Here is a 230686-nt window from a genome sequence, read left to right as displayed (position 1 = left end):
GTATGGTGTTTGTTAATACACAAAACGTACGTGATTTACGTCAACCATTTGGTGGCGTTAAAGCCTCTGGTGTTGGTCGTGAAGGCGGTGAATATAGCTTTGAAGTTTTTGCAGAAATGAAGAACGTTTGTATTTCCTTCGGGGATCACAACATTCCTCGTTGGGGTGTTTAATTTATTGAGATATTTAGTTTATTGGAAATTCAATAATAAATATTTAATCTAACTTATGCCCTAAATAATTCGGGCTGTAGCGAAAAATCACTCACACGCTACAGCTCGAAATATCACGGGGGAGGTAAAAACTTATGGGTAAATTAGCACTTGCGGCAAAAATAACGCATGTTCCATCCATGTACTTGTCAGAATTACCCGGCAAACATCATGGCTGCCGCCAATCCGCCATTGACGGTCATAAAGAGATCAGCCGCCGCTGCCGCGAACTTGGTGTTGATACTATTATTGTTTTTGATACTCACTGGTTAGTTAACAGTGCATATCACATCAACTGTGCCGATCACTTTAAAGGGATCTATACGAGTAACGAACTCCCTCATTTTATTCGTGATATGGAATATGAATATGATGGTAACTCCGAGCTTGGTCGCATGATCGGTGAAGAAGCCCGTAAACTAGGCGTTCGTGCTCAATCCCACGAAATCCCAAGCCTAACGTTAGAATATGCCACCTTAGTTCCTATGCGCTATATGAATAGTGATCGCCACTTTAAAGTGATCTCTATTTCTGCATTTTGCACCTCTCACAGTTTTGAAGACAGCCGTAAATTAGGCGAAGCCGTACTCACAGCCATCGAAAAATATGATGGCACGGTTGCTGTACTCGCGAGTGGCTCATTATCGCATCGCTTTATTGATGACCATCGTGCAGAAGAAGGGATGAACAATTATACCCGTGAATTTGATGAGCAAATGGATAAGCGTGTCGTCAAATTGTGGCGTGAAGGCCGTTTTAGTGAGTTCTGTAAGATGCTGCCGGAATACGCTGACTACTGTTATGGCGAAGGTCATATGCACGATACGGTGATGCTATTAGGCATGCTAGGTTGGGATAAATATGCAGAAAAAGTTGAAGTGCTGACCGATTTGTTCGCCAGTTCAGGTACCGGACAAATTAACGCTATTTTCCCGTTGCCAAGCTATATCACCGATAAACAAAAAGTCAGTGCGTAAGGAGTCGTCATGCCGCATTTTATTGCTGAGTGTACCGACAATATCCGTGAACAAGCGAATTTGCCTGAGCTATTTTCCAAGGTAAATAGTGCATTAGCAGGAACTGGTATTTTTCCTTTAGGCGGCATTCGTAGCCGTGCTATTTGGTTAGATACTTGGCAGATGGCTGATGGTAAACATGATTACGCCTTTGTCCATATGACACTCAAAATTGGTTCAGGGCGTTCTCTTGAAGATCGTCAAAAAACAGGTGAGATGCTATTTACCCTCATCAAAGAACACTTTGCTCAGTTAATGAGTGATAGGTATCTCGCTCTATCATTTACCATGGAAGAGCTTGATCCCGTGTTGAATTACAAACAAAACAATGTTCACGCTTTATTTAAATAAGGAAGCCTGATGCCGACGCCATTCGATAAACAGATCCCTCGCTACTTGATCCCATTATTAGGGTCACTGGTTGCATTTGGGCCATTATCGATAGATATGTATCTGCCTGCTCTGCCGCAAATGGGAAATGACCTCCAGGCGAGCCAAGGGCAGATGCAGTATACACTCGGCGCATTCTTTGCTGGCTTCTGTATTGGCATGTTGTTTTATGGGCCACTCAGCGACATTCTTGGTCGCCGTAAGATGCTGTTAAGTGGCCTAACTATTTTTACGCTCGCAAGTTTACTGTGCGCGCAAGCCTCTTCGGCTGACGCATTAATTGCTTTTCGTGCGTTACAAGCCTTCGGTAGTGGAGCCGCCATTGTCATGGCACGAGCTATTGCTCGAGACGTTTACCCAACAGGTGAACTGCCTAAAGTTTTATCTTTGATGACGTTAGTCACTATGATAGCGCCCTTACTGGCTCCCCTACTCGGTGGCTTTTTATTAATTCACTTTCAGTGGCAAGCGATCTTCTATCTTCTTGCACTGATAGGTCTTTGTTCTGCAAGTTGTATTTTCTTCTTGCTTCCTGAAACCTTGACACCGCAGAAAGAATCTAAAAATTTACTCAGTGTCGCGTTTCAAAATTACGCTCAAGTTTTAAGCGATAGAGAAGCACTGAGTATTATCGGTACGATGGCATTCTCTTTTGCGGGTATGTTTGCCTTTATCAGCGGCTCTCCCTTTGTTTATATCAACTATTTTGGCGTATCGGAGCAGCACTACGGTTTATTATTCGGCTGTAATATTCTCGGGATGATAGTGGTATTACTACTGAATGTCAGACTGCTCAAAGTATACAGTTTAACTCGCATACTCTGCCTACAAAGTGGTGCGCAATTACTGTTTGGGCTATTACTACTCATTTTCTACCAGCAAAGCCTGCCTATTATTGTTATTCTGGTGGTGCTGTTTTTATCGATGGTCAATGCTATCGGTACAAATAGCTTATCACTGTTATTGCAGCATCGAGGAAAAATTGCCGGTAGCGCCAGTGCGCTTGCTATTTCGATTCAATTTGCATTGGCGGCGCTGGCAAGTGTTGCAGTTTCTGTACTACAGGATGAATCCCCATTTGCTATGGCACTGGTTATGGCTGTCTGTGCCGGATTAAGTTTCACAAGCCAACGTTTCTCGGCTAAAAATGTCCGCTCACAGTTAGTCTCAGTGCCTTCGGAGAAAAAAGAAAAATGAGTATCAATGTCAATTCTACCTTATTCCGCCAGCAGGCTTATATCAACGGTCAATGGGTTAACGCCAACGACAATAGTCAATTCGATGTCACTAACCCTGCGAACGGTGAAGTCATTGCAAAAGTCAGTAATGTAGGTGCAGCACAAACCCAACAAGCGATTGATGCTGCGGAAAAAGCCCTACCCGCTTGGCGTGCTAAAAGTGCCAAAGAGCGTAGCCAAATTCTTAATAAGTGGTTCCAATTGATGATGGAAAACCAAAAAGAGCTTGCAGAGCTACTCAGTTGGGAGCAAGGCAAATCCATCACAGAATCAATGGGTGAAATCGCCTATGGTGCAAGCTTTATTGAGTGGTTTGCCGAGGAAGGTAAACGCGTTTATGGCGAAACAATCCCATCTCCACTTCCTGGTCGCCGCTTAGTGACGATTAAACAGCCTGTGGGTGTGGTCGCTGCGATTACGCCATGGAACTTCCCAAATGCCATGATCACCCGTAAGGTTGGCCCAGCACTGGCGGCAGGATGTACGATGGTACTGAAACCTGCGGCTGAGACCCCATTATCAGCATTAGCACTAGCAGCATTAGGTGAAGAAGCTGGTATCCCAGCAGGGGTGTTCAACATCGTGCCAGGTACAGATGCAAAAGCCATTGGTGGTGTACTCACATCAAGTCCTGTTGTTCGTAAACTGACTTTCACTGGCTCCACACGCGTTGGCAAATTACTGATGGCGCAATGTGCCGATACAGTGAAAAAGCTATCATTGGAGCTCGGTGGCAATGCGCCTTTTATCGTGTTTGACGATGCCGACCTTGATGCCGCCGTACAGGGCGCATTAGCGGCTAAATTCCGCAACAGCGGGCAAACCTGTGTTTGTGCTAACCGTATTTTAGTTCAAGAAGGCGTCTATGATGAATTTGCTAAACGCTTAGCAAAAGCAGTCACTGAGCTAAAAATCGGCCCAGCAACTCAAGCCGATTCACAACAAGGTCCTCTGATTAACCAAGCTGCGGTTGATAAAGTCACCGAGCATATTGCAGATGCGGTTTCTAAAGGCGCACGCGTACTGGCAGGCGGTAAACCTGCTTCATTAGGCGGATTGTTCTTCGAGCCAACCGTATTAGCAGACGTCACTGAATCTATGATCGTCGCCAAAGAAGAGACTTTTGGTCCATTGGCGCCTCTGTTTAAGTTCCGCGATGAACAAGAAGCCATTGATTTAGCAAATGATACCGAATTTGGTCTGGCTTCCTATTTCTATTCTAGAGATATCGGCCGCATCTACCGTGTTGCAGAAGCACTCGAAAGCGGCATGGTCGGTATCAATGAAGGCATTATCTCAAATGAAGTTGCCCCATTTGGTGGCATTAAGCAGTCAGGGCTGGGGCGTGAAGGTTCACGTTACGGAATTGAAGACTATCTGGAAGTGAAATATCTCTGCTTCGGTGGGCTATCTACAAACTAATTTGACCTTTACAGATTAGCGCACTGCCATCTGGCAGTGCGGGTTAGAAAGCGCCCAACGTTTCTTGCGTGATAAGCAGAGTTCAACAGGAGCAATACTCGCATGTTACAAAAAGATGTCATATCGCAAGTTGCACAGCGCCTTAATCAGGCCGAGAAAACACGTGAACAGATCCGTCAGATTTCATTGGATCATCCACAAATCACCATTGAAGACGCATACGCTATTCAACGTGAATGGGTTGGCCTAAAAATCGCTGAAGGTCGTTCACTGAAAGGCCATAAAATTGGCTTAACATCGAAAGCTATGCAGGCTAGTTCTCAAATTGATGAACCTGACTACGGTGCACTTCTCGACGATATGTTTTTTGACGATGGTTGTGAAATTCCAACAGATCGTTTTATCGTTCCACGTATTGAAGTTGAGCTAGCATTTGTTTTAGCAAAACCCTTAAGTGGCCCAAACTGCACCCTGTTTGATGTTTATAACGCAACTGATTATGTCATACCGGCACTTGAGCTTATTGATGCCCGTTGCCACGGTATTGATCCTGAAACAAAGCGCCCACGCAAAGTATTCGATACCATTTCAGATAATGCGGCGAATGCGGCGGTGATCTTAGGGGGGAGACCAATCAAACCTCGCGACCTTGATTTACGATGGATCAGTGCATTGCTGTACCGTAACGGTGTTATTGAAGAGTCTGGCGTCGCGGCTGCGGTACTTAACCACCCTGCAAACGGGGTTGCTTGGCTGGCAAATAAACTCGCGCCACACAACGTCCAACTAGAAGCTGGCCAAATCATTTTAGGTGGCTCATTTACTCGACCGGTTCCTGCTCGTAAAGGGGATGTATTTCATGTGGACTACGGCGTGATGGGTTCCGTCAGTTGCCGCTTCGTATAAGGAGATCATCGTGGATATCCTACAAAATAAATTTAAACATGCACTAAAAGAAGGTCGACCACAAATCGGTTTATGGCTGGGGCTATGCAGCTCATATAGTGCTGAATTGGTGGCTGGAGCAGGTTTTGACTGGCTACTGATTGATGGTGAACACGCTCCTAATAATGTACAAACAATATTAACTCAATTACAGGCAATCGCACCTTATCCATCGCAGCCGGTTGTACGTCCACCTTGGAATGATCCTGTCATTATTAAACAGTTATTGGATATTGGGGCACAAACATTATTACTGCCTATGGTGCAAAATGCAGAGCAAGCACAGCAAGCTGTTCGCGCCACACGTTACCCTCCGGCGGGGATCCGCGGTGTGGGGAGCGCTCTAGCACGTGCATCACGTTGGAATCGTATTCCTAATTATCTGCAACGGGCCAATGATGAGATGTGTGTCATTGTGCAAGTCGAAACCCGTGAAGCTATCAATAATCTTTCGGAAATATTACAAGTCGAAGGGATCGATGGCGTCTTTATTGGGCCAGCTGATCTCAGTGCAGACATGGGCTATTCAGGTAATCCAAATCATCCCGAAGTGAAGGCAGTCATCGAAAAGGCTATTGTCCAAATTCGTGCTGCGGGTATTGCCCCTGGTATTTTAATGGCAGCGCCAGACGTCGCTGAACATTATTTAAAATTAGGTGCACTATTTGTTGCGGTTGGTGTGGATACAACATTGCTAGCGCGTAGCGCAGAAGCATTAGCGGCTCGCTTTGGCAATACCGTTTCTGAAGTGACATCTAACACACCCAGTGTGTATTAGTGATTTGCAATACAGTAGTAAACACCCAAAGCCATTAAGATAACTCGATCTTTCGGTTGTAAATACTTCGAGTTTGTCTCTAAGCGCTAAGCAAAAATCGCCGAGGAGCATGGATTATTGTGTGACTCGGATAGATGAGCAAGAGCGAATAATGAAACAACTTGGAATATGGCAAACCAATTACCCTACAAATATCAATCTGGTGGCTAAGGGAAAACAACATTAACAACCCTGTACCTACGGGGCAGACATGTTATATGGCTGCCTAAGAGCTTTTTGTACCCATAATAGCATTAAATGCATATAAATGAGGGAATTACAAAATGAGCAATTTATCCAATGTTGCTGAAAAAAATCCTGCTGAACAGCATAAAAATTTAACTGAACCACAACAACGCGTAATTAAAAAATTATTTCGCCGCCTAATTGTCTTTTTATTTGTATTATTTGTTTTTTCTTTCCTTGACCGCATTAATATCGGTTTTGCGGGTCTGACTATGGGGAAAGACATTGGTCTGACATCAACGATGTTTGGCCTTGCTGCCACACTATTTTATGCAACCTATGTTATTTTTGGGATACCTAGCAATATTATGTTGGGTATTGTGGGCGCCCGCCGTTGGATTGCCACCATCATGGTACTGTGGGGCATCGCCTCAACAGCCACAATGTTCGCAACAGGCCCGACAAGCCTCTATATTTTGCGGATGCTAGTCGGCGTCGCCGAAGCTGGCTTTTTACCGGGTATCTTAGTTTATTTAACTTACTGGTTTCCTGCTTATTTCCGCGCCCGTGCTAACGCTTTATTTATGGTGGCCATGCCTGTCACAATGGCATTTGGTTCTCTAGCATCGGGTTACATCCTCGAAATGGATGGTATTTTAAACCTAAAAGGCTGGCAGTGGCTGTTCCTGCTGGAAGGTTTCCCTTCAGTGATCTTAGGCGTGCTGGTCTGGTTCTACCTTGATGATTCGCCAGATAAAGCAAAATGGCTAACGAAAGAAGACAAAGAGAGTCTTCAAGAAATGATGGAGCAAGATAAGTTAGAATTGGTTCAGCCGCACGGTTCGAAAAGCCATACAGCATTACAGAATACTAGCTTATGGAAAGAGATTTTTACCCCTGTTGTCTTAATGTATACCGTGGCCTATTTCTGCCTGACCAATACGCTCAGTGCCATTAATATCTGGACGCCACAAATTATGCAGAGCTTTAATGAAGGCAGTAGTAACGCCATGATAGGCCTACTGACGGCTATCCCTCAGTTCTGTACTATACTTGGTATGGTGTATTGGAGCCGGCGTTCTGACAGATTACAAGAACGTAAAATGCACACCGCACTCCCCTACCTATTTGCAGCGGCAGGTTGGGTATTAGCGGCACTGACACATCATCCTGTCATCCAATTAATTGGTATCATTATGGCATCGACAGGTTCATTTACCGCAATGGCTGTATTCTGGACCACGCCAGACCAATCCATCAGTTTACGTGCTCGTGCTGTTGGTATTGCTGTTATCAACGCAACAGGTAATATTGGTTCAGCGGTCAGCCCACTACTGATTGGTTGGCTAAAAGACCAAACAGGTAGCTTCAATTCAGGGCTGTACTTTGTCGCTGGGTTGTTGGTCGTTGGGGCGCTATTAGTCGCATTTATTCCCATGAAGAGCTCACGTCCTAGAGCAACACCGTAATATTCAAAGATAACAAAATAGTCGAGCCGCAATCCTCTGTATTGCGGCTCGAAACCAACAGAGTAAAGGGAGAATGTGGTGTCATCATTAATAACCAATATTGATATCAGTAAAGATTATGATGAAACACAAGGGAATGATGATGTTCATTACCAAACATTCGGTAATATGGCCGCCTTTTTTGGCCGTGATATGCAAGCACATCGACATGATGGCTTTTTTCAGTTGCACTACCTTGAAACAGGTCATATCACATTACAACTTGATGACCTACGTTATTCAGTCCAAGCCCCTTTATTTATTCTAACGCCGCCTTCTGTTCCTCATGCCTTTTTTACTCAAGAAGATACAGATGGGCACGTGCTGACCGTTCGCCAAGATTTAATCATCCCTTTATTAGAATCACTTTACCCTGCTAACCCTGATTTAGTCTCTATTCCTGCGATTTGTTTGTCCGTTGCTGATAAACCCGATGACCTTGAAACTTTTAATCACTATTGGGCACTAATGGCTCGCGAATCGGCCAATAGCTACGCCGGACGCGATCAGGTATTATCCTCTTTAGCTCAAGCGCTATTTACTTTCCTATTACGCTCAATTCCCCTTGATGACCACCCAGTTAGTGGTGTAAGAGGAGAACATCGCCTATTCCAACGTTTTAACCAGCTTATTGATTCACACTACCATGAGCACCTTTCTGTTCCCGAATATGCAGACAAACTGGGTGTTACCGAATCTCGTCTCAAAGATATGTGCCGACGTTTCGCTAACCGCCCCCCCAAGCGCCTGATTTTTGACCGCATATTACGAGAAGCGAAACGTATGCTATTGTTTTGTGACAGCCCTGTATCAGAAATAGCCTACCAACTTGGATTTAAAGATCCGGCTTACTTTGCACGCTTCTTTAACCGTTTAGTTGGGGATTCCCCTAGCCAATGGCGAGATAAAAATATCCACTAATCTATGATAGTTAAACTTAATCATGACACGTGGTTATTGAAAATTTTAACGCTGTCTATTAACGCGTTTCTCTGCTATTTATCGCAATAACCATAATAAAAATGTTTAATAAACTGCTTTATTTATAAATTGTTCATTACTAATATCTATAAGTAATAATCAATGCGTATTTTCTATTTTTCATTGTCATTTTTATTTATTAATAATAACTATTAAAATAAAATAAATTAACAATTACTATTTATTCAAATTTCACAATTACATCATATTTTAAAATTAAATCAGGATGTTATATAACGTATCTCTATAGATTATTTACATATTAATCAATTAGGTGTTTTCACTTAATTCTATAACTAAATATTATATCAAAATAAGATGATTTACCTAAAAGACCATGGTAAAAATCACTCATTCTACGTGTAATGGTGTTTGTTATTCTCAGGGTGAAGGTTAACTATGTACGATGATTTAAATTCATTAAGCCGTCAGCTTAAAATGGATAATTTTTCTTTCCTTGAAATTGAAGAAACCACTCAATCCAAGGATGAACAGCCATTATCTAATATGGCTATTAAGCAAGAACTCCCATTACCTGAGAAAATTGAAGTGGTTTCTGAATCAACGACTCAGCCCCAGCCAACCCAACCAAATGAGTCTTACTCAACAATTAATGAGTTTTCTCATTTCCTTAATTATAAAAATAATCACTACCATAATACAGCGGACTCAGCTTCTCATACGGAGCAACTTGTTATACTGAGTGAACTCTTTTCAAGTATTAGTAAAAAATAAAATACTCATTTACCTATAGTATAATAAAACCTCATTATGAGTTAGTGATATGCAAAAAACACTCAAAATCGTTACGTCTATACTTTTGTTATTATTATTTATTTTATTAATTATCATTCCTCTAGATAGTGATAAACAGTTTCTATTAGGAGGCGTGTTAATTGTATTTACATTCTTTATTGGAATATTTAAAAATAAAAAGCTACAGCTTGCCTTGATATTAATATCACTACTTTGTACTTCTCGTTATATCTGGTGGCGGGCAACAACGACCCTTTATTTTGATTCTTATATTGAGCTGATTTTAGGATCATTACTATTTATTGCGGAACTATATTCATTAGCTATTCTATTATTCGGTTATATTCAAACCTGTTGGCCATTAAAAAGAACGATCGCCCCCTTACCGAAAGATACTTCATTATGGCCAACGGTTGATCTATTTATTCCAACCTATAATGAAAGTATTGATATCGTCAAAGATACAGCGCTTGCTGCACAGTGTATCGAATATCCTAAAGATAAATTAAAAATTTATATATTAGATGATGGGAAGCGAGATGCGTTTCGCCAGTTAGCTGAAGATATTCAAGTTGGCTATATGACCCGCCCTGATAATAACCATGCAAAAGCAGGAAACCTTAATCATGCATTAACAAAAACGCATGGTGAACTGATTTGTATTTTTGATTGCGACCATGTAGCGACACGCGTATTTTTACAAGCAACAGTAGGGGCATTTTTAGTCGATGAAAAACTCGCTTTGATCCAAACCCCCCATTATTTTTACTCTAAAGATCCCTTTGAACGTAATTTAAGTGCGGCTAAAAGAGCGCCGCATGAAGGTGCGCTATTTTATGGTCCAGTGCAGCAAGGTAACGATAATTGGAATGCCGCGTTTTTCTGTGACTCTTGTGCGGTAATTCGCCGTAGTGCCTTAAAAGAGACAAATGGATTTGCGGTAGAAACGGTTACCGAAGATGCCCATACGGCCCTTAAATTGCAGCGTAAGGGATGGAATACCGCTTTCTTAGATATTCCTCTTTCAGCGGGTTTAGCGACTGAACGCTTAACTTTGCACATTAACCAACGTATACGTTGGGCACGAGGCATGACACAGATTTTTCGCGTCGATAACCCGCTATTAGGTAAAGGTCTGACATTTACACAACGTATCTGTTATTTAAATGCCATGCTACATTTTCAGTATGGGCTACCTCGAGCGATTTTCCTCTTATCCCCTTTGGTTTTTATTCTATTTGATTTAAATATTATCTCATCATCCGCAACACTCATATTTTCTTATGCGCTACCTCATTTGATTACTTCTAACTATGTCAATTCAAAACTTGTCGGTAGCTATCGCTATTCTTTCTGGGGGGAAATTTATGAAACAGTGATGGCTTTTCATTTAATACTCCCAACATTGATGAGCTTAATATCGCCAAAACTCGGTAAATTTAATGTTACTGATAAAGGTGATTTAACAGATAAAAACTATTTTGATCACACGGCCGTTCGCCCGCTCCTTATTGTCGCCGTACTTTTAGTCGCCGCAATTGGGATTGCCTTATTCAAATGGATTATGGATCTATATCATTATATTGATAACGGTGTCATTGTGATTAACCTTATATGGGGTATTTATAGCTTACTGATTGTCCTCGCTTCTATATCGGTAGCAAAAGAGACCAAACAGTTACGTCGAGCCACGAGGGTTCCTGCATCAATCCCTGTGACCGTTTATTTTTCTGATAATAGCGTTATAGAAACTCAATCCATTGATCTCTCCATGAGTGGGGCAAGACTTAACTTCCCATTTGAGCATAATGTTACACAGACATTTATTACACAAATTGCCATTGGTATAGGCAAAGAAAGAGCATTTATCCCGATCCAGCAAGCATGGATTGATAATAAGCAATTAAGAATGGAATTTGCTCACTTAACTCATGCTATTCGACGTGATGTTGTACGTGTTGTATTAACTCGAGCAGATGCTTGGTTTAAACCTAAACATGCAAACGACAAACCATTAAGGTCATTTATCGACGTGCTGCAATGTGCATTTGAATTGTTCATTATCCGTAAAGATAAGAAGGCCACGGATAATTCCATTTTGCTTTCAAAACAAAATAGTAAAGAGCAGCATCATGTTTAACCGCCTGAAATTAATATTTATCGCTTACGCGTTATTAATAAGTCATACGGCCGCATTTGCCGTAGAGAGAGTGGATACACAGAAAAAAGTTTCTGCGCCATTAGACTTTATATTAAATAATGGGCTAATAAAAAATAGCGATGTTATAGACACTACTGCTGAAGAAATTACCTTGAAAAAAATTGGCCTCATAAACGGCCTGACCTTAAGTGGTGATAAACTCCAATCTGGTATTAGTTTTACTTTGCCCTATGATTTTATTGTTATAAATGCAGAAATACGCTTAATCATTTCAATCAAAGAAACTGAAAATATCGAAAAGGATAATTTACAAATAACGCTAAATGATCAGTCTTTAGGTTCGATACCGTTATCTCAACTTCATGAAAACAAATCGACTTTTACTTTAAAAGTGCCAAACGCCATTCTCTCTTCAAAGAACAATTTAAACTTTCAGATCATTAGTAATGATGACATCATTAATAATGAGTGGACATGCCAGCGCCCAGACTTAAAAGATCTTAATCTTGAGATTTCCCCTTTAACCTCAATGGCATTAAAAGGGGTATTAATGAATACGCGTAAATCACTCATGGATTTTCCTCGGCCATTTTTAGATCCTTTAAAAATGAATAGCAATGAACTTGCTTTTATCTATGCCGCTTCACCGACCCCAGATACCTTAATGGCCTCTGCCATTGTAGCCTCTATTTTTGGCATCAAAAGTGGGGAAAAAGGGAACCACTTCAATGTTTATCTTGATGAATTACCGGAAAAGCATGCTGTTTTATTCACAATGGCGGATGAGACCATTTCAGGGATCTCCTTTAATCAGGCTAAAGGCCCAAATATCAGAATTATAGATAACCCTGTAAACGAGAAATACAAAATCTTGGTCATTAGTGGACGTCATGCACATGAGCTGCGTCAGGCCGCTTACCAACTCTTTACACCTGATTTACCTGACAGCAGCGATATGGCTATCGCCAACTATCATGTACAAAAACGGCAAGCTTATGATGCCCCTAACTGGCTTTCGGCGAAAAAAATAATCACTTTCAGCCAAATAATTAAAAGTCGCGACGCCCTGCAATCCCGCTTGTTTTGGAATGAAGAGAAAAACATTATTTTTCGCCTTCCACCTGATGTATTCATGTTATCAGGGAACAAAATCCCCGTGAAAATAGACTATACGTTTGATGGTAAAAATTGGATTGATATGAAGCATTCGATGCTAACTATCGCATTGAACTATCAATTTTTAAAAAATATTTCTGCTCAAAAACACAGCATTATTAGTCCAATCACGGAGTTTTTTACTAATAACCACGACAACAGCACAACACTTTATCTTGATAGCGCAAGCTTATTTGGTGAAAACAGACTAAGCTTTTATTTTAATATCACACCGCATCAAGAAACGCCTTGTAATATCCGTAATAATGGTGAGATTGTTAATCAAATATTGTCTAGCTCTACATTTGATCTCAGTAATATTTCCAATTTTGGGGAGCTACCAAATACGGCTTGGTTTTTAAATGGCCTATTCCCATTTACGAAATATGCCGATTTATCAGATACCGTAATTTTATTAACCAAAAATCCAGCTAAAGAAGAAATCGCATTAATGCTTCATTTAATGGAAAAAGCAGGACGCATTACTGGCTTTCCGGTTAGTCAGGTCACCATACTCACTGATACAACAAAACCACAAAATAATTTAAAACTCACGAGTTCGAATATTATTGCAATCTCTAAATTAAAAGAGATCGCAGCATTCAAGCCACTAATAAAAGATACCTCTTATCATTATAGTTATGGGCAATTACAAGTCATTCCCCCTTCTCTATTGCAGAAACTGAAACTGCTTCTACTCGGAGAATGGAAAAATCAATTTGAAGAAGCAAACAATATTTTAATAAATTCACAAAAATGGCGAGGATTACTCAGTTTCCCATCACCTTGGTCTAGCAACAAAGTCGTGACCATTTTAACTGCGACTAACAGTGAACAACTGAAAAAACTCCATGATGATATTGATAAGCCTGGAAGACAACAACTCGAATCGGGTGATATCTTGCTATTTAATGATTTTGATGATGTTAAGGTTCTGCGAGTTAATGCATCATTTTTATCAGGCGAATTACCGCTACACACATTAGTCCTTTGGTTTTTTAGCCAACATTTATTTCTATTAATGGCTATGTTATTTACCACCTTATTCCTTATGAGTTTGTATTTGTTTAAAAGATTAAAAAACCATGAATCCAAACGTCTATCAAGGATGAAAAAATAAAATGAAAAATAGCTTATTAATAAAAGTATTTATTACTTTGCTCTGTGGTACATACCCACTATCGACGTTAGCTCGATCATTAGAAAATGAAACAGCCATTAAAGTTCTATTAGAAAAGGCCAATTATTGGCACAGTAAATCTAACTATGACCTTGCTTACGATGCGCTGAGTAAAGTTTTTGCCATTGAGCAATATAATATTGAAGCATTATATCTAATGTCATATTACAAAATTCAGCAAGGTAAAAAACAAGAAGCGGCTCTCTGGGTTAATAAACTCAAAAAATATGCCCCAGACGATCAGCGGCTTTCACAATTAGCCCAGTTTTCGCCCCGTGAAAATCGTTCCGATGAGATACTCAAAAAAGCCCGAGAATTTGCAACACAAGGTCAGATTGAACAAGCAATACAGGCGTATGACAAATTATTTACACATAATCCACCTAGTGGTGACTTAGCGATTGAATATTATGAAACACTCGCTGGCAGTAAAAAACACCTAGAAAAAGCAATCGCTGAGCTAAGAAAAATAGCACAGCAAACACCATCAGATGAGAAGGTACAGCGTATTCTTGCAACGGTATTAACCTATCAAGAGAAAACAAGGCGAGAGGGAATTCAAAAGCTCATCCAGATCGAAAATAAAGATAAGGCGGTGGTTAATTCATTGAAGCAAGCACTACTGTGGTTACAACCCGATGAAAAAGATCTGCCCGCTTACCAGCATTTTATGAATTTATCACCAAATGATAGCCTTGTAATGGAACACTATAACAATCGCATTGGTAACAGTGATATTCGTGCTGGATTTACGCTATTAAATAGAGGTAGCCTTGAACAAGCAAAGCAAAAATTCACACAAGCGCTAACAAATGATCCTAAAAATATCGATGCCACTGCGGGTCTGGGTTACGTGGCGCTCCGTCAAAAAAACTATCAAGAAGCAGAGAAGTTATTAAGTGAAGCGGCTAATAACACAACGGATCATAAAAGAGCCCAATGGTTAAAAGATATCAAAAATATTAACTACTATTCGCAACTAGATAGAGTTAAACAATTAGCGCGTAATCAGCAATTTGATCACGCAATTAGCTTACTTAAAAGTACCAGTGTGAGTGACCCACAGCAGCAACTTGCTCTCAATTTATTACTAGCACAAACCTATCGTGATAAAAAAGACTATGCTAGCGCAGAGTCGTTATATCGGACGCTTCATCAAAACTACCCTAATAATAAAACAGTGAAAGAGCAGCTAGTCTGGTTATTTAACGAACAAAAAAAATATCAAGAATTAGAGCTATTATTACAAACCTTCTCTCCTACTGAGCGCTATGATTATCAGCAAAAAATAAATTTCAGTGAGCAATACCGAAAAAATGCAGAAAAAGCACTTAATAATGGCTTAGTGAATGAAGCGGAAAATATTCTCACACAAGCCATTAATAAAGATCCTCAAAATGCTTGGCTGCACCTCGATTACGCCAGACTGCTACTTAAAAAAGGTGATCATCATAAAGCAAATGCAGTGATGAATAATTTGGTTGCAACCTATCCTTCACCTGCAACTTGGCATAGCGCGATCATTTTGGCAAGCGAGCAAAATCACTGGAAGGATGTATTGAATTTAATTCATAAAATTCCTAGTGGATCACAAACGGCAGAAATAACTGAGCTTAAACATCGCGCTAAATTTAATCAACAAATTGATATTGCCCAACACTACATTGATAGTGGGAATCACAATGCAGCATTAAATACCCTAAAAATAAATATTAAATCATTACCTCAGAACCCAGCCGATATTGGCCGCCTTGCTCAGCTATATATAGATGCGGGTGATAGTCAAATGGCGCTAAATGTGATCCATCAAAACCTATCCGTTGAACCACAAGGAAGCCTAAAAGATTATACACAGCAAATCCTTATCTTACGCCGCTTAGGATACTTTGCAGAAGCAGAGAGCTTGATGAACTCCCCGGCTTTACTCGCCACAACCAGCGAAAAAGAGTTAAATCACATTAGAGCGGGCTACCTCAGCGAACAAGCCGATTTATTTCGCGAAAAAGGTCATCTCAACGAAGCTTGGGAAATATTAGCGCCAGAAATAAAAAATGATCCGAATAATAGCCAACTCTTATTAGCTGTTGCCCGAGTTTATCAATCAAATGATCAACCCGAGCAAGCGAGTGATGTTTATCAATACCTATTAGCTATTTCCCCTAAAAATCAGGATGCATTAATAGGCTTAGTTGATCTAGCGATTAACAATGACGACAGTGTGGCAGCAAGAAAATATTTTGCAGAGATCAAGGCAACCAACAAAACCGATTACCTGATTTTGTCGGCTCGCCTTGCTGAGCTGGAAGGTCATAATACCCAAGCACTCAAATTATTAAAAACAGCACAATGGGGATTAATTCAGCCGCAAGAACAGCCAACTTATTTACCAGTAAATCACCCATTAGCTGGGCAAATACTCATGCACACTCAGCACAATCCTCGCCAAAAGGCCCAGTTAGACCATATTGAAATGATGCTTACAGATTTACAGCAAAAAACATCTGTCGCATTGAATAATACCATTCAGGTAAACAGCCACTCAGGGGAGTCAGGATTAAGCAAATTTACCGAAATCAAAGAGACCCTCACACTCTCTCTTCCACTGCTTGATAATATTAAGTTAGCGCTGAGCGTATCCCCTTCGGTTATTAGTTCAGGCAAAACTCCCGCTGAAAATGCCAGCCTTGTGGGCAGTGGAGCGTTAACGAGAGCCAATCGCCGTAGCCTAGTTGAAAGTGCTTCACGCGCTAATGTACATGCCGATGAAATTAATAGCCGTTCAATTCAAGGCTTAGAATCAAATATTTTATTGAAAGGCGATAACTTTCAATTGGATTTCGGGCATACCAATAGTGATGGCTTAATTGTTTCCTTAGTTGGCGGAGCTGAATGGTCAATTAACACCTCACCACATAGCCAATTAACTTTAGCAGCCGAACGGCGAGCGGTAACTGATAGCCAACTTTCGTACAGTGGGCTTAAAGATAGTGTAACAGGTAGAACATGGGGAGCCGTGACACGCAATACGCTGTCAGCACAATATGCATGGGATAATAGCCATTATGATACTTATGCCAAAGTTGCCGCTAATAAGTATATTGGTACCCACGTTCCTAATAACCAATCTGTTGATCTCAATGCTGGCTCTTATATTTATGGAATAAATGAAAATAATAAAACTCTAAAATTAGGCGCTAATATTCATTATATGGGATTTGATAAAAATCTTAATTATTATACATTAGGGCATGCAGGGTATTTCAGCCCACAGAAATATATTGCAGTTTCATTGCCTATTTCTTATGAGCAAAAATTAGATAATTTATCAGTAAAATTAAACTCCACTGTTGGATATCAATCGTACACGACTGAAAGTGCAGATTATTACCCTACAGATAGACAACTACAAGATGAATTAAACAGTTACACAGATAATGATGAATATATAGATACTCACTATAAAAAGAGCAGTAAAAATGGCATAAGTTATTCTTTTGGCGTAGAGACTAACTATAAAATATCACCATCTTCATTTATTGGAGCGAATGTTAGTTATAATACTTTTGGTAATTATGATGAGACAAAAGCTAATATTTACTTTAAATATTTATTCGACAAAGATATACTAGGAAAATAAAAATGATGTTTGACCAAGATAGTTACTTACAACGTGGTTATAAAACAGGCTGGCATGATTTAATTAATTTTTTATTTTATGAGTTTTCGTCAGGTGAAACTAATGAAGGCTGTAAAACGCTACGGCGAATTGGGCAACAGCTTGGTGAATTACACACTATTGAGAATTCAAGTACATTAAGTCAATTAGAAAAAAATATTAATACTGTTCTAGAAGTGTTCAATTGGGGGTTTGTTAAAATGGCACCCGCAAATAGTGAATTGCTTATTATGCATTGTGCGTGGCCTCACGCGCCTAAATCGGTCAATAAAAAATGGCGTCGAGCTAGCGCTAGTATTTTAGAAGGCTTATATACTCAGTGGTTAACATCGCAAGGTGGTAATAAATCAGTGCCTGTATTGTGGAATGAAAATGCAACTGAAGATATTTTCATATTTCGTTATGCTTTATTTAAATAGATTCATCAAATATAAATTATCATGATTAATAAAACCAAAGAGTTATCAATAAAAAATGAAAAAATCTCATTGGACTTAATCATTGGTCAAACCTGTCTTTTTTTATTAATTGATATATATGGAAGAGTTTCATATGTTAGTCAACGTTTCTTAGAAACTTACAACTACAATCATGCAGATGTTATTGGATATAAGCCAAGCATAATAAATAATCAGTTGATTTTAGAAAAAAACAGTCTTGATTTTATTTCTAATTATAGTAACACTGAAGATATTATTTTTATAACTAAAGAAAATAAAAAAATATTTTTTATAGCTAGATTAATGGAGATAGAAGAAAATAGCAACAATGTCTATCATTACTGTCTTATTTTATCTGAAGTAACAAGGCTAATAGCAGCTAAGAATAAACTCTCTTTCCAAGTATACCATGACCCTCTAACTGGACTATTAAACAGATATGGTTTTTATAGAAAAGGCAAAGAAGCTCTTAAATTAGCCAAAAATAGTAAAACAGAATGCTATTTGGCGCTTATTGACATTGATAAATTTAAAAAAATAAACGATACCTTTGGTCATGGTTATGGTGATCGACTATTAAAACAGTTCACTAAAAATGTAAAAAAACACTTACCGAGTGAGGTTATTTTTGCTCGATTAGGTGGCGATGAATTTGTGTTAATGGTGAATGACATACATCATCATCATGCAGAATCTATCTTTTGGGAGCTGGTTCACTTTATGGGGACTTGTTCATATTGCCATTTAGAAGGAGAAGTATCGAATATCAATATTAGTGTCGGCATTGCACAATACCCGCGTGATGGTGAGCGTTTAGGGAGTTTAGTAAAAAATGCCGATATAGCCTTATACCATGCGAAAAAACAAGGAGGAAATCAAATAAAGAAATGTATTTAGGTTTAACTATATAGCTGTTTTAACTAATAAAATTTAAAACCGTACTTAGTTGAAAACTACACTCAACAAGTAAAGATTATAATAAATATTTTATTTATCAAGGATTATATATGTTGAAAGCTGTCATACCTGTTGCGGGGTTAGGTACTCGCATGCTACCAGCAACAAAAGCGATACCTAAGGAGATGTTACCTCTTGTAGATAAACCTATTATACAATACATAATAAAAGAATGTTATATGGCGGGTATCAATGAAATTATATTTGTTACTCATTCATCTAAAAATTCAATTGAAAATCATTTTGATACCTCTTTTGAATTAAAATCGTTATTAGAACAAAAAGGGAAAGAGCAATTACTCAATGAAATAAATGGTATTTGCCCTGAAAATTTAAAAATTATGCATGTTAGACAAGGCTGTGCAAGCGGTCTAGGCCATGCGATATTATGTGCTCAGCCTTTTATTGGTGATAATGATTTTATTGTTGTTTTACCAGACGTCATTATTAATGAATATGCTTGTAATTACGCATCTGATAATTTACCCGCAATGATTGACCGCTTTTACTCGACAGGAAAAAGCCAAATATTAATTGAACAAGTCAATATCGAGCATGTCGAAAATTACGGGATTGTAGATTGCCATAATGAGGTTACTCATAGCGGAGAGTTTAATAATATCTATGCGATTGTAGAGAAACCACATAAAGAGAGTGCGCCATCAAACTTAGCTATTGTTGGCCGTTATGTTTTAAGTAAAGAGATTTGGCCATTGCTGGCAAAAACACCTATTGGTAAGAGTAATGAAATCCAACTGACGGATGCATTATCCATGCTTCTGAAAACCCATGCTATCGAAGGTTATCACATAAAGGGGCGTTCTCATGATTGTGGCGATAAAATGGGGTATATGAAAGCGTTCTTTGAATATAGTCGTCAGCATCAAACATTTGGCTCACAGTTTCATCGCTGGTTGAAAGATTCGGTAGAAACTGTTTAATCATAACGCCTATTTATAGGGTAGATTTTATGAATCAACAAAATCCAATCGCTAGTCTGATTTTTAGTTATATGCCTAATGCGAGATCTTGTTCTTTATTTTTTATATTTGTTTGTTATTCAAATAGATATAACAACTTTAAAAATCAGGATTGGATTTTTATTGCTAACAGAATAAGAAGATTACAATTAATCATGCTAATTCTTTTTTATTAAAAAAGTATGGGTCGTATTGAGAAATATTTTACCTCTGTCTGAATAAACTTATCTGATAATGATATCTCCTATGTAATACCTTAACAATGATGGATTAATTCGAGATTTCATTATGAATGAGTTTAGTCATCAGCTAAGTAAAACTGACTTCATTGAAAACAGATGTTTTATTATCCCATTACTTTAATGATTTTTGTTTAATTTTTATTAGTACTCATTCTCAGTCATGTAAGCAATGGACAATAACAACGAAATTTGATTTTTAAACCACAGCAGAGGCAACAAAATGAATATTAGAGATTTCGAGTATTTAAACGCATTAGGTAAGTTTCTTAACTTTAAAAAAGCGGCTCAATATTGCAATGTAGCTCAACCAACCTTAAGTATTCAGATTGGTAAACTAGAAAACACACTCGGCTGTTTTCTGCTAGAAAGAACCACCCGTCGGGTTAACTTTACACCTTTGGGTCTACAAATCTTAGAGCACAGCAAGATTATTTTAAAAGAGATAGAAGAAATTAAAGCCATTGCACAGCAATCTACAAATAATAATATAAAAACTTTTCATATTGGCATTTCTGATTCATTACCAGAGTATTTTGCCTCCTACATTACAGAAGCCGTCTTAGCAAGTGACCCTAATATTAACTTAATAGTCACGGTGGATAGCTCAGAGGAACTGTTTGCCCAGCTCGCCTCGATGTCCTTAAACTTGCTGATCGTTTCTTCAACAAAATGCCCCGATAACTTTATTTCAGCCTCCTTGATAAGCTTCCCTATAAACCATCAATTTGTCACCCAAAAAGGACATACTACAGAGCAGCCAACGAGTATTTTAGGTTCGTATTCAGAAATAAAATCTAAAATCTGTTTTCGAAATGGCGATAGAAATATGGATAACTACTTGCACATTGGTAACTTAATCAATGAATCGATAGATCTTTTATTGAAAAAAAACCATATCGCCTAGCGCTTCTCTTACTGGAACTCAGCGTGCTACATATCGAAAACTCAATCTTCGCTATTGTAGTACGCTTAACCTAAGAGAAGTTTTAGCACCGACAACGTCTTGCAATGCAACTTTTTGTTAACTTTATTATTGTCATCGGTTCTCGATAGAGAAAGATCAGCACACCTTTTTTTCTTCCTAGGAAAAGTACTTTTTCTTTTAAAAATCACTGATAAAGCAATTTTTATTGGTAGTTTTTTTATCAAAAAATCCTGTAAAATTTAAACTCATTAAGTAGTTAATAAATTTTAATTTATTGAATATAATGATTATTTTCATAGTGTATCGATCATTTGTTAATATTAAAAATACTACCGTGATCACATTCTTATCATAAACTCTCTTTTTCAACGAAAAGTACCAGCGATCCTTTCTAAAGTCTCTTTCTTATTTTTAAATAAAAAGCTTCAATTAAGAAACACAAAATAAACATAAAATTAACATAATCCAGATGCCAGCGAAAATATGTACCCTATGATGCGCCGGCGCTGTTTGTGAGATAACGAGGTAGACATGAAACCAGAAGATTTTCGCTCAGATGCCAAACGCCCATTTAACAGCCAAGAATATTTAAAAAGCCTACAAGATGGCCGTGAAATTTATATCTATGGTGAGCGTGTTAAAGATGTCACCACTCACCCAGCATTTCGTAATTCAGCCGCTTCAATAGGACAGTTATATGATGCACTCCATGATAAAGCAACTCATGACAGCCTTTGCTGGGGAACAGATACCGGAAACGGCGGCTATACACACAAATTCTTCCGTTTCGCCACCAGCGCCGATGAACTGCGCCAACAACGTGACGCCATCGCTGATTGGTCACGCCAAAGCTATGGATGGATGGGACGCACTCCAGACTATAAGGCGGCATTCGCCAGTTGTTTAGGGGCTAACCCAGAATATTACGGCCAATTCGCTGATAACGCGCGTAATTGGTATAAACGTATTCAAGAAAGTGGGCTTTATTTTAACCATGCGATTGTTAATCCACCAATCGATCGCCATAAACCTGCTGATGAAGTAAAAGATGTCTATATCAAGCTGGAAAAAGAAACTGATGCAGGTATTATCGTCAGCGGCGCAAAAGTGGTTGCCACTAACTCCGCCCTAACTCACTACAACTTTATCGGTTTCGGCTCTGCACAAGTGATGGGGGATAACCCTGATTTTGCACTGATGTTCGTCGCACCAATGGACGCTGATGGTGTGAAACTAATTTCACGCGCATCATACGAATTAGTTGCTGGCGTAACAGGCGCACCTTTTGACTACCCACTATCAAGCCGTTTTGATGAAAATGATGCGATATTAGTCATGGATCATGTGTTGATTCCATGGGAAAACGTATTAATTTATCGTGATTTTGATAGAGCGCGTAATTGGGCTGTACAAGGTGGTTTCGCTCGCTTGTTCCCATTACAAGCCTGCGTGCGTTTAGCGGTTAAATTGGATTTCATTACAGGCTTACTGCAAAAAAGCCTTGAATGTACTGGAGTTGTCGACTTCCGTGGTGTACAAGCAGACTTAGGTGAAGTGGTCGCATGGCGTAATTTATTCTGGTCACTTACCGATGCAATGACTTCGGAAGCGAAGGCTTGGGAAGGCGGAGCCTATCTGCCAGATACGCAAGCAATCCAAACTTATCGCGTAATGGCACCAATGGCCTATACGAAAATCAAGAATATCATAGAAAGTAATGTCACCAGTGGTTTGATATATCTACCATCCAGTGTGAAAGACATGAACAACCCAGAAATCGATAAGTATCTGGCAAAATATGTGCGTGGCTCTAACGGTATGGATCATGTAGAACGTATCAAGGTGTTAAAGCTAATGTGGGATGCGATTGGAAGCGAGTTTGGCGGACGTCATGAGCTTTATGAAATCAACTATGCGGGTAGTCAGGACGAAATTCGTCTGCAATGTCTACGCCATGCTTATGGTTCGGGTAATATGAAAGCAATGACAGATATGGTTGACCGCTGCCTGTCTGATTACGATCAGCATGGTTGGAAACGCCCACACCTGCATAACAACAACGATATTAATAAGTTAGATTCGCTGCTGAAATAATCGGCAGCAGGAGGTCAATATGTCTTTAGAAAATGAACATCGCCTGCGTTTCAGAGATGCGATGGCAAGTCTTGGTGCAGCAGTTAACATAGTCACCACGGATGGCACAGCAGGTTGCTGCGGTATTACTGCAACAGCAGTCTGTTCAGTCACGGACACGCCACCCACTTTGATGGTGTGTGTTAACCGCAACAGCGCTATGAATGCGGTCTTTCAAGAAAATGGCCGCCTGTGTGTCAATATCCTTAACCATGAACAAGAAGAGATGGCGTGCCACTTCGCGGGAATGAAAGGCTCTACAATGGAAGAGCGCTTTGCTTGGAGCATCTGGGATAAAGGTATTTTGCAACAACCATTATTGAAAGATGCACTTGCTAACCTAGAGGGTGAAATAACCCAAGTGCAAGACATTGGTACGCATTCTGTTTATTTGGTTGAAATGAAGCAGATTATCGTGAGAGAAGAAGGTCACGGGTTAATTTACTTCAAACGTAAATTCCACCCAGTTATGCACCAGACATTAGCAGTAACCGCATAACGAATTAAACCATCAATATGCTTAGAGGGGCTATGCGATATAGCCCCTCTTTTTGATCCAACGCTAAGAAAGTCCTTTCTAAGCAATATGTTCCTACCGATACAGTCACCCTTCTTTTTTTCAATATCCCAACAAACACTATGTAATTATATTGACTGCCTAAATACAAATTAGTCATGTTTATAATTTTTCTAAATCAATACATTAGTACAAATCTATCTTTTATTGTTAATGTTTAGTTATTTTATTGAATGATAATAATTATTATTTACAATCTCATTACCGATTGACCTTTAACAATAATGGCTATGAAAAATGACACTATGAAGCCTGTCACTCGGCTTCTTCAATTAATGATTGGTGTGAGTCCGTTTATGGCAAGCGGCATGATGACTGCACAGAGTGCAACTCAAGAACCAACACAACTAGGCCCTCTCAAAGTTTCCGCAAAATCACAAAAGGAGCTAGATGCTGAATATCCTTATTTGCAGCTTGGCTCCTCGTCCTATATTGATGGCAAAACCGTTGAGAGATTCCGAGGTAATTCAGCAGCCGATTTTCTACGTGGCGTCAGTGGCGTCCATCTTGGGGATATTCGTAATGGCGGAGCGTTAGATGTCAATATTCGCGGTTTACAAGGTCAAAGCCGCGTTCCCGTTATTGTCGACGGTACGCAGCAATCCATTGATGTTTACCGTGGTTACGCTGGTGTACAGCAACGCAGCTATTTAGACCCCGACTTGATTAGCCATGTTACCATCGACAAAGGTCCTACCCTTGCGACAGATGGCGCGGGAGCTATCGGAGGAGCGGTGCGGGTCACAACCTTACAACCTGCCGATGTTATTCCGAAAGGTGAAACTTTTGGGGTACGTTTAAGAGGGGGGCTTGCCAATAACACGGTCTCAGAACGATCCGGTTTTTATACTAAAACCAAAGAGAGTAATGACGCCAATCCGTGGCCGAATATGAATAGCCGCTTTGGTAGTGTCGCTATCGCAACAGATCAGGATCGCTATCAATTACTTGCAGCTTACGCCTACCGTAATCAAGGTAACTATTTTGCAGGTAAAAACGGCGCGAAACGCTATCGTGACGCCCATTATTCGTCAACGGGTGGCACGGGGATGACAACAGCCGCGGTGATTGACGCCTATCCTGCTGGAAAAGAGGTTCTTGATACCCATAGCCATAGTGAATCTTGGTTAGTCAAAGGGGCTGGCGAGCTTACTGATACCCAAAAGCTCGAGTTAATTTATCGCCGTTATGACGCTAAATGGGGTGAAATCATGCCATCGATGATTACAACCCCCAATAGCAAAGGGGAATCTAATCAATTTATCCCGAGTAAAATTACCATTGATTCATTATCAGCAAAGCACAATTTTGATCCGGATAATGATTGGGTCAATTTGACCTCTGAATTGTGGTATACCCACTCAGTCAGCCGTATGTACAATGCAAATATCGGTAACGTTCCTGTTTTCGATCAAAGTACTGAGCAGCGTCCAGACCCACAAAGTGAAGAGTACAAACAAGGGCTATTATCCGATATTAAAGCGGATAGATATGGCGTGAATTTAACCAACCGCTCAACGTTCGAAAATCGTCTTGGTGAGTTTAATTTAACAATTGGTGGTGCTTTCCAGTATGAAGATACTGGCCCTAATTCACCTGTCCTAAAAGAAAATCTGCAAAAAAACTATTTCTTGCGCAGTGGTGTTCGCAAAGAGTATAGCTTATCAAGCTCCCTAGAATATAAACCCGTGAATTGGTTAACAGTTCAAGTTGGAGGGCGTTATACCGAATATCATGTTAGAGATAGAAACAGCACCGCTTATGCGGCGAAATCTCGCACTCAAGAGTACACGTTTGCTCGCTTAAAGAAAAACGGTGAATATTTCACCAAATGGCCTGAAAGCTGGTATATGGAGTGGTGGCCTGATGAACAAGGAAACTATACGTTAGACTCTTTAAAGAAAACCCCATACGCAAACACAACGCTTGGCGAAAAGTATGACTTTGATGGTTATGACCCTGACCCAAGAGGGGAAAAAGGTTATCTGAAAAAAGAAGTCACCACAGAATACGCTTACACCAAACCTATTGAGCGGAAAGGAAGCGATTTCAGCCCACAGGTAGGGCTGGCATTTCACCTTGATGACAATAGTCAAATCTATGTTAAATACAGTGAAGCCGTTAAGAACCCAACTATCTTTGAGTCAACTTTAGGCAACTGGACCTCAATGCCGTCTGCTGATTTAAAACCAGAGAAAAACAAAGTTCTTGAAATCGGTGCATCAACTGTACAAAACTCACTATTTACCGAAGAAGATAAACTTGCCGCTAAGGTATCCTGGTTTAAGAGTGACTTACATGACATGATCACTCGAGGCTATCACCCAAATAACGCTTCTTGGTTCATAGAGAATGTGGATCTTTATAAAACATCCGGTATTGAATATAGCTTAGCTTATGATCAAGGTCGCTTCTATGCTGATGTATCGGGTAACTACTATTTAGAAGCCACAACGTGTGATACGAAAACTGCTGAGCGTTTTCGTCAGTACGCTTATGGCGATCCTAATACCCCAAACTGTGTGAATGGTGGTTTTGGCACCTCGTTAGTTAATATCACTAACCCACCCAAATACAGCATCAATACAACACTTGGGGTGAGGCTACTTGATGAACGCAACTTAGATATTGGCGTTCGCCGTATCTATAATAGCGGTCCTACTCATAAGTTAAACCGTTCATGGAATACCGTTGGGATGACGGGAACCCAGTTAATTTATTTATCAACCGTGACTTATGATGCTTACGCTAATTATCAGTTCACCCCTAATGCGGATATCAACCTTACCGTCACTAACCTCACTAATGAATACTATGTTGATCCAATGGCGCTTAGCTTGATGCCTGCGCCAGGTAGAACGGTTTCAGTTGATTTTACTTATCGCTTTTAAATAACAATTCCTGCCCAAGGAGTGGGCAGGAAGATGACAATTAAGCTTCGATTTTTTTCATATAACGATAGTGAGAAAAGGTGACTAATAATGCAACAAATGCAATACCAGCCCCTAGCATAAACCCGCCAGAATAGCCTACCGCCGCCGTTAGCCCCACCAGCATCATTGAGCTAGCCAATTCACCAATATCACGAGTACTCTGTACTGCTGTCATATCCGTTCCTGCTTGCGTATAGCGAGAAGCGAATTGCATACCCGCGGTCATAATCGCCACAGAAGTGACACCGGAAGATAATGAACCAAGTGTGATACAGGTAGCCACTAATGCCATTGATACGCCGCTCATCGACTGGAATGTCCATAATAGCGATGAGAGTAATGCGAATAATAGGCCAAATGAGAATGCGCGCCAGACGCCGATTTTACCAATCAACCAAGCGCCGCCACCACAACCTAACACTAACGTGACCATGCCACCCGCCATTCCCATTTTCCCAATCTGAGCCAGCGACCAACCTGTATCATTTAAGAATAATTTTGCCAAACCAAAACCAGAAACGGCGGTCACCGCAGAAAGTAAGGTTAGCAGCAGTAGACGAGGTGCACCTTGACGCTTAAAGGTTTTTAATAAGCTCGCTTTTTCATCTTCCTGAATGGCTTGTGATGTTTTTAATGGGCACAACGAAATAAAAAACAGGCTTAACAACGGCACACAAGCCAAAATCGCTAATGCCATATGCTGACCCAATGACTCACTCATAATCATCAGCCCTGCACCACCAATAAAAAAGCCAGCCATCACGCCCGCTATCTGCACGGCATTGATTTTTGATAGCATTGAGCCGCTGACTTGTTCTGCCGCCATACCGTCGGTGGCAATATCTTGTGTCGCACTCGCTAAAGAAGCAATAAATAGCAATACAACACAAGCCAGTGCATTTTCCACAGAGAAACCAATAAAGCTAAGTGCAAACATGGTGAGTGTCACGATAACCTGCATAGGGATAATCCAGCTCTTACGACGTCCTAACCGTTTTCCCCAATGGTTATCAACAAAAGATGCCCATAAAAATTTTACTACCCAAGGTAAGCCCACAAGTGGCAAAAATGCGAGTACCTTTAACTCACCACCATCATGTCGTAAAAAGGTAGGTAGAGCATCCATCGCAATCCCCATCGGTATACCTTGAGCGAGGTATAACAATCCTAAGGTCATCACCAGTTGTTTATTCTGTAACAGATCTTTCATATCCACTCCGACCACTTTTTTGTGTCGCAGATAACTTAGCCACACATCCAAGTGTTAATAACAAAAACAAGCCACAAAATAGCAGCATGACATCAATACGGTTAAAGCCAGCAGGCTGCTGCCATAACGAGAAAATAAATGCGATGAAAAAGAGTAAAGTTGATAAAGCAGCAATTAAAATCAGCATCTTGCGAGCATTTTTAATCACTAGACAGAGGATAAAAATGCCTCCCCAGCACAGGAAAAAAGCACTTATTGGCAATGTTAATGACAGAGACATCACAACCAGCAATGCGCTTACTGACAGCAACAGTCCACCACAGCATCCAACGATCCCCCCGGCAATCCGCGAGGCTGCATGCCGCCAACACCACATTGCCAACCCACTCGCTACCAAGACACAGCCACTAAATCCCGCGATAAAATGCAAAACGCTAAATAGCGTTTCGACGTTTGGTAGCCATTGATACTGGCCATAATGCAGTGGTTGAATACTGATAAAAGCACGAGTCCAGAAAGCGTGATCAGAGGAGTCTCGAACACCAACAAGCCGCCCTTCATTCAAATCAAAACGATATTGCTCAAAGTTGGCACTACCCGGTTGCCCCGCGTGTACTCCACCAATCACCAATGAATCGCCTTGGCGCATCAAGGTTTGTGGCGTAAAAGAGGGATAAGTTTGTTTAAGCCACTCGAATACTTGCTCTGGTTGATGCTCGCGTAGAACTACTTGGTGGTTATCAACCTTACGAAAGCCCCCCATCAATTGCTGCATGACCAACTGTGGATTATCAGGGCTTACACTTGATGCCAAGCCAACGGTTCCTAACGCACCTAACCCTGAAAGCGCCCCTGTCACAGCAAATAAAATTAGCCATGGATAGCACCATAATCCCAGCCAATTATGCAGATCATGAATAAATAAGCGTAAATTCAGCCGACGCGGTAAGCGCATCATCGAAGCTAGCTTGCGGCGGTTAATAATAAAGCCGCTAATTAACAGTACTGCCAACGCAAAACCAAATAGGCTAATCAGAATACGTCCTGGAAAATCAATAAATAGGTTTTTATGCAATGTGACCAGCCACATTGCAGGAGTATTCTGCGCTAAAGCTTGGCCCGTAATGGCACTATAGCTGTTATCGCACTGCCCCATCCCAAGGCAAAAAGTGATGGTAGGATTGGCTGATTGAGGTAACTGCACCAATGCAGCCTCTGGCTGTAACGTTAGTAATTGTGATAGCGGCAGGAGTTCTCCTGAAAGGGGCGCTTTATTCCACCAAAGACGTAAAGCATCACTTCCTAAGCTCCAAGTGCCACTTAGCATAATCACAAATAAAAAAACGCCCAAAAATGCACCCGCACTACGATGTAGATCGGACATTCTGCGCGTCAGTGGGACTTTCATTGTCCTCCCCCCCACAGCAATAACCACAATAGAGGAAGCGGCCACCATCCGTAACTGCGTAATAACATTTGTCGCCAGCTACTCGCGGTAAAGCAGTAGACAAACATCCCCATGGTGCAAAAAACGGCAAGAAAAACAGCGCCATACAAGCGGTTTAGAAGATCATCCGAAGGGTAAATGCGAACGAATAATAGGGAGAGAACAACTCCCCCTATTAAAGTGCCAATGACGGAAATCGCACTGACTAATTTCATTAAAAATCAGCCTTTACAGTCAACATCACGTTACGAGGTTCGCCGTAACGGTTATTCCATTGTGGAGAGAAAAGACCTGAATAATAGCGGCGATCGAATAAGTTATTCACATTGACCGCTGCGCTCCACGTTTCGTCAATTTGATACCCCAAACGCGTATTAAAGAGTGCATAACCCCCTTGACGTAAAGTGACATTGCCATTGGTGGTACTATAAGCACTTTGTGCTTGCATACCGCCCCCAATGCTCCATTTACGTTCATCCCAAGGAAGATCGTAGTTGGTCCATACACGTAACATATGACGAGGCGTTAACGTGTTGTAGGCATTACCTTTGTTTTGGCTATCATCGCGATATTTGGTGTCTGTATAGGTGTAGCCGACAGAGACATCCCAAAATGGCGTAATATAGCCAACACCTTCTAATTCAAAACCTTGGCTACGTACTTTGCCCCCACTAATAAAGTAATTATCAAAGCCTCCCGTCGGGTGATCAGGGTCAACTTGAGGATTGTTTTTGATATCTATCTGATAGATAGCCCCTGATAAGTTCAAGCTACCGTTGAGTAATCCCGCTTTAATCCCCGTCTCTAGCGTTTGCCCTTCAACGGGTTTCAGCATTTTACCACTCCAGGTTTTCGCGGTTTGAGGCTGATAAACGGTTGAATAGCTGCTATACCAAGACCAATCTTTTGCAAAATCCCAAATCACACCGCCATAAGGGGTGATCCGGCCATTTTCAGTAAATTTAGACGTTGGCGATTTCAATTCCCACCAGCTATCGCGAGCCCCAATGATCACCGTGACAGGCTCTACAACCTTAATGCGCCCCATACCATAAACGCCTTTTTGAGTTGTTTTCGTTGCACCTGGAGAGCTATAAGGCCCGACATTAGGCTTAGGTACGCTGTGTGGATCCCAGCGATAGACGTTCACGGGAACATTCAGTGAAGGGTCAAATTCCGCGCTATACTGCTTTTCACTCGCATGCGAGTAATTAACCCCCATAATCACATCATGCTTCTGCCCCCAGCCTTCAACCTTACCATTCAAGCTTGTATCAAGACTGATTTGTTCATTGCGGAATTTATAAGCGCCCCCCATTAGCATGGCGCCATCCCCAGTTTCAGGGTCGATATTGCCCCATGCACCTGCATAAATTAGGCGAGCATTAACATGTTGATATTCAGTATTGAGTTTGTATTGCCAATCATCATTGATCTGGTGCTCAATCGCAGCAAAGGTGCGTGTGGTATCCCATTTAAAACGGTCCCAATCCACATCAAGGTAGGTTTTACGCGGAAGATGCAAATCACGACCATCTTTCCCCATAGGTACGCCAGCCATATTGGTGACTGAATCGATAGTTTGATATTGTGCACCAACACGTAATAAAGTATCAGGGGTGAGATCCGCATCAACCGTCGCGTACATTAAACGTGTTTTTTGATCGGATACATCATAGAAGAAATCCTTATCCTCCCACGCCATCACAAATCGCCCACGCACACTGCCTGCTTCATTGAGTAATCCACCAACATCCGCTTCACCGCGATAACGGTTCCAACTCCCCGCTGTTAAGCTGAGTTTCGCCATATCTTCCTTTGGTGCATGTTTGCGAACCATATTGACCGTCGCAGCAGGGTTTCCCATTCCATGAAGTAGCCCATTGGAGCCACGTAAGATCTCAACACGCTCATACACCGCCATATCTTGCGGTGAACTCGCCATATTACCGAGCAACGCTGGCACACCATCAATTTCAAAGGAGTCAATTTGGAAGCCACGTACATAGTAGGCGGTCGTTAACTTGACGTGAGGGGCACTCGTTACCCCTGTGGCTCTTTGCATAACATCGTCAAGGGTTTGTAGGTTCTGCTTTTCGATTTGCTCTCGGTCAATAACACTGACAGATTGTGCAACTTCTCTTGGTTTTAGGGCTATTTTGCCTAATGTTGTGACGCCAGGCTCCACATAATCGTCATCAGCACTGGAGGTCGTTGTTACTTGCATGACATCATGCTTAGGTTGCGAGCTTTGTTCTGCCCCTGCTGATAAAGCCCATGGAGCAGTTGCTAAAAACAGTGCGCAAGGGGCAAGTTTTAGCCCTTTTAAGCGCTTAGCATTATGAACGGACAACATTTTCTACCCTAAAAAGTTAAATGATAATTGTTATCAATTTAGCAATTAATGGGGTGGGATACTTTCGAATGCCGGATTTTGTCTATCGCTATCCGGCAATAACTAACGTTTTTTGAGTTGATTTGGTGAGATGCCAAAGCACTTACGAAAAGCGACGGAGAAGTGAGCGGGAGTATAGCCAACCTGATAAGCTACGGTAGAAATATTCGCATCATGGACGCTCAATAGCTGATAAGCCGTTTCCAATCGATACTCTTGCAACCAACCGTAAATACTATTACCAAACAGTTGGCGAAACCCTTGCGTTAACTTACGAGTATTCATACCAACACGCTTCGCTAATTCATCCAAGCTAGGCGGGGATTCTAACTCCTGCATTAAGATAGATTTCGCTATCTGCAAATTATCAATATCACGTTGACGCAATTTAGGCGCTATTTGCGATGGCTCATGTAAAAAGTGATCTAAGCATAACGCTGTAATTTCAGTCACTTTAGCGCATAAGTAGAGCTGATGTAATGATGGATGAGTAGGACAGGCAAATAGCTGCTGTGTCATTGCTAGCACACTTGCAGGAATTGAAAAATGTAATAATTGAGCTTTACTTGGATGATAGCAGCTTTCAGGTAACTTTAATTGATGTTGTTCCAACCATTCAGGTGAAATATCGATCATCGTATATTTCATCGGTTGGCAGGCGCGAAACAGGTTGCATAGCTGGTAATTTTTCTGGCTGCCAGAGAGTATCAATGAGGGTGAATTAACCTCGACATTATGTCCAGAGCTGCTACGACAACCCATTGCGCCTTGATGTATGGCCACTAACTTCAGGCCTGCCTGTTGTTCTTCATTAATCCCCAGATCATGTGGGATCACAAACTCACCGCGACTGATGCGCACAAAAGGCCCAACAGTATAATCTTCGCGGTTAGAATGCGCTTGATTAAGTTTATCTTCAGAACGTTGCTGCATGATTTTTTTCGAAACAAAGGCGATGTACTGACTATCTTGTCAAATAAATAAGAAAATAACAATCATTATCATTTGCAAATTGTGCAATGCCAATTATTTTAGATTGAATAATCTGGCGTAATGCTTTGGATTAAGACGTAAAAATAACAACAAGGTTATCAAGATCATCAAAATATGCGCTATCCAAACCAAAGCAAAACTTTGGCTTACCTCATGTAACCAAGCAGCAAATAGAGGCCCAAAGGCCGCGATAATAAACCCGCCAGCTTGCATCAAAGAGGTTAATGCCCCCGCACTCTCAGGGTGCGGAAGATGATCAAGAGAAGCAATAATACTCAATGCAAAACACCCACCTAACCCAATACCGATTAAACAAACCCACAAAAAAGCGAATAACTGAGGGAAAAACACTAACCCTGTAAACCCGATCATTTGGCTACATAATGTCACAATCAGCCAAAATCGACGGTCAATATTGTGAGAAGCAAGAATGGGAATTAACAAAGCAGAGAGGGCTTGAAACACGCTCAGTAAGGCAACCAGTGAACCACTATCAGCACTGCTCATACCTTGCTCAATAAAAAATGGCGCTAACCATGTGACTACCGTTCCATATCCTGCATTAACAAGGCCAAAACCAACCATGAGTAGCCAAGCCCTCGGCTTCGCTAAAAAGACAAAAACCGATCCTCGCCCATGGTTTTGATGCGTGGCTGATGAATCGATATTAACGACAACGGCGATTAGTGCAAATAAAGCGGGTAATGCCATCCATGCTAAAGCAATTTGCCAATGTCCTGAGGCTGTTGTACATGATTGTGCCATCTCGTTACAAGAAATATTGGCAAGTATCGGGGCCAACTGTGCACCCATCGCCCCACCCGCCATTAACATCGCGGAGTATAGCCCCGTCATCGCGGCCATTTTTTGTGGGAAACGTAATTTAATTAGTCCCGGAAATACCGCTTGAATATACGCAGCTCCCACACCACAAATAAAAGCGGTGATTAAGAGCTGCTCTCCATTAGTCACAAATAGACGCGATAAAGAGCCGATAAGCAACAATAACATCGCAAGGCTAAGCCCAACTCGCTCACCTAGCCTTTGGTTCAAGGCAGGAACAATTAAAGCGCCAACCCCCATTAATAGCATCGGTAACAGCGTCAGTAATGAAATGCTTTGGTAAGTCATCCCCGTAGTTTGGATAATCCCCTCGATCAGTGGACCTGGCCCCGTGATAAAGGGCCGTAAATTGATCCCGACTAATACGATGGTCATAACCAAACCTAATGAAGCGGTTTTATGCCCAGCCATTAATGTTGTTGTTCCCGCCAGAAAGTATAAAGCGCGGATTGAGCCTCATTTTCGGGTTTTAATTGAATAAAAGTCAGCCCATGTTGTTGCTGTGGCTCGACTCTCAGTGATTGGGCGATAGCCTCTGTCGATAAACCAAATGGCTCTGCATCTTGATTTGAATACGCATAAACAATCCGCGAAATCCCCGCCATACGCATCGCAGCTAAACACATTGGGCATGGCTGACCACTCGCAAATACCACACAATCTTCTAACCGAGTGCGTTTTAAGGTTTCGCCTGCTTGACGTAGCGCCATTAGCTCTGCGTGAGCCGTTGGATCGTTCAGCTCAAGCATCTGATTAACACCTGTTGCAACCACTGCGCCATCACGCACAATCACGGCGCCAAATGGCCGTCCACCTGCTTTGACATTCTCTTTAGCCAGTGAAATAGCTTGTTGTAAAAATTGTTTATCTTGCATTATTTCGCTCCTGAACGTTCAAGGATTTCAACCAAGTTGCTATATCCTTTCTGCTTTGCCAACGTCAATGGAGAATTGCCTGACGCATCTGCTAAATTAACATCAGCACCGCCTTTGATAAGTTGCGTCACAATCGTGGCATATTTTTCGCTGCCATCACCGAGTATGATAGCTTCTATTAATGCCGTCCAACCAAGTCTATTTACATGGTTAACATTAACACCGGCATCAATTAGGGTTTGCACAGTTTTCACGTGACCGCGTTCAGCAGCGGGGATCAATGCGGTTCCCCCATAGCGGTTAGTACTTGCTAGATCTGCACCATTTTCTAGTGTCATCTCTAAAATTTCTTGTAGCCCTCTGGCCCCCGCATACAGATAAGGTGAATCTTGGATTGCATCACGGGCATTGACGTTAGCCCCCTGCTCGATTAGAAAGCGAGCCACTTCGATTTGATTGGCATGTGTCGCTGCCATTAAAGGAGTACGTAAACGTAAATCACGCTGTTCAATATTTGCACCTTGCTTAAGGGCTTGAGTCACCCCAGAAAGATCCCCTTTTTCAGCAAGAGTCACCAACGACGATGAGTCTACTTGTGCAAATGATTTGGCCATTAATATCAGTGACATACTAAGAATACCTAACATATAAGCTAACCACTTGGTCGTTAAACACCATTTTTTCATTGTGCTCCTCCTTTGTCGTCTATTTAATCTACTGAAAATATATGCTATTTAAAAATTAAATATTTAAATGTCAGGTATCTATAAAATGAATACATTGCTGAATTTTATTCTACTTAAGACCTTTATTACTGTGGCAGAAACCGGTAATTTCACCGTCGCTTCACAACATTTAAACTCAACTCAATCCACGCTAAGCCAGCAAATCCAACGCTTAGAGGCTTTGGTTGGACAGCCTTTATTTATCCGTGGTCATCGTATGCTCACACTGACGGAAACCGGCGAAGTACTTTTCAGTTATGCAAAGAAGATCATCGCGCTCAACGATATGTTTTTTATGAAAATCACGGGAAATGCGGTGATCCAAACGCTGCGCTTAGGTTTTCCGGAAGATTTTGCTTCAGGGCAAGTAACCCCGACTCTCGCCGCTTTTATGCATGAACACCCCAATATTCGTTTAGAGGTCACAAGTGGTCTTAGTCGCCAGTTATATCAATACTACCAGCAAGGAGCGCTTGATTTGATTATCGTTAAGCAGCGCAAGGGGGAATTTAAGAGTGATTATCGCTGGCCGGAGCCGTTATGTTGGCTAACGAGCGCCAATAATGAGTATTTAAATGCCGATTCTTTGCCTTTGATTGTTTTCCCTGAAAATGGCTTGTATCGTAACGATATGTTCCGCTTACTGGATATTGAACAGCGCCCTTGGCATATAACTTACACCTGTTCAAGCCTTGCAGGTATTCAAAGTGCCATTGCTGATGGGCTTGGGATCAGCTTACTGCCGTTACGCGCTAAGTTACCACAACATCGGATCCTGACGGAGCAAGAAGGTTTCCCCGCCGCCGAAGAGATGGAAATAGCGATGCATGTCCACGATAGTTCCGACTCGATTAAGGTGTTAGCAGAACGGTTGGCAAGACAGCTTGAACAACTTTGATAAAGAACATGATATGCAGAAACTCTTTGATCACCTAATCACGCTAGAAAAAAAGCTACATCATTATTCAAATAGAGATAATTTAGAATTTCTTGAAAATATTCTGCACCCAGCGTTTTTAGAATTTTGCCGCTCTGGTGTGAGCGCCGATAAAACAGAGACACTTTTAGCCCTCACCCAAGCTAATAATTTATTGGAAATTCACTCCGAAAATTTCCAATGTGCACAGATAGATGCGAATACAGTGCTCATCACCTATTTAAGTTTTCAACTTGATAATGAGATACGTATTAAACAAACACTACGTTCATCGATTTGGAGCAAAAATCATCACAACCAATGGCAGCTCCGTTTCCACCAAGGAACACCAAGCTCGTTATAAATGCTTTTTTGCTGCATCGTAAACGTCATTACGATTACACTTTCCTATGACATATAAACAAATTTCGTTTATTTACTCTATGCAATTTCATGGCTACTATTTTATTTGTTTATTGAAAATAATATCTAATAAATTTAAATAGTTAATGGAATAAATAAAAGGAAATTAAAATGAAAAGACACCCTATTCGGCCTAACTACGCCCCCTATAATTGTAATAGTGGTATACCTCATATACCTGATACACACTGGGATCCACATTCAAAAGCATGGGAGTTCAATGATGTACAAGTTAATCATGACTTCATCCCAGCAAGCTTGCCGCCTGAAGTCAAGGATGCATTAAAGAACAATATTTGTCTTGTTTGTGGTGAAAAGAATTGTCCGTACCTTAAAGAGAAAAATTTTCAAGAATTAATTAAAGCGATCAATAGTGGTGATAAGACGGGTGCTTTAAGAATTTACAGTCAAAGATTTGCGCAATTCAGGAATATGAAAAAAAGCATTATTATGGCGAGTTTAGATAGAGCCAGAGTCGCAAGGGAAAGACAAGGTCCATGTGGTTATTCAGGGCCTATACAGTCAACAGGTATTATTGCAATGCCAGGAATATGGAGTGCGTGGAAAGATCTCCTCACAAGTATGCCAAATGAAATTACCAATACTCCCCATTCGTATACAGTTAATTTTAATAATTCATCAAACTTAGAGTCATCATTTGATGTGGAGATTAAATATCCAATATCTAGTAGAATGAAAACGGTTAATACAGTGGGACCAGGAGCTTATCTTATTGAAGCTACTGGTGGTGGAACTGCAAGTATACGCATAAAATCACATTCAGTACCTATCACGGTCAGTATAAGCTTCCCTAAATAATTCATTATTTAACTATATAAAACTAAAAGAAGTACAACGTGATTTCTTTTAGTTTTTAGCATTTCGTCCATAACTTTCTAAAATATTATTTATTACTTTTTTATCCGAAAATGCCTGTCTATATCCATTTTCAGATTGTATTTCCCCTGCGATATACGTTTGAGAAATTTTATTTACACCGAAGTAAAGAGATACCTTTTTACCAATATTTTTACTCAGAAGAGAATTAAATCTTTCCGAACATTTAGGTGTTCTATTGATCTCAATATTCAAAACATAGTCATTTTTTAACTGTGAATGTCCCAATTGAAGTACAGAAACACACTCTTTTTCTAAAATAAACTCATCATTTTCAAATTTATAGACGAGCCTATCGTTGTTACCTGCCACTGAACAACCTATTGATAAGACACCAACAATAGCGATTAAAAAATTCTGGATCCATCGACTCACTCAAATATCTCCTTTATAACAAATAAAAAATAATAACTTCCATCTTAGCTTGTTATACATTTAGTTTCAGTGCTCAAAAATACAAAAATCCCCCTGTAAGATAACCCTACTGAGGGATTGATTTAGCGATTAGCTTGGTTAACCAAGCCTAAGCACAATTATAGAACGTCAACGCAGTTCAGTTCTTTGAACGCTTGCTCTAAACGAACAACCATGGATTCTTGACCTTTACGCAGCCATACGCGTGGGTCATAGTATTTTTTGTTAGGCTTGTCATCACCTTCTGGGTTACCCAACTGACCTTGCAGATAACCTTCGTTCTTTTTGTAGTAGTTCAGGATACCTTCCCAAGTTGCCCACTGAGTATCTGTATCGATGTTCATTTTGATAACACCGTAGCTAACAGCTTCTTTGATTTCAGCAGCGCTTGAACCAGAACCTCCGTGGAAAACAAAGTCTAGGCTGTTGTGAGGCAGGTTAAATTTCTCAGAAACATAGTCCTGTGAATTACGTAGAATTTTTGGTGTTAACTGTACGTTACCTGGCTTATAAACACCGTGAACGTTACCGAAAGAAGCGGCGATAGTGAAACGAGGGCTGATTGCGCTTAGTTTCTCATACGCGTAAGCAACGTCTTCTGGTTGAGTGTACAGCGCAGAGCTATCCATACCGGTGTTATCAACACCGTCTTCTTCACCACCAGTACAACCCAATTCGATTTCCAGCGTCATATCGATTTTCGCCATACGAGCCAGATATTTAGCACAGATCTCGATATTTTCTTCCAGAGTTTCTTCAGACAAGTCAATCATGTGTGAAGAGAACAGAGGCTTACCGGTTTTCGCATAGTGTTTTTCACCTGCGTCTAGCAAACCATCAATCCATGGCAGCAATTTACGTGCACAGTGGTCAGTATGCAGGATCACAGGAACACCATAATGCTCAGCCATTTGATGGACGTGTTGAGCACCTGAAATGGAACCTAAAATAGCCGCTTGTTGGCCTTCCGCTTTTAAGCCTTTACCTGCGATAAAAGCAGCACCGCCGTTAGAAAACTGAACAATAACTGGAGCACGTACTTTCGCTGCCGCTTCAAGTACGGCATTAATTGAGTCTGTACCGACACAGTTCACCGCTGGCAATGCAAAGTTATTTTCTTTGGCAACTGCGAAAACTTTTTGTACATCATCACCTGTGAGAACACCCGGTTTTACAAAATCAAAAATTTTAGACATTTGAAAAGGTCCTGTGTTAAACAGGCTGCATCGGCAGCCTGTTGTTCATGACAAATTAATTACGCTTTAGCACGTTCTTCCAGCATCACAACTGCTGGCAGCTTTTTACCTTCAACAAACTCAAGGAAAGCACCGCCGCCAGTTGAGATGTATGAAATTTTATCCGCGATACCAAACAGATCGATAGCCGCTAATGTGTCACCACCACCCGCGATAGAGAAAGCTTCACTATCGGCGATAGCACGAGCAACGATTTCTGTTCCTTTACGGAAGTTAGGGAATTCAAAGACACCAACAGGGCCATTCCACAGAATGGTTTTGGCATTTTTCAAAATTTCAGCCAGACGCTCAGCAGACTCATCACCTAAGTCCAAAATCTGCTCGTCATCTTTAATTTTTGAACTGGATTTCAGTGTCGCTTCGGCAGTTTCAGAGAACTCTGTCGCCACACGAACATCGGTCGGAACTGGGATATGGCAGTTTGCCAGTAATTTTTTCGCTTCAGGGATCAGGTCCGCTTCATATAAAGAGCGACCAACGTTGTTGCCTTCTGCCGCGATAAAGGTATTTGCAATACCACCACCAACGATTAATTGATCGGCAATTTTAGATAGAGAATCTAATACCGTTAGTTTTGTTGATACTTTTGAGCCACCTACGATAGCGACCATTGGGCGAGCAGGGTTATCTAATGCTTTACCTAATGCTTCAAGTTCAGCACTTAACAGAGGGCCTGCACATGCAATCGGAGAGAACTTCGCCACGCCATGCGTTGATGCTTGAGCGCGGTGAGCAGTGCCGAAAGCATCCATAACGTAAACATCACATAATGCAGCGTACTGTTTTGATAGCGTTTCGTCGTCTTTTTTCTCGCCTTTGTTAAAGCGTACGTTTTCCAAAACGACAAGTTCACCCTCTGCGATATCCACACCACCAAGGTAGTCTTTTACGAGACGAACAGGATAATCGATTTTGTCGGCTAGATAGTCAACAACAGGCTGCAGTGAAAATTCTTCATTGTACTCGCCTTCAGTCGGACGACCGAGGTGAGATGTGACCATGACTTTAGCACCTTGCTTGAGAGCAGTTTCGATTGTTGGTAATGAAGCACGGATACGTGCGTCAGAAGTAACTTTGCCATCTTTTACAGGAACGTTTAGGTCAGAGCGGATGAAAACGCGTTTACCCGCTAGGTCCAAATCGGTCATCTTAATTACAGACATGGTGAATCCTCTTGTTGATTCTCTATAAAGTTTTCATTAATGGCTGTTTGGGTATCAGTTTACCCTACCGTCTGTCAGCCGTTAATTAGTTGAAACCTGTTGCTGCCATCGCTAATGTTGTATCTAGCATCCGGTTAGCAAACCCCCACTCGTTATCACACCAAACAAGGGTTTTAATTAAATGCTTGCCGCTAACTCGCGTTTGCGTCCCATCAACAATCGCACTGTGTGGATCATGATTGAAATCCATCGAGACTAACGGTAATTCAGTATAGTCTACTATACCACGAAAATGACCATGTGCGGCGCTTCGCAACAGTTCGTTTACTGTAGCCACACTAACATCACTGTGCACGGTAACACTCAAATCGATAGCTGTCACATTGGTTGTCGGCACACGTACTGATATCGCCTCAAAATGGTCTTGGAATTTAGGAAAAATCCGCGTAATTCCTGCTGCCAACTTTGTATCAACAGGAATAATAGATTGGCTAGCCGCTCGCGTTCTTCTTAAATCATGATGATACGCATCGATCACCGGCTGATCATTCATTGATGCGTGGATCGTTGTCACCGTACCCGATTCAATCCCAAAAGCATCATCAAGTAATTTAATAATCGGGATAATGCAATTTGTGGTACAAGATGCGTTTGAAACAATTTTATCTTCAATCGTTAAGTTATCATGATTAACACCATAGACAACTGTCGCATCCAAATCATCCGTACCAGGGTGAGAGAACAGTACTTTCTTCGCGCCTGCTTCAAGGTGTGCTAAGCCATCTGCACGGGAACCAAACACCCCAGAGCAATCAAGTACGACATCAACCCCTAGCTCTTTCCAAGGTAAGGCGCCGATATCAGGCTGATGGAAAAGACGAATGTTATCGTCGCCAACCTGTAACAACGCACCATTAAGACGGACATCCCAAGCAAAGCGCCCATGGCTAGAGTCGTACTTGAGCAAATGAGCAATCCCTTCTGGAGTTGCTAGCTCATTGACCGCGACAACGACTATTTCAGCACGTCGCCCTGACTCGTATAACGCCCTTAGTACACTCCGCCCGATCCGGCCAAAGCCGTTAATCGCCACTTTTATTGGCATCCTACACCTTGAATTTCAACAAAATCACACGGCTGATAAGGATAACTGACTCACACAAACTCTACTGCTGATTTTAACTGTCAAACATCAAAAGTGTGCTTCACTCGACATTTTTGAAATTTTTTATCTCAATCACAGCAAAGACTGAAACGGTTCAGCTAATTAAGAATTAGATTAAGGGATATATTCACAGAACGCAATAGTCAAACCCAATGAAATGCACAAAAAAACAACGCCCCTGCACCAAAATTGATACAGAGGCGTATTTTCACTCGTGATTACTGCCTATCTCTAGGCCGTAACCGCAATTATTTCAGCAATGATTTCGCTGCTTTTACCGCATTTTCAACAGTAATACCGAACTCTTTAAATAGCTCTTCGGCAGGTGCAGACTCACCAAATGAGTGCATACCAACGATAGCACCATTCAAGCCTGTATACTTAAACCAGTAATCTGCAATGCCCGCTTCAATCGCAACACGCTTAGTGACGCTTGAAGGTAGAACAGCTTCACGGTATGCCGCATCTTGCTTATCAAATACTTCAGTTGAAGGCATTGAAACAACACGCACTTTATGACCTTCGCCAGATAGTTGATCCGCAGCTTTCACCGCCAACTCAACTTCTGAACCTGTCGCAATAAAGATAAGCTCAGGCTGACCTTCGCTATCTTTCAGGATATAAGCCCCTTTCTCGATTTCAGCTAATTGTTTCGCTGTACGAGGTTGTTGCTCCAGATTTTGACGGGAGAAAATAAGCGCACTTGGGCCGTCTTTACGTTCAATAGCATATTTCCATGCCACCGCTGATTCAACTTGGTCACATGGACGCCATGTATTCATGTTTGGCGTCACGCGCAGGCTAGCTAATTGCTCAACAGGTTGGTGAGTTGGACCATCTTCCCCCAGACCGATAGAGTCGTGAGTGTAAACAAAGATACTACGCACTTTCATCAGTGCAGCCATACGCACCGCGTTACGCGCATATTCAACGAACATTAGGAATGTTGCACCATAAGGAACAAAACCGCCATGCAGAGCGATACCGTTCATGATTGCTGACATACCAAATTCACGGACACCGTAGTGGATATAGTTACCCGCTTTGTCTTCGTTCAGTGGTTTAGAGCCTGACCACATTGTTAAGTTACTTGGTGCTAGGTCAGCAGAGCCGCCTAAGAACTCAGGTAAGACTTTACCGAAGGCTTCTAATGCATTTTGTGATGCTTTACGGCTTGCGATATTCGCAGGGTTCGCTTGCAGATGTTCAATAAATTTTTTCGCTTCTGCATCGAAATTCGCCGGTAGCTCACCCGCCATACGACGTTTAAATTCTTCAGCTAATTCAGGGAATGCTTTTGCATAAGCGGCAAATTTTTCATTCCAAGCATGTTGTTTTTCTTTACCTGCATCACGCGCATCCCAAGCTTTATAGATTTCTTGTGGGATCTCGAATGGGCCATATTGCCAATCCAGAGCTTTACGAGTCGCCGCAATTTCAGCATCACCTAATGGTGCACCATGGACTGATTCAGTGCCTGCTTTATTGGGTGAACCAAAGCCGATCACGGTTTTGCACATAATCAGTGTTGGCTTGTCTGTTTCGCGCTGTGCTTCAGTAATAGCAACATGAATTTGGTCAGTATCATGACCGTCGATATCACGAATAACATGCCAGCCGTAAGATTCAAAACGCCCTGCCGTATCGTCTGTAAACCAACCTTGTACATGACCATCGATAGAGATACCGTTATCATCGTAAAACGCGATCAGTTTGTTTAGCTTCAGCGTACCAGCCAAAGAACAGGCTTCGTGGGAGATCCCTTCCATCATACAACCATCGCCCATAAACACATAGGTGTGGTGGTCGACGATGTCATGGCCTGGACGGTTAAATTGAGCAGCTAATGTACGCTCTGCAATAGCAAAACCAACTGCGTTTGCGATACCTTGCCCTAATGGACCGGTTGTGGTTTCAACACCTGGAGTATAACCATATTCAGGGTGGCCAGGGGTCTTAGAGTGGAGCTGGCGGAAGTTTTTTAACTCATCCATAGATAAGTCATAACCCGTCAGATGCAGCAAGCTATAGATCAACATTGAACCATGGCCATTTGACAGCACAAAGCGGTCACGGTTAGCCCAGTGTGGATCTGCTGGGTTATGATTCATATAGTCACGCCACAGCACTTCAGCAATATCAGCCATGCCCATAGGCGCACCAGGGTGCCCTGATTTTGCTTTTTGAACCGCATCCATACTTAGAAAGCGGATAGCATTAGCAAGGGTTTTACGAGTCGTCATTAGTATACTCCAGGTCGGATAAAAACGTACTTAAACCAATTTTCACAACGCAATATGGAATTGTTGCACTTTTTCACAGACAAGCTATGAAACTAACGCAATTTGCTCCACACAGCAATTATTCGCTACATTCGTGCCCGCGAATCGTCAATAAATTAAACTATTTCAGAGCTGAATCCTTTCCATTGCGCAAAATATCACTTAAAGATGATTTTTTTGCGCAAATCATTACCCTTATTAAACCTGAGTTTACCATCAGGGATCAAGGTGATTTGTCATTCTTATGCATTTAGGGATAACAATAGTGATTATTAGCAAATTTTGCTATGAAAAATTGGTGGATTAGATAAGAGATAAGCATGGCTCTACACATCGAAACAAAAAATCCCTATTCGTTATACGACTTGGTTATAATCTCGATACAACAGGAGCACGCTAGCCGCCAAAAAATGAGTATATTTAGCTCAAAAGTGCTGAATAATCCAATGCAGATAGGAATGAAGAAGAGATATCTGCTAATAAATAAAAATAATGCATTAGAGGTTTAATTGTGGCATTTGAAATTTTTCGCAATAATATTGTGCACTACGGCTTTCATTTTTTAGTGACAATCTTATTTGGCTATCTATTTTGGCGAAACTAGCTGAAAATTAGCAGCATTATTGATGATAACAACCATGACAGTCGATTTAGATCATTTACTGGCCTATCCGATTTTTGAGCCTAATCAATAGAGTATTAGTTTCCATTCGTTACACACTGGTTGGGCGGCGGCTATCGCATATGTGATGATATTTTTACTACCATCATGGAAATTAAAAGCAATTGCGGTGGGGTATTATTCCATCTTTTTACCGACTCACTGGATTGTTATATGGGAAATTTAAAACAAAATACCACCTATATCGTTCTCATTGAGAAATATCATATGCACAGCCCCCACTATATTAGTGGTTAGCCATATACAAACCAAAATCGGCTATTTATGATAATAAATATCAATAGTCATAAATAGCCAAATTCTACATTTTATTTATATCACTAAAAACAATAAATATCCTTGGAGCTACTTGCCCATGCTCCGATAAAAACCAACATATGCATTAGCAAATAATTGGCAGCCAAATTTGATACCTTCTTTAATCATAAATTGATATTTTGGTTCATCCCAATATTGATTGACTACTTTCAAAAAATCTTCTGAGTGCTCAATATCCAGTTCTCGATGTAAACCATAATGGGTGATCTTATCTTCTGGCAGCCAACCCTCTTTAGTTATAGCTTCAAATATCATGCACGATACATCAACAAACGTTCTCTCAATACCTGCATACATAGAAGCAGCAAAACGAAAATCACAAAAAGCAGAAACTCCACGTAATGCTTCATTAAAGATCCGAGCATTCGGAGGGGGGTTCTGTAAGTCAATACTGGATATATCACCGCCTAAACGTTCGATCAAAGTTAAGATTGTATTTCCATGTACATTTTCCTTGATACCTTGACCATGTTCTTCCCAAAGATTACCCACCAAGGCAATTCGTGAAATGGGGTCGGATATATTGGCAATAATTTGTGCCATTGGCCTACTGAAAAAATAAACCATCGATGCAAATTCTAATTGGCTATTTAAAAATTGTTCATGGGTCATTTCACCAGAAGTCAGAGATTTAAAGTAGGGATTTTCAGGTAGATTTAAATCAAGTATAGATGATTCCAATTGATTTTTTAATTCTATATTCAATGACATACATCAACCTCCAAGTTTATTTTCAGGGAAGAATACGTTTTTTATCAAGCAAGATAAAAGTAAATTAATCATTTCCTTTAAAATAACCATGGCATATTTCAGTTACATTGACTTATATTTAATTATATTAATCATTAATAATTTATTACCCTATTAATTTACCAATAAAAATAACATCATGAAATATACAAATTTAAATAATTCTAATTATTAACAAAGTAAAATAACCATTCTAATTACCAATATATAAATTATATTTTCATCACTTTGTTTTAATTAAAAGTACATGATGATATTTTGTCGCTTTTATGGAAGCTAAAAATAATTACGATGGGGGTATTTTTACCAATTCACTGGATTGTGATATGGAAAGAGTTTAATACTAAACACGCCACATAATATTTGAATACGATAGCTTTGGCTCAATTTTTTAATTATCGCAAGTTGTTCAGGGAGTCTGACATCACCAGAAAAGTAGCCTTCTTTAAGAGCTCGTCATACTTTTCGAGGTGAGCAATTTTCTTTTTTAGTGCACGAATTTCAACTTGTTCTGGTGTCATTGCCGATGCTTTTGGCGAAATACCTTTACGCTCATTTTTGAGTTGCCGACCCCATTATCCAATGGTTGATTTACCCGCGCCCATGGCATTGGCAGCTTCGGCCGCGGAACAATTTTAATCAATGACAAATTGAGCCGCTTCAAGTTTAAATTCAGCACTTAAAAATCGTTTTATACGTTTTGCAATAAATGTCACCTGTTTTTTATGAGGTAATATATCACCTCTGACTTGGTAACCAAATTAACTATACTACTCCAAATTTTCATAAATCCAGTAAATTTCTGAAAAATGGGAACATATTCACTTTCTGTAGCTATTACTGATAAGATTAGTCTAATATGCACTCATTTTTCTGAATAAAAATACCGTTGATAGCACCTGCACATCCAAAATTAGAGCAAATGGCATCACTCAATTTGTAAATAGCAATGAAATTGATGTCGCTTTATTATTTATTGTAAGATGCATTTCAATTAATTGTACCTATTACTACAACACTTGTTTGATATTCCCCTGCTGTAACACTCCCTGTAGACGATTTTAGCTGTCCATCAATTGTGAATGTCACTTCCCCTATCCCCGTATTAACGATCGATGACCCGCCTAATTTCCCATTTATACCAATAGAAGCATTAAAAGGGCCCAGTTTAACTGAATCTCCACCAACCACAGTAAAGGTAATAGATGCATCCTTTGTACAAGATACTGAGCCTATAGATTGAGCCATGTTTCCAGCCCAGTCATTCATGCCTACAGTTCCAAAGTTCAGATCAGGTAAATTCACATTACATACAGCTGGGATGTCAGGAATTAACCCAGAAGGAATATCAGTGCCACGTACAGTATTATAAAATAAAGACCGGCAAGTAGAACTGTTGACTGTATTTGATGTGCAAGCGATTACATCTGCCAAAGCAGTCATAGACCCATTACGAGGTAAAACCCGAGTATGATTATAACTTCCATTTGAGCAAGACTGATTGGCACATATACCAGATATACCCCGCCAAATATAAAATTTGTTGATGCTTGGTAATGGAATATTAACTGTCGGTAAATCGGATAAAATAGCTTGATTACATGGTTTATCAACCTTTATATACAGATTGGGATCATAAAATACATCACCAAACACATCCCAACGCAGATGCCCGTAACTGTAATCATACCAGCCGTCAGACTCAGAAAAGTATAGAGTTCCATACAAATAACATGATGATCCTCCTGATACGTTAGAAAGTGTATTGTATTTAGCATCAATAGTCACTGCTCCACCGGAGTAGCCATAACTTTCAGCGGACATAACTCCAGTATCATACCCAACAGAATTGGTTATAGGACGCCGATCAATATTATCTTGGATTTTATATACTGTTCCAAATATTGAAAAAGACCCTTCACCATATCCTATTGCTCTTTGCGGAGTATTGTTCTGATTGAAGTAAGATGCCCCAATAGAAGTTAATGGAAAAGTGAATAGCAAAAGAGCTAACTGAATGCGCATTTATGGATTCCTTGTGTCGCTTGATAATGAATACTCATCAACGAAATCTATTTTGAAATTGAATACCAAGAAATTTGCCACCGCTTAAACTGTTATTGTGAGATAAATACTAAGCAATAGATGGCAAATAAATCACTACTAAACCTTAGCGAGCATTGACGTATATAGTCTTGCACTAGCCTGATAGAAAACACCCCGTCTCTACCCCGTAAAATGGAGCATCGCTTCACTGATATATCAACATATACGTCAGCGTCGCCGTAAAAAAACCCGGCTGAATGCTCTCTACCGTTGCGTCTTCCACTGCCTGTATATATGACCGTAACCGTATCGTCATATCCCCTTTTTTTATCGGCATTAAAGGCTCTACCTGAGTGTTATTAATGGGTAACGCTACACCACTCGGGGTTTCAAGACCTATCGCAATCCCACTAGCCTGACTTCCAGCATCCACATTCAGTAATCCATTGTCGGTCGTCGAAACACCGCTAAATTTCACTGCAATACTATTTCCCAAAGAAGTATCACAATCCGTCAAATGAAATTGGATGTCTTCCTTGCTATAACGACGTTGTCCATTCAGCAAATCCTTTGAATTAATATTGCCCCCAAAGTCAACTCCGAAGTTCTCATAATTCGGGTCAACCGTGCACGGCAACGCAATCAACGTTCCACTGTACTGAATATCATTACTGTTCGCCGCCTGAGCCACTGACGGTAGAAAACTGCAACACCACAGTATTGCACTCATCGACATCCAGAAAGTTCTCTTGTGATTGAATATCCTCATGGGTAATTCATCTCCACACTGGCCGTCGCGGTAAAATTCCCTTCATATAACATTGCAGACGGGTCAGTATCCTTCACTGGCACCGCATACAAGGGTAAAGTTGCAACGCCATTATCCGACATCGTTATCGGTGTCCCTATGTTAGGTGGTATGACGACCCCTTGATGGTATAATCGAACCCCCAACCCGGTCTGACTAGCTTGCAAGGCTTTATTATCAAAACTCTCCGCGACCATCCCGCGATACTCAAGATATAACGCCACGGCATTCCCAAGCCCTGTTCCGCAACTCAGCGTCAAGGTAAAGTCTTGGCGATAGTTTTCGCCATTAATCTTGGTGATCCCCACCTCGCCAAACGGCACGCGGATCGGCTGGTCAACCCCGTCCGGCCCCGCCACATCACACGGCGGGTTTTGGATTAAGTTGGCGGTAAAGTTCACATCTACCGCATACGTCGTCAGCGGCATCAAGCCGCTTAGCCATAATGCCATTGCAGATATCTTAGCTTGTCGGTTCATCATTATTGATACTCCACACTCAACGTCGCGGATGCAGTCATCTGACCGTCATTAATCCCCCCAGTCCCACTGCCAATCGGTATCACACTAAGGGTTGGCTGAGTGCTATAATTAAAATGACGCCAGACGCCTAAATTCAGATTACTGTTACCCGCCATAAGGCGTAATCCTAAGTTCTGGTCCGAGGTGGACAACACATTCGCCGCTTGGCCACTCATGCGGGGGCCATCAAATTTCAGTTTTAAGGCTGGATTACTTGCTGCATCGTCGCAACTTAGAGTATACGGAATGTCAGTTTTCCCGTAGCTAACGCCATCGATGTTTTTTATGATCAGGTCGCCCATCGCCACATTGATGGGCTGTCCAATCCCGTCAGGCCCGTAGATATCACAGGTCTTCTCAACCACTGTGACCTTCACGGTTAAGGTATAGGTTTCTGCAAGGGTCGCCGCTGAACACAGCATCAAGCTGCTCATCAACAGACTCGTTGCCAGCACTTTCGGCAGTCGACATCGTCTCATTGTCATAGTGATGACCACTCCTACTCGTACAACATTTCAAATGCAATCAGCGCCGAATACGCTCCCGGCACAAGCTGCCCCGTTCTCACCGGCGTCACGTAATAGGTCAACTGACTTTGCCCTGAAGGCAATAACTGTGGCTCACTTTCTAACCCCAAAGGTAGCAGTGAACCATTTGGCGTCGTGATAGCCAGCCCCAATCCTCTTACCCCATTGACGCGAGCGACATCCGGCATTGATGGCACACTATCTGCTAAAAAACGAATTTTGACTGCTGGCTGACTGGAGCTCCATGCTGTCATTCCCGTTTGTACATTATCTAAACGAGTCTCAGTCTCTAAACAGTCCTCTAACTCAATCTGAAACGGTACGGGTGCTCCTCTACCATTATGCTGCAAGGTACTGGTATCCAAATTCCCCATCTCGACTGATTGGTAACTAGATGTCATCGCTAGCCGACATGGGCTTTCCGTTAATGAACCTGACACGTACAACACACCATGCTGTCCATCGACATTCCAGTTATCTACTGGCCGATAGAGATTGCCATTATTATCAGCCGCCATGCCTGATAAACTGACGGTGCTGCTAAACATCGCTAGAAGTAAGCCGTATCGGAAAACGTTTTTTCTTTGTAAGTCTGTCATGCGTACTCCTTCAATATGGGCACCGTCAGTCGGGTGCTTACTCGAATTATTCGCTTTTACCATTTGGAACAACCTGACAGCTCGACGCCTGACAGCGGAAGGTCAAATTAGGGCGTCCACCATAATCATTGATGTAAGTCAGTACGGGATTATTTCCTAATTGATTAGCGCTGATGCCTAAATCATCCTGCCCAAACGGTGGCACCATGACAGGTGTAAAATCTTTGCCATCCGATGCTTTGCCATTAGTCGTCGCATTAATAATCGTGACGTAATACGGGGTTGGATTTTTCACGATATAACGTTCACCTTGTTTATCTAAGGTTAATTTGTCTTGCCATGGCGCACCGTTTTTTTCAGGCATTATCGCTTTAGGTCGATAAAACAGTTTCACTCGTGTTTGCAGAGCAATTTGCAATGTGTTTGGTTTATCGCTTTTTGGCGGTATTTCTCGTAAATTAAAATAAAATAAAGACTCACGATCTTGAGGTAACGCACTAATAGCAGGTAATGCTTCAATTTTTACTTGGCTTGATTTACCTGGCTCTAAACGCTGTACGGGCGGTAATACAACCAATGGCGATTGGATCTTCTGCCCTTCCGCATTTTCAATCCACCCTTGAGCTAAATATGGTAACTGTTTGTTGTTATTTGAAATATTGAGTGAGATTGACTTTTGTCCACCATCAAAAATAACCCGAGTCCTATCCATCGATACCGCGGAATAAGCTGTGCTGCTAAATAATGCCAAACCAATTAACCCCATGGTTGCACGATAAGAAATCGTTAATTGCATAGTTATTTACCTTTTATTTCTGTGTTCTCTCTTGAGCCATGCTTTTCGTGAATTAGGCTATTCTTGTGCTGCATAAAACTATCTTTTCACTATCACCGTTGATGCAGGTAACGTTGTCGGAATACACGGCAATAGTAATGCTTCCTGTAAAGAACCTAACTGAATAGGAAAGGTGATCTGACAAGCCTTATCTTCTCCCCAAGTCACAGTCATCACACTCTGAGGGTTAATACCACTGATATAAGCACTTCCAGAATCACCCACAATTCCTGTATTTTGCGCTTTACTGTTTTGTATTTGAGCGCCGAATGGCGGGTGGCTACCATCAGGCAATCGCAGTACTGTCATCGCTTTTTGTCCTGATACCACAGCAAAATGACGATAACCTACAGCGCCTTCTGTGAGCGTAGCTTGTACTACCGACTGCTGTGCTTCTACATTGTCTGGTAATGCATTTAAATCAATTTGAGCCTTACTACGGTAGTAACTACTCACATCACCAACAATGGCTTTACCAAACATATTCGAGGTGATCGGTGCACCTATCCCTTTGATCGGTACATCCGAAACACCATCGGTATCGACTAACATTCGCGTTCCTCCTAATGTATTAACACGATGAAGTCCGCCTCCCTCTGGGGTAAAAGTCATTCCACCGCTCATTGATAGACCAAATGCACTATATTGGTTATGCATATAACTCACATTAGCCGTTAAACGTGCGATATCAGCTTGATGGGTGATAAATGCACTTCCAGTTCCTCCTTTTTTGCTACTCCCGGCACTCAACTGGTATGTCGTTCGATCATTGATTCGGTCGTAATAGGTCGCCCGATTTGTCGTATCGTAGCGACTACTATTCAGCGAATACCCTACGTTGGCGCCGTTACTTAAGGGGAATGAGGTCGATAGATATATACTGTCATCCTTGACACCGTTATAAACACTGCGGTTTGCCGATAAGTTAACACTGATATTTTTGAGTGAACCAATATCCATATATTTCGACAGCATAATGCTGTAATAATCATTATCCGGCTGATCCCAATAAGTTTGGTGGTTATAGTTGAGGTATAACGACATTCCTAACTCGCCGAAATTTTTATTCAGCGATATCGTATATAACTCTTTACTCCCTCCATAACGCTCACCGGTTTTCAGTGCATTTAAGAAATCAGACATCGACATAAAGTCACGCTCGGAAAAGCGATAACCTGCAAATTGAATAGTGCTATCAATCGCCTCAAAACGTTTAGAGTAATTAATACGGTAAGAACCTCCGCTTAAATTCCCCATATTTGGTAATCGAGCAAAAGATTGAGTAACATCGAAAGATAAAGCTCCAAATGCCAATAAATCACGCCCAATACCCAGCGATACGGCATTGTAATTTTTACTATTCAGGCTACCGCCAAATAGTGACCAGCCGTTGTTGACTCCCCACGAAAATTCACCCGTGACAAAAGAATCCCCTTCACTGTGACGCTGATAATTAGTTGGCTGGCCTAATGCTAATTTGTATTGCATTTGCCCCGGACGCGTTAAATAAGGCAAGCTAGCTGTATCTATTTGAAAGTCTTGAGTTGTACCATCTTGTTCTTTAACTGTGATATCGAGTTTGCCACTAACAGCATCACTCAAATCCTGAATACGAAACGGCCCTGGAGCGACTTGTGTTTCGTACAACACTCGCCCTTGCTGGCTAACTATTACCGTCGCATTTGTTTTTGCGATACCTGTCACTTCTGGTGCATAACCACGCAAATTTGGCGGGAGCATATTCAATTCAGAACGCACACTGGCGCCAATAAAACGAAATGAATCAAAGATATTAGAAACGAGGTAATCCTCCCCTAATACCAATTTAGCAGCGAGTGACGGCAATGCGCGATAGGCATAAAACCGATTCCAGTCAAAGTCTTTATTAACCGAATCACCAGAACCAGTAGCATGATTTAAACGACCTTGCCAATCAGCGCGAAAGCGCCAAGCCCCTAAGTTCACCCCTACAATACCATTTCCATTTAACGCATAACTATCGTGACCACCGTTATATGAATTATTGGCATTACCATTAATGTTATAGTCCAGCATCAACGCAGCAATTCCCTCATCCCAACGCGATGGTGGATCCCAGTTAGGCGCAGTGAATTCGAGATAAGCTTGTGGGATACTCACGTATAATGACGAGGTAGCTAAATCACCATGGATTTGCATCCCTGGTAAACTACTTGCTGTCAGACACTGTCCGTCATGCCACCATGCCAACTCTTTTTTTGCCGATGAAGTCAATCCAAATTGATCCGCTACCTCTGGCGATATACAAGCTGTGCTACCTTGTGGATCATCTTCAGGGGGATAAAAAGGCACTGACACTTCTGAAAACTGCTCGCCATTTACCTTTAATGTTAAAGAATAGGTCCCCGGCATGATGTAACCCGCACGAGAGAACTGCTCTAGATCAATGTTATTTTTATCTTCCAGATCCAGCACATCTGTATTGAATTCAATTGTCTCAGTTGCCCACAATGGCGTTGATAGACCATAGAGTGAAAAAACAATGACTAGGCCTAAGCGACTAAGGCGAAAAAATACCGGTCGTGAAGAAGACATAAATAACATCCCTAAAAATCAGGTTCAGGAAAAACGTAAGCTAAAAAGAAAAAATGACTTTTTTATTATTAGTAATAATCCAGCTTAAAACGCAGTGCGCTTTGATATTGCCCCGGACGTAAAGGCTCTTTATCGGCAACTAGCCTTAACCCATAATTCAGTACAGTATTTCCCGGTGCGATAGTTTGTTTCTCTGTGGACTTCCCTGGATAAATAGGCTTCCCATCTGCATCTTGTAATAACAGAGCAACGCCACGCGCATCTCCCGACACCGTAAACCAATTACCAGAAGCAGGACCGTCAAAAGTCACCGTAAAAGCTTGCCAAGCAGAACCGGTATATGGCACTAAAGTGCAACCAATTAGCGTAATAGAGAAAGGGTGAACAGGACCTTGTCCTTGTTGGCGTATTGTTCCAACGGGTAATATTCCCATGTCGACAACCTGTTCATAAGAACCGGTATCAATAGCACATGCAGAATCGACAATACTGCCATTCATGTTGACACTTCCCCATAGTGTGGAAGCTTGTGCTTGTACACTCGGTAAAGTGGCAAATTGACTAACAAGTAACATGACTAAAATAGCTTTCATAACCGAGTTCCCCCTCTTTTATATTTCCCCTAATCACGAAGTGACTTAGGGGAATACTTCATTGACAATAACGATTAGTTATAGGCCAATGTAAAGTTGGTCACAGCTTGGAAACTACCCGGAACAACAGTCGCATCTGACATACCTTGTAGCGCAGCTTGAAAACTCAAAATGTTATTACCTGAGGTATAAGCACGCTCAACGGTTGAATCATTGATATTGATTTTTGCACCTGATTTATTCATCAATACAATACCTGCACCAGACGCATCACCTGTAATTTGAATTAATCCAGTATTGCTACCATTGTTTACCCACTCTGTACCTTCAAATTTCACTTCAACCATATTGTTATATTTTTGGGTAACGCCATCTTTATCTTTATATTCTGCGTTCAACGTGCAACCTTCGAGATGGATCTCAAAAGGCTGAGCTGCGGACATACCACCTTTCTGTAGGGTAACATTAGAAACCTGTCCTAAATCAATAGTTTGACTTTCATCTCCTGGAGCGATTGAGCATGGTGCTTCAATGATAGACCCCGTGAAAGTTACTGTGCCTTTTCCTGCATCCACAGCAAAAGCGGATGCACTCATTGCGCCAGAAATTAAGGTTGCTAAAATAATTTTTTTCATGATTGCCTCTGCAATATAAATATATCGTACTTAAAAAATAGGAATGTATTCACAATCCTTCAGACGTGTTTATTCCTAATTATTTAAAGATAAATAATTTAAAAAACTTTAAATAAAAAAGAATGGTGATATAAATAATTAATAGAAAATAACTAACCCCATAAGTTAGTTTGGTCATATCGAGAAAATATTTCGAGCTGTTTCTTCAATTCTTCCGATTGGTCAGTAGAGCTAAATACATTATGATATTGCACACAGATTTTCTTTTCCTTTTCGAATACCTGTAAAAAGACCTGATTAAAGAAATCTGTTAATGAAACATCTAATGCATTTAAAATAACAATCAATGTATCTATTGTTATATTACAAACTCCACATTCATAACGTGATATTTGTTGTTGGGAAACATTAACTAGCTTAGCTAGATCTTTTCCTGTCATCGAACGTTCTTTGCGTAATTTATGTATTTCTTTCCCGATAGCTTTGGTAAAAACAGTTCTTGAATCATCGAGTTTATTTTTCGGCATTTGTACCGCATCTACTCTCACTATTTTTCTCCATGCATTAAATTAATTACACTTACCTATTTAAATGTCACTTACATAAATATATCGAACGAAGATAACTAATAAAAATCGATATGCATAGAAACCCATTCCATTTAAAATTCCATTTTAAAATTGAATAAAAAATCTATCTTCAACATGTTTTATGCAACTTTAAGTCTATAGGTATAAATAATGTTTTATTATGTATTGTCACTGAATCAATGCCTATTAATTTACTTGAGCATTGGAGTAAAATCAAACTTCCCCCCTACCATCTGGCAGCACAGAGATCTCCTGTTTACACCATTAAAGAGTAACTTGAATATCGTAAAACCTAGCTATTTTGCTGGCTTCTAGGGTGAATCATTTTAAGACGGTCTATATAAAATGGACTTTTCAACCATAAAAACACTAATTATGACGCAAATAAAGATGAAAATTTTAAATTTTATAAATAGTCATAATCATTAATGAAAATATAAATTAATTAATTTATTAAACACCTCTTATAAAATAGCAAGAAAAAAATAAATATCTATTTTTCATATAGATACAAAGTAGCCCGCATTATTTTAAATAATAACCAATCTTTAAATATCAGATAAGACTCCTTCAAAAGTTAACGTTATCTTTTGATTTAGGTAATAATACTAACCACGATTTCATAATCACTTTTAAAATAATAATCAGCATAACTAAAAATAAGACGTGTTAATTTTTAGTTAATTTCATAATATTGGAAAACGACTACTAATTTAAATAATATAAATATGCAAGAAAAATGAATATACTCTTATTATGTTTATCTTATTTGAACTTAAATATACTTATAATGAGTATCATAAAGGGATAAAAACAAAATTTAAATTTTAAAACCAATTTAAATTGAAAACCATTATTATTCTCAAAAACACTTAAAGGTAACATTAAAAGCCATCAAGAGATGAATAAGTGATTTATAGATTATGAATTGAACGATAGTGTTTTAATCGCCCACTAAAAGAGGATTAAATCAATATCATTTATTCAGGATGGGAAATACTAAAAGGTAGTGAAGCAAAATGATTCACACAAAAGGATGGGAGTTAAAGTTATCTAACTAATTTTCTCATCGTCATACCTCAATAACGATCATTAATGTCATGTTAGCTTTCATCTGTTTATTTAGATTTATAAATTGCTTACGTGTAATAGTAGTCTTAACTCAAGACTTCGTTCTCTATTTCATAAACTTTATTACTGACTCGCTGCAATAGCCATGAACACAGATTGGGATATCAAGAGCATCCCCTATCATTACATTTATGAGGGATTTTTCTTTTGTGTATTTGAGGGAACAAAGGCATAAATGCAAAAAGCCCTGATTCTAAGAATCAGGGCTTCGATATCTGGCGGAACGGACGGGACTCGAACCCGCGACCCCCTGCGTGACAGGCAGGTATTCTAACCAACTGAACTACCGCTCCGAACATTCCCCTTGGGAACGCGATGCATATTACGAATACTTTCAATAACAGTCAATACTTTTTCTTGAAAAAACGTGCATTTGAACAGTTTTTAGCCTTAAAAGCGAATAACTGCTAATGAACCGTCTCCCCTTCCTCAGGCGATTGACGCCAGAGACAAGGCTTACCACCTTTTTTATCGACGATATCTAGCCGCTTTTCATGTTCAATCAGCTCTTCATCCGTCGCATAAAGTACCCTTAACCCACTGACAGGACGGTCTATCCGTTGTACTTCTTCAACATAACTTTCGTTTGAAGTATCTGCTTCCATTGAAAAAGCCAAAGACGTCTGTCCACCAGTCATCGCTAAATAGACATCAGCCAGTATCTCGGCATCGAGCAAAGCCCCATGGAGAGTTCGTTTCGTATTATCAATCAAATAGCGATCACACAACGCATCCAAGTTATTCCGTTTACCGGGAAATATTTGCCGAGCCATCACTAAACTATCCGTTATTTGGCAAAAATCGGCCGTTGGCGGTATATCTTTATTCAATTTGCTAAATTCGTAATCCATGAAGCCAATATCAAAGGGGGCGTTATGGATAATCAGCTCTGCTCCACGAATAAACTCAATAAACTCATCGGCAATATCAGCGAACACGGGTTTATCTTGTAAAAACTCATCACTGATACCATGAACCTCAAAAGCTTCAGGGTCCACGAGACGATCAGGTTTTATATAGACGTGAAAATTGCGCCCCGTCAGCCTACGATTGATAACCTCGACGGCTCCAATTTCAATAATGTTATGGCCTTCATAATGAACGCCCAGTTTGTTCATACCTGTGGTTTCAGTATCGAGGACAATTTGTCTGGTTATCGCCGTGCTCATAATGGATTTTTGTGTCAAACTAGAGATTGATGAATAAGGTAGAGTTTAACAGAAATGACAAAGCAGGTAGAAATTTTCACTGATGGTTCCTGTCTGGGTAATCCAGGTCCAGGTGGTTATGGCATTCTTCTTCGTTACCAACAGCATGAAAAGACACTCAATGAAGGTTTTTTTATGACAACCAATAACCGTATGGAGCTACTTGCTGCTATTGTTGCCCTTGAATCGTTAAAACGACCATGTGATATTATTTTAACCACCGATAGCCAATATGTTCGCCAAGGGATCACACAATGGATCCACAATTGGAAGCGTCGTCAGTGGCGTAAAGCAGATAAGTCTCCGGTAGTGAATGTTGACCTCTGGAAACGCTTAGATGCGGCTATCGCTCGCCATAAAATTGATTGGCGTTGGGTAAAAGGCCATGCAGGCCATCCGGAAAATGAAAAATGTGATGAACTCGCACGCCAAGCGGCTGAATCACCAACAAAAGAAGATACAGGTTACCAACCTACACAAGATTAAACGGGTTCAATCCCAACTTGCCTACATTTGCCCACACAGTGTAGGCCTTAATTCGTATCGCGTGTTTATCGCTGAAATTTATAATTTTTTGGTGCTATCAGAAATACGCTTTGTTGCCCCCAGTGCAGTGCCTATTTTAACTTTCGGTTGTTTAAATTTGAGCAATGTCGGAGTTAGAGGGTAAGTTCGCTTTCTCGCAACAATCACATTTAAAGTACCTACCCCTTTTATGCGCTGATTTAACCAATTTTCAGGGCCATGCCATGGAAACACCTGACAATTGCGATGGTAAAGTACTTCATAATTCAATACACTAAGCCAATCAAATACCCTTAACGTAGGAAAAAGACGGCTACAATAAGGTTGCTGTTTACGAAGGAACGGCACCATTTTACCGATCCCTAATAAGCTAAATGGGTTAAAGCCAGAAATAATTAGCCAGCCATCATCAACGAGCACACGGTCAACTTCACGCAATACCCAATGGGGGTCATGGCTATATGCCAACATGTGTGAAATTAAGCATGCGTCGATTGATTTGGCCATAAAGGGAAGCGCTTGTGGTTCAGCGATAACTTGAAAACGAGGGTCATCATTCCCCAAACAAAACTGATGCGATACCATACACTCTTCGGTATCGACCTCAGTACTGAGGTGCCCAAGCTTAAGCAAATGAAAGCCAAATATTTTTGGCCACCAAGGGCGAAGCTGATATTGCAACGCTTGGCGATAGTGTTCCCCAAAAGGGATATCAGACCAACTCACAGGCATCTGGAACTTTTTTTCAATACGCGCTGGCTTCATCAAATTCCCCTTAATCAAAATAGAGAGGTCATTATGGAGTTAATACGAGTCCCTGCTTTAAATGATAACTATATTTGGATTCTGTCTGATAATAACCAACAGTGTATCATTGTTGACCCCGCGGAGTCAGAGCCAGTCCTCGAAATATTGACGCAAAAAAAGCTTACCCCAACGGCTATCTTACTGACCCATCATCACAATGACCATACTGGTGGTGTAAAAGGTATTCTGAAAAACTTCAGTAACCTACCTGTTTTTGGGCCTCAAGAGACTCAAGTTAAAGGAGCAACACAAATCGTTGAGCAAGGTGATAGTGTCAAAATTAACGATTTTAATTTTGATGTTATTGGCTTACCTGGACATACCCTTGGTCATATTGCTTTTTATCAAGCCCCTTATCTATTTTGTGGCGATACCCTGTTTTCTGCTGGGTGTGGAAGGATATTTGAGGGTACACCGGAGCAAATGTATCAATCCATTCAGAAAATTGCTGCTCTCCCTGATGACACATTAATTTGTTGTGCCCATGAATATACTCAATCTAATTTGAAATTCGCTCACCATATTTGGCCTGAAAACACGCAAATTAGCCAATATCAAGAAGAGGTTGCCGCTAAGCGAAACAAAAATCAACCAACTGTACCTACCACGCTAAAAACAGAACGAAAAGTGAATATTTTTTTACAGTGTGATAATGCACAATTGCAAAGAAAATTAAATATAAATCAAGCTAACCCACCACTTAGAGCTGTTTTTACCGTTCTACGTCAATTAAAAGATCATTATTAACGTTTAATTATTGTCTTCTTTGTGTCGGATAAGTATTATTGTTCGACTTTTACACATACAACAAAGAACCAAGACACAATGAAGACAATAGCGACTATTATCGCCATTGTTCTGCTGGCCGGATGCCAATCTTCGCCTCAACAAACCAAGCAGAACAGGTCTTCAGCAAACCACACTATAGAAACCGTTGCTCCACATAATCAGGCAGCAAGCAGACAAATCTCAACGGTAGATAACGACCTTTGGGGTTATATCAGTGATGAGCTGAAGATGGATATACCTGATAATGCTATCATCAGGGAACAGGCAAGTAATTACTATACAAAACAAAGTTTTCTCTACGACGTCACATTAAGGGCCGAACCTTATATGTACTGGATCGTGGACGAAATCGATAATCGTAACTTACCCATGGAATTGGCCCTGATTCCAATCATAGAAAGTTCATTCAATCCAAAAGCAACCTCACCTGCACAGGCGGCAGGATTGTGGCAAATTGTTCCTATCACCGCACGCTCTTATGGCTTAAAACAAGATCAATGGGTCGATGAGCGCCGTGACTTAGTCACATCGACTAAGGCTGCTTTTGATTTGCTCGAAAATTTAAATATCATGTTTGGACATGATTGGGAATTAACCTTAGCCGCTTATAACTGCGGTGAAGGCTGTGTACTGAATGCGATTAAGAAGAATGAAGAAGCTGGGTTGCCAACTGATTTCTGGTCGTTATCTTTACCTAAAGAAACAAAACAATATGTGCCTAAAATATTAGCGCTTAGCCAAATATTAAGAGCACCTGAAAAATATCAAATTAAATTACCGCGTAGTAACCGAAATAGAGCGTTAACTCAAGTCGATGTTGGGCAGCAAATTACATTAACCCAAGCTGCCGAGCTAACAGGTATTTCGGAAGAGTCGCTGAAAATTTATAATTCTGGCTATAAGCGTGGTGTAACATCACCTAATGGCCCACATTATATTATGTTACCGACAGCAAAAGCGGAGCAATTAAAAGTATCACTTTCTGACCAAGCTGTTTTAGATAATATCCGTCTCGCTGTGGCTAAAAATCAGCATCAGAGATCAACCCAACCCGCCAATAATTTCACTTATAAAGTGGCTAAAGGGGAATCGGTTGCAAGTATTGCCAAAAAATTCAATACGACAAGTAAAGAGATAAAGCGGCTTAATGGAATGAAAACGGCCACTATCTATCCGGGCCAAACCCTTAAGATAAAAGGTTCAGCCCCTACTGCCAATAGTCGTAAAACCAAAACTTATAGAGTGAAGAAAGGTGACTCTTATTACAGCATAGCCAAAAGGCATGGGATCAAACTCAATGATTTAATGAGTTGGAATTCAGGTGTCAAAATGGCAGATCTAAAACCTGGTGTCACATTGAACCTCTACTTATAAAATAAGTCTCTGTCATGTACCTACCGATTAATCGGTAGGTATTACTTATTTGGTATTAAAAATTAATTATGCTTATCAATATTGGTATCATATTCAATTACCGTTAATCTTTTCTCTATTTTGTTAAAAAAACCTCTTCAAATTATTTTGCATATCGTTTTTAAGTTAAAATCATCGTTATTTTTTGTAAACAAACGAAAAGTATCTCTAATTGGATATAAAACTCCTTTAAAACTGCGCTTAATTGATATAAATAGCACTATAAGTCCTTTATCCTGCTTTATTTTTGAAAAAAAACCGCGGTCAGGTGGTGACTTATGTAATAAAAGTGCTATATTATTAGCACAGCGAAAACTGTTAGCGCTGCTAGCCCGTATTTGAATATTACTGATATAATTATTGATAATTCTAAAAATTACACCTACTTTGTTACAAAGTATATATAACCTAATGCGTTGATTAGTAAATGCTTATGTTAATAACCAAGGTGTTTTATTTAGTTTGTACTAGATTATTTAGATATAGAAATACACATAGCAAAGGTTAGTCTCGCCTGCGGAGGTGATTATGGATGAATATTCACCCAAAAATTATGATATATCTGAGTTAAAATACTTGTGTAACAGTTTGAATCGAGAAGCAATGTTAAGCTTACAGAAAACTAATACACACTGGGTCAATGATTTAAGTTCACCACAAAGTGCTAGACTTAATGAACTCATTGAACATATTGCAGCCTTCGTGTGGCAATTTAAGATAAAATATCCCAAAGAGAATCTCGTTATATCATTAGTTGAAGAGTATCTTGATGAGACTTATGATTTATTCGGAAGCCCTGTAATAACTCTAAGTGAAATTATTGACTGGCAGAGCATGAATCAAAATCTAGTTTCCGTACTTGATGATGATTTAAAGTGCCCTGCAAGCAAAACATAAAGATATTATTCGTCGCTATATAAACTATAACATAGCATGTTATAAAGCTTTTTTAATTATCAATAAAAGAAAGGGTATTATGACCAAAACTGATTATCTGATGCGTTTAAGAAAATGCACAACCATCGATACACTTGAGCGTGTTATTGAGAAAAATAAGTATGAGCTTTCTGAAGATGAGTTAGAATTGTTCTATTCAGCTGCTGACCATCGCCTTGCAGAACTCACTATGAATAAACTTTATGACAAAATCCCTGCATCGGTTTGGAAATTTGTTAGGTAACTACTTATTAATATGCACAGATAATAACTGGTTATAGCCGATAATTCATTTTATCGGCTTAATGTGTATATTGTCTTTCATTCTATTATTATACATTGTAAACAATGTATCCATCGCGCTCGTATTTTATCCAATTAAGCTTTGGATATTCATAATTAGACAACTTCTCAATAGCGCTACGCTTATTCATAAAGAATTTATAAAACCTTACAAATAATCGTCGCTTTATCTTATAAAAATAGCATTAAAATTAATAATACTCATTTCAAATTTACGATTTTGCTATTTTATCTGCCAATGAATATTAGCTTAAGTTATAAGATGAAAGAGGGGGAAATAAACAGATAGGTTACTTAACTCATAATTGGGTGGGGGCCCTGCCAGCGACATCCCGGCACACACATCTCCTGCTGTGGCTGCTTCTTTCCAGACCTGACCAAATTAACAAGTTAGTGTTGCGGGAGAACCAACAGAGCCCCCATAGATTGCTTCCTAAAAAGCAGGAGGCATTATGCTTGATGACAACTAAAATAGCAAGAAAACTACTGCCAAGTGCTGATTTCTTGCACAAAATACGTAATTAATGATATTTATTAAAAAATAATCAACTGGTGGGTTCAATAACTAACCTAATTTCTTTGCTCGTATCATCACTAGTAGAGAGATTTTCTACTTTGGAAATCAGCAAGATATTACCATCAACAGATACTGTCGCTCTCATCGCAAGATGGGCATCTGGGCGTACTTCATTCTTTTGATAGCTTAATTCAAAAGGAAAAGGAGACTGTTTGCCTAAAGTCTCATAATATTTTTGTGATAAGATCAACGCAGGTAGTTCCGCGATTGAAATATCCGCTAAGGTTACTGTAATCACGGCATTCTGAGGCAATTTGACCTGCTGCGGAATGACAACTTGCCCTCTAATGACGTCAGTGTCTAAATGCTGCTTTGCATTATGGCTGTGATTGTTAACCTTCGTCTCTTTTACATTATTATTATTACCTTCACAACCAACCAAAAAAGCAGGCAGAACAAAGCCAATTATGCATAGGTGTAGTTTCATAATAAATGTCCAAAAAAACAATTTGTTGTTAAGTATTTTTATACTAATCAGAGTGTGATTTTTACTGAAGGCGAATTGATTATAGCTAAAAAATACTCACCAACAAAATATTCTTTCAAAATGTAACAAACAACATCAAAATGTAATCAACTGTTGAACATAGCGGCCTAAACGGTAGTCATCGCCTATTTAAAATCATAGCCAGCCATGCTTTCTGCTATTGATATATAAAAGCAATAAGACAAAAAACGCTCTACCTATTTTTATGTATTAATGGGAAAATACCCGCATCTGATAAATATTAATCAACTTTCAAGGTTGCTATGAGCCCAGAATTGCAAAATTTAATCAGCCTATTGGAGCTGGAAAAAATCGAAGAGGGTATTTATCGAGGTCAAAGTGAAGATCTTGGATTACCTCAAGTATTTGGGGGGCAAGTTGTTGGTCAAGCCATGTACGCAGCGGAACAGACTATCCCCGAAGGTCGCGTAATAAATTCATTCCATAGCTATTTCTTGCGCCCTGGTGATAGCCAACGCCCTATTGTCTATGATGTCGAAATATTAAGAGATGGTGGCAGCTTTAGTACACGACGCATCAGCGCAATACAACATGGCAAGCCCATCTTTTTTATGACGGCCTCTTTCCAAGCACAAGAAGAGGGGTTTAATCACCAGAACCTCATGCCAGATGTTCCTTTACCAGAGACACTGGCATCACAGGATGAAATCATTCAACGTTTGGCAACCCAATTACCCGAGTCGGTCAAAAAGTATGCTTTGCGCCCAAATCCTTTTGAGTTTCGGCCTATTCAATTTTACAGCCCATTTAATAACCCACCGCAAGAGCCTTTTCGTTATATTTGGTTTAAAGCCAAAGGCCAATTGCCTGATATTCCCTCATTACACAACTACTTATTAGGCTATGCGTCTGACTATAATTTTTTACCTGCAACCCTACAGCCACATGGCCGTGGGTTTATGGAGAGAGATTTGCAAGTCGCAACAATCGATCACTCAATGTGGTATCACCGACCATTTAAAATTGATGATTGGTTACTCTATGCCATTGAAAGCCCTTCCGCTTCAGGAGGACGAGGCTTTGTTAAAGGGCAAATTTATGACCGACAAGGGGTCTTAGTGGCAACAGCGGTTCAAGAAGGGGTGATCCGTAAAAGAAGGCCTCGCTAAGTCAACTATAGCTAATTAGTGCGAGTACTCACTAACTATTTTGTGAGTTAAAAAACGCCCCCAGTAATGGGTTATCCAACTATTGGGGGTCATTCACTATTTTCGCTTTAGTTTGGGATATCGTGACCGCACTCATCTATCATTATGTTTATCAAGATATTGAGATGCAGGTGTTGAACAGCTTTAGTTTGATAAACTTCCTTGTATGTTAGTACCAACTCACTTTTTGGCTTCGATCAATTATAGGCACTCTCTCCATGATAAGTGATATCAAGCCCTTCTCGCTCCTGTTCAACATCAACACGTAAGCCTGTTGTCTTATCTGCGATTAAAAATGCAAGGTAGGCAACAATTGAGGTCCAAACAACACAAATAAGTATGCTAAACGCCTGAATGCCAACTTGTTTTATCATTGTTATACCTTCTGCATACCCCATCCCCCCGAGAGCCGCCGAAGTAAACACCCCCGTGAGTAAGCACCCAACCACCCCGCAAACACCATGAACACCAAAGACATCACAAACATCATCAACTTTTAACCAACGTTTTAAAACCACAACCCCCCATAACCCAGCAATACCTGAAAGTAGGCCGATAATTAATGCTCCTGCAACCCCAACCGTTCCTGCTGCGGGTGTAACACCAACCAACCCCGCTAAGCACCCTGAGCAGGCACCTAACAATGAGGGCTTATCCCTAAATATCCATTCAGCAAGTACCCATGAAAGTATTGCTCCGGATGCCGCTACCACCGTATTAATAAATGCCAAGGCCGCGACGGAATTCGCACTTCCCGCTGACCCCGCATTAAAACCAAACCAACCGATAAATAAGATTGCGGTACCCATAAACACCATCGGCAAATTGTGAGGCTTTATGACTTCTTTACCCAACCCTGTGCGCTTTCCAAGTAAGTAAGCACCAACAAGCCCAGCAACAGCGGCATTAATATGAACGACAGTGCCTCCAGCAAAGTCCAAAGCACCATCTTGGGCAAGGAGTCCTCCTCCCCACACCATATGAGCAATAGGCAAATAAGCAAAGGTTGTCCAAATGACAGTAAATATCAGTATTGCAGAAAATTTAACTCGTTCGCCTAACGCACCAACCACCAACGCAACCGTCAAACAAGCGAAAGCACCTTGGAATGCGACATGAATAAATTGAGGTATGGTGACAGATAAGCTGTCAATATTGATACCCTTGAGCATAAATTGGCTTAATCCCCCAAAAAAGCTATTGCCCTCACTAAATGAAATACTGTAACCATAGATGACCCAAATCACTGAAACAAGTGCAAAAATAACCATAGTTTGCGCCATCAGTGCGAGGACATTTTTGCTTCTCAGTAACCCGCCATAAAATAAAGCAATACCCGGAACGATCATGAATAGGACTAATGCAGTGCAAACCATCATAAATGCGTTATCCGCTTTATCGACACCGTCATCAGATGCAAACACTCTTGCAGGAAAACTTGCTATAAATAGCCAACACAAACGTTGAAACAGTTTACTCATCGCTACTCTCCTATAGTGCTTCATCTTGTTTCTCGCCAGTACGGATACGTATGGCTTGCTCAAGCTCTAATACAAATATTTTCCCATCACCTACTTGCCCTGTATTGGCTGCTTTTTCTATTGACTCAATAACGAGATCGGCAAATTCATCGGAAACAGCAATTTCTAGACGCACTTTTGGTAAGAAGTCGACGGTATATTCTGCACCACGATATAATTCAGAATGTCCTTTTTGCCGCCCAAAACCACGCACTTCAGTCATCGTGAGGCCTTGTATCCCTATATCTGAAAGAGCCTCTCTGACCTCGTCTAACTTAAAAGGCTTAATAATTGCGATGATATATTTCATTTTCCCTCCGGATAATATGATCCCCTACCTATCCAGCTAAAGACGTACGACAACATCATCATTGGCTGCAACTACACTAACAGCAAATAGCATGCCAAAATTAATTATGCTTATAATTCAAATAGTCATCGCAAAAGAAAAGGCCACTCATCCGAGTGGCCTTTTGACGATGCGTTAAAAATGTGCAAACAAGCTAATTCAATAACGCTTCAGGCTCCATATCATCATGCAAATTCAACGATTCACCGACCTGTTGAAGCTGATACATTTGATAATAACGCCCTTTTTGTTGCAGTAGCTGTGTATGACTACCTTTTTCAACAATTGCACCACGATGAAGCACAACAACCTGATCGGCATCGACAATTGTGGATAATCGGTGTGCAATAACCACAAGTGTAGTCGTTTGGCGGATTATACGCAGTGCTTTTTGAATAGCCTGTTCTGTACCTGAATCGATATTGGCTGTCGCCTCATCCAGAATTAATATTTTGGGTGTTGCAACTAAGACCCGAGCCATCGCGAGTAGTTGCCTTTGCCCGACAGAAAGCGTATTCCCCTGTTCTCCTAGTAGCGAATCTAATCCTTCTGGCAGTGATCGGACATGCTCTGCTAACTGTACAACATCGAGAACCTGCCAAACTTTTTCTTGGGTTATCTCACGCCCTAACGCGACATTATCAAAGAAAGATGCCGCTAGAACGACAGGATCCTGTTGCACCATCGCGATCCCATTACGTAAAACTTGATGTGAAAGTGTGTGTAAGGAACGTCCATCAAGTAGGATCTCCCCTTGCTGCCAAGGGTAATAGCCCATAATCAGGTTTGCGATGGTACTTTTCCCACTTCCCGTGTGACCAACTAAAGCAACAAAGCTATTTTCAGGAATATGAAGATTGATATCCGTTAACACTTTTTTGTCATCACGATACGCAAAAGATAACCCCTGAATATCAATAGCACCACTTTGTAATGGCTGTATATTATTGCCATAAGCTTGTTTCGGACTATCCATTAATTCAAACACTCGCTCACCTGAAACGACCGCTTGTTGCAACATAGATTGTTGAGAGGTCAATTCGATGAGAGGCTCATTTAAACGTCCAAGATAGTTGATAAAAGCATATAAAACCCCAACACCAATTGTGCTCGTACCATCAAATCCAAACAATAACAGTAACCCACAAAGCACCGATGCCGAGATCAAGCTAAGCAGAGGTCGAAGTAATAACCCATCCAGTTTTAATGCCTTCATGCGTGCAAGGTAGTGATCTTGACTAGCCTCTAACATTTTCTCGCCAAACCGAGCTTGTTGGCGGAATTGCTGGATCACTGTCATGCCATTGATCACTTCATTAAAGCCATTATTTATTTCAGCAAGATAAGAACGAACGCGGCGCACAATCGGAGTACTTAGCCGTTGATACACGAGCATCACCACCATCACGGCTGGAAAAATCATGACTGCCACTAAAGCCATGCGCCATTCAAGGGTAAACATCGCGATAAGCATCGCACAAATTAGCGCTAAACTACGGAAGACTGTCGGCACAACCATCACAAATAGGTCTTTAATAACTTCGGTATCATTAGTAACACGGGAAATGATTTGACCTACAGGTTGTTTATCAAACGCACTTAATGGTTGTCTTAATGCTGAGTTCATTACGTCGGTACGTAAAGCCTGAACCACGCCAACAGCCGCTTTGTTAAATAAGATCGTTTGATAATAATGTAAGAGTGCAGCAGCAATCTGTAATAACACAAAACCAACCGCTAAATATAAGGTTAACGGCATGATGATCTGTTTCTTAGCCACCATGTTGTCAATAAAATAACTAATCAGCAAAGGCCCACTGACTTCAGCCGCAGCAGCGACCCATAGCATAACAATGGCAACCGACATTGTACCGCGGTGAACTTTGCCATAGCTAAGTAAGCGTTTTAACGCTGGCCACAATGGTTTTTTCTGACTCATAAATCACCATCCAAAGTGGCTTCGATTTGTTGATAATGGTACATATCTTTATACCATCCAGGTTGGACTGATAACGTTGAGTGAATACCTTCCGCCGCAATGCTTCCTTGGGATAACACGAGAATATTATCAGCGTCGACTAACGCAGATAGGCGGTGTGCACTAATGATTAATGTTTTACCCTCTCGCCAGCGACTTAAATTTTGTAAAATAGTAAATTCAGTCTGCCCATCCACCGCCGATAACGCATCATCTAAAATTAAAATTTCGGCATTTTGCAAAATAGCGCGCGCAATAGAAATTCGCTGTTTTTGCCCACCAGACAACATTACGCCACGCTCACCCACTTGGGTTTGGTAGCCTTCAGGTAACCTCAAAATATCATCATGTACGCAAGCAATACGCGCAGCTTCCTCAATCTGCTCTACTGTGGCTTGTGGGTTGCCTAATGCGATATTCCCTGCAATCGTATCAGAGAATAAAAAAGGTGATTGGTTAACAACGGCTAAACGACCTCGCCACTCATCTAACCGAATCTCAGGTAACGGTTTCCCCTGATAAGAAATCGCGCCTTCAGTAACATCGAATTGGCGCTGGATCAGCGTAATAAGTGTTGATTTCCCTGAACCTGTCGGGCCACATAGTCCTAAAAATTGCCCCGGTTTGAGGTCAAATTGAATGTCGTGGAGTGCGACTCTATCTGTTTCAGGGTAGCTAAACGTTTTAATTCTCGCGCTCAATGCCCCTTTTTCAGCACCCAGTGATTGATGCCCATCTTCAATATCGAGCGGCTCATCAAGTAAACTTCGGATACGACTATAAGCAGCACTACCACGCTCTACGATATTAAACATCCATGCCAATGCCAGCATAGGCCAAATCATTAGCCCCAAGTACATCACAAAGCTAGTCAGTTCACCGAGCGTCAATGTTCCTTGTAATACCATCCAACTGCCACCGCCAATAGCAAGCAAGTTAGCCATACCGATAGCGATAAAAATGGTTGGGTCAAAGCGTGCATCAACTCTGGCAACATGCATATTACGCCGCCCTGCTTCTGTCGCAACCTGCTCAAATTGGTTTGATTGGTGATCTTCAAGACCAAAAGCTTTAATCATGCGAATACTGGTTAAACTCTCTTGAGCATGATTATTTAGGGATGAAAATGCGCCTTGGGCATGTTTGAAACGATGATGTAATTGGTCGCCATAGCGTTTAATAACTAGTGCCATAATTGGCATAGGAATTAATGCTAATAACGTTAACTGCCAACTGATCTCCACGCTCATCATGATCAATACCGCACATCCCATGACTAAGGAATCAACAAACGTCAGTACCCCTTCCCCCGCTGCAAAAACAACGCGGTCAACATCATTGGTTGTACGCGCTATTAAATCCCCCGTTCGATAGCGTAGATAGAAAGACTGATTTTGTAGGCTTAATTGGCGATAGAATTTTTGTCGCAATTGTACGGCTAACTTATAGGATGCTCCGAATAACCAAATCCGCCACACATAGCGCAGCCCATACACAACGACAGCGATAAATAACATCAAGGCGACATAAGATACTAGCTGGCTCGTAGCCATCGTCTGGTTGCTAATACCATCAACAACAACGCCCACAAGCCGTGGAGGAACAAGCTGTAAAATAGCAATAATAATGAGAAAGCAAACCGCGCCAACATAGCGCCGCCATTCACTAAGAAAATACCAGCTTAATTGTGAAAATAATCGCACTGAGTTACTGCCTTGAATAAGATTTAATATTTGCCATTATGTGGCATCCTAACGATGCAAAACAATTGAGAAAAGCAGAACTAACAACACTAATCAGGAATAGGTAGCGCTGTCGTATACTTGATTTTTTCCATTGCAAAACTAGAGGTTACATCAATCAGGCCATGAACGCCATTAACCAGTTTCTTATAAAATAGATCGTAGGATTTCATATCTTTGACTTCGACTTGCATCAGATAATCATACTCTCCTGCCATACGGTAAAACATAAGGACTTCAGGGAGTTGGCTAACAAAAGAGACAAATTGTTCATACCACTCGCTGTTATGGTGTTGCGTTTTGATCATAACAATAACCGTTAGACCGAGACCTAATTTTTCCCCATCAAGCAAGGTTACTCGGTGGCGAATGTACCCTTCATCCTCCAAGCGTTTCAACCTTTTCCAACAAGGAGTCGACGTCAAGTTAACGGCCTCTGCAAGTGCATTTAAAGATAGACTACTGTCATTTTGCAACAAGCGAAGCAACTTTTTATCTATCTTATCTAACATAGGTATTCTCTTTTTATTTATAAAAAAATATCACTGTCGACTTTATATAATAGAATGATTTTACCTAAATAGATTTACGACAGCATAAATAATTCATCAATAACCACAAAAAGACAAAAATTTCCCTGTTCATCACACGCTAGCATCATTACCATGACCCATCAGTTAAGTATTTATATTTTTGAGTAGGAGAAGTGTTTATGAAACGTGCTGTTGTTGTCTTCAGTGGTGGTCAAGACTCGACGACTTGTCTCATTCAAGCTTTAAAAATGTATGATGAAGTCCATTGTGTCACCTTTGATTATGGACAACGTCATCGGCTTGAAATTGAAGTGGCTCAAAAGCTAAGCCATTCACTGGGTGCAGCCGCGCATAAAATCCTTGATGTAAACCTACTCAATGAGTTAGCCGTAAGCAGTTTGACCCGCGACAATATCCCTGTACCCGACTATAACGAAAGTGCAGCTAATGGGCTACCTAGCACTTTTGTTCCGGGTAGAAACATTCTCTTTTTAACGCTTGCAGCCATCTACGCTTACCAAGTCCAAGCAGAGGCGGTTATCACAGGCGTATGTGAAACCGATTTTTCAGGCTACCCTGATTGCCGAGACGAATTTGTTAAAGCACTTAACCATGCCGTAAACCTTGGGCTAGCAAAAGATATCCGCTTTGAAACGCCTTTAATGTGGCTCGATAAAGCACAAACATGGGCACTTGCAGACTATTATGGGCATTTAGAAACCATACGTGAGCAAACGTTGACTTGTTATAATGGTATACAAGGTGACGGTTGTGGGGAGTGTGCTGCATGCCACCTTCGCAGTAAAGGCTTGAACTATTATTTAAGCCATAAAGAGTCGGTGTTAGCTTCTCTAAAAAAACTCGCTAATCTCGCTTAGTACTTTGCTTGCTAACCACACCGGAGAGTTAGCAACTTTCCGGTGTTAATGATTAAGCGGCAATAAAATCTTCAGTACTGCTTTTGGATAATAACTCAAGTTTTTCGCGCAGTTCCCCTTCAATCTTAATAGATTTATTCAGTGCTAAATCAATAAAGACAAAAGTCACCTTTGCATCTGACACCACTTCTCTCTTACCTTGCCTTTCACGTGTTATTTGCTGATAGCACAACGCACTTTTAGTACCAATTTTTTCAATACGCGTTGTCACTGTTAGCTCATCGCCAAGTATGGCACCATGAAAATAGTTCACATTGATATTAACCGCCACCATGGCAAGCTGGCTTTTTAGCGCCCAGCCCAGAAAATTGTGCTCATCCATACAAGCCCATCTATCTGATTCATAAAACTCCAGATAACGTGCGTTGTTCACATGTTGGAAAACATCAATATGATAACCACGTACTTTAATTTGCGTTGCCATAACTACTCCGACCAGTTGCTATTCGTTACAAAAATATAACAAACAATCATGCTATTTGCTGAAATGTTCTATTTTCTTCGATGCTGATCGCGTTTTTTATGTACCGAGGCAAGTATTACAATAATAGGATCGTCTTAGATCACACTATAATATTGGCATTCATCACAAATAAGATTAAGTGCCCACAACAAGGTGGGCACACAGCTCACTATAGCGCTAGCTTGCCTCTGTTTTTCTCTAAAAATGCAGGCCCTATTCCACGTACTTCCAAAATATTTTCAAGAGTATTAAATGCGCCATACTTCTCCCTATACTCAACGATAGCTTTCGCTTTTTGTATGCCAATTCCATGAAGCTTTTTCGCTAACTCTTCGGCACTCGCTTGATTGATGTTCACTTGATTTGTCTCTTTCAAATTCTCCGATGGTTTTTCCTCCTTAGGCTTTTTACTAACCACCGCTGCCACTGGCTTATCAGCTTCTGCTTTTTTTGCTAGCGCCGATTGTGAGCACATTAATATCGTCAGAATAACGGCAGCGCTGCCTAATGATTGCTTTATAAATTTCATCCATGTCATTGATGTTCTCCTGTTTAAATTGAGATACCACAATGCCAAATTTATTATGCAAAAGCTTTTTTGTGATGATAGAAATGAGAAAGGCCACCCAAAGGTGGCCTCAACTTATTTTTGTTGCACTTAGAATTACGAGCGGCTTCGCAATTTAGTCTAAATTAATCACTTCAATTTTGGCGTTATTACGTAAGTTCTGAATCAAAGCTTCATTTACCGCCATTCCCATCATACCACGGTAGTTTGCGGTTAACTGCTCAAGCTCTTTATCTGAAGCTTTGCCTGGGATCACTTTATCAAGTTGAATAATGACTAAATTATCTTTTTCATCACGCACTGTTGTATAAGTTGCTTTGCCGTCAGCAGGTTTCGCCATTGCCATTGCCGCGCCAATAACTGGCGTTTGAGGCATCAAGCGTGAAACCTTTTCAGGTGCAGAAAACTGAATATTCGCAGTATCGCCTTTACCTTCTTTCAAGGCTGCAACTAATTTCTCGCCTTCAGCTTTTAATGCTGCATTCGCTTTCTGGCGCTTAACGAGTGTTTCAACTTGAGATTTAACAGCTTCTAATGGTTGAGTTTGCTCCGGTGCATATTGTGATACACGGACAACAAATGCACGGTCACCTTGAACGTCGATAACATCTGAGTTAATCCCCGTAGAACCATTTTGATCCACTAAACGTTCACTGAATATTTCGTTGATCACTTTAGGGTAATTAAGCGCTGCTGGCGGATTATTTTTATCAAACCAATCCGTTGCCACCACTTTTAAACCTGATACTTCTTCAACTGAAGCAAGTGACTCATTATCATTTGTGGCCGCTTCACTGACTTTCTGCTGTAAGTCATAAAACTGCTTACTATTTTTGTCCTGAATCAGTTTATTTTTAATCTCATCCTTCACCGAATCGAAAGGCTTAATACTTTCAGGTTTGATATCATCCAAACGGAAAATCACAAAATTTGAATCTGACTTAATAGGTGTAGAGATTTGCCCTTTTTCCGTTAAGTTAGCGTTAACGATTTCAGAGGGCGTCGAGGCTTCTTCCATCCAACCAATGATACCTTTATTACCCGCACTAAGCTTATCGGTTGATTTCTCAGTCGCTAACGCCACAAAATCAGCACCGGCTTTTAGCTCATCAATGATAGCGTTAGCTTCTTTCTCTGACGCCACTTGGATCATGCTGTAGTGCTTTTGCTCAGCTTGAGTGTAGTTTTTTAGGTTTTGCTCATAATACGTTTTTACCTCTTCATCAGTGACTGATTGTGGAGGTAAAGCTGCCGCGTCTATTTCTACATAGCTAACTTGCACTTTCTCAGGAGCAATAAAGCTATCCTGATTCGCATTATAGTAAGCTTTAATTTCATCTTTAGTCGCCGTCTGCTTTGCTTGTTCATCGGCTAACGAAAGGGTCGCTACACGAATTTCGCGCTCTTGTAAAACAAGCTCTGCATATGTTTTCACTTCTGAAGGTAGCGCAAAATCGGTTTTAATAAATGAATCAGAAAGCTGAGAGAGAATTAAATTAGCACGGACTTGTTCCGCTAAGTTATCAGCACTGTAGTTATTTGCTGCCAATATCTGACGATACTTATCGCCATCAAATTTTCCATTAGTTTGGAATACTGGCATTTCAAAAATTGCATCCTTTACCTGCTGATCACTGGCAGATAAGTTTAATTCATTAGCATACTCAGCCATTAACGTACTGTTAATCAAGTTATTTAAAACCTGATTACGCAAAAATTTCATGCTCTCTTCATTGCCAGCAATTTCAGAGAACTTATCACCCAAGGAATCTTGTAAAGACTGACGCTCTTGCGAGAAAGCCGTTTGGAATTGCTCCCTGCTAATTGACTGTCCATTAACTTTAGCAGCATCATTACTTGAACCGCCAATCATGTAACCAGCAACCCCTGTCAGCACGAATGACAGGATAATAATAGCCAGTAGCACTTTGATAAAAGGACTGTTCGCTTTCGTGCGTAGATTGTCCATCATAAAAAGGCTTAACTCCGCTTGTTAAATTCAATTTCCTAATAATACGCTAATCTTAACCCAGATTGAAAAAAAAGCGCACCATTTCCATGATGCGCCTCTATATTAGCTGATTAATATTATTCAGTCAGTGTGTGTTTTAGAAAAAATAAAACAAAACCAAAAGAAAACTGAATTAGCTATTAACCGCGTCTTTTAAACCTTTGCCCGGACGGAAAGCAGGTACTTTCGCCGCAGCGATCTTAATCTCTTTACCTGTTTGTGGGTTACGTCCTGTACGAGCGGCACGCTCACGAACAGTGAATGTACCAAAGCCAACTAAAGCAACATCGTCACCTTTGCTTAGTGAAGTCGTTACAGATGCAACAAACGCATCAACAACGCGACCAGCTGCAGCTTTAGAAATGTTCGCTTCAGAAGCGATTTGATCAATCAGTTGAGACTTATTCACTCTTATCATCCCCATATTAGTTTTGACTATGATCTTAATTAGGCTATTAAGCTAATTAATGATGCAGCCGTTATATCAATCCTGAATGCCAATGGCAAGAGAACAGATTACATCCAAATAATTATCAGAATCATCGTTAAATTAGCGACGAAAAAAAAGACTGACAACCCCTAAATTAGCTGTCAGTCTCATTTTTATGTAAACTTCTTGATTCAGCTCACTCTTTTTGACTTATTTTTTACGATTTCCGCACCAAATGGTGGGTTCGCTAGTGCTAAAGAGAGTACCTCTTCAATTGTTTTAACCGGATGAATTTCCAAATCTGCAATAACGTTTTCTGGAATTTCTTCCAAGTCACGTTTATTCTCAAATGGAATTAATACTGTCTTGATGCCACCGCGGTGTGCCGCAAGTAATTTCTCTTTCAGACCACCAATCGGTAAAACAAGACCTCTTAAAGTAATTTCACCCGTCATTGCTACATCAGCTTTAACAGGATTCCCCGTTAAACAAGACACCAACGCGGTTGACATTGCAATCCCCGCACTTGGGCCATCTTTTGGCGTCGCACCTTCCGGAACGTGTACATGGATATCGCGTTTTTCATAGAAATCGCTATTGATACCCAGTTTTTCTGCTCGAGCACGTACTACGGTTAATGCCGCTTGGATGGATTCCTGCATAACTTCACCGAGTGAACCGGTATACGTGAGTTTGCCTTTGCCCGGAACACAAGCTGTCTCGATGGTTAATAAATCACCACCTACTTCTGTCCATGCAAGACCTGTCACTTGACCAACTCGGTTTTCAGTATCTGCTTGCCCGTAATCGAATTTGCGCACACCTAAAAAGTCTTTTAGGTTGTCAGCGTTAATTTCGATATGTTTAAGCTTTTTATCCATCAATAAGGCTTTCACCGCTTTACGGCACAATTTCGAAATTTCACGTTCGAGGCCACGCACACCAGCTTCACGCGTGTAATAACGAATAATGCCGATTAATGCACTGTCATCGATGGTTAGCTCACCTTTTTTCAAGGCATTACGCTGAACTTGTTTCGGCAATAAGTGTTGCTTAGCAATATTCAGCTTTTCATCTTCCGTATAACCGGAAAGACGGATCACTTCCATACGGTCAAGTAACGGCGCTGGGATGTTCATTGAGTTCGACGTAGCAACAAACATCACATCTGACAGATCGTAATCCACTTCCAAATAGTGATCGTTAAAGGCGACGTTTTGCTCAGGATCTAATACCTCTAACAATGCGGATGCTGGATCGCCACGCATATCAGAAGACATTTTATCGATCTCATCCAACAGGAATAGTGGGTTTTTTACCCCAACTTTTGCCATTTTCTGGATCAATTTACCCGGCATAGAACCGATATAGGTACGACGGTGACCACGGATCTCCGCTTCGTCACGCACACCACCTAACGCCATACGGGTATACTGGCGCCCTGTCGCTTTCGCAATAGATTGCCCAAGAGAAGTTTTACCAACCCCCGGAGGCCCTACCAGACATAAAATAGGCCCTTTAATTTTGCTAACACGGCTTTGTACTGCCAGATACTCTAAAATACGCTCTTTAACGCGCTCTAAGCCATAATGGTCTTTATCAAGGACTTCTTGCGCCTTAACAAGATCTTTTTTCACTTTGCTGCGCGCATGCCATGGCACCTGCACCATCCAGTCAATATAGCTACGTACGACGGTGGCTTCAGCCGACATCGGAGACATCATTTTTAGCTTCTGCAACTCAGCTTCCGCTTTTTCATGAGCCTCTTTTGGCATCTTCGCTTCTTCAATTTTACGTTTCAGCGCTTCGTATTCATCTGGCGCGTCATCCATTTCACCAAGCTCTTTTTGAATCGCTTTCATTTGCTCATTCAAATAGTATTCGCGTTGGCTTTTTTCCATCTGTTTTTTAACACGATTACGGATGCGTTTTTCAACTTGCAGCAGCTCAGTTTCTGACTCCATCATGGCCATCAGGAACTCAACACGCTCGGCGACATTCGCCATCTCCAATACGCGCTGTTTATCTGCCAATTTCAATGGCATATGAGAAGCTATTGTGTCCGCTAGTTTATCGAGTTGATCTTGTTCAATCGAGTGTAGCGAGGTCAGCACCTCAGGCGGAATTTTTTTGTTCAGTTTGATGTAGCTTTCGAACTGACTGACTATCGTGCGATAAAGAACCTCTTGTTCTTTTTCATCAAGAAGCTCTGCAACTTGCGTTTTAGCACCCGCTTCATTGTAAAAGTTATCAGTTCCCGCAACGTGTTTCACTGATTCAGGCTGTAACAGTTCAGCTTGTGCTAAGAAATATTCACCATTGTCAGTTAAACTGCTTATGCGTGCTCTTCTTAAACCTTCAACTAATACTTTAACTGTGCCATCGGGCAATTTCAGCATTTGAATAACTGAAGCAACGGTGCCAACAGAAAATAAATCGTTAACCCCAGGCTCATCAGTTGAGGCCTCTTTTTGGGCTACCAGCATTACTTGCTTGTCATGATCCATCGCTGCTTCCAGACTGTGAATGGATTTTTCACGTCCAACAAACAGTGGGATCACCATATGTGGGTACACCACTACATCACGCAGAGGCAATACTGGTATTTCTATGCGTTCGGAACGCTCAGGATTCATAAAGCTCTCTCTTCGTTTAGCTTACGCTAGTTTAAGGGTTTCCAACTATTGTTTAGAAAGTAATTATTTTAAAAACAAAGAAACCACACTCAGAATATAAACTATATGGGGATAAGATTTTAGCATTCAATGGGTACTTGAAGATAAAAAGTGAAATGAGGGGAGGATCCCTCATTTCACTGATAACTTTTTGGTGCTAAATCCTAGGCGCTAATTATCACCAGAGGCTTGGGCATCAGGCTTGCTGTAGATCAGTAATGGCTCTGATTGTTCATTAATCACATTCTCATCAACAACGACTTTTTCAACACCTTCCATAGAAGGCAGATCGTACATTGTATTTAGTAATGCGGCTTCAACAATTGAGCGTAAGCCACGAGCCCCGGTTTTACGAGCCATTGCCTTTTTAGCAATCGCTTTTAAGGCTTCTTCACGGAACTCTAACTCTGTCCCTTCAAGGCTAAATAGCGCTTGATATTGCTTGGTTAATGCGTTCTTCGGTTCCTGCAAAATCTGAATCAATGCTTCTTCACTCAATTCAGTTAATGTCGCAACAACAGGCAAACGACCAATAAACTCAGGGATCAGACCAAATTTGATTAAATCTTCTGGTTCTGTTTGCGTTAACAACTCACCTTCACTGATTTTGTCAGATTCGCCTTTGACTTCCGCAGCGAAACCAATACCTGAACGTGTGTTTAAACGCTGACCGATGACTTTATCAAGCCCTGCAAACGCACCACCACAGATAAATAAGATTTTAGAGGTATCAACCTGTAAAAACTCTTGTTGAGGATGCTTGCGACCACCTTGTGGAGGAACCGCCGCCACTGTTCCTTCAATGAGTTTCAGTAGCGCTTGCTGTACCCCTTCCCCTGAAACATCACGGGTAATGGATGGGTTATCTGATTTACGCGAAATTTTGTCAATTTCATCAATGTAAACAATACCGCGTTGAGCTTTTTCTACATCGTAGTCGCATTTTTGCAGTAATTTTTGGATGATATTTTCGACATCTTCCCCCACGTAACCCGCTTCGGTTAATGTGGTTGCATCAGCCATCGTAAATGGCACATCCAAGTAACGAGCCAACGTCTCAGCCAACAGTGTTTTACCGCTACCTGTTGGGCCGATCAGCAAAATATTACTTTTACCAAGCTCTACCCCTTCAGCAGTGGTATCTCCATTACGTAAACGCTTGTAATGGTTATAAACAGCAACAGAAAGTACTTTCTTCGCTTGTTCTTGACCTATGACGTAATCATCAAGATGCTCTCTAATTTCATGGGGAGTAGGCAGTGCACTACGCTCACGATGAGGAGCTAACTCTTTGATCTCTTCACGGATGATATCGAGGCATAAATCGACACATTCATCACAAATATAGACTGACGGACCGGCAATCAGCTTGCGGACTTCATGCTGACTTTTTCCGCAGAAAGAGCAGTACAACAGCTTACCTGACCCCTCTTTGCGTTTTTCTGTCATCAGTTGACCTCACTTATCGTCAAACTACCCTGTTTATTTGCTGGATAAACAACCTAAAACAGGATAATAAATTTCTTTAATATTAATTAAGTATGGATAAATCCTAGCTAATTAACGGCTAGTATAAATATGGTCGACCAAACCATACTCTTTGGCTTCATCTGCAGACAAGAAACGATCGCGTTCAGTATCACGATTAATCTCTTCAACTGATTTACCTGTGTGCAATGCCATTAATTCATTCATTCGAGTTTTCACTTTCAGAATTTCCTGAGCGTGAATTTGAATGTCTGTCGCTTGCCCTTGATAACCGCCCAATGGTTGGTGGATCATCACACGAGAGTTCGGCAAGCAGAAGCGTTTGCCTTTAGTCCCCGCAGCTAGCAAGAAAGAGCCCATAGAGCAAGCTTGCCCCATACAGATTGTGCTGACATCCGGCTTAATAAATTGCATTGTGTCATAGATAGACATACCTGCGGTGATCACACCACCAGGGGAGTTGATGTAAAGTTGGATATCTTTTTCTGGGTTTTCCGCTTCCAGAAATAGCATCTGTGCGACAATTAAGTTCGCCATATGATCTTCCACCTGACCTGTCAGGAAGATAATACGTTCTTTTAACAGACGTGAATAAATATCGTATGAACGTTCACCCCGAGAGGTCTGCTCAATGACCATTGGCACTAGAGCCATTTGGGATGCTAGATTTTCCTGACCGCCAAAATATGACATCGAAATCTCCTATTAAAAACTATCTGGTGCTTGCGCCTAAATTTGCTGTTTGTTCGACTTTTAAGCATTCTAAGCAGCAAACAAACAGTTTGTCTTTAAAAATTCTCTATCTTGCCTATTTCCACTATTATCTCATCTCGTTATTTCTTTTAAGTTAACTAAAAAGCTGTTAATAGAGATGAGCATGAACACAGCGAATGACGCCGTAGAAAACAAGACCCACTATAAAATAGTTTAACACAAGTCTGTAAGGATTCACGGATTTGTTCTTTCAGATAACCGAGAACCAAACAGCCTATCTTATGTGAATATACCGCAGCGCTTATAATAAAATTAGGGCGAAAATGTGATTTTCAAGACGATTGGTGCGCCTACCTTAAATAATTCGAGTGGTAATAAAGCGACAAGTAAGCCATCTTAGGCAGCACAAATGGCTAATAACCCCCAAGCTCAGCCTCTATCTAGGCACCCTCACCCTAACTTGAAATGTGATAACTCTAATTGGCAAAAAACCCGCAGCGCAATGCCACGGGTTTATTATTTGCACAACTGAAAAAGCGAAATTAACCCGCTTGAACTTGGTTCATCAGTTCTGTGAAGTTAGTTTCTTTTTCAGTCACTTTCGCAACTTCAAGAACTTTCTCAACCGCTTGTTCTTCTAATGCTAAGTTACGAACACTATTCATCAGCTCATTATTTTTGCTGTAGTATTCGATAACTTCTGCTGGATCTTCATAAGCTGACGCCATTTCTTCGATCAATGCTTTAACACGATCTTCATCAGCTTTCAGCTCATTAGCGCTGATCACTTCACCTAACAGCAGACCGATAACAACGCGACGTTTTGCTTGTTCTTCGAACAGTTCACGTGGCAGTTCCATCGCTTGCTTCTCGTTACCACCAAAGCGTTGAGCAGCTTGACGACGCAGAACGTCAATTTCGCCATCAACCACAGCAGCAGGAACTTCGATTTCGTTTGCGTTAACTAGACCATCTAAAACTTGCGCTTTAATACGGTTACGAACTGCATTTTTCAGTTCACGTTCCATATTTTTACGAACTTCAGCACGCAGACCTTCTAAAGTACCATCAACGATACCGAAACGCTTGATGAACTCTTCAGTGAATTCTGGCAGTTCACGTTGCTCAACTTTCTTCAGAACGATAGCAAACTTAGCTGCTTTACCTTTCAGGTTTTCAGCGTGGTAATCTTCTGGGAAGTTAACTTCGATATCAAACTCTTCGCCTGCTTTGTGACCAACGATGCCATCTTCAAAGCCAGGGATCATACGACCTTCGCCCATAACCAGTGCGAAATCTTCTGCTTTGCCGCCTTCGAACTCTTCACCATCGATTGAGCCAGTGAAGTTAATAGTGATACGTGAATCCACAGTTGCCGCTTCAGAAACTTCTTTCCACTGAGCTTGTTGCTTACGCAGCGTTTCCAGCATGTTTTCCAGATCTTCATCTTTTACAGAAACAACTGGTTTTTCAACTTCGATAGTTTCCAGACCTTTCAGCTCGATTTCTGGATAAACTTCGAATTCAACTGAGTAAACAAAATCTTTACCATCTTCCAGCATTTCAGGTTTGTAGCTAGGCGCACCTGCTGGATTGATTTTTTGTTCGATGATCGCGTTGATGAAGTTACGTTGCATCACATCGCCCAGAACGTCTTGCATAACAGACGCGCCGTAACGCTGTTTAACGATGTTCATTGGTACTTTCCCTTTACGGAAACCATCAACACGTACTTTCTTCGCGACATTAACCAGCTCGCTGTTTACTGCTTTTTCAATATCGGCAGCAGGAACGGTGATTGTTACACGACGCCCAAGGCCTTGAGTCGTTTCAACAGAAACTTGCATCTTCTTACCTCAAAAAAAATCTTAGTGATCGGTCTACTCCAGAGTTTGGTCATTAAATCATAACGACCTTCTCCCTTCCAGAACCGGGGGCGTTGCTTACACAACGGTCATCCCTGATATCAGAAGCGTCCCGAAACCTTACTGAAAATTAGACGCGACATTATACCGATGCAGATGCTCCGAGTCGAGAAAAGCTGATAAAAGAAGCGATCAATCCGCTTTATTTGTGACTTTTCCGACTAAAAAATGTCTTCTCCACGCAAATTGGAGAAAAAATGCTCATCGAAATTAATGTCGACATCGTAAAATGATGTGAATCATTTCATCACAATGACAGTAAAACAGAGAATGAGTCAATCAGCCGTTTGTTTTACCACCACCACGACATGCAGGTGAATTTAATGCCGTATCCGCCAATTCCCCCCATTCTGTCGGGGTATACGTATGGAGCGCTAATGCGTGGATACTTCCTGCTAATTCGTCCGCCAAAATAGCATAAATTTCGCGATGACGGCCAACCATACGTTTATTTTCAAATTTTTCACTGACTAAAACCACCTTAAAGTGGCTTTCTGAACCAGCAGGCACATTGTGTTGATAGCTTTCATTGATCACTTCAAGATGAGCAGGTTCAAAGGCTGTATGCAACTTTTGCTGAATACGTGACTGCATATTCTGCGGTGCATTTATCCCCATAAAAATAACTCCTTTCTTCAACCAACATTTACGTTTTTTTTGTTATCTTTTTTTGTCACGGTAGAGGACAATCACTCTACAATGATATGATAAATACCCGCTTTGGCGAATTTTTTCTAAAATGGTTGTCTAACCCTTTAGAAAATCCGTCACAATGGCACTATACCCTATAAAACATAACAGGGTTCGTTAGATTGCACCATAACGGAACAGACTCAATTAGGAAAGATTAACTGGAAAAAATTATGTTAAGAAAACTTTGTTTTCCACTTTTTGCACTATTTCTTCTAGCAGGTTGTGCAACAAGCAATAACACTTTATCGCTCGAACCCAAAATCACGCTACCTGCGCGCAACCCGACACTCAATGCAACCGCAATTAGTGTGAGTAGCGTTGATAACCGACCATCAAAATCACTTACGGAACTCAACCGTAATGGGAGTTTAGTGGTCTTGTCACCTTCGCGTGATCCTCGCTATTTAATGCAAGAAGCGGTTGAGAAACAAATGGCAGCACGTGGTTTTATGGTGTCGTCACCCGCGAGTGTTAACTTAGTCGTACAATTAAATCAATTAAACGCCCAAGTCACTGAAGGTAGTCTACGTCACAATATCACGGTAAACACCAGTGTGACCGTTAATGCGACAGCGCCTAACGGCTCGACGAAATCACGTACTTTTACGCGTAATTACAACAACCAAGAATTACTTGGTGCAAGTAACGATAAAATAGAAAAAGCGATCAATATCGCGTTAACAGATTTAATTAATGATATGGCAAATGACCAAGAATTGACGCAGTTTATTAGACAAAACGCTCGGTAATCGCCCTTCATTATTATACGGTAAGAGCCTATTTCTATAGGCTCTTAAAAGTGTGGTGCTATTACTACAATAAGCAACCAATAACGGAAGTCCTCTATTTTACAAATAACCAATCATAGGAAGATTATGTCCCGTGCCTTTTTACCTAACTCAGTCATTTTAATCCTATTAGGTTTTGTTTCCGGCCTTCCGTTAGCCCTTACCGCAGGTACATTACAAGCTTGGTTAACAGTTGAAAACATCGATATCAAAACAATCGGTTTCTTTTCACTTGTTGGTCAAGCTTATGTTTTAAAGTTTCTGTGGTCTCCTATGATGGACAGATATACGCCTCCTTTTTTTGGTCGGCGTCGAGGTTGGTTACTCACCACACAGATCCTACTTATTATTAGCATAGGGGCGATGGGTTTTATGAATCCATCCGAACACCTATGGTGGTTAGCAGCACTTGCCGTCATGGTTGCCTTTTGCTCCGCCTCACAAGATATTGTCTTCGATGCCTATAAAACCGATTTGCTCAGTGCAGAGGAAAGAGGTTTTGGTGCCGCCGTGTCGGTGATGGGGTATCGCATCAGTATGTTAGTTTCAGGTGGATTAGCATTATGGATGGCAGATACGTTTCTCACATGGAAACAGCTCTATCTACTCATGGCGGGGTTAATGCTAATCGGTGTTGTAGCGACGCTGCTTGCCAAAGAGCCTGAAGATAATGGCGCACCACCAACTTCACTAAAAAAAGCTATCTATGAACCATTAGCTGAATTTTTCAGCCGTAACAATGCTTGGTTGATCCTGCTGTTACTGGTGTTTTATAAAATGGGTGATGCTTTTGTTATGGCACTTAACACCAATTTTCTACTGCATGGGCTAGGGTTTAGCTTAAGTGAAGTCGGCACTGTCAATAAAACAGTAGGTATGCTGGCGACCATTATTGGGGCGTTATTTGGCGGTTATTTGATGAAAAAAATGAGCTTATTTAACGCGCTCTTTATTTTCGGAATATTACAAGGCGTATCTAATATCGGCTATTGGTTCCTTGCAGTCACGCCACCTAACATCATGACTATGGGAACAATTATTTTCCTTGAGAACCTTTTCTCAGGAATGGGTACCGCCGCCTTTGTTGCCTTATTGATGACCTTATGTAATAAGTCTCTTTCTGCCACACAATTTGCTTTGCTATCTGCACTTTCCGCAGTAGGACGCGTATATATCGGCCCTGTTGCCAGTATTCTTGTGAGTGCTTATGATTGGCCAATCTTTTATTTACTCTCGATTATCGTTGCTCTACCGGGGATCTTGCTGCTACTTGCCTGCCGCACATCGCTTATCTATACCCAAACAACTGGGCTATTCCAGCGCCGTGAACAATATGCAAAAGCCTACAAAATCGCGGTTTACTTATTCTTGCTAGCTATTAGCATCCTTGCTATTTGGCTAATAACGCTCTTAATCAGCTCATTCTCATCTGTCAAAATCTATCTGTTTACAACTCATCTATCACTTTGGCTTTCCTTGCCTGAATATCAAAATAGCATCTTCAATACCGGCGTTGGGATTGGGGCATTAAGTTTGATTATTGGTGGATGCCTTGATTTCTTTGCAGTCAAGAAAGTAGTTAAAAAAGCTGTTAATTAATCAAAAAAAATTAATAACTAGAGTAATTATCCCGAAATAAGATAAATCTGTTTCGGGTTTTTCTTGACCTTTTAAATTAGATCTGACTAGCAAATATTGATATCCCTCGCGTCATATCGTGATGTATATCACTTATTCAATGAAATATATTTTTTAATTACAAATGAAAAGCCTAATATCTCACACGTTAAGGGCTAATCAGCCTCACGGCTGAATAATAAATATCGTTAATACTCAAACGAAAATAATATATTATGAAAAAACAACTTCTCTGCGCCGCGGCACTCGTATCTTTAGCTGGAACAGCGAATGCAGACGACGGCTTTCTTGGCTATCAGAATGGTTTCGCGGATATCAATGTCAACTATCTAGACTGGTCTCACCGCACCGAAACTAAGTCAGAATACACTTCTCGTAAAAAAGACTTTGCCTACATTGAGTTAGAAGGCGGTGCTAACTTCAATTGGGGGGAATTATACGGCTTCTTTGATGTGGAAAACCCATTCCATAAACGCCGTACTGAACCAGGTCGTAACCAACGTTATACAATCAAAACCACGGGACGTTTCTATTTAGGTGACAGTGGCTTTAACGTATATGGACACGTCTATGGTACTTGGTCACTGCCAGGAGCTAAATATGGTGGTAATTTCCATGAAGTCAACACATTGTATGGTTTAGGATACAACACTGCATTTGGTGACCTGTGGTTCAAACCATTTATTGCAATGCACTATGTCGATCAATCGTTTTATTCAGGTAATAACGGCTATGTCGTCGGCTGGGTTGCTGGTTATGGATTCAAAATGTTTGAAGAGAATTTCATGATCACTAACTGGCACGAAATGGAGTTTGCACGCCATAAACGTTATGGCAGCGGTAACGGTGGTCGTGATGGTGTCAATGGTGCATTAGCATTTTGGTGGAATGCAACACCAAATTTAGCAGCAGGTGTTCAATATCGCTACGCTGATAACAAGTTAGGTGAAGATTTCTATCAAGATGCGATTATTTATACATTAAAATATACGTTCTAAATAGCTCACTTAAGTCAACATGAATACTTATAGAAAAATTTAAAAACTCTCTTTTCTTTTCAAGAAAGTAACAATTTTTCTTAGCTATTTTGGCCGGTAAGGTGGTGCTAGCCGCCTTATCGGCATTAAAAATCGTAATTTCACCTATCATTTTATTTAACAATCATAGCAGTTTCTTCATTTTTTGCTCACTTTTGTACATATTTTTCTTTGAAAAATGACAAAGATATTTTAGTATTACCTTCGTTTTAGCAAAATATACCTATAATCTGCATGACTTTTAACTTTTTAATCATAAGCTCTTTACATGTGATCATATTAACATAAAGAGCTAACAATCCTGCTTCTTTACCTTACAATTGTTTACACTCACATAACCTTACCGTAGAATGCCCCCACTGATGAAACGACAATTAGAATCTTTGTCATTTGGGGTCGTGGATGAGACTTATGAACTACAAAAAAAGCATTGGGGCAATCTCGCTAGTTGTAGCCGCCTTATTATTAGGTGGTTGCGACATGGTGTTGATGGACCCTAAAGGCGCCGTTGGCGTCAAACAAAAAGAGCTGATTCTTATTGCAATCGGCTTAATGCTCGTTGTTGTGATTCCTGTTATTTTCATGGCATTTATCTTTGCAATGAAATATCGTGAATCCAATAAATCAGCAACTTACCGTCCTAACTGGGCTCACTCAAATAAAATTGAGTTAGTCTGCTGGACCGTTCCTATCATCATTATCATCATTCTAGGTACTATTACTTGGAAGACGACTCATGAGCTTGACCCTTATAAGCCATTAGTCAGTGATCAGGAACCTGTCACTATTGAAGTTATTTCGGCTGACTGGAAATGGATCTTCATCTATCCAGAGCAAGGCATTGCAACAGTTAACGAAATCGCATTCCCTACTGGTGTGCCAATCAACTTCAAAATTACGTCTGATTCGGTGATGAACTCGTTCTTCATTCCATCGTTAGGTGGTCAAATCTACGCGATGGCAGGTATGCAAACTAAGCTTCACTTAATTGCTAATGAACCTGGTACTTATAAAGGCTTCTCTGCAAGCTACAGTGGTCATGGCTTCTCTGATATGAAGTTTAATGCTATCGCAACACCTGATCGCCAAGGTTTTGATGAGTGGGTACAAAAGGTGAAAGCGTCACCTAAGACTATGGATACCATGCAAGCGTTTGATGAAGTCGCCAAACCTAGCATGAACGTTCCTGTAACCTACTTCTCTAGCGTGAAACCAAATCTGTATGAAGACATCATTCTCAAGTTTGGTCATGAGCACCATAAAGGTCACGCTCCTGCAGACAAGAAAGATGAAACTGCAGGTCAATCTATGCATATGAGCCATAACGCTCATACAGGCGCTGAGGAATAAGGGCATGTTCGGAAAATTAACACTAGATGCTATTCCGCTCCATGAGCCAATTGTCGTCGTGACACTGATTTGTATCATTATCGGCGGTATTGCGCTTCTTGGTGCGATCACCTACTTCGGTAAATGGAAGTGGTTGTGGAAAGAGTGGTTGACATCCGTTGACCACAAAAAAATTGGTGTCATGTACATCATTGTCGCAATGGTCATGCTATTCCGTGGTTTCGCGGATGCTATCATGATGCGTGGTCAACAAGTACTCGCTTCTGCTGGTCAAGAAGGTTTCTTAAACCCTCACCACTATGACCAAATTTTTACCGCACACGGCGTTATCATGATTTTCTTCATGGCGACTCCATTTGTTGTCGGTCTGATGAACCTTGTTGTTCCTCTGCAAATTGGTGCGCGTGACGTTGCTTTCCCATTCCTGAACTCACTGAGCTTCTGGTTCTTCGTCGTCGGTGTTGTGCTGATTAACATCTCGTTAGGGGTGGGTGAATTCGCACAAACAGGTTGGTTAGCTTATCCGCCGCTTTCGGGCTTGGAGTACAACCCAGGTGTCGGGGTCGATTATTGGCTCTGGAGTCTCCAGATATCCGGTATTGGTACACTATTAACAGGGGTTAACTTTATCGCGACAATTATCCGTATGCGTGCACCGGGTATGTCGATGATGAAAATGCCAGTATTTAGCTGGGCAGCACTCTGTACGAACGTACTGATCGTAGCAGCGTTCCCAATCCTGACTGTTACACTGACGCTTCTGACATTAGACCGTTACCTAGGTACCCATTTCTTTACTAATGATATGGGCGGTAACATGATGATGTACATCAACCTGATTTGGGCATGGGGTCACCCAGAGGTGTATATCCTTGTACTACCTGTATTCGGTGTTTTCTCAGAAATTGCGGCAACGTTCTCCAAAAAACGTCTGTTTGGCTACACCTCGTTAGTGTGGGCAACTATCGTTATTACCGTTATGTCCTTCATCGTTTGGTTGCACCACTTCTTTACGATGGGCTCGGGAGCAAACGTCAACGCCTTCTTTGGTATCGCCACGATGATTATCGCAATCCCAACAGGGGTTAAGATCTTCAACTGGCTGTTCACCATGTATCAAGGTCGTATTGAGTTTAAATCACCGATGCTGTGGACTGTCGGCTTCATTATCACCTTCTCTGTCGGTGGTATGACAGGTGTTCTACTTGCAGTACCTGGTGCAAACTTCGTTCTGCACAACAGTTTATTCCTGATTGCTCACTTCCATAACGTTATCATTGGTGGTGTGGTATTCGGTTGTTTCGCGGGTATGACTTACTGGTTCCCGAAAGCTTACGGCTTTACGCTAAATGAAAAATGGGGTGTCCGTGCCTTCTGGTTCTGGATCACTGGTTTCTTCTTAGCATTTATGCCGCTATATATCCTTGGCTTTATGGGAATGACTCGTCGTTTAAGCCAAAATATTGATCCGGCTTATCACACGATGCTCGTTGTTGCTGCATGTGGTGCTGGACTGATTGCGCTGGGTATCCTGTGTCAAGTTATCCAAATCATCGTGAGTATCCGTGACCGTCATGCAAACCGTGACCTAACTGGTGACCCATGGGGTGGCCGTACACTGGAGTGGGCAACATCTTCTCCACCGCCATTCTATAACTTTGCCATCGAGCCAAACATCCAAACTCGTGATGCTTGGTGGGATATGAAAGAAAAAGGTACCGCTCATAAGCGTCCTGCTAAATATGAAGAAATTCATATGCCGAAAAATACAGGCGCTGGCGTGATCATCGCTGCATTCAGCTTGGTTTTAGGTTTCGCGATGATCTGGCACATCTGGTGGCTCGCAATCGTTGGTTTCGCTGGCATGATTGTTACTTGGATTGCAAAAAGCTTCGACGAAGATGTTGATTATTACGTACCTGTGGCCGAAATCGAGCAAATCGAGAATAAGCACTTTGAAGACTTACGTAAGGCAGGTGTGAACGATGTCAACTAATACAATGACTAATCAAAACTTGGCCCATGCAGAGCATGGGCACCATGATGCAGGCGGAACTAAGGTATTTGGTTTCTGGCTCTACATAATGAGTGACCTGATTCTGTTCGCCTGTTTATTCGCAACTTATGTTGTCTTGGCTGACGGCACTGCCGGCGGCCCTGAAGGTAAAGACATTTTCAGCCTGTCATTCGTTTTAGGTGAAACCTTCCTACTGTTATTCAGTAGTATCACCTACGGCTTTGCAATGTTAGCCATGCATAAAGGTAAAATTGCATCCGTTAACTTATGGCTGTTTGTCACTTTCCTGTTAGGCCTTGGCTTCGTTATCATGGAAGTTTATGAGTTCCATGAGCTAATTGCAGAAGGCTATGGTCCTGACCGCAGTGGCTTCTTGTCTGGCTTCTTTACGCTGGTTGCAACTCACGGTATCCACGTGACTTGTGGTCTAGTTTGGATCATCATCATGATTATCCAAGTTTCACGCCGTGGCCTAACTGAGGTGAACCAAACGCGTCTGAACTGCCTGAGCCTATTCTGGCACTTCTTAGATGTTGTTTGGATCTGTGTATTTACCGTTGTTTATCTTCTGGGGGCAATTTAAATGAGTCACGCAAAAGATGCTCATACTGGAGCAAGCCACGGTAGCATGAAGACTTACGTGATTGGTTTTGTTCTGTCAGTCATATTGACAGTGATTCCTTTCTGGATGGTGATGGAAGGTACAGCATCACAAGCCACTATCCTTTGGACAGTTGTGGGTATGGCTGTTGTACAGATCCTCGTTCATCTAGTATGCTTCTTGCACATGAACACATCATCAGATGAGCGTTGGAACCTGATTGCATTCCTGTTCACTATGCTAATCATCGGTATCGTTGTCATTGGCTCTCTGTGGATTATGTACAACCTGAACATCAATATGATGCTCGACTAAAGAGTTGCCGATATGTTTAAGCAATACCTGCAAGTGACCAAGCCAGGAATTATTTTCGGAAATCTAATTTCTGTGATCGGCGGTTTTCTTCTCGCCTCAAAAGGCTCGATTGATTACCCGCTGTTTATTGCGACTTTGCTGGGTGTATCACTGGTCGTCGCTTCTGGTTGTGTTTTTAACAACTATATCGACCGTGATATCGACCGTATCATGGAAAGAACGAAGAATCGCCCTTTAGTTAAAGGGCTGATTGACCCGAAAATTAGCCTGATTTACGCCGCTGCATTAGGTATTGCTGGCATGCTGCTACTTCTTGTAGCAGCAAATGCTCTGGCAATGCTCCTTGCGGTAATTGGTTTCGTAGTTTATGTAGGTATTTATAGCCTATATATGAAACGTAAATCAGTCTATGGCACGCTAATTGGTAGTTTATCTGGCGCAGCTCCACCGGTTATCGGTTATTGCGCTGTCACAAATGAGTTCGATACAGGTGCATTGATCCTGTTATTGATTTTCAGCTTGTGGCAAATGCCTCATTCGTATGCCATCGCGATTTTCCGTTTTAAAGACTATAAAGCAGCTAATATTCCTGTTTTGCCTGTAATTAAAGGGATCTCTGTCGCTAAGACACATATCTTCTTATACATCTTGGCATTCATGGTTGCCACACTCATGTTAGCTATCAGCGGATACGCTGGTTATAAATATCTGGTTGTGGGTGCTGCGGTCAGTCTTTGGTGGCTTGGCATGGCAATTTCTGGGTTTAAAACCGAAAATGATGACCGTGTTTGGGCTCGTAAACTGTTTATCTTCTCCATTGTGGCGATCACTTCATTGAGTGTCATGATGTCAGTTGACCCAACAGTTTCAACCGATACTGTTATAGCTTTAGTTAGATAATTTCTGACACAATAACTCCCAACGGCAGGCCAGTCCTGCCGTTTTCATTTATAACATCATTATTGATTATTAATAATGATTAAATATTCATTTACCTACCTCTAGGTTCCCCAATAGAATAACCTTTTTCGTCTATACCCGAGGCTTTACCATGAATGATAACAAGATGACCCGCTCCGAATTACGTGCGACATGGGGGCTAGGCTCTGTTTTTTCCCTAAGAATGCTAGGGATGTTTATGGTATTACCCATATTAACCAGTTATGGTATTCACCTTAAAGATTCATCAGAGCTTTTGGTCGGGGTCGCGATTGGTATTTATGGCCTAAGCCAAGCCATCTTCCAAATCCCTTTCGGCTTGATGTCAGATAAAATTGGCCGTAAACCTTTAATCGTAGTTGGGTTGATGATATTTATCATTGGTAGCGTACTCGCCGCACTTAGTGACTCCATATGGGGGATCATTATTGGTCGTGCCTTACAAGGTGCTGGAGCGATTTCTGCTGCCGTTATGGCATTACTTTCTGACCTTACCCGCGAACAGAATCGTACCAAGGCCATGGCTTTTTTAGGGATTAGCTTTGGCATCACTTTTGCTATCGCATTAGTCCTAGGACCAATCGTCACCCACTGGGTTGGATTAAGTGGGTTATTTTGGGGGATCACCCTACTAGCGGGCGGTGCTATTGTGGTCACCCTGTTTGTGGTGCCTAATAGCCATCAGCATATGACTAACCGCGAATCCGCTTTCGTAAAAGAGAATTTGCGTACAGTCATAACGAACCCCCAGTTGCTAAAACTCAACTTTGGCATTTTAAGCCTACATACTTTGCTTATGTCGAGCTTCGTTGCCTTCCCCTTAATCATGACTCATGCGGGATACTTGGCAAAAGATCACTGGAAGGCTTATCTGATTACCATGCTGATCGCCTTTGTATCAGTGCTTCCCTTTATTATCTATGCTGAAAAACACCGAAAAATGAAACAGGTGTTTTTACTATGTATTTTTATCTTGGCGTTAGCTGAGGTCACTTTATGGTTATCGGGAAACCATCTGTGGGTGATCTTTTTAGGATTACAGCTATTTTTTGTCGCCTTTAATATTATGGAAGCCATTCTCCCTTCATTGATCAGTAAAGAAGCTCCCGCTGGCTATAAAGGAACCGCAATGGGGGTTTATTCCACCAGCCAGTTTTTAGGTGTGGCGATAGGCGGCATACTCGGTGGGTGGCTCTATGATATGGATGGAGCGGCAGCCGTATTTATTGGCGGGCTAGCCTTAACAGCCATTTGGTTTATCGTGAGTCTGACCATGCGGCAGCCTCCTTATGTCAGCAGTATTCGTCTTGTTTTACCTCATCGATTTAAAAATATCGACAAGTTACAAGCTCAACTTTCCACGCTGCCGGGTGTATTAGAAGCCGTCATTATTCCCGATGAAATGGGCGTTTATGTGAAAGTGGATAGGAAACTGACAACGCGAGAACAACTAGAAGCAATAATTAAAGGTGAAGATTAATACAAATAGCCCGCGGCAATACCAGCAGCGGGCTGTTGTGCCTATTAGTCACGGAAGTTAGTAAACTGGAATGGCTGGCCTAGGTTGCCAGAACGGACAAGTGCCATCACTGATTGTAAATCATCACGTGATTTGCCTGTCACTCGCACTTGCTCACCTTGGATCTGAGCTTGAACTTTCAGTTTGCTATCTTTAATTAACTTAACAATTTTTTTAGCCGTTGCCGCATCAATCCCCTGCTTTAACGTCACTTCAACACTGTAAGTTTTGCCACTGTGCACAACATCATCGGGAATATTCAAGACAGCGCCATCAATGCCACGCTTTGCCATTTTTTCACGTAAAATGTCTAACAACTGATGAACTTGAAAGTCCGACTCACTCGTTACTTTGATAGATTCACTCTTCTCATTGAGTTCGAAGCTTGCCGCCACATTTTTAAAGTCCCAACGGGTGGTTAATTCGCGCTCGGAATTTTCAACCGCATTACGCACTTCATTCATTTCTACTTCAGATACAATATCAAATGATGGCATGGTTATGACCTCCTGATAATCAATGTGATGCATGATAGCTTCTTTCTATTAAGAGCAAAAGCACTATACTTGATATATGAATTTACAAGCATCTATACTCGTCGGGCTTCAAGCGCAGCACCATTGGCTATGTGTTTACCCATCAGATGACGATTTTAACACCTAGCTGCAATTTGAAAGGGTTAAAACTGACCATTAAATAACTATTGGCTTGAATCTGACTAATACCCAGAGGGGGAATATGAAAATAACGCTTATCGGTTGTGGTGCTATTGGTAAATTATGGCTCGCCGCGTTAAGTCAGCAAGGGCACGATATACAAGGCTGGCTACGTATAGCCCAATCTGACTTATTTGTTGATGTCAACGAACCCGATGGCCGTATTTTTCGTGAATGGATCCCTTGCAACAACCTCAATCATTTACAAAACAGTGAATTGGTTATTGTGTGTTTGAAGGCATGGCAAGTCTCCGATGCGCTACTGCCTTTACTGCATAATATACCAGACGCCTGCCCGATCCTGTTACTTCATAACGGCATGGGGACCCTTGATGAATTAGGCACTTTACGCCATCCTTTTTTATCCGGCATCACCACCCACGCAGCTTGGCAAGAAAACAACCAAGTTTTTCATGTCGCTAATGGTATAACCCATATCGGAGCCGTTAACTCACTGGCTGAAAATTACTACCCCATTGCCGATATTTTGCATGAGGCCCTTCCAGATGTCGCATGGCATAACCAGATCCTGACGACGTGTTGGAAGAAACTTGCCGTCAACTGTGTGATAAATCCTCTCACTATTCTTCATAATTGTAAAAATGGTGATTTACTCAATCATTCACAGCAAATTAATTTGCTAATTGATGAAATATGCCAAGTGATGGCTATTGAAGGACTGCATACTGATAAAGCCCAGCTTGTTGACTATATTTATGGCATTATTCACAGTACGGCGAGTAACTACTCCTCAATGTTACAAGACATTCGTAATAAGCGACGAACCGAAATCGACTACATTACAGGCTATCTCATTAAACAAGCAAGAGCACATGGCCTAAGTACACCAGAGAATGATCGTTTGTACCATTTTATTAAACAGCGAGAAGAAAAAAATGACGGCTTCCGTACTGATATGCATCGCCAATGGTAGTGAAGAAATCGAAACCGTAACCACTGCTGATTTATTAGTAAGAGCAGGGATCAAGGTTACATTAGCAAGTGTGACTGACGATGGCTCTATTGAAATAACCGCCTCTAGAGGCGTCAGAATTGTCGCTGATACCCCAATTATCAAGGTGGCTGATGAACCTTTTGATGCGATTGTTCTTCCCGGTGGAGTAAAAGGAGCCGAAACCTTCCGCGACAGCCCATTAGTCGTGGAAAAAGCGAGGAGAATGCACCTTGATGGTAAAATTGTAGCCGCGATTTGTGCCGCTCCTGCTTTGGTATTGGAATACCACCAGTTATTTCCAATCGGGAATATGACAGGTTATCCCACGATGAAAAATCAAATTGCGGCAAATAAATGGGTTGATAAGCGAGTCTATTTTGATGAGCGTGTCAACTTATTAACGAGCCAAGGGCCAGCAACAACCTTTGATTTCGCCTTGAAATTGATTGAGTTGCTGGTTGGCCGCGATATCGCCGGCAAGGTTGCATCTCAATTAATTTTACCTAATGGGATTAATGATTATTTAGAACAGTAATAGTAAAGGCCGATACGATGATACCGTTCGGCCTTTATCTTAGTTATGACATGACTCGGTTACGGGCGATAGACTTTTACATTATTAAAACCCTGCTCTTGCAAATAAAGAGCTTGTAAACGGCTCATCACCCCGCGCTCGCAATATAACAAGTAGGTTTTATCTTTTGGTAAATCGCCAAATTGAGTACCCAAGCGGTAAAACGGGATATGCTTAACCTCAATCCCTTCAATGGATAATGGCTTCTCTTCGTGTTCGTCCGTAGAGCGAATATCTAAAATCACTTCATGCTCAGGCGCAAGCTCACTCACCATTTCCACTTCCATGACTTGTTCACGGCTTTCTTGGGCTATCTGGCGAATATCAATATTTTGTGACTGCTCAACGACTTGATCTAAGATACTAAAGTCAAAATTAGCTTCTTCCGCTTCAATTTTCGCTTTCACTGCTTTAACAGTAGGGCTTTTCGAAATCACACCACAATATTCAGGCATGGTTTTCGCAAAATCTTCTGTGCCAATTTGACGGGCAATTTTGATGATATGCTCTTTGTCATGAGAGATAAGAGGACGCAACACCAAAGTGTCAGACGCATTATCAATCAAACGCAAATTGGTCAATGTTTGACTTGATACCTGCCCTAATGCTTCCCCTGTCACTATCGCTTGAACGCCATAGCGTTCAGCAACCTTTGAAGCGGCACGGACCATCATGCGTTTCAAGACAACGCCCATTTGTCCGTCATCTACTTTTTCTAAGATTTCTGCCACAACAGGCTCAAAATTAACCGCGATAAAACGGACTTTATGGGAACTACCAAAGCGGTTCCAGAGATAGTGGGCAATTTGTTTAACACCAATTTCATGAGCCGCTCCACCTAGATTAAAGAAGCAGTAATGAACACGGCAACCACGGCGCATCAACATATAACTTGATACCCCAGAGTCAAAGCCCCCAGAGATCAGTGATAATACATCTTCTTGCGTCCCAATAGGGAAACCACCAATACCTTCATAGCGTGCTTTTACGAGGATCAAGTTTTCGTCTTCTATCTCTAAATGCACCGTAACATCGGGGGCTGTCAGCTTCACTTTCGCAGAAGGAATATGTTGATTTAAGCCACCACCGATATAGCGCTCCGCCTCAATAGAAGTAAACTCATGCTTCCCTCTTCGCTTGACGCGCACACAGAAAGTTTTATTTTCTAGCGAAGGCGCATAAGAGTCATGCACCATCTCATAAATATGGTGCAAACTGGTGAACGGTTTTTCTTCAACTTCTAACACATGGTGAATACCGGGAATGCGCGTCAGCATGTCACAAATTTCGTCGTGTTTCGTTTCCCCTTTAACACGCACTTCAATGTTATCCCAATGACGGACAACCGCGATTTCTTCGCCCAACGGCTTCAGGACATTACGGATATTGCTGGTAAGGATCTTAATAAAACGTAGCCTAACGGTCTGGCTTTTAATCGTAATTTCTGGGAATAACTTAATGATAAACTTCATAATAGCAGCATGTTAATGTTATAGGGGCAAGTGAACGTATTTTAAAAGTGACACACGTACAGGTTACCAATTGTCAATAAAGAGGCGTATTATAGCACTATCTTGTGTGTTGAATCTAAAAACACCAATAATAAATTGTATCCAGCGCGAGACTAAGTTAGTCTGCTCAATTAATACAATCCTTTGATTGAATGATTAAATATTTGTGGTTAAAGAAAGATGGCTAAAGAAAAATCTCAGCAAGTACCTGTAGTTAGCTTCGAAAACTCACTCAAAGAACTTGAGGAAATTGTTTCTCGCCTTGAGTCTGGCTCACTACCACTTGAAGATGCGCTCAATGAGTTTGAACGAGGCATCCAAATCGCTAAACAAGGGCAAAAAGTCCTGCAACAGGCTGAGCAACGCGTGCAAATCCTGCTTAGCGATGATGAAAATAAAGCTCTTGATGATTTTTCACCAGATACCGAATAAATTATGTCCGAACAACACCCTAATAGCTTCACGATACAGCAACAACAAGCGTATGAGCGAGTTAACCAGTATTTACTAAATGCCTTAGATGCGCTTCCTTTCTCTGATTTACCCCTTGCCGCTGCCATGAAACATGGTGCACTACTTGGGGGGAAACGCCTACGCCCGTTTTTGACCTATACTGTAGGAAGCATGCTGGGTGTCGATTCTGTTAATCTTGATGCGCCAGCGGCAGCGGTTGAGTGTATTCACGCCTACTCATTAATTCATGATGATCTCCCTGCTATGGATGATGATGACCTACGGCGTGGGCAACCCACTTGCCATATCAAATTTGGTGAAGGGAATGCCATTTTGGCGGGTGATGCGCTACAAACATTAGCCTTCCAGCTACTGTCTTCCGCAGAAATGCCTGATGTTACTGACAAAGACCGAATTGCTATGTTGTCAGAACTCGCTTATGCCAGTGGTCTAGCGGGTATGTGTGGTGGTCAAGCACTCGACCTTGAGGCTGAAGGCAAGCGTGTTGATCTTGCAGCCCTTGAACGTATTCACCAACACAAAACGGGTGCATTAATACGAGCAGCTATTCGTATGGGTGCTTATGCCGCTGGAATAAAAGGACATAAGGCACTACCTGCATTAGATAAGTATGCAGAATCTATTGGCCTCGCATTCCAAGTACAAGATGATATTTTGGATGTGATTGGTGATAGTGAAGTGACAGGCAAACGCCAAGGCGCTGATGCTGAGCATGAGAAAAGCACGTATCCATCTTTGCTAGGACTTGAAGCGGCTCAAGAAAAAGCTCGCGAGCTGTATTATAATGCGTTGGAAGCGTTAAAAGCCATTGAAGCAGAAGGCTATAATACACAAACTTTAGTCGCCCTAGCGAATTTCATTATCGAGCGTAAAAGCTAATCTTACATACTCTCAAACGATTAAAGATGCGGCTAGGCGAGAAGCGAACAAGTTGCTAGGATCATACAAAAATCTATGGTCAGCACGCGTGAACATAGTCAATAACGCTGCCATCGAGATCATAACGAGTATACAATGCTGCTTTCTATTCATACTATTGATAATAAAAGTGGCATAATAGCTAAATTCAAACGCTGGAATTAACCAGCGTTATTACCTTATTAACAATTATAAATAGTCGTGGGCCCCCTAATGAGTATTGATATCGCTAAGTATCCAACACTAGCGCTGGCAGAAACACCGGAAGAGCTACGTCTGCTGCCGAAAGAAAGCCTGCCGAAGCTGTGTGATGAACTCAGGCAATTTTTACTTAGTAGTGTTGGTCGATCTAGCGGTCACTTTGCCTCTGGTTTAGGCGCCGTTGAACTCACCGTTGCATTACATTATGTCTATAAAACTCCTTTCGATAACCTTGTCTGGGATGTGGGCCATCAAGCCTACCCCCATAAGATTTTAACAGGTCGCCGAGATCGCATTGATACCATTCGTCAAAAAAATGGTTTGCATCCCTTTCCTTGGCGTGACGAAAGCGAATATGACGTATTGAGCGTTGGTCACTCATCAACCTCAATTAGTGCCGGTTTAGGTATGGCCATTGCCGCTGAAAAAGAAGATAAAAACCGCAAAACCGTCTGTGTCATTGGGGATGGTGCGATTACTGCGGGTATGGCATTTGAAGCCATGAACCATGCCGGTGATGTTGCTCCTGATATGTTAGTCATCCTCAACGATAACGAAATGTCGATTTCTGAAAATGTTGGGGCGCTGAATAACCATCTTGCTCACCTGCTCTCTGGCAAGCTCTACACCACTTTGCGTGAAGGTGGTAAAAAAGTGTTTTCTAATATGCCGCCGATTAAAGAGCTATTAAAGAAAACAGAAGAACATATCAAAGGCATGGTCGTTCCTGGCACCATGTTTGAAGAGTTAGGTTTTAACTACATCGGCCCTGTTGATGGTCACGATGTCGTTGCGCTTGTGCAAACCTTGAAAAATATGCGTGATCTGAAAGGGCCTCAGTTCTTACATATCATGACCAAAAAAGGTCGTGGCTATGAGCCTGCTGAAAAAGATCCGATCAGTTGGCATGCTGTTCCTAAATTTGATCCAAGCACATTTACCCTGCCTAAGAGTAAAGAGACCCGTCCTACATTTTCTAAGATTTTTGGGGATTGGCTATGCGAAGAAGCCCAAAACGATGATAAGCTCATGGCTATCACACCGGCTATGCGTGAAGGGTCAGGAATGGTGCGTTTTTCCAAAGAGTACCCTAACCAATACTTCGATGTCGCCATCGCCGAGCAACATGCCGTTACCTTTGCCGCTGGCTTAGCTATCGGTGGTTATAATCCGATCGTCGCGATTTACTCCACTTTCTTGCAGCGCGGTTACGATCAAGTGATCCATGATGTTGCGATTCAAAAAACCCCTATCTTATTTGCCATTGATCGTGCGGGGATTGTTGGGGCTGATGGCCAAACTCACCAAGGGGCATTTGATATCTCTTACCTACGGTGCATTCCAACACTCGTTATCATGACGCCAAGTGATGAAAATGAATGCCGCCAAATGCTACATACTGGTTACCATTATAAAGATGGCCCTAGCGCGGTACGCTACCCTCGCGGAACAGGCACTGGAGCAGAATTACAACCTCTTGCACCACTACCAATTGGTAAAGGGGTCATTCGTCGCCAAGGGGAAAAAATTGCCATCCTCTGCTTCGGTACATTACTCAAACATGCGCTCGTCGCTGCCGAAGCGCTTAATGCAACCGTTGTTGATATGCGCTTTGTTAAGCCATTAGATGAAGCACTGATCCTCGATATGGTAAACAGCCATGACATGTTAGTCACGCTAGAAGAGAATGCCATTATGGGTGGTGCAGGCAGTGGTGTTAACGAATTTCTGATGCGCGAACATAAGATGATACCTGTATTAAATCTTGGTTTACCTGATTTCTTTATACCGCAAGGCAGCCAAGAAGAGCTTATTGCGGACTTAGGTCTCGATAGTCAAGGTATTATTCACGCAATCGAACAATATCAGCAGAAATCATAACCTATAGTAAAAAACAGGTATTGTGATAATAACAATACCTGTTTTTCTCAATATTCTTCCTTAATCGATCTTCCATTACAATCCCCGCTTCCTTATGTGAAATTTCATTTTTCTTATTTAAGATAAAATTATTTTGATCATCGATAAGATCAAACTAAGCTAAAATTCTTTTAAAAGGATCTTGCTTTTATCTCAAATAAAGTTCAGTATGAAGTTAATACCCAATTACCCTCATAATAATTTTTGTCATTATTGACATAAATGTCTCATATTTATATGAGATATACGCCTCATTTTTATTTTAGCTGCCTTTTGGCAGCTTTCTTTTGCAAAAAAGAAAATAAATCAAATAGATTCAATAGATTAAGTAATTCCCTCTAATTTTCTAATCGCTATTTTTAATATCCTCTATCTAGAACCTATTATATTTTTCTATAAAAAATCACGGTAATGACCTCTTTGTAATCTATATAAAATAACAACACGGATTATTACGATAACAAAAAGATCTTTTTTGATCGCTTAAAATAAAAAACCCGTCTCAATCACTGACACGGGTTCACTAAACAGCATGATTATTTTATCAACTTAACTATTAACATCTGTTAATGCAAAATGATCAAACCCTTTAAGGGCAACATCAACCGCCTGATTATCACAATAATAACTGATCCCTTCTGATTGCGGTTTTATTTGACCAATACACGTAAAATTAGCGCCTGTATGAGCCAATGCTACTTCTAAAGCACCACGATTAACTTCAGGGATCGTAAAGCAAAGCTCATAATCTTCACCACCACTTAACGACCAAATGCGTGCTTGCTCTACAGAGCAGTTTTGTTGCAACGCCTCGGAAAGTGGTAAAGCATCAAGATTAATACGAGCGCCACAGCCGCTAGCCTTGAGGATATGATTGAGATCGGAAATTAAACCATCAGAAATATCAATCGCGGAAGAAGCTAAGTGGCGTAACGCCTGCCCTTGTAAAATACGCGGCTGAGGACGCAGATGACGCCCAATTAGCCATGACTTTTGGCTCTCATCAGCAATATCTAATTTCCCCTGTAATATTGCTAAACCCGCAGCGCTGTCACCTAGTGTGCCCGTCACGTATATCCAGTCGCCATTACGGGCTCCTGAGCGTGACAATGCTTTCCCACTCGGTACTAAGCCATGTACGGTATAAGTTAGGCTCATTGGTCCACGCGTTGTATCACCGCCAATTAGCTGCATACCGTAATAGTTAATTTGCTCAAATAAGCTATCGCTAAATTGCTCTAACCAATCTGGATCAACATGAGGTAGTGTGATCGCTAGAGAAACCCATGCCGGATCTGCTCCCATAGCAGCAAGATCACTTAAATTAGACGCTAATGATTTGTAAGCAAGATCGGCTGGAGAAATTTCAGGAAGGAAGTGGATACCAGAAACTAATGTATCGGTGCTCACAGCAAGCTGCTGTTTTTCTGGGATGGTCATCAACGCACAGTCATCACCAATACCAATATTCACATCCCGTCTGTTTGTTGTTTGACGGTTAAAGTAACGCGCGATGAGGTCAAATTCGCCATATGACATGGTAGCTTTTCCATTTTCGCTATGCCCAGTTATCAACTTCATCACTGATAATTAGACATAAAAGACAAAGATAGGCCGGAACCCAGCCTACCTCATTACTACTGTGGTATTACAGGAGGGAACCCTGATCAATTTTTATTTTTTACGACGAACAGAAGGCGCAGCCTTATCGAGAACACCATTCACAAATTTATGGCTATCTTCAGCACCAAAAACTTTGGCTAGTTCAATGCCTTCGTTAATTGCAACTTTATAAGGCACATCTTCACGGTAGCTTAGTTCATACATAGCAACACGTAAAATCGCTTTCTCTACCTGCCCCAACTCTTCAAGCTGGCGAGATAGGAAAGGAGCCATTAGCTGGTCAAGCTTAGCAGCGTTATTGGCGACTCCCGACAACAGTTCACGAAAATAAATAACGTCAACGTCAGACATGTCCTGTTCAGCAATAAATTCATATTCCACATCGGAAACATTATTACCGGATAATTGCCATGAATAGATGGCCTGTACAGCACACTCACGAGCGCGGCGACGAGCAGCAGGTTTCACAAGATTCCCCTTAAATAAAAACTAAATCAGCCTTTTACAGCTTTAAGTACATTAATCATTTCTAATGCCGTCAGAGCAGCTTCAGCGCCTTTATTGCCAGCTTTAGTACCAGCACGTTCAATGGCTTGCTCAATATTTTCAGTCGTCAAAACACCGAAAGTGACTGGCACTTCACTGTTCATTGCGACATGAGAAAGACCTGAACTGCACTCGCCTGCAACATATTCAAAATGCGCAGTTCCACCACGGATCACCGTGCCTAATGCAATAACAGCATCGTATTTTTTCGTTTCGGCCAGTGCTTTAACGGTTAATGGTAGCTCGTAAGCGCCTGGCACCCAGACAACAGTGATGTTATCTTGAGACACTTGGCCGATACGCTCTAAAGCATCAACAGCACCGTCCAGCAGACTATCATTAATAAAGTTGTTAAAACGAGCGATTGCAATGGCGACACGCGCTTGTGGCGCGGCAACAACACCTTTAATTACGTTCATAGCCTTCCTTTAATATTAATTATAACCCGCGGGGCGCGGATTTTATCACATTCTTTCGTTAATCGCGTGGTTGAATTTTAGCAAAATGATAAAAAACTTTTATTACCACACAGGACGTAGCCTGACACGCAGGTCATCACCGACTTTCTGCACATCAGTAAATTCAAATTTTTGTGCATCTGACAAATGTGCAAGTGCTGGAATATTCACCAAACCTCGCGCTGTATCCCCTAATAATTTAGGAGCAATATAGACAATCAGCTCATCCACCAAACCAAGTTTTAACAATGAGCCAGCGAGTATTGGTCCTGCTTCAACCCAAATGCTATTCACATTTCGTTTAGCCAACTGCATCATCAAGATCACAAGGTCAATACCATTATCATCAGATGGAATAGCAAGCTGTTCAACTTGCCCCTGCCAAACCGCATCAGGCTCGGGTTGAGAGCGAACTAACCAACATTCACCTGCCAATTGGGTGACCTTATGTTCCGCCGTGACGCGATTATGGTTATCTAAAACAATACGAATTGGTTGACGCAATGTGCTTTGCGGATAAACAGCTTGTATCTCGGCAGGTAATTCATTCCAACGTACGGTCAGTGAAGGGTTATCTGCCAGCACAGTACTACTGGTACTCAAAATTGCACTCGCTTGCGCACGCAATACCTGTACGTCCTGCCTTGCTGCTGCTGACGTGATCCATTTACTTTCACCTGATTCTAAGGCCGTTTTGCCGTCAAGGGAGGCTGCAAGTTTCAGTTGAACATAAGGGAATGCTGTACGCATACGCTTTAAAAATCCACGGTTTAATGATTCCGCTTCTTCCATCAATACGCCACTTGCGGTTTCAATCCCCGCTTGAGAAAGCATATATAATCCCCGACCTGCAACTTGAGGATTGGGGTCTTGCATTGCTGCCACAACACGACGAACACCCGCATTAATCAAAGCCTCAGCACAAGGTGGGGTACGACCGTGATGACTGCATGGCTCTAATGTTACGTAGGCGGTAGCGCCTTTCGCTTTCTCTCCTGCCATGCGTAAGGCATGAACTTCAGCATGCGGTTCACCCGCTTTTTGGTGATACCCTTCACCAACAATTTCACCATCACGTACGATAACGCAACCCACATTAGGATTTGGTGAAGTGGTAAAACGGCCTTTTTGGGCAAGCTCAAGTGCCCGCGCCATATAGATGCGGTCTTGTTCAATCATGTTCTTAATCCTGTAATTTAGCGATCTCTTCGCCAAACTCCCGTACATCTTCAAAGCTACGGTAGACTGAAGCAAAGCGGATATAAGCCACTTTATCCAGTTTCTTCAGTTCATCCATCACTAAATTACCAATCATTTTAGAAGGGATTTCACGTTCCCCTGTTGCACGTAGTTGTGATTTGATAGAAATAATGGCCTGTTCAACGGCATCAGCACTTACGGGCCGTTTTTCCAAGGCCTTTTGCATACCACGACTTAGCTTTTCTTCATCGAAGGGTTCGCGTACTTCATCACTTTTAATTACCCGTGGCATAACAAGTTCCGCCACTTCAAAGGTGGTGAAGCGTTCATGGCAAAGCAGACATTGACGACGCCTGCGCACTTGAGAGCCTTCTCCAACCAGACGCGAGTCAATTACTTTCGTATCTACAGCAGAGCAAAATGGGCAGTGCATAGTGTTTCCTGATTCTTATTTCGGGTAAACAGTGTAACCCAGAGCTTAATAAAAAACACCCCGCAAGACTGTACATTTGCAGTCTAACGGGGTGTTTTCATGTTTAAGCCATCTTTTTAGAACACACCAGACGGCTTTCATTCAGTCACCTAAGCCACCGACTTTCACCCAATGGGGATTACGGTAGTAAAGACTCTTGGTCAGCACCTTCTTTCTCAACTTTCGGTGGAAGTAAGTGCTCACGTTTCATACCCATTTTCAGTGCTAGTGCAGAAGCCACATAGATAGATGAAATCGTACCGATGGTTACACCAATTAACATGACCAATGAGAAGCCTTCTAACATCGCGCCACCGAAGATATACAGCATCAGCACCACTAACAGTGTTGTTGCAGATGTCATAATGGTACGGCTTAAGGTCTGTGTTAAAGAGACGTTCATAATTTCATACGGTGTACCGCGACGAATTTTACGGAAGTTTTCACGGATACGGTCAGATACAACGATACTGTCGTTCAGTGAATAACCAATAACGGACATCAATGACGCCACGATGGTCATATCTATCTCAATATGGAACAAAGATAGAATACCTAACGTAATCACAACGTCATGGGCAAGTGCTAATACTGCACCTGTCGCTAGACGCCATTCAAAGCGGAAACCAACATAAATCAAGATACAGATAAGCGCCGTTAACAGTGCAAGTGCCCCTGTTTGAGCAAGTTCTGCCCCAACACTAGGCCCCACAAATTCAATACGCTTCACTGTCGCTTGCTCATCAACATTTTTATTGATGATAGTGATGATCTCTTTACCGACTTCTTGACCTGCAACCCCTTCAATAGGTGGTAAACGGATCATGATGTCACGGCTGCTACCAAAATTTTGGATTAAAGGATCTTTGTGAGCCGTATTAGAAAGGCTGTCACGAATTTTATCCAAATCAGCTGGCTGACTCAGGTTGACTTCGATGACTGTACCACCAGTGAAGTCAAGGCCCCAGTTAAAGCCTTTCATCCCAATAATCGCGATAGATGCGATCAGTAATACAATAGAAATCCCAAAGGCAACGTTGTCCCAGCGCATAAAGTCATAGACTTTACGACCATAGTTCAATTGTTCAACAGTATAATCCTGTGCCACAACGTGCTCCTTAAATTGACAGCTTGTTGATACGTTTACCGCCATATAGCAGGTTCACGATAGCACGTGTACCAATAATAGCTGTAAACATAGAGGTGGCGACACCGATAGCTGTCGTAATTGCAAAGCCTTTGATTGACCCTGTACCCACTGCATACAGAATAATTGCAGTGATAAGTGTAGTCAGGTTTGCGTCGATAATACTTGAGAAAGCGCCTTTATAGCCTTCATGAATAGATTGCTGGACTGAACGCCCATTGCGCAACTCTTCTTTAATACGTTCGTTAATCAAAACGTTAGCATCGACGGCGACAGCAAGGGTCAGTACGATACCGGCAATACCTGGCATGGTCAGTGTGGCGCCTGGTAACAAGGACATCACCCCAACAATCATGATCAAGTTTGCAAACAACGCCGTACTCGCAATCAAACCAAACTTACGATAGTAAATAATCATAAATAAGATTGAAGCGAACAAACCAGCTAAACAAGCTTTTAGACCTTGTTCAATGTTTTGTAAACCAAGAGTCGGCCCAATAGTACGCTCTTCAACGATTTGGATTGGCGCAATTAACGCACCAGCACGTAGCAATAGCGACAATTGACGAGCTTCGTTTGGATCAGTGATCCCCGTGATACGGAATTGGCTTCCGAAACGCGCAGAAATATTCGCCGCGTTAATCACTTTCTCATCTTTCATCAAAATTACACGGCCTTCGGCATCTTTTTTCCCGCTGTCTTTATATTCAACAAACAGCGTTGCCATTTGTTTACCCTGATTGTCACGGGTAAAATCAGACATGACAGAGCCACCCGCGCTATCAAGGCCAATACTTACTTGTGGCGCACCATTTTCATCACTACCTGAAGTTGAGTCAGTGATGTGGTCACCAGTCAGGACGACTCGCTTATACAGAACGTAAGGGAAGCCATTACGATCATACTTAACCTCAGAATCGCCCGGCACACGGCCATTTTCTGCCGCTGCTGGGTCAACACTTTGGTTAACTAAACGGAACTCTAAGGTTGCCGTTGCCCCTAAAATTTCTTTGGCACGCGCGGTATCTTGGATACCAGGTAACTCAACAACAATACGCTCCGCACCTTGGCGCTGAACAAGAGGTTCTGCAACACCCAATTGGTTTACACGGTTACGAATAATGGTAATGTTTTGAGATACGGCATAGTTACGAGCCTCACGTAGACGCTCATCCGTCATAACTGCAGTCATGGTATTATTGTTACCATTAGAAAATACAAGATCTTGGAACTTACGAAGGAGTATTTTCTCTGCTTGGCTACGATCATCAGCATTACGGAAACGGATCTCAACGCTGTAATTGTCGCCTTTACGGATAGAAGAGTACGGAACTTTTGCTTGGCGCAAATCGTTACGTATACCGTCCATGTTTTGTTCCTGCAATTTACTTAATGCAGTGTCCATATCGACTTCCATGAGGAAGTGAACCCCACCACGCAGGTCTAGACCGAGTTTCATCGGCTCACCACCAACAGCTTCTAGCCATTTAGGTGTTGCAGGTGCAAGGTTTAATGCAACAACATATTGGTCACCCAGAGCGCTAACCAGTGCTTCACGAGCGCGCAATTGAATATCCGGGTTGTTGAATCGGGCAAGTACAGCCCCATTTTCCAAGGCAATAGATTTGCTCTGGATATTGTCTTTTTCTAACGTTTTTTGGACTTGGATCAGCGTTTGCTCATTGGCGGCGGTTCCCCGCACGCCAGTGATTTGAACAGCCGGATCCTCACCATATAGGTTTGGAAGCGCATAAAGCAGACCGATGAGGATCGCAGCGATCAGCATCAGATACTTCCACAAAGGATAACGGTTTAGCACGGCAGTTCCCTTCGGGAAAAATCAGAAATTAAATACCTTTCATTGTGCCTTTAGGTAAAACAGCAGCAACGAAATCACGTTTGATAGTTACTTCGGTGTTCTCACTCAGTTCAAGAACAACATAACCATTATCAGAAACTTTGGTTACACGACCAATCAAACCACCTGTTGTTAAAACTTCATCGCCCTTAGTGATTGACTCCATCAGTTTACGATGCTCTTTAGCACGTTTTTGCTGTGGACGTAAAATCATAAAATAGAAGATCAAAGCAAACACGGCGAGCATAATAATCATCGTATACGGGTTGCCCTGTGCTGGCGCGCCTGCAGATGCCGCTGCTTCAGAAATAAAAAAACTCATTCAACTTTCCTCATTGTTATTGAACGCTATTTAAAACATAAGTACAGCAAAGCTTAATATGCTACACAGATTAAGCTCATTTCGCACTTAAATTCATTCCATATTTAATGAAGGTTGGCTTTTGCCAATCTTCTGATAGAAATCTTTCGCAAACTCTTCAAAGTTACCATCTTCAATCGCTTGACGAATACCAGCCATTAGACGCTGATAATAACGCAAATTATGAATGGTATTTAGCCTTGCGCCAAGAATTTCATTACAACGATCGAGATGGTGTAAATACGCACGACTATAATGACGGCAAGTATAGCAATCACACTCAGGATCGAGTGTTGAAGTATCCGATTTATACTTCGCATTGCGAATTTTTACCACGCCATTCGTGACAAATAAATGACCATTGCGCGCATTTCGTGTTGGCATCACACAATCAAACATATCGATGCCACGGCGAACACCTTCAACTAAATCTTCCGGTTTACCAACCCCCATTAAATAGCGAGGTTTATCCGCCGGAATTTGTGGGCATACATGTTCTAAGATACGATGCATATCTTCTTTTGGCTCGCCTACCGCGAGGCCGCCTACAGCGTACCCATCAAAGCCGATCTCTACCAGCCCCTTAACTGAAATATCACGTAAATCTTCGTAAACACTACCTTGAATGATGCCAAATAGTGCGTTTTTGTTGTTTAATTCATCAAAGCGTTGACGGCTACGTGCAGCCCAACGTAAGGACATCTCCATGGATGTCTTCGCGTAATCCCAATCGGCAGGATATGGCGTACACTCATCAAAAATCATCACGATATCTGAGCCGAGATCGTATTGAATTTCCATTGACTTTTCAGGGCTTAAGAAGATTTTTTCACCGTTAATAGGGTTACGGAAATGCACACCTTCTTCTTTAATTTTACGCATAGCACCAAGGCTAAAGACTTGGAAACCGCCTGAGTCAGTCAAGATAGGACCTTGCCATTGCATAAAATCGTGTAAGTCACCATGCAATTTCATGATCTCTTGCCCTGGGCGCAACCATAAATGGAAGGTGTTACCAAGCAGAATTTGTGCACCTGTTTCTTTGACCTCTTCTGGGGTCATCCCTTTGACTGTTCCATAAGTACCAACAGGCATAAAAGCGGGGGTTTCCACCACGCCACGCTCAAAAATCAAGCGCCCACGACGCGCATTGCCATCCGTGGTTTGTAATTCATATTTCACGTTTATTTCTCCTAGCAGCAGAAAAACAGTCTGTTGCTGATATTAACTTTCACAGGCGAGCAGCTTATCCACCGCCTATCTAACTCACATTACTGCCCAATCTGCTCAAAACGAGCATCAGGATTACGCGTGATATACATAGCATCACCATAACTAAAGAAACGATATTTTTGTGCTACTGCTTCTTTATAGGCCTGCATAGTATTTTGATATCCAGCAAATGCAGAAACTAACATAATCAGTGTCGATTCTGGCAAATGGAAGTTGGTGATCAAAGCATCAACCACTTGATACTCAAACCCTGGATAAATAAAGATTTGGGTATCATCAAAAAATGGGGCAATGAGCGCATCTTGGCTCGCTTTTGCCGCACTTTCTAATGAGCGTACAGAAGTGGTTCCGACAGCGACCACACGGTTACCTCTCGCTTTACATGCCAATACGGCATCCACAACCTCTTGTGGCACCTCTGCATATTCAGAATGCATGACATGATCTTCGATAGTGTCAACACGCACGGGTTGAAAGGTTCCCGCGCCGACGTGTAAGGTGACGAACGCCATTTCAACGCCTTTTTCACGTAGTGCATCCAATAAAGGCTCATCAAAATGCAAGCCAGCGGTAGGAGCTGCAACCGCGCCAGGACGTTGGCTATAAACGGTTTGGTACAGTTCTTTATCCGATTCTTCATCAGGGCGGTCGATATAAGGTGGTAATGGCATATGCCCGATTTCATTGAGGATACTCAATACATCGCGCTGATCATCAAACTGCACTTCAAATAAAGCCCCATGGCGCGCAACCATAGTCGCATTAACGCTTTCATCTTCACCTAAAATCAGCTCTGCACCCTCTTTCGGGGCTTTAGATGCCCGAATATGAGCAAGTACGCGATGCTCATCCAGCATTCGTTCGACCAGCATTTCGATTTTGCCACCGCTCGCCTTACGACCAAATAGCCTTGCTGGAATGACTCGCGTGTTGTTAAACACCAGCAGATCACCGGGTGACAGTTTCTCAAGGATATCCGTAAAAATACCATGCGTGAGCTGCCCCGTTGGGCCATCAAGGCTTAGCAGTCTACATGCGCTTCGCTGCGCTTGAGGATAATGGGCAATTAATTCTTCAGGTAACTCAAAAGTAAAATCGGAAACACGCATTGTCTTAACTTCAATCTAAAAAAACAGGCGACTAGTCTAGTGCTGAGCACTCAAAGGCGCAAGAAATAAGCGTATTTTTGCCGAAAAAACCTTCAATATTTAACAAATATTTCTCAAGTCACGAAAATTTTCTTCCTTATGTCATCGCTGCATCGCTGTTTGCTATTCGATTTCGTGCTAAACGGATATCTCTAGGCAATTTCAGATCCGTGTTAAAACAACAGACCATAGACATCTAAAGATGCGTGCACAGTAAACGGGCTATAATTTACCAAGCATCGAGTATATGATATCAACATGAACTTTCTTGCTCACTTGCATCTTGCCTATAAAGCGAATAGCTCCCTATTGGGCAATATCATGGCCGACTTCGTTCGTGGCAACCCAGAAGGCCATTATGCGCCCGATGTTGTCGCGGGGATCACTATGCATCGAGCCGTTGATAAGGCGACAGACTCTCACCCTTTAGTCAAAGAAGCGCGCGCACTGTTCAGGCCGGATTACCGTCGGGTCGCGCCGATCACACTTGACCTTGTATGGGATCATTTCCTCTCATTGCATTGGTCTAAAATCGAACAAACTATCGGATTGGCCGATTTTATCTATTATGCACGTCGCCAAATTGAACCTAATCTGCGTCATACGCCTGAAAAGTTTCAGGAGTTAAATGAGTTTCTCTGGCCCCAAAATTGGTTAATTCGCTATGCAGATAAAACATATATAGGGCAATCGTTGAATGGAATGGCACGTCGGCGGCCTAAACTACATGCGCTTAGCGGCTCTTTTGATGACTTTTTATTGCAATATAAGCCACTTGAACAGATTTTTTTCCAGTTTTATCCGCAAATGATACAACAGGCTGAACAAGGAATATTTGTCGGTCACCTCACAACACTGAAGCCTTGATCAATTATCACTTGTACTTTACCGTAATAAAACTATTGTATTGATATCAATTTGTTAAATAAGTATAATTGATAGATAAAAACTATCACAGAAATTGGTATTTATACCTTTATTCTTTGTAGGGAATTTCATATTCTCTCTTGATATATTGCCTAAATAATTTGAACGGTTTGTTGGCAACCAGCGAAAGGCTTCCTAGCAGCAAAATAGCGCTATTACTAGGCACCTAACGCGGTCCAATAAGTGGTTTAAACTATTATGGATATAAAACCTTTAATTCAAACTCATAGGAGTAAATTATGGTTCTGGTAACACGTCAAGCCCCTGACTTTACTGCTGCAGCTGTTCTAGGTAACGGTGAAATTGTTGACAACTTTAACCTGAAAAATCACCTAAACGGCCGTCCAGCGGTGATCTTCTTCTGGCCAATGGACTTCACTTTTGTTTGTCCTTCAGAACTTATCGCGTTCGACCACCGTTATGAAGAATTCAAAAAACGTGGTGTGGAAGTAATCGGTGTTTCTTTTGACTCTGAATTCGTTCACAACGCATGGCGTAAAACTCCTGTTGATAACGGCGGTATTGGTGAAGTGAAATACCCAATGGTTGCTGACGTCAAACGTGAAATCATGAAAGCATACGGCATTGAGCACCCAGAAGCTGGCGTTGCTCTGCGTGGCTCTTTCTTGGTCGACAAAAATGGCGTTGTGCGTCACCAAGTCGTTAACGACCTACCACTCGGCCGTAACATCGATGAAATGCTGCGTATGGTTGATGCGCTGCAATTCCACGAAGAGCACGGTGATGTTTGCCCAGCGCAATGGGAAAAAGGTAAAGAAGGCATGAACGCATCACCTAAAGGTGTTGCTGACTACCTGACTAAAAACGCAACTGGCCTATAATTCATAGCGTTTACTGTTTTTATGGATCGGCATAAACTTCGGTTTATGCCGATTTTTTATTTTTGACAATCCCATTTGCCCGCTTTTACTTTATTCTCTGCTTTTTATTCGTCTTTTTTCAAATAATTATTGCTAGAAAGTTCTTAATTGATGCTAAAGAACAATATATCTGAGGATATATAGCGCACCATACTTTTACAGGACTGCTATTTATAATATGGTTACATTTATCCATAAATAGTTACATTTTTAACTCAATATAGCGTCAATCGTAAAGTAGGAAAAAACGATGAAATTTAAACTGTTAGCATCGGTTGTTATAGCTGGTACTTTGCTTGCAGGCTGTGATAACAACCAAACAGCCTCTGAAAGTAATTTCAAAAAATCCATTCAAGATTATCTCGATACTAAATCGGCTATTTGTATCAATACTGGCCCATTCCCTGCTGAGCTTTTAGCACAAGCAAATACTCGAAAAATAGAACAATTAGATAGTTTGGTTGATGCTGGATTATTAAACAAATCAGAAAAAAAAGTCGTTATCAAAGATATGTGGGGAACAGAACAAACAGGTGAAGGTGTTGAATTTACCTTAACGAGTGAAGGTCAAAAATTCTTTGATGAGGCAAAAGCCGAATTTTCTGGGCGTGGCAGCTTCTGTACAGGTAAGTTAGTGGTCACTGAAGTCACGAATTTCACAGAGCCAGCTGAGCGCGGTGGTCAAAAAATCTCTATCGCTAACTTTAAACAAAAAATCGAAGATGTGGCACCTTGGGCCAAAAATGAAAAAGTCATTGCCGCCTACCCACAAATCAAATCAACTCAAGAGCGTGCTGAAAAATCACAACAAAGCCCATTGGTACTGACCAATAACGGCTGGATCCATATTGCATTGTTCAACCAAAAATAAATTGGTCTCCCTAAGCAGAGCCACGATCAGGCTCTGCTTAACCCATTGTTTTATATTTTTAAGTTAATTTTTTCACTACATTGTTAACATTTCTCGATTGTATCTTTCAGTCTCTCCAGCTATTTTATGCTATACATAAAGAACACAATTAATTAACAAATGAATCACATTAGTTAATTGTGTTACTCAATTTCATAAAAAGCCCATTCCATTTTATTCATCGGGAGATACGAATGATAAAAACATCATGGCGCCCCTCTGTCCTATTACTTTCACTGCTTATCTCACCTCAACTCTTTGCCGCCTCAGAACCTGCTGTCGAGGCCAAAAAAGGAATGGTTGTGTCTTCTCAACACCTAGCCTCTCAAATTGGTGCCGACATCCTTAATGCAGGCGGTAATGCAGTTGATGCGGCTGTTGCTGTGGGATATGCCCAAGCCGTGGTTAATCCATGCTGTGGGAATATTGGTGGCGGCGGATTTATGACCATTCACCTTGCTAATGGCAAAGATCTTTTTATCAACTTTAGAGAAACCGCCCCAGAAGCCGCTAGCGCTAATATGTACTTAGATAAGAATGGTAATTTAATAAAAGATGCCAGCCTCTATGGTTACCTCGCATCGGGGGTTCCGGGAACGGTAAAAGGGCTTGATTATGCGCTCGAAAAATATGGCACAATGAGCCGCCAGCAAGTCATGGAGCCGGCAATTAAATTAGCCAGAGAAGGTTTTGTTTTAACGCGGGCAGATACCGATGTCCTAGATACCACTGTCGATCGCTTTAAGCAAGACCCAGAAGTCGCACGCATTTTTTTAAAACCTAATGGTAGTGCCTTTCAACCCGGCGATCTGTTAGTACAAACCGACTTAGCCAATACCCTTGAAAAAATTGCGAAAGAAGGCCCTAAAGCTTTCTATGAAGGCGAAATACCGAAGATCGTAGAAGAAGCGTCTAAAAAGAATGGGGGGATCTTAACCGCAAAAGATTTTGCTAATTATACGATCACCGACACCACACCAATTAGCTGTACCTATCGAGGCTATAAATTTATTTCAGCACCACCGCCTAGCTCGGGTGGGGTAACCATCTGCCAAACACTCAATATCTTAGAAGGCTATAACCTTAAAGAGATGGGGTTCAATTCGGCAGAATATATTCATACTCTCACAGAGGCAATGCGCCATGCCTACATGGATAGAAACACTTTCCTAGGCGATCCGGCATTTGTCGATAACCCAACCGACAAGTTATTGAGTAAAGCCTACGCAGAAGAGCTACGTAAAGAGATCAAACCTAACCAAGCAACGCCATCAACACAAGTCCAACCCGGTGTAGGGCCACATGAAAAACCAGAAACCACTCATTACTCTGTTGTCGATGACAAAGGTAATGCGGTTTCAACGACTTATACCATCAATGGACGTTTCGGCTCCGTGGTGATCCCGCCTGGTACAGGGTTCTTTTTAAATGATGAGATGGATGATTTCACCACCAAAGTCGGTGAGAAAAATATGTATGGTTTAGTTCAAGGTGAAAGAAACGCGATTGCTCCTGGTAAGCGCCCACTATCATCGATGAGCCCAACCATAGTGACCAAAGATGGTAAAGTGTTCTTAGTGCTCGGCTCCCCAGGCGGGTCACGGATTATTTCAATCACATTGCAAACCGCCCTAAATATCATTGACCATGGAATGCCTCCTCAAGAAGCCGTGAACGCACCGCGTATCCACCATCAATGGTTACCCGATGAAGTTTACTATGAGGAGCGTGGTGTCTCTAAAGATACCTTAGCGTTGCTCGATAAGATGGGTTACAAAATGGTAGAACAAACACCATGGGGCGCAGCAGAGTTAATTATGGTGCCCGTACCGGATGCTAAAGGAGATAAAACAGACTCATCAGGCAATGATGCCGCAGTTTCAGGCAAAGTTCGCCAAGGCTATATCTACGGTTCAAATGATGTTCGTCGTCCAGCCGGTAAAGCCGTTGGTGTCGATTAAAATCCACATTTAAAACAAATGGCGGGATAACCCGCCATTTAAATGATTAGCTAAGCGGGGAGACCCGCTTAGTGTTATCTACTAAAAAATCAACAAATTGATATTTTTAATGGTTTTCACAATCTCTTATGGCCGCAGCCAAACACCTTGATGTTGACCCACGACCTGAAATTACCTTGCGTTATTTACGAATAAAATTATCCACAATAAGGCTGATCGCTTCTTCACTACGACCATGTAAAACCGCTTTTGCCGTATAAAGCCCCATACCGACAACACTATTAAGCTCTACATTCGGTGGCATAACCAATTCATTCGGTGAAGTATGCACGTTTAATACCGCTGGGCCATTATAATTTAGGAAGCGGATAACAGCGTCCTCCAATGCTTCTGGGGATTCAACTGATTCACCAAACATCCCTAACGCACTCGCCAGCTTACCAAAATCAGGGTTTTCTAAATCGGTATAGTTATTCAATAACCCTTCAACTTTTTGTTCTAATTCAACAAAGTTAAGCGATTTATTGTTGATGATAACGATTTTTGCCGCCAATTTTTCTTGCGTCATAGTGAGTAGATCGCCTAATAGCATCGCTAACCCACCATCACCTGACATAGAGATCACTTGGCGATTAGGAAACGCTTTTTTCAATCCTAATGCTTGAGGCATTGCGTTAGCCATGGTGCCATGTTTTAAGCTCGTTAATGTTCTTCGCTGCCCATTGGTATTGATATAGCGCAGCATCCAAACCATTGCAGAACCCCCATCTGCCGTAAAAATAGCGTCGCTATCTGCATGCTTATCGAGTAGCTGAGCAAGGTATTGAGGGTGGATGACATGAGCTTTCGCCCCTTTTTCTAGCCAGCTAATTTTTTCGAGTGTCTTTTTGTGCAAATCGACAGATTTACGTAAAAACTCATCATCGGTTTTATTGTCAATTAAAGGCAATAATTGCAATAAGGTTTCATTGACATCACCATTAAGCCCTAAATTGACAGGGTGGCGTTTACCGATATTTTCTAAATTAATATCAACTTGTACGATGGTTGCTTTTTCAGGGAAAAATTGAGGCCATGCGAAATCAGTACCTAACAGCAGCAAAGTATCGCAGTTTTTTAACATGGTAAAACCGGACTCAATACCGATCATTCCCGTCATTCCCACATTATATGGGTTATCATATTCAATAAAATCTTTGGCTCGTGAGGTATGTGCAATTGGCGCTTTTAATTTTTCTGCCAATTGAAGAAGTGCTCCTCTGGCATCTTTACTACCAATCCCCGCATAAATACCTATTTTCTTACCTTTATTTAATACATCTGCCAGCGCTTTAATATCTTCTTGAGCAGGGATAATTCGCGGTTGATGATAATTGACGGCTATTTTATTTGGATAGTCTATTTCAGACTTACTTATATTTACTGGAAGAATAATAACAGCGACACCTTTTTGACTTAAAGCTGCACTAATGGCATTTTTTGTCACTTCAATCGCTTTATCAGGGCTAATAATTTCTTCGCAGAATACTGAGCATTCACTATAAACGGATTTAAAATCGACGTATTGAGGGAAAGAACTATCGGTTGTATTAGTATCTAATTGGCTTGCAATCAAAATAACAGGCGCGCCATTGCGATGTGATTCATATAATCCATTAATAAAATGTAAGCTTCCAGGTCCACAGGAGCCTGCACATGCGGTGAGTTGGCCTGAAATAAAGGATTCGGCACCGGCGGCAAATCCCCCAACCTCCTCATGCCTTACATGGATCCACTCCATCTTACTTTCATGTATCGCATCCGTGACATAATTTAAAGTATCACCAACGATGCCATAACAATGCTTCACACCTGAATTTTGGAGAATATCAACAATCACGCTAGCAACATTTTTTTTCATGCAAGGCTCCAATAGCAGATTATTTCTTATAAACAAAAGATCACAGATGACTCTTGTCTACATATTTATATTATTAATATCACAATAAGTAATAACTGCAATTAAAAGCACTATTTTTATTTTAAACCTTTCTTTTTATGATATTTTTCCGTCAGAATAAGAAGTAAAAAAGGAGCTAATAAGCTCCTTTTTCTATTATTGAATATTGATATTTTTAGGCTTGTTTATGTTCGGCTGCGGGTGTGATCACTCGGTCACAAATTGCCGCTACAATTAACACCACAAATGATGGTAATAACCATGCCAAATCTTGTTGATATAACGGAATTCCAGTCATCCAATCAGGAATATACGTTTTCAGATGATCTGACGCTTTCGCTGCACCAATTAACCCCACAATAAAACTGGTCAACATGGTTGGGGCAATCACCACACTTGGGTTACGCCACCACTTTAAAGTAAAGCTTAATAAAATAAGCACAATACAAGGTGGGTAAATCGCCACTAATACAGGAACAGAAAACGCAATCAGTTTACTTAATCCAAGATTAGAAACGACCATGGAGAATGCACCAAGTACCAAGACTAGCGTGCGGTAAGAGATTGGCACATAGCGGCTAAAGAACTCCGCGCAAGCACAGGTCAAACCAACAGCCGTCACCATACAGGCAACAAAAATCAATACGGCAAGGAAGAAGCTACCATAGTTACCAAATGTATACTGAACATAGGCATGCAGAATATCAGCACCATCTTGAGGGTTTGGAATAATGGATGCGCTGTTTTCACCTAATTTAAATAGTGAAAGGTAAACCAGTGTCAGTAGCACTCCCGCAATCAGCCCCGCCCACATGGTATAGCGGGTCAGTAGTGAGGAATTTTCGATACCTCGCGAACGGGCCGCATTAACAATCACGATACCAAAAACCATTGCCCCCAATGTATCCATCGTCAAATAGCCATTGATAAAGCCATTTGAGAAAGCCATATCGCGATATTCATCTGTTGATAACATAGGTTGACCTGCCGGCCAAAGCACAGCCGCAACACCAAGGATAGCAAGGGCTAACATTTTTACAGGTGCCAGTATGTGACCTACACTATCCAGTAGTTTACCTGGGTATAGAGAAATACCGATGACTAGCACAAAATAGACTGCACTATAAATTAATAATGATATATCTGATTCGCCACCAAGTAGCGGTGCAATCCCCACTTTGTAAGAAACCGTCGCAGTGCGAGGCGTGGCGAATAGCGGGCCAACGGACAGATAAGCAACAACAGCAAGCAATAGCCCCGCCGTTTTACCAACAGGTGTACTTAGGGCTTCAATACCCCCACCCACTTTGGCTAATGCCACAACGGTTAAAACAGGCAACCCCACACCTGTAACCAAAAAGCCTAGCGCGGCAGTCCACACTTGCTCGCCAGCCTGTAAGCCAACCATTGGTGGAAATATGATATTTCCAGCACCAACGAAGAGCGCAAAGGTCATAAAACCTAAGGCAAGAATATCTCTGGATGTTAAACGATGAGCCATATTTTATGTTAAATCTTTGTAACAGTGTTAGAAAATATAGAGTAACTAATCAGTAACTCTTTGAATTATAAATGGCGGTATAGAATTCTAATTAACAAGTTGATAAACAATACAATGTGTACGATTTATCACATCAGGCAAGATTAAAAATCAAAAAACAGAAAAAATCGCCAATAACTGGCTACAAGTAAAACTTTTATAGGGAAAAAAGGCAATAGCAAACCTAAAAACAAGAATAAATCTCTAAAGTATTTTTTATAACTAGTGATTACTGTCAGTAAAATAAGAATATGCGCTATATGATTTGAACAAAAAACAACCAATTAAACCATTATTTATCTTATCTTTTAAATCGATTATGGTTTTGCAAAGCGAAATATAGGTTTTTTAGAAAACAGAAATTTTTAATAACCCATCACAAATATAGAGAGATTCATTTTTTAAATAAGAAGGAGCGACATATCTGGCGGTGATAATGATATGTTGGATTGGGTCGATAAGAACGGCTGTTTACCGCCCTCATCGAGGTATGTCACGTCTTTAATGAAGTGTTTTAGCTGTTTTTTTGTCTGATACGATCAATACAGGAGGCAGGGTAAAAGAGAATTCGCTCCCCTTGCCTAACTGACTGGTTATCATTAATTGGCTATTATGATGCTGCAAAGCGTGTTTGACGATCGCTAAACCAAGCCCCGTTCCTCCCCCTGTTTGGCGAGACCTCGCCTTATCAACACGGTAGAAACGTTCAGTTAAACGTGGAATATGCTCTGGGGGGATCCCCAACCCATTATCAGCAACGCCAAAACGTGCCCCATTATGTGTTTTCTGCCAACTGACTTGGATCGTTGTCCCTTCCGGTGTATGCATAATGGCATTATAGACCAAGTTAGCCACCGCACTACGAAGCTGCTCTTCATTACCGTAAACATACAGCTTTTCATCAACCATAAATTTAAACTGTTGCCGCCCTTGGCTTAAACTCATCGCTTCCTGTTCAATCATTTTTAAAATTACAGGAATATTTACCTGCTCATCTAAATTAATATGAGGCGCCACTTCAATGCGAGATAACTGTAACAGTTGTTTAATCAAATTATCCATTCGATGCGCCTGCTCTTGCATTACCGTTAACGCTTTTTTGTTGGCAGCTGAGGCATTTTCTTGATCATCTAATACTTCAAGATAACCTTGGATCACCGTTAGTGGTGTGCGTAGTTCATGGCTGACATTCGCAAAAAAGTCTCTACGTGCTTTTTCTAATCGGCGCTTTTCCGTGACATCCCTCGCAACCATTAATAGCTGACCTTCGGTATAAGGTAAGACACGAAATTCAACAATAGCGCCACTGTTTAGCTCTATCGTTAACGCTTGTTCATAGTTTTGTAATGTAAAATAACGGCTGAAATCTGGATAGCGTAATAAATTAAAAATCGGTTGCCCGCTATCTTCCGGCCAGCGAAAACCTAATAAATGTTGAGCATGGCGATTACACCAAAAAATATTCCCTTCAAGAGTCATCATTACGACAGCATCAGGGAGAGATTCTGCGCCACTGCGAAAGCGTTTGATCAACTGCCCTAATTCACGCCGACGTTTTCGGTTGCGCTGCTGAAGCTGATAGATCCCATAAAAGATTGGCTCCCAGCCGCCTTTACCATCAGGGGGCAGCATGCTCCGATCAAGCCATAACCAATATGACAACTTCATCAAGTTATAACTGTGCCAAATCAGCGCTGCGGTCAATGAGATGACTAAAAGCCATGCAAGATGGCCGATAAAAATCGATAAGATTAATGCAGGTAAGATGAATAAAAACAGCCCCCAAATTAGCTGTTTCCATGATAGGCGTTCAAGCACTGGTATCTCCTGTTATTGATCAGTAACGCACTGAGAAGCGATAACCAGTACCACGCACTGTTTGAACCATTTTATCATGCCCTTCAGCCTCCAAGGCTTTTCTGAGGCGGCGGATATGCACATCAACCGTTCTATCTTCAACATACACATTCGCTCCCCATACATAATTGAGTAACTGCTCGCGGCTATATACTCGTTCAGGGTGAGTCATAAAGAAATGCAGCAGCTTATACTCCGTCGGCCCCATATCAATAGGAGTGTCATTACTGCTGACCCGATGAGACGTTGGGTCTAGTGTTAACCCGTTCATTTCAATAATGTCTTCTGTTGCCATCGGGGAAATACGGCGTAGAATGGCTTTCACACGAGCGACAAGCTCTTTGGGTGAAAACGGCTTTATTAGGTAATCATCCGCCCCCACTTCCAAGCCTTTTACGCGGTCCTCCTCCTCCCCTCTTGCGGTTAACATCATCACAGGAATATCGCGCGTATCACTGTCACGTTTCATGTGTTTAATCACTTGAATGCCTGAACCACCAGGGATCATCCAATCTAATAAAACAAGGTCGGGTAATGGATCAACTAACTGCGCGATGGCGGAATCATAATCATCAGCTTCAATCGACTGAAAACCATTCTGCTCTAATACAAAACAAACCATTTCTCGGATGGGCGCTTCATCTTCAACCACTAGAATGCGTCTTGCCATGATTAATCCTGTAAATAAGAAGAGATCATTAAAAGTGAAAGCATTATGCGTCACTTTTATGACAGAATTATGAATACCGTCATCAAATAACAATAATCCTTTCTATATTAGCGGTAAATTGTCATTTAAGTGAAACATTCTCGTCATACTTTACATCGTCGCGCCTGCTGCTTCGCCTATCGTTATCACATTGAATTGTCTGCTTGTTCAGAGATCCCCTTAAAGGGTCATGATAGGGTATACTGAGCATAGTATACATATAAAGTCGTAGGAAGGGGCCTTCATGCGTATTATCCATACCTCTGACTGGCACCTTGGCCAGTATTTTTTCACTAAAAGCCGCGCAGCCGAACATCAACAGTTTTTAACTTGGCTTATTGAGCAGGTTAAACTTCATCAAGTTGATGCCATGATTGTTGCGGGAGATATTTTTGATACCGGCTCCCCCCCAAGTTATGCCCGTGAGCTTTATAATCAATTTGTCGTCTCGCTACAGCAAACAGGCTGCCAATTGGTGATCCTAAGTGGTAACCATGACTCTGTTTCCGTCTTAAATGAAACCAGTTCACTGCTTGCCTATTTGAATACGGATGTCGTCACTTCAGGAGCAACGCCCCATGTGATCACATTAAAGAATGCACAAGGGCAACCCGGAGCACTGTTGTGTGCGATCCCTTTTCTACGCCCTAGAGATATTCAATTAAGTGTTGCAGGACAGAGCAGTGAAGAGAAGCAGCTATCATTACAAACAGCCATTCGTGACTATTACCAAGCTAGCTATCAGCTTGCCGAGCAGCAGCGGCAAACTATGGGGTTAGATATCCCAATTATCGCAACGGGGCATTTAACGGTTGTCGGGGCTGAATTGACGGACTCTGTGCGTGATATCTATATTGGTACTTTAGACGCATTTCCCTCTGCCGCTTTCCCTCCGGCTGACTATATCGCCTTGGGGCACATTCATCGTCCGCAAGTTATTGGTCAACAGCAACATATTCGTTACTCTGGTTCACCGATTGCATTAAGCTTTGATGAAGCGAACCAACAAAAAAGTGTTTGCTTAGTGGAGTTTGATGGCCGCGAACTGTCGCAAATCCACCAACTTGCGATCCCAACTTTTCAACCTTTGCAAACACTAAAAGGGTCACTTGCAGACATTCAAAATCAGTTACATGCACTCTCTATCAAGCCAGATACGCCCCCAGTTTGGTTAGATATCGAAGTCGCTTCACAGGACTATCTTGCTGATATCCAACAACGTATCGAAAGTATTATCAAAGGCTTACCCGTTGAAGTTGTATTGTTACGCCGTGCACGTAAACCACAAAACCCCCAACAAGCTCTCGCTAATGAAACCTTAAATGAGCTTACCGCCGAAGAGGTATTTTTGCGTCGTTTAGCGGAAGAGTCGCTAGATGATAAAGAAAAAGAGCAGCGCTTATTAGTACTCTTTAGGCAATCTTATGACGCTTTGCGTGCTGAGTTAGAGGGAAATTCATGAAAATCTTAAGTCTACGCCTAAAAAATATTAACTCTCTAAAAGGCGAATGGAAAATTGACTTCACCCAAGAGCCGTTTGCTAGCCAAGGATTGTTTGCGATCACAGGCCCTACTGGAGCAGGTAAAACCACCTTACTAGATGCTATTTGTCTCGCACTCTATCACCAAACACCTCGTTTAAGTACGCTATCCGTTAAACAGAATGAGCTTATGACACGCCATACTGGCGAGTGTTTGGCTGAGGTGGAATTTGAGGTCAAAGGTATCGCTTACCGCGCATTTTGGAGCCAACGACGAGCCAGCAACAAGCCAGAAGGAAAATTACAACCGCCAAAAGCCGAGCTAGCGACTGTCAGTGACGGCAAAATCATTGCGGAAAAAGTCAGTGACATACGAGAACAAATTGTTCAGATCACAGGGCTAGATTTCGGACGGTTTACAAAGTCTATTTTGCTTTCACAAGGGGATTTTGCCGCCTTTTTAAATGCGAGCGAAAAAGAGCGAGCCGATCTGTTAGAAGAGATCACCGGCACGGAAATTTATAGTCAAATATCCAGCTATATCTATCGCCAGCACAAACAGGTCAAAAATGATTTAGAGATTTTAAAAGCTCGAGCGCAAAGCATTCATTTGCTCACCGAAAGCGAACATCAAGCCCTCATCGAACAACAAACCGTATTAGCAGACCAAGAAAGGCAGCTTAATCAAAAACGAACGCAAAACCAACAAGCGTTATATTGGCAGCAACGCCAACAACAGTTAACTGCCCGCTTACATCAGTTAGAGCTTGATCAACAGCGGGCTGAAAAGGCATATCAAGACGCTGAGCCTCAGTTTAAAAAACTCTCAGACAATCTGCCTGCCGAAAATTTGCGTCCTTTATGGCAGGATGTGGAACGCCAACAACAGGCATTAAATGAATTATTAGAGAAGCAACAGAGCCTTTCACAACAGAGTGAAAATAACACTCAACAACTTGCGCCTTTACAAGCACAACTTGCTCAAGTCCAACATGAGCATAGCCAGCACCAAAATTATGTTCAGCAGCAAACCGTGTTGATCGATACCCACGTTCGCCCATTAGATAATGCGATTCTTCATCTACACCAACAGATTAAAGAAATTTCAGAACAAAAAGAGCAATATCACACGGAATATCAATCGAAGCACAGCTTAATTACTCGAACCCAACATCAAGCTCATTTGGACCGTGAAGAGTTACAGCAAATTGAACATTACCTACAGCAACATCCCCAAGATGCGGCTATTACCCAACAAATAGGTTTATGGCGGCAACAAGGTCAATTTATTGATGAATTGAGTCAAAAAGTACAAGCCTTAGAGCAAAAACAACAACTACTGCAACAAGAGCAGTCAGCATTAGTTAGCGAGCAACAACAGCAAATTGAGCAAAATGCCCAAACGCAGCACCAACTTGAACAGGATACTGCGGCATATCAACTCGTTGAAAGTCGCTATCTAGAGTGGCAAGAAAAACAAGATATTGAACAACTTAATCAATCAATAGAACAGCTACACACCAGATCACAACATGCCCAACTTTTACCTTTATTGTTATCTCAATGGCAAGAGCAGCAAAACCAATTAAAAATCAAACAACACCAGCAAGAGGAGCTAACCCAATCAATTTCTCAGGCTGAAAAGCAGCTCCAGCTAACTGAAATACAAATTACGCACCTTCAGCCTCATTTAACAGATTTGAATGCGCGGTTACGCTTAGAGCAGAAAATCGTCAGTTTAGAAAAGGAGCGCCAACAACTTATTGCGGGTGAGCCTTGCCCACTTTGTGGCTCTACCGAACACCCTGCAATTGAACAATATCAATCTGTAGAGCCAACGCAAACTGAACAGCGCTTAATCGCATTAACCAAACAGTTAGAAGAGCTTAAGCAAACGCAAGTCACTCAACAGTCGCTACTGCAAAGAGAAATGCAGCGCCAAGCAGAAAATCAACAGGCACAACAGCAGCTTATAGCTCAAGAGCGTCAACTGCGAACACAATGGATGACCGCGTGCCAGAAGGCTCTCACCCCTGAACTGACCACGACTCATGCTGCCGTAGAGCAGTTGCTCACGGATATCCAAAAACAGTTATCAGAGAAACAGCAGTCATTACAGGCGTTCACCGCCCTCGAACGTGAATATCAACAACTTAAACACCGATTACATGAGCAGCAGTCATTAAATAAACAGCAACAATCCTCGCTCGCCTTGCTTACTGAACGAATTAAGCATCAGCACCAACTTATTGATGAAACACAAAAAGAGCATGTCGTACACCAACAGCGCCATAATCAGCAGCAGCAACAGCTCCACGAGGCTTTGGCTGAATTTAGGTTGCCTGAAAGCGAAAGTTTTGAACAGTGGTTTACGTTACTAGAGCAGCGTGGTCAGCTATATGCTGCGAAAAAACAAAGTGCACAAGATATTAGCCAAAAAATAGCGGTCGCTGAGGCGACGTTGCAAGTTGAGTTAGCTCAACAAACCCATTTAAGTAAACGGCTAGAAAATACGCAACAGCAATTGCAACAGTTACAACAACAGGTTGAACAAAAACAGGCGGCACGGCAGCTATTACTTGATGGGCAATCTATTTCACAATTTATGGGTAGATTGCAAGATCAGCAAAACAAACTGGCTCATCAGCAACAACAACTTAATGAGCAGGTCACGCATCATGAAAAACACTTAGCTTCTCTAAAAGGCAGCCTTAACGAGGTCATCACGACGATAGAAAAGACACGATATCAGTTAACCACAGCACAGCAGCGCTTCGAGCATGCCCTTTCGACTAGCCCATTTGCAACACAGCAAGCATTCTTAGCCGCACTATTATCGCCGGATGAAAAGCTGCAACTTGAACAATTGCAACAACGATTACTCCAGTCACGTTTACAAGCGCAAACCCGTTATAAAGAAGGTGAGCGCGCACGACAAGAACATTTGGCCCAAAAGCCCGATGATCATATTGAGGTAAGCTTGGAGGAGTGGCAGCAAGCAATTATTCAGCTTGATGAGGAGATTAAAAATCTCAATAAACAACAGGGGCAGATCTTCAGCCAACTCGAAGCAGACAAACAACAACGTCACCAACAACGTGGCTTATTACAAGAAATCGAGCAGAGCCAATCCCACTATGAAGATTGGGGATATCTCTGCGAACTGATTGGCTCAGCAGAAGGAGATAAATTCCGCCGTTACGCGCAAGGGTTAACCTTTGATTGCCTCATTTCTCTCGCTAACCTGCGCTTGGATAAGCTACATGGTCGCTATTTGCTAAAACGTAATCATAATGCGGATCTGGAATTACAAGTGATTGATGGCTGGCAGGCCGATACTATCAGGGATATTAAAACCCTCTCTGGCGGAGAAAGTTTCTTAGTCAGCCTAGCGCTTGCTCTCGCATTATCGGATATGGTGAGTAACAAAACTCAACTCGAGTCTTTATTTCTCGACGAAGGCTTTGGCACACTCGACCCTGAAACATTAGATATTGCCTTAGATGCGTTAGAAAGCCTGAATGCATCCGGAAAAACGATTGGGGTAATTAGCCATGTTGAAGCGATGAAAGAGCGAATTTCTGTACAGATCCCCGTGAAAAAGACCAACGGCTTTGGCTTTAGTGAATTACCTAGCCGATATCGTATCCGTTAAAATATAAATGGCGCTTTATCATAGGAACAAGACATTCCTAGATAAAAGCGCCTTACCACATCAATCAAAAATTTCTTTCAATTTTCTATCATGAAGGGCTGATAGATGCTCCCCAATGTAATCATAAAAAATAACAATTTGTATTTAATTGATTTTAATAAAAAACAATTAAATTGACTCAGCCGAAAAATTTGAACCTTACCGTTAATTTTTTTTTCTATGATTTTCCCTTCACAGCGCTATAGTAATACTTAACAAATAGCTAGGAGACTCACATGTCAAACGCATTTATTGAAATGATTAAAAATCGTCGCACTATTTATAACCTCGGCGATGCATTACCAGTTTCTGAAGAGCATGTTACAAAATTAATTAAAGAAGCAGTAAAACATTCACCTTCTTCTTTTAACTCACAAACATCACGTGTTGTGATCTTATTTGGCGCAGAGCATAAAAAACTGTGGAACATCACCAAAGAAACATTGCGCGCCATCGTGCCAGAACAGGCATTTGCAGCTACTGAACAAAAAATTGATAGCTTCGCTGCGGGTGCTGGCTCTATCTTATTTTTCGAAGATATGGCGGTCGTGAAAGGCTTACAAGAGCAATTCCCACTTTATGCCGACAATTTCCCAATCTGGTCAGAACAAGCCAGCGGTATCGCACAATTTGCGGTATGGACAGCCTTAGCGCAAGAAAACGTCGGGGCATCACTGCAACACTATAATCCACTCATTGATACTCAGGTACAAAAAGAGTGGGGAACACCTGATAATTGGGTACTACGTGCTCAAATGGTATTTGGGTCAATTAATGCTCCTGCGGGTGATAAAGACTTTATGGATGATGAAATTCGTTTCAAAATCTTTAAATAATCAGAATAAAATTCGAATAAAAAGCCCTTGTTGATTAAAACAAGGGCAAATCACCTGCCAAATAATGTGATATATCACTTTTCAATACCAGCCAACACCAAGGGATCCGATTATTATTGATATGCAATATCAATTAGTTATTCCACAACCCATGCTATCAAACGCTAATCCTTTAGAATATAAAATCAATTAATAGCAATCTAATAAAATTTCATATTGATAATCTCTATTAGATACCGACTTATTGTCGGTATCTATCTATTTTTAGCCATCTTTTTAGAATATTGCACTAAATAAATTCGTTTAAATTTCATACTGTTACAAAATAAACTAAATAAAATCGATATTTTATTAGCATAAATCATATTTTTTACTCGTATTTGAACTAAACTAGTCAGTGAGAATTTTGTAACGCGCTACTCGTGTTATTTAACTAGCGCTAGTTCAACTAGGAGGTAGAAGCAATGAAATGTTTATCCTCAATTGTAACAGTGACTGCTTTACTCATTTCCAGTTTTACTTTTACCCATGCTGCAACCAATCGAATCGGAGGTGGAACCATTACTTTTATTGGCTATGTCTATGAGCCACAATGCGCAGTTAAAGTATCCAGTAGCGAACAAATTGATCTTGAATGTTTCCGCAATGGTAAAAATATCACCAAAACCAGTTCACTTAAAAATGCCAAAAAACTCAGTTCTGATTTTGTAAAAGTCGAATATAATCAATTCAACAATAAACCCACTCTAAATGTGACCTACGATTAATGCTCTTTATTTATTAAAAGAGTTAGCGAAATCTTGCTAACTCTTTCAACGATACTAAATTAACTAAGCTTTTATTTGATAGTTAAATTTAATTAGTATTTAACGTTATGGTCATTTTACTGTTTGCTTTACCTGGTTTAATTGGCTCAGTTCCATAACGAACATAGCGTGCCGTAAAGTTTAATAGCAGCTCATGTGTTGCAGCGCCTGTCGTTGGCACAGAAACGCTAGTCCAATTATTTGCTGTAGGAATTGGTGAATCAATTGCTCCTAAACGAAGTAGTTTATTTCTCTGCCCCGATGAATTTAATATTTCTATCGCGACCCCTTTTGCTGTCGAGCCTAAATTAGGATCTAATAATAAATAGTCAACCTCATTCATAGCCCTATTTTCTTCACCAGGTGCAAAACCATAACTAATTTTAGCCCCTTTCTGACATTCTAATGTGAAAGAAAAAGGAGTAGGAGTTGATGGAATATCATTTGATGAATGGCTACCTAAATAAACGGTTGATGTCGACGATTTCAAACCACAAGTTGTAACCTGACGTCCCCCGACTGGACGCTGACGTATTTTAAAAAAAGTGTAGCCTGCGGGTTCATAGTTATTATTTATCGTATTATTGATCCCAGGGCCTTTGAACCCAACAACCCCTCTATTAACGACCCCAACGGTACCTAACGAGTTACCACTGACATTTTGCTGAGAGCGAACCTGTTCAATAGAAAGACCCGAAAAATGTTTCAGCTTAATATTAATTTTTTGTGGGTTATCAGGATCTATGTCATATGCCATAGGCTTCGCATTCACCACATTATCAAATTGATATGAAGCATCTCTATTCATACCTAGAAATAGTTCAAAAGCCATTCCTTGAATATTCGTTCCCCAATATTTTATATTGTCATACGTAAACGCGGGAGCGGCGTTATCGAAAATATAAGTTTTAGGTAAATAGTATATTTCAAAAATAGAGGATGCATCAGCGATATCACATTTAAAAACGACACGATCTGGCGGAGCGCCCATTAATGATGCCATTTGAGTGCTCGTTATAGAATCAAAAGCAATTCTTGTTCCAGCAGGCTGAAATTGTAACCCATATATACTGACGTCAACCTTAGAGCCAATACTCACTTGTGTTCCAGGTATCCCACCATTTTGGATAATACAAGTGGAATTTGCTGTTCCAGCGAAAAATAAAATCATAAAACCAATTGATGTTATGGCTCGTTTAGATATAAACATAACGCCCCCAAAATACTTGTTAACGAATAAGTCTTTTTTAAAAACTTATGGGTAAATTAATAAAAAACATAATGATTAATAAGCCCAATACTGAATAGTTAATCTTTAAAAGATACTAATTTTCATATTTTAGAAAAGTATCGGAACTTATTAACCCTAAAAACCGTAAATTAAATAAGGCACAGTAGCACTTTAAGAAATCATTTCTTCTTAAACAACATACAACCTTAATAAAAATAACAAACAGATTCAGAAATAGAACTATTACTTGAGATGTTATAATCAAACTTACAACGTTGATGACTACCTTCACCCCATTTAACAATAACTGTTCCTTGTTCAGATTGAGAATTAAAATGTACTAAGCCACCTTGCCCAACTAAACCAATCTTATTATTATTTTCATCATAAATATCGGCACCAAACGGCACTGCTTTTTTATCTTGTAAAATAATACGATAAGTAATGTTGTTACCTTTTTGTGTATTAAATTTCACTAATACCGCAGACCCTGCATAAGGTGCTATCTTGGCTAAGTTATTATCTAATTCAACATCTGTATCCATATTTTCTGTATTAAGATACAGTGTATTATATTGATAAGGTACTAATGAAGGTACAACGGCTTTTCCGCTATCATTAATAACAATATTACTCCATGAGGCTACTGATGCACCTTCCGCTTCATTAGCTTCCACAATCGCAAAAGTATCACTTAAATAACGAGATGGAATAACGCCACCTTGATAAGCCACTAATGCACCACTTGCTCCCACCGATAATGACTTGTAATTATTACCTTGTGAATAACCCGCGTTTACAGAAGCCGAAGAGAAATCTTTCTGAATATTTCCAGAGAAGCTACTGTTTGAATTACCAATATCACTCGCTGTCGCGTTCCAAGAAATAGAATTATCTTCACCGAAAGAGCTACTAATTGTCGTATTATTTGACCAACGATGATCTGAATCAGAACGTGTTATGGAGCTACTTAATAACGTATTCTGTTCTGGATACCAAAGTGAGAATGGTACAGAGACGTTAAACATATAGTTATTATCTCCACCCTGATCGCCATTTCGATACATTTTTATATAGGTAAAGCTATAACCAATACCTTTAAAGTTATTCATATAGCCAGCTTGCAATTGCTTAGTATCTGGCAAATTATCACGCCAAGTTTGCAATGAACCACTGACATACACAGTACCATAATCCGCTAAATTTTGGTTAACCGTTAATACATATTGGGAACGTCTTGGGTTAATGCTTTCGCCATTAAACAAATAACTATCACGATAAGAACTTGCTTCATATAAGCTTAAATAGTTCTGCGATTCATAACGGTAACCAGCTAACGCAATATTTGTACCAGTGGCATTAATGTCTTTATTCCACGTGACTCGCGCACGAGCACCGTTATAAGTACGTTTATTGTCTAATTCAGCTTTTGAGCTTGCCATATCAAAGCTAAATGCACCGACTTGTGTATTAACCGCAAAACCTAATAACCCAGATTGGTATTTATTGGAGTACTGCACCCCTGCAAATGGCGTTAGAATATTACTTAAACCATATTTTATTGTTGATTGAGCAAAAATATCGGAAGAAGTATGATCACCCCGTAACTTACCACTCACAATGCTATAATCAATCTGACCCGGCCTTAATAAACCTGGTACCGTTGAGAATGGCACGACAAACGTGGAAACACTGCCATTTGCTTCAGTCACTTCAACAGTTAAATCACCGCCATAACCTGTTGCATAAAGGTCATTGATCGTAAATTCACCGGGAGAGACATTCGTTTCGTATATTACAAAACCATTTTGTATTATTCTTACCCGAGCATTACTATTTGCAACCCCCCTAACTGTTGGCGCAAACCCTTGCATTGATTGTGGACGCATTCGGTTATCAGTCGCTAATTCAGCACCGGTATACGAAAAGCTATCAAATAGGCTTCCATCGGTAAAAGATTGCCCAACCGTTAATTCACTTTTTATTTGTGGAATAGCTCTCTGAACATACGTTCTGATGCTTTCATGATGAAATTTATCATCTTCATTGTATTGCAAATTAGATTGATGGCGAATTCTAAACAAGCCTAAATTAAGCCCAGCCGATATATTTCCGTAAGCAGAATGTTCGTCCTTACCATGACTACGAGTACTATACCCATTAAGGTTATAGTTCATAAAAAAAGCAGGAACCCCTTCATTAAAAGCACTGATTGGTACAGAGCCACGTGCTGAATATTCCACCATTGCTTGAGGAATTAAAATATCTAATCGTAATATATCTTGCTTTAAATTAACTTGAACATCTTTTGATAATGATTTTAAGTCTTCACATTCACCATTAGACTCTATTAGCCCTAAATATTCTGGTTTTATGTTAAACCCATCAACATCTTCTTTGGTTAAACAAGGAACAACACGTCCCTGTTCATTTTCATAAAATCTAATCTCTTTATTATAAAGAAATTCATTATTTAAATATAAATCGACATACCAATTACCTGGAGTAATTTGGTCTTCTGTTAATTTATCTATTGATATATCTTTAGCATTACCTAATAAGAACCCCTCATTGTAAGAGTATTTCTTTTCATTTTGGTTTTCTTCTACCGCTAATGCAAATCTACCATACCCTAAAGACAAAGAAACAAGAACAAAAAGTAATTTTATTTTCATAGCAATACCATTTATTATAAATTAGACTCGTAGGAATCTAAGCCACCATAATCATTAATGACTGAGTAGCTAACTTTTTTTGCATTAATAAAATCATTGGGTATTGCTACACCTTTTCCTCTATTCAGATAAATATCAGAGAATGGCGCAACCATATTCCCTTCTAAGCTTAACTTTCTATTCCCTTCAGATAATGTAACATCCTGAAAAGTAATAAACCATGGCGAGTTATTTTTAACAAGCAACTCATTTCCTTTTGCCGTTTTCTTTATTGAGAAAGAAAGTTTTTCATTAACCTGTGCAGGCATTTTAATGTCTGTTGGTCGATAAAATAATTTCACTCTTGTTCGAATGGCAATTTGCATTGTATTCTTATTTTGAGAAGCAGTATCTTCATTCTCAGGTGGAATTTCTAACACGTTCAAATAAAAAATAGACTCTTTATCTTTTGGTAAAGAATCACCAAGATAAGTTAACCTTAAATTTTGACCTGCTCCAGCAGACATTTTAAATATCGGTGGTGTAATTGAAAATGGAGTTTTAATATTTTCAGGTAACTCATTAGGATCTCCATTATCTAGCCAAACTTGCACCAAAGCTGGCCATTTATTATCATTAACCAACTGTACTGTTTTACTTTTAGATTTTTCATTATATATAACACGAGTGCCATTAATAATAACGCTGGCATACATGGATGTTGATACAATGAATAATGAAATAAATAAAACGATTTTATTTATGATAGATAGCCTAGTTATCATAATGACCTAACCCTACTCTAAGTTGTAATAATTTAGTCTTTTATTGATCTGCCAGGGGAATGATTCCCCCGGCAGAATTAACTTATTATGGATAAGTCAATGTATAGTTAACTTGTGCTGTAACAGCACCTGGAGCGGTTACTACATCTTTCGCATAATAGAATGCTTGGTATGCCAATGTAGCTGCACCATTAACGATTGGCTGGCTACCTGCTGGCGCGCCGTTTACTTTCGCAGCGTTACCAGCTTGGTCTGCTAAACCGATCTGTACGTTAGCAGGTGCAGTTGTTGGGATAAGATTACCAGTTACTGCATCACCACTTGTCAAACTTTCGAAGTTTGCTGCTACATCAACACCACTAACGCTACAGTTAGCCAGTTCGATAGTGAATGATGTATTACCTGCTGTTGCACCAGCAGAACTCAATGCAGTAGTCGATACTGTTGGCAGAGTGACTGTGAAGTCACCACCATTACCCGTAGTGACATCACAAGTTGTTGCAGTGATTTCACCATTGAACGTAATAGTACCATCTGCCGCTAATGCTGATGCCGAAATTGACGATGCAATGAATAAAACTAAAAGTGATTTTTTCATATTTAACCTTTGTTAAGATAAAACAATTCCAATCCTTTATTATTAAAAATAAGGACAACTGACTACACATTTAAGTAAGAGCTAAATCCATTTAAGACAACATTCCAAAAACTAAATAACTAAATAACTAAATAACTAAAGTATTCGCGACAAATATATTTTTATCGTAAATAGTTTTGTCATAATCAGACAATAACACGACGATATCTACATTAAAGGCATTAGCAAATTTTGCTAATGATTCGACATCAATTCTATTAACTCCACGTTCAAATCTAGAAATTTGCTGTTGGCTTATTCCTGTTATTTTACCTAATGCTTCTCCACTCCAACCATTTTGCAATCTCAGTGACTTTATTCTTTGCCCAACAGACAATGAATATTTATATCTTTCATTTTCCATATGCGGGTACCTCTGAATTTATTATTCACACATTGATTCAGATTAGTTCTTGTCAAATATATTACGTATCCATAATTTAAAAACAAATAACACCACTCACGAAAGAGTAAAATATATTATGAAAATAAAAATAGAAACTAGAATTATCGGAAGTCAAACAACGCCAATAAAAACATAATGTTAATCAAATATCCCAAACCAGAATTAACATCTGATTTAGAAATCAACAAGCAATTAAAGAAGATAAAAAATCCACTTAATGTTGAAAAATCAACATTAACACCAAAAAAATCAATTTTATGTATTAATATATATCAACCTATTTGCATTTTTAGATTATCATCATTAATACTCACGATTGGAGTAACTCATTTATATTAAAATTTAATCATAAATCAATCATCAACAATAGAAACTAAAAATAAAAAAGTGCCCCCTTTCACAATTTAAAATTGTGTAAAGTTACCTATTTAATTACATAACTAATATTTACATTACATTATCTTTGGATTTCATCTTGAAAAAGCGTCCTTTATAGAAAATCATTTTTTGAATGATATTATAAAAAATGAGTTCATCTTCTTTTTTTAGAAAAATTTCATATTAAAAAAATGAATATATTGAACAGCACTTTTTGTAATGAAAAAAAATTAATTAACATTAAAAATATATAAAAAAATTAATATTTCTCTTATTGTTTATTTCATTCTTAGATAGAAACACAAACACAATTAGACTAACCCTTTTGTTATATATCAGAATTGTATCTCCTGTTTTCACCGCCTATTAATGACATTTTTCAGCTTTTATCTTTAATAACGAGGTAGTGATTTTATACCTTCAATAAAAAAGCCCCATTATTATTAAAATGAAATTAACAATAACGAGGCTTTTAATGATCAAATTTTAATAATGGTACTAAATTCGATACTGCTTATTTCTCAGTTAAGTCTATTTGGTAAATAGCAAAACCAATATCATCAGTGCCTACCTGTTTTAATGGGTATTGGGCATTCTGCTGAATGAATTTCGCAGCTTTATCACTCTGAGAGGTTTCAAAACGAATATCGAGAGCCTTATCTGTTTTAATTGGCAAGAATGACCAATTATTATCAGCTCTACTGGTAACCTCACCGTGTTCTTTAGAAACTTTCGCAATATAAGAGGCCAATACGGCACGGTTTTCATCTGGGGAAGCAAACGCAATATGATTATCGCCCGTTCCGGCAAATTTACCGCCGTATGCTCGATAATTATTGGTTGCAACTAAGAAGGTAGCTTTCGGGTCTATTGGTTTCCCTTGATAAGTGACATGCTTAATTCTATTCGCCTGTTTATTGACTAGCTGGCAATCTACATCATATTTTGCAGGCTCAGTGAGGTCGATTTGATAATTTATCCCACTGATAGTGTCAAAATTATAAGTTCTAAAGCCATCCCAGTTAATTAAGCTTTGCGGTGATGTTGATTGAGGATCAATACGGTTAAACATACCCGCTGAACACTCCAGCCACTCGACCACTTCGGCACCTGTCGCTTTCACAACCACTAGTGTATTTGGGTATAAATACAAATCAGCGGCATTGCGGAAGGTTAGATCTCCTTTTTCAACCTCAACAAATTCGTCAGGCGCATTTTTACGTCCACCTACTTTGAATGGAGCAGCTGCAGACAATACAGGCAAGTCAGCAAGGTCAGGGTCACCTTGAATATAATGTTTCGTATAATCAACTTGCGCATCATTCACTATCTGTACCGTTGGATCGCTTTGAACTAATGCCAAATAGCTGTACATATTATCGGAGGCTTTTCCGATCAATTTCCCGACAAACTGACGTGTATCGTTATGAGGTTTATCAATGATCTTCGCTAATTCATCATCACGCTCAACCAGCGCTTTTTTGTTGGCTTTATCATAAACGGGTCGAGCATGCGCATTCGCATCAACAACTTTCCAACTGCCATCGTCATTATTGACGACTAAGTCGACGACACCAAGGTGATCCCCCCATTGGCCTGGCATCACCGCTGGGATCCCGTTAACGGTACCTTTGGTAATATCAACACCTTTAATATTGGCGAAATCTTTACTTGGAAATACCCCATGAGAGTGACCAAACATAATCGCATCTATTCCCGGTACTTCACTCAGATAATAAACAGAGTTTTCAGCCATTGCCTTATAAGGCTCTTGTGAAAAACCGGAGTGAGGAATTGCCACCACTAAATCAGCACCTTCTTTTTTCATTTGAGGCACAAATTTTTTGGCGGTTTCCGTAATATCGTTGACCGTCACTTTGCCACTAAGATTGGGTTTATCCCAAATCATAATTTGTGGGGGAACAAAACCAATATAACCAATTTTTAAGTTATGGGTTTTTCCATCACGATCTTTGACGGGAGTATCAACAATAATATAAGGAGTAAAATAGTTTTTACCCGTTTTAGCATCGATGATATTGGCGTTAACATAAGGGAATTTTGCCCCTGCAATTGCCTTTTGCAGATAATCTAAACCAAAATTAAATTCATGGTTACCAAAGTTACCTACAGTATAGCCCATTGTATTCATTAGACTATGAGCAGGATGTAACTCCCCTTCCTCAAGGCCTTTTGCTGCCATATAATCCGCTAAAGGACTGCCTTGAATTAAATCACCATTATCAACTAAGACGGCATTTGTCACTTCACCTTTAGCCGCCTTAATTAAACTTGCAGTACGCACCAATCCAAATTGATCCGTTGGTTTATCCTTAAAATAATCGAAATCAATCAAGTTGCTGTGTATGTCAAACGTTTCCATAACACGTAAATCAACTGTTGCGGCATTGGCATTGAATGCCACGAATAAAGCTAATGCTGATAATTTAAAAATAGTATTCACCGTAATTCCCCTTACGTTGATTTGTGCAAAATAACCCTTGCTTATATTCTCTGTAAAAATAGTACAAACAGCATTACATATAGTGAATGTGTGCGTTCTATTCGTTGATATTTCGATAAGCGTTGATAAACAGTGCCTCTCTTGTCCATCGAAGTCACTGTTTATCTTAATAAGCACTATTTAATCATATATAAGTCACAAAATTATTGACGGTACATAACTATTTAGGCCAAAGCCATGCAGCCCCACGCACCCCACTTGAGTCACCATGAATGGCCTGCCGAATTGGCGTATCACATTCACGACCGAATACCCAGTTTTTCACCAGTGAAGGTAATGTTTGATATAAGCCTTCGACATTACTCATTCCACCACCGAGCACAATGACATCGGGATCGAGCATATTGATAACTTGAGCTAATGCTCTAGCAAGCCGAGATTGGTAATGTGTCATTGCGGCTATTGCATGTGGATCCCCAGACTTCATCAATTCGATGATTTCTGAACCTATTTTGGTTTCACCAGACAATTTACGATAGTCCGCCATAAAACCTGTTCCAGATACGAATAGTTCAGTGCACCCTGTTAGCCCGCAATAGCATTGCTCTTCTTGAAGAAACAATGCGTCTTGGCTATCTTGCCAAGGCAATGGATTATGGCCCCATTCCCCCGCGACCCCATTACCACCAGAATGAACCTGACCATTGATCGCAATACCAGCACCACATCCCGTACCAATGATCACTGCAAATACCACTTTTGCCCCTTTGCCTGCACCATCAACGGCTTCTGAAACAGCAAGGCAGTTAGCATCGTTGGCGACTTTTACAGGCCGCTCAAGTATTCGCGCTAAATCTACATCAAAAAATTGACCGTTGAGCCATGTGGAATTGGCATTTTTCACTTTACCTGTCACAGGTGATAGTGTCCCGGGGATCCCAACTCCCACACTTCCTTTTCTCGCCGTGGCCACTTCGGCATCATGAACAAGACCTGCAATCGCATTTAACGTTGCGTTATAGTCTCCTCTGGGCGTCGCCACGCGCTTTCTAAATAGAGTTTCGCCATTATCATCTAATGCAATCACTTCTATTTTTGTACCACCAAGGTCAATTCCAATTCTCATCATCACACCCACTACTTAGCTATTTTCTGTATCATTGCCTGTATACCCTATCGATTTCAAGCGATTAGCGACAAAACTGAGGCCTATAAACACAACAAATACGCCAAAAAGGCATTTTTTTTCGCTTAATAACCGACAATTCGTTATCATAGCCACCGGCTAAAACAGGTAATCCATCAACAAAGGTAGGTTTTTCATGTGGTTCAAGAATATATTGGTCTATCGTCTGAATCGTGATCTGGCTCTCAGTGCTGACGATCTGGAAAGACAGCTTGCCCCTCTGGCCTATCATCCTTGTGGTAGTCAAGACATGATGAAAACGGGATGGGTGTCACCCATGAAAGGTTCTGATGCTTTGACCCATGCCGCGGGTAACCAAATACTGATCTGTGCCAAAAAAGAAGAAAAAATGCTGCCTTCCCCTGTCATCAAACAGGAGCTACAAGAAAAAATCGAAAAACTTGAAGCAGACCAAGGCCGTAAACTGAAAAAAACAGAAAAAGATTCTCTTAAAGATGAGGTTGTCCATGCCTTATTACCAAGAGCATTCAGCAAATACAATAAAACCTACATTTGGATTGATACCGTCAATCAATTGATTATTGTTGATGCCGCCAGCGCTAAACGTGCAGAGGATAATTTAGCACTATTGCGTAAAAGCCTCGGTTCACTGCCTGTTGTGCCGCTAACTTTTAAAGATCCTATTGAGCTAACGTTAACCGAATGGATCCGCTCAGGCTCTCTGCCTCAAGGTTTTGCCGTAATGGATGAAGCAGAGTTAAAAGCCATTTTAGAGGAAGGTGGCATCATTCGTTGTAAAAAGCAGGATCTGATTTCTGATGAAATTGCGACCCATATTGAGGCTGGAAAATTAGTGACTAAACTGGCTTTAGACTGGGAAGAACGGATCCAATTTATGCTGTCTGATGATGGTTCACTGAAAAGACTAAAATTCAGTGATACATTAAAAGAACAAAACGATGATATCGGTAAAGAAGATTATGCTCAGCGTTTTGATGCCGATTATGTACTTATGACAGGGGAACTGAGCGCCCTGATTGCACGCCTTATTGATGTTCTCGGCGGTGAAGCTGAACATTAATCGATACCATATCCCCAGATGGCAGCAGATGATCCACCGTGTTGCCATCACTTTTTAGACCTCGCTAGCATTGCCACTATTAATTCATTGACTGCCTACTCAATCTCTGGTGAATTGAATTACATCTTGATAACAAAATTATCGCAACGTTTATTTGTTAAATAAAAATAACTAAACGAATCACGTTAACTATCAAAATAAGGTCAACTTCAATCGCAGGAATTGTTATGAAAGAGCTCATCGAACCCGAAGTGGATGAACATTCAGTTGTCACGCTACAAAAAATTACGGCAGATAATTTTTCGGAAATTTGCCTACTCAGCCATACGCTCAGCGAAGCACAACGCGGTATGGTAGCGGATAATGCCTATTCTATTGTTGAAGCTCAATTTTCCGATTGTGCATGGTATCGCGGTATATATGCTGACGATGTTCCCGTTGGTTTTATTATGCTGCATTCGGGGCTAGATGATGACGAGCTTGAATATGATGGAATTATGCTATGGCGCTTTATGATAGCAGAGCCTTATCAAAAATTAGGCTTTGGCCGCGAAGCCCTTCTTCAAGTGATCCGCTATTTAAAAAAGAAAGGCTATCCACGACTTTATAATAGCTGTGGCGAAGGAGAAGAAAGCCCGTTTGAATTCTATAAAAAGCTTGGTTTTATTCCTACAGGGGCTTATTTAGATGATGAATGTGAACTTGTTCTTGATTTAACTAACTGGCAAGAAGAACCGTGATTTAGCAAATAGGGGGATTGCCACCTATTATTATTTAATGATTAACATGGCAATTCATAAGCCTATAATGCCAATATCTCTCTGAGGCGGGAACCTCGAAGCTCACTTCAGCAGATCATCTAACTCATTCAGGTTGCAGCAAGGCGGCAAACGAGCAGATCCCTAGAAGCATACATAAGTATGTCACTAGGGTCTGTGGAAGCCGCCAACAGCGCTGCAACTTAAAGTATGGCAAGTATCGTTATTTCTGGATCAAATAACGTATAGTTGGTCCATCTTGCTGAATATCCAGCACGGTATAACCATAATTTTTGGCATCCAAAGGGATATTATTAATTGATTGTGGGCAATCACTGACCACCTCTAATATTTCCCCTTTTTTTAAGGATGGCATCGCTTCCAATGTCGCTACGGCCGGATAAGGGCAAGGCTCCCCGACCATATCTAACCGATAGTCAGGAATGATTTCTTTATGACTCATACAACCTCCGCTGATGTTGAAACTGGTGATTGACGTTTACGGAAAAAATAGCGTTCCCACACCAACATCAAGATAAATGCTAAAGCTAACAACAGATAAGTCACCGCTAATCCCCCTTGTGGACCAAAGGTTTCTAGCAAATTCACTTTATCGAAGTCTGTTGCTAACCAAGGGCCTAAATCATCCCAATAGTAAGCAAGGATGGTTGCTCCGATAATATTACCGAAACCGACCCACCAATAATGGACTTGCCCTTCTACGGCACGGTACATCCAGCCCGTTTCACAGCCCCCCGCAAGCACAATACCAAACCCAAACAATAACCCGCCAATAATGGCATTCGGGCCAGCCCATAAAATTTTTGGCGTTGCACCTAATTGTACATAACTAAAAATACCAATTGCGCTCACCGCCATACCAATAATAATGGCTTTTGCCATATGTGTTCTTCCGGTGATCCATAAGTCACGAAAAGCGGAGGTGAAACAAATTTGTGCTCGTTCAATAAGCAAACCAAACCCAATACCGCATAGAATGGCGATACCTAATACGGGCGCATCCCATAAGGTATAAAAGCCCCACGCGATCGCGACTAAAAAGATAGTCATCCCTAATTTAAAGCGTTTTTTTGCCACATCTAGGTGTTGTGTTAATGGAGAAGCAGCAGAGACTTTTTTGAGCTTAACAGGGATCCTAAACATCGGCATTAATGTGAATTTAGCACCGAAATAGGAGCCTACTGCGGTTGCGATAGCAAAATACCATGCGTGCAGAGAAAACTGAGGGATCCCAGTAAAAAATGCGGCTAAGTTGCACCCCATCGCTAAACGCGCACCGAAACCAGCGATAATACCGCCAATAATTGCTTGGAAAATACGTATCTTGTGTTGTGGCATACGTAATTTTACGTTATTTGCCCATAACGCAGCCGCAAAACACCCCGCAAACATACCGATGATCATCACACCATCAATTCTATCTAGGGGGCTACCTTCTAAGCCAATGACTTTAAAATATCCCCAGTTTTCGGGGTCAGCACCGAATAACTGCATGATATGCCCACCCCAACGGGTGAATTCACCAGTAACAGCCCAGAATGTACCTGTTAAACCAAAGTAATAGGTGGATAAGATCCCTGCCGCAATAACCGCAGGTAGAGGTTTCCAAAAACGGATGAGATAGTGAGATTTAAACTCAGACCAAGTCATTTTAACGTCCAATTCATTCGCGCCAGAACCTGGCAGAGAACCCCGCCGTTGTATAGCATGCCCGCTTCACAAGCCCCCAATGGTTGCAAGAAAGCAAATTGGCATATTCCCCACAGCAGATAGGGATAACATCATACTCCGATAATTAGTTTCGGGAAGCTATATGCTATAAATATTTCACGGTCTATCCCTTCAATCGCTGATTTTTACAGCAGATATAATAACCTATCGAAAATAAAAGGATGGCTCGCAATACCCTAGGTTGATTATATTGCATCTCAGGTTTTTCCATTAACATGAAGATTTTTGAAAAATTACATTAACTTTATGTTTTATAAAAGAAATTTAAGCAAAAAAAAAGCGTTATCAGAGATAACGCGGGAATGTGTAGTCTTATTTTATCTATAGTAGAGGAGTATAATATGAAATTGCCGTATAACGGCGTTGCATGCTATGCGTAGTCTGAAGTCAGCCCATTTGACTCCAGTAATAACATTTATCAACTTAAAAACACATTCATCCGTAAGTTAAAAAATAATACGATATAGATCATTTTTACTAACTCAAATTATCAAGATGACTTTATTTTTCCCTAGTTTGGCGAATAAAGAAAATAAAAAAATTTGAAAGATGAAAAGTGTTTAAAAGTATTTCTAAATGTTATTGACCGCATTATAACTCAACATAATTGTTGCGCAAGTGTTTTTTTCATTTAACTAAAATTTCAGCATAAATTCAATTTTAATGAATAAAATCATATTGTTACACTATTATTGTTAAATATAAAAAACATAATTATATATTTTTAATAATAATTTACATAAATAGCGACATCTTTAAAATGTTACAAAACAAATTATTCAATTAACTCTTCTTATCTAGATAATAATTAACATTTAATTGTTAGATTTATTTATATAGATATCATAATTTGAATAAGCATTAATCTAATTTATTTCATTATCTATTCTACTCAATAACACTTGTAATGGATAAATATAATCTGTATTTATACTCTCAATAATATAATCAGAATTTTATATGTAAAACAAAAGGTTATAAAAGATAAATAAAAAACCCTTTATCTACGCAAAAATAAAAAATACGCGTAATTACTTAAAAATTCACAAAATAAAATAACATCCTAATAGAAAAATAGTTTATTTTTAATAATCACTTATTGAGGAACTAGGCAAAAAAAGATGTGTTAGTGGACAAAAAAACCATACAACTCAACGGATAAATTACAAAGAAGTCATAAAATTAATTCAAAAAACTAATCATTACTCGCAATACGTCATACCGAATCAAGAAAAAAATTGTGACTTAGGCACCTCAATGATGCAGTTTGGTGCCTGTAGATTTAAACCCTCAATAAAAAACGCACCTTATCACCCCACTATATGTAAAGGGATAAAGTGCGCTTGCTATAGAAAAAGATACTAGCGAACTACTTAGACTTAGACGCCGCCGCTTCCATGCCTACTAGGCCAATTTTAAGATACCCTGATTGACGCAATGCATTCATTACATCCATCATTGTTTCATAATCAACACTCTTATCCGCTTGGAAGAAAATTGTGGTATCTTTATTCGCATTTGTTGCCAGATCAAGAGAGGCCGCTAACTGCTCTTTTGTTACAGCTTGGTCTCCTATGAATAATTGGCTATCCGCTTTTACCGTCAGAAAGACCGGTTTTTCTGGACGTGGTTGCGGTTTCGCTGTCGAAGCAGGTAAATCCACTTTGATATCAACCGTTGCCAAAGGAGCGGCAACCATAAAGATAATCAACAGAACTAACATAACATCGATAAACGGTGTTACGTTGATCTCGTGCATTTCACCACTATCGTCTTGTTCGTCACCTAAACGCATTGCCATAATCGTTACCTTGCTTTGCTATTTGCCAGATCCAGATCGCGACCTAATAGTAACGCAGCCTGTGCTGCAACATCACCGACCTGACCACGGTAGTTATTAATCATTCTGGCAAAAATGTTATAAATAACAACGGCAGGGATTGCTGCGATCAAACCAATTGCTGTTGCTAATAATGCTTCCGCGATCCCTGGAGCAACAACGGCTAAGTTAGTGGTTTGTGAGTGAGCAATACCAATGAAGCTATTCATGATCCCCCAAACCGTACCAAACAACCCAACAAACGGAGAAATCGCCCCAATGGTGGCTAAATAACCATTTCCACGCCCCATATGGCGGCTAATTGCAGCGATTGAACGCTCAAGACGGAACCCTGTGCGATCTTTAATACCAGAAAGATCTGTGCTTTGTGCTGACAGTGTTCTTTCCACAACCGCTTGTTTTAACAATAAACGGGTTACACTGTTTGCCTTAAAACCTTCAGCGATGCTCATTGCCTCATCTAACGATTTGACCTTATTAAGCTGTGCTACTTCAGCTTTTAAACGACGGCGCGCTGCCAATAACTCGATGCCTTTAGAGAAGAACAAGGCCCATGTAATCACTGATGCCAAAACCAGACCAATCATGACTGTTTTAACAACGTTATCTGCATTTTGGTACATACCCCAGACCGATAGGTCCTTATCAAAGCCACCTTGGTTTTCGGTCGCAATCTCAATACTTTCGCTAACCACTGGTGTTGTTGCACCATTTTCTGCTGCGGCTTGAGTTTGTGCCGGTGCTGCTGCCGATGGGGTATTTGTTTCAGTCGCCGGTGCCGCTGGTGTTGTTTGGGCTGACGCTGTGGATGTCGCTGGGGTTGTTGCTGGTGTGGTTTCAGCATTTGCTGTCCCCAACAGGCCTATCGCCAATAGAATAGAAGCTGTTAGTTTACGCATCAGTTGGCCTTATACTCTCTTTTTCTGTGTTCTATTAATAAATTCGTGCCGATGATTTCACGTTCACCGACTAACCTATAAAAGCGAAATTGACTCGCCCAATTCATCTCTTTTTTCAAAAGATGGTGCAGATAATATCAAACGCTGCGCGAATTGATAGTAATTATCATTACTATTCAATATTTTTTTCATATTTCTTGCGCTTTAACAAATATGCCCTCAACAACAGTGAGACTATTACTGAGTGACATGAAAAAAAATCCGATTGGACGTTTACACTTGTACATCTTCAACAAAATCATTTAACTTCAAGTATTCTCTTTTTGTTTCGTATCGCTCAGGAGCAGCTAAAGGACGCAATATGGCTAAGATCAAACCAGAAACTCAACTCGTGCACCTTGGTAGAAACCCTGCTTTTACTCAAAAAGGCGTGAACCCTATAATCCAGCGCACCTCATCCGTAATATTCAACACCCTTGCTGAGAAGCGCCATGCGACACAAAACAGAGCCAATTCTGTACTTTTTTATGGGCGTCGTGGAACACAAACTCACTTTGCATTTCAAGAGGCGATGACGGAATTAGAGTGTGGTGCAGGTGCGGTACTTTATCCCTCAGGGGCGGCCGCAATCACCAATGCACTATTATCTTTTATCTCTTCGGGAGATCATATTCTTGTCACAGGCTCAGCTTATGATCCCACACAAAACTTTTGCGATAAGATCCTAACAAAACTAAACGTCACAACGGACTATTTTGATCCGATGATTGGAGCTGCTATCGCTGAGCTTATCCGTCCTAATACTCGAATAGTCTTTTTAGAAGCGCCCAGTTCTATCACTATGGAGATTCATGATCTCCCTGCTATTGTGCAAGCGATACGTCAAAAAGCCCCCGAAACTATTATTATGATTGACAACACTTGGGCCGCGGGCGTGTTATTAAAACCTTTATTATTAGGCATCGACATCTCTATCCAGTCTGCGACTAAATATATTAATGGTCACTCGGATGGTATGTTAGGCGTTGCCGTTGCTAATGAGCGCTGCATTGAACCCCTTCGCGAAAACTCTTATTTACTCGGTCAGACTGCCGATCCTGATACGGTATATATGGCCGGTCGCGGCTTACATACGTTAGCAACGAGACTCAAACAGCATGAAACCAATGGCTTAGCTGTTGCTCAGTGGTTAGCGCAGCGCCCTGAAGTTGAACGGGTTTTCCATCCCGCGCTTCCTTCTTGTCCGGGGCACTCATTCTTTGTTCGTGATTTTAGTGGCAGCAACGGGCTATTCTCTTTTCAATTAAAATCACGCTTATCCCAAACACAGTTTGAAAATTTCTTAAATCACTTCAGCCATTTTAAGATGGGGTATTCATGGGGAGGTTATGAATCTTTGATTTTGGGATACCAAAAAGAAGATCTTATCAGCATGCGTCAGTATGATTTTACCCCCAATGAGGGTACTTTTTTCCGTATTCATGTTGGTCTGGAGCATCCCCAAGATTTAATTGATGACCTCACATTGGCATTTGAACGTATCCAATAATGGTGTTTTGTTACACGCTTTCATCATCGACCCAAGATGAAAGCGTGAAAATTCAATCATCTTATTTATCAACTAATCCTCTCATTTAGTAAACAAATCAAACTTGGTATGGTTTTTTCCTGTAATATAAGAAAAGAAATTCGCTTTTTCGTAGATAGACAGGAACAATTATGGAAGTACTACGCGAAATCGTGCTGGCGCTTTGGCATCATGATTTCCTTAAACTCTCCAATCCAGAAGTGCTTTGGGTTATTTACACAGTTCTCTTTGTGGTCATTGTGCTAGAAAATGGGGTACTCCCCGCCGCTTTTTTACCTGGTGATACCTTATTGATCCTTTCGGGAGCCTTAATTGCAAAAGGAGTGCTGCACTTTATTCCGACCATTTTGCTACTAACAACAGCGGCAAGCTTGGGGTGTTGGCTCGGTTTTCTTCAAGGAAGGTGGTTGAGTGAAACAAAAATCGTTAAGCGTTGGCTCTCACAGATCCCGCATGAATATCATGATAAAGCCAACCATATGTTTCATAAACAAGGCCTTTACGCCTTACTCATCGGTCGTTTTTTAGCCTTTGTCCGCACACTATTGCCGGTATTAGCTGGGCTGTCTGAGTTAAGCCATCGACGTTTTCAACTCTTCAATTGGTTAAGTGGCTTACTTTGGGTAGGCATTATCGTGACATTAGGATATGCACTGAACCAAATTCCTTTTGTGAAGCAACATGAACAAATCGTCATTAGCGTATTAATGATCTTACCTGTACTTTTGCTCATCGGTGGGCTTATCGGCTCCATCATGATGTATTGGAAACATCGCAAGTCTATCAATAATAAATCGAAATAATAAAAACCGCCTCATCATTGAGGCGGCATTAGACTTAGTTACGATGGCTGATTTTAATGCGCTGTTAAGGCCGCAAATAAGTATTGACCAATTTCAGGGGTCATCCACGTACCTTGTGAAATAACAGGGTTTTCGCGATAAATTTGACGAATTTTTTCCTGTAATTCAGGGTCTCCCCCAGTAAATTGATTAAACATGTTTAACCATGTTTTAGCCAATGATTGCACTTCTGGTGATTCAGGCGATACACCTGATTGCTGCGCTCTGTATAAGCCCGCAATCAATTCAGGCCATACTTTACCTGATTCAAAGTAGTGTTCACGCACAAATGCAAACTGTGAATCCGTTAAATAAGACTTAAAAATCGCAAGCTGGTGCTCGCTAAACCCTTTCGCCACATATTCAATCATTTCCTCAGTAATACCTGAAGACAATGCAAATTCATTATCCGACAAATGAATTTTATTCAATCTAGCGAAAAAGTCAGGGTTCCCACCGGTATCACGCTCTAAAGCGATCATCCACTCCGCTGACACTTTGTGCGCTTGTTCAGAGTCAGGTGTAACACCTTCTTGCATAAGGTTTTTAACGGTTTCTACGCGTTGCTGCCACTCTTGGCTTTTTAACGTATTCGCCGTATATAATGGCATTTTTTCTAATTCTTTCGGTGTAAAATACTTGTCGTACATAGACATCATCTCCAATATGGAAAACCAATCAGCCTGAGTGAGAATATCGCCAGCTTGCATTTGTAATTGAAGCTGCTCTAACCGATAGCGTAGTTTCATCTGTTCAGAAAGCGCGCTAATACGTTCCTGTAACAATTGCGCCATATTCCCACTATGGCCATCTAAGATCTTACCGATGTCTTTGAGTTTAACGCCCACTTGTCTGAGCATTTGAATTTGAGTTAAACGCTCGAGACACTCTACGTTATAGAGTCGATAACCCGCATCGGTTCTCGCAGTTGGAACGAGTAATCCTATCTCTTCATAATGATGAAGTGTGCGAATGGTTAGCCCTGTTTTTTGTGCAATCTCACCCACTTGAAATAGCATATCGAACCTCCTGTGATTGATGTGCAGGTTAGTGCCTCACGTTACGTGAGAGTCAACCGTTTCTGACAAGAATTTTATCTTTTTTTCTCTTTCTAGATCATCTTTATCTTCACAAACACACTGATTATAATTTTCGCGGAATAACCCACACTGAATAATAATGGTGAAATTAATGAGTATGAAAGCAATATGTATAGGATTGCTTTTACTCCCTTCTTTAGGGTTAGCAAATCCCCTAAACACCGGAGAGCCGAGTACGCCTGGGTATGAGAAAGCCGAGGAAGCTAAAGCGTGTATTGACCAATATGCTTTTGATATCGCAAGACAATATGACCAACCTGCCAGCCAAATAGCTGAAGCGGCTCTTGGTTACTGTGATCAAAAGATAGAGTCATTTCGCCAATACAACCGAGAAATGAGTGTTGCCAACATTCCACAAAGTAACCTCCGAGAGCTTTCTTTGCGGGGAGCCGCGCTCTATGCTGCCGACCAGCAATTCCATGATCTCAAACTTTCGTGGATAAAAGATATTGAATACAAAATATTAAAACACAGAGAAGCAACACAATAGTATTTTCTTAAAATAAAAAAGCCCTGCCATTTAAGATTAAGGACAGGGCTTTAAACTTATCTTATTGCATTATTTAATTAGAGCATGCATCTCTTGCACTGAAATCACTTTTTCCGTTGGATCAGCGCTTAATGACATTGTGGTCGCAAAGCCGCCATTCAACGTCGTATCATAGTGTACTTTATATTGTAATGCGCTACGGCGTATTAACTTAGAATCCTCAATCGCTTGACGACCAGCCGTAGTGTTCACGATATAATCGTATTCACCATTTTTGATCCTATCTTGGATATGAGGACGACCTTCATGCACTTTGTTGACCAAACGAGGGTTGATCCCAGCTTCACCTAAGACGATGGCCGTACCATGGGTCGCATCCAATTCAAAACCATGCTTAAGCAATTTAGCCGCCAAATCAACGACTCGAGTTTTATCCCCTTCGCGCACAGACAACAATGCACGACCGGATTTTTTCATTGTCGAGTTACTGCCTAACATTGCTTTCGCGAAAGCCTCCGCAAATGTACGGCCAACGCCCATCACTTCCCCTGTTGAGCGCATCTCTGGCCCCAAAATTGGGTCAACACCTTGGAATTTATTAAACGGTAGCACCACTTCTTTTACAGAATAATAAGGAGGAATAATCTCTTTCGTCATCCCTTGTTCTGTTAATGATTGACCAACCATCACTCGCGCAGCAATTTTTGCCAGAGGCAGCCCAGTCGCTTTAGATACAAATGGAACAGTACGCGCTGCACGTGGGTTCACTTCGATAAGATAAACTTCGTTATCTTTTACGGCAAACTGGACGTTCATCAAGCCACGAACACGTAACTCAAATGCCAAGTTACGCACTTGCTCACGCATCACATCTTGAATTTCTTGGCTAAGTGTATAAGCAGGTAATGAGCATGCTGAATCACCTGAGTGCACCCCAGCTTGTTCAATATGCTCCATGATGCCACCAATCAACACCATTTCACCATCACAGATTGCGTCAACGTCTACTTCAACTGCATCATCTAGGAAACGGTCGAGTAGTACTGGTGCATCGTTAGAAACACTCACGGCAGTTTGGAAATAGCGACGTAGATCAGATTCGTCATAAACGATTTCCATCGCACGTCCTCCTAAAACATAGGATGGACGTACCACCAGCGGATAACCGATGCCTGACGCTTTTTCAACCGCCTGCTCAATCGTCACTACAGTCGCATTTTGTGGTTGCTTCAAGTTCAAGCGATTAACCGCTTGTTGGAAACGTTCACGGTCTTCTGCACGGTCAATGGCATCTGGGCTAGTACCGATGACGGGTACACCAGCTGCTTCTAGGGCACGAGCCAGTTTTAATGGCGTCTGCCCGCCATATTGAACAATAACCCCTTTTGGCTGCTCAATACGTACAATTTCAAGTACATCTTCTAAGGTAACTGGCTCAAAATAGAGGCGGTCTGAGGTGTCATAGTCTGTTGAAACCGTCTCAGGGTTACAGTTAACCATGATGGTTTCATACCCATCTTCACGTAGTGCCAACGAAGCATGAACACAGCAATAGTCAAATTCAATACCTTGACCTATACGGTTTGGACCACCACCTAATACCATAACTTTAGGCTTGTCGAAATTAGGGTTAGACTCACACTCATCTTCATAGGTGGAGTACATATAAGCGGTATCTGTTGCAAACTCAGCCGCACAGGTATCAACACGCTTATAAACAGGGTGTAAGCCATAACCTTGACGCAGTTTACGTAGCTCAGCTTCAGAGACACCAACAAGTTTTGCTAAACGTGCATCAGCAAAGCCTTTGCGTTTCAGAACGCTTAAAAACGTTTTGGTTAACCCATTAATGCCTAGCTCTGTAACTTGTTCTTCTAAGCGCACCAGCTCTTCGATTTGCACTAAGAACCAGCGGTCGATGTTAGTTAGGTTGAAAATACCGTCAACGGATAGTCCTGCACGGAAGGCATCGGCAATATACCAAATACGCTCTGCGCCCGCGTCTTTTAACTCGCGACGAATACGTGTTAGTGCTTCAGGATCATCTTGGCTAACTTTTGGATCAAAACCAGTCGCGCCAACTTCAAGGCCACGTAATGCTTTTTGCATTGACTCTTGGAAGGTGCGACCAATTGCCATCACCTCACCAACGGACTTCATTTGCGTTGTCAGGCGGTCATTCGTGCCCACAAATTTTTCGAAATTGAAACGAGGAATTTTTGTGACGACATAGTCAATGGAAGGTTCGAATGATGCAGGTGTACGACCACCTGTAATATCATTCATTAGCTCATCAAGTGTGTAGCCAACAGCAAGCTTAGCGGCAATTTTGGCAATTGGGAAACCAGTCGCTTTCGAAGCAAGCGCGGAAGAGCGCGATACACGAGGGTTCATCTCAATAACAATCAAACGTCCATTTTTGGGATTGACGGCAAATTGAACGTTAGAGCCTCCAGTTTCAACACCAATCTCACGCAATACCGCCATCGAGGCATCACGCATAATTTGATATTCTTTATCGGTCAGTGTCTGGGCTGGCGCAACGGTGATAGAGTCACCCGTATGGATCCCCATCGCATCAAAGTTTTCAATTGAACAAACAATAATGCAGTTATCATTTTTGTCGCGTACCACTTCCATTTCGTACTCTTTCCAGCCAATGAGCGACTCATCAATCAGTAGCTCATTGGTTGGTGAGAGGTCAAGGCCGCGCGTACAGATTTCTTCAAATTCTTCACGGTTATAAGCAATACCACCGCCAGTTCCCCCCATCGTAAATGAAGGACGGATAATACAAGGGAACCCAACATCTTCAGCTACTGCGTAGGCTTCTTCCATATTGTGTGCGATACCGGAGCGCGCTGTATCCAAGCCAATTTTTTTCATGGCTTTATCAAAACGTTGGCGGTCTTCGGCTTTATCAATCGCATCGGCGGTGGCACCAATCATTGTCACACCGAACTCAGCTAATACGCCTTTACGCTCAAGCTCCAGTGCACAGTTCAAAGCAGTTTGCCCACCCATGGTTGGCAGCACCGCATCTGGACGCTCTTTTTCGATGATTTTACGCACCACTTCCCAATGAATTGGCTCAATATACGTTGCATCAGCCATTTCAGGGTCAGTCATGATGGTTGCTGGGTTAGAGTTGACTAAAATAACGCGATAGCCTTCTTCACGCAGTGCTTTACACGCTTGCGCACCTGAATAGTCAAATTCACATGCTTGGCCGATAACAATCGGGCCAGCCCCTAGAATCAGAATACTTTTTATATCTGTACGTTTTGGCATTTTTCTGCTCCCGATTATTTTGCGTTATGACGAGGTTGGTTCTGGCGATATTCATGGATAAGTTCGATGAAGTGATCGAACAATTTCGCCGCATCGTGAGGGCCAGAACTTGCTTCAGGGTGCCCTTGGAAACTAAACGCTGGCTTATCCGTACGGTGAATACCTTGCAGAGTGCCATCAAACAATGACTTATGTGTCACACGTAATGTGTCGGGTAATGTTGACTCATCGACAGCAAAACCATGGTTTTGTGCTGTGATCATGACAACATTTTGATCTAAATCTTTAACTGGATGGTTTGCACCATGGTGACCAAACTTCATTTTCATCGTACTTGCGCCGCTTGCTAACGCCAGTAGCTGGTGCCCTAGGCAGATACCAAAAACAGGAATTTCTGTTTTTAAGAAATCTTGAATTGCTTTGATAGCATAGTCACAAGGGGCAGGGTCGCCAGGCCCGTTAGAAAGGAAAATACCATCTGGATCCATCGCCAATACGGTTTCTGCTGGTGTTGTTGCAGGAACGACAGTCAAACGGCACCCACGATCCACTAGCATACGTAAAATATTACGCTTAGCCCCAAAGTCATAAGCGACTACATGTAACGGTAGCTCATCTTCACTTTTGGCACTCAGTTGACCATCAGCCAAAGTCCAAGAGCCTTGAGTCCAACTGTATGCTTCTTTCGTGCACACTTCTTTCGCCAAATCTAAACCGTTTAGGCCAGAGAATGCGCGAGCTTTTTCCAGCGCCAACGCCGCATCTGGTGCATCACCGGCAATGATACAGCCGTTCTGAGCCCCTTTTTCTCTTAATAAACGCGTTAATTTACGTGTATCAATATCCGCGATAGCAACGACATTATGACGTTTCAGGTATTCTGATAGGCCTTCCTGACCGCGAAAGTTACTATAAACCAGTGGTAGGTCACGAATAATCAAACCTTGAGCATGAACATTTGGGGATTCTTCGTCATCAGCATTAGTGCCGACATTACCAATATGGGGATAGGTGAGAGTAACAATTTGGCGGGAATAGGAAGGGTCGGTAATTATTTCTTGATATCCGGTCATTGACGTATTGAAAACGACTTCTCCAACAGCGGCCCCTTCAGCACCAATGGCGCGCCCGTGGAATTCGGTTCCGTCTTCGAGAACCAGTATAGCTGACTTAATCAAAACACCCTCCAGGGAATAATAAATCACAATTAGTGCATATTAATTCAGATTTGAGGATCTAAATCAATGCCAAAATGCGTTTTTAAGCAAATTTTTGGCAAATTGCGCGCATTCTAATGATGAGATGAGGTCTTGTCTAGGAAAAAACGCATTTTTTTTCATTTTTTTGTTACTTTTTTAGTGATCAGCCCGATTTTTAGTGCGATGGCTAGCAAAACTAACACCAATAGTACCTAAGTAAACGGTTGCAAACTGAATTAAGTGAATATCTTATGGTAAAGCAGGAAGAGTATCGAAGAAAGTCTATTTTTTAAGCAAAAAGACTTAGAAAAAACAACCAAACAGTAAGAAATAAAGGTAATTTATAAAATAAATAACAACAGATGCAAATCACAACAAATACTCAAATAACATCATGATTTGCATCAACAATATTAAAAAATAAATCTATAAATTCTCTAAATCGAGAACATCTTTCATATTATATAAGCCTGCATTTTGAGCAACTACCCATGCAGATGCTTTAATTGCCCCATTAGCAAAGGTCATTCGACTGGAAGCCTTGTGAGTTATCTCTACACGCTCACCAATATCGGCAAACATTGCAGTGTGCTCACCAACAATGTCACCCGCTCGTACAGTCGCAAAACCAATTGTGCCAGCTTCGCGCTCTCCGGTATGGCCTTCACGCGCATATACTGCACACTCTTTAAGATCTTTACCTAGTGCATGAGCAATCGACTCACCCATAGCCAGTGCCGTACCTGAAGGGGCATCGACTTTATGGCGATGGTGAGCCTCGATGATCTCAATATCCGTGTAATCTCCCATCACTTTCGCCGCTTTTTCCAGCAATTTCAGCACTAAGTTAACGCCAACACTGAAATTTGCTGCAAACACAATAGGGATCGATTTAGCGGCTTCGGCGATGGCATGTTTGCCTTGATCGTCAAAACCGGTTGTACCAATTACCATCGCCTTATGGTTAGCGCGGCAAAAAGCTAAATAATTCAACGTACCTTCGGGACGCGTGAAATCAATCACGACATCAAAATCATCAACAACTTTATCCAATGTATCAACGACAGCAATACCCAGTTTGCCGACTCCCGCAAGCTCACCCGCGTCCGTTCCAACTAATGATGAACCGACGCGCTCAATTGCTGCCCCTAACCGGATACCCTCTTGATTTTGTGTTGCCTGAATAAGCTGACGCCCCATGCGCCCTCCTGCACCAACAATTGCAACACGTACCATTGAATTTGCCATTTGCTATCCTTTTTGTCCGTTTTGCGGTGAATGTGAGGCCTAATACCACTTCACTCGCCACCACAACATCGTCATGTGAAAAATCATTGTGATATAGCTTAGCGAGCCTCTTGAGACTCTGCTAGCTCTAATCTTGAATTATTAACAAAAGCGTATAATGGCTAGAAATTATCAGAAAAAGTTGTGGGAAAAATAGGAATAGCCACAGAAGGGGGTCCTCTGTGGCTAGCGTGTGAGATAAGTCAGCTAATCATTAGAAATTAATTGAACGACGACTAGTCGGCCGCCTTCTTCTGTCGATAACACAAACTGCAAGCCATCAGTCAATGCAATCTTATCGCCAATAGGTATCTGTCTTTTTTCTGGTAATACCATCAAGCCATCAATACGTTCATTCACTAGCCACCATTGGTTATTGTGGAAAATAAAATAACCAACACGTTTCTTTTGCTCATCCGTTGTTCGCTCATTAGGCGCAATAAGTCGATTAACATGCCAAGCATAAAGTGATTGCCCACTCCATACCATCAACCGGTGGTCATCTGGTCGATAATTTCCCGCTTTACGTGAAGAGTATAGGTTTAAGATCGGTAATTTACCTGAGTATGCAGTGCCACAATAAGGGCAAACAGGGTGCATTTTCCCAGAAAAAACATACCATTGCTGCTCACAATCATGGTTTTGACACGGTTGAATGAGATCGACAGTTTTTACTAGTGCCGTTTCCCACTCATCCGCAGTAGGCCTGAGAGAGGGGTCGTGCAGACCAGTAATAAACGCTTTTTCAAATAACGGCGTTAAATAAGGCCCCATCACGGTATAAGGGATTTTTTCAGGATCAGCCCAAGGCAAAGATGAAGGTTTAACCTGATTTAATTTAACGGCATTACTTCTATCGGTAGGGTGTTCAATAAAAAGCGCTTTTTCCCCCATTAATAAGCTTTCATCATTCATCTCATCATCCATATCATGAATTTTACCGCCACGCAGTGGATGTCGATAAAATAAATACATATAGATCAGAACTGATAACGCATGCCTATCTGTAGTAATACTCGGTAAAATACGATTTGGGTCGGATTTGGCTAAATGAGCCGTTTTGACCACTTCCGGTGCAATAAAATCTGGCGTACCGACCACATCGGGGGGATATTTTCCAGGAACCACTAACCCATCAATATCAATCACGCACGCATGCCCCTGTTCAGGGTCGATTAGCACGTTTTTATAGCTTAGATCACTGTGACACAGACCCGCAGCGTGCATTCGGCGAACGGCTCTTGCCAACAAAAGACACACTTTCAAGTAATTCAGCATATTGCCGCGTTCACGCGGATCTAAGAATTTATTTTGATTATTTGCGCTGGCAAACCACTTTCCTTCTTTTTCACGGCCTTTAATCGCTAGGAAGTCATTATTCTTAGAGCCATATTTAAAGAAAAAATGGGATTGATAAGTTGGAACAACAATACCAACCTTACCTTCATGCTTCACAATATCGGTTGGCCAACAAAACAAACCTTTCCAGTATTCACCACCAATTTGCTCAAAAATATTTTTTCTGTATTGCCCTGTGATCATATCAATACGTTCAAGCGCTTGCGCATTTTGGGGCGTTTTATAAAATGCGACGACATAGGATCTGTCTGGCGAAAAATAGACATCCTTCATGGAGCCGGAACCAATAATTTCGTCAACGTATTGAACGGTTTTCCCATCCTGAGTTGTACAGGTAATAATATTTGCCATAAAAACCACCAAATTTATATTTCAGAACGGTTACCAAGCAACAATGATGGTGCGATCATCATGATTACCTGCTGAGAAAAAATTTAACCATTCGGCAAGCTTTTTATCAGCCTCTACTGGGCTTTCTAAACAAGGCGTTATTTGCTCAAGAAGATCATCCCATCGCTGTGGATCTTTCAGGCCGTTATCGGTTTCAAAAATAGGATCAGAAACCCCATCAGTCATCAGGATCAGGTGAGTGATTTCAGGCCATTTACCAATCCCGATCCGCCGATTAAAGTCGTTATCATTGATTTCACTCTCATCGAGGAAACGGGTTTGCCCTGCATACTCCCCACTGTCGGGTACACCAAGAAGACGTACTTTACCTGCTGGACCATAAACCGCAATTGCCCCATCCCCCATCCAAAACGAAGCCGCGAATAACTCATCGCCAACACGCATTGAGGCCGTTGCCAGTAATGTCGTTGAGAATGATTTAATCGGTTGATCAACGTGAATAGCTTCATTTTTAATATTATTGATCGTCAATTGTGCTGCGTTATGGAACAACTTAGCAAAGTAGGCACCGATATATTTGGTTGATTCCGCATCCCATGACGTCAGCGCTCCCATAAATTGTGCTCTTTCTTCATCGCTAGCACTCGATAACCGCCCGTTAAGGTACTCACCGAACGTATTGACCGCAATACGTGAGCCTTCACGTGAGTTTTTTGCACTGCCTGCGCCATCAGCAACAATCATTAAGCTCCAACCACTTTTATCATCATGGTGAATATAAAAATCATCATCACGAAATGATCCAGCGTGTTCATGAGAGCGACCACGGCGGCTTGCTGCTGCAATACGCAATGGGCCTTCTGAAATAATTTGATGGTCAATATGCTTTTTAGGGTAAGGGCTATCTGCTGGTGGCTCATTAATTTGCCATAGACTACGAGGATCAGGATTGATAATAAAAATCCCCTCTGTGGTACAAGGCTCTCGGCCTTCACTTGACCAAACTACCGACATCTTAATGTTGCCACTTTGTGTTGGTACGCCTGATAACATTGATGTTTCAGCATCAAAGGTAACGCCAATCTCATCTGAAAAATCGACACGCTCAACGGTTGCCGTTTCACCATTACTCAATAACACTTGGACTTGAGAATTAAAGGCAAGCCCAACTCGCCCATTTGCGATCACAATGCTCGCAGTAGGAGGCAGAGAAACGGGTTCTTTCGTGATATTCGCATTGCCTGCTGCGGGGATCTGCCCCGGTTTAAGCACGGGCTCTTTTTCCAAAGATACAGGCTCGGTGACCTGCTGTGACTGGCTTTGCAAATAAGGCAATAATAGAGTCAGTTGTGAATCACTGAATTGGCACTCATTTAACCTATCAGCAAACTGTGCCTGCTCTTTAATATCTGCACATTTTTCTTGGATTTGCTCAAGAATGTTAAAAATGGCTTCAGCTATCTGTTTATCTTCATAAATTGCCACCAAAGCGCTTTCAGAAATAGGCATATTACGATTTCTAATTGCGTGCTCTAGCAGCAATTTAATCAATAGTGCATTTTGATCCATTACCCTTTTCCTCTAGTCACATCAAAATCAGACTGGTCATCACTATTGTTAAAAGAGATCCCCCTTTCACACCAAGGACAGATGACAGATTCAGGGCCATTGACACAGAGTAATTTGCCACAGGCACAGACGGCGAAAGCGGTCGCATTACCACAATATGGGCAACCTGGCGTACCATTTAGCTCGCTAGTGTTCACTTGTGACATATTCGCGCTATCATCGCTCCACGCAAAATAACTTTCATCAATGGTGTAACACCCTGTAAGGTTAAAGTGACTGAGGTTCAATTTGAAGTTCAGGTTAGGTAGATGTGTTGGTGGACGTTCATATTTCATCAAATAAGGCCGTTTAGAACGGTTACAACGCCCGACAAAAGTGACGCAAGTATCATCATAACTTGCCGCAATTTCATCTTTAGCTAACCGCACCACTTGCTCTGTCTTATGCAATAGTGGTGGTGCTTCATCGCCCACACTGCGACTTTGGGAAACAACGGATGCCGTAATCCATTTGATAAATTTAGTAAAATCCCCTTCCTGAGCTTCCGTAAACAATAAAACGTTCTCCGTTAATTGCGATAATACGTTTAAGTCGGCAGAGGCGCCTAAGCCAATCGCAATTAAATTGACTTTAGAGGCATATTTTTCTTTCCAACGCTGAATTTCCGGTGCCACATTATCGGTAGGTCGCCCATCTGTCAGTAAATAGACCACAGGCTTCCAATCCCCTTTTCTTTCATAAGTGGTTTTTTGGACTTGAGTATCTATTTGATAGGATAATTCTTTCAGGGCGCTACCAAGACTGGTTCCACCCCCTATGGGCAATTGAGGTGGATAGAAGGAAACAACTTCCGTTAACGGCACAATTGTTTTAGCAATACCCGCAAAAGCGATAATGGAAATCCAAGCTGTTTCTAATGCATGAGGGTCTTTTCTGAGATCGTTGACGATCATCTGTAGACCATCATTCATTTTTTTAGGTTTTCTCCCACCATGGATTCAGAACAGTCAAGCACGAAGAAAATAGGCAGTCTTCTCATCACTAAACCTTATTACAAGTAAATTCCTTTCAAGCTGTCCTGTTGTTCATCAAACAGTGGATAGCCCAATAAAAGCAAAGTTTCATAATGAAACTTTGCTTTATTCCTATAATACAAGTTGTATTTCAGGAGGTGGAGGAGGCAAGGTATCCTGATTACTATTAATACCTGCGCTGGAACTCCCTGAAGAGACACTCGCTGAAACCCATTTAAAGAAACCGGAAAAGGCATTCGAGTCGAGTGTTTCAAGTGCAACGACTTGAGAGGTTAGCTGTTTCAGGTGGTCATGTTTTGCTTTTGGCCCCACGGCACAAGCAATAATGGAACCAAAAGAACGCTTTTTGATTTCTTTAATGGCTTCGGTATAAGCATAGCTGTCTGACGGAGTACCATCTGTCATTAAAAAAACTAAAGGTCGCCAATCCCCTTTTTGCGTATCGTCAGTACGTCTAATATCCCTATCAACACATTGAATTAAGCATTCCAATGCAGCGCCAGTGAAGGTTCCTCCAGAGCTAGGCACGACAATATCGGTAAATTGAAAGTTTTCTAATGCGGTAAGAGGAATAAATTCACGTGCTTCGTTATCATAGGTGATGATCGCGATATGAACACTCTCTAATGCGTAAGGATCTTGCCTTAGTGCATTAAGCATAGCTTGGATCCCAACGTTTACGGCATGTATTGATTCACCTCGCATTGAGCCAGATGTATCAATCAAAAGATAAACGGGTAACCTTCTCATTTAGCAATAATCCTTCAAATAAGAGACGAATGAATCTGAGTCTGAAGGTTGACCTATCGCATTCAATTTCCAGCCAGAGTCTTCTCTGACCAACTCAGCAAAAAGCATAGAGCGCTGGTGATTAAATTCTGCACCACCAGATAAATCGAAACGCGCCATTTCAACATTTTTCGCATCGACTGCACGAATAAACGCATTTTGTACTTTGCCAAAATGTTGTTGTAACTGCTTACCGTTATAAATCTGCACAATGAAGACAATTTTGGCATATTTGTCATCGAGGGTGTTCAGTTTTACGATAATCTGTTCATCGTCACCATCACCAGCGCCTGTACGGTTGTCACCCGTCAACCAAATTTGCCCTGATTTATGTCTTAGGCTATTAAAGAAAATAATGTCGCCATCAACAAGAGATGCTTGACCGCCTTCCATTCTGCCTAAATCTGCAACCTTACCATTAGCGTCACATAAAAAAGCAATGACATCTAAGTCGTACTCTTCTTGTTTACCGAAAAGACTTCCTAGAAAACCTTTTTTTTCTTCTTTAATATCCCAACCCAGCCCAATGGTGACAGAGGAAAGATCATATTCACTTTTCTTTAAACTGACGCCTTGGCCTTTCTTTAAGCTAACTGACATAAATTAATCCTTTTTAAAGTACCACATTAACTTCTGGTGGCGGTGGTGGTAAGTCATTGAGATCAGCAATATCTTTTTTACTCAAATCCACTTTCTGACTACCTACGGAGATACTTGCAGATACCCACTTAAAGAAAGACTTAATCGTCGTTGAATCCGCGGTATCTAACTGAAGAACAACCTCGGTGATCTCTTTTAACACTTTTGTTTGTGCTGATTGCCCCGCTGCACAAGCAATGACGAGCCCCGTTCTTGCTGCTTTAAATTTGTTTAATCCGGCCTTCCAATCATCAGTTGGTGCCCCATCCGTCATAATAAATACCAACGGACGCCAATCACCTTTTGACTCTACGGTTGTTCTTTGCACTTCATTTTCGATACAGTGAGCCACAACGGAGAGAGCGTCTCCCAATGCTGTCGTGCCACTCGCTTGTAAATCAGGTAAGGAAAAATTGATAAGGTCGGTTAATGGAACAATTTGTTGTGCCGTTGAGTTGAAGGTAATAATGGATACATGGGCTGTTTCGAGTGCATAAGGATCTTGTCTTAGTGTCGATAACAGCGTTTGCACACCATTTTTCACCGCTTCAATCGGCTCTCCGTGCATAGAACCAGAGGTATCAAGTAAAAGATAAACGGGCAATCGGCGCATGAATGAGTCCTATTCAAAATTATGTTTTTTATTTATACAATATCTTAATGCATCTCAACATGAATTCAATCAATATTGCACTTAGTACTCGTAGCAAGGCAATCAGAACAATCCCGTTAATAGTTGAAAATTAAGTAAAAAAATAGCCGACTAAAATTAGTCGGCTATTATTCGGATTAATCATAATTCAGTAAATCTCAATGAATGCTAATGATACGCCTCGACTATATTTCTCGCCCACATTAGGGAAAAGCATCATTAACAATGCGATAACTTAAAGCATAACGAATAGATACACTTAATAAGTTAGCTTTTTTTATTTTCTGCGGAGATTTTTTGAATAAGCTGCTCAATAAAATTGTCAACCAGTAATTCAACGGCATCACTACGAGTTGATTTATTTAAACGTGATAGTCGGTCAATCTTTCTTAACGTAAGCATTTTTAATGACAATGAAACTGACTTCTTTTTGTCTTTATCTAATCTTACCCGACTAGTAATTTCTTGATGCATTCTTTCTTCATTAGCCACTAATGCTTCGCGCATGCGACGGATCGTTTTATTATCCAATTGCCCTCTTTCGGTCATTTGATAAGCACGATTCGATTTACTGTATTTTATCTCTGCGCCATAAGCTTCACGCAGCTCTTTCAATACGCGTGTCAACGTTGGCTCTGAGCATTCTAGCGAAGAGATTATTTTTGTCGTAGCAACTGGCTTCCCCGGACTTAAAAGCGCGGCTAATGTATAAACTCTGATTTGGCGAGTACTGAGTTGCATGATTGTTGTCACTTACTTGAATAAAATCGAAAATTAAGGATACAAAATAGATTTGATACTTATATATGATAATATCTTTAAATATTAATAACATATATTATATCAAAAGAAAACTCACCTATTGGCGATAACATGCGAAAATCCATGTATGATAACCATTTTCAACCCAACTAACGATTTTACTTAAAATAATGTCGATAACACAAGCCATACTTCCTATACTATCGAATTATTTAAAACGTCAATCATCAACTTCATCATTGTGTTGCATTTAAACGCGGTGAACCTATTTTGCCTTGCTCTTGTGCGATACCGTAGATTTTTGAACGAGCTAAAATACCGATTGCCCAACGCCGATGAGTCGCAGGCTCGCACATAGCGCCCTGAGATTTAAACACCGCTTGGGTTGAGTTCAAAATACGTAAAGCGTCCGAATGTTCTGACTGAGAGACCATCAGTGCTTGTTCTATTTTACTGATCTGCTTAGGATGGATCGCCGTTTTCCCCACTAAGCCATTAGCAATATCAAGCATCAACTCTTTTTCCATGATTTGATGGTCGTCGATATGCTCGCAAACTGGAGCCGTTAAAAAGAAATTACGGGAGCCAAAAACCGCAACGAGCATTTTGATCACATACCCCATCGGTCCATCATATAACGTAAAATGGCGATTACGTCGCAATGAAATCACATTCATTAAATCATTTCCACCAATTCGTAGCGCAATAATTCGCTCATGACAAGGGTGTACTAGTAAATGATTTGCAAGTTCAGTCATTTGTATTACATCAAAGACTTCTTCTGTTTCCAGTGTCGGCATCATGCACAAATGTGTATTTTCGATGATATTCCACCAGACCGGGAGTGATTCTTGGGTAAATTTTGGCAGTACAAAACCGTCAATTGCACTGAGATCAAGATGTTGCACTATCCATTCACCCATTTCCGTCTCTCTTGGGCGAATAAACACTAACGGCCACGCCTGATTACCCGTTTGTTTTTTAACTTCAGATAATTCAAGTAGTAAAGCTTGCAGGTTATTAAGCGCCAGAGGAATATCCGATTCACTCACCGAATCTTCTAAACAGATGATTAATGAACGTAGTCCTGCTATTTTGTGATTCAAAATAACATCAGCAATATCAGTACGTGTTGCTGGCATATAAAGCGTAGCACCTAGTTTCCAAGGTGAGAGTCTCTGCTCCATTACTTTACCTTCTTAATAATCGTTACTGCACGATATTGGCCGATGTCATTGCCAACCTCAGTGATAGTAATATTTTTCTGTTGTGCTAAATAAACCAACAAAGCGACATCAGGATCACTCATTTTGCGCACTAAAACATGATCGGGAACACGACGTAATACCGCACGAGTTGCCTCTGCAATCCCTGGTTTGATACGGTTAATATTGGTAATACTGTATTGCTCTGCCAACGTGTTGATTACCTGCTCGCTACGCTGTTTGAGCGATGCGCATAATGGGGAGTTTGGAGACGGTGTGGCAATTGAAGCCATCTCTAAAGCATCTCGTTGTTTGGCAACGGTATCGACAAGCAGGCGGCTGCACTCAAATTGGCTTAAATGATCACATTTAACACAGCCATGAAAGCCTGATTCAGTCCATATTGAGCGTGAAATTAACCCTGAAACAGGTGCTCCCATGATACCAAATGGGATCAACCAATCATCATGGCTCGCAGACAACCATGCACACCCACAAGGATCTGCTAGTACGACGAGTCTAGGCTGCGCAGGATAGCCCTCACGCCCCTTTAATGAGCGCACTAATTCACCGGTTATGGCCCCTTTTCCCGTCCAGCCATCAACAAACACAATACCTTCGGTGCCATGACGCTGCTCAATCCACTCTAATGCCGTGGTATCGATTCCTCTATCGCGAATAATACTGATACCATAGTGATAAGACTCTTTCCCCATCGCACGTAGTGTTTGTTGCAACATAACACCTAACGGCACACCTGCCCTCACAAGACTCGTCAGCACAATTGGGGTCTTATCGAACTGCTGAATTAGCGCTTTGGCTAGCATCACAACCTCGCTAGCTAAACGTGCCGCGCCTGAATCAAGGGCTTTCGCAAATAAATCAAGGTGCCACGGAGTCGGTTCAGGCTCTTGGCTTAGCATATCTGAATAGTGCTTTGCCCCTGACTGTATAAGTTGCTCTTTTAGCTCAACAGGTGTCATTTCGATGGTGACGGGCTGCAACAAAAAATGGACATCATCAGGCAAATAGCTACCAGAAAAAGGTTCAAAATCACGCATCGTCTAATCCCTCAAAAATCTTTGTATTAATTTGAGCAGCAAACTGACTCTGTTTTGGCATTCCAAACCAACTACACAGCTTCATAAAACGATGATCGCTTAAGCTATCACCTAAACCAATCACAGGAAAAACGCCTCGTTCACTTCTCAATTTATTAAGTAAATAAGTCACCGCATGCCCTTTTTCTATCGACTCAGGCAACCAAGCAATATTGTTACTGTTACGATGAATATAGAAACCTTTGGTTGAAAATAGCTGCTCAATTTCATCGCCAATGGCATACAGCTCATCTAATTTAGTGCTATCGCGGTGCTTCATAACCAAATAAATGGGCGTATTATCATATTCATAATTAATTCGTGCCCAAGCATCGATATTGCGTTCAGCCATTAACGCGGTGATCTTTTGCTGCATCTGGATCAGTTGTTCAGTGTAATTTTGCAGGCTCGCTAATATTTGTGTTCGCCACTGCCTATCTTCTTCACCCTGTGGATTTAAGATCACCGCCCCATGTGTCGTAATGGCCCAAGAACGAAAGGGGATGGTGACACGGCGGATCTCTTCCGTTCCACGCGCGGTAACAGGGATCAGATCAGCATTTTCAATCATCCAATCCACTAGCATGGCTTGCTCTTGGGTCATAAAGCTACGTGGCTCTAGGTCTCTGTCTAAGGCGCCAACCTGAAAAGGCATTAAGTCTAGCTCATCAACCATTTTCCGCCGGGTCTGAAACAAAGTGTCATCTAAATCGGTAAAAATCACCGGCCTACTCATAACTTAATACCTCAACTATTGGGGCCACTTTATTCAGTGCTTCAAGTAGTACGGGGTCCACACTCTCCTTGGGTGTTTCGATGCACAGTATGATGCGTGAGAAATGTTGATGGGCAACGTTATAAATAAAATTAGGGATCCCCAAGCCGTAATTATCCTTAAAGGCAATAGCAGATTGAATTGCATAATTAACAGAAATTGGTGAACGCGTTGTGGAGCTATATTTTACCTCCGCACCTTGTTGCTCTAACCTCTCTGCTAACAAAAAGGGTTCCCAAACAAATTCCCCTGAGCCAAGTACCAATATTTTTTCGTCGGAAGAGGCTTGGATATGGCGACCCAAATCTCCAGCCGGTGCTGCTATCCCCAACCTTCCCCAACTTTGCTTACCTGTAATTGGGAAATGACCTGTTCCTGTAATATTCACATTTGGCATGATGGGGACAGGCGCATCTTTATTTTGCTGCCACTGCCATTGCCCCTGCACTAACGATAGAGTACGTATCGGTAAGGGGCTACGCTCTTGTAAAGCGTCACCACTCCAATCGGTTAAGGTGACGGCTATCACCTGTTTAATCTCAGTCAAACCGCCAGCGTCACGTAAAGCACAAAGTAAATTAATAAAGGTATTTCCCGTGGTTGCCTCATCATCAACAAGGACAACGGTTTGCGCATGCAATACACGGCGTCTTAATTCAGGGTCATGGGGTAAATAAAGCAGATGATCCGTCGCATGGCTGTGATTTTCTTTGAACTCACACAATAACTCACCCCCTTCAACAGGATGACGAGTCGACGTCAAATAGACAGAATCTTTATAATGTTTTCTCGCCTCATCAAACACGCCAGCCCCTAACCCCACGGCGGTTTCTGCCATGCCTATAAATAAAACAGGCCCTTCAAGTGTTGACGGAAATTGTTGGCATAATTGCTGATATGTTTTACGCATCAATTTTGGCTGGACAGGAATATGCCTGCCCAACACTTTACTCACAAATAGAAAGGCACGTTTCGGGTTACGTCTCTCTGCGATTTCAAAGAGTTCATCTAGCGTGTCCAAAGAACAAGTGGGAATAACACTCAAAGTGCCAGTCGTCAGATTGCGGCGGTAAACTACAGGCTCAGTCGTACTCTTCATTATTAGTTTTTATCCGTACTGATTAAATTGGTTGTTATTGAACTATAACTGATTGAATTTGTGATAGGCCGTATAATCGAAGGTGTGAATTTTGCTTTTTCAGCAACGACTTCCTCTTGGCTAATTAAACCAAGCTGCCGCAAAGCAAAAATACCAGGTAGGTTGATACCACTATGTTGTGTGTAACCTATTCCACCAGAAGGACGCATATTGATTTCAAGCAAAACGGCGTTCCCCTGAGCATCATTGCGTGTTTGCACATTAACAATCCCATCGGCTTGCATCACTTGCGCGCAAGCACAGCCTAACTCATAAGCTTCCCCTGAGTTTTCTAAGTGCTGCAAAGAGCCTTCTTTACGACGAGCAACCGCAGCAATAACACGACCTTGTTCGACAACCATATCTACCGAATATTCAGGCCCCGGCAAATAAGGCATTAAGACTAAAGGTTCAAAGCCGTCTGCTTGTTCCATCGCTTGCAAATAGAGGCGAGGGTTAACTCGACGACTCTCAGGGTGAGTAAATGCCGCCATAGCAGAAACGGAATCATCAAAACGCCAAAATCCCATACCATAAATCCCTTTAATAGGTTTCACACATAATGGCACATTTTTAAAAGGGTTATTCACGATAAATGCTTTTAATTCATCAATTGAGTCAATCTGAATAGAGGGGACAACGGGCAAACCGTGCTTTTCCATTGATTGTGCAAAAGCATATTTATCATCGGCTAACTGAAGTGCACTAACACTCATCGCCCCCGTTGTTAATTTAACGCCAAGAGACTCAATTTGCTGGCGGTGAGATTCAAACCATTCACTATTTCGGCCAGCTTGGATTGCCGATATTTTCTCTTTTTCAACCAGCCGAGTGATAAATGCCAATCGCTCAGCACTATCTTCTGGCTCTAATCGTGCATAGTCGGCCTGAGATAAAATTTCATTTCGGGCATGACGATGAGAAGCAAATATCGTTATGTTTTTCAGTTGTTGTTGAGCAAACTCACGAGCACCTTGAATAAGGTCTCGCTGCGAAGACAAGCCTTCCATAAACCATATTTTACTGTTCATCAATCCCTACATCCATCCGAAGCACCCAATAATAAGATCGGCAATAATGCGATTTAAACCGCAACATGTCAATCATATTGTGATTTATTACCGTTAATAGTTTAGAACTACATATATTTACATTTAGTTCGGAAAAATCTCATTAATCAATATACTAAAAATGAATTAATCATTTATATTCAACACGTTAAAATAAAAAGAAATAATATTGAAAAAAATAGCGTTGCCCAACTACTTCATCATGATATGATTAACTTTATATTTTGGATTTTAGTTATGTAAAAACCACTATTTCATCGTAACTTTGAAGGAATTTTATTATGGTTTCATTAAGCAAAAATCAAACCATCTCCCTGAGCAAGCAAGCACCTGCGTTGAATCATCTGATGTTTGGTTTGGGCTGGGATCCGGTTCAGGTTAAGAAAAAAGGATTTTTAAGTGGGCTTTTTGGTGGCGGTAATTCAATCGATTTGGACGCTAGCTGCATTTTACTTGATGCACAAGGAAAGCAAATTGATGTAGTCTCTTTCCGCAAATTAAAATCAAGCTGCAACTCTGTCATTCATTCAGGCGATAACCTTACCGGTGAAGGTGATGGCGATGATGAAACCATTTTTGTAGAACTCAATAAACTGCCAGCCAATACCGAATACCTCGCATTCACAGTCAATAGCTTCCGTGGTCAAACCTTCAATGAAGTCGAAAACGCATTTTGCCGCGTTGTTGATCACGCTACTAAAAAGGAGCTGGCAAACTATAAATTAACGGAACAAGGCTCACATACAGGGATCATTATTGCTTCTTTGCGTCGTAATAACGGTCAGTGGGATTTCACCGCTCACGGTTCGCCTTCTACAGGTCGCACTATTCAAGATATGCAATCTGACATCGTTAATGTGGTGGTACGCCCATGAATATGACTCCAGGTGCTAATGCTACCGTTCCTTCTCAAACCCTGACGATCCGTATTCAATCTGGCATGGCTGTTGATGCCTCGGCTTTCCGTTTATACGATACAGGTAAAGTTAAAAACGATGCGGATATGGTTTTTTATGGTCAAACAACGAATGATGATCAAACCATTAGCTTTCGTCCTGAAGGCAACAATAGCCTCTTTACCGTCGATTTAAATCGTTTACACCCTAGTGTGCAAAAAGTTGCATTTACAGCAACTTGTGACGGCAACCAAACCATTGCTGGCTTGCAGCGTCTTGCTATTCAAGTTGATGCTAATAATGAAGTTTTGTTAAACGGCACGGTGGAAACTAATGGACGCCAAGAAGCGGCATTAATTCTCGGTGAACTCTATCGCCGTAATGACAGTTGGAAGTTCCGCTTTATTGCTCAAGGGTTTAATGGTGGACTAAAACCTCTCGCTGAGCATTTTGGTGTTGATGTTGAAGATACACCAACACCGCCCCCTGCTCCGGCTTCCGTGAATCTGAGCAAAGTGTCTCTAACTAAAGAAAAACCTTCAATTAGCCTCGTTAAAAAAGACGATTTTGGGAAGATAAGGATCAACCTTGATTGGCACCGTGGTAGTAATACTGGGTCAACAGGCTTCTTAGGTGGCTTATTTGGTGGTGGAAATAAAGGAATTGACCTTGATTTAGGTGCATTTGTTGAGCTACAGAACCGTGAAAAAGGGGTTATCCAAGCGCTTGGAAACACTTTCGGCTTCTTTAATTCTCCACCGTTCGTCGAGTTACAAGGGGATGACCGCACTGGTGATGTTTCAGGTGGCGAATGGATATATATCAATGGTCGTGAGTGGAAAAATATCAAGCAAATACTGATTTACGCCTTTATTTACGAAGGTGTACCAAGCTGGGATAAAACGGACGGTGTGGTCACTATTCATGTACCAGATCAACCACCAATTGAAACACGTTTAACCGAAGGAAATAATGGTCGCGGCATGTGCGCTATCGCGCGACTCGTGAACGAGCAAGGCGCTATCAAAGTTGAGCGTATCAACCAGTTCTTTAAAGGTCATAAAGATATGGATAACGCCTTTGGCTGGGGGTTTCGCTGGACTGCCGGTTCTAAATAATCAAAAGGAAATTAGGGGATATACCATGAGTTTTTTCAATAAAGTTAAAGATGCATTGAATACAGGCCGAGCAGAGTTAACCAAACAAGTCGGTCGTTTTAAAAACAAAAAATTTATGCAAGGCACAGTGGCTGTTTGTGCTCGTATTGCTATTGCCAGCGATGGCGTTAGCTCTGAAGAGAAGCAGAAAATGCTTGGCTTCTTAAAAGCCTCTGATGAGTTAAAAGTTTTTGATACCACTGAAGTGATTGAGTTTTTTAATAAGCTCATTACAAGCTTTGATTTCGACTCAGAAATTGGCAAGGGTGAAACAATGAAATACATCCTTGCACTAAAAGATCAACCTGAAGCCGCTCAGTTAGCTATCCGCGTTGGTATTGCGGTCGCCAAAAGTGATGGTGATTTTGACAATGATGAGAAAGCCGCGGTACGTGATATTGCAACTGCATTAGGCTTTTCACCAGCAGACTTTGGTCTGTAATTTTAATTAAGGACCCCGTTTAGGAATTATTATGGTATCCACTCATATTGGCTTTCCGACTGAAACCGTAATTGTGTTTGTGGTATTAGCAATCGGAGCTATTTTTATCGATTTATTTATGCACCGTGCTGATAAACCGATCACATTAAAAAATGCAATTTTCTGGTCCATATTCTGGGTTGCCATTGCTATGGCATTTGCTGGATTCCTATATATCCATCATGGCTCGGAAGTTGCCAGCCTATTCGTAACAGGTTATGCGTTGGAAAAAGTCCTCTCGGTCGACAACTTGTTTGTCATGATGGCGATTTTCTCTTGGTTTGCCGTACCGGATCGCTTTCGCCACCGGGTTCTATACTGGGGGATTATCGGTGCCATTATTTTCCGTGGGATCTTCGTCGCCATCGGTACAGGACTTCTCAGCTTAGGACCATACGTTGAAATCATCTTTGCCCTTGTGGTTGCTTGGACAGCGGTAATGATGTTACGTAGCGGCGATGACAGTGATGAAATTGAGGATTATTCTCAGCACTTAGCCTATCGTTTAGTCAAACGTTTCTTCCCAATTTGGCCTAAAATAACGGGGCACGCATTCTTATTAACACAAAAAGAAGTTGATGCAGAGCTAGCCAAACCTGAAAACAAAGATGTGACAATCGGCCGCGGTAAAAAAGCAGCACTTTACGCAACCCCACTTATGTTATGTGTGGCTGTCGTTGAGTTATCTGATGTGATGTTTGCTTTTGACTCTGTACCCGCTATTATCGCGGTAAGCCGTGAGCCACTGATTGTTTACAGCGCAATGATGTTTGCAATATTAGGTTTGCGTACGCTTTATTTCGTTCTGGAAGCATTGAAGCAATATCTTGTCTACTTAGAAAAAGCCGTCATCGTTCTTCTGTTCTTTATTGCCGTTAAACTTGGCTTGAATGCAACAGATCATATTTGGCATCATGGCTTTAGTATCTCTGCTAGCACAAGCTTGTTTGTGGTACTTGGGGTACTTGCATTAGGCATTATCGCAAGCGTACTTTTTCCAGAAAAAGATAAATCTGAGGATGAAAAGCATAGCTAACATTCTTTCACAACATATTTTTGCATAAATTTTCAAGGAGTTATAACAATGAGCGTTTCTCTATCTAAAGGCGGCAATGTTTCGTTAAGCAAAGCAGCACCAACGATGAAAAACGTCCTAGTTGGACTTGGCTGGGATGCTCGTTCAACAGACGGTCAGGACTTTGACTTAGATGCTTCTGCATTTTTATTAGCCGCTAACGGAAAAGTACGTGGTGATGCAGACTTTATTTTCTATAACAACCTAGCATCTGCCGACGGCTCAGTAACTCATACCGGTGATAACCGTACTGGTGAAGGCGATGGTGACGATGAAGCGCTGAAAATCAAATTAGACCTGATCCCAGCGGACATCGATAAAATCATCTTCGTTGTCACTATTCATGATGCACAAGCTCGTCGCCAAAGTTTCGGCCAAGTTTCTGGTGCATTTATCCGTTTAGTCAATGATGACAACCAAATTGAAGTCGCTCGTTATGACCTGACTGAAGACGCGTCAACGGAAACGGCAATGCTATTCGGTGAATTATACCGTCATAGCAATGAGTGGAAATTCCGTGCCGTCGGTCAAGGCTATGCAGGTGGCCTAGCCTCTGTATGCGCTCAATACGGCATCAATGCATCTTGATATCAGTAAAATCAGTGATAAGTATTGGTAGCGAAAAAACGCTACCAATTTTCAACAGCAAAGGAGCTTTATATGGCAGTTTCCCTCGTTAAAGGTGGTAATGTATCCCTGACTAAAGAAGCACCGACAATGAATGTTGCTATGGTCGGTCTGGGATGGGATGCTCGTGTTACTGACGGCGCAGATTTTGATTTAGATGCTTCTGTATTTATGGTTGGAGAAGACGGTAAAGTTCTCTCTGATGCAAATTTTATCTTCTTCAACAACAAAGTAAGCCCATGTGGTTCTGTTGAACACCAAGGCGATAACCGTACTGGGGAAGGCGACGGTGATGACGAACAAGTCAAAATCGACCTGACTAAAGTTCCTGCTGAAGTGAAAAAACTGGTTTTCTCTGTCACGATTTATGATGCAGAAACACGTAAACAAAACTTTGGCATGGTAAGCAACAGCTTTATGCGTGTTTACAACAACGATACCAATGCTGAAATTGCACGTTTTGACCTATCTGAAGACGCGTCAACTGAAACAGCAATGATTTTTGGTGAGCTATATCGCCATGGTAACGAGTGGAAATTCAAAGCGGTAGGCCAAGGCTTCGCGGGTGGCTTGAGTGCATTGGCAGCTCAACACGGTGTCAATATCTAATTCACCTTAACTAAGATGAGCACTGCCCTCATCTATAAAGATTACTGGCAGTCATCAAGCTCTCATCTCTCTCTTGATGACTTTATTTTCCCAAGAGACTGATAATAAAATCAGTCTCTACTAACCACCTGTTTATGTTTATATCGGTAGTGCTTTTTATGGAAATGGCGCCAGTGTGCGTCTTGCGCAGCTTGCAATAATTCAAAATCCCCACGAGTATCACCCCAAGCGCGTAGGTGATATTGACCCAAGTCACCGTATACCTGCTCTAAACGTTTTACTTTCTGTTCACGGCGGCAGTTTTGGCCAACCAAATTCCCCGTTAATTTACCATTCACCACTTCAAGTTCAGTACTGATCAACTTGATGCCTAACCTTTTTGCAAACGGCTTAAGGACCAGAGATGGTGAGGCGGAACAAATCGTCACTTCAGCACCACTTTCAACTTCAGCGGCAACACCTAACACCCCTTCAGGGCGCATCAATTTCGTCCAATAAATCTTACAAAATTGTTCGGCTTTCTCTTTTAGCCACTTCTCGTCAACCCCCGTGAGAAAGGTCTTAATCAGCACTTCTTTTAATTCGTCACGCGTGAGCTTGCGCCTAGCACATTGCAAAGTAGGCAAAACCAATCTAATAATTTTGCGGGAAAAACGATATTTCCCGAACGCGAATTTTAAAAATGGGATAAAGCTGTCACGATATGTTAATGTGCCATCGAAATCAAAAACAGAAAGTACATTAACGGCATGGGCGGTATTGTTGGGCACGAATGAAAACTCCAAAAACGCTGCGTTGCCTCCAACCTGCCTCTATTAGGCAGATCAGAGGTATTCTATAATAAATAACTAGGCGCCTTGCCATTAGCTAATTTGCTTAACCTCAACACGTAACTCTTTAGGCACTTCAAACACAATATTTTCTTCGCGGCCTTGAAGCTCTACAACCTCATCGGCGCCAAACTCTTTCAGTTTATCGATCACTTGGCGAACTAAAATATCAGGCGCTGAGGCTCCCGCAGTCAAACCGATAATTTTTTTATCGACTAGCCACTCTGTTTTAATGTCTTCAGCACCATCGATGAGATAAGCTGGTTTTTTCATTCGGGAAGCCAATTCCGCCAAACGATTCGAGTTTGACGAATTTTTAGACCCCACAACCAACACAATATCTGCACGCTCAGCAAGTTCACGCGCTGCTTCTTGACGATTGGTCGTCGCATAGCAGATATCATCTTTACGCGGGCCAACAATGCTTGGGAAACGTTGAGTTAATGCATCAATAACGTCAGAGGTATCATCAACCGAGAGCGTTGTTTGGGTCATAAAGCACAAATTATTTTCGTCTTTTACTTGCAGCTTCCAGACATCTTCTGGGCTTTCAACAAGGTACATTCCACCTTCTGGGTTACTGTACTGCCCCATGGTACCTTCTACTTCTGGATGGCCTGCGTGACCAATCAAAATAGCTTCTTTGCCTTTTCGGCTAGCACGCGCCACTTCCATATGCACTTTGGTCACCAATGGACAAGTCGCATCAAATAACATCGTCAGATCACGTGAGCGCGCTTCTTGACGAATAGCTTGAGAGACGCCATGAGCAGAAAAAATCAGGATCGAGCCATCGGGTACTTCAGAGATCTCTTCAATAAAAATAGCACCGCGCTGACGCAGATCATCTACCACATAACGGTTGTGAACAACCTCATGGCGTACATAAATAGGTGCACCATAAAGCTCAAGTGCTCTTTCTACAATGCTGATCGCACGGTCTACCCCTGCACAAAAGCCACGAGGGTTAGCCATTAATATTTGCATTTTGACTCTCCAATTGCGGGTCAATCTCAAGTACTTCAATATCAAAAGTGATTTGTTGCTCTGCTAACGGATGATTAAAATCAATCGTCACAGATTCACCTTCTATTGATTTTACTACTCCAGGCATCTCACTGCCATTCATTGCAGTAAAAAGCATGATTGTGCCAATCTCAGGTATCCCTGTTTCCGTAAAATCACGCAGAGAAAAGTATTGAATTAAATCAGGATTATGTTTACCAAAGACCGTATCACCCGGTAATGAAAAACTTTTCTTTTCACCCACATTCAGCCCAACTAATTGCGCTTCTAATTCAGGTGAAAGTGAACCATCCCCTAAACTAAACAACGCAGGTTTACCCTGACTATGGGAAGAATCGGCTGTCGAACCATCTTCTAGTTTCAACGTAAAATGCAACAATACCGCGCTTTGTGGTTGTACCTGAGTAGACATAAATCGAACCTATTTCTATTATAAAAATCAGCCCGGCAGAACCGGGCTGAGGGTTATTATATCAGTTAATTTGCTTTCTTTTTGTCCTTGTCAGGCAAGAAGCCTTCTAAGATCACTAAAGCGGCACCAATACAAATCGTAACATCTGCAAGGTTAAATGTTGGGTAATGCCAATTGCCTATATAAAAATCAATATAATCAATGACAAAGCCATGTATTAAACGATCACTCAGATTGCCAATTGCTCCACTGATAATCAACGCATAAGCGATATTGCTTAGTCGTTTTTGCGCGCTTTGGCGATACATCATTACCATTAAAATGACAGATATCGTCACCGCGATGCCAGCAAAGAACCAACGTTGCCAGCCTCCCTCATCAGCAAGAAAACTAAATGCGGCACCAAAGTTTTGTGCATACATCAAGTTGAGGTAAGGCATGATTGGATGTGGCTCATACAGGTTCATCTCTTTCAAGACTAACTGTTTAATGCCTAAATCCAATGCAATCAGCACAACGGTTAACCACAACCAACGTAACCCAGTAGAACAAATAGGTCTCTTCATTATGCAAACTTACGTATTTCACCGTTTCCGGCTACGTTAGTGACACAGCGACCACACAATTCAGGGTGATCAGCAACGGAACCTACATCATTAGCATAGTGCCAGCAGCGAGGACATTTCTCACCAGCAGCCTTGCTAAAGCCAATTTTCAAGCCACTTAGCTCTGATTGTTGTGCATTCGCTGGTGCCTCAGCAATATCAGCAACTCGTACTTGAGAGGTCAACAACACAAAACGGAGCTCATCCGCTAAGCTATTGAGCTTCTCTGCAAGCGCTTTATCCGCATACAAGGTGACTGAGGCCTCTAATGAGCCACCGATATGTTTATCTGCACGTGCTTGCTCAAGAACTTTGTTAACTTCACCACGAACAGCAAGTAGCTCAGCCCAGAAATCATCATTCATGCTTTCTGTTTCTGCCAAACCAAATAATGCGTCATACCACTCTTCGGTTAATACAAACTTAGCACGCTCACCTGGCAGCTCGTTCCAAATTTCATCCGCAGTGAACGACAGTATTGGTGCAATCCAACGAACCAAGGCTTCCGCAATATGGAATAACGCTGTTTGGCAGCTACGACGAGCAAGGCTATCACTCTTCGCGGTATACTGGCGATCTTTAATGATATCCAGATAGAATGAGCCCATTTCGATAGAGCAGAAATGCATAAGGCGCTGAATGACTGACAAGAAGTCATATTCATCATAGGCTTTAGTGATCTCTTTTTGAGCCTCAAGTGCACGCCCTACTGCCCATCTATCTAACACCACCATCTCTTCAGGTTTAACCATATCAGTTTCAGGGTTAAAGCCGTTCAGGTTAGCCAGTAAGAAACGTGCAGTGTTACGAATACGGCGATAAGAGTCTGCCGCACGTTTTAAGATCTCATCCGATACCGCAATTTCACCAGTGTAATCGGTAGATGCCACCCATAGACGTAAAATATCAGCACCCAGTTTGTTCATCACATCCTGTGGGCTAATTGTGTTACCTAAAGATTTAGACATCTTGCGGCCTTGACCATCGACAGTAAAGCCATGAGTCAGTACTTGACGATAAGGTGCTTTGCCTTTCATTGCCGTTGAGAGCATCAATGAAGACATAAACCAACCACGATGTTGGTCTGAACCTTCAAGGTACATATCCGCTGAATTGCCGTGATACTCAGGACGTGCATCCACAACGGCAAAATGTGTCGACCCTGAATCAAACCATACATCCAGTGTGTCTGGCACTTTACGGTAGATTTCAGCTTCATCACCTAATAGCTCAGCAGCATCCAGATCCCACCATGCTTGAATACCATCAACTTCAACACGTTTAGCGACTTCTTCCATCAACTCCAACGTGCGAGGATGTAACTCTTCGGTCTCTTTATGCACAAACAGTGACATTGGTGTTCCCCACGTACGTTGACGCGAGATACACCAGTCAGGGCGGTTTTCAACCATTGATTCGATACGTGCACGACCCCAACCTGGGATCCACTGAACGATATCAATCTCTTTTAGTGATTGCTCACGCAAGCCATTCTTATCCATGCCAATAAACCATTGTGGTGTAGCACGGAAAATGACTGGGGTTTTATGACGCCAACAGCATGGATAGCTATGTGAAATAGCTTGCTTATACAGCAATGCGCCTTTTTCTTTCAGTAACTCAACGATGACATCGTTAGCTTTGAAGATGAACACACCATCCAAGGTTGGATAGGTATTCGCAAGGAAGCAACCATCTGGACCTACTGGGTTTGCAGTTTCTAGGCCATATTTTTGACCGACTACATAGTCTTCTGGACCATGACCTGGAGCGGTATGCACTGCCCCTGTACCGGCATCAAGAGTAACGTGATCCCCTAAAATAGCAGGCACATCAAAGCCCATAAATGGATGCTCGAAGCGCAATAATTCAAGGGCACTGCCTTCACATTCGCTCAGCACTTTCCATGACTCAATGCCCACTGTTTTCATGACATCTTCAACGAGATCAGCCGCAAGGATAACGACTTCACCATTGGCTTCAACCAACTGGTATTTAAACTCAGGGTTCAGTGAGATAGCACGGTTAGCTGGTAACGTCCAAGGCGTTGTGGTCCAAATGACTAGCGCTGGCGTTTTATCACCCACTACGCCAAATTTTTCGTACACCGCGTTGCTATCTACGGCAGGGAAACGAACGTAGATAGATGGTGACGTTTTGTCATAGTATTCAACTTCTGCTTCAGCAAGTGAAGACCCACAAGCAGTACACCAGTGAACTGGTTTTGCCCCTTTCACTAGGTGACCATTAGCGATAGTTTTCGCCAATGCTCTGATAATGTTTGCTTCTGTTTTGAAGTCCATCGTCAGATACGGCTTATCCCACTCACCCAAAACACCAAGGCGAATAAAGTCAGCTTTTTGGCCTTCAATTTGCTCTTTAGCATATTGACGGCATTGTGCACGGAATTCAGCGGCGGAAACTTTCTCCCCTGGCTTGCCTACTATTTGCTCAACTTTATGTTCAATAGGTAAACCATGGCAATCCCAACCAGGGATGTATGGGGAGTCAAAGCCCGCCAGCCCTTTGGATTTAATAATAATGTCTTTGAGAATTTTGTTGACTGAGTGACCAATATGAATACTGCCGTTAGCATACGGAGGACCATCGTGCAGAATAAATGTTTTTTTGCCCGATTTTGCTTTACGGATAGCATGATACAAACCTTCTTTGTACCAGCGCTCTAACATCTGTGGTTCGCGTTTGGCGAGATCGCCACGCATTGGAAACCCTGTTTCTGGTAGATTCAGGGTATTTTTATAGTCACTCATCGATTCTCAGTTCCATTTTCCGCTAAATTATCTGACATTTATTGCCGCTAAGTAATCCCTAGCCGCAATCACATCTTTAGCGATTTGCTCCTTAAGCGCGTCTAATGAAGCAAACCGCTGTTCGTCGCGTAATTTCTTACGCAACACGACATCAATATGACGTCCGTATAAATCCATATTGGCATCAATCAGATGGACTTCTAATTGCTGCCCTTTACCAGATACTGTTGGCCTAGTACCTATATTTGCTACACCAGGCAAGGGCTTATCCCCTAAACCGTAAACTTCTACAGCATACACACCCGTCACAGGTGTGACTAATCGTTTTAATGGCAGGTTTGCCGTTGGAAAACCGATGGTACGCCCAAGTTGGTTTCCATGCACAACACGCCCACTGATACGATATGGGTGGCCTAATAACGTTTCTGCTAATGCCAGATCGTTATCTTGTATTGCTTTGCGAATCGCAGTGCTACTGATACGCAACCCCGAATCACAAAAACTTTCTGTATCCGCGACTTGAAACCCATACTGGCTACCTGCTTGCTGTAGGAAAGCAAAATCGCCCATACGATTCTTACCAAAACGAAAATCATCGCCTATGGCGAGGTATTTTACGCCCAATTTTTTTACCAGTAGTTCAGCGACAAACTCATCTGGCGTTAAAGAGGCAAAATGTTGGTTAAACTCAACACACAGTAGGTAATCAATCCCACTGTCTGCCAAGTATTTCACTTTGTCTCGCAGACGCGTCAAACGAGCAGGCGCTTTGTCACCAATAAAAAACTCAAGGGGTTGTGGTTCAAAAATCATCACGACAGAGGGTAACCCCAACTGCTCACCCTTTTGCTTCAAATTTTGAAGTAAAACCTGATGCCCACGATGGACACCATCAAAATTACCAATAGTCAGCACGCAACCATGATGGCACGCCCGGATATTTTGTATACCGCGAATTAGCTCCATAACAGGCTCAATACCGAGGAAATTGCTGGATTATACCTTGTACGACGCTTAAGGTTAACCCAAGTTCGTAAAAGGTTTCATTCAATCGCCATTTTTTGATCAATACACAAGTTACAGCCCAGTTTTAGCCTGAATAAAACCCCGACTAAGCGGTTTTAACGAAAAAAATTTAGCTGTTTCTGAATATAAAGATCAAAATATAGGGATAACCAATGGATTATCAATACAACAAAATTGCGCTGAGGTCTCGAAAAATCGTAAATTTTTCTGATTTTCGTCCAGACTTATGCAAGCCATTGTTCTCAATGACCAATAAACAAACAATTATTGCGTGATAATTATACTAACTGCTATTATCTTCAACTCAAAAATTTTTTCAGTAAAAAAATTTTTTATTATGTGCCATCAAATACGCTTTTTTTTCGCGTGAAGATCTGTATTCCTCTAGCATTTGCTGGTAGAATCTTGCACCATTCACAAACGCACTTACGTCGATGTACACGACGTTTATTTGCACAAATCCATTGACAAATGAAGGGCGAAAGGGCATATTCCTCGACCTTTGAATTGTCCTCAATAGAATACATTTGGGAGTTGGACCTTGGCTAATATCAAATCAGCTAAGAAACGCGCTATACAATCTGAGAAACGTCGTCAGCACAACGCTAGCCGTCGTTCTATGGTGCGTACTTTTATCAAGAAAGTTTACCTTGCTATCGCTGCTGGCGATAAAGAAGCGGCTCAGAAAGCATTCAATGACATGCAACCTATTGTTGATCGTCACGCCACTAAAGGCCTGATCCACAAAAACAAAGCAGCGCGTCATAAAGCTAACTTAGCAGCTCAAATCAAAGCTATGTAATTTTGCTTCTTGATTAGCTAAAAAAACCGGCTTCTGCCGGTTTTTTTGTCTGTTAAACTTTTTTCTCAAGCTTATCAAATGGCGCTGAGAACAGATTGGAAAAATCTTTGTTACAGACACGCTGAACCGCAGGATGTTGGATCATGCGTTCCGCAAAAATGACAAAATACTCTTCTTTAACGCTATCTAACCGACCGAGTTCGATAACATCCTCCCCTCCCAAAATATCCGCGGCATATAATGAGGGAGCAACAAAGATTGCATTGTGATGCATACCAAAGGCTTTCATTAAAGCAGCATCATCAAATTCACCAAGTACTTCAACTTGCAAATTCTTATTACGGATCCAAGTCAATAAGTGGCGTCCTAACATTGAACGGCGACCAGGGATCAGCAAACGACGCTCTTCTAAACATTCAGGGAATGGCTTTTTAGGTGCAGGGTCGCGGCAAAAGAAACTCACACTGCACTCGCCTAACTTCACAGAAAATAGGCCTTCTTGCTGTGATGAATCGACTGGGCAATCAGATAAAATCATATCAAGTTTGTGTTGGCTCAGTTGCTCAAGCAACATTTCATGAGTCGATTCAAAGCAGCGAAGATGGATCTGCTCATGTTCAACGACCGCCGTTTCTAAAACTCGACTTACTAACTGTTTCGATAAGGCATCAGCAACACCGACATCAAACAACAAATTTGATTCTCGGCTATAATTGACAATATCAAGCATTTCTTGGCTTAACATAAACATTTTGTCAGCGTAGCGAAAAATGAGTTGCCCAAGCTCTGAGGGAACTAAACCGCGCCCTTGACGCTTAAATAATTTACCACCTAGCCGCTCTTCTAATGCTTTTATTTGCCCGGTAATGGTTTGAGGGGTTAAATACAACGCTTCAGCCGCCCCAACGACAGACCCTTCTTTACAGACATGCCAAAAATAATAAAGGTGGTTAAAATTAAGGTGTGAAACCCGCATATCGATTCCTTCTGTACCGCCAATAATAATCAATACTGACCATACTATTTTTCACTGCTCCTTTTGCAGGAGTTATATAGATATACCCACAACACAAAAAAGGTGTGTTGCGGGTATATCATAGTCCATTAACTCGGAATTTCTTACTATTTATTTCTGAATTTATTGGAATTCAGACAATCACTATTTTTGTTGAGGTTTCGGTAACACTACCTTTAACAAAAAGTAACCTAAAAAGGCAGCTAATGTTGATCCAAGTAAAATTCCTAGTCTTGAATAGGTACTATAGCTATCATCCAACCCATCAAATGCCAGTCCGGTAATAAAGATAGACATAGTAAAACCGATTCCACATAAAACAGATACTGCGAATACTTGCCTCAAATTAATGGACTCAGGTAATTTTGCAAACCCAAGTTTTACCGAAACCCAACTAAAGAGAAAAATCCCTAAAGGCTTCCCAAAAAGTAAACCTGCCGCAACCCCTAAAGGTAATGTACTCATCAATCCATCAAACGTGACGCCGTTTAATTGAACACCTGAGTTGGCAAAAGCAAATATCGGTAAAATCATATAAGCAACCCAAGGGTGTAGCACATGCTCAAGCTCTTCTGACGGTTTTGTATTATTTGTGCCATGCAGTGGTATCAAGAAACCGACAATGACCCCCGCGAGAGTTGCATGCACGCCTGATTTAAGAATACAAACCCAAAGGATCAGCCCGATAACTAAATAAGCTGCGGTATTTTCAACTCGCCGCCAATTCATGATAACCAGTAGTGTCACACATAAAGCCGCTAAACCAAGCGCGACTAAAGATAACGAACTGGTATAGAAGAATGCGATAATCACAATGACACCAAGGTCATCAATAATCGCTAGCGCCAATAAAAAGACTTTTAACTCTGTTGGCACTCGCTTACCTAAAAGCGCCATAACCCCTAGGGCGAAGGCGATGTCTGTTGCTGCGGGTATTGCCCAACCTTGGCGTGTAATATCATCAGCGCCATTAAACAGCAAATAAATGAGTGCAGGTGCTAACATCCCACCTAGCGCTGCAACAGCAGGAAAAATAGCTTTATCTTTCCCTGCAAGCGACCCCTCAAGCAGTTCTCGTTTAACCTCAAGACCGACGACAAGAAAGAAAATCGCCATCAAGAAATCATTAATCCATAGAATTAATGGCTTATCGAGCTCTAGTGATGAGATCTTAACGGAGATAGGTATATCTAAAAACTGCTGGTATAGTCCCTGAGCTGGCGAATTCGCCATAATTAATGCGACTATGGCAGCAATAATTAGGAGTAGCCCTCCCGCTGCTTCTAACCTTAAAAATTTACGGATGATTGCTGTCATATATTTAACCCCAAAATAAACAGAGTGTTAATATTATGCTAATCATTAGTTCGTAAAAAGTCGTTTATTTATCAGTAATGATTCGGCATTCTCGAGCAATATGAGAAATTACTCACTCTTTTTGTTTAATTACTGTTAAATTTAAATATAGACAAATTTATTTGAATCCATATTTTTCTTTTTTACGCAGTCGCAGTACACATCCCGTTTCTTAAGATAATATGCTTAACAGATCAACCACTAGCCACTTTTTTAGAGTAAACGCTCTTTTTCGTGCCGGCTCACAAAATAAAGCTTCACCATCCAGTGAGTGACAATCAACCTCGTAAGCCCTTCACAAAAAAGCCTCATTACGTAATACTGAATGACAACCTATTTCACCTATTCGTATTATGACAACCTATGTTTTGCTCGCTGTATTATTTGCAGCATTTTGTCACGCCAGTTGGAACGCCATCGTAAAATTCGGTAATGACCGTTTTTTCGGTTTAGTCATGATCTCATTATTTTCTGCGGTGTTAGCAATACCGGCACTGTTTGTGTTGGGGTTGCCTTCCGTTCATGCCATACCTTGGTTAGCCTTATCACTCCTTTTTCATCTTGGCTATGCCTATTTTTTAAGCCAAGCCTATACACATGGTGATTTAGGGCAGATATATCCCATTTCTCGAGGTTCTGCACCGCTTATTACTGCCTTACTCAGTTTGCTAATCTTCCATGAAATGATCTCTTTAATTGGGCTACTTGGGATCCTATTCATTATGAGTGGGGTGATTATTATTGCGTTTGCCGGAAGAAAGCTGACGCTCAATATCACAGGAAAAGCACTCTTTTACGCACTGTGCACTGCTTTTTTTACCGCCTGCTATACCTTATCCGATGGGCAAGGCTCTCGGGCTAGCGAAGATCCTATCGTGTATACGTTATGGCTATTTTTGCTTAACGGCATAGTACTTACTCTCTCGGGCGCTTTGAAATATCAAAAAACCCTGTTTCAAGGTATCAAACAGTATTGGCGCTCTGGTTTAATTGGTGGATTAATGCAGTTAGTGAGTTATGGCATTGCTATCTGGGCAATGAGCCAAGCCCCCATCGTTTTGGTTGCTGCGGTCAGAGAAACCAGCGTACTTTTCGCGATGTTTTTATCTATCGTTTTCTTAAAAGAGAGGTTCAACTTCATGCGCGTTACTGCTTGTGTGATTATTTTAGCTGGTGTGTTACTCGCGAAGCTAAGCCATTAATACAAAGAAAGGCACTAATCTCAAAAAAAAGCCCGCAACTAAGCGGGCCGTTTAATTTATTATTTGTTAGTTAGGTCATCAAAGAATTTCTTCACGCCGTCTAAAAAGCTTTTTGAGCGTGGGCTATTCTTTTCGCCACTCGTACCACCGAGTGATTCTCCAAACTCTTTGAGTAGCTCTTTTTGCTTCTCATTCAATTTAACTGGTGTTTCAACGACAATATGGCACATGAGATCACCCTGCATACCACCACGGACAGATTTCACGCCTTTGCCTTTCATGCGGAAAATTTTACCGGTTTGGGTCTCTGCTGGGATTTTCAGTTTGACGCGACCATCAAGGGTCGGGACTTCTATTTCACCACCTAATGCCGCAACCGCAAAGTTAATCGGAACTTCGCAATGTAAGTTGTTGCCATCACGTTCAAAAATACTGTGTGGTAACACACGAACTTGAACAAACAGATCCCCTGCTGGTGCCCCATTTTCCCCAGCTTCACCTTCACCGGATAAACGAACACGGTCGCCAGTATCTACCCCTGCTGGGATTTTCACTGATAGGGTCTTATAGCGTTCAACGCGGCCATGACCATGACACTTGTTGCATGGATCTTTAATAATTTTGCCTCGGCCATGACACGTTGGACAAGGTTGCTGTACAGAGAAGAAGCCCTGACGCATGTGTACCTGACCCATACCATGACATGTTGGGCAAGTATCTACGCTGGTTCCCGGTTTAGCACCATTACCATGGCAGACATCACAGGTTTCCAAAGCTGGGATACGGATCTCTTTGGTCACTCCACGGACAGCCTCTTCAAGGGTCAGCTCCATGTTGTACTGTAAATCAGAACCACGGCTTGGGCGCTGCTGTCTGCGGCCGCCTCCAAAAATATCACCGAAGACGTCACCAAAGATATCGCTAAAATCAGCACCGCCGCCAAAACCGCCGCCGCCCATGCCACCTTGCTCAAAGGCAGCATGGCCATACTGGTCGTAAGCTGCGCGCTTCTGCTCATCGGACAGGACTTCGTAAGCTTCTTTTATCTCTTTAAATTGAGCTTCTGCTTCATCTTTTTTATCCTGATTACGGTCAGGATGATACTTCATTGCTAAACGCTTATATGCGCGTTTGATGTCTTTATCTGAAGCATTTTTTTCGAGGCCTAAGACCTCATAAAAATCTCTTTTCGCCATTTATTTTACCCTTAACATGCCGACACGGGCGTGGAGTTTCCTCGACGCCCGTGTTCGGTATCAGTAACCATTAATAACCATTAGCAAGGTCACTGCGCCCGCTAAGGGCATTATTTTTTGTCTTTATCGTTAACTTCTTCGAACTCAGCATCAACAACATCGTCATCTTTCTTCGCTTCTGCGCCTGCGCCAGCATTTGCTGAGCCAGCTTGAGCTTGTTGTTGTGCAATTTCCAGAAGTTTAGCTGAAGCAGTTACTAAAGCTTGGATCTTCGCTTCGATATCTGCTTTATCTTCGCCTTTGATTGCTACTTCTAGCTCAGATGTTGCTTTTTCGATATTCGCTTTATCTTCTGCTGGCAGTTTATCGCCTGCTTCTTCAATTTGCTTACGCGTACCGTGGATCAGTTGGTCAGCTTGGTTACGAACCTGAACTAACTCTTCAAATTTACGGTCTGCTTCAGCGTTCGCTTCCGCGTCACGTACCATTTTTTCGATTTCCTCGTCGTTCAGACCGGAAGAAGCCTTAATGGTAATGTTTTGCTCACGACCACTGTTTTTATCTTTCGCTGATACATGCAAGATACCATCAGCATCGATATCAAACGTAACTTCGATTTGTGGCATACCACGCGGTGCTGGTTGAATACCATCTAAGTTAAACTGACCCAGTGATTTGTTATCACCGGCACGCTTACGTTCACCTTGCAGAACATGGATTGTTACTGCAGCTTGGTTGTCTTCTGCTGTTGAGAACACTTGGCTATGTTTCGTTGGGATAGTGGTGTTCTTCGGAATTAACGGAGTCATCACGCCACCCATTGTTTCGATACCTAAAGACAGTGGCGTTACGTCAAGTAACAGCACGTCTTTAACATCACCCGCTAACACACCACCTTGAACTGCTGCACCTATTGCAACGGCTTCATCTGGGTTCACGTCTTTACGTGGTTCTTTCCCAAAGAAATCAGCAACTGCTTTTTGTACCAAAGGCATACGGATTTGACCACCAACCAAAATAACATCGTTGATGTCATTTACGCTTAGGCCAGCGTCTTGTAGCGCAACCTTAACAGGCTCCATGGTACGTTTAACTAAATCTTCTACCAGCGACTCTAATTTCGCACGAGTCACTTTGATGTTCATGTGTTTAGGACCTGTTGCATCTGCTGTAATGTACGGCAGGTTAACATCTGTTTGCTGTGCAGAAGAAAGTTCGATTTTCGCTTTCTCAGCCGCTTCTTTCAGACGTTGCATTGCCAGCGGGTCATTACGTAGGTCAACACCTTGGTCTTTTTTGAATTCTTCAACTAAGTAGTTGATCAAACGGTTATCGAAGTCTTCACCACCTAAGTGAGTATCACCATTGGTTGCCAGCACTTCATATGTTTTTTCACCATCAACTTCATCAATTTCGATGATTGATAGGTCAAATGTACCACCACCTAAGTCATAAACTGCGATAGTACGGTTACCCACTTCTTTATCTAAGCCATAAGCCAATGCTGCGGCTGTTGGTTCGTTGATGATACGCTTAACATCAAGACCAGCAATACGGCCAGCATCTTTTGTCGCTTGACGCTGAGCATCGTTAAAGTATGCAGGAACAGTAATAACAGCTTCTGTTACTGGCTCACCCAAGTAATCTTCTGCTGTTTTTTTCATTTTTTTCAGAACTTCAGCCGAAACTTGTGGTGGAGCCATTTTTTGGCCTTTTACATCTAACCAAGCATCGCCGTTATCTGCCGCAATAATTTTGTATGGCATAATAGCCACGTCGCGCTGAACTTCTTCGTCTTGGAAACGACGGCCGATCAGACGTTTGATCGCAAATAATGTATTTTCAGGGTTAGTCACTGCCTGACGTTTTGCTGGCTGACCGACCAAAATTTCACCGTCTTGTGTGTACGCAATGATGGAAGGAGTAGTACGATCACCCTCGCTGTTCTCAAGAACACGAGCAGCTGTGCCATCCATAATTGCAACGCATGAGTTAGTTGTACCCAAGTCGATACCAATAATTTTACCCATCTAAAACGCCTCCAAAGGAATTCTTTTTTGTTCAATTTCATTACCAATCTATATGAGGCTCAATATTTCATTTTCAAGGGAGTTTTTACTCCGAGGCTCAATTTTTTTGCTTTACACAATTATTCGACTGATAACGAGTGATGCTTTAAAGATGGGGTCGTAAATTCATTCATCAAGGGGATGACTTAAAAAAATTTCATATTTTTTGCAAAAAAACCTGTCTTTCGATCATTGTTTCAGCAAAAAAAACTGCGTATGATTCGCCGCCAACCTAAACAAGCTGGCAAAAAATTTTATATCTTTTTGAATTTTAATCATTTTTCACCAGAGGTTATATGCAATCCAGCTCTATTGCTAATCCGGGTCCACTTGGTTTATTGGGCTTTGGTATGACTACAATTCTGCTCAATCTCCATAATGCAGGTTTTTTCCCTCTCTCATCAGTGATTTTGAGCATGGGGATTTTTTATGGTGGTATTGCTCAGGTGATAGCCGGACTTATTGAATATAAGAAAGGAAATACGTTTGGCGCAACAGCCTTTAGCTCATACGGGATGTTTTGGTTAACGTTAGTTGGCCTATTATTTTTGCCCACGCTGGGCTTAGCAGAGCCAACCGGACCTGCATTTTTAGGGGTTTACTTACTGATTTGGGGAATCTTCACCTTCTTTATGTTCCTTGGAACATTAAAAGCCAATTTTGTTTTGCAATTTGTTTTTGGCAGCTTAACCATACTGTTTGCATTGTTAGCCATCGGTAATTTAACAGGCAATAGCACTATTTTAACGATCGCAGGCTTTGAAGGGATTGTTTGTGGCGCAAGTGCATTCTACTTAGCAATGGCTGAAGTGTTGAATGAGCAATATGGCAAAACTGTTTTACCAATAGGACAGCGCTGTTAATCGTCGTCGTAAGCAAGTCAGGTGAGTGAACCTCACCTGACTTAATAATCATGATTTAAGAGCGGATCGCCGACTTTGGCCTAAATGCCTTCACAACACTCGGATCCGTTTCGACATAAGGCCCATCGAGCAGTTGAATACAGTAAGGCACACTAGCAAAAATCCCAGAGACGATGACATTCCCTTCCGCATCCTTTAACCCTTCCAGTGTTTCTGCAATGGCTTTAGGTTGACCCGGTAAGTTGAGGATTAATGCTTGATTGCGTATCGCCCCCACTTGGCGAGAAAGAATGGCCGTTGGCACAAATTTTAAACTAATTTGACGCATTTGTTCACCAAAACCAGGCATCTCGCGATCGGCAATCGCTAATGTTGCATCTGGCGTGACATCACGACGTGCGGGGCCTGTACCACCAGTTGTCAGTACTAAATGGCAGGCAAACTCATCCACTAGCTCACATAATGTTTGTTCTATCATGATTTGCTCATCAGGGATCAGGCGAGTTTCAATACGAAAAGGTGTTGTCAGCGCTTTCGCAAGCCATGCTTCTAAGGATGGGAGCCCTTTATCTTCATAAATACCACCTGAAGCACGGTCAGAAACTGAAACCAAACCTATGCGCAATTCATCCATACAAACCTCAATAAATAACCAATAAAAAGTGCTCATTGCGGGCAGCACCCGCAAATCACGCGCATTAATACGTAGGTTATCATATCATGGGAAATATAAGGTTTCAGTGCTAAGTATCGCGATATTGCTTAGTGAAAATACATGAAGAAATGTAGGCCGTTCAGCATTAGCCGCGTCGTCAATGATTTCATTTAGTTAAATAATATTCAGGTTGCTTATCAGGGGCTCTTTTGTATTTGGTACTCACTGATCCAAAATGCAAAAAACCCAGTGAAGACACTGGGTTCTCATAAAAAGTGAAGGCAGAAATTACAGTAGCTCTGCGATCATTTTTTCCAGTTTTTCTTGGTCAATAGCAAATTTGCGGATACCTTCAGCCAGTTTATCTACTGCCATCGGATCTTGGTTATGCTGCCAATAGAACTGAGATTCAGTCAGTTTAGCTTCTGGCTCTTTTGTCTTACCAGAGTCAGTTAATTTACGAACAACTTCGCCTTGCGCTTCAGAGAGTTCTTTTAACAGTGCAGGTGAAATCGTTAGGCGATCACAACCCGCCAGTTCCAAAATCTCACCAACATTGCGGAAACTTGCGCCCATAACGACGGTTTTGTAACCATGGGTTTTGTAGTAGTTATAGATCTCAGTCACAGAAATAACACCTGGATCTTCTTGCGGTGCATACTCTTTTTTATCGGTATTCGCTTTGTACCAGTCAAGAATACGACCAACGAATGGTGAAATCAGATAAACACCTGCTTCCGCACATGCACGAGCTTGCGCAAAAGAGAAAAGTAGGGTTAAGTTACAGTTGATGCCTTCTTTTTCTAATTTCTCAGCTGCACGGATGCCTTGCCAAGTTGAAGCCAACTTAATCAGAATACGGTCATTGCTGATACCCGCTTCGTTGTACAGCTTAATCAGACGACGCGCTTTAGCGATACACGCTTCTTCATCATAAGACAGACGTGCGTCAACTTCCGTTGAAACACGGCCTGGAACCAGTTTTAGAATTTCCAAACCGATGTTGACTGCCAATTTGTCACAAGCATCAACAACCTGCTGTTCACGATGACTGCTTTGTTTACGGGCCCACTCGACCGCTTCGTCAATCAGTTTACGATATTCAGGAATTTGTGCTGCATTTAGAATCAAAGATGGGTTAGTTGTCGCATCTTGTGGTTTATAAAGCTTCATCGCTTCAATATCGCCAGTATCAGCAACAACGGTGGTCAGACTACGTAAGGAGGTTAATTTATCGGTCATTTCTTTAATCTCGTTGTTATAAAGGAATTGAGGCAAACGCCGCACCGTACAATGATAATATCACGCATCCAAGTTGCTGCAAGCGACTAAAACTATTCTATAGCAACTAATTGATATGCAATCGTTTTCGCAATTTAAATTAAAACTGAATCCTTTTAGCTTCGAATAAGCATAATCACAGTACGACAAAATAGAAAAATTGTTTTTACTTATCTCACCGATTAGCTATTTAATGGCAATTTTTGTTAAAGTGGTCGTCGTCATTTTATTATAGGGATCTTGCTATGCTCATCACAATCTCACCTGCCAAAACATTAGATTATGAAAGCCCGCTCGCAACACACTCTTTCACACAGCCTGAATTACTGAATGAGTCACAGCAACTGATTGAGGTTTGCCGCAAACTATCTCCAGCAGACATCTCAAGCTTAATGAAAATTAGCGATAAACTGGCTGGCCTCAATGCTGCACGTTTTGGTGAGTGGCATGCGGATTTCACGCCTGAAAATGCGCGCCAAGCTATTCTTGCATTTAAAGGGGATGTGTATACAGGTATGCAAGCTGAAACATTTTCTGCACAGGACTTTGAGTTTGCCCAGCAGCATTTGCGTATCTTATCAGGGCTATATGGCTTATTACGCCCTCTCGATTTAATGCAGCCTTACCGCCTTGAAATGGGAACGCGCCTAAAAAACCCTCGAGGCAAAGATTTGTATGAATTTTGGGGCAATATCATCACCGACAAGCTCAACAAAGCGCTTGCAGATCAAGGCGATCATGTATTAGTCAACCTTGCCTCAGATGAATATTTTAAAGCCGTTAATAGCCAAAAATTAGATGGTGTCATCATAAAACCGGTCTTCCTTGACGAAAAAAATGGCAAATATAAAGTGATCAGTTTCTATGCTAAAAAAGCACGTGGTTTGATGAGCCGCTTTATTATTCAAAATAAGCTAACCAAAACAGATCAATTGGCTGATTTTAACCTTGAAGGTTACCAATTCGATGAGAGCCAATCCAAAGGAAATGAGCTGGTCTTTACCCGTCCTGAACAACATTAATCCCCTAAATAAGGTGGTCGCTAGTGTGATCACCTAACTCACGACTCGGCAATATTGTCTCTTTTTTATCCTCCATCACATATTTACTAAAAATTTGTATTTTGGTTAAAAATTAGCATTGATTCACCATAGCGAAAATGACATTTGTGTCAGTATCGTTTAGGTCTCTGCCAACTATTTGGAGGTGAAGTATGCCTTATATTGCAAATACTGATCGTTACACGGATATGGAATATCGCCTATGTGGTCGCAGCGGGTTAAGGCTCCCACTAATCTCTTTAGGTCTTTGGCACAATTTTGGTGACAACAAATCCCCGGATAACTGCCGAGCCATGTTAAGGTATGCTTTTGACCATGGGATCACCCACTTTGATCTCGCCAATAATTATGGTCCTCCGCCGGGCGCAGCAGAAAGCCTATTTGGACGAATACTCCAACAAGATTTTTTACCTTACCGAGATGAAATGATCATTTCATCAAAAGCTGGATTTACCATGTGGGATGGCCCTTATGGTGATTGGGGCAGTAAAAAATATTTAATTGCCAGCCTTAATCAAAGCCTAAAACGCATGGGTCTAGATTATGTTGATATTTTTTATCACCATCGCCCAGATCCTGATACTCCTCTTGAAGAAACAATGGGCGCCCTTGATCTGATCGTACGCCAAGGTAAAGCTCTGTATGTTGGGATCTCTAACTATCCTGCCGAGCTTGCAAAAGAAGCGATTGAGATCCTTAACCAATTAGGTACGCCTTGCCTAATCCATCAACCTAGATATTCCATGTTAGTCCGTGATCCAGAAGATGAATTACTTGATGTGCTTGAAGATGAAGGCGTCGGCTCCATAGCTTATTCGCCGCTTGCAGGTGGCATACTTACCGACCGTTACTTAAACGGTATTCCTGCCGATTCAAGGGCGGCAAGCAACCCTTCTCTTCCCCCAGAAAGGCTAACCTCCGCGGTACTCGCTCGGGTGAAAAAACTGAATGAACTTGCTTTGCAAAGAGGCCAAAAATTGAGCCAAATGTCCCTAGCCTGGGTATTACGCCATGATAGGATCACCTCTGTGCTCATTGGTGCAAGTCGAGTTAGCCAAATTGATGACGCTCTCGGTATGATGGCAAACCGCGAATTTACACCTGAAGAGCTAAAAACCATTGAACTTATCTTAGAAGACGCCATTTAAGCGCTTATCCGCTGCTCCTTTGTATTCCGAGTATGAAGTGGCAGCGCCATACCAACTTCCCCCCTCAACACAAAAACAGTGATTAACTGTCTCGTGGCTTCTTTTTTTGCTGATCACAAGTCAATAAATTAATTTAATATTATTTGAAGGAATATATTAAATTAATTCACCGTTTAAATAAATAATTTCTTATAAATCAGGATATTTTAAATACAATACATTCTAAAAGCCCACTTTTATTGATAAATAAAAATGAACAAATAAACTGAAATAGCAGTTTGTTTAATTCATTTAACCAAGAGAATATTATATGAAAATAAAACATATCCTTATCGCTTCTCTGTTTACCCCTGCATTATCTTTCGCTTCTCTTCCTCAATATCAACTCCTTGATATGCTAATGGATCCGACCTCAGTATCGGGCCAATACTTTGGCAATGGTGGTAACGGTGGTCATGGCGGAAACGGGGGTAACGGCGGCAATGGTGGTAACGGTGGCAATGGCGGCAACGGTGGTAATGGTCGGTAATTAACTCGTAATCTTATATGATTATTCCCCCCTTCTAAATGGAGGGGGGTCGGAGGAAACTATGCAACGAAAATGGCTTCTCACTATCAGCACGCTATTTTTCTTAACTCCCGCAATATCAAGCCATTCACTCAGTTACAACAATCCACTACACAGCACAACGCCACCACATGCGATTTCGAGTGAGCACAATATCTTTTATGTGAATCATGGTGGAAATGGAGGTAATGGTGCCAACGGCGGTAATGGGGGCAATGGACTCAATAATGGTAATGGAGGAGATGGGGGCCATGCACAGCCCGGCAGTAACGGTAATGGTGGTAATGGCGGTAGTGGCGGAATCAATGGCGGGAACGGGGGCCGAGGCGGTAATGGTGACGGCTACGGTAACGGGGGTAATGGCGGTAATGGTACAGGAAATGGTCACGGCGGAAACGGGGGGAATGGGGGTCATGGTGGCAACGGTGGTAACGGCGGTCATGGTTCAGGAAGTGGCAATGGCGGCAACGGTGGTAACGGCGGTCATGGTTCAGGAAGTGGCAATGGCGGCAACGGTGGAGATGCAGGCCCAGAAGGAGGAAAAGGGGGTAAAGGAGGTCTTGGTGGACCAAATGGTGGCAGAAACGGCCTAGATGGTGCAAGTTCAAATCGCTCTACGCACTAGTCCTCTACTATACCGACTTTCGTGATCTCATCGTGTCATCAATATTTGAATCAATGAACTATTATCATTACGATAAATAGAAACGGAAGCATATCGCTTCCGTTTCATGGATCCAGAAATCGCTATTTAGGTGCACGTTCCATTAAGAAAGCCCTTAGCTTCGCAAAATCCGACGGCAAAAAGTGTGATAGCAGAGGTAGCTCAGCACGCTCAGCTAAAGCTTCTGGTAGAGGAAGTTGTTTATTCAAAATCGCCTCTACACTCTCTTTAAACTTAGCAGGATGCGCCGTTCCTAAGAACAAACCATACTCACCATCTTGTAATTGATCGCGTAAAACACGGTAAGCGACAGCTGCGTGCGGCTCAGATACATACCCTTTTTTATCTAACTCACGCACCGTTTCTTTAGTCACCTCATCGGTCACCGCTCCATAACCAAGCTCTTTCAGAGACCACCCTTTACGACGGAATAGCTCCTCAATACGCGGCCAGTTATTAGGTTGGCTCACATCCATCGCATTCGATAAAGTCGCAACGGTTTGATGTGGTTTCCACTCCCCACCTTCAAGGTAACGAGGAACCGTATCATTGACGTTAGTTGCAGCAATAAAGCGTTTAATCGGTAAGCCCAGCGATTTAGCAAGTAAGCCCGCAGTTAAATCACCAAAATTACCACTTGGAACAGAAATAACGAGTTGCTCACGCTTCTCAGCAGGGATTTGAGCAACCGCTTCAAAGTAGTAACAAATTTGTGCTAACAAACGGCTAATGTTGATTGAGTTCGCTGAGTTTAAATGCAATGCTTTTTTCAGCGCCTCATCATCAAAAGATTGTTTGACCAAGGCTTGGCAGGCATCAAAGTCATCTTTGATTGCAACCGTGTGAATGTTTTCACCTAGGGTACAAAAGAGCTTTTCTTGTAGTGGGCTGATCTTACCTTCTGGATAGAGAATAACCACTTGCACATTATTTAAACGGTAAAATGCGTGTGCAACCGCCGCCCCTGTATCCCCAGAAGTTGCAGTTAAAATAGTCACAGGCTGGTCACCAGCAACTTGGGCAAGTGCTTGAGCCATAAAACGGCCACCAAAGTCTTTAAAGGCGAGTGTTGGACCATGGTATAGCTCTAGTGTCGCTACATCTTGCTCAACTTGAGTAACAGGAGCAGGGAATGCAAAAGCTTCTTTGACGCGAGCCGCCAGCTCAGCTTCAGGGATCTCATCACCAATAAATGCCGTTAAAATACGGCTACTACGAGTGACAAAATCCAGTTTTAGTAGCTCATCAATTTCAGCAGCGCTAAACTCTGGCAAATCTTGTGGGAAGAATAGACCTTGTTGTTTGCCCAATCCCTGTTTTACTGCCTGTGCGAAGCTCACTTGCTCGCTATTATCTTTCAAGTTATACAGTTTCATTGTTTACCCTATTGTCCTTGCCCCTGTGAGATCCAAACGGCAGATATGCACAAAGCCTTCATCATTTTGAACATAATGTTGTTGTAGATAATCGGCCATTTTTTCAGCGATTTGTTTATCATCACAAATGGCAAATAGTGTCGGCCCAGAACCAGAAATACCACATGCAAGTGCACCAATTTCATAAGCATTCTTACGCGCCTCTGCAAACCCAGGAAGTAGCTGTGTTCGATAAGGTTCAGCTACGACATCTTGGATCATAGTCGCGGCAAGCTTTGGTTGGCCTGTATGGCAAGCATGGATAAAGCCCGATAAATAACGCCCATGATTAACAATATCATGGCGCGGATAACTATTTGGCAAAATAGCTCGCGCTTCCGCGGTAGAAACCTTGATCCCCGGATACGCCATCACCCAATACCAATTCTCGAAAGCGGGAACAGGTTGAGAAATAATTCCGTTTTGCTCAATAATCAGTTGTAAGCCACCTAGGTAACAAGGAGCCACATTATCGTAATGTACACTGCCTGAAATACGCCCTTCTAGCTCCCCCATCATACTTAATAACGTGGTCTCATCAAAAGGCTGACCGGCAAACTCATTCAGTGCCATCAGTGCCGCAACAACAGAACATGCACTGGAGCCAAGCCCTGAACCAATAGGCATGTTTTTTTCGAGAGTCATCGCAACATTAAGCGGTTTACCAAAGCGTTCGCAAAACAGTTCCCAACATTGGTAAACAATATTATGTTCATTTTTTTTCGGTAATTTTGCGACAAAGCGGCCTTTATTCGTCAAAGAAAAGCTCTCAGCCGCTTCAACAGTGACACAATCCCCTAACAGCGTTCCATCTGCTGGCGATACCGCCGCGCCTAATACATCAAACCCGACACTAACATTACCAATTGAAGCGGGCGCATAAACTTTAATCACTTATTAGACTCCCAATTTCCATGATAGAGTACGCAACATATCTGCAAATACGCCGGCTGCGGTAACATCATTACCTGCTCCATAGCCCCTGAGTACTAAAGGAATTGGCTGGTAATAGCGCGTATAGAAAGCCAATGCGTTTTCGCCATTTTTGACCTTGAAGAGCGGATCATTGCCATCAACCGCAACGATTTTCACTTGGCAGCGTCCTTCTTCTATCAATCCGACATAGCGTAACACTTTTTCTTCTGCTTCTGCTGCTTTTATACGCTCTGCAAACGGTTGATCAAGTTGCGGTAAGCGAGCCATAAATTCAGTCACATCGCCACTGCTATCAAACTCCGCAGGTAATACGGGTTCGATTTCAATATCTTCTAGCTCTAATTCATAACCGGCTTCACGCGCGAGGATCAACAGCTTACGTGCGACATCCATGCCTGACAAATCATCGCGAGGATCTGGCTCGGTAAACCCTTTCTCTTTAGCTAGAGCCGTCGCTTCAGATAAAGACATCCCTTCGTCGAGTTTGCCAAAAATAAAGGAGAGTGATCCAGAAAGAATACCGCTAAAGTGAACTAGCTCATCACCCGCATTCAGGAGATTCTGTAAGTTTTCAATCACAGGCAAACCCGCACCAACGTTAGTGTCATAAAGGAACTTACGTTTTGATACTTCACACGCGGAGCGTAATTGGCGGTAATACTCCATTGATAAGGTGTTAGCTTTTTTGTTAGGTGTCACAACGTTAAAGCCGTCTTTTAAGAAACTGACATACTGCTGGGCAATTTCTTGGTTAGAAGTACAATCGATGATCACTGGATTGAGAAAGTGATATTCACGCTCCAATCTGATCAAGCGGCTCAGGCTAAATGGCTCGGTCGCTTGCGCCAACTCTTCTTTCCAATTATCAAGAGAGATGCCTTGCATATTCGTCAACATTGCTCGTGAGTTGGCGATCCCACAAACGCGTAAATCGATATGCTTTTGTTTCAGCCATTGCTGTTGACGATGGATTTGCTCAATCAGTGCGTTTCCTACCCCACCCACACCGATGATGAAGGCTTCAATGACTTGCTCAGCATTGAATAGCATTTGATGGCATAAACGAACCGCCGTGGTTGCTGCTTCATTGGCAATGACTGCCGAAATTGAACGTTCAGACGAACCTTGGGCAATCGCCACGATATTGATATTACCGCGTGTTAATGCCGAGAAGAAACGCGCTGAAATCCCTTTTAGAGTACGCATGCCGTCGCCAACGACCGAAATAATGGCTAACTGCTCCATGACATCAAGAGGGTCTAAGACGCCATCTTTTAATTCTAAATAGAATTCTTCTTCCAAGGCAGCACGTGCACGTACTAATTCCCCTTGAGGCACACAGAAGCTAATGCTGTATTCCGATGATGACTGCGTAATAAGTACAACCGAGATCCCCTTACGTGACATCACAGAGAAGATACGTGCGGCCATACCAACCATTCCTTTCATGCCGGGGCCTGAAACGTTGATCATCGCCATGTTATTCAGGTTGGTGATCCCTTTAACAGGAGTGCTGTCATCTGTTTGTCCATCCCCGATCAATGTACCCGGAGCACTGAGGTTAGTGGTGTTTTTGATAAGGCAAGGAATTTGGAATTGTGCGATTGGTGCTATGGTACGCGGGTGCAGTACTTTTGCACCAAAGTAGGATAACTCCATCGCCTCTTGATAAGACATCCCTTTTAATAGGCGTGCATCAGGCACTAAACGTGGGTCACAAGTATATACCCCATCCACATCGGTCCAAATTTCGCAGCATTCAGCACGTAAACAAGCCGCTAATACTGCCGCGGAATAATCGGAGCCGTTACGCCCTAATACGACCAATTCGCCTTTATCATTCCCCGCAGTAAAACCCGCCATTAATACAAAGTGGTCTTTAGGGATGTTTAATTCCTTAATACGTTTAGTTGACTCATTAATATCAACAGTGGACTCAAGATAATGACCGACGGCTAATAAATTTTCGACAGGATTAATCACCGTGACTTTGTGCCCGCGTGCTGTTAGCACAGACTCCATAATGGCAATAGAGAGTTTTTCACCACGGCAAATAATTGAGGCGTTAATGCTATCAGGGCATTGGCCTAGAAGAGTAATACCATGCAGTACTTGTTTGATTTGTGCGAATTCTTGTTCAGTGAGTTTTTTCAGTCTATCGTAATCAAAACCGGGTTGTTTTTCTTTTAATCCTTTTAATAAGTTCGCAAAAATCATTTCTGCATCATTCACATGCGTGATGACATCCTGACCTGCAACCGTTTTATCAATCATTGCGACCAAATGGTTAGTGATTTTTGCTGGTGCAGATAGCACCAACGCCACTTGCCCATCGGCCAATTTACTTTCAGCGATGTCAGCAACATTCAGTACTCGTTCGTCATTTGCAACCGAAGTACCGCCAAATTTAAGCACACGCATGGTATTTCTCTCCTGATTTAACACCAAAAAAAAGCCCACATCTGATTGGATGCGGGCTTTTTCGTTTTTTATTTTTTGGATGCGTCAGCCCGCCCCGTTTCCTGTGGTTACGGTGGTGGTAATAATAATCGTAGTCAGGCTGATGTTACGCATAGATTTCTGTCTGTCTCTTGATTCGTTACTTGCTCCCTATACGGTTAAAGCAATTGCCCAAAAATGTCAAATTTATTTGCAAAAAAAGCCCGTTATTCAAAGCGTGACCTATCAAAAATTATCCTATTTTCTCAACAAAATTTAATCACAAATGAATAGGCCTCACAATTTGCTAATTTAAAAAACCAAAAAATTAACAATTGTCAGATTAAAATATCCATAAACTTTTTTTTAGCGTTAGCTTGAATAGTTGACCATTTTTCACCCAAACGCATCGTTTGAGTAAACAAAGAATAAAAAACTTTTACTCTTTATCTGATAGTTAAACAGCCATTGAATCGGTAAGATTTTCTTCCTAACAAATTTTGTTAACGTGCTACAATTGATTTTGATATGTATCAACAAAAGTTATTTTTTTAGGTGGTAAATGCAGTATTAGCTGTTATATTGCTGTTAACAGCCCAACGTTGGGAAGGTGCCTAAATTTTGATTCAATTTAGAATCTGATGACGATAGAGGCGACAAAATAACCTTGACTCGAAAACATATTTATAACCCATAGACGCGTCGTTCCAGTAAAATAAAATCAAAACCACCTAATTTGGAAGCGGCTTATGAGTTCACAATTTTATTTTAAAACTTTAGGTAGCAAATATGCAGACCCCACACATTTTAATTGTTGAAGATGAGATTGTCACACGCAATACGCTGAAAAGTATCTTTGAGGCTGAAGGCTATGTAGTTCACGAAGCCACTGATGGCGAAGAGATGCACAATGTTCTGTCCGAGCATGACATCAACCTCGTTATCATGGATATTAACCTACCCGGTAAAAACGGCCTTCTCCTTGCGCGTGAATTACGTGAGCAAGAAAGTATTGCACTGATGTTCCTAACAGGCCGTGATAATGAGGTGGATAAGATCCTTGGCCTAGAAATTGGTGCGGATGATTATATCACCAAGCCATTTAACCCTCGCGAGCTGACTATCCGTGCACGCAACCTGCTATCTCGTACTATGAATTTAGCTGGTGGCACTGAAGAGCGCCGTTTAGTCGAAAGCTATAAATTTAATGGTTGGGAGCTCGACATCAACAGTCGCTCACTGATCAGCCCTGCTGGCGAACACTATAAATTACCTCGTAGCGAATTCCGCGCTATGCTACATTTTTGTGAGAACCCGGGGAAAATCCAAACTCGCGCCGATTTGTTGAAGAAAATGACAGGCCGTGAGCTTAAGCCTCATGATAGAACGGTCGACGTCACTATCCGTCGTATTCGTAAACATTTCGAATCAACGCCTGATACCCCAGAAATCATCGCAACAATCCACGGTGAGGGTTATCGCTTTTGTGGTGATCTCGACGAATAATCCCGCCATCGTTCGATAAAGACCGATGAATAAATAACCCCCAATAATTCCATTATTGGGGGTTATTTTATGCGGGAAGAGCACCTGTAGACCCACTTAAAGACTTACCATGGCATAATAGGTACAGCGCTTAATGCATTCTTCGGTGAGCCATCAATCATCTTGTCTGAATAAGTCAAATAAACAAGCGCATTGCGTTTGGGATCATAAAAACGTACTACCTGCAACTTTTTGAATACTAATGAAGTCCGTTTTTGGAAAACAACGTGCGGTTTTTTCGGTGAACGTTTGATCCGTTCATTCAGTTCAATCGGACCAACTTGTTGGCAAGATATCGCCGCATCAGAAGTATCTTCTGCTAAACCAAGCCCACCTTTAATTCCCCCCGTCTTCGAACGGCTTAAGTAGCAGGTCACATTTTCAACATCGGGATCATCAAAAGCTTCAACAACAATTTTATGGTCAGGGCCAAATACTTTAAAAACGGTATCTACCGAGCCAATTTCTTCCGCAAACGTCGCAAAGGGTAATGCAGACAACAGTGATGCCAATACGATCTTTTTCAACTTGCAAAAATGCATACAAATTTCCTTTTCAACCAGAAGACTTAGCCTCTTTGTTATATACTTTTTAAACAATTCGAGTGACATTTCAGCCATTATTAACCATAAGGCAGCCTGAAATATGACAAGTATAAAAGAAGTCAATCATTTTCTTTACAACTAAATGGTAAATACAACTCTTTTACTATAAACGAAAAAGGTAACTTGATATAGAATAGGCGTTCCTTGATAACCTATATCTGTTTTTTAAGTCTTATTGACTAGGGATATACATGGATCAAACAAATATTATTCGTGACCTTCTTCGCTGGATCGATGATAACCTAGATAAACCTCTATCACTCGATAATGTTGCGGCAAAAGCTGGCTACTCCAAATGGCATTTACAACGGATGTTCAAAGAGGTGACTGACCAAGCAATTGGCGCCTATATTCGTGCTCGACGGCTATCTCGCGCTGCTGTAGCTTTACGACTAACCAGCCGTCCGATTCTTGATATCGCGTTACAATATCGCTTTGACTCACAGCAAACTTTTACCCGCGCGTTTAAGAAACAATTTAACATCACCCCTGCTTACTATCGTCGTAGCGATGAGTGGTGTGCCACGGGTATTTGTCCACCTATTATTTTAGATGAACATAAACATTTAGATTATGAGTTCGTCGAGATGCAGGAGCAGCCTTTAGTGGGGCTTGAGCAAAGCTGTTCTTATGCGCTAGAAGAGTGGTCAACCGCCTGTTCACAGATGCGCCAAACTTTCTGGCACTACTATTTAGAACATACAACCTCGATTGCCTCTGAGGTCTTCGGCTTACACCACGCGATTCACAACGCCGATAAAGAAGATGAGCAGACGGTGTTCTATACCACCGCAGTAAAACCTGAAGATGCAAGTTTTAACAATGCAGAATATAGCCATCTCACTATTCCCGCTGGAGAATATGTGAAGTTTAGCTTTAGCGGTGAAGCAACGCGCGCAGCAATGCAAGAGTTCTTATATCAGATTTATGGCGTCTATCTGCCTAAGCTCAATATCACGCGCCGACCTGGCTATGATATCGAACACTATAAACTCAAAAATGTTGAGTTACGTCATATAGACCATAAAAATGATGACCCGAAATCGCATGTTGCGGCCTTTGATTACTATGTGCCGATAAAACGTTAATAATTTGGAGTTTCAATGGCTCGTTATCTTTCCAAGCTGTGGCATCATGGACTGTCCTAGCTAGCCGAGTCACATATTATTTATGTTCCCGACTATCTCCGTTAGTCTCCTAGCTGCAACTCGAATAAGTTAGAATCTATCATTGTTGGAACTCCAAATTTACACGGTCTCAACTACGCTTGCTGTTCATCTAACGCAGGCTGAGTAAGGTGGGTAACCTCACCAGTACTTTCAACGATCCAACCATTTGCGAGCCAAGGGCTGTTTTGGTAATCCACGCGTGAAATTGAGCAATTACGTAAGCGCAAGCGGCGTTCTGAATAAGCAGGAACCCCTAAAATACGGCTAACTAGCGTACTCAATGCGATCCCGTGGCTGACTAAAAGTGGTCGACTCCCTTTTGGTAGATCGAGGCAACTGTTGAGAGCGGCATACATGCGCTGATACAGCTCTTCCATCGATTCACCGTTTGGAATACGCCCGCCTTCTGTGCCATCAATAAGGCTTTTACGCCACTGCTCTTCTTGCTCTGTCAGGCTTTCTATTTCGCGCTGTTCCAGAACCCCCATATTTAATTCACGAAGACGAGGTTCTATGATAATTTCACAACGGCAAACATCCGCAATTATTTGTGCAGTTTCGCGTGTGCGTCCCATATCACTAGTGATAATATGAGTAATGCCTTCTGATTTCATCCTTTCGGCAACTTGCCTTGCTTGCAGACGTCCAGTGGCCGTGAGTGGGCTATCAGATTGGCCCTGTATACGACGTGCCACGTTCCATTCGGTTTCACCGTGGCGAACAAGATAAACCTGTAACATAGATGTGTTCCGTTATTACTTTGCGAAATATGTGTTCAAAGGAAAATAATTAATGTACCAAGTTATAGCTGCAACGACTAATCCTGCCAAAATTAAAGCGATTCATCTTGCTTTCGATGCTGTTTTTGGGCCAGGCACTTATCAAGTAGAAGATATTAACGTTGATAGCAGCGTTCCACAGCAACCTATCGGTAATAATGAAACCCGCACAGGCGCAAGGCAACGTGTAATGGCATCAAGGCAAGTTCGCCCAGAGGCCGATTTTTGGGTCGGGATTGAAGCTGGCATTGATGAAGATATGACCTTTGCATGGATTGTTATTGAACATAAACAGATCCGTGGTGAATCACGTTCAGCGAGTATCATGATCCCAGAAAAAATCCTTGCGGGTATCCGTGAAGGGCGTGAGCTTGGTGACGAAATGGCAGATTTAACTGGCATCGATAACATCAAACAACAAGGCGGTGCCATCGGCTTTTTTACTAACGGGGTACTAACACGCACCAGTGTCTACCAACAAGCACTGATACTGGCGCTGGTTCCCATTAAGCATGAAATTTATAAAGAGCTAAACCAGATAGAAGATTAATTATAACGAAAAAATAACAATAGGGGCAGTCTTTGCCCCTATTTGTCTATATTAATGACACAAATCACACAATTAACACTGACAACTCATCATCTTGAGTCAGTATGGACTGATGCTCAACTCGGCTCCCTGTCATGGAGTAACGTGTATAGAGTGCTCTGTGTTCAATGAATATGCAGTGGCTATTTTAGCAATTGCGCTTCTAACCACTCTTTTACAGGCTGAGGTGCCGATTTTAAACTATTTGAGCCGCGTGTGATGGTAGCTATACCCACCCCAAGTTCATTTTTTAATTCCCTTTGGCTCATTTCACCACGCATCAACTCTTGCACAATTCTGACTCGAGTCGCAAGCGCCGTTCGTTCATCGGGTGTCAGCAACAATTGTAATATGGGATGTTGTAAGTCTTGCTCAAACGCAAGCTGTAGCAATTTAACAAAGCGTTGCCAATCATCGTTCTCATCGGTAGTGAGTGCTGGGTCATTCAGGTGATTTGCAGTCATGTTATCCAACCATACTATTTAACTAGTACAAATGATAACACACTATTTGGCAAATCACCTGTAAAACCTACTAATACTTCATTAACCACTCGTTATCGGTCAATACAGGCCCATGTTGTCCCATAAAGTAACGGTAGAATACGTCATAAGAGAGCACATTTTTCACATAGCCTCGTGTTTCTGAAAAAGGAATACTCTCGACAAAGGCAACGGCATCAAGACGACCGCTACTATTACCTAACCAACGCGTGACCCTTGATGGCCCAGCGTTATAAGCCGCACTTGATAGGATACGATTATTAGAGAACTGCTGATAAACATCATCTAAGTAAGCCGTACCGATTTCAATATTCTTAACTGGGTTCACCAATTGGCTGGTATTGACATAACCATCAATTCCTTGCTTCTGTACCGTATGCTTCGCCGTCGCTGGCATGAGCTGCATTAGCCCCGTCGCCCCAACAGGGGATTTGGCTTGTGGGTTCCATGCACTCTCTTGACGAGCAATCGCCATGGCATAACTTTTAGAAATCGTTTTACCTTTTGTGTAGTGTTCAAACTCTTTTTCCCACGCTAATGGGAAACGTTCTTCTAAATGATTCCACAACTTCGCTTGGATAGTTGCTTGCACACTTAAATCCGCCCAATTGTTATCAAACGCATAACGGGCAAGCTGCTCTTGCTGATTTGGTGGTAGTGAAGCGACTAAACTTACCCATTCGGTACGAGCAAGATTGTCCATTTCCCAATACATTAATTCACGTACACGCTGGATTTCTGCTAACTTATCTAGCTGTTGGCTATCCGGTTTTTCAGCCGTTTTAATATACAGAGGGTATTCCGTGTTTAATTTTTGTGCTGCCACCATTGGGTAGAAGCCTCTGCCCTCGATGAGTTTGCGTAGAATAGCTTCACCTTCTGCTTTTTTGCCTTCATTCATTAAGGTGATGGCCTGCCAATATTGCCACTCATCTTTATGCCGTGCATCAGCGGGAAGCTGTTTCAGCCATTTTGCTACTCCTGCTTTATCCCCAGCACCAAGTGCTAAGCGAATACGGCGCTCTTTTAGGGCTGTTGAATCAGTTTCACTGATCACCTCATCGCGCCAATTTTCTTGCTCAGGTGTAACCGCCCCCATATATTGCCAAGCAACACTATCTTTTAATTTTTGAGTTTCGACAAAATTCATTTTTTGCGCGTTACTGATCCCCTTTAACGCGGCTCGTGCCTGATCTGGCGATTGGCGCGCATAACGGCTAAATGCAGCTATCGTGGCTTGACGTGAAAAATCGGTCGGTGTCATCGTCTTAGCAAAAGTGGTAACCGATGCTGGATCATTTTGCAGCTTCACTAATGCATCACCAATCGTCCTATAACTTGGTGGCAGACGCTTCGCTAAATAGGTAGCCATTGAGGTATTACCTGCATCAATGGCAAGGTGGATCCGTTCAAGGATCATTTCCGGTGTTAAATGGCCGGCTTTTTCCCACTCATTAAACAATTTATCGCAAGCGGCAGGCATTGAACGCCCATTAAGCCAAGATTTCTCCGCCCCTTGCCAAGCGAGCGTTTTATTGCCTGTAGCCCAATTAGCATAGAAATAGTTACATTTCGCCTCCGCAGGCATAGGCTCTTTAGGGCTGAATGCCAGCAAAGATTGCCACTCTTGGCGACGAGCAAGTTCATTCACAAAGCGATTTTTTAACGTTTTTGCGACAGGTAATGTCGGGTGAGCGTCAATAAATGCTTGTACTTGACTCGGCGAAATAATATCGAGGTCTTGCGTTAACTCTCGATATTCTAAATAAGGGTACAATGGATACGTTTGTAATGTCGGCAATAAACGTTCAACTTCATCCATTTGCTTGGCATCCCAAGCTTGTTTGATGGCTTGATAACGCTCTCGCTGAGCCTGTAAAGAGTCTGCCCATACCGTCGTCGATACCAACATCATGGCAATCGGCACTGCCATCAAGAATTTTTTCATACTGACTATTTCCCTATTCCCGCGCTGCTCTAAATTTTTCGCTTCTATAACTATACTCGAAATTATTCGAGTTGCATGTAGGTGTTCAGTGAAGTTTTCCCAAAAGACCCCATCAACTCATCGGTTTGAGTCACTAAACACAACTTGTATTGATATGGCCTGAAATATAATGCGTATCAGGTGGATACAACTTTGTTAAACGATTTTTATCAATATAAAATCTTTAGGTTGAAAGCAACAGGAGTGTTCTTGAAATTAACGCCTTGATAGAGAGCAGCCTCTTTCTATACGTCAAAACACCTAGTAAAATAGTGGTTAATCCACCGAATAGACTACGCTGAATCACGTAAAATGATGGATTTGATAATCGTCGGCTTTATGGCACATCGTTGAATAACATGATGAGTTATCTATAAAAATGGTTGTTAAATAGATAAAAATCAGTGAGCCATGTTTATTAATAGGTATGAATGCTTAAATTACTCAATATTGATGTATTATTTTCAGTAAAAATAGACAAATCTTGATCTTTACTGTTAAATAATATCAGTGGATGTAAAAACTATTTAATTTTGTCAATATGATGAAGCTCATTTGGAATAATCTAAACTCCCTTTAAAATGAGATATGATATGGATTTCAAAAATTTATTTTTTTCTATTCTTGGGTGCGGATGGGCATATCTTTTAATATACACATTAACAGATATTCACTCTTCTCTTGTATCTCTGCCTTTCCTAATCATATTCTTCATTGTTTTTTATATACTCTCTACAAGGAATAAAAGGATGTTTGCGAAAAAAAGTAAAGATAAAGATAACGTTATCGAAGCGGCAAAAACGCATGAGTTAACGCCCGAAAAAGAAACGGTTGAAATTAAAGAAGAAAAAGTGCTTTCAACACCTTCAGCACGCAAGAGCACTTCTATTTCAAGTAGTTGCAACATTTCCGGTGACCTTGTTTTAGATGAAGACATCCAAATATTCGGTCATATAAAAGGGAGTGTTCGTAGCAATGACGGTATTGTCACAATCCAAAAAGAAGGGGTTGTTGAAGGCGAGATTTATGCTCAAACCATTTCAATCAACGGCATTATGAGAGGCTTATGTGTCTCTGAAAACTTGGATATTCTAGAAAATGGTCAGCTCGATGGGATCTGCCAAACTAAAAACCTAACCATTAAGAAAGGTGGGGTATTCACCGGAACCTCTGAAAGAACAGATAAAAAAATACAGGCCAGTGATGTACAAAGAGAGCTTAAACAGAAAAAACCTGATATCGTTAAGTTAGAATCAGCGCCTATTTCTAATCAATAAAATCTATTTATTTTCAGGTTTTAATGATATTAAAAATTAATTCTATAGTGGTCATCGCTCTGCTATAGAATTAATATCATCTACAACATATCTAGATGTCGATTTATTATGCTAATAATTTACTAATAATCTATTTTAATCGCTATGTGATTTTTAATATTAATCGCTATTTAAATATTAATATCAAATAATAAGCTCTCAGTAATCTTCAAAACATAAAAACAGGAAAACCTATTTTATTGAACAGTCGCCGTTTGCTGCATCTTGCAAATGGTTAAGCGTCTGCTTTACACGTTGGTTCTTGGGCTTTGATAGACATCTTTAGCTTATCGTCAAAATCATCTTCACAAAATTTAGGTAACTCGGAAGAAAAAGTAATAGAGGTAAAAGTATTAACCCTAAATAATCTTTTTATATCAGATTTATTAATGAAATATTAAATGGCATGTCACTCTACCATGATCCAATAAATACCTTCATCAAAACTAAACGAAAAGAAATTTCCATTAAGCCTTAAACTAAATTCACCCTAACAAGACTAATCGATATGTTTATCTATAAAACAAAACAGCCCCCGTATTAAAAAATAGCCAACAACCCCCGTTCCCCCCTGTTAATGATTATTTTTTGTTTACAATGTAAAAGGTCATTTACCCCATGATGAAACATGCGCGTTTTTACTTAATTTTGATCCCGTCTTAAGTGGGGGTTAATTCACAAGAAAGTATCGGAAACACACGCAACTATTGACTTAGAGTGAGGAACAATTAGAGTGAAGCTCAGAAAAATTTTAAGATAGAAAGTAACGTTTACAGCAGCAAAAGTCGCCTAAGGTATAATCGCGTGATAAGACGGTCATATGTCTGCTAAAAACACTATCAAATATTGAACTTTCGTTTATAAAACAATAGGTAAAAAAATTGGCTCAATATGTTTATTCTATGCTCCGAGTCGGAAAAATTGTTCCACCGAAGCGTCATATTTTGAAAAATATCTCTCTGAGCTTCTTTCCTGGGGCGAAGATTGGTGTTTTAGGTCTTAACGGTGCGGGTAAATCAACCTTATTGCGCATCATGGCGGGTATCGATACGGAAATTGAGGGGGAAGCACGCCCTCAACCCGGTATCAAAATTGGCTATCTACCACAGGAGCCTAAGCTCAACCCTGAACACACTGTTCGTGAAGCGGTTGAAGAGGCAGTCTTTGAAGTTAAAAACGCATTAACGCGTTTAGATGAAGTTTATGCCGCTTATGCCGATCCTGATGCGGATTTCGATAAGTTAGCTAAAGAGCAAGGCGAGTTAGAAGCCATTATTGCTGCGCAAGATGGTCATAACTTGGATAACCAGCTAGAGCGTGCTGCCGATGCACTGCGTTTGCCACCTTGGGATGCTAAAATCGAAAACCTATCCGGTGGTGAGCGTCGCCGTGTTGCTATCTGCCGTCTTCTGTTAGAAAAACCGGACATGCTGCTCCTTGATGAGCCAACTAACCACTTGGATGCGGAATCCGTTGCTTGGTTAGAACGTTTCTTACATGACTATGAAGGCACTGTTGTGGCGATCACCCACGACCGTTACTTCCTTGATAACGTTGCAGGTTGGATCCTCGAACTTGACCGTGGTGAAGGTATTCCATGGGAAGGTAACTACTCTTCTTGGCTGGAACAAAAAGATGAGCGTTTAGCGCAAGAGGCTTCAACGGAAGCGGCAAGACGTAAATCGATTGAGAAAGAGTTAGAGTGGATCCGCCAAAATCCAAAAGGCCGTCAGGCGAAAGGTAAAGCACGTCTGGCTCGCTCGCTTTGAAGAACTTAACAGCGTTGAATACCAAAAACGTAATGAGACCAGTGAATTATTTATTCCACCAGGTCCACGTTTGGGTGATAAGGTTATTGAAGTTGAAAACCTCAGCAAATCTTACGGTGACCGTGTTCTTATCGACAACCTAAGTTTCTCCATTCCAAAAGGAGCCATTGTCGGTATCATCGGCCCTAACGGCGCGGGTAAATCAACCCTATTCCGTATGATCTCAGGCCAAGAGCAGCCAGATTCAGGCACCATCACCTTAGGTGATACGGTGAAGATTGCCTCTGTAGATCAGTTCCGTGACTCCATGGACGACAGCAAAACGGTTTGGGAAGAGATCTCGAACGGACAAGATATCATGCGTATTGGTAACTTTGAGATCCCAAGCCGCGCTTATGTGGGTCGCTTTAACTTTAAAGGCGTTGACCAAGGTAAACGTGTTGGCGAGTTGTCCGGTGGTGAGCGTGGACGTCTGCATTTAGCTAAGCTGCTACAAGTTGGCGGTAACGTACTGTTACTCGACGAACCCACGAACGACCTCGATGTTGAAACATTGCGTGCCTTAGAAAACGCCTTGTTAGAGTTCCCGGGCTGTGCAATGGTTATCTCGCATGACCGCTGGTTCCTTGACCGTATTGCAACTCATATTATTGATTATCAAGATGAAGGTAATATCACCTTCTTTGAAGGTAACTTCTCTGAGTATGAAGATTACAAAAAACGGACTATGGGTGCCGAAGCTCTACAACCTCATCGCATGAAATATAAGCGCATGAGCAAATAAGCCAAGCCTCCTACAAACACAAATACCTCATGATGAGGTATTTGTGTTATTCCAATCTCTCACTTTCAATAACCCATTATATTATTCGTCTAACATCAGCAATTGCTGTACTAACGAAATACAGGTGAGAAAACGGGTATCATAGTCAGGAGAATCAACATGAACAAATTCCACGTTGTTTTTCTTTAGCATTTCAATTAACAAAGATTGAAACTCTTGCCGGTCTTTTTCACTCCCCAAGCTACGTAAACCATCGGCTACCCATGGGGTATTATTTTCTAATAAGATCACCAGATCAAAACGATACTCATCAATCAAGGCCTGTACGAAAGGATGCTCTTTGCCCTCATAGCGCTTACAAAAAGCCTGAGTGGTAATAAAATCAGTATCAATAAAAGCGACCTTATTGGCGTATTTAACCGCGAAATCAATATATTGAGCATGGCCTAATGCAATTTTATCGTAGTCAGAATATTGCAATGCCATTTCATCACCACCAAGATGAGAAAACACATAATCACGCCCAAACTCCCACGCACTGGTGGTATTAAAAATATTGGCCAGTTTGTTGACGAGTGTCGATTTTCCACTCGATTCACCACCGAGTATTGCCACTTTACGTACAAAGAAGGGCTTCACTTCTGTCGGAATATAATCCCAATATCGGAAAGGGGCCTGACGAATTTGATTACCACTGATATTCATGAAGGTCCGTTCAGGATCGATTAAGATAGTTTCTATCCCTAAGTACTTTTTATAGCGCGGTGCATCATTGGCTTCACCCGAATAGATAAAACTTGGGTGAATATTGTGCTTTTTCAAAAAGCCCTTCATTCCCTCACTCCACACTTCCCAACCGTGTGGATAAGGTTCGATACCTTGCTCATCGAATGAATGAATATGAATATTTTTTTGATATTTGAATGTTTGTAATAACCAACGTAGACGGTCACTGACTGTCGGCTGTTGTGACATGGAGCTATTCACGAATAGGTCTTTATCACGCGGCTCATCATGGCAAAGAATGACATGTAACTCATCAACTTGACTACAAGCACGCTGGATCAAGTAGATATGACCTGTATGTAAGGGATAGAATTTCCCGAAAACGACCCCAATGCTTTTTTGTTTATTTGGGTATTCCAGCCCTAAAAAGCGATGAAGTGCCGCGATCTTTTGTGCGCTCGGGCTTTTAATTTTGTTGTTGATAAGCTGGCTGAGATACCCTTTGGTCATATCAGAGGCATCAGCAACTTGCTGTAATGTATAGCCAGCTTGCTTAATTGCATTCTTAAGATAGTCAAATTCAGCCATTTAGTTCCCTTATTTGCTCTCAATAATTCGAAATGTAGCGTTATCGAACGCCACGAAAGTGCGAAATATGACGAGACGATTAATCAAATTCATCCATTACGCTTAAAGCATCTGACAACTTTTTCACACCGTACACTTTCATATCGGGAGGTGATTTTTTGGGCATGTTCGCATGGGGAACAATCGCCCGTTTAAAGCCATGTTTTGCCGCTTCTGAAATACGCTCTTGCCCACTCGGCACAGGGCGAATTTCACCAGCTAAGCCAACTTCACCAAATACCACAAGGTCTCGTGGTAAAGGACGATCCCGAAAACTGGAGACTAAAGAAAGCAATAACGCCAAGTCCGCACTCGTTTCAGTGACCTTAACGCCGCCAACCACATTCACAAAAACGTCTTGGTCTGACATTTGTAAGCCACCATGGCGATGCAAAACAGCCAATAAAATCGCAAGACGGTTTTGCTCAAGCCCTACCGCAACTCGACGAGGATTTGACATCATTGAATGGTCGACCAATGCCTGTATCTCCACCAGCAGTGGGCGTGTGCCTTCCCATACCACCATGACGGAACTACCCGATGTGATTTCATCACCACGACTTAAGAAAATAGCCGAAGGATTATTTACCTCTTTCAAACCCTGTTCCGTCATCGCAAACACACCTAGCTCATTAACCGCACCAAAACGGTTTTTATGGCTACGCAAAGTACGAAAACGGTTATCGGCATCCCCATCCAACATAATCGAACAGTCGATACAGTGCTCTAACACCTTAGGACCAGCTAAAGAGCCATCTTTCGTCACATGACCGACCATAATGATAGCGACACCGCGCGTCTTGGCGAAACGCGTCAAGTAAGCGGCGGTTTCACGCACCTGAGCCACACTGCCGGGGGAAGATTGGATATCAGCCATATGCATGACTTGGATTGAGTCGATCACCATTAATTTAGGTTGCTCTTGCTCTGCCGTTAAACAAATTTGCTCAATGCTGGTTTCAGATAGCATATTTAGCGAATCCGTCGGCAAACCAAGGCGATGTGCACGCATAGCAACCTGTTGCAGCGACTCTTCCCCTGTGACATACAGTGTTTTCATTTCGCGTGAAAGTAAGCACATGGTCTGTAGTAGCAATGTACTTTTCCCAGCCCCTGGGTTCCCGCCAATCAAAATCGCGCTCCCCGGTACGACGCCACCACCAAGTACGCGGTCAAACTCTTTAAATCCTGTGGTAAAACGCGGCAGCTCTTCAAGGCTAATTTCTGATAGCTTTTGCACACGGCTTACGCCAGCAGCATTTCCGGCATACCCCGTTAAGCGATCATGACGTGGCGATGATTGACTTGAGGCGAGGCGCACTTCTGTAATGGTATTCCATGCATGACAGGCACTGCATTGCCCTTGCCAGCGCGGATAATCCGCACCGCACTCATTACAGACAAACGCTCTTTTTGCACCTTTCGCCACAATATTGCTCCTATTAACCCTTTTTTAACTAACTGCCTTTAATTCAAAGTATATGCTATTCAATAATCCGCATAGTTGCTGCCCGTAATACTTAAAATACCCCGTCGCTTTACGGCTGCCCTGTATGATGAATATTACCGCTCTTCGTGCTTAAGCCCCCCGCTCAACACGCACATAACCCCCATTAAATCAGCATGACGGATAGCCACTTTGGCACGTGCGTAGACTTTTGGCTTCGCGTGATAAGCTATTCCTAACCCCGCCTTACGCAACATTTTCAAGTCATTTGCGCCATCGCCGATTGCCACGGTTTGTTCAATCGGTATTTCTAAACGCTCTGCTAACTTAACCAGCGTTTGTGCTTTAAATTTGGCATCGACAATTGGCCCTTTGACTTTACCGGTGAGCTTACCGTCTTTGATTTCTAGCTGATTCGCAACAGCGGCGACCAATTTTAATTGTTGACGTAAGTTATCGGCAAAAAATGTAAATCCTCCTGATGCAATCGCCACATGCCAATCCATCGCTTGTAATTTACGAACAAGGCTGGTTAAGCCAGGCATCAATGGCAGCGTATCCATGACTTGCTGCAAAATCATCACATCGGCCCCTTTAAGTAACGCCACACGCGCTCTTAAGCTTTCCGTGAAATCTAACTCACCTTGCATGGCTCGTTCAGTCACTTCCGATACTTGCTCGCCCACGCCATACAAACGTGCAATTTCATCGATACATTCAATTTGAATTGCCGTAGAGTCCATATCCATTAACAGCAGGCCCGGTGAACGTAAACGGGGAATTTGCCCTAATGGAACAACATCTAATAAACTTTCATCGGCTAATTTTTTGATGCGAGGAGTAATGCTTCCCGCAATTCTGACCACTTGATAGTCATCGATTCGCCATGATGAAACGATCACTATCGCTATCCCCAAACGCTGCTGAAAATCGCTGATCCGTGCCTTATCTAACCCTCGTCCATATAATAACCAACCACTGTCGCCAGCGCGGTAATCTAAAGGCATGACCTCTTCACCGCTCAATGACAGCGGTAACCCAGGCCACTTTTGAATTTCATCGGGTAAATAGCAATAGGTCAAACTCGTTGACATGAAAATTAGCTCCTGTAATCGACTCAACGTTTTATAATAAAAATATGCCCCAAAACTACCTTATCTGTACAAGCTCTGGCAACATGATGCCAGAGAATGGATAAAGAGCACTTAGTGATTTCTATGAAACTGACCTTTAAGCTTCACAAAACAGTGATAATTATTATCTGTGTCGCATTAATCGCCCTATTAATGCATGGCATAACCTATTTAGGTAACAGCCAAAACCAAAACAGAGTCGAACAATTTAAACAGCTAACTCGAGTTTTGGCCGAACAAGTGGCTTTCAGCTTATCCGATTATATCGTTTCCGGCAGCAAAGATTTTAATCGAGAACGCATTATCGCCAATTTAAACAATGTCACCAAAGACAAATACATTTTGGATGCCAGTATTTATTCGGCGGGAGGAACCTTAATTGCGAGTGCGGGAGAGTCAGTTCCGGTACGTGAACGCCTTGCCATTGATAGCAAACAATCAACACAACCTTTTCAATATCAACTGGTTGTACCTATTCCCGGAAAAGAAGAGCCAAAAGGTTATTTACGGCTTACCATTGATACTGAGCTACTAACCACAGAAATTCAGCAAGCTGATAACAGTACCAATGTATTACGTTTCTTTATTTTATTAGCGCTCTGTATTGGGATTGTGCTGGCAAATACCTTATTCCGCACCAAGAAAAAGAAAGGCAAAAATGTACCGCCTCAGCTCGTTGTTGATGAAGACAGCGGCAATGAAGATGATGAAAATATGGCACCAAACATTGCCAAAAAACCTCATTTCGACCGAAAAAGAAGCGAACATCGGCCTTATCGCCCTAAAAGACGTCGTGCTAAAAGCAAGCCGAATAAGCCCAAACCCCCTGAAAATTAAGCCACGAACTCACACTGCTGAGGATCTCCCCTCAGCAGTTCAATTACATGGAATAAGTATCAAAAACAATCGGTGCAACGAATTCGACTTTGCCATCCACTAATAGCGTTTCAGGAGGAGCTGGGAATGGCGCTGCGCGGTTTATGGTCGCAATCGCCTCTTTATCTAACAGTTTGGTTCCAGATGAATTAATCAAACTGGCACTAATCACCTCACCGTGACTGTCCACCATCACTTTGACCTGAGAGACACCGGTTGAACGAAAACGTAGCGCCGCCCTTGGATAACGTTTCGCTTTTGCTAAACGCTGATGAACCTCACTGTGCCAACCTTGATGACCACTCACCGCCACCGAGGCATTACTGGAGAAGTTCGCACTGCTACTTGCTTCACTCCCCGCTGCTGGTGCCGAAGTCACTGCTGACTCTTGCGTACTGAGAGGCGCCTCTTCAACGACTTTTTTGACTTGTGTAGGTTTCTTTTTAGGTGGGTGTTTCTTTTCGCTGACCTTGGTTAAGGTTCCATTATTAACTAACGGTGTTTCGGGTAGTTTTTCTGTTTTTTCAACTAATTCAGGTAAAACTTCCTCATGTGTCGCCATTTGCTGTTTCGCAGCATGATTCACTTCAGGCTCTGAATGCTGTTCAAGCTGATAAACGCCTAGTTGTAATGATATTGCGGGTGGCAATACCCCTGTTGTCGGTATTGACGCCGTAAACCAGCCAATAAATATCACTGCGAGTGTTCCGTGGAAAAGAAGACTTAAAAATAAACCGCCCAGTGGACGGAAAATCGGGCGCTCTAACTTACCCGCGATACTGCTCATATTCTGCCTCACGACTTTATTTTTTGCAGATTATAGGCATAATACAAACAAAAATGATATTCATTATTATTAATAACATTCTAAAGTTAAAATAACTATTTGAAATAAAACAATAAAGCGATTTGAGCAAATCTTTATCACGCCTAAGCGTGTAATTTAACTTTTAACACCAGCGAAAAATGACTATTGATAAATCCCTTGCCCGTAAAATTAGCGGCGCATATCAGTCAACGTATAGCCAACTTGTCCGCTTTTTCCGCAATCGGCTAGGTAATAGTAACGATGCTGATGATTTATCTCAGGATGTGTTTACACTATGGCTTAATCGAAAAGAGCAATCTCCGATTAAAGAGAGCCGTGCTTATTTGTTCAAAATCGCCAATCATGTGTTAATTGACCATTGGCGACGTCATCAACGCCAATCCACGTCTGAAACAAACATTGATGATGCTTTACTTGAACAGCAGCTCGAAGAGACACAAGCTGATCCCAGTGAAATACTGGAGCATCAACAACGTATCCAGTGGCTTAGTGAGGCGATCGAGTCGCTCCCTCCACGGCGTCGCGAAGCTTTTTTGCTCTACCGATTTGATGGTTTGTCACAAAGTGAGATTGCTGAACGAATGGAAATTTCCATTAGTATGGTCGAAAAGCATATAGCAGCAGCTTTGGTACATTGTAAAAAACACCTTGATAATCAGAGCAATAATAATTAATGACACGTACAACACACTCTGAGCCGGATACATTAGATTCTATTGATGAGCAAGCAGCGCTGTGGTTCACCCGCAAGCACAGTCAGCAGATGAGCGCTGAACAGGCAAAGCAATTTGATATCTGGTTACACGCATCTCCTGAGCATGCGAAAGCCTATGAAGCGATTGCAGGGGTTTGGCGCGAGTTCGATTCAATGCCACGGCCAGCGTCTATTGAACTCCCCCCGAAAAAACAGCTCTTTTTCCGGTTATGGCGCCCATTGGGAAATACCTTAGCAGCGCTATTTATTGCCGCTATTTTATTCTTACCCTATAGTCAGCTACCCTCAATGTTGTTCAACAATATGACTCTCGTCGCAACTAATATGCCAAAAGAGGTCACTCTATCGGATGGCTCTGCATTATTTCTCAATCGCCAGACACGCGTGCGGGTAGCCTATGAAACAGAGGTTCGGCGGATATATCTAGATGAAGGTAACGCTTATTTCAAAGTCAAATCCAATCCTTATCGGCCTTTTGTGATTTTAGCCGATGAAAGGCGCATTCAAGTCATTGGCACTGAGTTTGAAGTCGATAGACATCAGCAACAAGTCGCTGTCCGTGTTAGCAAAGGGATAGTGAGTCTGAAAACAGGGCAAGAGCAAGCAACGACTTACCTGTTTGCTGGGGATAGCGCGACTAGCTCTGCCATCAATAGCCCTGTCAAAATGAATAAAATTGCGCCTCTTGATGTGGCAAGGTGGCGTTTTGGTGAGTTGAGCTTTACTGATAAACCATTGGCTGAGGTGCTCTCTGAACTTAACGCTTACTCACCCGTCAACATTGAATTATCACCGCCTTCTTTAGCGCAAAGTAAAATCTCTGGTCGGATCAATTTACGTCAACCTGAGTCATTTTTCCAAGCACTTCCAATGCTTTTACCTGTACAAGTCGTTTATCAAGACAAAAATAACATATTGATTATTCAAAATAAAAAAAATAAATGAAAATTATTTCGATTTACAGGTGAGGATAATTCTCATTTCCCCCTCTACTTAAGCAGTTGTTATTTATTTTGCCATTTTTAGCACACTTTTTGTGCCGCTTAAGAATAAGGGATACTCATGTCTATTCGATTCACCCACAAACGGTTTAAGCCGCTTGCACTGTTCGTTGCCGTTAGTAGCGCAATAGTTTGCCAATCTGCTGCTGCGCAAGAAGTCGCTTTCTCACTTCCAGAACAAGCACTAGCCACTTCTGTGGCACAGATAACCCAGCAAGGAAATATCCAATTACTGTATGACAAGAGCCAACTCAATGGCCTACGCGCGCCTGCATTATCAGGTCACTACACCGCACAAACCGCATTACAAAAAATACTTATCGGTAGCGGATTAGAGTTAGTCAGTGATAATGGCATCTTCGTGATCCGTTCACAGAACCTTAATCAAGGTACATTAGTCCTCCCCGAAACACAGGTTTCTGGGGTCGTACAACAAAATCACCCAGCGACAGATGTTATGTCTGCGCCACAGTATGTGACATCGGAAGAGATCAGCCAACGTAACACGGGCGATGGCAATATTACGGATCTGATGAAAACCAACCCTGCCGTTCAATTTGCTAATAATGACAGCAACTCAATGAACCAAGGGGAAATAAAGCCTTCGCGTATTTCAATTCACGGCTCCAGCAGTTATCAAAATGCTTATCGTCTTGATGGCGTTAGCTTCAACAATGACTTTGACCCCGCAGATAATGGCCTTGGTGAAACAGCAACCCGCTTAAGCAGTAGCGATCAGGGGATCTATATCGATAGTCGTCTTATCGATAGTATGGCGGTCTATGACAATAATATTCCTGTCGAATTTGGTGGCTTTACGGGGGGAACCGTTGAGGTTAATAGCCGCCGTTGGCAAGGTGAAAACAGCGCACATGCCTATTATCGGTTAACCCGCTCGGGTTGGAACAATTTATTTCATGATTCCTCGCTTGGGATCGATACGACCAAGAATGACACCGCTAACCCTGCTCGTTTCCAAAATCGCTACGATAAAGATGATTTTGGTGGTTGGTTCGAATTAGGTGTCAGTGAAAATTCAGGTATCGTATTTTCAGCATCACGCCGCAGTTCCACGATACCAATGACGGTAACTGGCGGCGATTCCGTTATCTTTGATGAAAATAATCAAGTGGAAATGGTTAATTTCGCTTCAGGTGAAAAGAAGCAGCACCGTACATCGGATAACTACTTCCTGAAATATTCGCTCGACCTATCAGATAAAAGCACATTAGATCTCTCAGCTAACTATGCCTCTTACGATAGTCGTCTATTTTCTGCTTCAGTCATGAATTCAGGTTATGATTCAACCCATGATGGACTGGGTTTTACCGCGATTTTTAAACATCAATTTGATATTGGCCAATTCGAGTTAACCGCGAACACCCAAACACTCAAAGATGATCGTACTGATGACCAAAAATATTCACTCACAGTCCGTGCTATTGACTATTCCACCTATCAAACCACGGAAAGTAGCAGCGGCGGTTTAGGCGATCTCACCTCAAAACAGAAAAATCATGGGTTAAAGGGGGTGATGCGTTTTAATACCATGGAAGATGGCATAGGCCTCACTCATAAACCCACTTTAGGCGCAGAGCTCAATTACACCAAAGGCACTTATCGACGAGATAAAGACTACTTCCGTTATACATACACAGGTAGCATAGATGACAGTGGCATGTATAACGGTTACCTCAGTAATGTCACTCGATTCCAAGCAGGAAGCCACGCTGCGGACTACACTAATTATGCTGTATTCCTTGATGACAATATTCAATACGGCAAGTTAACCATTCGTCCGGGGATCCGTTTAGATCGCGACGACTTCGTTAATCGTACCAATATAGCACCGCGTTTATCCGGTAACTACGACGTCTTTGGCGATGGCAAAACACAGATTATTGCAGGTGCGAACCGTTATTACGGTCGTTCAATGCTCACCTATGCCTTATATGGCGCACAAAATGATGGGATGCAATTATGCAATAGTTATGATGGCTGCTCCCTAGATCCTAATAAAAACGATTGGGATAACAAAAAAGATTATGAAGGACTTGATTCACTTAAAACCCCTTATAACGATGAGCTAACCCTTGCACTGCAACAGGAGATCTTATCAACCACATGGCGCCTACAATATGTCCACCGTGAAGGTTATGATGAGGTAAGAACGCGTACCAAATACGATACTCGTGATGCAAGTAAACGTAGCATTCGCACCTTTGATAATGGCGGTCGTAGTTCACATGACACCGTGACACTTTCCGTTAATAACAGCCAACCTTGGGAGTGGGCAGAAGCTTCTCATGTGATGACCGCTTCACTGACATGGCAGCAAAGTGAAAGTAATACGCCAAAAGATGCAGGCTATAACTCATTTGATCCTGCCAATAAAGTGAACCTCAACAAGGTATGGTATGACGGTAAAGTCATTGATGCCTCGAAACTGCCATCCACCAGTTTCAACTCGCCATTCAAATTAAACTTAGAACTGACCAGTGTTTGGGATGATTACGACCTAACTTGGTATAACCGCCTGCAATGGTGGGGCGCACGCGACCAAGCTGTTCGCTATGACAATGCCTACGCATTTGATCCCGAGTATGGGCAAGTTCGTAAATACACCAAACAGCACTTCTCCAGTAAATACACATGGGATACCCGCCTTGGCTGGAAACCTGATTTTGCCTATGGCTTTGGTTTCTCTGTTGAAGTGAACAATATCTTGAATAATAAAAATATCGCAGACCGCTTTGTGTTCGAAGATAGGGTGTTGAAATCTTACGATCCAGGTCGCCAATTCTGGCTACAGGTCAATTACGACCTTTAAATCTTGTTAGCAATGTGAGCAATCTACAACAACAATACGAAGAACGTCATGAAGACACTGAAACAATTTTTCTATTTAGTTAAACCTTTTTGGGGGCAGCGCGCTGCCCTTTTCTGCTGGCTACTGCTTGCCGCCTCACTGGGGCTAACCCTGTCATCGGTCTGGTTCAATGTCAAAATGAACATGTGGAACGGTGATTTCTATAATGCGTTACAGAAACTGGATGGTCAGGCACTCTATGGCCTCTTGCAATATTTTGTGGTGTTAGTAAGCGGATTAATTTTCGTGGTCGTTATGGGGAACTATCTCAAGCAAATGCTGATCATTCGTTGGCGTAAAGGCATGACAGAGTTAGTGCTCAATCGCTGGCTTTCTCCAAACAGTAAACACTACATGCTACGATTAACCTCACAAGAGCCAGATAACCCTGATCAACGTATTGCAGAAGATATTCGATTACTGATTGAATCGACACTGAATCTGCTGGTCACCTTCCTGCACTCAATGTTAACACTGGTCTCCTTTGCCGCTATTCTTTGGACACTGTCAGGTAGCCTCTCATTCAACTTGGTGGGTACTGATTGGTCTATCCCCGGTTATATGTTTTGGGCCTGTATTATTTACACCCTTATTGGTATCGCCTTAACGCAATGGATAGGTTTCCCTCTACGTCGCTTAAATATGGATAAGCAGCGCCGTGAAGCCGATTACCGTAGCGCCTTGATCAATTGCCGTCAGCATGGCGATGCAATAGCAGGGCAACGTGGTGAGACGCAAGATAGAAAAGAGCTCATGCAGCGCTTCGGTGAAATTATTCGTAATTGGAACCGTTTAATTCGTTGCGAACGGAACCTCTCTTTTTACACCGTTGGCTACCAACAAGTGACCGCTCTCGCCCCTGTATTATTGGCGCTGCCCAAATTCCTCGCCGGCGAAATTATGTTAGGCGGTTTGATGCAGTTACGCCAAGCCTTTAGCAGTGTTGCCACTTCATTAGGCTGGTTTATTTTCGCCTATAAAGAAATAGCGGCATGGCAGGCTACCGTCTCACGTCTATATAATTTTGTGATTTTATTGGAAAATGATAAAGCGGCTGAGGTAGAAATCACCGAAGAACCACCTTTACTTGATGCCGCTGTTAAAGTGACTACCTCAGATAATCGCACTTTAATTGAGCATGTGCATGTCGTGACTAAACAAGGGGAAGTCACTTTAATTTCTGGGCGCTCCGGCATTGGTAAATCAACCCTATTACGTACTTTAAGTGGCCATTGGCCATTCTTTGAAGGTGCGATTAAACGTACAAACCACCTAATGTGGATCCCACAACGCCTTTATCTTCCTATCAGCCGTTTAGACAGCTTACTGGCATACCCTCAAGATGCTAAGCAATTTACAGAGGCTGATTTTAAACTCGCACTTAGCAAAGTGGGTCTAGAGAAACTGCACTATCAATTAAGTTTAGAGACAGACTGGCATAACCGATTATCAGGTGGTGAGCAACAACGCATTATGTTTGCTCGACTTCTTCTGAATCGCCCTAAATTATTACTTTTGGATGAAACCACTTCAGCACTTGATGAAAATAGCGCCCTTGAGTTAATTCAACTCATTAAACATGAACTACACGATAGCGCTATTGTGTTGGTTACCCATCAACGTTTCCTATCACAAGTTGCCGAACACACTCTTCCGCTTCAAGAAGCGCAAACTCGCGCCAATATAACCACAGGATTGCCTGAATATGCTTCGTAAAATATTACTCGCCGCTTTTATTGGCCTCAGCCTCACAGGCTGCGGGGTGTCTGCTTCATCCAGTACGATGGGGCAGAATTTATTGCCTATCCGTACTGATTTGCAACATTATCAATTAGATAATGGCCTAAACGTTTACCTATTACCGCGTTCTCAACCAGGTGTTGAGCTACGCTTATTAGTGAAAAGTGGCTCGTTGCAAGAAAACGAACAACAGCTAGGATTGGCCCATTTTACTGAACATATGGCCTTTAAAGGTACAAAACATTTTCCAGGCACAACAGGCTTTAAACAGTTAGAACAGCAAGGATTGAAGCTTGGCAGTCATGTCAACGCGATCACTAGCCTCAATTCAACCTTATATAAGCTATCACTCCCGAACGCCACACCAGCACAAGTCTCAACAGCCCTACAAGTGATGGCGGATTGGGCATCCAATATCTCATTTGATCAACAAGCGTTTGAAAAAGAGCGCCCAGTGATTATTGAAGAGTGGCGTTTGCGCCAAGGGATGGGCTATCGTGTTAATGATAGCCTTGAGCATTTACGCTACCACGGTAGCCGCTATGCAGAGCGTAACCCAATAGGGGAACTCGATATCGTTCGCCAAGCACCGATTGAACTGGCAAAAGAGTATTATGCGACATGGTATCAGCCACAACGTATGGCCCTGCTGGTGATTGGGGATTTCAATCAATCTACAGTACGTGACGAAATCAATACGCTTTTCGCTATACCAAAGCCAGAAACCTTGTCTCAAGACAATCCAGAATGGAAGCAGTTTGCTCACTCTAATTTGCTGTTAGTTCAACCAGTGTTTGATAAAGAGCAAGGCGCTCGTTATGTTCAATTTGCTTTGCAAAAAGACATTATCGCCCCTCTCAACACACGAGAAGGGCAATACGAAGATTTAATGGATAGCTTATGGCTCGCCATTCTAAATCAACGTTTCTCTGTCTTAGTGGATAATGGCGTATTACCCGCCATTAGTATTAATGAGCAAGGCTCGATGTTAGATAACCAGCGCTTACAACAATTAATGATTATCCACCCTAAAGGAGATGATTATATTGGCGCCACTCAGGTTTTATTTACTGAGCTACAGCGATTAGCGACTGAGCCGGTAACACAAGAAGAGCTTGATAGCGCTCGTCAAAATCTATTGAAAAAACTCAGCCAGCAGGCCGCCGCTGAACAGCGCTATGGCAATGATTATTTGGCAGGTCAATTAACCACCGCGCTTGAATATGAGATGCCAATGTGGAATAAACGCCAACAATTGGATAAGAGCTACCAACTGATTGGAAAAGTTAAACCGCACGATTTACAGCAGCACGTTGCTAACTTTTTAAATGAAGCTTCACCACGCTTAGCCCTAATTGGTCCTGATACTGACGCAAATAAAGTCAATCATGCGGACTTTAGTGAGCAGTGGCAAAATACCCGCCTAAGTTCACCGGGGCCATTCACCTTACGCTCTCAAGCGATCATTCTGCAATTGCCTAAAGTGGCTAAAGGCACAATCACTGAGCAGACTGCACTTCCTGTCGCAAAAACCGAACGTTGGCTACTTAGCAATGGTATTCAGGTCATCGTCAAAGCTGATAAAAATCTTAAAGAAGATATTCAGTTTAATTTACAGCTACCCGGCGGCCGTTCACTTGAAACCATGCAAACTGCGGGGCTAACAGATTGGGCATTAAAGCTACCAGAAAGTAGCGGTTATGGTGAATATAGCGCACGTGATTTGGCATTATTAGCGAAACAAAATCAGATTTCGCTTCGCCCTTATAGTGAATTGCTCACTCATGGTTTCCGCGGTAAGGCCCCTGTTGATAACCTCGAAACCGCCCTGCAATTACTGCACTTAAAATTGACAGTTCCGCAATTTAGCGGTGAAAAATTAGAGCAGCAGAAACAGTCATTTGCGTTGAACCTTGCCAAAACACCTGTTGAGCGCACCTTCCTTGATAATATTAATAAGGAAAGCTACCAGCACGGTGAACTGTTAGTCATTAACCCACAAGGTGGCTGGAAAAATTTCACCGCGGGCCAATTACAGCAAGCTAACCGCCAGTTACTCACTTCGACGGCGAATATGACACTGGTAATTAGCGGAGCAGTGAATACCCGTGACTTAAAACCATTATTAGAACAGTGGGTTGCTTCTATCCCTGCCAGTCATCATCAGCTGGCATGGCGTGATCAGGGGATCATGCCTAAAATGGCGAGCTTCAATAAAAATTACCCGATCAGCAGTAGTGATAAAAGTATGGTCAGCATCCAATTTGCTGCCCCTGCACAATGGACACAGCAAGATCAGTTAGCAATGCAACTGCTAGATACCATTGTGAGCCAACGTCTACGTGGCGAACTCCGCGAAAAAGCCAGCGGTATCTATGCACTTGGTTTTTCACAAATGCTGGCGAAAAAACCGCAGCCTTACTATTTTGCACGCCTCAACTTTACCACCTCACCAGAACGTACTGAGGAGATGTCACAGATCGCCCAAAAGACAATTAATCAACTACGTCACTCAGGGGTAAATAGTAAAGAATTAACTGAAGCAAAAAATATTTGGCTTACGGAAAATGCACAAATAACCGACAGTTCAGGTTATTGGACCGAGGCGTTAGCTCAGGTCGCTGCCGATGACCAACAATATCAGCGTCTAAACCAAGAGCGTGCCATTATCCAGCAACTTACGGTCAATGATCTCAACCGTATCGCCAATCAATATCTGGGGCAAAACCCGAAAGTATTTACGATGACACCATAACCGTAGCTATTGAAGGGGGTTAATTCCCCCTTTTTATTCGCTTAAAATACGGGCTGATAAAACGCTGCCTCACGAAAATACGATCATTTAATTATTTGACGTTCACTAGGCTTATATGATTAATGATCGTGTTTTCAAATAAAAAAGAGAAATAGCATGATGAACGACATCGTTATCCGTAGAGCAACCTTAGACGATATTCCCGCCGTCACTCAAATGCATATTGATTATTCGGCATACGCTAATACATTACAGCTACCCTACCCATCGACAGAAACTTGGGAGGCGCGTCTAGCTACCAATGATCCTCTCGTCACGCATTTTGTTGCTACTCTTGATAATACTGTCGTTGGGATCCTCACTCTCCATCAACCAAGTCAACAACGGCGTAAACATGCCGCGAGTTTTGGCATTACGGTCAGTCAAATGCACCAAGGAAAAGGTATTGGTTCGAAGCTTATGCAAGTGATGGTCGACTACTGTGATAACTGGTTAAACATCCGCCGTATTGAATTAGAAGTGTATGCCACTAATGACAATGGCTTGGGGCTCTATAAAAAGTTTGGTTTTGAACAAGAAGGTGTGATGCGTGATTACGCTTTCCGCGATGGCCAATATGTCGATGCGATTATGATGAGTAGGATTAATAAAAATCGAGGGTAATCAAACCCACTTGGGTGCCATGAGCTTCATTTTTCCCCAAATAAAAATGCCACGTGATGTACGTGGCATTACTCAATTAAAAATCATTTAATGATTATTTATCGCCTAATAGCACTGAATCCAATGCGATTTCAATCATTTCGTTGAACGTTGTTTGGCGCTCCGCTGAGGTTGTTTGCTCACCTGTTTTAATATGGTCAGAAACAGTACAAATGGTCAGCGCACGAGCACCGAACTCCGCAGCCACACCATAAATACCCGCAGCTTCCATCTCAACACCCAGAATGCCGTATTTTTCCATGACTTTGAACATGTCTGGATCAGGAGAATAGAACAGGTCAGCAGAGAATAAGTTACCGACACGAACATTAACATTTTTTGCCTTCGCAGCTTCTACCGCATTATGAACAAGTTCATAGTCAGCAATTGCCGCGAAATCGTGATCTTTAAAACGTTGACGGTTTACTTTCGAATCAGTACATGCCCCCATGCCGATCACAACATCGCGCAGTTTCACATCATCCATTACCGCACCGCATGAACCCACACGAATAATCACTTTTACACCAAAATCAGTGATCAACTCTTTTGCATAGATAGAGCAAGAAGGGATACCCATACCGTGACCCATCACGGAGATCTTACGACCTTTATAAGTACCAGTGAAACCTAGCATACCGCGAACATTATTCACCTGACGCACGTCTTCGAGGAAAGTTTCAGCGATATATTTTGCACGCAGCGGGTCACCTGGCATCAATACGACGTCAGCAAAATCACCCATTTCTGCATTAATATGAGGAGTTGCCATTATTATTATTCCTTATAAATCATTAAATTAAAGGGTTTAACATCATTACCTGATAATAGTAGCGACTGATAATACTCGCTGTCTACGGCAAATGACCCAATACTATCAACAATAAATAAGGCAGTTTCCTGCCTTATTTAATTTTTATGTTAACCAATTACAGCATTGGCTTGCCGTATTCCATCGGTGATAGATCGAAATATTTAGCGACTGTCTGACCGATATCCGCGAATGTTTCGCGATGACCTAAAAAGCCTGGTTTGACTTTCGGACCATAAATCAGAACAGGAATGTGCTCACGGGTATGGTCAGTACCATGCCAAGTTGGGTCACAACCATGGTCTGCGGTTAAGATCAAAATATCATCTTCTTTGACCAGTTCCATCAGTTCCGGTAAACGGCGGTCAAAGAGTTCTAACGCTGCTGCATAGCCCGGTACGTCACGGCGGTGACCATAAGCGGAGTCGAAATCAACAAAGTTAGTAAATACAATAGTCTTATCACCAGCCAGTTTCATTTCTTTCACAGTTGCGTCGAACAGCGCATCAATCCCTGTTGCTTTGACTTTCTTAGTGATACCTACATGTGCGTAGATATCCGCAATTTTACCGATAGAAACCACTTCACCTTGTTTTTCTTCAACTAATTTTTGCAGAATCGTTGGTGATGGTGGCTCAACGGCTAAGTCATGACGGTTACCGGTACGCTCAAAGCTACCAGCTTTATCGCCAATAAATGGACGTGCGATAACACGACCAATGTTATAGCCGCCGTTTGTCAACTCTTCACGAGCGATTTCACATAGCTCATACAGTTTGTCTAAGCCATAAGTCTCTTCATGGCAGGCGATTTGGAATACGGAGTCAGCAGAGGTGTAGAAAATCGGTTTACCCGTTTTCATGTGTTCTTCACCCAGTTTATCCAAAATAACCGTACCTGAAGAGTGGCAGTTACCTAAGTAACCCGGCAAATTAGCACGTTTAACAATGATATCTAACAGCTCTTGTGGGAAGCTATTTTCTTCATCCGCGAAATACCCCCAATCAAAGAGCACAGGCACACCCGCAATTTCCCAGTGGCCTGATGGTGTATCTTTACCAGACGAAATTTCGCTCGCGTAAGCATAAGCACCGATAATTTCTGAATTGGGATCAAGGCCAGCAGGGAATTTACCGCAAGATGCTTCAGCCGCTTTACCTAAACCCAATTTGGTTAAGTTAGGTAAATGCAGTGGTCCTTGACGACCTTTGTCTGCATCACCACGTGCACAGGCCTCTGCAATATGACCTAATGTGTTTGAACCTTCATCATTAAATTTGTGCGCATCACCGGCTGCACCAATCCCAAAAGAATCCAACACCATAATAAATGTACGTTTCATAACTTCTCTCCTGCGTCATCTTTCCTAATTAGGAAGTGCCACTGATAAAACTGTTTGTCAATTATTCACTAATTTGGCGATAAACCATTGGCGTCGTTTCTGGTTTTTGATCACCAATAACCATGGCCGCACGCACCTCTTTTGCCGCTTCTTCCCACGATTTCTCGCTATTAGCATGAATAATTGCTAGTGGAGTTTGATTATCAACCGAAGTACCTAACGCGGCGATATCGCTCAAACCAACACTATAATCAATCGGATCCGTTGCCTTACGACGACCACCACCTAATGTCACAACAGACATGCCGAGCGCACGTGTATCCATCGCGGTAATTATACCCGCTTTCTCTGCATACACCGCTTTGCTCAGTACAGCAGTAGGCAAATATTTGTTGTAGTTTTCAACAAAGTCACTTGGGCCTTTTTGAGCCGCAACCATACGACCAAAGACTTCCGCTGCCTTACCGTTATCTAAGACTGCTTGTAATTTTTGGCGAGCTTCTTCTCTATTTGCCGCCAATGAACCAGACACCAGCATTTCAACACACAGCGCCATCGTCACTTCATACAAACGAGGGTTACGGTATTCGCCCGTTAAGAACTGAACGGCTTCGCGTACTTCAACCGCATTACCGGCACTAGAAGCGAGTACTTCATTCATGTCGGTTAACAGTGCGGTTGTTTTACACCCCGCACCATTAGCGACTTTAACAATGGACTCGGCCAGTTGCTCTGATTTTTCGTAGGTTGGCATAAATGCACCTGAACCCACCTTAACATCCATGACTAGAGCATCAAGGCCCTCTGCCAATTTTTTACCTAAAATAGAGGCGGTAATCAGTGGAATAGAGTCAACCGTTGCAGTGATATCACGTGTTGCGTAAAAGCGTTTATCCGCAGGTGCGAGTGAACTCGTCTGCCCAATAATTGCAACACCAACGTCACGAATAATGTCACGAAAACGCTCATCATTAGGGAAAATATCGAAATTAGGGATCGCTTCAAGCTTATCCAGTGTGCCACCGGTATGGCCTAAACCACGCCCCGAAATCATCGGAACATAGCCGCCACATGCCGCTACCATTGGACCTAACATCAATGAGGTGACATCACCAACGCCACCCGTAGAGTGTTTATCGACGAGTGGGCCATTTAAGTTTAATGATTTCCAATTTAAAACGGTGCCTGAATCACGCATTGCTAACGTCAGGGCAACACGCTCAGCCATGGTCATATCATTAAAATAGATGGTCATTGCCAAAGCGGCTATTTGACCTTCAGAAACTGAATTATCGCGTACACCATTAATGAAGAAACGAATTTCTTCTTCGCTCAGTGGTTTGCCATCACGTTTTTTACGGATAATTTCTTGTGCCAGAAACACGGTATGCTCCTTAATTCAAACAGAATCTAGGTAATCGCTTAAGCGCGGTCTAATTAATAACTACTGCTTGATTTTTTAGTTTCAAAACCAAGCGTATTCAGCAAATTAGCTAACAGGCTTGATGCACCAAAACGGAAATGGCGAGCATCAACCCAATCTTTACCTAAAATTCTATCTGCTAATGCTAAGTATTGAGCAGCTTCTTCAGCGGTACGCACACCACCAGCCGGTTTAAAACCCACCGTTTTTGCTACGCCCATATCATGGATCACTTGCATCATGATCTCAGCACTTTCAAGGGTGGCGTTAACAGGTACTTTACCTGTTGATGTTTTAATGAAATCTGCTCCTGCTTTAATTGAAATTTCAGAAGCCTTACGGATCAGAGCCGGATCTTTTAGCTCACCCGTTTCAATAATGACTTTCAAAAGTACATTTGCAGCAGCGCAAGCCTCTTTACAGGCTTTCACTAAATCAAAACCAATTTTTTCGTTCCCAGCCATTAATGCACGATACGGGAAAACCACGTCAACCTCATCTGCACCATAAGCGATAGCCGCACGCGTTTCAGCCAGTGCAATATCAATATCGTCATTACCGTGAGGGAAGTTAGTCACTGTTGCAATACGCACTTCTGGCGTACCTTGCTCACGTAGTGCTTTACGGGCAACAGGGATGAAACGAGGGTAGATACAGATGGCAGCCGTTTGCCCCGCAGGACTTTTCGCTTGATGACACAGTGCAATCACTTTCTCATCAGTATCGTCATCATTCAGGGTGGTTAAATCCATTAGATTTAGTGCGCGTTGCGCAGCTACAGTTAAATCAGTCATAAAAACTCTCCAACTTTGTGAATTCTGTCAGAACAACACGTTCTTTGTTGGCGAGCGGGCTTGGTTCCTTAAAGATGCTACTCGAAAACCCGAATGTAGCAGCTGAATTCCTTCTCACCGCACAATGCCCTAGAGTGTATGCACTCTGAGAACTAGCAGTCCATAGCAGCTAATTTATACCTATTTGACCATGGAACTCGGCTATTTTATGTGCCACAAATCACATTAATTGCCTGAAAGTTACATTGTTAAATACATATTTGTGAACAATGTCTCAATTATACGCTAATTAGTCTCAATTTTATTCTCTCAAATGGCTTTTTATGACTTTTTTTGTCACTTCACGCCATAAATACACTTGATTAAGCGTAGTTCAAAAATAGAAGGATGAAATAAAAAGTAAGAAAGAATATAGCTGAAAATAATGAAATAATAATGAAAGAGAAAGGGCATTTGCCCTTTCTCAAAGATTTGAGGTTATATAATTGCGAGTGTTAGGAAGAAACCAGCAATTGTTGCACTCATTAAGTTAGAGAGTGTACCCGCGAGAACCGCTTTCATACCTAAGCGTGCCACATCACCACGACGGTTTGGCGCCATGCCCCCAAGCCCCCCAAGTAAGATAGCCACAGAAGATAGGTTAGCGAACCCACACAGTGCAAATGAAATAATGGCTTTAGTGTGATCAGACAGAACTTGCTTACCGGCTGCAAGTACATCCGCATCGGCTTTCATGTATTCACCAAAGTTCATAAAGGCCACGAATTCGTTGACAACAATTTTCTGTCCAATAAATGAACCTGCAATTGTTGCTTCACTCCATGGCACACCGATCAAATAAGCAATCGGAGCAAACAACCAACCTAGAATTAATTCAAGAGACAGTTCAGGGTAATCGAACCAGCCACCAATACCACCTAAGATACCGTTAATTAGGGCGATTAAAGCGATAAATGCCAGTAACATCGCACCTACGTTCAAGGCCAATTGCATACCGGAAGCAGCACCTGAAGCGGCTGCATCGATAATATTTGCAGGGCGCTCATCTTCAGCAATCAGCTCTGTCGCATTGACATTATCATACGCTTTTTCCGTTTCTGGCACTAAGAGTTTAGCAAACAGTAATCCACCTGGCGCCGCCATGAATGATGCTGCAATCAAGTATTCCATTGGAACACCCATTTGAGCATAGCCTGCCAGTACAGACCCAGCAACAGAGGCCAAACCACCACACATTACCGCGAATAACTCAGAGTTGGTCATGGTAGAGATATAAGGACGTACAACTAATGGTGCTTCCGTTTGCCCAACAAAGATATTCGCTGTTGCAGATAGAGACTCCGTCCTTGATGTGCCAAGTACTTTTTGCAGGCCACCACCAAGAATCTTGATAACCAGCTGCATAATGCCAAGGTAGTAAAGAACGGCAATTAAAGAAGAGAAGAAGACAATAATTGGCAGTACACGTAGTGCGAAAATAAACCCGCCGCCGCCGAATAGTTCAAACATTTTGTCAGAAACAAGGCCGCCAAAAATAAAGTTCATCCCATCTTGGCCATAACTGATGACTTTAGAAACGCCATCAGACATCCCTTGTAATACGCTACGACCTGCTGGTACATAAAGCACGAATGCACCGATAACGATTTGGATAAGGAAAGCCCCGCCAACGGTACGGAGTTTAATCGCTCGACGATTGCTGGAAAATAGTACGGCAATACCAATCAGTACTGCCATCCCAACCAGACTCATAATGAGTTGCATGGAAGTATCCCTGTTCACTTAATGCTAGATTGATGTAGAAAGAGAACCCATAAGTTCCCTTGACTCTTTGTGCGATGATTATACCTAGTCCCTTCCAAGAACCCGCAACCTACGTCACAAATACGCAGTGTAAAAAGTAACAAAAATTCAGTTCTTGTGACCAAAATCACATTTAATTATCAGTTTAGTCTGGAAAGCATCGTAGAACACAAAAAATAGGTGAAAAATCGAACGAGATATGCCGATGGAGGAATATAAACCAACTGTTCACTTAAGTGAATTTTGATGGCCTTTATTTGAGCAGATTAAATAATGATAGGCTATTTATGTAAAGTTGCTGCGCAATTTCATCTGGACTTTCGTGGCGTAGTTCACATAACGACTGAAAAATCCATTGAATGCGCTCAGGGCGATTGGGTTCGCCTTGAAAACCAGAGACAGGCATATCTGGTGCATCCGTTTCAAACACCAGTGAAGTAAGAGGTAACTGAGCTATCGCTTGGCGAGTTTTATTAGCTCGTTCGTAGGTGATGGTGCCCCCTACTCCAATCGAATAACCCAATTTAATAAAGGCTTGAGCCTGAGATAAGCTCCCCGCAAACCCGTGAATAACCCCACATGCAGGAACAGGATAACGGCGCAATATTGCCGCTAATTGGTCATGGCTTTTTCGCGAATGTAAAATAACAGGTCGATCATATTGCTTCGCCAATTTTAGCTGTGCAATCAAGACACGTTGTTGTAAATCAAACAACGGCTCTTGCATATAGAGATCAAGACCGATTTCCCCTACTGCAACACATTTTGGGCTATGTTGATGGAGATATTCAGCCAATGTTTCCAAGTGGTGTTCTTGAAAAACATTTAAATACAAAGGGTGCAAGCCGATAGCGGCATGCAGTTGTTGATGATCATGTGCTAACCCCCAAACACGCTCAAAATTATCGGCACTGACAGTAGGAATAATAATATCAGTGACCCCTGCCGCTTGAGCAGCCTCTAGGCTTTTATTGATATCACCAATAAAAGGTGGGAAATCAAAATGGCAATGTGTATCAATAAATCGGTTAGTCATTTTTCTCGTTGATCTGTTGCGCCGGCTCCTCATTGGCTGCCACAATTGCGCCCGTCATAATGGCTTGTGCTGTATCGGTCGCTTTTTTCGCTTTACGTTGAGCGACTAATTCACCATCATGCTGCGCATCAGATATCGCCTCTTCATAATCTTGGAGGATCTGCATCTCTTCATGGGCTGCACTTTCAAAACTAAAGCGATTGACGGCATCATTATTCATTGTAAAGCAGTGACCCAATGCGGCAATAAAATAGCGCCCACAACGACGACCGACATGATAATCCTGATTAAGTGCTGATAAGCGGCTTCCTAATGCACTACTTTTTAACGGTGTCGGTGGATAAATTTCAAAAATCTGTAAATCACCCGGTGGATTTTCAATAAACTCTTGAGTACGACGATAACTTTTCAGATGAACTTTTAGCATGGTTGCCATTCGTTGTAGACCATACTTTTCACCTTCTAGCCAGCGAGTCATTCTCTTGACCCATTCAGGGGTAAAGTACATTTGTGAAGGCACCGTACGGATGACGACAATCGTGTCAGCGCCCTGACGATATGCCTCTTCAACCGGTATCGCCGCACTGATCCCACCATCGTGATACAAAGTCCCTTCAAACTCAACCCCCATGCGATAAAAACCGGGGATCGCACTGGATGCCCGAATGATATCGAGCCATGTATCCGCATTAGGCTTTAAAAATTCGGCTTCAAAATCATCGCTACGGCTTGCCCCCATATAAAACTCACGCCCCGCCTCCATTAACTCAATGCCAGAGGAAATATGCAGAGGAAACTCTTTCGAGGTGC

195 protein-coding genes, 1 tRNA gene, 1 other RNA gene, 4 pseudogenes and 1 other annotated feature (2 of these 202 only partly in view) are annotated in these 230686 nt (G+C 41.7%); of the genes and pseudogenes, 83 read left to right on the top strand and 118 right to left on the bottom strand.

Annotated elements, in window-relative coordinates:
• The 20 genes from hpaE to PSE69_RS02825 all read left to right on the top strand — a co-directional run.
• Positions 1–173 carry the final stretch of a 5-carboxymethyl-2-hydroxymuconate semialdehyde dehydrogenase gene (gene hpaE, locus PSE69_RS02920; RefSeq protein WP_004927363.1) on the top strand. 1294 nt of this gene lie to the left of the window's left edge, so only the last 173 of its 1467 coding nucleotides appear in the window; its start codon lies beyond the left edge, outside the window; it ends in the stop codon at positions 171–173.
• A gap of 134 nt (positions 174–307) precedes the next feature.
• Positions 308–1189: a 3,4-dihydroxyphenylacetate 2,3-dioxygenase gene (gene hpaD, locus PSE69_RS02915; RefSeq protein ID WP_004927362.1), complete on the top strand. Its 882-nt coding sequence runs from the start codon at positions 308–310 to the stop codon at positions 1187–1189.
• A 9-nt stretch (positions 1190–1198) separates the two neighbouring features.
• A complete protein-coding gene (locus PSE69_RS02910) occupies positions 1199–1579 on the top strand; it encodes a 5-carboxymethyl-2-hydroxymuconate Delta-isomerase (RefSeq protein ID WP_004927358.1) in 381 nt (126 codons plus the stop codon).
• Positions 1580–1588: 9 nt separating this feature from the next.
• Positions 1589–2815, top strand: a complete 1227-nt coding sequence (locus PSE69_RS02905; RefSeq protein WP_004927355.1) for a Bcr/CflA family multidrug efflux MFS transporter — start codon at positions 1589–1591, stop codon at positions 2813–2815.
• Positions 2812–4278 carry an NAD-dependent succinate-semialdehyde dehydrogenase gene (locus PSE69_RS02900; protein WP_004927350.1) on the top strand — a complete coding sequence of 489 codons (1467 nt, stop codon included), beginning with the start codon at positions 2812–2814 and terminating at the stop codon, positions 4276–4278. The genes PSE69_RS02905 and PSE69_RS02900 overlap by 4 nt, the downstream gene beginning before the upstream one ends.
• 102 nt (positions 4279–4380) lie before the next feature.
• Positions 4381–5184 carry a 2-oxo-hept-4-ene-1,7-dioate hydratase gene (hpaH, locus tag PSE69_RS02895; protein WP_004927346.1) on the top strand — a complete coding sequence of 268 codons (804 nt, stop codon included), beginning with the start codon at positions 4381–4383 and terminating at the stop codon, positions 5182–5184.
• Positions 5185–5194: 10 nt separating this feature from the next.
• Complete coding sequence (gene hpaI, locus PSE69_RS02890; RefSeq protein ID WP_014656738.1) at positions 5195–6001, top strand: 4-hydroxy-2-oxoheptanedioate aldolase; 807 nt, start codon at positions 5195–5197, stop codon at positions 5999–6001.
• 323 nt (positions 6002–6324) lie between these two features.
• The gene (gene hpaX, locus PSE69_RS02885; RefSeq protein WP_004927339.1) at positions 6325–7695 is read left to right on the top strand and encodes a 4-hydroxyphenylacetate permease; all 1371 of its coding nucleotides are present in this window, start codon (positions 6325–6327) and stop codon (positions 7693–7695) included.
• A gap of 75 nt (positions 7696–7770) precedes the next feature.
• The gene (hpaA, locus tag PSE69_RS02880) at positions 7771–8655 is read left to right on the top strand and encodes a 4-hydroxyphenylacetate catabolism regulatory protein HpaA (RefSeq protein WP_004927338.1); all 885 of its coding nucleotides are present in this window, start codon (positions 7771–7773) and stop codon (positions 8653–8655) included.
• A 459-nt stretch (positions 8656–9114) separates the two neighbouring features.
• A complete protein-coding gene (locus PSE69_RS02875; RefSeq protein WP_004927336.1) occupies positions 9115–9450 on the top strand; it encodes a hypothetical protein in 336 nt (111 codons plus the stop codon).
• Between the two features lie 49 nt (positions 9451–9499).
• A complete protein-coding gene (gene bcsA / locus PSE69_RS02870) occupies positions 9500–11611 on the top strand; it encodes a UDP-forming cellulose synthase catalytic subunit (RefSeq protein ID WP_272674951.1) in 2112 nt (703 codons plus the stop codon).
• Entirely contained in the window at positions 11604–13907 is a 2304-nt protein-coding gene (locus tag PSE69_RS02865; protein ID WP_102780855.1) for a cellulose biosynthesis cyclic di-GMP-binding regulatory protein BcsB, read from the top strand. Before bcsA ends, PSE69_RS02865 begins: the two co-directional genes overlap by 8 nt.
• Before the next feature lies 1 nt (position 13908).
• Positions 13909–17604: a cellulose synthase subunit BcsC-related outer membrane protein gene (locus PSE69_RS02860; RefSeq protein ID WP_272674949.1), complete on the top strand. Its 3696-nt coding sequence runs from the start codon at positions 13909–13911 to the stop codon at positions 17602–17604.
• Between the two features lie 2 nt (positions 17605–17606).
• Positions 17607–18062, top strand: coding sequence for a cellulose biosynthesis protein BcsD (gene bcsD, locus PSE69_RS02855; protein WP_004927325.1), 456 nt, complete (start codon positions 17607–17609; stop codon positions 18060–18062).
• A 21-nt stretch (positions 18063–18083) separates the two neighbouring features.
• On the top strand, positions 18084–18980 hold the full coding sequence (locus PSE69_RS02850) for a sensor domain-containing diguanylate cyclase (RefSeq protein WP_040132855.1): 897 nt from the start codon (positions 18084–18086) through the stop codon (positions 18978–18980).
• Between the two features lie 110 nt (positions 18981–19090).
• Positions 19091–19981 carry a UTP--glucose-1-phosphate uridylyltransferase GalU gene (galU, locus tag PSE69_RS02845; protein ID WP_004927318.1) on the top strand — a complete coding sequence of 297 codons (891 nt, stop codon included), beginning with the start codon at positions 19091–19093 and terminating at the stop codon, positions 19979–19981.
• A gap of 501 nt (positions 19982–20482) precedes the next feature.
• Complete coding sequence (locus PSE69_RS02840; protein ID WP_036941733.1) at positions 20483–21166, top strand: LysR family transcriptional regulator; 684 nt, start codon at positions 20483–20485, stop codon at positions 21164–21166.
• Between the two features lie 552 nt (positions 21167–21718).
• The gene (gene hpaB, locus PSE69_RS02835) at positions 21719–23281 is read left to right on the top strand and encodes a 4-hydroxyphenylacetate 3-monooxygenase, oxygenase component (protein WP_004927302.1); all 1563 of its coding nucleotides are present in this window, start codon (positions 21719–21721) and stop codon (positions 23279–23281) included.
• A 19-nt stretch (positions 23282–23300) separates the two neighbouring features.
• Positions 23301–23819, top strand: coding sequence for a 4-hydroxyphenylacetate 3-monooxygenase, reductase component (hpaC, locus tag PSE69_RS02830; protein WP_004927299.1), 519 nt, complete (start codon positions 23301–23303; stop codon positions 23817–23819).
• A gap of 308 nt (positions 23820–24127) precedes the next feature.
• Positions 24128–26788: a TonB-dependent receptor domain-containing protein gene (locus tag PSE69_RS02825; protein ID WP_230088984.1), complete on the top strand. Its 2661-nt coding sequence runs from the start codon at positions 24128–24130 to the stop codon at positions 26786–26788.
• Positions 26789–26828: 40 nt separating this feature from the next.
• Here PSE69_RS02825 and PSE69_RS02820 read toward each other — a convergent pair whose 3' ends face one another.
• The 8 genes from PSE69_RS02820 to PSE69_RS02785 all read right to left on the bottom strand — a co-directional run bounded on the left by PSE69_RS02820 (position 26829) and on the right by PSE69_RS02785 (position 35279).
• Positions 26829–28040 (bottom strand): RhtX/FptX family siderophore transporter, encoded by a 1212-nt coding sequence (locus PSE69_RS02820; RefSeq protein WP_036941737.1) that lies wholly within the window; start codon positions 28038–28040, stop codon positions 26829–26831.
• Positions 28018–29448, bottom strand: coding sequence for a PepSY-associated TM helix domain-containing protein (locus tag PSE69_RS02815; protein ID WP_036941739.1), 1431 nt, complete (start codon positions 29446–29448; stop codon positions 28018–28020). The genes PSE69_RS02820 and PSE69_RS02815 overlap by 23 nt, the downstream gene beginning before the upstream one ends.
• Positions 29445–29702, bottom strand: coding sequence for a hypothetical protein (locus tag PSE69_RS02810; RefSeq protein ID WP_121875022.1), 258 nt, complete (start codon positions 29700–29702; stop codon positions 29445–29447). Before PSE69_RS02810 ends, PSE69_RS02815 begins: the two co-directional genes overlap by 4 nt.
• Entirely contained in the window at positions 29702–31843 is a 2142-nt protein-coding gene (locus PSE69_RS02805) for a TonB-dependent siderophore receptor (protein WP_272674945.1), read from the bottom strand. Before PSE69_RS02805 ends, PSE69_RS02810 begins: the two co-directional genes overlap by 1 nt.
• A gap of 102 nt (positions 31844–31945) precedes the next feature.
• Positions 31946–32815, bottom strand: coding sequence for a helix-turn-helix domain-containing protein (locus tag PSE69_RS02800; RefSeq protein WP_272674943.1), 870 nt, complete (start codon positions 32813–32815; stop codon positions 31946–31948).
• Positions 32816–32908: 93 nt separating this feature from the next.
• Positions 32909–34129: a cyanate transporter gene (locus PSE69_RS02795; protein ID WP_121875023.1), complete on the bottom strand. Its 1221-nt coding sequence runs from the start codon at positions 34127–34129 to the stop codon at positions 32909–32911.
• Entirely contained in the window at positions 34129–34593 is a 465-nt protein-coding gene (locus tag PSE69_RS02790) for a nucleoside deaminase (protein ID WP_036941744.1), read from the bottom strand. Before PSE69_RS02790 ends, PSE69_RS02795 begins: the two co-directional genes overlap by 1 nt.
• Positions 34593–35279 carry an ankyrin repeat domain-containing protein gene (locus PSE69_RS02785; RefSeq protein WP_014656752.1) on the bottom strand — a complete coding sequence of 229 codons (687 nt, stop codon included), beginning with the start codon at positions 35277–35279 and terminating at the stop codon, positions 34593–34595. Before PSE69_RS02785 ends, PSE69_RS02790 begins: the two co-directional genes overlap by 1 nt.
• An 85-nt stretch (positions 35280–35364) precedes the next feature.
• Here PSE69_RS02785 and PSE69_RS02780 point away from each other — a divergent pair, with 85 nt between their 5' ends.
• The 3 genes from PSE69_RS02780 to PSE69_RS02770 all read left to right on the top strand — a co-directional run bounded on the left by PSE69_RS02780 (position 35365) and on the right by PSE69_RS02770 (position 37476).
• Positions 35365–36216 (top strand): LysR substrate-binding domain-containing protein, encoded by an 852-nt coding sequence (locus tag PSE69_RS02780; RefSeq protein WP_121875024.1) that lies wholly within the window; start codon positions 35365–35367, stop codon positions 36214–36216.
• A gap of 13 nt (positions 36217–36229) precedes the next feature.
• Entirely contained in the window at positions 36230–36598 is a 369-nt protein-coding gene (locus tag PSE69_RS02775; protein WP_223854846.1) for a nuclear transport factor 2 family protein, read from the top strand.
• 170 nt (positions 36599–36768) lie between these two features.
• Positions 36769–37476, top strand: coding sequence for a colicin Z family toxin (locus tag PSE69_RS02770; RefSeq protein WP_121875026.1), 708 nt, complete (start codon positions 36769–36771; stop codon positions 37474–37476).
• Between the two features lie 48 nt (positions 37477–37524).
• On the opposite strand, the gene PSE69_RS02765 is transcribed toward PSE69_RS02770, so the two are convergent.
• The 5 genes from PSE69_RS02765 to tkt form a co-directional block, all read right to left on the bottom strand.
• The gene (locus PSE69_RS02765; RefSeq protein WP_004927262.1) at positions 37525–37929 is read right to left on the bottom strand and encodes a hypothetical protein; all 405 of its coding nucleotides are present in this window, start codon (positions 37927–37929) and stop codon (positions 37525–37527) included.
• Positions 37930–38087: 158 nt separating this feature from the next.
• A complete protein-coding gene (fbaA, locus tag PSE69_RS02760) occupies positions 38088–39164 on the bottom strand; it encodes a class II fructose-bisphosphate aldolase (RefSeq protein ID WP_004927260.1) in 1077 nt (358 codons plus the stop codon).
• 59 nt (positions 39165–39223) lie between these two features.
• Positions 39224–40387, bottom strand: coding sequence for a phosphoglycerate kinase (pgk, locus tag PSE69_RS02755; protein ID WP_004927258.1), 1164 nt, complete (start codon positions 40385–40387; stop codon positions 39224–39226).
• A gap of 85 nt (positions 40388–40472) precedes the next feature.
• Positions 40473–41492 (bottom strand): erythrose-4-phosphate dehydrogenase, encoded by a 1020-nt coding sequence (gene epd, locus PSE69_RS02750; RefSeq protein WP_004927255.1) that lies wholly within the window; start codon positions 41490–41492, stop codon positions 40473–40475.
• Between the two features lie 308 nt (positions 41493–41800).
• Positions 41801–43795, bottom strand: coding sequence for a transketolase (tkt, locus tag PSE69_RS02745; protein WP_121875027.1), 1995 nt, complete (start codon positions 43793–43795; stop codon positions 41801–41803).
• 550 nt (positions 43796–44345) lie between these two features.
• Between tkt and PSE69_RS02740 the strand changes: the two are divergent.
• Positions 44346–44753 (top strand): annotated as a pseudogene (locus PSE69_RS02740) (DUF6122 family protein).
• Positions 44754–44861: 108 nt separating this feature from the next.
• Here the strand turns inward: PSE69_RS02740 and PSE69_RS02735 are convergent.
• The 14 genes and pseudogenes from PSE69_RS02735 to dnaQ all read right to left on the bottom strand — a co-directional run bounded on the left by PSE69_RS02735 (position 44862) and on the right by dnaQ (position 57612).
• The gene (locus PSE69_RS02735) at positions 44862–45545 is read right to left on the bottom strand and encodes a TenA family transcriptional regulator (protein ID WP_004927246.1); all 684 of its coding nucleotides are present in this window, start codon (positions 45543–45545) and stop codon (positions 44862–44864) included.
• A 363-nt stretch (positions 45546–45908) separates the two neighbouring features.
• Positions 45909–46291 (bottom strand): annotated as a pseudogene (locus PSE69_RS02730) (transposase); the annotation flags it as partial.
• A gap of 283 nt (positions 46292–46574) precedes the next feature.
• The gene (locus tag PSE69_RS02725) at positions 46575–47609 is read right to left on the bottom strand and encodes a hypothetical protein (RefSeq protein WP_004927238.1); all 1035 of its coding nucleotides are present in this window, start codon (positions 47607–47609) and stop codon (positions 46575–46577) included.
• Between the two features lie 226 nt (positions 47610–47835).
• Positions 47836–48360 (bottom strand): fimbrial protein, encoded by a 525-nt coding sequence (locus tag PSE69_RS02720; protein WP_225829620.1) that lies wholly within the window; start codon positions 48358–48360, stop codon positions 47836–47838.
• A 35-nt stretch (positions 48361–48395) separates the two neighbouring features.
• On the bottom strand, positions 48396–48866 hold the full coding sequence (locus PSE69_RS02715; protein WP_272674969.1) for a fimbrial protein: 471 nt from the start codon (positions 48864–48866) through the stop codon (positions 48396–48398).
• A 53-nt stretch (positions 48867–48919) separates the two neighbouring features.
• On the bottom strand, positions 48920–49444 hold the full coding sequence (locus PSE69_RS02710; RefSeq protein ID WP_223854850.1) for a fimbrial protein: 525 nt from the start codon (positions 49442–49444) through the stop codon (positions 48920–48922).
• A gap of 14 nt (positions 49445–49458) precedes the next feature.
• Positions 49459–50148, bottom strand: coding sequence for a fimbrial protein (locus PSE69_RS02705; protein WP_036941774.1), 690 nt, complete (start codon positions 50146–50148; stop codon positions 49459–49461).
• On the bottom strand, positions 50132–50881 hold the full coding sequence (locus PSE69_RS02700; RefSeq protein WP_036941777.1) for a fimbria/pilus periplasmic chaperone: 750 nt from the start codon (positions 50879–50881) through the stop codon (positions 50132–50134). Before PSE69_RS02700 ends, PSE69_RS02705 begins: the two co-directional genes overlap by 17 nt.
• A gap of 78 nt (positions 50882–50959) precedes the next feature.
• Positions 50960–53494, bottom strand: a complete 2535-nt coding sequence (locus tag PSE69_RS02695; RefSeq protein WP_036941780.1) for an outer membrane usher protein — start codon at positions 53492–53494, stop codon at positions 50960–50962.
• A gap of 68 nt (positions 53495–53562) precedes the next feature.
• Complete coding sequence (locus tag PSE69_RS02690; RefSeq protein WP_060560635.1) at positions 53563–54087, bottom strand: fimbrial protein; 525 nt, start codon at positions 54085–54087, stop codon at positions 53563–53565.
• Positions 54088–54161: 74 nt separating this feature from the next.
• Positions 54162–54722, bottom strand: a complete 561-nt coding sequence (locus PSE69_RS02685) for a fimbrial protein (protein WP_004927218.1) — start codon at positions 54720–54722, stop codon at positions 54162–54164.
• Between the two features lie 152 nt (positions 54723–54874).
• Complete coding sequence (locus PSE69_RS02680; protein WP_004927213.1) at positions 54875–55270, bottom strand: helix-turn-helix domain-containing protein; 396 nt, start codon at positions 55268–55270, stop codon at positions 54875–54877.
• Positions 55271–56659: 1389 nt separating this feature from the next.
• Positions 56660–56736 (bottom strand) — tRNA-Asp (locus PSE69_RS02675).
• Between the two features lie 114 nt (positions 56737–56850).
• Entirely contained in the window at positions 56851–57612 is a 762-nt protein-coding gene (dnaQ, locus tag PSE69_RS02670; RefSeq protein WP_004927092.1) for a DNA polymerase III subunit epsilon, read from the bottom strand.
• A gap of 54 nt (positions 57613–57666) precedes the next feature.
• On the opposite strand from dnaQ, the gene rnhA reads away from it, so the two are divergent.
• Positions 57667–58137: a ribonuclease HI gene (rnhA, locus tag PSE69_RS02665; RefSeq protein WP_014656762.1), complete on the top strand. Its 471-nt coding sequence runs from the start codon at positions 57667–57669 to the stop codon at positions 58135–58137.
• A gap of 78 nt (positions 58138–58215) precedes the next feature.
• On the opposite strand, the gene PSE69_RS02660 is transcribed toward rnhA, so the two are convergent.
• Positions 58216–58941: a class I SAM-dependent methyltransferase gene (locus PSE69_RS02660; protein ID WP_121874720.1), complete on the bottom strand. Its 726-nt coding sequence runs from the start codon at positions 58939–58941 to the stop codon at positions 58216–58218.
• A gap of 33 nt (positions 58942–58974) precedes the next feature.
• On the opposite strand from PSE69_RS02660, the gene gloB reads away from it, so the two are divergent.
• The 4 genes from gloB (at position 58975) to PSE69_RS02640 (ending at position 62365) form a co-directional block, all read left to right on the top strand.
• On the top strand, positions 58975–59730 hold the full coding sequence (gene gloB / locus PSE69_RS02655) for a hydroxyacylglutathione hydrolase (protein ID WP_004927081.1): 756 nt from the start codon (positions 58975–58977) through the stop codon (positions 59728–59730).
• Between the two features lie 78 nt (positions 59731–59808).
• A complete protein-coding gene (gene mltD / locus PSE69_RS02650) occupies positions 59809–61146 on the top strand; it encodes a murein transglycosylase D (protein ID WP_004927077.1) in 1338 nt (445 codons plus the stop codon).
• A 567-nt stretch (positions 61147–61713) separates the two neighbouring features.
• Positions 61714–62082: an Hha toxicity modulator TomB gene (tomB, locus tag PSE69_RS02645; protein WP_004927067.1), complete on the top strand. Its 369-nt coding sequence runs from the start codon at positions 61714–61716 to the stop codon at positions 62080–62082.
• Positions 62083–62161: 79 nt separating this feature from the next.
• Complete coding sequence (locus PSE69_RS02640) at positions 62162–62365, top strand: HHA domain-containing protein (RefSeq protein WP_004927064.1); 204 nt, start codon at positions 62162–62164, stop codon at positions 62363–62365.
• A 375-nt stretch (positions 62366–62740) separates the two neighbouring features.
• Here the strand turns inward: PSE69_RS02640 and ffs are convergent.
• Together ffs and PSE69_RS02630 are read right to left on the bottom strand one after the other, a co-directional pair.
• Positions 62741–62837, bottom strand: an RNA gene (gene ffs, locus PSE69_RS02635) — signal recognition particle sRNA small type.
• A 132-nt stretch (positions 62838–62969) separates the two neighbouring features.
• The gene (locus PSE69_RS02630) at positions 62970–63428 is read right to left on the bottom strand and encodes a YbaY family lipoprotein (RefSeq protein ID WP_004927062.1); all 459 of its coding nucleotides are present in this window, start codon (positions 63426–63428) and stop codon (positions 62970–62972) included.
• A 323-nt stretch (positions 63429–63751) separates the two neighbouring features.
• On the opposite strand from PSE69_RS02630, the gene tesB reads away from it, so the two are divergent.
• Positions 63752–64618, top strand: a complete 867-nt coding sequence (gene tesB, locus PSE69_RS02625) for an acyl-CoA thioesterase II (protein WP_004927058.1) — start codon at positions 63752–63754, stop codon at positions 64616–64618.
• Positions 64619–64854: 236 nt separating this feature from the next.
• On the opposite strand, the gene amtB is transcribed toward tesB, so the two are convergent.
• The 5 genes from amtB to PSE69_RS02600 form a co-directional block, all read right to left on the bottom strand.
• Positions 64855–66138, bottom strand: a complete 1284-nt coding sequence (amtB, locus tag PSE69_RS02620) for an ammonium transporter AmtB (RefSeq protein ID WP_102780762.1) — start codon at positions 66136–66138, stop codon at positions 64855–64857.
• Positions 66139–66148: 10 nt separating this feature from the next.
• Positions 66149–66487: a P-II family nitrogen regulator gene (locus PSE69_RS02615; RefSeq protein WP_004927053.1), complete on the bottom strand. Its 339-nt coding sequence runs from the start codon at positions 66485–66487 to the stop codon at positions 66149–66151.
• Between the two features lie 193 nt (positions 66488–66680).
• Positions 66681–68465 (bottom strand): SmdB family multidrug efflux ABC transporter permease/ATP-binding protein, encoded by a 1785-nt coding sequence (locus tag PSE69_RS02610; protein ID WP_004927051.1) that lies wholly within the window; start codon positions 68463–68465, stop codon positions 66681–66683.
• Positions 68462–70207, bottom strand: a complete 1746-nt coding sequence (locus PSE69_RS02605) for a SmdA family multidrug ABC transporter permease/ATP-binding protein (protein WP_004927049.1) — start codon at positions 70205–70207, stop codon at positions 68462–68464. The genes PSE69_RS02610 and PSE69_RS02605 overlap by 4 nt, the downstream gene beginning before the upstream one ends.
• 89 nt (positions 70208–70296) lie before the next feature.
• Entirely contained in the window at positions 70297–70758 is a 462-nt protein-coding gene (locus PSE69_RS02600; protein WP_004927047.1) for an Lrp/AsnC family transcriptional regulator, read from the bottom strand.
• 200 nt (positions 70759–70958) lie between these two features.
• On the opposite strand from PSE69_RS02600, the gene queC reads away from it, so the two are divergent.
• Complete coding sequence (gene queC / locus PSE69_RS02595) at positions 70959–71657, top strand: 7-cyano-7-deazaguanine synthase QueC (RefSeq protein ID WP_121874721.1); 699 nt, start codon at positions 70959–70961, stop codon at positions 71655–71657.
• Between the two features lie 52 nt (positions 71658–71709).
• Here the strand turns inward: queC and PSE69_RS02590 are convergent, their stop codons facing one another.
• From PSE69_RS02590 to bolA, 9 genes are all read right to left on the bottom strand, one after another.
• The gene (locus tag PSE69_RS02590) at positions 71710–72141 is read right to left on the bottom strand and encodes an acyl-CoA thioesterase (protein ID WP_004927043.1); all 432 of its coding nucleotides are present in this window, start codon (positions 72139–72141) and stop codon (positions 71710–71712) included.
• Positions 72142–72349: 208 nt separating this feature from the next.
• The gene (locus PSE69_RS02585; protein WP_004927040.1) at positions 72350–72718 is read right to left on the bottom strand and encodes a ComEA family DNA-binding protein; all 369 of its coding nucleotides are present in this window, start codon (positions 72716–72718) and stop codon (positions 72350–72352) included.
• A 145-nt stretch (positions 72719–72863) separates the two neighbouring features.
• Positions 72864–74720 carry a peptidylprolyl isomerase gene (ppiD, locus tag PSE69_RS02580; RefSeq protein WP_121874722.1) on the bottom strand — a complete coding sequence of 619 codons (1857 nt, stop codon included), beginning with the start codon at positions 74718–74720 and terminating at the stop codon, positions 72864–72866.
• Positions 74721–74892: 172 nt separating this feature from the next.
• A complete protein-coding gene (hupB, locus tag PSE69_RS02575) occupies positions 74893–75168 on the bottom strand; it encodes a nucleoid-associated protein HU-beta (RefSeq protein WP_014656769.1) in 276 nt (91 codons plus the stop codon).
• Positions 75169–75380: 212 nt separating this feature from the next.
• Positions 75381–77825, bottom strand: coding sequence for an endopeptidase La (gene lon / locus PSE69_RS02570; RefSeq protein ID WP_004927032.1), 2445 nt, complete (start codon positions 77823–77825; stop codon positions 75381–75383).
• 210 nt (positions 77826–78035) lie between these two features.
• Positions 78036–79313, bottom strand: a complete 1278-nt coding sequence (clpX, locus tag PSE69_RS02565) for an ATP-dependent protease ATP-binding subunit ClpX (protein WP_004927031.1) — start codon at positions 79311–79313, stop codon at positions 78036–78038.
• A 111-nt stretch (positions 79314–79424) separates the two neighbouring features.
• On the bottom strand, positions 79425–80045 hold the full coding sequence (gene clpP / locus PSE69_RS02560) for an ATP-dependent Clp endopeptidase proteolytic subunit ClpP (RefSeq protein WP_004927029.1): 621 nt from the start codon (positions 80043–80045) through the stop codon (positions 79425–79427).
• 563 nt (positions 80046–80608) lie between these two features.
• Positions 80609–81913 (bottom strand): trigger factor, encoded by a 1305-nt coding sequence (gene tig, locus PSE69_RS02555; RefSeq protein ID WP_272674931.1) that lies wholly within the window; start codon positions 81911–81913, stop codon positions 80609–80611.
• A 357-nt stretch (positions 81914–82270) separates the two neighbouring features.
• Positions 82271–82609: a transcriptional regulator BolA gene (bolA, locus tag PSE69_RS02550; protein ID WP_004927022.1), complete on the bottom strand. Its 339-nt coding sequence runs from the start codon at positions 82607–82609 to the stop codon at positions 82271–82273.
• Between the two features lie 245 nt (positions 82610–82854).
• On the opposite strand from bolA, the gene PSE69_RS02545 reads away from it, so the two are divergent.
• The 9 genes from PSE69_RS02545 (at position 82855) to PSE69_RS02505 (ending at position 92849) form a co-directional block, all read left to right on the top strand.
• Complete coding sequence (locus PSE69_RS02545; RefSeq protein ID WP_014656771.1) at positions 82855–83433, top strand: YajG family lipoprotein; 579 nt, start codon at positions 82855–82857, stop codon at positions 83431–83433.
• Between the two features lie 126 nt (positions 83434–83559).
• Positions 83560–85071, top strand: coding sequence for a muropeptide MFS transporter AmpG (gene ampG, locus PSE69_RS02540; protein ID WP_072502519.1), 1512 nt, complete (start codon positions 83560–83562; stop codon positions 85069–85071).
• Between the two features lie 254 nt (positions 85072–85325).
• Positions 85326–86108 (top strand): nucleoside-specific channel-forming Tsx family protein, encoded by a 783-nt coding sequence (locus tag PSE69_RS02535; protein ID WP_004927017.1) that lies wholly within the window; start codon positions 85326–85328, stop codon positions 86106–86108.
• 441 nt (positions 86109–86549) lie between these two features.
• The gene (gene cyoA / locus PSE69_RS02530) at positions 86550–87497 is read left to right on the top strand and encodes a cytochrome o ubiquinol oxidase subunit II (protein ID WP_004927013.1); all 948 of its coding nucleotides are present in this window, start codon (positions 86550–86552) and stop codon (positions 87495–87497) included.
• 4 nt (positions 87498–87501) lie between these two features.
• Positions 87502–89493 (top strand): cytochrome o ubiquinol oxidase subunit I, encoded by a 1992-nt coding sequence (gene cyoB / locus PSE69_RS02525; protein WP_004927011.1) that lies wholly within the window; start codon positions 87502–87504, stop codon positions 89491–89493.
• The gene (locus PSE69_RS02520) at positions 89483–90097 is read left to right on the top strand and encodes a cytochrome o ubiquinol oxidase subunit III (protein ID WP_004927009.1); all 615 of its coding nucleotides are present in this window, start codon (positions 89483–89485) and stop codon (positions 90095–90097) included. Before cyoB ends, PSE69_RS02520 begins: the two co-directional genes overlap by 11 nt.
• Entirely contained in the window at positions 90098–90430 is a 333-nt protein-coding gene (locus PSE69_RS02515; RefSeq protein ID WP_004927007.1) for a cytochrome o ubiquinol oxidase subunit IV, read from the top strand.
• A 12-nt stretch (positions 90431–90442) separates the two neighbouring features.
• Positions 90443–91330 carry a heme o synthase gene (cyoE, locus tag PSE69_RS02510; RefSeq protein ID WP_004927005.1) on the top strand — a complete coding sequence of 296 codons (888 nt, stop codon included), beginning with the start codon at positions 90443–90445 and terminating at the stop codon, positions 91328–91330.
• Positions 91331–91481: 151 nt separating this feature from the next.
• On the top strand, positions 91482–92849 hold the full coding sequence (locus PSE69_RS02505; protein ID WP_004927003.1) for an MFS transporter: 1368 nt from the start codon (positions 91482–91484) through the stop codon (positions 92847–92849).
• Positions 92850–92893: 44 nt separating this feature from the next.
• On the opposite strand, the gene PSE69_RS02500 is transcribed toward PSE69_RS02505, so the two are convergent.
• Positions 92894–93385, bottom strand: a complete 492-nt coding sequence (locus PSE69_RS02500) for a YajQ family cyclic di-GMP-binding protein (RefSeq protein ID WP_014656773.1) — start codon at positions 93383–93385, stop codon at positions 92894–92896.
• A gap of 241 nt (positions 93386–93626) precedes the next feature.
• Here PSE69_RS02500 and panE point away from each other — a divergent pair, with 241 nt between their 5' ends.
• Both panE and yajL read left to right on the top strand, forming a co-directional pair.
• Entirely contained in the window at positions 93627–94538 is a 912-nt protein-coding gene (gene panE, locus PSE69_RS02495; protein ID WP_004926998.1) for a 2-dehydropantoate 2-reductase, read from the top strand.
• The gene (gene yajL / locus PSE69_RS02490) at positions 94501–95094 is read left to right on the top strand and encodes a protein deglycase YajL (protein WP_004926996.1); all 594 of its coding nucleotides are present in this window, start codon (positions 94501–94503) and stop codon (positions 95092–95094) included. The genes panE and yajL overlap by 38 nt, the downstream gene beginning before the upstream one ends.
• Before the next feature lie 59 nt (positions 95095–95153).
• Here yajL and thiI read toward each other — a convergent pair whose 3' ends face one another.
• On the bottom strand, positions 95154–96605 hold the full coding sequence (gene thiI / locus PSE69_RS02485; protein WP_004926994.1) for a tRNA uracil 4-sulfurtransferase ThiI: 1452 nt from the start codon (positions 96603–96605) through the stop codon (positions 95154–95156).
• A 219-nt stretch (positions 96606–96824) separates the two neighbouring features.
• Here thiI and xseB point away from each other — a divergent pair, with 219 nt between their 5' ends.
• From xseB to dxs, 3 genes are all read left to right on the top strand, one after another.
• Positions 96825–97076 (top strand): exodeoxyribonuclease VII small subunit, encoded by a 252-nt coding sequence (gene xseB, locus PSE69_RS02480; RefSeq protein ID WP_004926992.1) that lies wholly within the window; start codon positions 96825–96827, stop codon positions 97074–97076.
• 3 nt (positions 97077–97079) lie between these two features.
• On the top strand, positions 97080–97997 hold the full coding sequence (ispA, locus tag PSE69_RS02475; protein WP_004926990.1) for a (2E,6E)-farnesyl diphosphate synthase: 918 nt from the start codon (positions 97080–97082) through the stop codon (positions 97995–97997).
• Positions 97998–98249: 252 nt separating this feature from the next.
• The gene (gene dxs, locus PSE69_RS02470) at positions 98250–100118 is read left to right on the top strand and encodes a 1-deoxy-D-xylulose-5-phosphate synthase (protein WP_014656775.1); all 1869 of its coding nucleotides are present in this window, start codon (positions 98250–98252) and stop codon (positions 100116–100118) included.
• Positions 100119–100706: 588 nt separating this feature from the next.
• Here dxs and thiL read toward each other — a convergent pair.
• The 10 genes from thiL to queA form a co-directional block, all read right to left on the bottom strand.
• A complete protein-coding gene (gene thiL, locus PSE69_RS02465; RefSeq protein WP_014656776.1) occupies positions 100707–101696 on the bottom strand; it encodes a thiamine-phosphate kinase in 990 nt (329 codons plus the stop codon).
• Between the two features lie 135 nt (positions 101697–101831).
• On the bottom strand, positions 101832–102248 hold the full coding sequence (nusB, locus tag PSE69_RS02460; protein WP_004926984.1) for a transcription antitermination factor NusB: 417 nt from the start codon (positions 102246–102248) through the stop codon (positions 101832–101834).
• Between the two features lie 26 nt (positions 102249–102274).
• Positions 102275–102745, bottom strand: a complete 471-nt coding sequence (ribH, locus tag PSE69_RS02455) for a 6,7-dimethyl-8-ribityllumazine synthase (protein ID WP_004926982.1) — start codon at positions 102743–102745, stop codon at positions 102275–102277.
• Between the two features lie 102 nt (positions 102746–102847).
• Positions 102848–103963 carry a bifunctional diaminohydroxyphosphoribosylaminopyrimidine deaminase/5-amino-6-(5-phosphoribosylamino)uracil reductase RibD gene (gene ribD, locus PSE69_RS02450; RefSeq protein ID WP_121874724.1) on the bottom strand — a complete coding sequence of 372 codons (1116 nt, stop codon included), beginning with the start codon at positions 103961–103963 and terminating at the stop codon, positions 102848–102850.
• A gap of 4 nt (positions 103964–103967) precedes the next feature.
• Complete coding sequence (gene nrdR / locus PSE69_RS02445) at positions 103968–104417, bottom strand: transcriptional regulator NrdR (protein ID WP_004926977.1); 450 nt, start codon at positions 104415–104417, stop codon at positions 103968–103970.
• A 178-nt stretch (positions 104418–104595) separates the two neighbouring features.
• Positions 104596–105564, bottom strand: a complete 969-nt coding sequence (gene secF / locus PSE69_RS02440) for a protein translocase subunit SecF (protein ID WP_014656778.1) — start codon at positions 105562–105564, stop codon at positions 104596–104598.
• A gap of 10 nt (positions 105565–105574) precedes the next feature.
• Positions 105575–107422 (bottom strand): protein translocase subunit SecD, encoded by a 1848-nt coding sequence (gene secD / locus PSE69_RS02435; RefSeq protein WP_014656779.1) that lies wholly within the window; start codon positions 107420–107422, stop codon positions 105575–105577.
• 28 nt (positions 107423–107450) lie between these two features.
• Entirely contained in the window at positions 107451–107783 is a 333-nt protein-coding gene (gene yajC / locus PSE69_RS02430; protein ID WP_004926971.1) for a preprotein translocase subunit YajC, read from the bottom strand.
• A 93-nt stretch (positions 107784–107876) separates the two neighbouring features.
• Positions 107877–109004: a tRNA guanosine(34) transglycosylase Tgt gene (gene tgt / locus PSE69_RS02425; protein WP_004926970.1), complete on the bottom strand. Its 1128-nt coding sequence runs from the start codon at positions 109002–109004 to the stop codon at positions 107877–107879.
• 89 nt (positions 109005–109093) lie between these two features.
• Positions 109094–110164 carry a tRNA preQ1(34) S-adenosylmethionine ribosyltransferase-isomerase QueA gene (queA, locus tag PSE69_RS02420; protein ID WP_036941828.1) on the bottom strand — a complete coding sequence of 357 codons (1071 nt, stop codon included), beginning with the start codon at positions 110162–110164 and terminating at the stop codon, positions 109094–109096.
• A gap of 297 nt (positions 110165–110461) precedes the next feature.
• On the opposite strand from queA, the gene PSE69_RS02415 reads away from it, so the two are divergent.
• From PSE69_RS02415 to ggt, 4 genes are all read left to right on the top strand, one after another.
• A complete protein-coding gene (locus tag PSE69_RS02415) occupies positions 110462–111070 on the top strand; it encodes an acyl carrier protein phosphodiesterase (protein WP_014656782.1) in 609 nt (202 codons plus the stop codon).
• Positions 111071–111369: 299 nt separating this feature from the next.
• A complete protein-coding gene (locus PSE69_RS02410; protein WP_004926964.1) occupies positions 111370–111972 on the top strand; it encodes a peroxiredoxin C in 603 nt (200 codons plus the stop codon).
• A 289-nt stretch (positions 111973–112261) separates the two neighbouring features.
• Positions 112262–112882: a hypothetical protein gene (locus PSE69_RS02405; protein ID WP_004926962.1), complete on the top strand. Its 621-nt coding sequence runs from the start codon at positions 112262–112264 to the stop codon at positions 112880–112882.
• 233 nt (positions 112883–113115) lie between these two features.
• Positions 113116–114882, top strand: coding sequence for a gamma-glutamyltransferase (gene ggt, locus PSE69_RS02400; protein ID WP_004926960.1), 1767 nt, complete (start codon positions 113116–113118; stop codon positions 114880–114882).
• Between the two features lie 181 nt (positions 114883–115063).
• On the opposite strand, the gene PSE69_RS02395 is transcribed toward ggt, so the two are convergent.
• The 4 genes from PSE69_RS02395 to phoB form a co-directional block, all read right to left on the bottom strand.
• Positions 115064–116782: a thiamine pyrophosphate-dependent enzyme gene (locus PSE69_RS02395; protein WP_036941831.1), complete on the bottom strand. Its 1719-nt coding sequence runs from the start codon at positions 116780–116782 to the stop codon at positions 115064–115066.
• A 214-nt stretch (positions 116783–116996) separates the two neighbouring features.
• A complete protein-coding gene (gene brnQ / locus PSE69_RS02390; protein ID WP_004926953.1) occupies positions 116997–118322 on the bottom strand; it encodes a branched-chain amino acid transport system II carrier protein in 1326 nt (441 codons plus the stop codon).
• A 540-nt stretch (positions 118323–118862) separates the two neighbouring features.
• A complete protein-coding gene (phoR, locus tag PSE69_RS02385) occupies positions 118863–120179 on the bottom strand; it encodes a phosphate regulon sensor histidine kinase PhoR (protein WP_004926950.1) in 1317 nt (438 codons plus the stop codon).
• Positions 120180–120198: 19 nt separating this feature from the next.
• Positions 120199–120888: a phosphate regulon transcriptional regulator PhoB gene (gene phoB, locus PSE69_RS02380; protein ID WP_014656785.1), complete on the bottom strand. Its 690-nt coding sequence runs from the start codon at positions 120886–120888 to the stop codon at positions 120199–120201.
• Positions 120889–121171: 283 nt separating this feature from the next.
• Between phoB and sbcD the strand changes: the two genes are divergently transcribed.
• The 4 genes from sbcD to PSE69_RS02360 all read left to right on the top strand — a co-directional run bounded on the left by sbcD (position 121172) and on the right by PSE69_RS02360 (position 127705).
• A complete protein-coding gene (gene sbcD, locus PSE69_RS02375) occupies positions 121172–122389 on the top strand; it encodes an exonuclease subunit SbcD (protein ID WP_102957334.1) in 1218 nt (405 codons plus the stop codon).
• Positions 122386–126063, top strand: a complete 3678-nt coding sequence (locus tag PSE69_RS02370) for an AAA family ATPase (protein ID WP_121874726.1) — start codon at positions 122386–122388, stop codon at positions 126061–126063. The genes sbcD and PSE69_RS02370 overlap by 4 nt, the downstream gene beginning before the upstream one ends.
• Before the next feature lie 275 nt (positions 126064–126338).
• Complete coding sequence (locus PSE69_RS02365) at positions 126339–126938, top strand: nitroreductase family protein (RefSeq protein ID WP_004926931.1); 600 nt, start codon at positions 126339–126341, stop codon at positions 126936–126938.
• A 464-nt stretch (positions 126939–127402) separates the two neighbouring features.
• Complete coding sequence (locus PSE69_RS02360) at positions 127403–127705, top strand: hypothetical protein (RefSeq protein ID WP_004926928.1); 303 nt, start codon at positions 127403–127405, stop codon at positions 127703–127705.
• Between the two features lie 88 nt (positions 127706–127793).
• Here PSE69_RS02360 and PSE69_RS02355 read toward each other — a convergent pair whose 3' ends face one another.
• The 7 genes from PSE69_RS02355 to mak all read right to left on the bottom strand — a co-directional run bounded on the left by PSE69_RS02355 (position 127794) and on the right by mak (position 137425).
• Positions 127794–128954, bottom strand: a complete 1161-nt coding sequence (locus tag PSE69_RS02355; protein WP_004926924.1) for a fimbrial protein — start codon at positions 128952–128954, stop codon at positions 127794–127796.
• Positions 128955–129181: 227 nt separating this feature from the next.
• Positions 129182–131650 carry a fimbria/pilus outer membrane usher protein gene (locus tag PSE69_RS02350; RefSeq protein WP_272674927.1) on the bottom strand — a complete coding sequence of 823 codons (2469 nt, stop codon included), beginning with the start codon at positions 131648–131650 and terminating at the stop codon, positions 129182–129184.
• Positions 131651–131664: 14 nt separating this feature from the next.
• A complete protein-coding gene (locus PSE69_RS02345; RefSeq protein WP_014656789.1) occupies positions 131665–132414 on the bottom strand; it encodes a fimbrial biogenesis chaperone in 750 nt (249 codons plus the stop codon).
• An 85-nt stretch (positions 132415–132499) separates the two neighbouring features.
• Positions 132500–133012, bottom strand: a complete 513-nt coding sequence (locus PSE69_RS02340; RefSeq protein WP_004926913.1) for a fimbrial protein — start codon at positions 133010–133012, stop codon at positions 132500–132502.
• Between the two features lie 127 nt (positions 133013–133139).
• Positions 133140–133415 (bottom strand): helix-turn-helix domain-containing protein, encoded by a 276-nt coding sequence (locus PSE69_RS02335; RefSeq protein WP_004926910.1) that lies wholly within the window; start codon positions 133413–133415, stop codon positions 133140–133142.
• A gap of 934 nt (positions 133416–134349) precedes the next feature.
• Complete coding sequence (locus PSE69_RS02330; RefSeq protein ID WP_272674925.1) at positions 134350–136299, bottom strand: bifunctional 2',3'-cyclic-nucleotide 2'-phosphodiesterase/3'-nucleotidase; 1950 nt, start codon at positions 136297–136299, stop codon at positions 134350–134352.
• Between the two features lie 220 nt (positions 136300–136519).
• Positions 136520–137425 carry a fructokinase gene (mak, locus tag PSE69_RS02325; protein WP_014656791.1) on the bottom strand — a complete coding sequence of 302 codons (906 nt, stop codon included), beginning with the start codon at positions 137423–137425 and terminating at the stop codon, positions 136520–136522.
• 196 nt (positions 137426–137621) lie between these two features.
• On the opposite strand from mak, the gene rdgC reads away from it, so the two are divergent.
• Positions 137622–138527 (top strand): recombination-associated protein RdgC, encoded by a 906-nt coding sequence (gene rdgC / locus PSE69_RS02320; protein ID WP_004926895.1) that lies wholly within the window; start codon positions 137622–137624, stop codon positions 138525–138527.
• 227 nt (positions 138528–138754) lie between these two features.
• On the top strand, positions 138755–139267 hold the full coding sequence (locus tag PSE69_RS02315; RefSeq protein WP_004926889.1) for a GNAT family N-acetyltransferase: 513 nt from the start codon (positions 138755–138757) through the stop codon (positions 139265–139267).
• 241 nt (positions 139268–139508) lie between these two features.
• Here PSE69_RS02315 and yedF read toward each other — a convergent pair whose 3' ends face one another.
• The 4 genes from yedF to exbB form a co-directional block, all read right to left on the bottom strand.
• Entirely contained in the window at positions 139509–139748 is a 240-nt protein-coding gene (yedF, locus tag PSE69_RS02310; protein ID WP_004926886.1) for a sulfurtransferase-like selenium metabolism protein YedF, read from the bottom strand.
• Positions 139745–140956: a selenium metabolism membrane protein YedE/FdhT gene (yedE, locus tag PSE69_RS02305; RefSeq protein ID WP_102780773.1), complete on the bottom strand. Its 1212-nt coding sequence runs from the start codon at positions 140954–140956 to the stop codon at positions 139745–139747. Before yedE ends, yedF begins: the two co-directional genes overlap by 4 nt.
• 1450 nt (positions 140957–142406) lie before the next feature.
• Positions 142407–142838 (bottom strand): TonB system transport protein ExbD, encoded by a 432-nt coding sequence (exbD, locus tag PSE69_RS02300; RefSeq protein WP_121874799.1) that lies wholly within the window; start codon positions 142836–142838, stop codon positions 142407–142409.
• 5 nt (positions 142839–142843) lie between these two features.
• Positions 142844–143776 (bottom strand): tonB-system energizer ExbB, encoded by a 933-nt coding sequence (exbB, locus tag PSE69_RS02295; RefSeq protein ID WP_004926872.1) that lies wholly within the window; start codon positions 143774–143776, stop codon positions 142844–142846.
• Between the two features lie 361 nt (positions 143777–144137).
• Here exbB and metC point away from each other — a divergent pair, with 361 nt between their 5' ends.
• Together metC and PSE69_RS02285 are read left to right on the top strand one after the other, a co-directional pair.
• A complete protein-coding gene (gene metC, locus PSE69_RS02290) occupies positions 144138–145325 on the top strand; it encodes a cystathionine beta-lyase (RefSeq protein ID WP_014656794.1) in 1188 nt (395 codons plus the stop codon).
• 170 nt (positions 145326–145495) lie between these two features.
• The gene (locus PSE69_RS02285) at positions 145496–146167 is read left to right on the top strand and encodes a DedA family protein (protein WP_004926866.1); all 672 of its coding nucleotides are present in this window, start codon (positions 145496–145498) and stop codon (positions 146165–146167) included.
• 53 nt (positions 146168–146220) lie between these two features.
• Here PSE69_RS02285 and PSE69_RS02280 read toward each other — a convergent pair whose 3' ends face one another.
• A complete protein-coding gene (locus tag PSE69_RS02280) occupies positions 146221–147225 on the bottom strand; it encodes a MerR family transcriptional regulator (protein ID WP_272674923.1) in 1005 nt (334 codons plus the stop codon).
• Positions 147226–147397: 172 nt separating this feature from the next.
• Between PSE69_RS02280 and PSE69_RS02275 the strand changes: the two genes are divergently transcribed.
• Positions 147398–147796: a hypothetical protein gene (locus PSE69_RS02275; RefSeq protein WP_014656796.1), complete on the top strand. Its 399-nt coding sequence runs from the start codon at positions 147398–147400 to the stop codon at positions 147794–147796.
• A 69-nt stretch (positions 147797–147865) separates the two neighbouring features.
• On the opposite strand, the gene carB is transcribed toward PSE69_RS02275, so the two are convergent.
• The 15 genes and pseudogenes from carB to PSE69_RS02200 form a co-directional block, all read right to left on the bottom strand.
• Positions 147866–151087, bottom strand: coding sequence for a carbamoyl-phosphate synthase large subunit (carB, locus tag PSE69_RS02270; RefSeq protein WP_121874797.1), 3222 nt, complete (start codon positions 151085–151087; stop codon positions 147866–147868).
• Positions 151088–151101: 14 nt separating this feature from the next.
• A complete protein-coding gene (gene carA / locus PSE69_RS02265; protein ID WP_014656798.1) occupies positions 151102–152265 on the bottom strand; it encodes a glutamine-hydrolyzing carbamoyl-phosphate synthase small subunit in 1164 nt (387 codons plus the stop codon).
• A gap of 447 nt (positions 152266–152712) precedes the next feature.
• The gene (dapB, locus tag PSE69_RS02260) at positions 152713–153534 is read right to left on the bottom strand and encodes a 4-hydroxy-tetrahydrodipicolinate reductase (protein ID WP_014656799.1); all 822 of its coding nucleotides are present in this window, start codon (positions 153532–153534) and stop codon (positions 152713–152715) included.
• Positions 153535–153780: 246 nt separating this feature from the next.
• Complete coding sequence (locus PSE69_RS02255; RefSeq protein ID WP_121874796.1) at positions 153781–155283, bottom strand: helix-hairpin-helix domain-containing protein; 1503 nt, start codon at positions 155281–155283, stop codon at positions 153781–153783.
• 30 nt (positions 155284–155313) lie between these two features.
• Positions 155314–156852: a PP2C family serine/threonine-protein phosphatase gene (locus tag PSE69_RS02250; RefSeq protein WP_004926841.1), complete on the bottom strand. Its 1539-nt coding sequence runs from the start codon at positions 156850–156852 to the stop codon at positions 155314–155316.
• Positions 156852–157891: pseudogene (locus PSE69_RS02245) on the bottom strand (TerY-C metal binding domain-containing protein). The gene PSE69_RS02250 and the pseudogene PSE69_RS02245 overlap by 1 nt, the downstream one beginning before the upstream one ends.
• A gap of 106 nt (positions 157892–157997) precedes the next feature.
• Positions 157998–158636, bottom strand: a complete 639-nt coding sequence (locus PSE69_RS02240; protein WP_004926837.1) for a vWA domain-containing protein — start codon at positions 158634–158636, stop codon at positions 157998–158000.
• Positions 158637–159275 carry a TerD family protein gene (locus PSE69_RS02235; protein WP_004926835.1) on the bottom strand — a complete coding sequence of 213 codons (639 nt, stop codon included), beginning with the start codon at positions 159273–159275 and terminating at the stop codon, positions 158637–158639.
• A gap of 13 nt (positions 159276–159288) precedes the next feature.
• The gene (locus PSE69_RS02230; protein WP_014656804.1) at positions 159289–159927 is read right to left on the bottom strand and encodes a vWA domain-containing protein; all 639 of its coding nucleotides are present in this window, start codon (positions 159925–159927) and stop codon (positions 159289–159291) included.
• Positions 159928–160233: 306 nt separating this feature from the next.
• Entirely contained in the window at positions 160234–160707 is a 474-nt protein-coding gene (locus PSE69_RS02225) for a hypothetical protein (RefSeq protein ID WP_004926830.1), read from the bottom strand.
• 257 nt (positions 160708–160964) lie between these two features.
• On the bottom strand, positions 160965–161915 hold the full coding sequence (locus PSE69_RS02220) for an HpcH/HpaI aldolase/citrate lyase family protein (protein WP_004926828.1): 951 nt from the start codon (positions 161913–161915) through the stop codon (positions 160965–160967).
• Positions 161915–162994 (bottom strand): cysteine protease StiP family protein, encoded by a 1080-nt coding sequence (locus PSE69_RS02215; RefSeq protein ID WP_121874793.1) that lies wholly within the window; start codon positions 162992–162994, stop codon positions 161915–161917. The genes PSE69_RS02220 and PSE69_RS02215 overlap by 1 nt, the downstream gene beginning before the upstream one ends.
• The gene (locus tag PSE69_RS02210; protein WP_004926821.1) at positions 162987–163769 is read right to left on the bottom strand and encodes a hypothetical protein; all 783 of its coding nucleotides are present in this window, start codon (positions 163767–163769) and stop codon (positions 162987–162989) included. Before PSE69_RS02210 ends, PSE69_RS02215 begins: the two co-directional genes overlap by 8 nt.
• Positions 163762–164907 (bottom strand): phosphoribosyltransferase domain-containing protein, encoded by a 1146-nt coding sequence (locus tag PSE69_RS02205; RefSeq protein WP_121874792.1) that lies wholly within the window; start codon positions 164905–164907, stop codon positions 163762–163764. Before PSE69_RS02205 ends, PSE69_RS02210 begins: the two co-directional genes overlap by 8 nt.
• 2 nt (positions 164908–164909) lie before the next feature.
• Positions 164910–165977, bottom strand: coding sequence for an ATP-grasp domain-containing protein (locus PSE69_RS02200; protein WP_004926814.1), 1068 nt, complete (start codon positions 165975–165977; stop codon positions 164910–164912).
• Between the two features lie 320 nt (positions 165978–166297).
• On the opposite strand from PSE69_RS02200, the gene PSE69_RS02195 reads away from it, so the two are divergent.
• The 6 genes from PSE69_RS02195 to PSE69_RS02170 all read left to right on the top strand — a co-directional run bounded on the left by PSE69_RS02195 (position 166298) and on the right by PSE69_RS02170 (position 170861).
• Entirely contained in the window at positions 166298–166891 is a 594-nt protein-coding gene (locus tag PSE69_RS02195; RefSeq protein ID WP_004926810.1) for a TerD family protein, read from the top strand.
• Positions 166888–168030, top strand: a complete 1143-nt coding sequence (locus tag PSE69_RS02190; RefSeq protein ID WP_121874791.1) for a TerD family protein — start codon at positions 166888–166890, stop codon at positions 168028–168030. Before PSE69_RS02195 ends, PSE69_RS02190 begins: the two co-directional genes overlap by 4 nt.
• A 25-nt stretch (positions 168031–168055) precedes the next feature.
• Positions 168056–168511, top strand: a complete 456-nt coding sequence (locus tag PSE69_RS02185) for a tellurite resistance TerB family protein (protein ID WP_004926805.1) — start codon at positions 168056–168058, stop codon at positions 168509–168511.
• 31 nt (positions 168512–168542) lie between these two features.
• A complete protein-coding gene (locus PSE69_RS02180; RefSeq protein ID WP_004926804.1) occupies positions 168543–169586 on the top strand; it encodes a TerC/Alx family metal homeostasis membrane protein in 1044 nt (347 codons plus the stop codon).
• A gap of 48 nt (positions 169587–169634) precedes the next feature.
• A complete protein-coding gene (gene terD, locus PSE69_RS02175; protein WP_004926803.1) occupies positions 169635–170213 on the top strand; it encodes a tellurium resistance membrane protein TerD in 579 nt (192 codons plus the stop codon).
• Between the two features lie 72 nt (positions 170214–170285).
• Positions 170286–170861, top strand: a complete 576-nt coding sequence (locus PSE69_RS02170; protein ID WP_004926799.1) for a TerD family protein — start codon at positions 170286–170288, stop codon at positions 170859–170861.
• A gap of 110 nt (positions 170862–170971) precedes the next feature.
• Here PSE69_RS02170 and PSE69_RS02165 read toward each other — a convergent pair whose 3' ends face one another.
• From PSE69_RS02165 to ribF, 6 genes are all read right to left on the bottom strand, one after another.
• Complete coding sequence (locus PSE69_RS02165; RefSeq protein WP_004926796.1) at positions 170972–171631, bottom strand: HAD family hydrolase; 660 nt, start codon at positions 171629–171631, stop codon at positions 170972–170974.
• A 93-nt stretch (positions 171632–171724) separates the two neighbouring features.
• Positions 171725–172678, bottom strand: a complete 954-nt coding sequence (ispH, locus tag PSE69_RS02160; RefSeq protein WP_004926791.1) for a 4-hydroxy-3-methylbut-2-enyl diphosphate reductase — start codon at positions 172676–172678, stop codon at positions 171725–171727.
• On the bottom strand, positions 172659–173129 hold the full coding sequence (fkpB, locus tag PSE69_RS02155; protein WP_004926787.1) for an FKBP-type peptidyl-prolyl cis-trans isomerase: 471 nt from the start codon (positions 173127–173129) through the stop codon (positions 172659–172661). The genes ispH and fkpB overlap by 20 nt, the downstream gene beginning before the upstream one ends.
• Positions 173130–173194: 65 nt before the next feature.
• The gene (lspA, locus tag PSE69_RS02150; protein WP_014656811.1) at positions 173195–173695 is read right to left on the bottom strand and encodes a signal peptidase II; all 501 of its coding nucleotides are present in this window, start codon (positions 173693–173695) and stop codon (positions 173195–173197) included.
• A complete protein-coding gene (gene ileS, locus PSE69_RS02145) occupies positions 173695–176505 on the bottom strand; it encodes an isoleucine--tRNA ligase (protein WP_004926779.1) in 2811 nt (936 codons plus the stop codon). Before ileS ends, lspA begins: the two co-directional genes overlap by 1 nt.
• A gap of 27 nt (positions 176506–176532) precedes the next feature.
• Entirely contained in the window at positions 176533–177471 is a 939-nt protein-coding gene (ribF, locus tag PSE69_RS02140) for a bifunctional riboflavin kinase/FAD synthetase (RefSeq protein ID WP_004926774.1), read from the bottom strand.
• 601 nt (positions 177472–178072) lie between these two features.
• Here ribF and rpsT point away from each other — a divergent pair.
• Positions 178073–178333, top strand: a complete 261-nt coding sequence (rpsT, locus tag PSE69_RS02135) for a 30S ribosomal protein S20 (RefSeq protein WP_014656814.1) — start codon at positions 178073–178075, stop codon at positions 178331–178333.
• Positions 178334–178385: 52 nt separating this feature from the next.
• Here the strand turns inward: rpsT and nhaR are convergent, their stop codons facing one another.
• The gene (gene nhaR / locus PSE69_RS02130) at positions 178386–179309 is read right to left on the bottom strand and encodes a transcriptional activator NhaR (protein ID WP_014656815.1); all 924 of its coding nucleotides are present in this window, start codon (positions 179307–179309) and stop codon (positions 178386–178388) included.
• A gap of 183 nt (positions 179310–179492) precedes the next feature.
• Positions 179493–180665 (bottom strand): Na+/H+ antiporter NhaA, encoded by a 1173-nt coding sequence (nhaA, locus tag PSE69_RS02125; RefSeq protein ID WP_072502531.1) that lies wholly within the window; start codon positions 180663–180665, stop codon positions 179493–179495.
• Positions 180666–181057: 392 nt separating this feature from the next.
• On the opposite strand from nhaA, the gene PSE69_RS02120 reads away from it, so the two are divergent.
• The gene (locus tag PSE69_RS02120; RefSeq protein ID WP_061064685.1) at positions 181058–181906 is read left to right on the top strand and encodes an EamA family transporter; all 849 of its coding nucleotides are present in this window, start codon (positions 181058–181060) and stop codon (positions 181904–181906) included.
• A gap of 59 nt (positions 181907–181965) precedes the next feature.
• Here the strand turns inward: PSE69_RS02120 and dnaJ are convergent, their stop codons facing one another.
• Positions 181966–183102, bottom strand: a complete 1137-nt coding sequence (dnaJ, locus tag PSE69_RS02115; RefSeq protein ID WP_004926754.1) for a molecular chaperone DnaJ — start codon at positions 183100–183102, stop codon at positions 181966–181968.
• 110 nt (positions 183103–183212) lie between these two features.
• Positions 183213–185132 carry a molecular chaperone DnaK gene (dnaK, locus tag PSE69_RS02110; protein ID WP_104873004.1) on the bottom strand — a complete coding sequence of 640 codons (1920 nt, stop codon included), beginning with the start codon at positions 185130–185132 and terminating at the stop codon, positions 183213–183215.
• Positions 185133–185467: 335 nt separating this feature from the next.
• Between dnaK and satP the strand changes: the two genes are divergently transcribed.
• Positions 185468–186034, top strand: coding sequence for an acetate uptake transporter (satP, locus tag PSE69_RS02105; protein ID WP_060560957.1), 567 nt, complete (start codon positions 185468–185470; stop codon positions 186032–186034).
• A gap of 55 nt (positions 186035–186089) precedes the next feature.
• Here the strand turns inward: satP and mog are convergent, their stop codons facing one another.
• Positions 186090–186668, bottom strand: coding sequence for a molybdopterin adenylyltransferase (mog, locus tag PSE69_RS02100; protein WP_121874790.1), 579 nt, complete (start codon positions 186666–186668; stop codon positions 186090–186092).
• A 309-nt stretch (positions 186669–186977) separates the two neighbouring features.
• The gene (gene tal, locus PSE69_RS02095; RefSeq protein ID WP_014656817.1) at positions 186978–187931 is read right to left on the bottom strand and encodes a transaldolase; all 954 of its coding nucleotides are present in this window, start codon (positions 187929–187931) and stop codon (positions 186978–186980) included.
• A gap of 284 nt (positions 187932–188215) precedes the next feature.
• On the opposite strand from tal, the gene yaaA reads away from it, so the two are divergent.
• From yaaA to PSE69_RS02075, 4 genes are all read left to right on the top strand, one after another.
• Entirely contained in the window at positions 188216–188992 is a 777-nt protein-coding gene (gene yaaA / locus PSE69_RS02090) for a peroxide stress protein YaaA (RefSeq protein WP_004926740.1), read from the top strand.
• Positions 188993–189183: 191 nt separating this feature from the next.
• Positions 189184–190179 (top strand): aldo/keto reductase, encoded by a 996-nt coding sequence (locus PSE69_RS02085; RefSeq protein ID WP_004926737.1) that lies wholly within the window; start codon positions 189184–189186, stop codon positions 190177–190179.
• 310 nt (positions 190180–190489) lie between these two features.
• On the top strand, positions 190490–190708 hold the full coding sequence (locus tag PSE69_RS02080; RefSeq protein ID WP_004926727.1) for a hypothetical protein: 219 nt from the start codon (positions 190490–190492) through the stop codon (positions 190706–190708).
• A gap of 61 nt (positions 190709–190769) precedes the next feature.
• A complete protein-coding gene (locus tag PSE69_RS02075; RefSeq protein ID WP_272674920.1) occupies positions 190770–191372 on the top strand; it encodes a hypothetical protein in 603 nt (200 codons plus the stop codon).
• A gap of 122 nt (positions 191373–191494) precedes the next feature.
• Here the strand turns inward: PSE69_RS02075 and thrC are convergent, their stop codons facing one another.
• The 4 genes from thrC to thrL form a co-directional block, all read right to left on the bottom strand.
• Positions 191495–192787 (bottom strand): threonine synthase, encoded by a 1293-nt coding sequence (gene thrC / locus PSE69_RS02070; RefSeq protein WP_004926722.1) that lies wholly within the window; start codon positions 192785–192787, stop codon positions 191495–191497.
• A gap of 3 nt (positions 192788–192790) precedes the next feature.
• Positions 192791–193720, bottom strand: a complete 930-nt coding sequence (gene thrB, locus PSE69_RS02065; RefSeq protein WP_004926720.1) for a homoserine kinase — start codon at positions 193718–193720, stop codon at positions 192791–192793.
• Positions 193721–193723: 3 nt separating this feature from the next.
• A complete protein-coding gene (gene thrA / locus PSE69_RS02060) occupies positions 193724–196183 on the bottom strand; it encodes a bifunctional aspartate kinase/homoserine dehydrogenase I (protein WP_014656818.1) in 2460 nt (819 codons plus the stop codon).
• A 24-nt stretch (positions 196184–196207) separates the two neighbouring features.
• Positions 196208–196329: a sequence feature (Thr leader region), on the bottom strand.
• On the bottom strand, positions 196268–196336 hold the full coding sequence (thrL, locus tag PSE69_RS19835; protein ID WP_071599685.1) for a thr operon leader peptide: 69 nt from the start codon (positions 196334–196336) through the stop codon (positions 196268–196270). It overlaps the preceding feature by 62 nt.
• 654 nt (positions 196337–196990) lie before the next feature.
• Between thrL and arcA the strand changes: the two genes are divergently transcribed.
• Positions 196991–197707: a two-component system response regulator ArcA gene (gene arcA / locus PSE69_RS02055; protein WP_004926714.1), complete on the top strand. Its 717-nt coding sequence runs from the start codon at positions 196991–196993 to the stop codon at positions 197705–197707.
• Positions 197708–197811: 104 nt separating this feature from the next.
• Here the strand turns inward: arcA and creA are convergent, their stop codons facing one another.
• Positions 197812–198288 (bottom strand): protein CreA, encoded by a 477-nt coding sequence (gene creA, locus PSE69_RS02050; protein WP_014656819.1) that lies wholly within the window; start codon positions 198286–198288, stop codon positions 197812–197814.
• 254 nt (positions 198289–198542) lie between these two features.
• Here creA and robA point away from each other — a divergent pair, with 254 nt between their 5' ends.
• Positions 198543–199439, top strand: coding sequence for an MDR efflux pump AcrAB transcriptional activator RobA (gene robA / locus PSE69_RS02045; protein ID WP_004926707.1), 897 nt, complete (start codon positions 198543–198545; stop codon positions 199437–199439).
• 173 nt (positions 199440–199612) lie between these two features.
• Here the strand turns inward: robA and gpmB are convergent, their stop codons facing one another.
• A complete protein-coding gene (gpmB, locus tag PSE69_RS02040) occupies positions 199613–200260 on the bottom strand; it encodes a 2,3-diphosphoglycerate-dependent phosphoglycerate mutase GpmB (RefSeq protein WP_004926704.1) in 648 nt (215 codons plus the stop codon).
• Positions 200261–200312: 52 nt separating this feature from the next.
• On the opposite strand from gpmB, the gene yjjX reads away from it, so the two are divergent.
• Positions 200313–200849 carry an inosine/xanthosine triphosphatase gene (gene yjjX / locus PSE69_RS02035; protein ID WP_004926699.1) on the top strand — a complete coding sequence of 179 codons (537 nt, stop codon included), beginning with the start codon at positions 200313–200315 and terminating at the stop codon, positions 200847–200849.
• A gap of 182 nt (positions 200850–201031) precedes the next feature.
• Here the strand turns inward: yjjX and trpR are convergent, their stop codons facing one another.
• Together trpR and sltY are read right to left on the bottom strand one after the other, a co-directional pair.
• Positions 201032–201352, bottom strand: coding sequence for a trp operon repressor (gene trpR, locus PSE69_RS02030; RefSeq protein WP_004926695.1), 321 nt, complete (start codon positions 201350–201352; stop codon positions 201032–201034).
• Positions 201353–201422: 70 nt separating this feature from the next.
• Positions 201423–203339, bottom strand: a complete 1917-nt coding sequence (sltY, locus tag PSE69_RS02025) for a murein transglycosylase (RefSeq protein WP_053110842.1) — start codon at positions 203337–203339, stop codon at positions 201423–201425.
• A gap of 788 nt (positions 203340–204127) precedes the next feature.
• Here sltY and PSE69_RS02020 point away from each other — a divergent pair.
• The gene (locus tag PSE69_RS02020; RefSeq protein WP_014656822.1) at positions 204128–204655 is read left to right on the top strand and encodes a bactofilin family protein; all 528 of its coding nucleotides are present in this window, start codon (positions 204128–204130) and stop codon (positions 204653–204655) included.
• 920 nt (positions 204656–205575) lie between these two features.
• Positions 205576–207247 (top strand): annotated as a pseudogene (gene ettA / locus PSE69_RS02015) (energy-dependent translational throttle protein EttA).
• A gap of 81 nt (positions 207248–207328) precedes the next feature.
• Here the strand turns inward: ettA and nadR are convergent.
• The 3 genes from nadR to serB form a co-directional block, all read right to left on the bottom strand.
• A complete protein-coding gene (gene nadR / locus PSE69_RS02010) occupies positions 207329–208561 on the bottom strand; it encodes a multifunctional transcriptional regulator/nicotinamide-nucleotide adenylyltransferase/ribosylnicotinamide kinase NadR (RefSeq protein WP_004926682.1) in 1233 nt (410 codons plus the stop codon).
• Between the two features lie 79 nt (positions 208562–208640).
• Entirely contained in the window at positions 208641–210029 is a 1389-nt protein-coding gene (gene radA, locus PSE69_RS02005; RefSeq protein ID WP_004926679.1) for a DNA repair protein RadA, read from the bottom strand.
• 134 nt (positions 210030–210163) lie between these two features.
• On the bottom strand, positions 210164–211141 hold the full coding sequence (gene serB, locus PSE69_RS02000) for a phosphoserine phosphatase (RefSeq protein ID WP_004926677.1): 978 nt from the start codon (positions 211139–211141) through the stop codon (positions 210164–210166).
• A 96-nt stretch (positions 211142–211237) separates the two neighbouring features.
• Between serB and PSE69_RS01995 the strand changes: the two genes are divergently transcribed.
• Positions 211238–212017: an AhpA/YtjB family protein gene (locus PSE69_RS01995; RefSeq protein WP_004926675.1), complete on the top strand. Its 780-nt coding sequence runs from the start codon at positions 211238–211240 to the stop codon at positions 212015–212017.
• A 43-nt stretch (positions 212018–212060) separates the two neighbouring features.
• Here the strand turns inward: PSE69_RS01995 and PSE69_RS01990 are convergent, their stop codons facing one another.
• A complete protein-coding gene (locus PSE69_RS01990) occupies positions 212061–212843 on the bottom strand; it encodes an energy transducer TonB (RefSeq protein WP_004926672.1) in 783 nt (260 codons plus the stop codon).
• Positions 212844–213022: 179 nt separating this feature from the next.
• On the opposite strand from PSE69_RS01990, the gene PSE69_RS01985 reads away from it, so the two are divergent.
• The 6 genes from PSE69_RS01985 to PSE69_RS01960 all read left to right on the top strand — a co-directional run bounded on the left by PSE69_RS01985 (position 213023) and on the right by PSE69_RS01960 (position 222628).
• Complete coding sequence (locus tag PSE69_RS01985; RefSeq protein WP_014656824.1) at positions 213023–213559, top strand: RNA polymerase sigma factor; 537 nt, start codon at positions 213023–213025, stop codon at positions 213557–213559.
• Entirely contained in the window at positions 213559–214545 is a 987-nt protein-coding gene (locus PSE69_RS01980) for a FecR family protein (protein WP_004926667.1), read from the top strand. Before PSE69_RS01985 ends, PSE69_RS01980 begins: the two co-directional genes overlap by 1 nt.
• Before the next feature lie 117 nt (positions 214546–214662).
• Positions 214663–217431 carry a secretin and TonB N-terminal domain-containing protein gene (locus tag PSE69_RS01975; protein WP_121874834.1) on the top strand — a complete coding sequence of 923 codons (2769 nt, stop codon included), beginning with the start codon at positions 214663–214665 and terminating at the stop codon, positions 217429–217431.
• Positions 217432–217479: 48 nt separating this feature from the next.
• Positions 217480–219186 (top strand): ABC transporter ATP-binding protein/permease, encoded by a 1707-nt coding sequence (locus PSE69_RS01970; RefSeq protein WP_121874835.1) that lies wholly within the window; start codon positions 217480–217482, stop codon positions 219184–219186.
• Positions 219176–221965 carry a M16 family metallopeptidase gene (locus tag PSE69_RS01965; RefSeq protein ID WP_121874836.1) on the top strand — a complete coding sequence of 930 codons (2790 nt, stop codon included), beginning with the start codon at positions 219176–219178 and terminating at the stop codon, positions 221963–221965. Before PSE69_RS01970 ends, PSE69_RS01965 begins: the two co-directional genes overlap by 11 nt.
• A gap of 159 nt (positions 221966–222124) precedes the next feature.
• On the top strand, positions 222125–222628 hold the full coding sequence (locus tag PSE69_RS01960) for a GNAT family N-acetyltransferase (protein ID WP_169342152.1): 504 nt from the start codon (positions 222125–222127) through the stop codon (positions 222626–222628).
• 94 nt (positions 222629–222722) lie between these two features.
• Here PSE69_RS01960 and deoD read toward each other — a convergent pair whose 3' ends face one another.
• From deoD to PSE69_RS01925, 7 genes are all read right to left on the bottom strand, one after another.
• Positions 222723–223439 carry a purine-nucleoside phosphorylase gene (deoD, locus tag PSE69_RS01955; RefSeq protein ID WP_004926652.1) on the bottom strand — a complete coding sequence of 239 codons (717 nt, stop codon included), beginning with the start codon at positions 223437–223439 and terminating at the stop codon, positions 222723–222725.
• Between the two features lie 157 nt (positions 223440–223596).
• Entirely contained in the window at positions 223597–224820 is a 1224-nt protein-coding gene (gene deoB / locus PSE69_RS01950) for a phosphopentomutase (protein ID WP_076914510.1), read from the bottom strand.
• A gap of 61 nt (positions 224821–224881) precedes the next feature.
• A complete protein-coding gene (deoA, locus tag PSE69_RS01945) occupies positions 224882–226204 on the bottom strand; it encodes a thymidine phosphorylase (protein WP_004926646.1) in 1323 nt (440 codons plus the stop codon).
• Positions 226205–226257: 53 nt separating this feature from the next.
• Positions 226258–227037 carry a deoxyribose-phosphate aldolase gene (gene deoC, locus PSE69_RS01940; protein WP_004926644.1) on the bottom strand — a complete coding sequence of 260 codons (780 nt, stop codon included), beginning with the start codon at positions 227035–227037 and terminating at the stop codon, positions 226258–226260.
• Positions 227038–227514: 477 nt separating this feature from the next.
• Positions 227515–228789 (bottom strand): NupC/NupG family nucleoside CNT transporter, encoded by a 1275-nt coding sequence (locus PSE69_RS01935; protein WP_169342151.1) that lies wholly within the window; start codon positions 228787–228789, stop codon positions 227515–227517.
• A gap of 304 nt (positions 228790–229093) precedes the next feature.
• Positions 229094–229876 carry a TatD family hydrolase gene (locus tag PSE69_RS01930; protein ID WP_121874837.1) on the bottom strand — a complete coding sequence of 261 codons (783 nt, stop codon included), beginning with the start codon at positions 229874–229876 and terminating at the stop codon, positions 229094–229096.
• On the bottom strand, positions 229869–230686 hold the 3' portion of the coding sequence (locus PSE69_RS01925) for a patatin-like phospholipase family protein (protein WP_014656831.1). 337 nt of this gene lie beyond the right edge of the window; only the last 818 of its 1155 coding nucleotides appear in the window; the start codon falls outside the window, past its right edge; it ends in the stop codon at positions 229869–229871. Before PSE69_RS01925 ends, PSE69_RS01930 begins: the two co-directional genes overlap by 8 nt.

Origin of the sequence: Providencia sp. PROV122 (assembly GCF_028482365.1) — a bacterium.
In the GTDB taxonomy this organism is placed as follows: Bacteria; Pseudomonadota; Gammaproteobacteria; order Enterobacterales; family Enterobacteriaceae; genus Providencia; species Providencia stuartii.
The sequence above is the reverse complement of the archived record's forward strand: the minus strand, read 5'-3'. Positions and strand labels throughout refer to the sequence as shown.

Coding starts and splice junctions, on each gene's coding strand:
- hpaD (WP_004927362.1), top strand. CDS start 308: ATGGGTAAATTAGCACTTGCGGCAAAAATAACGCATGTTCCATCCATG.
- PSE69_RS02910 (WP_004927358.1), top strand. CDS start 1,199: ATGCCGCATTTTATTGCTGAGTGTACCGACAATATCCGTGAACAAGCG.
- PSE69_RS02905 (WP_004927355.1), top strand. CDS start 1,589: ATGCCGACGCCATTCGATAAACAGATCCCTCGCTACTTGATCCCATTA.
- PSE69_RS02900 (WP_004927350.1), top strand. CDS start 2,812: ATGAGTATCAATGTCAATTCTACCTTATTCCGCCAGCAGGCTTATATC.
- hpaH (WP_004927346.1), top strand. CDS start 4,381: ATGTTACAAAAAGATGTCATATCGCAAGTTGCACAGCGCCTTAATCAG.
- hpaX (WP_004927339.1), top strand. CDS start 6,325: ATGAGCAATTTATCCAATGTTGCTGAAAAAAATCCTGCTGAACAGCAT.
- PSE69_RS02875 (WP_004927336.1), top strand. CDS start 9,115: ATGTACGATGATTTAAATTCATTAAGCCGTCAGCTTAAAATGGATAAT.
- bcsA (WP_272674951.1), top strand. CDS start 9,500: ATGCAAAAAACACTCAAAATCGTTACGTCTATACTTTTGTTATTATTA.
- PSE69_RS02865 (WP_102780855.1), top strand. CDS start 11,604: ATGTTTAACCGCCTGAAATTAATATTTATCGCTTACGCGTTATTAATA.
- PSE69_RS02860 (WP_272674949.1), top strand. CDS start 13,909: ATGAAAAATAGCTTATTAATAAAAGTATTTATTACTTTGCTCTGTGGT.
- bcsD (WP_004927325.1), top strand. CDS start 17,607: ATGATGTTTGACCAAGATAGTTACTTACAACGTGGTTATAAAACAGGC.
- PSE69_RS02850 (WP_040132855.1), top strand. CDS start 18,084: ATGATTAATAAAACCAAAGAGTTATCAATAAAAAATGAAAAAATCTCA.
- galU (WP_004927318.1), top strand. CDS start 19,091: ATGTTGAAAGCTGTCATACCTGTTGCGGGGTTAGGTACTCGCATGCTA.
- PSE69_RS02840 (WP_036941733.1), top strand. CDS start 20,483: ATGAATATTAGAGATTTCGAGTATTTAAACGCATTAGGTAAGTTTCTT.
- hpaB (WP_004927302.1), top strand. CDS start 21,719: ATGAAACCAGAAGATTTTCGCTCAGATGCCAAACGCCCATTTAACAGC.
- hpaC (WP_004927299.1), top strand. CDS start 23,301: ATGTCTTTAGAAAATGAACATCGCCTGCGTTTCAGAGATGCGATGGCA.
- PSE69_RS02825 (WP_230088984.1), top strand. CDS start 24,128: ATGAAAAATGACACTATGAAGCCTGTCACTCGGCTTCTTCAATTAATG.
- PSE69_RS02820 (WP_036941737.1), bottom strand. CDS start 28,040: ATGAAAGATCTGTTACAGAATAAACAACTGGTGATGACCTTAGGATTG.
- PSE69_RS02815 (WP_036941739.1), bottom strand. CDS start 29,448: ATGAAAGTCCCACTGACGCGCAGAATGTCCGATCTACATCGTAGTGCG.
- PSE69_RS02810 (WP_121875022.1), bottom strand. CDS start 29,702: ATGAAATTAGTCAGTGCGATTTCCGTCATTGGCACTTTAATAGGGGGA.
- PSE69_RS02805 (WP_272674945.1), bottom strand. CDS start 31,843: ATGTTGTCCGTTCATAATGCTAAGCGCTTAAAAGGGCTAAAACTTGCC.
- PSE69_RS02800 (WP_272674943.1), bottom strand. CDS start 32,815: ATGCAGCAACGTTCTGAAGATAAACTTAATCAAGCGCATTCTAACCGC.
- PSE69_RS02795 (WP_121875023.1), bottom strand. CDS start 34,129: ATGGCTGGGCATAAAACCGCTTCATTAGGTTTGGTTATGACCATCGTA.
- PSE69_RS02790 (WP_036941744.1), bottom strand. CDS start 34,593: ATGCAAGATAAACAATTTTTACAACAAGCTATTTCACTGGCTAAAGAG.
- PSE69_RS02785 (WP_014656752.1), bottom strand. CDS start 35,279: ATGAAAAAATGGTGTTTAACGACCAAGTGGTTAGCTTATATGTTAGGT.
- PSE69_RS02780 (WP_121875024.1), top strand. CDS start 35,365: ATGAATACATTGCTGAATTTTATTCTACTTAAGACCTTTATTACTGTG.
- PSE69_RS02775 (WP_223854846.1), top strand. CDS start 36,230: ATGCAGAAACTCTTTGATCACCTAATCACGCTAGAAAAAAAGCTACAT.
- PSE69_RS02770 (WP_121875026.1), top strand. CDS start 36,769: ATGAAAAGACACCCTATTCGGCCTAACTACGCCCCCTATAATTGTAAT.
- fbaA (WP_004927260.1), bottom strand. CDS start 39,164: ATGTCTAAAATTTTTGATTTTGTAAAACCGGGTGTTCTCACAGGTGAT.
- pgk (WP_004927258.1), bottom strand. CDS start 40,387: ATGTCTGTAATTAAGATGACCGATTTGGACCTAGCGGGTAAACGCGTT.
- epd (WP_004927255.1), bottom strand. CDS start 41,492: ATGCCAATAAAAGTGGCGATTAACGGCTTTGGCCGGATCGGGCGGAGT.
- tkt (WP_121875027.1), bottom strand. CDS start 43,795: ATGACGACTCGTAAAACCCTTGCTAATGCTATCCGCTTTCTAAGTATG.
- PSE69_RS02735 (WP_004927246.1), bottom strand. CDS start 45,545: ATGTCATTGAATATAGAATTAAAAAATCAATTGGAATCATCTATACTT.
- PSE69_RS02725 (WP_004927238.1), bottom strand. CDS start 47,609: ATGCGCATTCAGTTAGCTCTTTTGCTATTCACTTTTCCATTAACTTCT.
- PSE69_RS02720 (WP_225829620.1), bottom strand. CDS start 48,360: ATGAGTGCAATACTGTGGTGTTGCAGTTTTCTACCGTCAGTGGCTCAG.
- PSE69_RS02715 (WP_272674969.1), bottom strand. CDS start 48,866: ATGCCGCTGACGACGTATGCGGTAGATGTGAACTTTACCGCCAACTTA.
- PSE69_RS02710 (WP_223854850.1), bottom strand. CDS start 49,444: ATGACAATGAGACGATGTCGACTGCCGAAAGTGCTGGCAACGAGTCTG.
- PSE69_RS02705 (WP_036941774.1), bottom strand. CDS start 50,148: ATGGTAAAAGCGAATAATTCGAGTAAGCACCCGACTGACGGTGCCCAT.
- PSE69_RS02700 (WP_036941777.1), bottom strand. CDS start 50,881: ATGCAATTAACGATTTCTTATCGTGCAACCATGGGGTTAATTGGTTTG.
- PSE69_RS02695 (WP_036941780.1), bottom strand. CDS start 53,494: ATGTCTTCTTCACGACCGGTATTTTTTCGCCTTAGTCGCTTAGGCCTA.
- PSE69_RS02690 (WP_060560635.1), bottom strand. CDS start 54,087: ATGAAAGCTATTTTAGTCATGTTACTTGTTAGTCAATTTGCCACTTTA.
- PSE69_RS02685 (WP_004927218.1), bottom strand. CDS start 54,722: ATGAAAAAAATTATTTTAGCAACCTTAATTTCTGGCGCAATGAGTGCA.
- dnaQ (WP_004927092.1), bottom strand. CDS start 57,612: ATGAGCACGGCGATAACCAGACAAATTGTCCTCGATACTGAAACCACA.
- rnhA (WP_014656762.1), top strand. CDS start 57,667: ATGACAAAGCAGGTAGAAATTTTCACTGATGGTTCCTGTCTGGGTAAT.
- PSE69_RS02660 (WP_121874720.1), bottom strand. CDS start 58,941: ATGAAGCCAGCGCGTATTGAAAAAAAGTTCCAGATGCCTGTGAGTTGG.
- gloB (WP_004927081.1), top strand. CDS start 58,975: ATGGAGTTAATACGAGTCCCTGCTTTAAATGATAACTATATTTGGATT.
- mltD (WP_004927077.1), top strand. CDS start 59,809: ATGAAGACAATAGCGACTATTATCGCCATTGTTCTGCTGGCCGGATGC.
- tomB (WP_004927067.1), top strand. CDS start 61,714: ATGGATGAATATTCACCCAAAAATTATGATATATCTGAGTTAAAATAC.
- PSE69_RS02640 (WP_004927064.1), top strand. CDS start 62,162: ATGACCAAAACTGATTATCTGATGCGTTTAAGAAAATGCACAACCATC.
- PSE69_RS02630 (WP_004927062.1), bottom strand. CDS start 63,428: ATGAAACTACACCTATGCATAATTGGCTTTGTTCTGCCTGCTTTTTTG.
- tesB (WP_004927058.1), top strand. CDS start 63,752: ATGAGCCCAGAATTGCAAAATTTAATCAGCCTATTGGAGCTGGAAAAA.
- amtB (WP_102780762.1), bottom strand. CDS start 66,138: ATGAGTAAACTGTTTCAACGTTTGTGTTGGCTATTTATAGCAAGTTTT.
- PSE69_RS02615 (WP_004927053.1), bottom strand. CDS start 66,487: ATGAAATATATCATCGCAATTATTAAGCCTTTTAAGTTAGACGAGGTC.
- PSE69_RS02610 (WP_004927051.1), bottom strand. CDS start 68,465: ATGAGTCAGAAAAAACCATTGTGGCCAGCGTTAAAACGCTTACTTAGC.
- PSE69_RS02600 (WP_004927047.1), bottom strand. CDS start 70,758: ATGTTAGATAAGATAGATAAAAAGTTGCTTCGCTTGTTGCAAAATGAC.
- queC (WP_121874721.1), top strand. CDS start 70,959: ATGAAACGTGCTGTTGTTGTCTTCAGTGGTGGTCAAGACTCGACGACT.
- PSE69_RS02590 (WP_004927043.1), bottom strand. CDS start 72,141: ATGGCAACGCAAATTAAAGTACGTGGTTATCATATTGATGTTTTCCAA.
- PSE69_RS02585 (WP_004927040.1), bottom strand. CDS start 72,718: ATGACATGGATGAAATTTATAAAGCAATCATTAGGCAGCGCTGCCGTT.
- ppiD (WP_121874722.1), bottom strand. CDS start 74,720: ATGATGGACAATCTACGCACGAAAGCGAACAGTCCTTTTATCAAAGTG.
- lon (WP_004927032.1), bottom strand. CDS start 77,825: ATGAATCCTGAGCGTTCCGAACGCATAGAAATACCAGTATTGCCTCTG.
- clpX (WP_004927031.1), bottom strand. CDS start 79,313: ATGACAGAAAAACGCAAAGAGGGGTCAGGTAAGCTGTTGTACTGCTCT.
- clpP (WP_004927029.1), bottom strand. CDS start 80,045: ATGTCATATTTTGGCGGTCAGGAAAATCTAGCATCCCAAATGGCTCTA.
- tig (WP_272674931.1), bottom strand. CDS start 81,913: ATGCAAGTTTCTGTTGAAACGACTCAAGGCCTTGGGCGTCGTGTAACA.
- bolA (WP_004927022.1), bottom strand. CDS start 82,609: ATGGGGATAAATGCACCGCAGAATATGCAGTCACGTATTCAGCAAAAG.
- PSE69_RS02545 (WP_014656771.1), top strand. CDS start 82,855: ATGTTAAGAAAACTTTGTTTTCCACTTTTTGCACTATTTCTTCTAGCA.
- ampG (WP_072502519.1), top strand. CDS start 83,560: ATGTCCCGTGCCTTTTTACCTAACTCAGTCATTTTAATCCTATTAGGT.
- PSE69_RS02535 (WP_004927017.1), top strand. CDS start 85,326: ATGAAAAAACAACTTCTCTGCGCCGCGGCACTCGTATCTTTAGCTGGA.
- cyoA (WP_004927013.1), top strand. CDS start 86,550: ATGAGACTTATGAACTACAAAAAAAGCATTGGGGCAATCTCGCTAGTT.
- cyoB (WP_004927011.1), top strand. CDS start 87,502: ATGTTCGGAAAATTAACACTAGATGCTATTCCGCTCCATGAGCCAATT.
- PSE69_RS02520 (WP_004927009.1), top strand. CDS start 89,483: ATGTCAACTAATACAATGACTAATCAAAACTTGGCCCATGCAGAGCAT.
- PSE69_RS02515 (WP_004927007.1), top strand. CDS start 90,098: ATGAGTCACGCAAAAGATGCTCATACTGGAGCAAGCCACGGTAGCATG.
- cyoE (WP_004927005.1), top strand. CDS start 90,443: ATGTTTAAGCAATACCTGCAAGTGACCAAGCCAGGAATTATTTTCGGA.
- PSE69_RS02505 (WP_004927003.1), top strand. CDS start 91,482: ATGAATGATAACAAGATGACCCGCTCCGAATTACGTGCGACATGGGGG.
- PSE69_RS02500 (WP_014656773.1), bottom strand. CDS start 93,385: ATGCCATCATTTGATATTGTATCTGAAGTAGAAATGAATGAAGTGCGT.
- panE (WP_004926998.1), top strand. CDS start 93,627: ATGAAAATAACGCTTATCGGTTGTGGTGCTATTGGTAAATTATGGCTC.
- yajL (WP_004926996.1), top strand. CDS start 94,501: ATGACGGCTTCCGTACTGATATGCATCGCCAATGGTAGTGAAGAAATC.
- thiI (WP_004926994.1), bottom strand. CDS start 96,605: ATGAAGTTTATCATTAAGTTATTCCCAGAAATTACGATTAAAAGCCAG.
- xseB (WP_004926992.1), top strand. CDS start 96,825: ATGGCTAAAGAAAAATCTCAGCAAGTACCTGTAGTTAGCTTCGAAAAC.
- ispA (WP_004926990.1), top strand. CDS start 97,080: ATGTCCGAACAACACCCTAATAGCTTCACGATACAGCAACAACAAGCG.
- dxs (WP_014656775.1), top strand. CDS start 98,250: ATGAGTATTGATATCGCTAAGTATCCAACACTAGCGCTGGCAGAAACA.
- thiL (WP_014656776.1), bottom strand. CDS start 101,696: ATGTCATATGGCGAATTTGACCTCATCGCGCGTTACTTTAACCGTCAA.
- ribH (WP_004926982.1), bottom strand. CDS start 102,745: ATGAACGTAATTAAAGGTGTTGTTGCCGCGCCACAAGCGCGTGTCGCC.
- ribD (WP_121874724.1), bottom strand. CDS start 103,963: ATGATTGAACAAGACCGCATCTATATGGCGCGGGCACTTGAGCTTGCC.
- nrdR (WP_004926977.1), bottom strand. CDS start 104,417: ATGCACTGCCCATTTTGCTCTGCTGTAGATACGAAAGTAATTGACTCG.
- yajC (WP_004926971.1), bottom strand. CDS start 107,783: ATGAGTTTTTTTATTTCTGAAGCAGCGGCATCTGCAGGCGCGCCAGCA.
- queA (WP_036941828.1), bottom strand. CDS start 110,164: ATGCGTGTTTCCGATTTTACTTTTGAGTTACCTGAAGAATTAATTGCC.
- PSE69_RS02415 (WP_014656782.1), top strand. CDS start 110,462: ATGAACTTTCTTGCTCACTTGCATCTTGCCTATAAAGCGAATAGCTCC.
- PSE69_RS02410 (WP_004926964.1), top strand. CDS start 111,370: ATGGTTCTGGTAACACGTCAAGCCCCTGACTTTACTGCTGCAGCTGTT.
- PSE69_RS02405 (WP_004926962.1), top strand. CDS start 112,262: ATGAAATTTAAACTGTTAGCATCGGTTGTTATAGCTGGTACTTTGCTT.
- ggt (WP_004926960.1), top strand. CDS start 113,116: ATGATAAAAACATCATGGCGCCCCTCTGTCCTATTACTTTCACTGCTT.
- PSE69_RS02395 (WP_036941831.1), bottom strand. CDS start 116,782: ATGAAAAAAAATGTTGCTAGCGTGATTGTTGATATTCTCCAAAATTCA.
- brnQ (WP_004926953.1), bottom strand. CDS start 118,322: ATGGCTCATCGTTTAACATCCAGAGATATTCTTGCCTTAGGTTTTATG.
- phoB (WP_014656785.1), bottom strand. CDS start 120,888: ATGGCAAGACGCATTCTAGTGGTTGAAGATGAAGCGCCCATCCGAGAA.
- sbcD (WP_102957334.1), top strand. CDS start 121,172: ATGCGTATTATCCATACCTCTGACTGGCACCTTGGCCAGTATTTTTTC.
- PSE69_RS02370 (WP_121874726.1), top strand. CDS start 122,386: ATGAAAATCTTAAGTCTACGCCTAAAAAATATTAACTCTCTAAAAGGC.
- PSE69_RS02365 (WP_004926931.1), top strand. CDS start 126,339: ATGTCAAACGCATTTATTGAAATGATTAAAAATCGTCGCACTATTTAT.
- PSE69_RS02360 (WP_004926928.1), top strand. CDS start 127,403: ATGAAATGTTTATCCTCAATTGTAACAGTGACTGCTTTACTCATTTCC.
- PSE69_RS02355 (WP_004926924.1), bottom strand. CDS start 128,954: ATGTTTATATCTAAACGAGCCATAACATCAATTGGTTTTATGATTTTA.
- PSE69_RS02350 (WP_272674927.1), bottom strand. CDS start 131,650: ATGAAAATAAAATTACTTTTTGTTCTTGTTTCTTTGTCTTTAGGGTAT.
- PSE69_RS02345 (WP_014656789.1), bottom strand. CDS start 132,414: ATGATAACTAGGCTATCTATCATAAATAAAATCGTTTTATTTATTTCA.
- PSE69_RS02340 (WP_004926913.1), bottom strand. CDS start 133,012: ATGAAAAAATCACTTTTAGTTTTATTCATTGCATCGTCAATTTCGGCA.
- PSE69_RS02335 (WP_004926910.1), bottom strand. CDS start 133,415: ATGGAAAATGAAAGATATAAATATTCATTGTCTGTTGGGCAAAGAATA.
- mak (WP_014656791.1), bottom strand. CDS start 137,425: ATGAGAATTGGAATTGACCTTGGTGGTACAAAAATAGAAGTGATTGCA.
- rdgC (WP_004926895.1), top strand. CDS start 137,622: ATGTGGTTCAAGAATATATTGGTCTATCGTCTGAATCGTGATCTGGCT.
- PSE69_RS02315 (WP_004926889.1), top strand. CDS start 138,755: ATGAAAGAGCTCATCGAACCCGAAGTGGATGAACATTCAGTTGTCACG.
- yedF (WP_004926886.1), bottom strand. CDS start 139,748: ATGAGTCATAAAGAAATCATTCCTGACTATCGGTTAGATATGGTCGGG.
- yedE (WP_102780773.1), bottom strand. CDS start 140,956: ATGACTTGGTCTGAGTTTAAATCTCACTATCTCATCCGTTTTTGGAAA.
- exbD (WP_121874799.1), bottom strand. CDS start 142,838: ATGGCAATGCGTTTAGGTGACGAACAAGACGATAGTGGTGAAATGCAC.
- exbB (WP_004926872.1), bottom strand. CDS start 143,776: ATGCGTAAACTAACAGCTTCTATTCTATTGGCGATAGGCCTGTTGGGG.
- metC (WP_014656794.1), top strand. CDS start 144,138: ATGGCTAAGATCAAACCAGAAACTCAACTCGTGCACCTTGGTAGAAAC.
- PSE69_RS02285 (WP_004926866.1), top strand. CDS start 145,496: ATGGAAGTACTACGCGAAATCGTGCTGGCGCTTTGGCATCATGATTTC.
- PSE69_RS02280 (WP_272674923.1), bottom strand. CDS start 147,225: ATGCTATTTCAAGTGGGTGAGATTGCACAAAAAACAGGGCTAACCATT.
- PSE69_RS02275 (WP_014656796.1), top strand. CDS start 147,398: ATGAGTATGAAAGCAATATGTATAGGATTGCTTTTACTCCCTTCTTTA.
- carB (WP_121874797.1), bottom strand. CDS start 151,087: ATGCCAAAACGTACAGATATAAAAAGTATTCTGATTCTAGGGGCTGGC.
- dapB (WP_014656799.1), bottom strand. CDS start 153,534: ATGGCAAATTCAATGGTACGTGTTGCAATTGTTGGTGCAGGAGGGCGC.
- PSE69_RS02255 (WP_121874796.1), bottom strand. CDS start 155,283: ATGGCAAATATTATTACCTGTACAACTCAGGATGGGAAAACCGTTCAA.
- PSE69_RS02250 (WP_004926841.1), bottom strand. CDS start 156,852: ATGGATCAAAATGCACTATTGATTAAATTGCTGCTAGAGCACGCAATT.
- PSE69_RS02240 (WP_004926837.1), bottom strand. CDS start 158,636: ATGAGAAGGTTACCCGTTTATCTTTTGATTGATACATCTGGCTCAATG.
- PSE69_RS02235 (WP_004926835.1), bottom strand. CDS start 159,275: ATGTCAGTTAGCTTAAAGAAAGGCCAAGGCGTCAGTTTAAAGAAAAGT.
- PSE69_RS02230 (WP_014656804.1), bottom strand. CDS start 159,927: ATGCGCCGATTGCCCGTTTATCTTTTACTTGATACCTCTGGTTCTATG.
- PSE69_RS02225 (WP_004926830.1), bottom strand. CDS start 160,707: ATGCAACTCAGTACTCGCCAAATCAGAGTTTATACATTAGCCGCGCTT.
- PSE69_RS02220 (WP_004926828.1), bottom strand. CDS start 161,915: ATGGAGCAGAGACTCTCACCTTGGAAACTAGGTGCTACGCTTTATATG.
- PSE69_RS02215 (WP_121874793.1), bottom strand. CDS start 162,994: ATGCGTGATTTTGAACCTTTTTCTGGTAGCTATTTGCCTGATGATGTC.
- PSE69_RS02210 (WP_004926821.1), bottom strand. CDS start 163,769: ATGAGTAGGCCGGTGATTTTTACCGATTTAGATGACACTTTGTTTCAG.
- PSE69_RS02205 (WP_121874792.1), bottom strand. CDS start 164,907: ATGAAGAGTACGACTGAGCCTGTAGTTTACCGCCGCAATCTGACGACT.
- PSE69_RS02200 (WP_004926814.1), bottom strand. CDS start 165,977: ATGAACAGTAAAATATGGTTTATGGAAGGCTTGTCTTCGCAGCGAGAC.
- PSE69_RS02195 (WP_004926810.1), top strand. CDS start 166,298: ATGGTTTCATTAAGCAAAAATCAAACCATCTCCCTGAGCAAGCAAGCA.
- PSE69_RS02190 (WP_121874791.1), top strand. CDS start 166,888: ATGAATATGACTCCAGGTGCTAATGCTACCGTTCCTTCTCAAACCCTG.
- PSE69_RS02185 (WP_004926805.1), top strand. CDS start 168,056: ATGAGTTTTTTCAATAAAGTTAAAGATGCATTGAATACAGGCCGAGCA.
- PSE69_RS02180 (WP_004926804.1), top strand. CDS start 168,543: ATGGTATCCACTCATATTGGCTTTCCGACTGAAACCGTAATTGTGTTT.
- terD (WP_004926803.1), top strand. CDS start 169,635: ATGAGCGTTTCTCTATCTAAAGGCGGCAATGTTTCGTTAAGCAAAGCA.
- PSE69_RS02170 (WP_004926799.1), top strand. CDS start 170,286: ATGGCAGTTTCCCTCGTTAAAGGTGGTAATGTATCCCTGACTAAAGAA.
- ispH (WP_004926791.1), bottom strand. CDS start 172,678: ATGCAAATATTAATGGCTAACCCTCGTGGCTTTTGTGCAGGGGTAGAC.
- fkpB (WP_004926787.1), bottom strand. CDS start 173,129: ATGTCTACTCAGGTACAACCACAAAGCGCGGTATTGTTGCATTTTACG.
- lspA (WP_014656811.1), bottom strand. CDS start 173,695: ATGAAGAGACCTATTTGTTCTACTGGGTTACGTTGGTTGTGGTTAACC.
- ileS (WP_004926779.1), bottom strand. CDS start 176,505: ATGAGTGACTATAAAAATACCCTGAATCTACCAGAAACAGGGTTTCCA.
- ribF (WP_004926774.1), bottom strand. CDS start 177,471: ATGGAGCTAATTCGCGGTATACAAAATATCCGGGCGTGCCATCATGGT.
- nhaR (WP_014656815.1), bottom strand. CDS start 179,309: ATGCGGGTTTCACACCTTAATTTTAACCACCTTTATTATTTTTGGCAT.
- nhaA (WP_072502531.1), bottom strand. CDS start 180,665: ATGACAGCAATCATCCGTAAATTTTTAAGGTTAGAAGCAGCGGGAGGG.
- PSE69_RS02120 (WP_061064685.1), top strand. CDS start 181,058: ATGACAACCTATGTTTTGCTCGCTGTATTATTTGCAGCATTTTGTCAC.
- dnaJ (WP_004926754.1), bottom strand. CDS start 183,102: ATGGCGAAAAGAGATTTTTATGAGGTCTTAGGCCTCGAAAAAAATGCT.
- dnaK (WP_104873004.1), bottom strand. CDS start 185,132: ATGGGTAAAATTATTGGTATCGACTTGGGTACAACTAACTCATGCGTT.
- satP (WP_060560957.1), top strand. CDS start 185,468: ATGCAATCCAGCTCTATTGCTAATCCGGGTCCACTTGGTTTATTGGGC.
- mog (WP_121874790.1), bottom strand. CDS start 186,668: ATGGATGAATTGCGCATAGGTTTGGTTTCAGTTTCTGACCGTGCTTCA.
- tal (WP_014656817.1), bottom strand. CDS start 187,931: ATGACCGATAAATTAACCTCCTTACGTAGTCTGACCACCGTTGTTGCT.
- yaaA (WP_004926740.1), top strand. CDS start 188,216: ATGCTCATCACAATCTCACCTGCCAAAACATTAGATTATGAAAGCCCG.
- PSE69_RS02085 (WP_004926737.1), top strand. CDS start 189,184: ATGCCTTATATTGCAAATACTGATCGTTACACGGATATGGAATATCGC.
- PSE69_RS02080 (WP_004926727.1), top strand. CDS start 190,490: ATGAAAATAAAACATATCCTTATCGCTTCTCTGTTTACCCCTGCATTA.
- PSE69_RS02075 (WP_272674920.1), top strand. CDS start 190,770: ATGCAACGAAAATGGCTTCTCACTATCAGCACGCTATTTTTCTTAACT.
- thrC (WP_004926722.1), bottom strand. CDS start 192,787: ATGAAACTGTATAACTTGAAAGATAATAGCGAGCAAGTGAGCTTCGCA.
- thrA (WP_014656818.1), bottom strand. CDS start 196,183: ATGCGTGTGCTTAAATTTGGCGGTACTTCGGTTGCAAATGACGAACGA.
- arcA (WP_004926714.1), top strand. CDS start 196,991: ATGCAGACCCCACACATTTTAATTGTTGAAGATGAGATTGTCACACGC.
- creA (WP_014656819.1), bottom strand. CDS start 198,288: ATGCATTTTTGCAAGTTGAAAAAGATCGTATTGGCATCACTGTTGTCT.
- robA (WP_004926707.1), top strand. CDS start 198,543: ATGGATCAAACAAATATTATTCGTGACCTTCTTCGCTGGATCGATGAT.
- gpmB (WP_004926704.1), bottom strand. CDS start 200,260: ATGTTACAGGTTTATCTTGTTCGCCACGGTGAAACCGAATGGAACGTG.
- yjjX (WP_004926699.1), top strand. CDS start 200,313: ATGTACCAAGTTATAGCTGCAACGACTAATCCTGCCAAAATTAAAGCG.
- trpR (WP_004926695.1), bottom strand. CDS start 201,352: ATGACTGCAAATCACCTGAATGACCCAGCACTCACTACCGATGAGAAC.
- sltY (WP_053110842.1), bottom strand. CDS start 203,339: ATGAAAAAATTCTTGATGGCAGTGCCGATTGCCATGATGTTGGTATCG.
- PSE69_RS02020 (WP_014656822.1), top strand. CDS start 204,128: ATGTTTGCGAAAAAAAGTAAAGATAAAGATAACGTTATCGAAGCGGCA.
- nadR (WP_004926682.1), bottom strand. CDS start 208,561: ATGGCTGAATTTGACTATCTTAAGAATGCAATTAAGCAAGCTGGCTAT.
- serB (WP_004926677.1), bottom strand. CDS start 211,141: ATGTCAACGAGTTTGACCTATTGCTATTTACCCGATGAAATTCAAAAG.
- PSE69_RS01995 (WP_004926675.1), top strand. CDS start 211,238: ATGGATAAAGAGCACTTAGTGATTTCTATGAAACTGACCTTTAAGCTT.
- PSE69_RS01990 (WP_004926672.1), bottom strand. CDS start 212,843: ATGAGCAGTATCGCGGGTAAGTTAGAGCGCCCGATTTTCCGTCCACTG.
- PSE69_RS01985 (WP_014656824.1), top strand. CDS start 213,023: ATGACTATTGATAAATCCCTTGCCCGTAAAATTAGCGGCGCATATCAG.
- PSE69_RS01980 (WP_004926667.1), top strand. CDS start 213,559: ATGACACGTACAACACACTCTGAGCCGGATACATTAGATTCTATTGAT.
- PSE69_RS01975 (WP_121874834.1), top strand. CDS start 214,663: ATGTCTATTCGATTCACCCACAAACGGTTTAAGCCGCTTGCACTGTTC.
- PSE69_RS01970 (WP_121874835.1), top strand. CDS start 217,480: ATGAAGACACTGAAACAATTTTTCTATTTAGTTAAACCTTTTTGGGGG.
- PSE69_RS01965 (WP_121874836.1), top strand. CDS start 219,176: ATGCTTCGTAAAATATTACTCGCCGCTTTTATTGGCCTCAGCCTCACA.
- PSE69_RS01960 (WP_169342152.1), top strand. CDS start 222,125: ATGAACGACATCGTTATCCGTAGAGCAACCTTAGACGATATTCCCGCC.
- deoD (WP_004926652.1), bottom strand. CDS start 223,439: ATGGCAACTCCTCATATTAATGCAGAAATGGGTGATTTTGCTGACGTC.
- deoB (WP_076914510.1), bottom strand. CDS start 224,820: ATGAAACGTACATTTATTATGGTGTTGGATTCTTTTGGGATTGGTGCA.
- deoC (WP_004926644.1), bottom strand. CDS start 227,037: ATGACTGATTTAACTGTAGCTGCGCAACGCGCACTAAATCTAATGGAT.
- PSE69_RS01935 (WP_169342151.1), bottom strand. CDS start 228,789: ATGAGTCTGGTTGGGATGGCAGTACTGATTGGTATTGCCGTACTATTT.
- PSE69_RS01930 (WP_121874837.1), bottom strand. CDS start 229,876: ATGACTAACCGATTTATTGATACACATTGCCATTTTGATTTCCCACCT.